The 223,225-nt window shown below is 71.0% G+C and carries 230 protein-coding genes, 4 tRNA genes and 1 pseudogene (2 of these 235 cut by a window edge); 169 read left to right on the top strand and 66 right to left on the bottom strand.

Annotated features, from left to right (window positions below; all coding sequences use genetic code 11):
• The 5 genes from nuoL to ACOJV9_RS00585 all read left to right on the top strand — a co-directional run.
• Nucleotides 1-921: the 3' end of an NADH-quinone oxidoreductase subunit L gene (gene nuoL, locus ACOJV9_RS00565; RefSeq protein WP_420183235.1), read on the top strand. Its footprint begins 1,032 nt before the window's first position; the window shows 921 of its 1,953 coding nt (coding positions 1,033-1,953); its start codon lies off the left edge, out of view; the stop codon is at nt 919-921.
• A complete protein-coding gene (locus ACOJV9_RS00570; protein WP_420183236.1) occupies nt 921-2,474 on the top strand; it encodes an NADH-quinone oxidoreductase subunit M in 1,554 nt (517 codons plus the stop codon). Before nuoL ends, ACOJV9_RS00570 begins: the two co-directional genes overlap by 1 nt.
• Nucleotides 2,471-4,036, top strand: coding sequence for an NADH-quinone oxidoreductase subunit NuoN (nuoN, locus tag ACOJV9_RS00575; protein ID WP_420183237.1), 1,566 nt, complete (start codon nt 2,471-2,473; stop codon nt 4,034-4,036). Before ACOJV9_RS00570 ends, nuoN begins: the two co-directional genes overlap by 4 nt.
• Nucleotides 4,033-5,019 carry a polyprenyl synthetase family protein gene (locus ACOJV9_RS00580; RefSeq protein WP_420183238.1) on the top strand — a complete coding sequence of 329 codons (987 nt, stop codon included), beginning with the start codon at nt 4,033-4,035 and terminating at the stop codon, nt 5,017-5,019. Before nuoN ends, ACOJV9_RS00580 begins: the two co-directional genes overlap by 4 nt.
• A 176-nt stretch (nt 5,020-5,195) precedes the next feature.
• Nucleotides 5,196-6,119, top strand: coding sequence for a hypothetical protein (locus tag ACOJV9_RS00585; RefSeq protein WP_420183239.1), 924 nt, complete (start codon nt 5,196-5,198; stop codon nt 6,117-6,119).
• A 43-nt stretch (nt 6,120-6,162) separates the two neighbouring features.
• On the opposite strand, the gene ACOJV9_RS00590 is transcribed toward ACOJV9_RS00585, so the two are convergent.
• From ACOJV9_RS00590 to ACOJV9_RS00605, 4 genes are all read right to left on the bottom strand, one after another.
• Nucleotides 6,163-7,527, bottom strand: coding sequence for an MFS transporter (locus tag ACOJV9_RS00590; protein ID WP_420183240.1), 1,365 nt, complete (start codon nt 7,525-7,527; stop codon nt 6,163-6,165).
• A gap of 169 nt (nt 7,528-7,696) precedes the next feature.
• On the bottom strand, nt 7,697-8,653 hold the full coding sequence (gene rarD / locus ACOJV9_RS00595) for an EamA family transporter RarD (protein ID WP_420183241.1): 957 nt from the start codon (nt 8,651-8,653) through the stop codon (nt 7,697-7,699).
• A 7-nt stretch (nt 8,654-8,660) separates the two neighbouring features.
• Nucleotides 8,661-9,767, bottom strand: a complete 1,107-nt coding sequence (locus ACOJV9_RS00600) for a 2-oxoacid:ferredoxin oxidoreductase subunit beta (RefSeq protein WP_420183242.1) — start codon at nt 9,765-9,767, stop codon at nt 8,661-8,663.
• Nucleotides 9,764-11,632 (bottom strand): 2-oxoacid:acceptor oxidoreductase subunit alpha, encoded by a 1,869-nt coding sequence (locus ACOJV9_RS00605; RefSeq protein ID WP_420183243.1) that lies wholly within the window; start codon nt 11,630-11,632, stop codon nt 9,764-9,766. Before ACOJV9_RS00605 ends, ACOJV9_RS00600 begins: the two co-directional genes overlap by 4 nt.
• A 184-nt stretch (nt 11,633-11,816) precedes the next feature.
• Here ACOJV9_RS00605 and ACOJV9_RS00610 point away from each other — a divergent pair, with 184 nt between their 5' ends.
• The 20 genes from ACOJV9_RS00610 (at nt 11,817) to pepN (ending at nt 30,281) form a co-directional block, all read left to right on the top strand.
• The gene (locus ACOJV9_RS00610; protein WP_420183244.1) at nt 11,817-12,116 is read left to right on the top strand and encodes a hypothetical protein; all 300 of its coding nucleotides are present in this window, start codon (nt 11,817-11,819) and stop codon (nt 12,114-12,116) included.
• A 2-nt stretch (nt 12,117-12,118) separates the two neighbouring features.
• Nucleotides 12,119-13,846: an alpha/beta hydrolase gene (locus tag ACOJV9_RS00615; RefSeq protein WP_420183245.1), complete on the top strand. Its 1,728-nt coding sequence runs from the start codon at nt 12,119-12,121 to the stop codon at nt 13,844-13,846.
• 8 nt (nt 13,847-13,854) lie between these two features.
• On the top strand, nt 13,855-14,415 hold the full coding sequence (locus tag ACOJV9_RS00620; RefSeq protein WP_420183246.1) for an LppA family lipoprotein: 561 nt from the start codon (nt 13,855-13,857) through the stop codon (nt 14,413-14,415).
• A gap of 98 nt (nt 14,416-14,513) precedes the next feature.
• The gene (locus ACOJV9_RS00625) at nt 14,514-14,873 is read left to right on the top strand and encodes an NADH-quinone oxidoreductase subunit A (protein ID WP_420183247.1); all 360 of its coding nucleotides are present in this window, start codon (nt 14,514-14,516) and stop codon (nt 14,871-14,873) included.
• Nucleotides 14,874-14,953: 80 nt separating this feature from the next.
• Nucleotides 14,954-15,553, top strand: a complete 600-nt coding sequence (locus tag ACOJV9_RS00630) for an NADH-quinone oxidoreductase subunit B (RefSeq protein WP_420183755.1) — start codon at nt 14,954-14,956, stop codon at nt 15,551-15,553.
• Nucleotides 15,553-15,900: a DUF2568 domain-containing protein gene (locus ACOJV9_RS00635; RefSeq protein WP_420183248.1), complete on the top strand. Its 348-nt coding sequence runs from the start codon at nt 15,553-15,555 to the stop codon at nt 15,898-15,900. Before ACOJV9_RS00630 ends, ACOJV9_RS00635 begins: the two co-directional genes overlap by 1 nt.
• Before the next feature lie 168 nt (nt 15,901-16,068).
• Nucleotides 16,069-17,121 carry an SGNH/GDSL hydrolase family protein gene (locus ACOJV9_RS00640; RefSeq protein ID WP_420183249.1) on the top strand — a complete coding sequence of 351 codons (1,053 nt, stop codon included), beginning with the start codon at nt 16,069-16,071 and terminating at the stop codon, nt 17,119-17,121.
• A gap of 140 nt (nt 17,122-17,261) precedes the next feature.
• A complete protein-coding gene (locus tag ACOJV9_RS00645) occupies nt 17,262-17,663 on the top strand; it encodes a hypothetical protein (RefSeq protein WP_420183250.1) in 402 nt (133 codons plus the stop codon).
• 20 nt (nt 17,664-17,683) lie between these two features.
• Nucleotides 17,684-18,232, top strand: coding sequence for an NADH-quinone oxidoreductase subunit C (locus ACOJV9_RS00650; RefSeq protein WP_420183251.1), 549 nt, complete (start codon nt 17,684-17,686; stop codon nt 18,230-18,232).
• A 99-nt stretch (nt 18,233-18,331) separates the two neighbouring features.
• On the top strand, nt 18,332-18,706 hold the full coding sequence (locus ACOJV9_RS00655; protein ID WP_420183252.1) for a VOC family protein: 375 nt from the start codon (nt 18,332-18,334) through the stop codon (nt 18,704-18,706).
• 66 nt (nt 18,707-18,772) lie between these two features.
• Nucleotides 18,773-19,729: a complex I subunit 1/NuoH family protein gene (locus ACOJV9_RS00660; RefSeq protein WP_420183253.1), complete on the top strand. Its 957-nt coding sequence runs from the start codon at nt 18,773-18,775 to the stop codon at nt 19,727-19,729.
• 131 nt (nt 19,730-19,860) lie between these two features.
• Entirely contained in the window at nt 19,861-20,388 is a 528-nt protein-coding gene (locus ACOJV9_RS00665) for a 4Fe-4S binding protein (RefSeq protein ID WP_420183254.1), read from the top strand.
• Nucleotides 20,385-20,891 (top strand): NADH-quinone oxidoreductase subunit J family protein, encoded by a 507-nt coding sequence (locus ACOJV9_RS00670; RefSeq protein WP_420183255.1) that lies wholly within the window; start codon nt 20,385-20,387, stop codon nt 20,889-20,891. Before ACOJV9_RS00665 ends, ACOJV9_RS00670 begins: the two co-directional genes overlap by 4 nt.
• Nucleotides 20,888-21,262 carry an NADH-quinone oxidoreductase subunit NuoK gene (gene nuoK, locus ACOJV9_RS00675; protein ID WP_420183256.1) on the top strand — a complete coding sequence of 125 codons (375 nt, stop codon included), beginning with the start codon at nt 20,888-20,890 and terminating at the stop codon, nt 21,260-21,262. Before ACOJV9_RS00670 ends, nuoK begins: the two co-directional genes overlap by 4 nt.
• Nucleotides 21,259-23,190, top strand: coding sequence for an NADH-quinone oxidoreductase subunit 5 family protein (locus ACOJV9_RS00680; protein WP_420183257.1), 1,932 nt, complete (start codon nt 21,259-21,261; stop codon nt 23,188-23,190). Before nuoK ends, ACOJV9_RS00680 begins: the two co-directional genes overlap by 4 nt.
• Nucleotides 23,181-24,728: a complex I subunit 4 family protein gene (locus tag ACOJV9_RS00685; protein WP_420183258.1), complete on the top strand. Its 1,548-nt coding sequence runs from the start codon at nt 23,181-23,183 to the stop codon at nt 24,726-24,728. The genes ACOJV9_RS00680 and ACOJV9_RS00685 overlap by 10 nt, the downstream gene beginning before the upstream one ends.
• Nucleotides 24,725-26,176 carry a proton-conducting transporter transmembrane domain-containing protein gene (locus ACOJV9_RS00690; RefSeq protein WP_420183259.1) on the top strand — a complete coding sequence of 484 codons (1,452 nt, stop codon included), beginning with the start codon at nt 24,725-24,727 and terminating at the stop codon, nt 26,174-26,176. The genes ACOJV9_RS00685 and ACOJV9_RS00690 overlap by 4 nt, the downstream gene beginning before the upstream one ends.
• A gap of 57 nt (nt 26,177-26,233) precedes the next feature.
• Complete coding sequence (htpX, locus tag ACOJV9_RS00695) at nt 26,234-27,124, top strand: zinc metalloprotease HtpX (protein ID WP_420183260.1); 891 nt, start codon at nt 26,234-26,236, stop codon at nt 27,122-27,124.
• Nucleotides 27,125-27,220: 96 nt separating this feature from the next.
• Entirely contained in the window at nt 27,221-27,787 is a 567-nt protein-coding gene (locus ACOJV9_RS00700; protein ID WP_420183261.1) for an NADPH-dependent FMN reductase, read from the top strand.
• 34 nt (nt 27,788-27,821) lie between these two features.
• Nucleotides 27,822-30,281 (top strand): aminopeptidase N, encoded by a 2,460-nt coding sequence (gene pepN, locus ACOJV9_RS00705; protein WP_420183262.1) that lies wholly within the window; start codon nt 27,822-27,824, stop codon nt 30,279-30,281.
• A gap of 99 nt (nt 30,282-30,380) precedes the next feature.
• Here pepN and ACOJV9_RS00710 read toward each other — a convergent pair whose 3' ends face one another.
• Nucleotides 30,381-30,875 (bottom strand): YajQ family cyclic di-GMP-binding protein, encoded by a 495-nt coding sequence (locus ACOJV9_RS00710; protein WP_420183263.1) that lies wholly within the window; start codon nt 30,873-30,875, stop codon nt 30,381-30,383.
• 60 nt (nt 30,876-30,935) lie between these two features.
• Here ACOJV9_RS00710 and ACOJV9_RS00715 point away from each other — a divergent pair.
• Nucleotides 30,936-31,019: transfer RNA gene (locus ACOJV9_RS00715), tRNA-Tyr, on the top strand.
• A gap of 43 nt (nt 31,020-31,062) precedes the next feature.
• Here ACOJV9_RS00715 and ACOJV9_RS00720 read toward each other — a convergent pair.
• Nucleotides 31,063-32,217: an alcohol dehydrogenase catalytic domain-containing protein gene (locus tag ACOJV9_RS00720; RefSeq protein ID WP_420183264.1), complete on the bottom strand. Its 1,155-nt coding sequence runs from the start codon at nt 32,215-32,217 to the stop codon at nt 31,063-31,065.
• Nucleotides 32,218-32,293: 76 nt separating this feature from the next.
• Here ACOJV9_RS00720 and ACOJV9_RS00725 point away from each other — a divergent pair, with 76 nt between their 5' ends.
• From ACOJV9_RS00725 to ACOJV9_RS00760, 8 genes are all read left to right on the top strand, one after another.
• Nucleotides 32,294-32,896, top strand: a complete 603-nt coding sequence (locus tag ACOJV9_RS00725) for a nucleotidyltransferase family protein (protein ID WP_420183265.1) — start codon at nt 32,294-32,296, stop codon at nt 32,894-32,896.
• A gap of 99 nt (nt 32,897-32,995) precedes the next feature.
• Nucleotides 32,996-33,880 (top strand): AAA family ATPase, encoded by an 885-nt coding sequence (locus ACOJV9_RS00730; RefSeq protein WP_420183266.1) that lies wholly within the window; start codon nt 32,996-32,998, stop codon nt 33,878-33,880.
• A 16-nt stretch (nt 33,881-33,896) separates the two neighbouring features.
• Nucleotides 33,897-35,000 (top strand): vWA domain-containing protein, encoded by a 1,104-nt coding sequence (locus ACOJV9_RS00735; protein ID WP_420183267.1) that lies wholly within the window; start codon nt 33,897-33,899, stop codon nt 34,998-35,000.
• Complete coding sequence (locus ACOJV9_RS00740) at nt 34,993-36,114, top strand: XdhC family protein (protein WP_420183268.1); 1,122 nt, start codon at nt 34,993-34,995, stop codon at nt 36,112-36,114. The genes ACOJV9_RS00735 and ACOJV9_RS00740 overlap by 8 nt, the downstream gene beginning before the upstream one ends.
• Nucleotides 36,115-36,234: 120 nt before the next feature.
• Nucleotides 36,235-36,741, top strand: a complete 507-nt coding sequence (locus ACOJV9_RS00745) for a (2Fe-2S)-binding protein (RefSeq protein WP_420183269.1) — start codon at nt 36,235-36,237, stop codon at nt 36,739-36,741.
• Nucleotides 36,738-39,227 carry a xanthine dehydrogenase family protein molybdopterin-binding subunit gene (locus ACOJV9_RS00750; RefSeq protein ID WP_420183270.1) on the top strand — a complete coding sequence of 830 codons (2,490 nt, stop codon included), beginning with the start codon at nt 36,738-36,740 and terminating at the stop codon, nt 39,225-39,227. Before ACOJV9_RS00745 ends, ACOJV9_RS00750 begins: the two co-directional genes overlap by 4 nt.
• Complete coding sequence (locus ACOJV9_RS00755; protein WP_420183271.1) at nt 39,224-40,078, top strand: FAD binding domain-containing protein; 855 nt, start codon at nt 39,224-39,226, stop codon at nt 40,076-40,078. The genes ACOJV9_RS00750 and ACOJV9_RS00755 overlap by 4 nt, the downstream gene beginning before the upstream one ends.
• Before the next feature lie 3 nt (nt 40,079-40,081).
• The gene (locus ACOJV9_RS00760) at nt 40,082-40,807 is read left to right on the top strand and encodes an SRPBCC family protein (RefSeq protein ID WP_420183272.1); all 726 of its coding nucleotides are present in this window, start codon (nt 40,082-40,084) and stop codon (nt 40,805-40,807) included.
• 224 nt (nt 40,808-41,031) lie between these two features.
• On the opposite strand, the gene ACOJV9_RS00765 is transcribed toward ACOJV9_RS00760, so the two are convergent.
• Entirely contained in the window at nt 41,032-41,229 is a 198-nt protein-coding gene (locus ACOJV9_RS00765) for a hypothetical protein (protein WP_420183273.1), read from the bottom strand.
• A 91-nt stretch (nt 41,230-41,320) separates the two neighbouring features.
• Here ACOJV9_RS00765 and ACOJV9_RS00770 point away from each other — a divergent pair, with 91 nt between their 5' ends.
• Nucleotides 41,321-42,277, top strand: coding sequence for a helix-turn-helix domain-containing protein (locus ACOJV9_RS00770; protein WP_420183274.1), 957 nt, complete (start codon nt 41,321-41,323; stop codon nt 42,275-42,277).
• A 77-nt stretch (nt 42,278-42,354) separates the two neighbouring features.
• On the opposite strand, the gene ACOJV9_RS00775 is transcribed toward ACOJV9_RS00770, so the two are convergent.
• The gene (locus ACOJV9_RS00775; protein WP_420183275.1) at nt 42,355-44,127 is read right to left on the bottom strand and encodes a hypothetical protein; all 1,773 of its coding nucleotides are present in this window, start codon (nt 44,125-44,127) and stop codon (nt 42,355-42,357) included.
• 201 nt (nt 44,128-44,328) lie between these two features.
• Here ACOJV9_RS00775 and ACOJV9_RS00780 point away from each other — a divergent pair, with 201 nt between their 5' ends.
• The 6 genes from ACOJV9_RS00780 to icmF all read left to right on the top strand — a co-directional run bounded on the left by ACOJV9_RS00780 (nt 44,329) and on the right by icmF (nt 51,922).
• Complete coding sequence (locus tag ACOJV9_RS00780) at nt 44,329-45,033, top strand: response regulator (protein WP_420183276.1); 705 nt, start codon at nt 44,329-44,331, stop codon at nt 45,031-45,033.
• Nucleotides 45,030-47,648, top strand: a complete 2,619-nt coding sequence (locus ACOJV9_RS00785) for a DUF4153 domain-containing protein (protein ID WP_420183277.1) — start codon at nt 45,030-45,032, stop codon at nt 47,646-47,648. Before ACOJV9_RS00780 ends, ACOJV9_RS00785 begins: the two co-directional genes overlap by 4 nt.
• 46 nt (nt 47,649-47,694) lie before the next feature.
• On the top strand, nt 47,695-48,138 hold the full coding sequence (gene aroQ / locus ACOJV9_RS00790; RefSeq protein ID WP_420183278.1) for a type II 3-dehydroquinate dehydratase: 444 nt from the start codon (nt 47,695-47,697) through the stop codon (nt 48,136-48,138).
• Between the two features lie 48 nt (nt 48,139-48,186).
• Nucleotides 48,187-48,351, top strand: a complete 165-nt coding sequence (locus tag ACOJV9_RS00795) for a hypothetical protein (protein WP_420183279.1) — start codon at nt 48,187-48,189, stop codon at nt 48,349-48,351.
• Nucleotides 48,352-48,462: 111 nt separating this feature from the next.
• Nucleotides 48,463-48,621, top strand: coding sequence for a hypothetical protein (locus ACOJV9_RS00800; protein WP_420183280.1), 159 nt, complete (start codon nt 48,463-48,465; stop codon nt 48,619-48,621).
• 58 nt (nt 48,622-48,679) lie between these two features.
• Nucleotides 48,680-51,922 carry a fused isobutyryl-CoA mutase/GTPase IcmF gene (gene icmF, locus ACOJV9_RS00805; RefSeq protein WP_420183281.1) on the top strand — a complete coding sequence of 1,081 codons (3,243 nt, stop codon included), beginning with the start codon at nt 48,680-48,682 and terminating at the stop codon, nt 51,920-51,922.
• Nucleotides 51,923-52,053: 131 nt separating this feature from the next.
• Here icmF and ACOJV9_RS00810 read toward each other — a convergent pair whose 3' ends face one another.
• Nucleotides 52,054-53,148, bottom strand: a complete 1,095-nt coding sequence (locus ACOJV9_RS00810) for a threonine aldolase family protein (RefSeq protein ID WP_420183282.1) — start codon at nt 53,146-53,148, stop codon at nt 52,054-52,056.
• A 300-nt stretch (nt 53,149-53,448) separates the two neighbouring features.
• Here ACOJV9_RS00810 and ACOJV9_RS00815 point away from each other — a divergent pair, with 300 nt between their 5' ends.
• The 3 genes from ACOJV9_RS00815 to ACOJV9_RS00825 are packed head-to-tail and all read left to right on the top strand — an operon-like array spanning nt 53,449 to nt 56,815.
• Nucleotides 53,449-54,150, top strand: a complete 702-nt coding sequence (locus ACOJV9_RS00815) for a hypothetical protein (RefSeq protein ID WP_420183283.1) — start codon at nt 53,449-53,451, stop codon at nt 54,148-54,150.
• A gap of 2 nt (nt 54,151-54,152) precedes the next feature.
• The gene (locus tag ACOJV9_RS00820) at nt 54,153-56,156 is read left to right on the top strand and encodes a sensor histidine kinase (protein ID WP_420183284.1); all 2,004 of its coding nucleotides are present in this window, start codon (nt 54,153-54,155) and stop codon (nt 56,154-56,156) included.
• The gene (locus tag ACOJV9_RS00825) at nt 56,153-56,815 is read left to right on the top strand and encodes a response regulator transcription factor (RefSeq protein WP_420183285.1); all 663 of its coding nucleotides are present in this window, start codon (nt 56,153-56,155) and stop codon (nt 56,813-56,815) included. Before ACOJV9_RS00820 ends, ACOJV9_RS00825 begins: the two co-directional genes overlap by 4 nt.
• Here the strand turns inward: ACOJV9_RS00825 and ACOJV9_RS00830 are convergent.
• Nucleotides 56,757-57,146, bottom strand: coding sequence for a DUF2784 domain-containing protein (locus ACOJV9_RS00830; RefSeq protein ID WP_420183286.1), 390 nt, complete (start codon nt 57,144-57,146; stop codon nt 56,757-56,759). The two genes, ACOJV9_RS00825 and ACOJV9_RS00830, sit on opposite strands and share 59 nt — an antisense overlap.
• Before the next feature lie 93 nt (nt 57,147-57,239).
• On the bottom strand, nt 57,240-57,581 hold the full coding sequence (locus ACOJV9_RS00835; protein WP_420183287.1) for a hypothetical protein: 342 nt from the start codon (nt 57,579-57,581) through the stop codon (nt 57,240-57,242).
• Between the two features lie 121 nt (nt 57,582-57,702).
• On the opposite strand from ACOJV9_RS00835, the gene ACOJV9_RS00840 reads away from it, so the two are divergent.
• Both ACOJV9_RS00840 and ACOJV9_RS00845 read left to right on the top strand, forming a co-directional pair.
• A complete protein-coding gene (locus ACOJV9_RS00840) occupies nt 57,703-58,419 on the top strand; it encodes a hypothetical protein (protein ID WP_420183288.1) in 717 nt (238 codons plus the stop codon).
• Nucleotides 58,416-58,883: a GNAT family N-acetyltransferase gene (locus ACOJV9_RS00845; RefSeq protein ID WP_420183289.1), complete on the top strand. Its 468-nt coding sequence runs from the start codon at nt 58,416-58,418 to the stop codon at nt 58,881-58,883. Before ACOJV9_RS00840 ends, ACOJV9_RS00845 begins: the two co-directional genes overlap by 4 nt.
• Nucleotides 58,884-58,913: 30 nt before the next feature.
• On the opposite strand, the gene ACOJV9_RS00850 is transcribed toward ACOJV9_RS00845, so the two are convergent.
• From ACOJV9_RS00850 to ACOJV9_RS00870, 5 genes are all read right to left on the bottom strand, one after another.
• On the bottom strand, nt 58,914-59,330 hold the full coding sequence (locus ACOJV9_RS00850) for a TraR/DksA family transcriptional regulator (protein ID WP_420183290.1): 417 nt from the start codon (nt 59,328-59,330) through the stop codon (nt 58,914-58,916).
• Nucleotides 59,323-59,844, bottom strand: coding sequence for a cupin domain-containing protein (locus tag ACOJV9_RS00855; RefSeq protein ID WP_420183291.1), 522 nt, complete (start codon nt 59,842-59,844; stop codon nt 59,323-59,325). Before ACOJV9_RS00855 ends, ACOJV9_RS00850 begins: the two co-directional genes overlap by 8 nt.
• Nucleotides 59,845-59,884: 40 nt before the next feature.
• A complete protein-coding gene (locus ACOJV9_RS00860; RefSeq protein WP_420183292.1) occupies nt 59,885-60,637 on the bottom strand; it encodes a YqjF family protein in 753 nt (250 codons plus the stop codon).
• On the bottom strand, nt 60,634-61,536 hold the full coding sequence (locus ACOJV9_RS00865; RefSeq protein WP_420183293.1) for an NAD-dependent epimerase/dehydratase family protein: 903 nt from the start codon (nt 61,534-61,536) through the stop codon (nt 60,634-60,636). Before ACOJV9_RS00865 ends, ACOJV9_RS00860 begins: the two co-directional genes overlap by 4 nt.
• A gap of 64 nt (nt 61,537-61,600) precedes the next feature.
• Complete coding sequence (locus tag ACOJV9_RS00870) at nt 61,601-61,822, bottom strand: hypothetical protein (protein ID WP_420183294.1); 222 nt, start codon at nt 61,820-61,822, stop codon at nt 61,601-61,603.
• Between the two features lie 109 nt (nt 61,823-61,931).
• Here ACOJV9_RS00870 and ACOJV9_RS00875 point away from each other — a divergent pair, with 109 nt between their 5' ends.
• From ACOJV9_RS00875 to ACOJV9_RS00890, 4 genes are read left to right on the top strand one after another with little or no spacing between them, the layout of a single operon-like run.
• A complete protein-coding gene (locus ACOJV9_RS00875; protein ID WP_420183295.1) occupies nt 61,932-62,693 on the top strand; it encodes an SDR family NAD(P)-dependent oxidoreductase in 762 nt (253 codons plus the stop codon).
• A gap of 1 nt (nt 62,694) precedes the next feature.
• A complete protein-coding gene (locus ACOJV9_RS00880; protein WP_420183296.1) occupies nt 62,695-63,519 on the top strand; it encodes a serine hydrolase in 825 nt (274 codons plus the stop codon).
• A gap of 4 nt (nt 63,520-63,523) precedes the next feature.
• Nucleotides 63,524-64,183 carry a class I SAM-dependent methyltransferase gene (locus ACOJV9_RS00885; RefSeq protein ID WP_420183297.1) on the top strand — a complete coding sequence of 220 codons (660 nt, stop codon included), beginning with the start codon at nt 63,524-63,526 and terminating at the stop codon, nt 64,181-64,183.
• A gap of 12 nt (nt 64,184-64,195) precedes the next feature.
• Nucleotides 64,196-64,951, top strand: coding sequence for a helical backbone metal receptor (locus tag ACOJV9_RS00890; protein WP_420183298.1), 756 nt, complete (start codon nt 64,196-64,198; stop codon nt 64,949-64,951).
• 24 nt (nt 64,952-64,975) lie between these two features.
• On the opposite strand, the gene ACOJV9_RS00895 is transcribed toward ACOJV9_RS00890, so the two are convergent.
• Nucleotides 64,976-66,241 (bottom strand): ankyrin repeat domain-containing protein, encoded by a 1,266-nt coding sequence (locus tag ACOJV9_RS00895; protein WP_420183299.1) that lies wholly within the window; start codon nt 66,239-66,241, stop codon nt 64,976-64,978.
• A 10-nt stretch (nt 66,242-66,251) separates the two neighbouring features.
• Complete coding sequence (locus ACOJV9_RS00900) at nt 66,252-67,244, bottom strand: SMP-30/gluconolactonase/LRE family protein (protein ID WP_420183300.1); 993 nt, start codon at nt 67,242-67,244, stop codon at nt 66,252-66,254.
• A 161-nt stretch (nt 67,245-67,405) separates the two neighbouring features.
• Between ACOJV9_RS00900 and ACOJV9_RS00905 the strand changes: the two genes are divergently transcribed.
• Both ACOJV9_RS00905 and ACOJV9_RS00910 read left to right on the top strand, forming a co-directional pair.
• Nucleotides 67,406-68,617 (top strand): sensor histidine kinase, encoded by a 1,212-nt coding sequence (locus ACOJV9_RS00905; protein ID WP_420183301.1) that lies wholly within the window; start codon nt 67,406-67,408, stop codon nt 68,615-68,617.
• Nucleotides 68,614-69,243 carry a response regulator gene (locus ACOJV9_RS00910; RefSeq protein WP_420183302.1) on the top strand — a complete coding sequence of 210 codons (630 nt, stop codon included), beginning with the start codon at nt 68,614-68,616 and terminating at the stop codon, nt 69,241-69,243. Before ACOJV9_RS00905 ends, ACOJV9_RS00910 begins: the two co-directional genes overlap by 4 nt.
• A 29-nt stretch (nt 69,244-69,272) precedes the next feature.
• On the opposite strand, the gene ACOJV9_RS00915 is transcribed toward ACOJV9_RS00910, so the two are convergent.
• Nucleotides 69,273-69,827, bottom strand: a complete 555-nt coding sequence (locus ACOJV9_RS00915; RefSeq protein WP_420183303.1) for an ASCH domain-containing protein — start codon at nt 69,825-69,827, stop codon at nt 69,273-69,275.
• Between the two features lie 93 nt (nt 69,828-69,920).
• Between ACOJV9_RS00915 and ACOJV9_RS00920 the strand changes: the two genes are divergently transcribed.
• From ACOJV9_RS00920 to ACOJV9_RS00955, 8 genes are all read left to right on the top strand, one after another.
• Entirely contained in the window at nt 69,921-70,973 is a 1,053-nt protein-coding gene (locus tag ACOJV9_RS00920; protein WP_420183304.1) for a zinc-dependent alcohol dehydrogenase family protein, read from the top strand.
• A 91-nt stretch (nt 70,974-71,064) separates the two neighbouring features.
• Nucleotides 71,065-71,137: transfer RNA gene (locus tag ACOJV9_RS00925), tRNA-Thr, on the top strand.
• Between the two features lie 43 nt (nt 71,138-71,180).
• A tRNA-Met gene (locus tag ACOJV9_RS00930) sits at nt 71,181-71,254 on the top strand.
• A gap of 131 nt (nt 71,255-71,385) precedes the next feature.
• On the top strand, nt 71,386-71,553 hold the full coding sequence (rpmG, locus tag ACOJV9_RS00935) for a 50S ribosomal protein L33 (protein ID WP_035931703.1): 168 nt from the start codon (nt 71,386-71,388) through the stop codon (nt 71,551-71,553).
• A gap of 81 nt (nt 71,554-71,634) precedes the next feature.
• Entirely contained in the window at nt 71,635-72,096 is a 462-nt protein-coding gene (locus ACOJV9_RS00940; protein WP_420183305.1) for an FAS1-like dehydratase domain-containing protein, read from the top strand.
• Complete coding sequence (locus ACOJV9_RS00945; RefSeq protein ID WP_420183306.1) at nt 72,093-72,515, top strand: MaoC/PaaZ C-terminal domain-containing protein; 423 nt, start codon at nt 72,093-72,095, stop codon at nt 72,513-72,515. The genes ACOJV9_RS00940 and ACOJV9_RS00945 overlap by 4 nt, the downstream gene beginning before the upstream one ends.
• Entirely contained in the window at nt 72,515-73,588 is a 1,074-nt protein-coding gene (locus tag ACOJV9_RS00950; RefSeq protein WP_420183307.1) for a UDP-N-acetylmuramate dehydrogenase, read from the top strand. The genes ACOJV9_RS00945 and ACOJV9_RS00950 overlap by 1 nt, the downstream gene beginning before the upstream one ends.
• Nucleotides 73,589-73,601: 13 nt before the next feature.
• Nucleotides 73,602-74,006: a secondary thiamine-phosphate synthase enzyme YjbQ gene (locus ACOJV9_RS00955; protein ID WP_420183308.1), complete on the top strand. Its 405-nt coding sequence runs from the start codon at nt 73,602-73,604 to the stop codon at nt 74,004-74,006.
• Nucleotides 74,007-74,190: 184 nt separating this feature from the next.
• Here the strand turns inward: ACOJV9_RS00955 and ACOJV9_RS00960 are convergent, their stop codons facing one another.
• The 7 genes from ACOJV9_RS00960 to ACOJV9_RS00990 form a co-directional block, all read right to left on the bottom strand.
• Nucleotides 74,191-74,697 carry a helix-turn-helix domain-containing protein gene (locus ACOJV9_RS00960; protein WP_420183309.1) on the bottom strand — a complete coding sequence of 169 codons (507 nt, stop codon included), beginning with the start codon at nt 74,695-74,697 and terminating at the stop codon, nt 74,191-74,193.
• 275 nt (nt 74,698-74,972) lie between these two features.
• Nucleotides 74,973-75,476 carry a metallophosphoesterase family protein gene (locus ACOJV9_RS00965; protein ID WP_420183310.1) on the bottom strand — a complete coding sequence of 168 codons (504 nt, stop codon included), beginning with the start codon at nt 75,474-75,476 and terminating at the stop codon, nt 74,973-74,975.
• A gap of 28 nt (nt 75,477-75,504) precedes the next feature.
• A complete protein-coding gene (locus ACOJV9_RS00970; RefSeq protein WP_420183311.1) occupies nt 75,505-75,819 on the bottom strand; it encodes a 2-polyprenylphenol hydroxylase in 315 nt (104 codons plus the stop codon).
• Nucleotides 75,812-76,516 (bottom strand): catalase family protein, encoded by a 705-nt coding sequence (locus ACOJV9_RS00975; protein WP_420183312.1) that lies wholly within the window; start codon nt 76,514-76,516, stop codon nt 75,812-75,814. Before ACOJV9_RS00975 ends, ACOJV9_RS00970 begins: the two co-directional genes overlap by 8 nt.
• A gap of 62 nt (nt 76,517-76,578) precedes the next feature.
• Nucleotides 76,579-77,619: an adenosine deaminase gene (locus tag ACOJV9_RS00980; RefSeq protein WP_420183313.1), complete on the bottom strand. Its 1,041-nt coding sequence runs from the start codon at nt 77,617-77,619 to the stop codon at nt 76,579-76,581.
• Entirely contained in the window at nt 77,616-78,128 is a 513-nt protein-coding gene (locus ACOJV9_RS00985) for an adenosine deaminase (RefSeq protein ID WP_420183314.1), read from the bottom strand. The genes ACOJV9_RS00980 and ACOJV9_RS00985 overlap by 4 nt, the downstream gene beginning before the upstream one ends.
• Nucleotides 78,129-78,132: 4 nt before the next feature.
• Entirely contained in the window at nt 78,133-79,437 is a 1,305-nt protein-coding gene (locus ACOJV9_RS00990) for an aspartate aminotransferase type Ic (RefSeq protein ID WP_420183315.1), read from the bottom strand.
• A 78-nt stretch (nt 79,438-79,515) separates the two neighbouring features.
• Between ACOJV9_RS00990 and ACOJV9_RS00995 the strand changes: the two genes are divergently transcribed.
• The 45 genes and pseudogenes from ACOJV9_RS00995 to ACOJV9_RS01215 all read left to right on the top strand — a co-directional run bounded on the left by ACOJV9_RS00995 (nt 79,516) and on the right by ACOJV9_RS01215 (nt 116,735).
• Nucleotides 79,516-80,082, top strand: coding sequence for an RNA polymerase sigma factor (locus ACOJV9_RS00995; RefSeq protein WP_420183316.1), 567 nt, complete (start codon nt 79,516-79,518; stop codon nt 80,080-80,082).
• Nucleotides 80,079-80,933: a zf-HC2 domain-containing protein gene (locus ACOJV9_RS01000; protein ID WP_420183317.1), complete on the top strand. Its 855-nt coding sequence runs from the start codon at nt 80,079-80,081 to the stop codon at nt 80,931-80,933. The genes ACOJV9_RS00995 and ACOJV9_RS01000 overlap by 4 nt, the downstream gene beginning before the upstream one ends.
• Nucleotides 80,930-81,799 carry an ATP-binding cassette domain-containing protein gene (locus tag ACOJV9_RS01005; RefSeq protein WP_420183318.1) on the top strand — a complete coding sequence of 290 codons (870 nt, stop codon included), beginning with the start codon at nt 80,930-80,932 and terminating at the stop codon, nt 81,797-81,799. Before ACOJV9_RS01000 ends, ACOJV9_RS01005 begins: the two co-directional genes overlap by 4 nt.
• On the top strand, nt 81,796-82,719 hold the full coding sequence (locus ACOJV9_RS01010; RefSeq protein WP_420183319.1) for a hypothetical protein: 924 nt from the start codon (nt 81,796-81,798) through the stop codon (nt 82,717-82,719). Before ACOJV9_RS01005 ends, ACOJV9_RS01010 begins: the two co-directional genes overlap by 4 nt.
• Nucleotides 82,701-83,357 carry a hypothetical protein gene (locus ACOJV9_RS01015; RefSeq protein ID WP_420183320.1) on the top strand — a complete coding sequence of 219 codons (657 nt, stop codon included), beginning with the start codon at nt 82,701-82,703 and terminating at the stop codon, nt 83,355-83,357. The genes ACOJV9_RS01010 and ACOJV9_RS01015 overlap by 19 nt, the downstream gene beginning before the upstream one ends.
• 197 nt (nt 83,358-83,554) lie before the next feature.
• A tRNA-Trp gene (locus tag ACOJV9_RS01020) sits at nt 83,555-83,627 on the top strand.
• Between the two features lie 31 nt (nt 83,628-83,658).
• The gene (gene secE / locus ACOJV9_RS01025) at nt 83,659-83,934 is read left to right on the top strand and encodes a preprotein translocase subunit SecE (protein ID WP_420183321.1); all 276 of its coding nucleotides are present in this window, start codon (nt 83,659-83,661) and stop codon (nt 83,932-83,934) included.
• A 75-nt stretch (nt 83,935-84,009) separates the two neighbouring features.
• Entirely contained in the window at nt 84,010-84,912 is a 903-nt protein-coding gene (gene nusG, locus ACOJV9_RS01030) for a transcription termination/antitermination protein NusG (RefSeq protein ID WP_420183322.1), read from the top strand.
• Between the two features lie 67 nt (nt 84,913-84,979).
• A complete protein-coding gene (rplK, locus tag ACOJV9_RS01035; protein ID WP_420183323.1) occupies nt 84,980-85,414 on the top strand; it encodes a 50S ribosomal protein L11 in 435 nt (144 codons plus the stop codon).
• Nucleotides 85,415-85,560: 146 nt separating this feature from the next.
• Complete coding sequence (gene rplA, locus ACOJV9_RS01040) at nt 85,561-86,283, top strand: 50S ribosomal protein L1 (RefSeq protein ID WP_420183324.1); 723 nt, start codon at nt 85,561-85,563, stop codon at nt 86,281-86,283.
• 132 nt (nt 86,284-86,415) lie between these two features.
• Nucleotides 86,416-87,225, top strand: a complete 810-nt coding sequence (locus ACOJV9_RS01045) for a hypothetical protein (RefSeq protein WP_420183325.1) — start codon at nt 86,416-86,418, stop codon at nt 87,223-87,225.
• Between the two features lie 271 nt (nt 87,226-87,496).
• Entirely contained in the window at nt 87,497-88,123 is a 627-nt protein-coding gene (gene rplJ / locus ACOJV9_RS01050) for a 50S ribosomal protein L10 (protein WP_420183326.1), read from the top strand.
• Nucleotides 88,124-88,199: 76 nt separating this feature from the next.
• A complete protein-coding gene (gene rplL / locus ACOJV9_RS01055; RefSeq protein ID WP_420183327.1) occupies nt 88,200-88,589 on the top strand; it encodes a 50S ribosomal protein L7/L12 in 390 nt (129 codons plus the stop codon).
• 481 nt (nt 88,590-89,070) lie between these two features.
• Nucleotides 89,071-92,559, top strand: coding sequence for a DNA-directed RNA polymerase subunit beta (gene rpoB, locus ACOJV9_RS01060; RefSeq protein WP_420183328.1), 3,489 nt, complete (start codon nt 89,071-89,073; stop codon nt 92,557-92,559).
• Between the two features lie 127 nt (nt 92,560-92,686).
• Nucleotides 92,687-96,577 (top strand): DNA-directed RNA polymerase subunit beta', encoded by a 3,891-nt coding sequence (locus ACOJV9_RS01065; protein ID WP_420183329.1) that lies wholly within the window; start codon nt 92,687-92,689, stop codon nt 96,575-96,577.
• A 185-nt stretch (nt 96,578-96,762) separates the two neighbouring features.
• Complete coding sequence (locus ACOJV9_RS01070; RefSeq protein ID WP_420183330.1) at nt 96,763-97,296, top strand: GNAT family N-acetyltransferase; 534 nt, start codon at nt 96,763-96,765, stop codon at nt 97,294-97,296.
• 300 nt (nt 97,297-97,596) lie between these two features.
• Nucleotides 97,597-97,971: a 30S ribosomal protein S12 gene (gene rpsL, locus ACOJV9_RS01075; RefSeq protein WP_035931747.1), complete on the top strand. Its 375-nt coding sequence runs from the start codon at nt 97,597-97,599 to the stop codon at nt 97,969-97,971.
• Entirely contained in the window at nt 97,971-98,441 is a 471-nt protein-coding gene (gene rpsG, locus ACOJV9_RS01080) for a 30S ribosomal protein S7 (RefSeq protein WP_420183331.1), read from the top strand. The genes rpsL and rpsG overlap by 1 nt, the downstream gene beginning before the upstream one ends.
• A gap of 122 nt (nt 98,442-98,563) precedes the next feature.
• Nucleotides 98,564-100,681, top strand: coding sequence for an elongation factor G (gene fusA / locus ACOJV9_RS01085; RefSeq protein WP_420183332.1), 2,118 nt, complete (start codon nt 98,564-98,566; stop codon nt 100,679-100,681).
• Nucleotides 100,682-100,815: 134 nt separating this feature from the next.
• Nucleotides 100,816-102,012 (top strand): elongation factor Tu, encoded by a 1,197-nt coding sequence (gene tuf / locus ACOJV9_RS01090; protein ID WP_420183333.1) that lies wholly within the window; start codon nt 100,816-100,818, stop codon nt 102,010-102,012.
• A 324-nt stretch (nt 102,013-102,336) separates the two neighbouring features.
• Entirely contained in the window at nt 102,337-102,921 is a 585-nt protein-coding gene (locus tag ACOJV9_RS01095) for a hypothetical protein (protein WP_420183334.1), read from the top strand.
• Nucleotides 102,922-103,023: 102 nt separating this feature from the next.
• Entirely contained in the window at nt 103,024-104,112 is a 1,089-nt protein-coding gene (locus tag ACOJV9_RS01100) for a YihY/virulence factor BrkB family protein (protein ID WP_420183335.1), read from the top strand.
• A gap of 445 nt (nt 104,113-104,557) precedes the next feature.
• A complete protein-coding gene (gene rpsJ / locus ACOJV9_RS01105; protein WP_009775966.1) occupies nt 104,558-104,866 on the top strand; it encodes a 30S ribosomal protein S10 in 309 nt (102 codons plus the stop codon).
• Nucleotides 104,867-104,877: 11 nt separating this feature from the next.
• The gene (rplC, locus tag ACOJV9_RS01110; protein WP_420183336.1) at nt 104,878-105,534 is read left to right on the top strand and encodes a 50S ribosomal protein L3; all 657 of its coding nucleotides are present in this window, start codon (nt 104,878-104,880) and stop codon (nt 105,532-105,534) included.
• A 5-nt stretch (nt 105,535-105,539) separates the two neighbouring features.
• Nucleotides 105,540-106,547 carry a 50S ribosomal protein L4, sunset domain variant gene (rplD, locus tag ACOJV9_RS01115; protein ID WP_420183337.1) on the top strand — a complete coding sequence of 336 codons (1,008 nt, stop codon included), beginning with the start codon at nt 105,540-105,542 and terminating at the stop codon, nt 106,545-106,547.
• On the top strand, nt 106,544-106,843 hold the full coding sequence (gene rplW / locus ACOJV9_RS01120) for a 50S ribosomal protein L23 (protein ID WP_420183338.1): 300 nt from the start codon (nt 106,544-106,546) through the stop codon (nt 106,841-106,843). The genes rplD and rplW overlap by 4 nt, the downstream gene beginning before the upstream one ends.
• Before the next feature lie 31 nt (nt 106,844-106,874).
• Nucleotides 106,875-107,711 carry a 50S ribosomal protein L2 gene (rplB, locus tag ACOJV9_RS01125; RefSeq protein WP_420183339.1) on the top strand — a complete coding sequence of 279 codons (837 nt, stop codon included), beginning with the start codon at nt 106,875-106,877 and terminating at the stop codon, nt 107,709-107,711.
• 17 nt (nt 107,712-107,728) lie between these two features.
• On the top strand, nt 107,729-108,010 hold the full coding sequence (gene rpsS, locus ACOJV9_RS01130) for a 30S ribosomal protein S19 (protein ID WP_035931765.1): 282 nt from the start codon (nt 107,729-107,731) through the stop codon (nt 108,008-108,010).
• Between the two features lie 35 nt (nt 108,011-108,045).
• A complete protein-coding gene (gene rplV, locus ACOJV9_RS01135; RefSeq protein ID WP_420183756.1) occupies nt 108,046-108,420 on the top strand; it encodes a 50S ribosomal protein L22 in 375 nt (124 codons plus the stop codon).
• Nucleotides 108,420-109,244, top strand: coding sequence for a 30S ribosomal protein S3 (gene rpsC / locus ACOJV9_RS01140; protein ID WP_420183340.1), 825 nt, complete (start codon nt 108,420-108,422; stop codon nt 109,242-109,244). The genes rplV and rpsC overlap by 1 nt, the downstream gene beginning before the upstream one ends.
• Nucleotides 109,244-109,663, top strand: coding sequence for a 50S ribosomal protein L16 (gene rplP / locus ACOJV9_RS01145; RefSeq protein WP_056140760.1), 420 nt, complete (start codon nt 109,244-109,246; stop codon nt 109,661-109,663). The genes rpsC and rplP overlap by 1 nt, the downstream gene beginning before the upstream one ends.
• Nucleotides 109,663-109,875 (top strand): annotated as a pseudogene (rpmC, locus tag ACOJV9_RS01150) (50S ribosomal protein L29); the annotation flags it as partial. The gene rplP and the pseudogene rpmC, both read left to right, overlap by 1 nt.
• A 32-nt stretch (nt 109,876-109,907) precedes the next feature.
• Nucleotides 109,908-110,207 carry a 30S ribosomal protein S17 gene (rpsQ, locus tag ACOJV9_RS01155; protein WP_420183341.1) on the top strand — a complete coding sequence of 100 codons (300 nt, stop codon included), beginning with the start codon at nt 109,908-109,910 and terminating at the stop codon, nt 110,205-110,207.
• Nucleotides 110,208-110,288: 81 nt separating this feature from the next.
• Entirely contained in the window at nt 110,289-110,657 is a 369-nt protein-coding gene (rplN, locus tag ACOJV9_RS01160) for a 50S ribosomal protein L14 (RefSeq protein ID WP_035931773.1), read from the top strand.
• A 3-nt stretch (nt 110,658-110,660) separates the two neighbouring features.
• Nucleotides 110,661-111,017: a 50S ribosomal protein L24 gene (gene rplX / locus ACOJV9_RS01165; RefSeq protein ID WP_420183342.1), complete on the top strand. Its 357-nt coding sequence runs from the start codon at nt 110,661-110,663 to the stop codon at nt 111,015-111,017.
• Nucleotides 111,018-111,022: 5 nt separating this feature from the next.
• On the top strand, nt 111,023-111,598 hold the full coding sequence (rplE, locus tag ACOJV9_RS01170) for a 50S ribosomal protein L5 (protein ID WP_420183343.1): 576 nt from the start codon (nt 111,023-111,025) through the stop codon (nt 111,596-111,598).
• Between the two features lies 1 nt (nt 111,599).
• The gene (locus ACOJV9_RS01175; protein ID WP_035902511.1) at nt 111,600-111,785 is read left to right on the top strand and encodes a type Z 30S ribosomal protein S14; all 186 of its coding nucleotides are present in this window, start codon (nt 111,600-111,602) and stop codon (nt 111,783-111,785) included.
• Between the two features lie 172 nt (nt 111,786-111,957).
• On the top strand, nt 111,958-112,356 hold the full coding sequence (gene rpsH / locus ACOJV9_RS01180; RefSeq protein ID WP_035931779.1) for a 30S ribosomal protein S8: 399 nt from the start codon (nt 111,958-111,960) through the stop codon (nt 112,354-112,356).
• Nucleotides 112,357-112,367: 11 nt separating this feature from the next.
• A complete protein-coding gene (gene rplF / locus ACOJV9_RS01185; RefSeq protein ID WP_420183344.1) occupies nt 112,368-112,904 on the top strand; it encodes a 50S ribosomal protein L6 in 537 nt (178 codons plus the stop codon).
• Between the two features lie 3 nt (nt 112,905-112,907).
• Entirely contained in the window at nt 112,908-113,282 is a 375-nt protein-coding gene (gene rplR, locus ACOJV9_RS01190; RefSeq protein ID WP_420183345.1) for a 50S ribosomal protein L18, read from the top strand.
• Nucleotides 113,283-113,328: 46 nt separating this feature from the next.
• Nucleotides 113,329-114,000: a 30S ribosomal protein S5 gene (gene rpsE / locus ACOJV9_RS01195; RefSeq protein WP_420183346.1), complete on the top strand. Its 672-nt coding sequence runs from the start codon at nt 113,329-113,331 to the stop codon at nt 113,998-114,000.
• On the top strand, nt 114,000-114,182 hold the full coding sequence (gene rpmD / locus ACOJV9_RS01200) for a 50S ribosomal protein L30 (protein ID WP_035931789.1): 183 nt from the start codon (nt 114,000-114,002) through the stop codon (nt 114,180-114,182). Before rpsE ends, rpmD begins: the two co-directional genes overlap by 1 nt.
• Before the next feature lie 2 nt (nt 114,183-114,184).
• On the top strand, nt 114,185-114,676 hold the full coding sequence (gene rplO / locus ACOJV9_RS01205) for a 50S ribosomal protein L15 (protein ID WP_420183347.1): 492 nt from the start codon (nt 114,185-114,187) through the stop codon (nt 114,674-114,676).
• Between the two features lie 182 nt (nt 114,677-114,858).
• Nucleotides 114,859-116,175 carry a preprotein translocase subunit SecY gene (secY, locus tag ACOJV9_RS01210; RefSeq protein ID WP_420183348.1) on the top strand — a complete coding sequence of 439 codons (1,317 nt, stop codon included), beginning with the start codon at nt 114,859-114,861 and terminating at the stop codon, nt 116,173-116,175.
• A complete protein-coding gene (locus tag ACOJV9_RS01215) occupies nt 116,175-116,735 on the top strand; it encodes an adenylate kinase (RefSeq protein WP_420183349.1) in 561 nt (186 codons plus the stop codon). Before secY ends, ACOJV9_RS01215 begins: the two co-directional genes overlap by 1 nt.
• A 92-nt stretch (nt 116,736-116,827) precedes the next feature.
• On the opposite strand, the gene ACOJV9_RS01220 is transcribed toward ACOJV9_RS01215, so the two are convergent.
• Nucleotides 116,828-117,313, bottom strand: coding sequence for a mycothiol transferase (locus tag ACOJV9_RS01220; RefSeq protein WP_420183350.1), 486 nt, complete (start codon nt 117,311-117,313; stop codon nt 116,828-116,830).
• A gap of 74 nt (nt 117,314-117,387) precedes the next feature.
• Here ACOJV9_RS01220 and ACOJV9_RS01225 point away from each other — a divergent pair, with 74 nt between their 5' ends.
• Complete coding sequence (locus ACOJV9_RS01225) at nt 117,388-117,945, top strand: NADPH-dependent FMN reductase (protein ID WP_420183351.1); 558 nt, start codon at nt 117,388-117,390, stop codon at nt 117,943-117,945.
• A 94-nt stretch (nt 117,946-118,039) separates the two neighbouring features.
• Nucleotides 118,040-118,888 (top strand): type I methionyl aminopeptidase, encoded by an 849-nt coding sequence (map, locus tag ACOJV9_RS01230; protein WP_420183352.1) that lies wholly within the window; start codon nt 118,040-118,042, stop codon nt 118,886-118,888.
• A gap of 31 nt (nt 118,889-118,919) precedes the next feature.
• Here map and ACOJV9_RS01235 read toward each other — a convergent pair whose 3' ends face one another.
• Entirely contained in the window at nt 118,920-119,495 is a 576-nt protein-coding gene (locus tag ACOJV9_RS01235) for a dihydrofolate reductase family protein (RefSeq protein ID WP_420183353.1), read from the bottom strand.
• The gene (locus tag ACOJV9_RS01240) at nt 119,495-120,136 is read right to left on the bottom strand and encodes a dihydrofolate reductase family protein (protein ID WP_420183354.1); all 642 of its coding nucleotides are present in this window, start codon (nt 120,134-120,136) and stop codon (nt 119,495-119,497) included. Before ACOJV9_RS01240 ends, ACOJV9_RS01235 begins: the two co-directional genes overlap by 1 nt.
• Nucleotides 120,137-120,348: 212 nt before the next feature.
• On the opposite strand from ACOJV9_RS01240, the gene ACOJV9_RS01245 reads away from it, so the two are divergent.
• Genes ACOJV9_RS01245 through meaB form a run of 3 tightly spaced genes read left to right on the top strand, consistent with a single transcriptional unit; the run spans nt 120,349 to nt 125,233 of the window.
• Nucleotides 120,349-122,064: a methylmalonyl-CoA mutase subunit beta gene (locus ACOJV9_RS01245; RefSeq protein ID WP_420183355.1), complete on the top strand. Its 1,716-nt coding sequence runs from the start codon at nt 120,349-120,351 to the stop codon at nt 122,062-122,064.
• Entirely contained in the window at nt 122,061-124,268 is a 2,208-nt protein-coding gene (gene scpA / locus ACOJV9_RS01250; RefSeq protein ID WP_420183356.1) for a methylmalonyl-CoA mutase, read from the top strand. The genes ACOJV9_RS01245 and scpA overlap by 4 nt, the downstream gene beginning before the upstream one ends.
• Entirely contained in the window at nt 124,265-125,233 is a 969-nt protein-coding gene (gene meaB / locus ACOJV9_RS01255; RefSeq protein WP_420183357.1) for a methylmalonyl Co-A mutase-associated GTPase MeaB, read from the top strand. The genes scpA and meaB overlap by 4 nt, the downstream gene beginning before the upstream one ends.
• A gap of 9 nt (nt 125,234-125,242) precedes the next feature.
• On the opposite strand, the gene ACOJV9_RS01260 is transcribed toward meaB, so the two are convergent.
• Nucleotides 125,243-126,496 carry a CPBP family glutamic-type intramembrane protease gene (locus ACOJV9_RS01260; RefSeq protein ID WP_420183358.1) on the bottom strand — a complete coding sequence of 418 codons (1,254 nt, stop codon included), beginning with the start codon at nt 126,494-126,496 and terminating at the stop codon, nt 125,243-125,245.
• 244 nt (nt 126,497-126,740) lie between these two features.
• Here ACOJV9_RS01260 and infA point away from each other — a divergent pair, with 244 nt between their 5' ends.
• From infA to truA, 10 genes are all read left to right on the top strand, one after another.
• Nucleotides 126,741-126,962, top strand: coding sequence for a translation initiation factor IF-1 (infA, locus tag ACOJV9_RS01265; protein WP_006946284.1), 222 nt, complete (start codon nt 126,741-126,743; stop codon nt 126,960-126,962).
• 86 nt (nt 126,963-127,048) lie between these two features.
• A complete protein-coding gene (rpmJ, locus tag ACOJV9_RS01270) occupies nt 127,049-127,162 on the top strand; it encodes a 50S ribosomal protein L36 (protein WP_009775928.1) in 114 nt (37 codons plus the stop codon).
• 223 nt (nt 127,163-127,385) lie between these two features.
• Nucleotides 127,386-127,763 (top strand): 30S ribosomal protein S13, encoded by a 378-nt coding sequence (rpsM, locus tag ACOJV9_RS01275; RefSeq protein WP_420183359.1) that lies wholly within the window; start codon nt 127,386-127,388, stop codon nt 127,761-127,763.
• Nucleotides 127,763-128,170, top strand: coding sequence for a 30S ribosomal protein S11 (gene rpsK / locus ACOJV9_RS01280; RefSeq protein WP_420183360.1), 408 nt, complete (start codon nt 127,763-127,765; stop codon nt 128,168-128,170). Before rpsM ends, rpsK begins: the two co-directional genes overlap by 1 nt.
• A 32-nt stretch (nt 128,171-128,202) precedes the next feature.
• Nucleotides 128,203-128,811, top strand: coding sequence for a 30S ribosomal protein S4 (rpsD, locus tag ACOJV9_RS01285; protein WP_420183361.1), 609 nt, complete (start codon nt 128,203-128,205; stop codon nt 128,809-128,811).
• A gap of 211 nt (nt 128,812-129,022) precedes the next feature.
• A complete protein-coding gene (locus tag ACOJV9_RS01290; RefSeq protein WP_420183362.1) occupies nt 129,023-130,063 on the top strand; it encodes a DNA-directed RNA polymerase subunit alpha in 1,041 nt (346 codons plus the stop codon).
• A gap of 30 nt (nt 130,064-130,093) precedes the next feature.
• Complete coding sequence (gene rplQ / locus ACOJV9_RS01295) at nt 130,094-130,672, top strand: 50S ribosomal protein L17 (protein WP_420183363.1); 579 nt, start codon at nt 130,094-130,096, stop codon at nt 130,670-130,672.
• 280 nt (nt 130,673-130,952) lie between these two features.
• Nucleotides 130,953-131,666 (top strand): HAD family hydrolase, encoded by a 714-nt coding sequence (locus tag ACOJV9_RS01300; RefSeq protein ID WP_420183364.1) that lies wholly within the window; start codon nt 130,953-130,955, stop codon nt 131,664-131,666.
• 29 nt (nt 131,667-131,695) lie between these two features.
• Complete coding sequence (locus ACOJV9_RS01305; RefSeq protein WP_420183757.1) at nt 131,696-134,164, top strand: glycoside hydrolase family 65 protein; 2,469 nt, start codon at nt 131,696-131,698, stop codon at nt 134,162-134,164.
• A 79-nt stretch (nt 134,165-134,243) separates the two neighbouring features.
• Entirely contained in the window at nt 134,244-135,089 is an 846-nt protein-coding gene (gene truA / locus ACOJV9_RS01310; RefSeq protein ID WP_420183365.1) for a tRNA pseudouridine(38-40) synthase TruA, read from the top strand.
• 7 nt (nt 135,090-135,096) lie between these two features.
• Here the strand turns inward: truA and ACOJV9_RS01315 are convergent, their stop codons facing one another.
• Nucleotides 135,097-135,759 (bottom strand): LmeA family phospholipid-binding protein, encoded by a 663-nt coding sequence (locus ACOJV9_RS01315; RefSeq protein ID WP_420183366.1) that lies wholly within the window; start codon nt 135,757-135,759, stop codon nt 135,097-135,099.
• Nucleotides 135,760-135,923: 164 nt separating this feature from the next.
• On the opposite strand from ACOJV9_RS01315, the gene ACOJV9_RS01320 reads away from it, so the two are divergent.
• Complete coding sequence (locus tag ACOJV9_RS01320) at nt 135,924-139,037, top strand: pullulanase X25 domain-containing protein (protein ID WP_420183367.1); 3,114 nt, start codon at nt 135,924-135,926, stop codon at nt 139,035-139,037.
• Nucleotides 139,038-139,110: 73 nt separating this feature from the next.
• Here the strand turns inward: ACOJV9_RS01320 and ACOJV9_RS01325 are convergent, their stop codons facing one another.
• Genes ACOJV9_RS01325 through ACOJV9_RS01335 form a run of 3 tightly spaced genes read right to left on the bottom strand, consistent with a single transcriptional unit; the run spans nt 139,111 to nt 141,640 of the window.
• The gene (locus ACOJV9_RS01325; protein WP_420183368.1) at nt 139,111-139,743 is read right to left on the bottom strand and encodes a dihydrofolate reductase family protein; all 633 of its coding nucleotides are present in this window, start codon (nt 139,741-139,743) and stop codon (nt 139,111-139,113) included.
• Entirely contained in the window at nt 139,740-141,032 is a 1,293-nt protein-coding gene (locus ACOJV9_RS01330) for an MFS transporter (protein ID WP_420183369.1), read from the bottom strand. Before ACOJV9_RS01330 ends, ACOJV9_RS01325 begins: the two co-directional genes overlap by 4 nt.
• Nucleotides 141,029-141,640: an ArsR/SmtB family transcription factor gene (locus tag ACOJV9_RS01335; RefSeq protein ID WP_420183370.1), complete on the bottom strand. Its 612-nt coding sequence runs from the start codon at nt 141,638-141,640 to the stop codon at nt 141,029-141,031. Before ACOJV9_RS01335 ends, ACOJV9_RS01330 begins: the two co-directional genes overlap by 4 nt.
• A gap of 274 nt (nt 141,641-141,914) precedes the next feature.
• Here ACOJV9_RS01335 and rplM point away from each other — a divergent pair, with 274 nt between their 5' ends.
• The 3 genes from rplM to glmM all read left to right on the top strand — a co-directional run bounded on the left by rplM (nt 141,915) and on the right by glmM (nt 144,409).
• Nucleotides 141,915-142,358, top strand: coding sequence for a 50S ribosomal protein L13 (rplM, locus tag ACOJV9_RS01340; RefSeq protein ID WP_420183371.1), 444 nt, complete (start codon nt 141,915-141,917; stop codon nt 142,356-142,358).
• Nucleotides 142,358-142,876, top strand: a complete 519-nt coding sequence (gene rpsI / locus ACOJV9_RS01345; protein WP_420183372.1) for a 30S ribosomal protein S9 — start codon at nt 142,358-142,360, stop codon at nt 142,874-142,876. Before rplM ends, rpsI begins: the two co-directional genes overlap by 1 nt.
• A 186-nt stretch (nt 142,877-143,062) precedes the next feature.
• On the top strand, nt 143,063-144,409 hold the full coding sequence (gene glmM, locus ACOJV9_RS01350) for a phosphoglucosamine mutase (RefSeq protein ID WP_420183373.1): 1,347 nt from the start codon (nt 143,063-143,065) through the stop codon (nt 144,407-144,409).
• Between the two features lie 133 nt (nt 144,410-144,542).
• Here glmM and ACOJV9_RS01355 read toward each other — a convergent pair whose 3' ends face one another.
• The 4 genes from ACOJV9_RS01355 to ACOJV9_RS01370 all read right to left on the bottom strand — a co-directional run bounded on the left by ACOJV9_RS01355 (nt 144,543) and on the right by ACOJV9_RS01370 (nt 148,647).
• A complete protein-coding gene (locus ACOJV9_RS01355) occupies nt 144,543-145,391 on the bottom strand; it encodes an amino acid ABC transporter ATP-binding protein (protein ID WP_420183374.1) in 849 nt (282 codons plus the stop codon).
• A 2-nt stretch (nt 145,392-145,393) separates the two neighbouring features.
• Complete coding sequence (locus ACOJV9_RS01360; RefSeq protein ID WP_420183375.1) at nt 145,394-146,221, bottom strand: amino acid ABC transporter permease; 828 nt, start codon at nt 146,219-146,221, stop codon at nt 145,394-145,396.
• A gap of 96 nt (nt 146,222-146,317) precedes the next feature.
• The gene (locus ACOJV9_RS01365) at nt 146,318-147,157 is read right to left on the bottom strand and encodes a transporter substrate-binding domain-containing protein (RefSeq protein WP_420183376.1); all 840 of its coding nucleotides are present in this window, start codon (nt 147,155-147,157) and stop codon (nt 146,318-146,320) included.
• Between the two features lie 131 nt (nt 147,158-147,288).
• The gene (locus tag ACOJV9_RS01370) at nt 147,289-148,647 is read right to left on the bottom strand and encodes a GH1 family beta-glucosidase (protein ID WP_420183377.1); all 1,359 of its coding nucleotides are present in this window, start codon (nt 148,645-148,647) and stop codon (nt 147,289-147,291) included.
• Between the two features lie 98 nt (nt 148,648-148,745).
• Here ACOJV9_RS01370 and ACOJV9_RS01375 point away from each other — a divergent pair, with 98 nt between their 5' ends.
• Nucleotides 148,746-149,396 carry an NAD(P)H-binding protein gene (locus ACOJV9_RS01375; RefSeq protein ID WP_420183378.1) on the top strand — a complete coding sequence of 217 codons (651 nt, stop codon included), beginning with the start codon at nt 148,746-148,748 and terminating at the stop codon, nt 149,394-149,396.
• Here the strand turns inward: ACOJV9_RS01375 and ACOJV9_RS01380 are convergent.
• From ACOJV9_RS01380 to glpX, 4 genes are read right to left on the bottom strand one after another with little or no spacing between them, the layout of a single operon-like run.
• The gene (locus ACOJV9_RS01380) at nt 149,383-150,222 is read right to left on the bottom strand and encodes an MOSC domain-containing protein (RefSeq protein ID WP_420183379.1); all 840 of its coding nucleotides are present in this window, start codon (nt 150,220-150,222) and stop codon (nt 149,383-149,385) included. The two genes, ACOJV9_RS01375 and ACOJV9_RS01380, sit on opposite strands and share 14 nt — an antisense overlap.
• 29 nt (nt 150,223-150,251) lie before the next feature.
• The gene (locus ACOJV9_RS01385; RefSeq protein ID WP_420183380.1) at nt 150,252-150,767 is read right to left on the bottom strand and encodes a beta-class carbonic anhydrase; all 516 of its coding nucleotides are present in this window, start codon (nt 150,765-150,767) and stop codon (nt 150,252-150,254) included.
• A gap of 8 nt (nt 150,768-150,775) precedes the next feature.
• Nucleotides 150,776-151,717 carry a PfkB family carbohydrate kinase gene (locus ACOJV9_RS01390; RefSeq protein ID WP_420183381.1) on the bottom strand — a complete coding sequence of 314 codons (942 nt, stop codon included), beginning with the start codon at nt 151,715-151,717 and terminating at the stop codon, nt 150,776-150,778.
• 1 nt (nt 151,718) lies between these two features.
• Nucleotides 151,719-152,717 carry a class II fructose-bisphosphatase gene (gene glpX, locus ACOJV9_RS01395; protein WP_420183382.1) on the bottom strand — a complete coding sequence of 333 codons (999 nt, stop codon included), beginning with the start codon at nt 152,715-152,717 and terminating at the stop codon, nt 151,719-151,721.
• A 117-nt stretch (nt 152,718-152,834) separates the two neighbouring features.
• On the opposite strand from glpX, the gene ACOJV9_RS01400 reads away from it, so the two are divergent.
• Nucleotides 152,835-153,389: a DUF4245 domain-containing protein gene (locus ACOJV9_RS01400; protein WP_420183383.1), complete on the top strand. Its 555-nt coding sequence runs from the start codon at nt 152,835-152,837 to the stop codon at nt 153,387-153,389.
• Between the two features lie 12 nt (nt 153,390-153,401).
• Here ACOJV9_RS01400 and ACOJV9_RS01405 read toward each other — a convergent pair whose 3' ends face one another.
• The gene (locus ACOJV9_RS01405) at nt 153,402-153,677 is read right to left on the bottom strand and encodes an exodeoxyribonuclease VII small subunit (RefSeq protein ID WP_420183384.1); all 276 of its coding nucleotides are present in this window, start codon (nt 153,675-153,677) and stop codon (nt 153,402-153,404) included.
• 10 nt (nt 153,678-153,687) lie between these two features.
• Nucleotides 153,688-154,932 (bottom strand): exodeoxyribonuclease VII large subunit, encoded by a 1,245-nt coding sequence (gene xseA / locus ACOJV9_RS01410; protein ID WP_420183385.1) that lies wholly within the window; start codon nt 154,930-154,932, stop codon nt 153,688-153,690.
• Nucleotides 154,933-155,024: 92 nt separating this feature from the next.
• On the opposite strand from xseA, the gene ACOJV9_RS01415 reads away from it, so the two are divergent.
• Nucleotides 155,025-156,050 (top strand): 4-hydroxy-3-methylbut-2-enyl diphosphate reductase, encoded by a 1,026-nt coding sequence (locus ACOJV9_RS01415; RefSeq protein ID WP_420183386.1) that lies wholly within the window; start codon nt 155,025-155,027, stop codon nt 156,048-156,050.
• A gap of 62 nt (nt 156,051-156,112) precedes the next feature.
• Here the strand turns inward: ACOJV9_RS01415 and ACOJV9_RS01420 are convergent, their stop codons facing one another.
• Nucleotides 156,113-157,315, bottom strand: coding sequence for a DNA recombination protein RmuC (locus ACOJV9_RS01420; protein WP_420183387.1), 1,203 nt, complete (start codon nt 157,313-157,315; stop codon nt 156,113-156,115).
• A gap of 54 nt (nt 157,316-157,369) precedes the next feature.
• Between ACOJV9_RS01420 and ACOJV9_RS01425 the strand changes: the two genes are divergently transcribed.
• The 7 genes from ACOJV9_RS01425 (at nt 157,370) to ACOJV9_RS01455 (ending at nt 164,347) form a co-directional block, all read left to right on the top strand.
• Nucleotides 157,370-157,864, top strand: coding sequence for an NUDIX domain-containing protein (locus ACOJV9_RS01425; protein WP_420183388.1), 495 nt, complete (start codon nt 157,370-157,372; stop codon nt 157,862-157,864).
• A complete protein-coding gene (locus ACOJV9_RS01430) occupies nt 157,861-158,085 on the top strand; it encodes a hypothetical protein (protein ID WP_420183389.1) in 225 nt (74 codons plus the stop codon). The genes ACOJV9_RS01425 and ACOJV9_RS01430 overlap by 4 nt, the downstream gene beginning before the upstream one ends.
• A 12-nt stretch (nt 158,086-158,097) precedes the next feature.
• Nucleotides 158,098-159,183: a redox-regulated ATPase YchF gene (gene ychF, locus ACOJV9_RS01435; protein WP_420183390.1), complete on the top strand. Its 1,086-nt coding sequence runs from the start codon at nt 158,098-158,100 to the stop codon at nt 159,181-159,183.
• Between the two features lie 63 nt (nt 159,184-159,246).
• Entirely contained in the window at nt 159,247-160,683 is a 1,437-nt protein-coding gene (locus ACOJV9_RS01440) for a sensor histidine kinase (RefSeq protein ID WP_420183391.1), read from the top strand.
• On the top strand, nt 160,680-161,348 hold the full coding sequence (locus ACOJV9_RS01445; RefSeq protein ID WP_420183392.1) for a response regulator: 669 nt from the start codon (nt 160,680-160,682) through the stop codon (nt 161,346-161,348). Before ACOJV9_RS01440 ends, ACOJV9_RS01445 begins: the two co-directional genes overlap by 4 nt.
• 205 nt (nt 161,349-161,553) lie before the next feature.
• Nucleotides 161,554-163,908, top strand: a complete 2,355-nt coding sequence (locus ACOJV9_RS01450) for a coiled-coil domain-containing protein (protein WP_420183393.1) — start codon at nt 161,554-161,556, stop codon at nt 163,906-163,908.
• 106 nt (nt 163,909-164,014) lie between these two features.
• Nucleotides 164,015-164,347: a DUF6907 domain-containing protein gene (locus tag ACOJV9_RS01455; RefSeq protein ID WP_420183394.1), complete on the top strand. Its 333-nt coding sequence runs from the start codon at nt 164,015-164,017 to the stop codon at nt 164,345-164,347.
• Between the two features lie 7 nt (nt 164,348-164,354).
• Here the strand turns inward: ACOJV9_RS01455 and ACOJV9_RS01460 are convergent, their stop codons facing one another.
• Nucleotides 164,355-165,074: a PspA/IM30 family protein gene (locus ACOJV9_RS01460; protein ID WP_420183395.1), complete on the bottom strand. Its 720-nt coding sequence runs from the start codon at nt 165,072-165,074 to the stop codon at nt 164,355-164,357.
• 97 nt (nt 165,075-165,171) lie between these two features.
• Nucleotides 165,172-167,235, bottom strand: coding sequence for a TPM domain-containing protein (locus ACOJV9_RS01465; protein WP_420183396.1), 2,064 nt, complete (start codon nt 167,233-167,235; stop codon nt 165,172-165,174).
• 245 nt (nt 167,236-167,480) lie between these two features.
• Between ACOJV9_RS01465 and ACOJV9_RS01470 the strand changes: the two genes are divergently transcribed.
• From ACOJV9_RS01470 to malQ, 6 genes are all read left to right on the top strand, one after another.
• Complete coding sequence (locus ACOJV9_RS01470; protein WP_420183397.1) at nt 167,481-167,927, top strand: CHRD domain-containing protein; 447 nt, start codon at nt 167,481-167,483, stop codon at nt 167,925-167,927.
• 96 nt (nt 167,928-168,023) lie between these two features.
• On the top strand, nt 168,024-168,833 hold the full coding sequence (locus ACOJV9_RS01475; RefSeq protein WP_420183398.1) for an alpha/beta fold hydrolase: 810 nt from the start codon (nt 168,024-168,026) through the stop codon (nt 168,831-168,833).
• Between the two features lies 1 nt (nt 168,834).
• Entirely contained in the window at nt 168,835-170,010 is a 1,176-nt protein-coding gene (locus ACOJV9_RS01480; RefSeq protein ID WP_420183399.1) for a PP2C family protein-serine/threonine phosphatase, read from the top strand.
• 214 nt (nt 170,011-170,224) lie between these two features.
• A complete protein-coding gene (locus tag ACOJV9_RS01485) occupies nt 170,225-170,608 on the top strand; it encodes a DUF3311 domain-containing protein (protein ID WP_420183400.1) in 384 nt (127 codons plus the stop codon).
• Nucleotides 170,605-172,251: a monocarboxylate uptake permease MctP gene (gene mctP, locus ACOJV9_RS01490; RefSeq protein WP_420183401.1), complete on the top strand. Its 1,647-nt coding sequence runs from the start codon at nt 170,605-170,607 to the stop codon at nt 172,249-172,251. Before ACOJV9_RS01485 ends, mctP begins: the two co-directional genes overlap by 4 nt.
• A gap of 93 nt (nt 172,252-172,344) precedes the next feature.
• On the top strand, nt 172,345-174,477 hold the full coding sequence (malQ, locus tag ACOJV9_RS01495) for a 4-alpha-glucanotransferase (RefSeq protein WP_420183402.1): 2,133 nt from the start codon (nt 172,345-172,347) through the stop codon (nt 174,475-174,477).
• A 21-nt stretch (nt 174,478-174,498) separates the two neighbouring features.
• On the opposite strand, the gene ACOJV9_RS01500 is transcribed toward malQ, so the two are convergent.
• From ACOJV9_RS01500 to ACOJV9_RS01535, 8 genes are all read right to left on the bottom strand, one after another.
• Nucleotides 174,499-175,221, bottom strand: coding sequence for a VIT1/CCC1 transporter family protein (locus ACOJV9_RS01500; RefSeq protein ID WP_420183403.1), 723 nt, complete (start codon nt 175,219-175,221; stop codon nt 174,499-174,501).
• Nucleotides 175,214-175,522 (bottom strand): 4a-hydroxytetrahydrobiopterin dehydratase, encoded by a 309-nt coding sequence (locus ACOJV9_RS01505; protein WP_420183404.1) that lies wholly within the window; start codon nt 175,520-175,522, stop codon nt 175,214-175,216. Before ACOJV9_RS01505 ends, ACOJV9_RS01500 begins: the two co-directional genes overlap by 8 nt.
• 142 nt (nt 175,523-175,664) lie before the next feature.
• Complete coding sequence (locus tag ACOJV9_RS01510) at nt 175,665-176,522, bottom strand: trypsin-like serine protease (protein WP_420183405.1); 858 nt, start codon at nt 176,520-176,522, stop codon at nt 175,665-175,667.
• A 116-nt stretch (nt 176,523-176,638) separates the two neighbouring features.
• Complete coding sequence (locus ACOJV9_RS01515) at nt 176,639-177,799, bottom strand: ABC transporter ATP-binding protein (RefSeq protein WP_420183406.1); 1,161 nt, start codon at nt 177,797-177,799, stop codon at nt 176,639-176,641.
• Entirely contained in the window at nt 177,796-178,830 is a 1,035-nt protein-coding gene (locus ACOJV9_RS01520) for an ABC transporter ATP-binding protein (protein ID WP_420183407.1), read from the bottom strand. Before ACOJV9_RS01520 ends, ACOJV9_RS01515 begins: the two co-directional genes overlap by 4 nt.
• A 7-nt stretch (nt 178,831-178,837) precedes the next feature.
• Nucleotides 178,838-179,857 carry an ABC transporter permease gene (locus ACOJV9_RS01525; protein ID WP_420183408.1) on the bottom strand — a complete coding sequence of 340 codons (1,020 nt, stop codon included), beginning with the start codon at nt 179,855-179,857 and terminating at the stop codon, nt 178,838-178,840.
• Nucleotides 179,858-179,862: 5 nt separating this feature from the next.
• Entirely contained in the window at nt 179,863-180,873 is a 1,011-nt protein-coding gene (locus ACOJV9_RS01530) for an ABC transporter permease (RefSeq protein ID WP_420183409.1), read from the bottom strand.
• 90 nt (nt 180,874-180,963) lie between these two features.
• The gene (locus tag ACOJV9_RS01535) at nt 180,964-182,643 is read right to left on the bottom strand and encodes an ABC transporter substrate-binding protein (protein ID WP_420183410.1); all 1,680 of its coding nucleotides are present in this window, start codon (nt 182,641-182,643) and stop codon (nt 180,964-180,966) included.
• 192 nt (nt 182,644-182,835) lie between these two features.
• Between ACOJV9_RS01535 and ACOJV9_RS01540 the strand changes: the two genes are divergently transcribed.
• From ACOJV9_RS01540 to ACOJV9_RS01565, 6 genes are read left to right on the top strand one after another with little or no spacing between them, the layout of a single operon-like run.
• A complete protein-coding gene (locus ACOJV9_RS01540; protein WP_420183411.1) occupies nt 182,836-183,273 on the top strand; it encodes a (deoxy)nucleoside triphosphate pyrophosphohydrolase in 438 nt (145 codons plus the stop codon).
• A gap of 25 nt (nt 183,274-183,298) precedes the next feature.
• Nucleotides 183,299-185,203: a translational GTPase TypA gene (gene typA / locus ACOJV9_RS01545; protein WP_420183412.1), complete on the top strand. Its 1,905-nt coding sequence runs from the start codon at nt 183,299-183,301 to the stop codon at nt 185,201-185,203.
• A 41-nt stretch (nt 185,204-185,244) separates the two neighbouring features.
• Nucleotides 185,245-187,053 (top strand): ABC transporter substrate-binding protein, encoded by a 1,809-nt coding sequence (locus tag ACOJV9_RS01550; RefSeq protein ID WP_420183413.1) that lies wholly within the window; start codon nt 185,245-185,247, stop codon nt 187,051-187,053.
• On the top strand, nt 187,050-187,916 hold the full coding sequence (locus ACOJV9_RS01555; RefSeq protein WP_420183414.1) for a PIG-L family deacetylase: 867 nt from the start codon (nt 187,050-187,052) through the stop codon (nt 187,914-187,916). Before ACOJV9_RS01550 ends, ACOJV9_RS01555 begins: the two co-directional genes overlap by 4 nt.
• Complete coding sequence (locus ACOJV9_RS01560) at nt 187,913-188,416, top strand: flavin reductase family protein (RefSeq protein ID WP_420183415.1); 504 nt, start codon at nt 187,913-187,915, stop codon at nt 188,414-188,416. The genes ACOJV9_RS01555 and ACOJV9_RS01560 overlap by 4 nt, the downstream gene beginning before the upstream one ends.
• 36 nt (nt 188,417-188,452) lie before the next feature.
• On the top strand, nt 188,453-190,168 hold the full coding sequence (locus ACOJV9_RS01565) for a VanW family protein (protein ID WP_420183416.1): 1,716 nt from the start codon (nt 188,453-188,455) through the stop codon (nt 190,166-190,168).
• A 6-nt stretch (nt 190,169-190,174) separates the two neighbouring features.
• Here ACOJV9_RS01565 and ACOJV9_RS01570 read toward each other — a convergent pair whose 3' ends face one another.
• Nucleotides 190,175-191,209, bottom strand: coding sequence for a GNAT family N-acetyltransferase (locus tag ACOJV9_RS01570; protein WP_420183417.1), 1,035 nt, complete (start codon nt 191,207-191,209; stop codon nt 190,175-190,177).
• A gap of 20 nt (nt 191,210-191,229) precedes the next feature.
• On the opposite strand from ACOJV9_RS01570, the gene fdxA reads away from it, so the two are divergent.
• The 3 genes from fdxA to ACOJV9_RS01585 all read left to right on the top strand — a co-directional run bounded on the left by fdxA (nt 191,230) and on the right by ACOJV9_RS01585 (nt 194,097).
• Nucleotides 191,230-191,556, top strand: coding sequence for a ferredoxin (gene fdxA, locus ACOJV9_RS01575; protein WP_420183418.1), 327 nt, complete (start codon nt 191,230-191,232; stop codon nt 191,554-191,556).
• 3 nt (nt 191,557-191,559) lie between these two features.
• Entirely contained in the window at nt 191,560-192,696 is a 1,137-nt protein-coding gene (dapC, locus tag ACOJV9_RS01580; RefSeq protein WP_420183419.1) for a succinyldiaminopimelate transaminase, read from the top strand.
• A 102-nt stretch (nt 192,697-192,798) separates the two neighbouring features.
• Nucleotides 192,799-194,097: a citrate synthase gene (locus ACOJV9_RS01585; RefSeq protein ID WP_420183420.1), complete on the top strand. Its 1,299-nt coding sequence runs from the start codon at nt 192,799-192,801 to the stop codon at nt 194,095-194,097.
• A gap of 248 nt (nt 194,098-194,345) precedes the next feature.
• On the opposite strand, the gene ACOJV9_RS01590 is transcribed toward ACOJV9_RS01585, so the two are convergent.
• The 4 genes from ACOJV9_RS01590 to dapD form a co-directional block, all read right to left on the bottom strand.
• Nucleotides 194,346-195,926 (bottom strand): HNH endonuclease signature motif containing protein, encoded by a 1,581-nt coding sequence (locus ACOJV9_RS01590; RefSeq protein WP_420183421.1) that lies wholly within the window; start codon nt 195,924-195,926, stop codon nt 194,346-194,348.
• A gap of 102 nt (nt 195,927-196,028) precedes the next feature.
• Nucleotides 196,029-196,289, bottom strand: a complete 261-nt coding sequence (locus ACOJV9_RS01595) for a DUF3072 domain-containing protein (RefSeq protein WP_420183758.1) — start codon at nt 196,287-196,289, stop codon at nt 196,029-196,031.
• A gap of 227 nt (nt 196,290-196,516) precedes the next feature.
• A complete protein-coding gene (locus tag ACOJV9_RS01600) occupies nt 196,517-197,398 on the bottom strand; it encodes a hypothetical protein (protein ID WP_420183422.1) in 882 nt (293 codons plus the stop codon).
• The gene (gene dapD / locus ACOJV9_RS01605) at nt 197,398-198,321 is read right to left on the bottom strand and encodes a 2,3,4,5-tetrahydropyridine-2,6-dicarboxylate N-succinyltransferase (protein ID WP_420183423.1); all 924 of its coding nucleotides are present in this window, start codon (nt 198,319-198,321) and stop codon (nt 197,398-197,400) included. The genes ACOJV9_RS01600 and dapD overlap by 1 nt, the downstream gene beginning before the upstream one ends.
• A gap of 104 nt (nt 198,322-198,425) precedes the next feature.
• On the opposite strand from dapD, the gene dapE reads away from it, so the two are divergent.
• The 9 genes from dapE (at nt 198,426) to ACOJV9_RS01650 (ending at nt 206,775) form a co-directional block, all read left to right on the top strand.
• Nucleotides 198,426-199,523, top strand: a complete 1,098-nt coding sequence (gene dapE / locus ACOJV9_RS01610) for a succinyl-diaminopimelate desuccinylase (protein WP_420183424.1) — start codon at nt 198,426-198,428, stop codon at nt 199,521-199,523.
• A 56-nt stretch (nt 199,524-199,579) separates the two neighbouring features.
• Nucleotides 199,580-200,314, top strand: a complete 735-nt coding sequence (locus ACOJV9_RS01615; protein WP_420183759.1) for an LOG family protein — start codon at nt 199,580-199,582, stop codon at nt 200,312-200,314.
• Between the two features lie 44 nt (nt 200,315-200,358).
• Entirely contained in the window at nt 200,359-200,673 is a 315-nt protein-coding gene (locus ACOJV9_RS01620) for a cell division protein DivIVA (RefSeq protein ID WP_420183425.1), read from the top strand.
• Complete coding sequence (locus ACOJV9_RS01625) at nt 200,654-201,073, top strand: SRPBCC family protein (protein ID WP_420183426.1); 420 nt, start codon at nt 200,654-200,656, stop codon at nt 201,071-201,073. Before ACOJV9_RS01620 ends, ACOJV9_RS01625 begins: the two co-directional genes overlap by 20 nt.
• Nucleotides 201,070-203,205: a hypothetical protein gene (locus ACOJV9_RS01630; RefSeq protein WP_420183427.1), complete on the top strand. Its 2,136-nt coding sequence runs from the start codon at nt 201,070-201,072 to the stop codon at nt 203,203-203,205. Before ACOJV9_RS01625 ends, ACOJV9_RS01630 begins: the two co-directional genes overlap by 4 nt.
• On the top strand, nt 203,202-204,506 hold the full coding sequence (locus ACOJV9_RS01635; protein WP_420183428.1) for a hypothetical protein: 1,305 nt from the start codon (nt 203,202-203,204) through the stop codon (nt 204,504-204,506). Before ACOJV9_RS01630 ends, ACOJV9_RS01635 begins: the two co-directional genes overlap by 4 nt.
• A gap of 130 nt (nt 204,507-204,636) precedes the next feature.
• Nucleotides 204,637-204,813, top strand: a complete 177-nt coding sequence (locus ACOJV9_RS01640; RefSeq protein WP_082569572.1) for a DUF3117 domain-containing protein — start codon at nt 204,637-204,639, stop codon at nt 204,811-204,813.
• Between the two features lie 85 nt (nt 204,814-204,898).
• On the top strand, nt 204,899-206,413 hold the full coding sequence (locus tag ACOJV9_RS01645; protein ID WP_420183429.1) for a leucyl aminopeptidase family protein: 1,515 nt from the start codon (nt 204,899-204,901) through the stop codon (nt 206,411-206,413).
• On the top strand, nt 206,410-206,775 hold the full coding sequence (locus ACOJV9_RS01650; RefSeq protein ID WP_420183430.1) for a hypothetical protein: 366 nt from the start codon (nt 206,410-206,412) through the stop codon (nt 206,773-206,775). The genes ACOJV9_RS01645 and ACOJV9_RS01650 overlap by 4 nt, the downstream gene beginning before the upstream one ends.
• 24 nt (nt 206,776-206,799) lie before the next feature.
• Here the strand turns inward: ACOJV9_RS01650 and ACOJV9_RS01655 are convergent, their stop codons facing one another.
• Nucleotides 206,800-207,435 (bottom strand): O-methyltransferase, encoded by a 636-nt coding sequence (locus tag ACOJV9_RS01655; RefSeq protein WP_420183431.1) that lies wholly within the window; start codon nt 207,433-207,435, stop codon nt 206,800-206,802.
• 102 nt (nt 207,436-207,537) lie between these two features.
• Between ACOJV9_RS01655 and sigE the strand changes: the two genes are divergently transcribed.
• Genes sigE through ACOJV9_RS01675 form a run of 4 tightly spaced genes read left to right on the top strand, consistent with a single transcriptional unit; the run spans nt 207,538 to nt 210,553 of the window.
• A complete protein-coding gene (gene sigE, locus ACOJV9_RS01660) occupies nt 207,538-208,185 on the top strand; it encodes an RNA polymerase sigma factor SigE (RefSeq protein ID WP_420183432.1) in 648 nt (215 codons plus the stop codon).
• Complete coding sequence (locus tag ACOJV9_RS01665; protein ID WP_420183433.1) at nt 208,185-208,769, top strand: anti-sigma factor family protein; 585 nt, start codon at nt 208,185-208,187, stop codon at nt 208,767-208,769. The genes sigE and ACOJV9_RS01665 overlap by 1 nt, the downstream gene beginning before the upstream one ends.
• Nucleotides 208,766-210,121, top strand: coding sequence for a S1C family serine protease (locus ACOJV9_RS01670; protein ID WP_420183434.1), 1,356 nt, complete (start codon nt 208,766-208,768; stop codon nt 210,119-210,121). The genes ACOJV9_RS01665 and ACOJV9_RS01670 overlap by 4 nt, the downstream gene beginning before the upstream one ends.
• 27 nt (nt 210,122-210,148) lie before the next feature.
• The gene (locus tag ACOJV9_RS01675) at nt 210,149-210,553 is read left to right on the top strand and encodes a Sec-independent protein translocase subunit TatB (protein WP_420183435.1); all 405 of its coding nucleotides are present in this window, start codon (nt 210,149-210,151) and stop codon (nt 210,551-210,553) included.
• A 91-nt stretch (nt 210,554-210,644) separates the two neighbouring features.
• Here ACOJV9_RS01675 and ACOJV9_RS01680 read toward each other — a convergent pair whose 3' ends face one another.
• The 4 genes from ACOJV9_RS01680 to ACOJV9_RS01695 are packed head-to-tail and all read right to left on the bottom strand — an operon-like array spanning nt 210,645 to nt 214,206.
• Entirely contained in the window at nt 210,645-211,790 is a 1,146-nt protein-coding gene (locus ACOJV9_RS01680; protein WP_420183436.1) for an Mrp/NBP35 family ATP-binding protein, read from the bottom strand.
• Nucleotides 211,791-211,799: 9 nt separating this feature from the next.
• A complete protein-coding gene (locus tag ACOJV9_RS01685; RefSeq protein ID WP_420183437.1) occupies nt 211,800-212,384 on the bottom strand; it encodes a DUF1003 domain-containing protein in 585 nt (194 codons plus the stop codon).
• Entirely contained in the window at nt 212,377-213,660 is a 1,284-nt protein-coding gene (locus tag ACOJV9_RS01690; RefSeq protein ID WP_420183438.1) for a magnesium transporter MgtE N-terminal domain-containing protein, read from the bottom strand. The genes ACOJV9_RS01685 and ACOJV9_RS01690 overlap by 8 nt, the downstream gene beginning before the upstream one ends.
• A 9-nt stretch (nt 213,661-213,669) precedes the next feature.
• Nucleotides 213,670-214,206, bottom strand: coding sequence for a hypothetical protein (locus ACOJV9_RS01695; RefSeq protein ID WP_420183439.1), 537 nt, complete (start codon nt 214,204-214,206; stop codon nt 213,670-213,672).
• Between the two features lie 54 nt (nt 214,207-214,260).
• On the opposite strand from ACOJV9_RS01695, the gene ACOJV9_RS01700 reads away from it, so the two are divergent.
• The 3 genes from ACOJV9_RS01700 (at nt 214,261) to ACOJV9_RS01710 (ending at nt 217,040) form a co-directional block, all read left to right on the top strand.
• Entirely contained in the window at nt 214,261-215,367 is a 1,107-nt protein-coding gene (locus ACOJV9_RS01700; protein ID WP_420183440.1) for an HpcH/HpaI aldolase/citrate lyase family protein, read from the top strand.
• Nucleotides 215,367-216,236 (top strand): HpcH/HpaI aldolase/citrate lyase family protein, encoded by an 870-nt coding sequence (locus ACOJV9_RS01705; RefSeq protein WP_420183441.1) that lies wholly within the window; start codon nt 215,367-215,369, stop codon nt 216,234-216,236. The genes ACOJV9_RS01700 and ACOJV9_RS01705 overlap by 1 nt, the downstream gene beginning before the upstream one ends.
• Before the next feature lie 156 nt (nt 216,237-216,392).
• A complete protein-coding gene (locus ACOJV9_RS01710) occupies nt 216,393-217,040 on the top strand; it encodes a L,D-transpeptidase family protein (RefSeq protein ID WP_420183442.1) in 648 nt (215 codons plus the stop codon).
• A 47-nt stretch (nt 217,041-217,087) separates the two neighbouring features.
• On the opposite strand, the gene ACOJV9_RS01715 is transcribed toward ACOJV9_RS01710, so the two are convergent.
• Nucleotides 217,088-217,939 carry a serine protein kinase RIO gene (locus ACOJV9_RS01715; RefSeq protein WP_420183443.1) on the bottom strand — a complete coding sequence of 284 codons (852 nt, stop codon included), beginning with the start codon at nt 217,937-217,939 and terminating at the stop codon, nt 217,088-217,090.
• Nucleotides 217,940-218,167: 228 nt separating this feature from the next.
• On the opposite strand from ACOJV9_RS01715, the gene ACOJV9_RS01720 reads away from it, so the two are divergent.
• The 4 genes from ACOJV9_RS01720 to ACOJV9_RS01735 form a co-directional block, all read left to right on the top strand.
• The gene (locus ACOJV9_RS01720) at nt 218,168-219,079 is read left to right on the top strand and encodes a trypsin-like serine protease (RefSeq protein ID WP_420183444.1); all 912 of its coding nucleotides are present in this window, start codon (nt 218,168-218,170) and stop codon (nt 219,077-219,079) included.
• A 164-nt stretch (nt 219,080-219,243) separates the two neighbouring features.
• The gene (locus tag ACOJV9_RS01725; protein ID WP_420183445.1) at nt 219,244-220,458 is read left to right on the top strand and encodes an acyl-CoA dehydrogenase family protein; all 1,215 of its coding nucleotides are present in this window, start codon (nt 219,244-219,246) and stop codon (nt 220,456-220,458) included.
• A gap of 98 nt (nt 220,459-220,556) precedes the next feature.
• Nucleotides 220,557-222,839, top strand: a complete 2,283-nt coding sequence (locus ACOJV9_RS01730) for a S8 family serine peptidase (RefSeq protein ID WP_420183446.1) — start codon at nt 220,557-220,559, stop codon at nt 222,837-222,839.
• Nucleotides 222,840-222,919: 80 nt separating this feature from the next.
• On the top strand, nt 222,920-223,225 hold the start of the coding sequence (locus ACOJV9_RS01735) for a YflT domain-containing protein (protein ID WP_420183447.1). The gene runs 306 nt beyond the window's last position; only the first 306 of its 612 coding nucleotides appear in the window; its start codon is at nt 222,920-222,922; its stop codon lies off the right edge, out of view.

Here is a 223,225-nt window from a genome sequence, read left to right on the forward strand (position 1 = left end):
CCGGTCGGCTACGCGTTCGCGATCTTCCACCTCGTCACCCACGGCTTCTTCAAGGCCGGGATGTTCCTCGGCGCCGGCTCGGTCATGCACGGCATGAACGACCAGGTGAACATGCGTCGCTTCGGTGGTCTCTCGACGGCCATGAAGATCACCTGGGTGACCTTCGGCCTGGGCTGGCTCGCCATCCTCGGGGTCCCGCCGTTCTCCGGCTTCTGGTCCAAGGACAAGATCATCGAGTCCGCATTCATCGGGGAGGGCTGGCGTCCGTGGGTCTTCGGCGGCGTCGCCATGATCGGTGCCGGGATCACCGCCTTCTACATGTCGCGCCTGTTCTTCATGACCTTCCACGGCAAGAGGCGCTGGGTCGACGCGCGTGAGGGTGAGCGCGAGTACCACCCGCACGAGTCGCCGCTCACGATGACCATCCCGATGATCGTCCTCGCCGTCGGCTCCGGTGTGCTCGGCCTCGTCCTGTCGTGGGGCGGCATGTTCTCGCACTGGCTGGAGCCGGTCGTCGGTGAGCACGGTGAGGAGCACCCGGTCCTCGCGGTGCCCGTCATCATGGGCCTCACGCTGCTGCTCATCGCCGCGGGCGCGGGCTACGCGTGGATGCTCTACTGGCGGGACGAGGTGCCGGCGACGGCGCCGCGCGGCTCGCTCGTGACGCAGGCCGCTCGCGCCGACCTCTACCAGGACGCCATCAACGAGGGCCTCTTCATGCGCCCCGGCACCCACCTCACCCGCGCGCTCGTCTTCACCGACGGCAAGGGGGTCGACGGGCTCGCCGGCTCGCTGGCCGCGTCCATCGGCGGGGCGTCCTCACGGTTGCGCCGCCTCCAGACCGGCTACGCCCGGTCCTATGCCCTGACGATGCTCACCGGCGTCGTCGCCGTCCTCGGAGCCCTGTGGGTGATGAACTGATGTCCGGCTTCCCCCTGCTCACGATCCTGATGGTCGTGCCGCTCGTCGGTGCGGCGGTCGTCGCGCTGCTGCCGGGAGGGTCCGCGCGCCTGGCCAGGCCCATCGCGCTGGCCACCTCGCTCGTCACCCTCGGGCTGGCCCTGCTCGCCTGGGCCCGCTTCGACGGCTCGGACTCCGCTGGGCGCTACCAGCTCACCGAGACGCACTCGTGGATCCCGCAGTTCGGGGTCTCCTACGCCCTCGGCGTGGACGGCATCGCGCTCTCGCTCATCGTCATGGCGACGATCCTCACGCCGGTGTGCCTGCTGGCGGCCTGGCGCGACCTCGACGGTGAGGCCGACGACGTCCGGGGGAGCCGGGAGAAGACCTACTTCGCGCTCATGCTCGTGCTGCTCACCTTCATGGTGGGCGTGTTCGCTGCGCGCGACGTCTTCCTCTTCTACGTCTTCTTCGAGGCCATGCTCATCCCGGTGTACTTCCTCATCGGGCTGTTCGGGGGCCCGCGCCGGCAGTACGCAGCGGTGAAGTTCATCCTCTTCTCGCTCGTCGGCGGGCTCATCATGCTCGTCGCCGTCATCGGCGTGTACTTCGCCGGCCCGGGCGGTGAGCAGGGCTTCCTCTACGAAAGCCTCGAGGGTGGCGTCACCGGGTCCACCACGACGCAGCGCTGGCTCTTCGTCGGCTTCTTCATCGCCTTCGCGATCAAGGCGCCGATGTGGCCGGTCCACACCTGGCTGCCCGACGCCGCCTCCGAGTCCCGACCGGCCACGGCCGTGCTCCTCGTCGGTGTGCTCGACAAGGTCGGCACCTTCGGGATGCTGCGCTTCTGCCTGGGCATGTTCCCCGAGGCGTCGCAGTGGGCGACCCCCGTCGTGCTCACGCTTGCGGTCATCTCGGTGCTCTACGGAGGCCTGCTCGCGATCGGCTCGCGCGACATCATGCGGCTCATCGCCTTCACCTCGATCAGCCACTTCGGCCTCATCGTCCTCGGCATCTTCGCTATGACGTCGACCGCCGGCGCGGGGTCCTCGCTCTACATGATCAACCACGGGTTCGCGACCGCCGGGCTGTTCCTCATCGCGGGCTTCCTCATCGCCCGCCACGGCTCCCAGCGCATCGCCGACTACGGCGGCTGGCAGCGGGTCACGCCCGTCCTCGCTGGGACCTTCCTCGTGTCCGGTCTGTCGTCGCTGGCCCTGCCGGGCCTGTCGTCCTACGTCTCCGAGTTCCTCGTGCTGACCGGGACGTTCCAGCGGTACGAGGTGGCCGCCGTCATCGCGACGCTCGGCATCGTGCTCGCCGCGCTCTACATCCTGCTGATGTACCAGCGCGTGTTCACGGGACCGCGCCCGGTCTTCGTCGAGGGGCGCGAGCCGCGCGACCTCGGCCTGCGCGAGAAGCTCGTCGTGGCGCCGATCATCGCCTCGTTCCTGCTGCTCGGGTTCTATCCGAAGCCGGTCCTCGACCTCGTCAACCCCGCCGTGAAGCAGACCCTCGACCTCGTCGGCGTCAGTGACCCGGCGCCGACCAACGCCTCCGGGAGTGCCCAGTGACCGCCCTTCTGCCCACGGCCTTCGAGGCCGTGACGGTCGAGTACGCCGCCGTCGCACCGATGCTCATCGTCGTGGGCGCCGCGCTGGTCGGGGTGCTCATCGAGGCCTTCGCGCCGCGGCACCTGCGCCACACGATCCAGGTCGGCCTGACCCTCGTCGCGCTGGTCGCGGCGCTCGTCGTCCTCGTCCTGCTCTCGGTCGACAACCAGGCGGTGACGGCCGGTGGCTCCATCGCCATCGACGGACCGGCGCTGTTCCTGCAGGGAAGCCTGCTCGTCTTCGGCATCCTGGGCGTCCTCACGATGTCGGAGCGCTTCGGCGGCCGCTCGGCCGACGCCTTCACCCCCATGGGCGCGGCGACGCCGGGCTCGCCCGCAGAGGTCGCCGCCGACCGCGCGGGGTACGCCACCTCGGAGGCGTTCCCGCTGACGATGTTCGCGGTCTTCGGGATGCTGATGTTCGTCTCGGCCAACGACCTCATCACGATGTTCGTCGCGCTCGAGGTTCTGTCGCTGCCGCTCTACGTCCTCACCGGGCTGGCCCGCCGCCGCCGCCTGCTGTCGCAGGAGGCGTCGCTGAAGTACTTCCTGCTCGGTGCCTTCTCGTCGGCGTTCTTCCTCTTCGGTGCTGCGCTCCTCTACGGGTATGCCGGCTCGTCCGACCTTGCGGCCATCGCCGCCGCGATCACGACGTCGAACAGCGCCTACGAGGGCCTCCTGCTCCCCGGCGTCGTCCTCGTGCTCATCGGCCTGCTCTTCAAGGTCGGCGCCGTGCCGTTCCACTCGTGGACGCCGGACGCCTACCAGGGTGCGCCCAGCCCGGTCACCGGCTTCATGGCCGCCGCGACGAAGCTGGCCGCGTTCGGTGCGATCCTGCGCTTCGCCTACGTCGGGGTCGAGGCCTCGAGGCTGGAGTGGCGCCTCGGCGTCGCGGCCGTCGCCGTGCTGACCATGGTCGTGGGCGCCGTCCTCTCCGTGACCCAGACCGACATCAAGCGGCTGCTCGCCTACTCGTCGGTGGCGCACGCGGGCTTCATCCTCGTCGGTGTCCTGGCCTTCGACGTGACCGGCATCTCCGGCGTGATGTTCTACCTCGTCGCCTACGGCCTCTCCACGATCGCGGCCTTCGCCATCGTCGCCCTCGTCCGCTCCGGCGGCTCCGAGGCGACGCACCTCTCGCAGTGGGCCGGCCTCGGTCGCAACCACCCGGTGGTCGCCGGCATCTTCGCGCTGCTCCTCCTGGCCTTCGCGGGCATCCCGCTCACGTCCGGGTTCACGGCCAAGTTCGCCGCCTTCGCCCCGGCCGTCGCGCACGGTGGCCTGGCCGGTGTCGTCATGGTGGTCGTCGGCGTCCTCGCCTCCGCGGTGACGGCCTTCGTCTACTTCCGGATCATCGTGCTCATGTACTTCACCGAGCCGTCCGGTGACGAGGTCGTCGCACTCACGCCGTCGATCGCCTCGACGGTCGCCATCACCGTCGGAGCCCTCGGCACCGTCATCCTCGGTGTCGTCCCGGGCCCGATCCTCGACCTCACCGGTCGGGTGTCGCAGTTCCTCCAGTGACGCTCGCCCTGCCCGAGGTCTCGGCCGGGCTCCAGCAGCGGCTCACCGACGGGCTGGCCCGCGTCGAGGCGCTCATCGAGGAGCGGATCGACCACGGCGACCCGTTCATCGCCGAGGCCAACGTGCACCTGCTGCGTGCCGGTGGCAAGCGCTTCCGGCCGATGCTGACGATCCTCGCCTCGGAGCTGGGCGAGGGCGTCGACGACGCCGTGGTGGCGGCGGCGGCCGCCGTCGAGCTGACCCACCTCGCCTCGCTCTACCACGACGACGTCATGGACGAGGCGGACCTGCGACGCGGGACGCCCACAGCCAACACGGCATACGGCAACTCCACCGCCATCCTCGTCGGTGACCTGCTCTTCGGGCACGCGTCGGCCCTGGTCGCGGACCTCGGTCCGGAGGCCGTGCGCATCCAGGCGGAGACGTTCATCCGCCTCTGCACGGGGCAGATCCGCGACGCCCGGCAGGCGCCCGAGGGCGAGGCCGCGAGCGACTACTACCTGCGCGTGCTCGAGGACAAGACCGGGGTGCTCATCGCCACCGCGGCCCGCTACGGCGCGATGTTCTCGGGATGCTCCGACGAGGTCGTCGAGACGATGCGGGTCTACGGCGAGCGCCTCGGCATGGCCTTCCAGCTCGCCGACGACCTCATCGACATCGAGTCCTCCGAGGAGGAGCTGGGCAAGACACCCGGCACCGACCTGCGCGAGGGCAAGCGGACGCTCGCCGTGCTGCACGCGCTGGCCTCGACGGACCCGGCCGACGCGCGACTGCAGGCGCTGCTGCGCTCCGACCTGACCGACGACGCCGAGCTCCACGAGGCGCTCGGTCTGCTGCGCGTGCACCCGGCGCTCGAGAAGGCGCGTGCCGAGACCCGCGCCGTCGGCGTGCAGGCCCAGGAGGCCCTCGTGTCGCTCCGCGAGAGCGAGGCCAAGACGGCCCTGCTCGCCCTGGCCACGTCCGTCACCGACCGCACCTCCTGACCCCACTTTCCCGCCGGAAGTGGGTTCCTCTCACGTCGCATGATGTCCGATGTCAAGCGAGGTGAGAGCTCGTCAGGCGCACTCGGTCGTCCACAGCCAGTTGAGCGCCCGGCGGCCGTCCACAGATCCGGCGAGGCGCGCTGACGCCCCGACGCCGCCGGTCGCAGGGTTGGTTCATGGCCACTCTCGACCCGATCCTTCTCGACCTCGCAGCATCGCAGCTGGGCATGCTCACGACGAGCCAGGCCATGCGCGCCGGCATGGACAAGGCCTCGCTCACCCGGTCGGTCCGCGACAAAGTGCTGCTCCACCCCTTCCATGCGATGTATGCCGTGCCGTCCCTGGTCGACAGGTCCTCACCGGCGGCGTGGCATCGACATCTCGCCCAGGGTGCACGACTTCTGTACCCGGACCTCGTCCTCACCGGAGTGACGGCCGTGCTCGCGCACGGTCTCGACGTGTGGGGCTGCGACCTCGCCCGTCCGGCGATCCTGCGGCCCATCGCACGCTCGACCGGCGTCCGCGGGATCCGCGTGCGCCCTCTGCGCGGGGATGCCGTGGACACCAGTTGGGGACCCGCGCTGTCCCCGGCGCAAGCGCTCGTCCAGCTCGCGCTGGACCACGGCATCGAGCCCGGGGTGGTCAGCGCGGACCACGCGCTGCGCCGGGGGCTCTGCACGGCCACAGACCTGGAGGCGGCGCTCGCGCTGGTCGACCGGTGGCCGGGCGCGCACAAGCCGCGGTCGATGACGAGTCTCACCTGTGCGCGACGCGAGTCCGTGGGCGAGTCCCGGTGCGGTGTCGCGATGGCGATGGCCGGCATACGGGCAGTGCCGCAGGTGGAGGTGCGAGATGAGCGTGGGGTGCTGGTCGCCCGGGTGGACTGGCGGGTTGAAGGAACCACGGTCGTCGTCGAGTTCGACGGCAAGGTGAAGTTCGCCGATGGCGACCCCGCGACGCTGTGGGCCGAGAAGAAGCGCGAGGACAGGCTTCGGGCGCTCGGGTACACGGTCGTCCGGATCACGTGGGCCGACCTGGAGCGCCCCGGTGCTGTGGCGGCCAAGATTCGCGCAGGACTGGACGCGGCTACGGCGGCGTGAGTGACTTCGCTTGACCAGCTCTCACCCGGCTTGGTGTCGGACGTCAGGCGGAGTGAGAGGAAGCCACTTCCGGCGGGAAAGTCGAGGTGTCGCGGCGGCGGGGGATCGAGAGGGCGACCACGACGCTGGCGAAGCAGAGTCCCGACGCGAGCAGCCAGGCCGAGCTGTAGCTGCCCGACGACGTGCGCACCCACCCCGCGATCGAGGCCCCCACCCCGGCGCCGACCATGTGGGAGGCGAAGACCCACCCGAAGACGATCCCGGAGTCGGCGAGCCCGAAGTGCTGCCGGCACAGCGCCACGGTCGGTGGCACCGTGGCCACCCAGTCGAGGCCGTAGAAGACGATGAAGACCCACAGCCCCGGCTGGACGTCTGGCGCGAGCACCGCGTCGATCGCCAGCAGGGACAGCCCCCGGCCGCCGTAGTAGATCGCGAGCAGGACGCGGGAGTCGACCCGGTCGGTGAGCCACCCGGACGCGATGGTGCCCGCGATGTCGAAGATGCCGACGAGCGCGAGCAGCCCGGCCGCGGTCTGCGTCCCCATGCCGTGGTCGTGGGCGGCCGGGATGAAGTGGGTCTGGATGAGCCCGTTGGTTGACCAGCCGCACACCCAGAAGGTCAGCACGAGGGCCCAGAACGTCCAGGTCCGGCTCACCCGCCCGAGGACGGCCACGGCCGTGCGGCCCGGCGACGTGACCGGCCGTGACGCCGCCGCCACCCGCGCCTCGGAGGCCTCGCGCTCGGACTCCGCGGTCGCTCCGTAGGGCAGCAGACCCCGGTCGGAGGGCCGGTCCGGCAGCAGCAGGGCGACGAGCACCGACACGAGGAGGGCGAGCCCGGCCACGACGAGAGCGGCGGACCGCCAGCCGTGCTGCGTCGCGGCATACGCGATCGCGGGCAGGAAGACGAGCTGGCCGGTGGCGTTGGCGGCCGAGAAGATGCCGGTGACGAGCCCGCGGTGCGACACGAACCAGCGGTTGGCGACGATCGCGCCGAAGACGAGCGCCATCGAGCCGGTGCCGATGCCGATGACGAAGCCCCACAGCACCCACAGGTGCCAGGCCGAGGTCATCAGCGTCGTCGCCGCGGAGGCGAGCCCCACGGCGATGAGCGAGACCGTGACGATGCGCCGGATGCCGAAGCGCTCCATCAGGGCGGCGGCGAAGGGTGCCGTCAGCCCGTAGAGCACGAGGTTGAGGCTCACCGCCCCCGAGGTCGTCGTGCGCGACCAGCCGAACTCCTGCTCCACCGGCTCGAGGAGCACCCCGGTGGAGGAGCGGAAGGCCGCCGCCGCGACGAGCCCGGCGAGGGTCACACCGGCGACGATCCACGCGCGGTGGATCGGGCGGCGGGGCGGGTCGCCGGTGAACGGGCCCGTCGAGGAGCCCACCGCCACGTCGTCCGTCATGGGGTCGATCCTGACAGGCCGCCCCGCACGGAGAACAGGGGCGTGGCCGCCACGTCATGACAAGGTTCTGCCACGTCCACCGGTCGCCCACCCGCGGCCGACGACCTCGTCCGCGGCGCCGGCGGCCGGCCGGTCAGTTCGCCAGAAGTCGGTCCACTCGCTCGTCGCCTCAGGGGCAGGGCTCGAGCTCGGCCTCCGCCTCGGCCCGGCGAGCCCGCCGGTTCGAGTGGCCCTGGCGCAGCGAGTCGATGGTGAGCAGCAGCAGGGCGAGCCAGACGATCGCGAAGCCGACCCACAGCGCACCGGTCACCCGCTCGTCGAGCAGCAGCACGCTGCAGAGGAGCTGGAGCATCGGCGTGAGGAACTGGATGAGCCCGATGGTGACGAGCGGGATCCGGCGGGCGGCCGCGGCGAAGAGCAGCAGCGGGATCGCCGTGACCACGCCGGCAGCGACGAGCAGCCCGGTGTGCCACGGACCCTCCGCGCCGAAGGTCGTCGACCCCTGCGCGGCCAGCCACACGATCACCCCGACGGCGACCGGCGCAAGCACGAGCGTCTCCACCGCCAGCGAGTGCATGGCGTCGAGGGTCGCCCCGACCTTCTTCTTGACGAGCCCGTAGAACGCGAACGAGAAGGCCAGCGACACGGCGATCCACGGGAACTCGCCCCCCGCCACCGTGAGGTAGACCGCCGCGACGGCGCCCACGGACACGGCCGCCCACTGCAGCGGTCGGAGCCGCTCCTTGAGCACGACCACCCCCAGCCCCACGGTGACGATCGGGTTGAGGAAGTAGCCCAGCGCCGCGGCATACGTGCGTCCGGTGATCACCGCGAGCACGTAGACGACCCAGTTCGCCGCGATGAGCAGTGCCGCGAGCGTCAGCCCGCCGAGGAGCTTCGGCCGCCCGGCGACGGTCCGCAGCCACCCGAAGTCGCGTCGCACGAGCAGCACCAGCGCGCAGAAGGCGAGGGTCCACAGGATCCGGTGGGCGAGGATCTCGAAGGCCCCGGAGGGCTTGAGGGCGTGGAAGTACAGCGGGAACAGGCCCCAGATGCCGTAGGCCCCGAGCGCGTAGAGCGTCCCGCGTCTCAGCTCACCGGCGTCGCCCTGGACGGGCGGCGTCATGCCCCGGTCACACGACGGTCCAGGTGTCGCGACCGCGCAGCAGGGACGCGAGGTCGTCGTCCGTGGGCGGGCCGCCGGCGGTGTCGACGGCCGCGCGCATCTGGGCCCGCACCCCGTCGTCGTACGTCGGGCGCGACACCGAGCGGAAGATCCCCATCGGCACGTGCGTCATCTCCGGGGAGTCGAGCCGCGAGAGGGCGAACGCCTGGCTCGGGTCCTCGGCGCCGGCGTCGTGGACGACGACGTCCGCACCCTCGGCCGACGCGGCCGGCGCGAACTCGACCCGACCGCCGGGCATCCGCACGAGGACCTTGCGGTCGTCCTCGGGCCCGACCCCGACCGGCTCGCCGTCGAGAAGGTGCACGATGCGCGCCTCCTGCTGCGAGCGGTCCTTGATGAGGTCGAACGCGCCGTCGTTGAAGATCGGGCAGTTCTGGTAGATCTCGACGAGCGAGGTGCCGCGGTGCTCGGCGGCCGCGCGCAGGATCGAGGTGAGGTGCTTGCGGTCGCTGTCCATGGTGCGCGCCACGAACGTCGCCTCCGCACCCAGCGCCAGCGAGACGGGGTTGAACGGCTGGTCGACCGAGCCCAGCGGCGTCGACTTCGTCACCTGGCCCACCTTCGAGGTGGGGGAGTACTGACCCTTGGTGAGGCCGTAGATCTCGTTGTTGAACAGCAGGATCGTCATGTTGACGTTGCGCCGCAGGGCGTGGATGAGGTGGTTGCCACCGATCGAGAGGGCGTCACCGTCGCCCGTGACGACCCAGACGTTCTGGTCCGGCCGCGAGGTGGCGAGACCGGTCGCGATGGCGGGGGCACGACCGTGGATCGAGTGCATGCCGTAGGTGTCGAGGTAGTAGGGGAAGCGCGACGAGCAGCCGATGCCGGAGACGAAGGTGATGTTCTCGCGCTTGAGCCCCAGCTCGGGCAGGAAGGACTGCACCGCGGCGAGGATGGCGTAGTCGCCGCACCCGGGGCACCAGCGCACCTCCTGGTCGGAGGTGAACTCCTTCTTGGTCTGCTTCGGCGCGTCGGCGGCGAGCAGGGGTATGCCGGCCAGCCCACCGGGGCGGGCGGGTGCGGTCGCGTGGATGGCGGGGTCGGTGGTGGTCACGAGACCTCCTCGAGGTGGGTGAGGATGACGCCGGAGAGGTCCACCGTGGAGAACGGCAGGCCGCGCACCGACGTGTGGGGACGGACGTCGACGAGGAACTGCGCACGCAGCAGCATCGACAGCTGGCCGAGGTTCATCTCGGGGACGACGACACGGTCGTAGGCGCGGAGCACCTCGCCCAGGTTGGCGGGGAACGGGTTGAGGTGGCGCAGGTGCGCCGACGCGACGTCGTGGCCGGCGTTGCGGACGGCGCGGACGGCGGCGGCGATCGGACCCTGCGTTGACCCCCAGCCGAGCACGAGGACGCGGGCGGCGCCGGAGGGGTCCTCGACGACGACGTCGGGGATGCCCGCGATGCCCGCGACCTTCGCCGCGCGCAGCCGCGTCATCCGGTCGTGGTTGTCGGGGTCGTAGGAGATGTTGCCGGTGACGTCGGCCTTCTCGATGCCGCCGATACGGTGCTCGAGCCCCGGCGTGCCGGGGACGGCCCACGGTCGGGCGAGGGTCTGCTCGTCGCGCAGGAACGGGTGGAAGACCGGCTCGCCCTTGACGTCGACGCCGTTGTGCGTGGTCGCGAACTCGACCTTCAGGTCGGGCAGGTCCTCGACCTCCGGGACGGCCCACGGCTCGGAGCCGTTGGCGAGGTAGCCGTCACTGAGCAGGAAGACCGGAGTGCGGTATGCCGTGGCGATCCGGACCGCCTCGATGGCGGCGTCGAAGCAGTCGGCCGGGGTCGACGGCGCGATGATGGGGACCGGCGACTCGCCGTTGCGGCCGTACATCGCCTGCAGCAGGTCCGCCTGCTCGGTCTTGGTCGGCAGCCCCGTCGAGGGACCGCCACGCTGGACGTCGACGATGACCAGCGGCAGCTCGAGCGAGACGGCCAGTCCGATGGTCTCGGACTTGAGCGCCACGCCGGGCCCCGACGTCGTCGTCACGCCGATGGCGCCGCCGAAGCTGGCGCCGAGGGCGATGCCGATGCCGGCGATCTCGTCCTCGGCCTGGATCGTCATGATGTCGTGGCGCTTGAGCGAGGACAGCGCGTGCAGGATGTCGGACGCCGGGGTGATCGGGTAGGACCCGAGGACCAGGGGCAGGTTGGCGCGGTGCGCAGCGGCGACGAGTCCGTGGGCGAGCGCGGTGTTGCCGGTGATGTTGCGGTAGGTCCCGGGCGGCATCGCCGCCGGCGCGATCTCGTAGCTGGAGGCGAAGTCCTCGGTCGTCTCGCCGTAGTTCCAGCCGGCCCTGAGCGCGGTGAGGTTGGCATCGAGGATCTCGGGGTGGGCCCCGAACTTCTTCTTCAGGAAGGCCTCGGTGCCGGTCATGGGACGGGTGTACATCCACGACAGGAGGCCCAGCGCGAACATGTTCTTGGCGCGCTCCTTCTCCTTGCGGCTCAGGCCACCGAAGGGAGCCAGAGCGTCGACCGTGATCGACGTCAGGGGCACCGCGTGGACGTGGAAGGACTCGAGGCTGCCGTCGTCGACGGGGCTCTCGGCATAGCCCACCTTGGCGAGGTTGCGCTTGCTGAACTCGTCGGTGTTGACGATGATCGTCGCCCCGCGCGGGACGTCGCCGAGGTTCGCCTTGAGGGCGGCGGGGTTCATCGCGACGAGGACGTCCGGGGCGTCACCGGGGGTGAGCACGTCGTGGTCGGCGAAGTGGAGCTGGAAGCTCGAGACACCGGGCAGCGTCCCCTGGGGCGCACGGATCTCTGCAGGGAAGTTGGGGAGCGTCGACAGGTCGTTGCCCATGTCAGCCGTCTCGGAGGTGAACCGGTCCCCCGTGAGCTGCATGCCGTCGCCGGAGTCCCCGGCGAAGCGGATGACGACGCGATCGAGCTTGTGGACGGTCTTGCTGGACATGGACACCTGACTCGAGAGACGTCAGTCGGGCCGTGACTCGTCTCGCCCGACGTGTCCCTCCATCGTACGACCGAGGGAAGGCAACCCTTGCGTGCGCCCACGCTGCGTCGGGGAGGTCTCCCCATTGCCGCCGCGGGCGACCCGCTGACACCCTTGGGGCCGGGGCCGCACACGAGGGGGACGCATGACGTACGAGGTCGAGATCGGGGACCTGCGCGACTCGGCCGAGGCGGCCCGGTCGGCCGTCTCGCAGCTGGCGAGGCTGACGCCCGGCAGTGACCTCACCGGCGCCGGCGCGGGGATTCCGGGCGCGGCCAGCGTCGCCGTCATGGCGAGGGTGAGCAGCGACTGGACCACCGAGCTCTCCGACTGGGTCGAGGCTGCGCGCGGCTACGCCAGCACCCTCGACGCCAACGCCACGCAGTACGAGCTCGACGACGAGGCCGCCCGCGCGGCGTTCGGACCGCTTGGCCGGGGACGCTGACCGTGGCGCTCACCTGGTCCGACATCACCCGGTGGAGGCACGAGCCCTTCGCGACCGCCGAGAGCCGGCTGCGCACCACGCGCCGCGACATGCTCGACCTCGCGGACGAGCTCGCCACCATGGGGCTGCCGCGGAGCTGGACCGGCTCGGCGTCGCAGACCTCGGGGAACCGTCTGCGGATCATCACCGACGACCTCCGGGACGTCGTCGCCGAGGTGTCCGCGGCATTCACGGCCGTCTGCGACGCGGCGGACGCCGTGCTCGGGGTGGTCACCGCGGTGGACGAGGCCCAGGAGTACGCGCGGCTCTCCAGCCTCGTCATCAGCTCCGGCGGCACGGTGTCGATGAGCGAGCTCCTCGTCTGCCGGGCCGACGACACGGAGGCGGACGTCGAGGCCCGCCGGGTCCGGATGGCAGCGGTCGACGAGTGTGCCACCCGGATCTCGGAGGCGCTGCGCAAGGCCGAGGACGTCGACGCCGACCTCGGGGCACTCCTCCGTCGCATCGAGCTGAACCGCATCGACGGCGGCACCGGGACCCTGGCCCAGGCCTCCGCGATCGGTGCGGTGGCAGGTGACCTCGGCGTCCTCGAACCCCCGCGGGGCGGCACGCCGACCGAGAACGCCGCGTGGTGGGCGGCCATGTCGCCGGACGAGCGCGCCCTCGTCATCGCGCAGCACCCGGGGTGGATCGGCAACCGTGACGGCGTCGACGCCGCGTCGAGGGACCTCGCGAACCGCGCCCTGCTCGACGACCGCCGGACGCACGTCGACGACCGGCTCGCCGAGCTGGTCGCAGGTTTCGTCCGCCCCGACGGGACCCTCAACGACGCGTACTACGCCGCGAACATCGACGAGTACACCGACCTGCTGGAGGAGCAGGGCGCCATCGAGACGCTCGACGAGATCCTCGGCCGGCCCGGCGAGCACCAGCTCCTCGGTCTCGACTTCACGACACCCCGGACGCAGGCGGTCGTGGCCAACGGCGACGTCGACACCGCCGACCACGTCGCCGTGTTCACGCCCGGGCTCACCTCGACCGTCGAGGGGATGGGCGGCTACGACGCGTCGATGGCCCAGCTGCGCAACCGCACCGAGGACGAGCTGTTCCGGCGGGGTGAGGACGGGACGGTGGCCACGGTGACGTGGCTCGGCTACCAGGCGCCGCAGTGGGGGACGACGTTCGCCGGCGACTCGGTGGCGCTGTCCGGATCGGCGCAGGACGGTGGCCGGGACCTCGCGGCCTACTTCGCGGGGCTCAACGCCTCCCGGATGACCGACCCGGACCTCACCGCCCTCGCCCATTCGTACGGGTCGACGACGACGGGCTACGGCCTGCAGCACGAGGGCACCGGGGTCGACCGGGTCGTCTTCTTCGGGTCTCCGGGGCTCGGCACGAGCGACCTGGGCGAGATGCACCTCCCCGAGGGGGGCGCCTACTACGCCGAGGCGAAGTGGGACCCGGTGGGTGACCTCGGCCGCTTCGGCAGCGACCCCACCGGGCTCGAGGGGATGAACCACCTCGAGACCGGCGACGCGTCCTCGGAGGACGGGCGGGACTGGCAGGGCGTGACCGGCCACTCCGACTACCTCCAGGACGGGTCCACGAGCCAGTACTCGATGGCGCAGGTCGTGGGTGGTCATCCGGAGGACGCGGTCTCGGGCCAGAATGTCGGACTGCTCACCGACCCGCTCGACGCCCAGCCCTGGTGGCCGGACCTCCTCCGATGAGAGACGACATGACCCACGACCCCAGCTCGCGCCTCCCCGCGGCGCAGCACCGAGCCCGACCTCGTCGTGGCACGGTGGTCGTGACCGCCGCGATCACCGTCCTCATGGCCCTGACCGCCGGATGCACAGGAGACACCGTGGATGCACGACAGCAGCTCGAGTCCCGCCGTTCGGCGGCGCAGGCGGAGCGCGACAACCTGGCCCTGCTCACCGAGGTGCGGGCGGCCCTGAGCGAGGTCGCCCCGGCCCTCCGCTGGCGGACCCCGGCCCCCACGGTCGAGTCGGGGTCGCTGTGCAAGAAGCCGTTCGACACGGTCGAGGGCGCGACGAGCCAGGTCCTCGAGAGCGGCGGTGCGTTCGGGGCGATCCCGGACGCGGACTGGCCCCGCGCGTGGGAGGCGGTCAAGAGGGTCGCGGCCGAGCGCGGCTACGGCGACGAGCAGACGCTCAAGGACGCGCCGGGCGAGCACCAGATGTCGCTCTACGACGGCGACGGCGCCGAGCTGTCGGTGGGCACCGGCGTCAACACCGTGGCCTCGATCTACGGGGCCTGCCACCTCGAGGGCTGACCGAGGCTGACCGGCACCGGGCGGCAGGCTCGGACCCGGCGCCGAGCGGCAGGCTCGGGACCGGCTCCACCACGACGCTGGTCGCTAGGCTGCGGAGCATGACCGGATACGTCGTCGCCGCCGCGGTCCTCGCGACGGGCATCCTCCTGGTCATCGCCGCCTCCGGCGCACGCCGGTTGCTCGCCCCCCGCGCTGCCACCGTCGCCAAGCTCACGACCTACGAGTCCGGCGTCGACCCCGTGGGCGAGGGCTGGGCTCAGAGCCAGGTCCGCTACCTCTCCTACGCGTTCCTCTACGTCGTGTTCGCCGTCGACGCGGTCTACCTGTTCCCGTGGGCCTACGTCCTGCGCGACCCGGAGCTCGGTGCCGCCTCGCTCGTCGAGATCGCCGTCTTCATCGGCATCATCGTCATCGGCCTCGTGCACGCCGCCCGGCGGGGCCTGCTGCGCTGGACCTGAGCACCGTCGGGGCCCTGCCGTCCGGGTGCCGGCTGTCCTAGGGTGGCCACGTGAGCGTCGACGAGCCCGTGCTGCTGCCGATGCCGCGCGTCGGACCGCTGGGTGAGCACGCGCCCAAGCCGATCCGGGTGGTGCTCAACTGGGGCCGGCGCTACTCCCTCTGGGTCTTCAACTTCGGTCTGGCCTGCTGCGCGATCGAGTTCATCGCCGCGTCGATGGGCCGCCACGACTTCATCCGCCTCGGCGTCATCCCGTTCGCTCCGGGTCCGCGCCAGGCCGACCTCATGGTCGTGTCGGGGACGGTGACCGACAAGATGGCGCCGGCCATCCGCCGCCTCTACGACCAGATGCCCGAGCCCAAGTACGTCATCTCCTTCGGGGCCTGCTCGAACTCCGGTGGCCCCTACTGGGACTCCTACTCGGTGACCAAGGGCGTCGACCAGCTCATCCCCGTCGACGTCTACGTGCCCGGGTGCCCGCCCCGGCCCGAGGCGCTGCTCCACGGCATCATCCGGCTCCAGGAGCAGATCGCGGGGGAGCGGCTGTCCGGCCGCGCCATCGCCGACCGGCTGGGTGGTGCGGGTGCTGGGCACGACACCGGTTCGGCGCCGCGCTACACCGCCCACCGCACGGGATCCGCCGCCGAGGTGACGCGCGAGCGGGTCAGCAGGCCCGGCTGATGCTGGTCGTCCTGGGCCTGCTCGCGTTCGTCATCGAGTTCGCCTTCATGGTCGGGGTCTTCCTGCTCGGCTCCGGCGTCGCCGGAGGAGGCGTTGGCGGCGCCTTGGCCGGTGTCCTGGCCGTCGTCGTCGTGGCCGTGCTGTGGGGTCTCTTCGTTGCTCCCAGGGCCCGGCGGCGCATCCCCAGGGTGCCGCGCGCGCTGGCTGCCGGCACGGCCGTCGCGATCGTCGGCGCGGGGCTTCTCGGCCTGGAGCACCAGCGCTTCGGGCTCGTCCTCATCGGCGCCGGGCTGGTGCTCGTCATGGCGCAGCTCGCCCTCGACGACGTCACCCCCACCACCTCCTGACCGGCCCCTGGCGGACGCCCCTGGCGGACGCGACGTGGCGGACGGGGGCGGACGGCATACGACGGTTTGGGGTAAGGACTTGGCAAAGGCTCCCGCTCCCGGGTGCGCGCCCGCGGTGACGGCCCTAGGTTGCGAACACCAACCCCTCGCGATCCTTGGGAGACGTCAATGACGACAGTTCGAGCCATGGGTCTGGTCGCCGCGTGTGCCGCCGCGACCAGCCTCGTGATCAGCGCAGCACCGGCGCAGGCCGCCACCTCGTACGTCGCCCTCGGCGACTCCTACTCGTCGGGGACGGGGACGCGGAGTTACCTCAACGACGGCACGACCTGCCAGCGCTCCGCCCTCGCGTACCCCTCGCTGATCGCGGCGGCGAAGGGGCTGACCCTCAACTTCCGCGCGTGCTCCGGAGCCACGGTCGCCGACGTCACCAACACCCAGCTGGCCTCGCTGACGGCGTCGACGACCCACGTGAGCATCTCCGTCGGCGGCAACGACGCCGGGTTCGCGAACGTCCTCACCGAGTGCGCCAAGCCGGCCTGGGCGAGCAACTGCAACGGCGCCATCGACACGGCCCAGAGCTACATCACGAACGTCCTCCCCGGCCGGCTCGCCACGCTCTACACGAGCATCCGCACCAAGGCGCCGAACGCGAAGGTCGTCGTCGTCGGCTACCCGCGCATCTTCCAGGGCGAGGACTGCAACGCCTTCACCTGGTTCTCGCCGACCGAGCAGGCACGGCTCAACCAGATGGCCGACCTGCTCAACGGCAGGACGTCAGCCGCCGCTGGTGCCAAGGCGTTCAGCTTCGCGAACCCGACCTCACGGTTTCTCGGACACGCGGTCTGTGACGACGTCGAGTGGATCAACGGCCTCTCCAGCCCGGTCAGCGAGAGCTACCACCCCAACCGGGCCGGCCACAGCGGTGGCTACGCCCCGGCCGTGAGCACCCCGCTCACCGGCTCCTCGTTCACGACCACCAGCGCGACGCTCCAAGGGGCCGCGGCCTCGGCCGACTCCCTCGCGACGCAGCAGCGCGGCTACGCGTCCCGGGACGCGAGCATCACGCCGAAGCCGGTCCTCGCGCCCGACCTCGGCTCGGCCCAGGTGAAGGCCGCCGCCGCGCGTGCCGGTGTCGACCTCTCGTCGCGGGCGAGCATCGACCGCGTGGACCGCGCGTATGCCGCCCGCCAGGCTGCCGAGCACGCCGCCGGTCGCTGACGGCCCACCCCGCACCCGCACGCGCGGACGTGTTCGCAGGGATGGTCGCCAACCCGACCGTCCCTGCGGACGCCGGCGTGCGCGCGGCCGCCTAGGGTCGTCGGCATGGACGGGGCAGAGCCGGTGCGGACGCTGAGACCGTGCTGACCGCGCTGCTCGTCGCGGCCGCGGTCCACCTGGGGTTCCAGCTCACCGTCACGGTCGTCGCCTATCCGGCCCTGCTCGCGACGCCGGACTCCGAGTGGCGCGCCGCGCATGCGGCGCACGGACGACGGATCACCCCGCTCGTCGCCGTCGTCTACGGCGCGCTCGTCGTCACCGCGGTCGGTGCCCTGGTGACGGCCCCTTCCGCGGCCGTGCTCGTCGCCGCGTCGGCGTGCGCGGTGGCAGCCCTCAGCACCGCCGCCGTGGCGGCACCGACCCACGGCCGCCTCGGTGACGGCCGGACCGCCGAGCTCGTCCGCCGGCTGAGGTTGGCCGACGTCGTCCGCACCGCCGCTGCCGTCGTCGCCGTGGTCGCCGCAGCCGTCGCGGTGGCGTGAGCGATGGCTAGGCTGCGCGGGTGAGCACCGACGAGCTGCGCAGGGTCGCCATCGGCGACTGGCACGACGCCGTCGCCGCCGCCCACGGGCAGGGGTTCACCTTCTTCGACTGGCTCAGCGCCGTCGACCGCAGCCACGACGAGGCCGCGCCGGGTGACGACGTGGTGCTGCGGGTGGTCGCCTTTCCGCGCTACGACGCGGTCGTCGGTTCGCGGCTCTCGGCCTTCCGCGCGCTGAGGCTCACGACGCGCGTTCCCACCGGTGCCGCCCTCGCCTCCGTCACCGACGTGTATGCCGGCGCCGCCTGGCACGAGCGCGAGACCCACGAGATGTTCGGGGTCGCGTTCACCGGCTTCGACGACGGGTCGGGGCTGGGCCTGCGACCGCTCCTGCTCCCCGACGGGTTCGAGGGGACACCGCTGCGGAAGTCGTTCGTGCTCGCCGCCCGCGCGTCCAAGCCCTGGCCCGGTGGCAAGGAGCCGGGCGAGGGTCATGACTCGTCGAAGTCCCCTTCCCGCCGCCGCGTGCAGGCCCCGGGGGTGCCGGGCCCAGACTGGGGCCCCCGCTGACCGAGGATGGCCCCCTCCGGGACTTCCGGCCAAGGGCGCGCGCCGGTTGACTGGGGGTGAGGGGCCGGGACCGGTCCGTCCCCCGAGGGAGAGGCGACCATGGCTCACGGCGACATCACCCACATCGACATCCCGGTCTCGGACATGGAGCGGGCGAAGGCGTTCTACTCGGAGCTCTTCGGGTGGCGTATCGCGGAGGTTCCCGGCTTCGAGGGATATCCGATGTGGCAGGCCCCCAACACGATCAGCGGCGGCGGGCTCGCGCCCCGCGGCGAGGGGTTCACCCAGCCCCGTTCCTACGTCGAGGTCGACTCGATCGACGAGACCCTCGCCAGGGTGACCGAGCAGGGCGGCTCCGTCGTCATGGAGAAGTCACCGATCAGCGAGACGAGCTGGTGGGCGATCTTCAGCGACCTCGACGGCAACACCGTCGGCCTGTACGAGGGGGTGACCGACACGTCCGACGGCGGCTGAGTGCGCCGCTTCGCCCGTGTCGTCGCGGCGCTCGCGGAGAGGCGCCAGCGTCTAGGCTGCGAACCGATGAGCGTGCTCGAGGTGGTCGTGAGGTCGGTGGCCGTGCTGGCCGCGTTCCTCGTGCTGCCGCTGCTCGTCGGCCAGACCGAGCACAAGGTCATGGCCCACATGCAGGGCCGCCTCGGACCGATGTATGCCGGCGGGTTCCACGGGTGGGCCCAGCTCGTCGCCGACGGGGTGAAGTTCGCGCAGAAGGAGGACATCACCCCGCGCGCCGCGGACCGGACGATCTTCCGGATCGCGCCGTTCGTCGCGCTCGTGCCCTACCTGCTCGCCATGGCCGCGCTGCCGCTGCACGACGGGGTCGCGGCGGTCGAGGTGCCGGCCAGCGCCGTCCTGCTCCTCGCGGCCACGAGCGTCGGCGCGCTCGGGACGCTCATGGCCGGCTGGGCCAGCGCCAACAAGTACGCCCTGCTCGGGGCCCTGCGCTCAGCGGCCCAGCTCGTCTCCTACGAGCTGCCGCTGGTGCTGTCGGTCGCCTCCGCCTGCCTGGCCGCCGGGACGCTGAGCCTGGCCGGGGTGGTGGAGGCCTGGTCGCCGTGGTGGCTCGTCTGGCAGCTGCCCGGTGCGCTGGTCTTCCTCGTCGCGGCCCTGGCCGAGCTCCAGCGGCCGCCGTTCGACATGCCGATCGCCGACGCCGAGCTCGTCATGGGGCCGTGGACCGAGTACACCGGACTGCGGTTCGCGTTCTTCCTGCTCGCGGAGTACGCCGGCATCGTCGTCTTCTCGCTCCTCTTCGCCGTCCTCTTCCTCGGGGGATGGCGGGGCCCGTTCAGCGACGAGCTCGGCTGGCTGTGGACCCTGTTCAAGGGCTTCGTCGTCGCCGTGCTCGTCATCTGGTTCCGCGTGGCCTGGCCGCGCATGCGCGAGGACCAGCTCCAGCGACTCGCGTGGCTCGTCCTCCTGCCCATGGCCCTGCTCCAGCTGGCCCTCACCGGAATCGGCGTGGTGATGACGCGATGAACACCCCTGCAGGACATGACCACTCGGGCCACGACCGCCCGGGCCACGACCACTCGGGCCACGACCACTCGGGCCACGGCCATGGTGGTCACGGTCCCGGCCACGGCGGCAGCACGCCGAGCTCAAAGGGCATGCTGCCCGGCATACTCAAGGGTCTGGCGACGACCGCGAAGACGGCCACGCGCAAGACGCACACGCAGGAGTACCCGGACGTCGCGCCCGACCTGCCGCCGCGCAGCCGGGGCGTCATCGCGCTGCTCGAGGAGAACTGCACGAGCTGCATGCTCTGCGCGCGCGAGTGCCCGGACTGGTGCATCTACATCGACTCGCACAAGGAGACGATCCCCGCCACCACCGAGGGCGGGCGGGAGCGGCAGCGCAACGTGCTCGACAACTTCTCGATCGACTTCTCGCTGTGCATGTACTGCGGGATCTGCATCGAGGTCTGCCCGTTCGACGCGCTGTTCTGGAGCCCGCAGTTCGAGTACGCCGAGACCGACATCCGCGACCTGCTCCACGACAAGGAGCGCCTCGGCGGCTGGATGGAGACCGTGCCCCCGCCGCCGGCCCTCGACGAGCGGTCGGCCGAGCCGGCCGAGGTCGCCGCGGCGAACAAGCCGCTCCGCGCGCCGCGGGGGACCGGGGCGCCGGGCGCATGACCTCACTCGACCTGGCGTTCGCCGCGTGCGGGCTGTTGGCGGTCGTCGCCGGGCTGCTCGCCGTGACGACCCGGCAGGTGGTGCACGCCGCCCTCTGGCTCGTCGTGGCGCTGCTGGGTGTCGCCGGGTGCCTGCTCGTCCTCGGGCACGAGCTCGTGGCGCTGGTCCTCGTGCTCGTCTACGTCGGTGCCGTCGTCGTGCTCGTCCTCTTCGCGCTCATGCTGACGCGGGCGCCGATCGGCCCCGACCTCGCCCACGCCGTGCCCGTGTGGCGGCAGGTGGCGGCCGGCCTGGCCGGGGCGGCGACCACGGCGCTCCTGCTCGCCGCGCTCGTGCCGGTGGCCGGGGACGCGGTCGAGCGACGCGACATCTCGAACCAGGCCGTCGCCACCGAGCTGTTCGGCACGTGGGTCTGGCCGTTCGAGGCGCTGTCGGTGCTGCTGCTCGCCGCCCTCATCGCGGCGCTCGCCGTCTCGCGCGGCCGCGTCGGGGAGGACGCGTGATCCACCTCGTCGGGCCCTACGTCGTCGCCGCGCTGCTCGTCGGGCTCGGCGTCATGGGCGTCCTCGCCCGGCGCAACGCCGTCCTCGTGCTCATCGGCGTTGAGCTCATCCTCTCCGGCTCGCTCGTGCTGCTCGTGACGTCGGGCGCCGCGTCGGCGTCGCGCTGGGAGGCGTCGAGCATCCTGCCGCTCTTCGTCATCACCATCGCCGCGGCCGAGGTCGTCGTCGCGCTCGCTGTCATCCTCACCGCCTTCCGCCACCGCGGGTCGATCGACATGGACGAACCCCTCGACGACCGACTTCTTGCCAGTTCGGGTCACCCCGCCGTGACCCGAACCGGCAAGAAGTCGGAGGGGGAGGTGGGGGCGTGAGTGCGCTGTGGGTGTCGTCCCTGCTCGTCGGGCTGCCGCTGCTCGCCGCCGTCGTGACGCTGGCGGTGCGACGCTGGCCGGGCCCGGCCACGCAGGTGTCGGTCGTCGCCTCGCTGGTCTCGCTCGTGCTCGCGGTCGTCGGCCTCGTGGTGGCACCGGTGCGCGGTGCGGCGACCAGCCCGCTCGTCGACCCGTATGCCGTCGGCGGGCTGGAGATGCCCCTTCGCCTCGGGGCCGGGCCGTCCACGGCCGCGGTGGCCGCCGTCGTCGCCCTCGTCGCGGCGGCCGTGCTCGTCTTCACCCGTTGGTACCTCGCCGACGACGACCGCCTCGCCGTCTTCGCCGCCACCGTCAGCCTGTTCACCGCCGCGATGATGCTCGTCGTCCACGCCCGAGACCTCGTGCTCACGCTCGTCGGCTGGGAGGTCATGGGCTGGTGCTCGTTCCTGCTCATCGGCCACTGGTCGCGCAAGGAGTCGGCTCGCCGAGCGGCGCACAAGGCCTTCCTCGTCACGCGGGTCGCCGACGTCGGCTTCGTCCTCGGCATCGTCGGTCTCGTCGCCGGCGCCGGGTCCACGCACCTCGACGAGGTCGTCACGACCTGGACCTCCGCCGAGGCACCCGGATCGCCGGCCCTGCGCTCGACGTTGCTGGTGCTCGTCGTCATCGGGGTGCTCGGCAAGTCGGCGCAGTTCCCGTTCCAGGACTGGCTGCCCGACGCCATGGAGGGCCCGACCCCGGCCTCGGCGCTCATCCACGCCGCGACGATGGTCGCCGCCGGGACCGTCGTCCTCGCCCAGCTCTTCGAGGTCCTCGTCGTCGCCGACGGCGCCCGCTGGGTCCTCGGCCTCTCCGTGGCCGTCACGATGGTCGGCGCGGCGGTCCTCGCGCTGGGCCAGTCCGACCTCAAGCGGCTGCTCGCCTGGTCGACGGTGAGCCAGGTGGCGATCATGCTGTCGGCACTGGCGACGGCACCTGCGGAGATCGGCCCCGACCCCGGCCTGTTCCACCTGTGGTCGCACGCGATCTTCAAGTCGCTGCTGTTCCTCACCATCGGCTGGCTGTCGGTCGTCGCCGGCTCGACGCTCGCCTCCGCGCTGCGCGGCTCGGGTCGCACCCACCCGCTCGCCATGGTGGCGTGGCTCTTCGGTCTGCTCGCGCTCGCCGGGGCGCCGTTCGTGGTGGGTGGGCTGTCCAAGGAGCACGTCGTCGTCACGGCCTACGAGGGGGCGGCGAGCTCCGGCGGCCCGGGCGTCGTCGTCCTCGCGGCGCTGCTCGTCACCGTCGTCCTCACCGCCGCCTACGCCGTCCGCGCCCACCTCGTCGTCTCCACCCGCGCGCACCTTTCGACCAATAGGGCGAAAGGTGTCGACGGCGGCGGTGACGATGTCGCGCACTTTTCGACCAATAGGTCAGGAAATGCGGTCGACACGCACGGGCACGGAGGTATGCCGTCCGCTCCCGTCCTCGTCGCGCTCGCCGTGCTCACGGTGCTCACCGTCGTCGGCGGCCTCGTGCTGCTCACGGGACTGTTCGACGTCCACGGGGCGTCGGTGTGGTGGATGCTCCTCACCGCCCTCCTCATCCTCGTCGGGGGCGGCCTGTCCTGGCTCGCCCGCGGCGCCGGCGACCCACGTGACCAGTTCGTCCGCACCCCCCGCCAGCGCGCCCTCGCCGACAGCGGCTTCGGGGTCGACACGGCATACCGCGCGGTCGTCGCCCGACCGGTGCTGGGACTGGCCCGGGTCGTCGCGTTCCTCGACCGCGAGGTCGTCGACGGCTATGTGCGCGGGGCGGCCGCCTCTGCGGGCGTCGCGGGGTGGTTGGCCGAGCGCGGACACCGACGCGAGGCGCCCTCGGCCGGTCTGGGCCTGGTCGCCCTCGGCCTGCTCGTCGCGGCCGGGACGGCGGTGCTCACGTGGCGCTGACCCTCCTCGTCCTCATGCTCCTGGCCCCCGGCGCGGTCGGGATCTGGCTCGTCACGGGCGGGCGCGCGCTCAACGCCGACGTGGCCCGGCTCGTCGCGCTCGCCGCGGCGGTCGTCGGTGGCCTCGCCGCGATCGGCGCGTCCATCGCCCGCCCGGTCCTCGACCGCGCCTGGATCCCGGACCTCGGCGTGCGCTGGCACTTCGCGGTCGACGGCATCAGCGCCCCGCTCGTCGTCCTCACGGCCGTCATCGGCGTGCTCGTCGTCGCGCACGCGTGGGTGGAGCAGCCGTGGGCGGACGGCCACACCGGACTCCTGCGCGGGAGCCCTGCGACCTATCTCGGCGCACTCCTCCTCGTCGAGACGGGGGCCCTGGCGGCCTTCGCCGCCCGCGACGCCGTGCTGTTCTTCATCGCCTTCGAGGTCGTCCTCGTGCCGATGTGGGTGCTCATCTCCCGCTACGGCGACCCGCGCAACGCCGCGGCCCGCGCCGACGCCTCGGCGAGGTTTCTCCTATACACCGCGGTCGGCTCGACCCTCATGCTCGTCGGCATCCTGCTGCTCGTCGGCCAGGCCGGCACGGCCGACCTCGACGACCTGCCGGCCGCTGCCGCCGCGCTCGGCGCCGGCCAGCAGACCCTCATCGCCCTCCTCCTCACCCTCGGGCTGGCCGTCAAGGTCCCCGTCTTCCCGCTCCACACGTGGCTGCCGGCCGCCCACACCACGGCCCCGACCGCGGGTTCGGTGCTCCTGGCGGCGGTGCTGCTCAAGCTCGGCACCTACGGGCTGGTCCGGCTCCCGTTGGCCAACGTGCCCGAGGGCTTCGCGCGGATCGCCCCCGCCCTCGCCATCGCCGGCGTCGTCGGCATCCTCTGGGGCGGGCTCATCTGCCTCGTCGAGCGCGACCTCAAGCGGCTGATCGCCTTCTCGTCGGTCGCGCACATGGGCTTCGTCGTCCTCGGCCTCGCCTCCGGCACCGAGACCGGGCTCCAGGCAGCCCTCATCGGCAACATCGCCCACGGCGTGATCTCGGCGCTGCTGTTCGTCATCGTCGGCGGGCTCAAGCACCGCTGGGGCTCGGTCGACCTCGCCGTCGTCCGCCCGGCGCTCCGCGAGGTCTCGCCCCGGCTCGGCTTCGCCCTCATCCTCGGTCTCGCAGCCGGGCTGGGGCTGCCCGGACTCGCCGGCTTCTGGGGCGAGTTCCTCGCGCTCGTCGCCGCGTGGAACCCGGCCCACCAGGAGGGGGTCCTGCGCACCTGCGCCGTCATCGCGGCCGTCGGGGCCGCGCTGGCCGCGGCCTATGCGCTGCGGGTGGCCCGGATCGTCTGGGTCGGTGACGCCGTGCCCGACACGGCGGCCGACGACGCGCTCGCCGGCCGGCTCGAGCCGATCGACCCTCGCACCCCGGACACGCGCGGCGTCGAGCTCGCCGTCCTCGCCGTGCTCGTCACCGCCGTCGTCATCATCGGCGTCGTGCCGCACACCGTGCTCTCGGTCACCGCCTCGGCTGCCGAGACCCTCATCGGGGGACGCCCATGACCCTCGACCTGTCGTGGGGACTGCTGCTGCCGGCACTCCTCCCCGTCGCCGCGATGCTGCTCGTCCTCGTCGTCGACGCCATCGCCCCACGGACGCGGCTCGCCGCTCCCGTCATCGGTGCCCTCGGTCTCGGCGGCGGCGCGGCCACCGCGCTCCCGGGCGTGCTCGACGCCGGTCCACGGCTCACGCTGTGCACGCCCGCTCCCGAAGGGCGCTGCCTCTGGGACGGCGGCCCCCTGACGAGCACCCTGCAGATCGCCGCCCTGCTCGCGACCCTCGCCGTGCTCGCGCTGGTCTCGATCCACCGGGCCGGTGTCGTCGACGTCGTCATGCTGCTCGCCTCGGCCAGCGGCGCCGTCGCCGTCGTCGCCGCTCGCGACCTCGGCACCTGGCTCATCACCCTCGAGCTCGCCACCCTCCCGGTGATCGCCCTCGTCGCCTGGCGCGACCGCCGCGCCGCCGCCCACGGGGCCCTCACCCTGCTCACGACCTCACTCGTGTCGTTCGGCCTCCTCGCCCTCGGGACCGCCCTCTGGGTGACCGGCACCGGCGACCCGACCCTCACCGGTGACTCGCTCGCCACCGCGTGGGCGGTCCCCGAGCAGCGGGTGCTCGTCAGCCTCGCCACGGTCGTGCTCCTCGCCGGGCTGGCGTTCAAGATGTCGGCCGTGCCGTTCCACGCCTGGACGCCGACCACCCTCACGTCGGGGCCGTTGCCCGTCTCCGCGCTGCTCGCGTCGGCCTCCAAGATCGCCGCCGTCGGCGCGCTGATCGTCGTGCTCGCCCCGTGGGAGTCGGTCGTCGGAGCCACCCCCGGCCCCCACGCCGTCGTCGCCGCACTCGTCACCCTCACCGTCGCGTCGATGCTCGTCGGCACGGTCATGGCGCTGCGCCAGACCGAGGTCGTCCGCCTGCTCGCGTGGTCGACCGTCGCGCAGGCCGGCTGGGTGATCCTGCCGCTGACCGCGCTCACGGCCGCCGGTCGCCGGGCCGGTGCGGTCTACGTCGTCGTGTATGCCGTCGCCGGCCTCGTCGCGTTCGCGGCGGTCCGCGCGGTCCACGGACCGCGCGTCGAGGACGGACGGCAGCTCACGGCATACCAAGGACTGCTCCGGCGCGACCCGGTCGCCGGGGGAGCGCTCGCCCTGGCCCTGCTCGTCCTCGCCGGGCTGCCCCCGGGCATCATCGGGCTGGTGGCCAAGATCGTCGCCATCCGGCCGGTCGTGTCGGCCGGGCTGTGGCCGGTGGCGGTGGTGGCGGTGGTCGCGGCCGTGCTCGGGATCGCGGTCTACGTCCGGTGGTTCGCGGTCCTCGTCGGCGAGCCCGAGGGGCCGGGCCCGGCCAGGCCCGCGTCCCGCCGCGCGAGCGTCGGCGTCGCCCTCGTCGGCTCGGCGGTCCTCGTGGTCACCAGCGTGCTGCCGCAGCTGCTCGTCGGGCTGGTGTCGTAGCGTCGGGTCAGCCGGGCTGATGGAACGAATCGTGCTCGACCGAGCGTTGGAGCTGACATGCACAACCATTTCAACGGACTGAAGACCGCGGGGCTCTTCGGCCTCATCTTCGGGCTGCTGCTCGCCCTCGGCTGGGCCGCCGCGGTCTACTTCGGCAACTCCACCTTCATCCTCGTCTTCGCCCTCATCGGCGTCGCCATGACGTTCTACTCGTACTGGAACAGCGACAAGCTCGCCATCAAGGCGATGCACGCGTTCCCTGTCAGCGAGACCGAGGCGCCGGCGATGTACCGCATCGTCCGTGAGCTCTCCACCAAGGCCGGGCAGCCGATGCCGCGCCTCTACATCTCGCCGACCGAGGCGCCGAACGCCTTCGCGACCGGCCGCAACCCGCAGAACGCCGCCGTCTGCTGCACCCAGGGGATCCTCCAGCTGCTCGACGAGCGGGAGCTGCGCGGGGTGCTCGGTCACGAGCTCATGCACGTCTACAACCGCGACATCCTCACCGGCTCCGTCGCCGCGGCCATCGCCGGTGTCATCAGCACGGTCGGCCAGATGCTCAGCTTCAGCGCGATGTTCGGCGGCGGCAACCGTGACAGCAACAACCCGGGCGGCGCGATCGCCGGCCTCGCGATGGCGTTCCTCGCCCCCATCGGCGCGATGGTCATCCAGCTGGCGATCTCGCGCACGCGCGAGTACGACGCGGACGAGGACGGCGCGAGGCTGACCGGCGACCCGCTGGCGCTGGCGTCGGCCCTGGCCAAGCTCGAGGCAGGGGTCTCGCGGGCGCCGCTCGCGCCGACCAAGAACCTCGTCAACGCGAGCCACATGATGATCGCCAACCCGTTCCGTGCGCAGGACATCTCGAAGCTCATGGCGACGCACCCGCCGATGGGTGAGCGGATCGCCCGGCTCCAGGCGATGGCGACCGGTTACCGCGGCTACTGATTCGCCCGACCGCCCCCGCACCGACGGCCCGGTTCCGGTGCCACGCTGGAAGGCGTGGTCCGGACCCGGGCCGTCGTTCGTCAGCAGGAGGTCGGCATGGCACGCAAGGTCGGATACTTCATCGGAAGCCTCTCCAAGGACTCGATCAACCGCGTGCTCAGCACGTGCCTGATCGCCGTCGCACCCGACGACCTCGAGTTCATCGAGATCCCCATCGGCAACCTCCCGCTCTACAACCGCGACCTCGACGACGACTACCCGGCAGAGGCGACGGCGCTCAAGGAGGCCATCGCGGACTCCGAGGCCCTGCTCTTCATCACGCCGGAGTACAACCGCTCCATCCCGGGCGCCCTGAAGAACGCCATCGACTGGGCCTCGCGACCGTGGGGGCAGAACTCCTTCGACCACGTCCCGGCCGGCGTCATCGGCGCCTCGGTCGGGGCCATCGGGACGGCCGTCGGCCAGCAGCCGCTTCGCTCGATCCTCAGCTACTGCAACGCCCGGCAGATGACGGCTCCCGAGGCCTACATCCACTTCGACCCGGAGGTCTACCTCGCCAGCGGTGAGGTCACCGACCCGGAGTCCAAGGAGTTCCTCACGACCTACATGCAGGAGTTCCGCGACCACGTCGAGCGCGTGCTCACGGTCCTGCCGCGGTCCTGACCTCGCGCCACACGCCGTGTGGCAGCATCGCGACGTGCCTTCTCTGACTCGCGACGAAGCCCGGCAGCGGGCGCAGCTGATCACCGTGGACCGCATGGAGGTCGACCTCGACCTCGACCGCGGACCGGAGCACTTCGGCTCGACGACGCGGATCCGGTTCTCGTGCCTCGAGCCCGGCTCCTCGACCTTCCTCGACCTGCGGGCGGTGTCCACCGAGTCGGTCGTGCTCAACGGTGCCGAGGTCGCGGTCTCGTCGGTCGTCGACGGCCGGCTGCCGCTGACCGACCTGCGTGACGACAACACCGTCGAGGTCACCGCGACGATGGCCTACTCCCGCGACGGTCAGGGCCTGCACCGCAGCACCGACCCGGCCGACGGCGAGGACTACGTCTACGGGCACCTCTTCCTCGACGCCGCGCCCAAGGTGTTCGCCTGCTTCGACCAGCCCGACCTCAAGGCGCCGTATGCCGTGACCGTGCGTGCGCCGCGGGAGTGGGTCGTCCTCGGCAACGGCCGCGCCACCCGCACCTCGGCCGGGCAGTGGGAGCTCTCCGAGACGCTACCCCTGGCGACCTACTTCGTCACCGTGTGCGCGGGCCCGTGGGTGTCCGTGCACGACGAGCACGACGGCATACCTCTGGGCATCCATGCCCGCCGCAGCCTGCGCCCCGAGCTCGAGCGGCACGCGCCGCAGATGTTCGAGGTCACCCGTCAGTCGTTCGACTACTACCACCGCACCTTCGGCGTCCGGTACCCGTTCGGCGACTACGACCAGGTCTTCGTCCCCGAGTTCAACGCCGGCGCGATGGAGAACCCCGGATGCGTGACCTTCCGCGACCCGATGCTCCACCGGGGGCGGGCGACGAGCGAGCAGATCCTCCAGCGCAGCAACACCATCGCCCATGAGATGGCGCACATGTGGTTCGGCGACCTCGTCACGATGCGCTGGTGGGACGACCTCTGGCTCAACGAGTCGTTCGCCGAGTTCATGGCCTACACCGCGACGAGCCGGGCGACCGAGTTCGCCGACTCCTGGGTCGAGTTCGGGATCTCGCGCAAGCAGTGGGGGTATGCCGCGGAGCGCGCGCCGTCGACCCACCCGGTGGCCGGGTCCCCGGCTCCCGATGCGCAGAGCGCGCTCGAGAACTTCGACGGCATCTCCTACGCCAAGGGCGCCTCCGTGCTGCGCCAGCTCATCGCGCACATCGGCGAGGACGCCTTCAACGCCGGCGTCACGGCATACCTGCGCTCGCACGAGCACGGCAACGGTGAGCTGGCCGAGTTCCTCGCGGCGATGGAGACCGCGCACGGTGCCTCGCTCGCGGACTGGAGCCGCGCCTGGCTCGAGACCGCCGGCGTCGACGTCCTCGCCCTCGACCGCGACAGCACGCTGACGCGCACGACGCCGGAGGCGTACCCCGCCGACCGGACGCACGCCCTCGACGTCGCCGGCTTCACCGACGGCGCCGAGACCTTCCGCAGCCAGGTCAGCCTCGCCGAGGACCGGGTTCGGGTGGACGGGGTCCGCGACTCCGCCGTGCTCCTGCCCAACGCCGGCGACCTCACGTGGGCGACCGTCGAGCTCGACGCGGACTCGCTGGCCGCCCTGCCGACCGAGTTGCCCCGCATCTCGGACACCATCGCCCGCTCGGTGCTCTGGGGGGCGGTGCTCAACGGGGTGTTCCGGGCGCGCGTCGACCCGCAGCAGGCGCTCGACGTCTTCGCCGCCGCGTGGCCGCGGGAGACGCACGACGCGCTGATGTCCCGGGTGGCGACCGCGTTCGGTGACCGGATCCTGCCGACGTTCCTGCCGGAAGATGCCGTCGAGGCGGCCAGGGAGCGGGTCGCCGCCGCCGCCCTCACCGCCTTCGAGGCGGCCGAGCCCGGTTCGGACCGCTCCGTCGTCGCCGTCCGCGTGCTCGCCGGCGTGACCTCGGACGAGGGTCGGCTCCGCGACTGGGTCGAGGGCCGCTCACTGCCCGAGGGACTCGACGGCGACTCCGACTTCCGCTGGATCGCCGTGCACACCCTGGCCCGTCTGGGCCGGGCCGACGACGCGCTCATCGCCGCGGTCGAGGCGGACGACGCCACCCTCTCCGGGCGGTTGGCGGGCCTCTCGGCCCGGGCGTCGCGGCCCGAGGCCACCGACAAGCAGTGGGCCTGGAAGGAGATCACCGAGAACCGGACGCTCTCCAACTACGAGCTCAACGCGCTCGCCACGGGGTTCTGGTCGAGCGGGTCGGTCGACACCCTCCGACCGTATGCCGCGCGCTACGTCAACGACATCCCGCGGCTGCGCGAGTGGGTCGGGGCCGACGCGCTCGACCGGGTCGCGACGCTGGCCTTCCCCTCGCGCGTCGTCGAGCCCGAGACCGTCGAGCTCGTGCGTGCGGCCATGGCGGGGCCTGACCTCACCGCGGGGGTGCGCCGGGCCATGGGTGACGAGCTGTCCAAGCTCGAGGAGGCGCTGACCTCCCGCTCCCGCTGGGCCTGAGGCCCGTCGCCGGTGTGAGACCGGAGGGAACCTTGAGGGTCCGGAGGGAACGGTTCCCTCCGGACCCTCAAGGTTCCCCATGGGGAGCGAAAGCTGGGGTCAGCGGTAGTTGGTGTACTGCAGCGCCACGTCGAGGTCGGCGGCGCCGAGCATCCGCTGCACGGCCTGGAGGTCGTCGCGCGACTTGCTGCTCACCCGCAGCTCGTCGCCCTGGATCTGGGACTTGACGCCCTTGGGGCCCTCGTCGCGGATCATCTTGTTGATCTTCTTCGCGTTCTCGGTGGAGATGCCCTGCTTGAGCGGCACGTCGAGCTTGTACTCCTTGCCCGACAGCCGCGGCCCGGCCTCGGGCACGTCGAGGTGCTTGAGCGAGACCTTGCGCTTGACGAGCCACGTCTGGACGACGTCGAGGACGGCGAGGCAGCGCTCCTCCGAGTTGGCCTGCATGGAGATGGACTCGCCCGACAGCTCGACCTTGGCTCCGACGTTCTTGAAGTCGTAGCGGTTCGCGACCTCCTTGGCCGCCGCGTTGACCGCGTTGGCGATCTCCTGCTTGTCGTAGTTGCTGACGATGTCCATCGAGGCGTCGGCCACGGGTCCTCCTGGGGCGAGTTTCGGGTTCAGGGTCTCGACTTGCTATCCTTCCACGCGCACGGCGGGTTGCCCGAGCGGCCAATGGGAGTGGACTGTAAATCCATCGCGAAAGCTTCGAAGGTTCGAATCCTTCACCCGCCACCACGTGCTCGAAGGCCCTTGACCGTATGCCGGTCAGGGGCCTTCGTCATGCCGCCGGCGGTCGTGCGCCGGGCGTGAGGATCTGGCGCACCTCGGTGCCCGCGTGCAGCCGGTCGAGCGCGAGGTTGACGTCGTCGAGCGGGACCCGGCTCGACGTGACGAGAGCGTCCGCCGGGAGCAGTCCCGCGGCATACAGGTCGAAGAGCCGCGGCAGGTCGCGGCGGGGGACCGAGGAGCCCATGTAGGAGCCGAGGATCGACTTCTCCTCTGCGACGAGCGAGGCGATCGAGACGCCGACCGCGTGGCGGGGGTGGGGCAGGCCCGCGACGACGACCCGCCCGCCGCTGCGGGTCGCGGCGTAGGCGGTGGTGAGGGCACCGGGGTGACCGGCGGCCTCGATCGCGACGTGAGCCCCGCCACCGGTGAGGTCGCGGACCTCCTCCACCGTGGTGTCGCCGGCGAGCACGCCGTGGGTGGCTCCGACGGCCTGGGCCGAGCCGAGCTTGGCGGCGACCGGGTCGACGGCGATGACGGGGTGGGCGCCGGCCAGCGCGGCGGCCATGACGGCGGAGATGCTGACACCGCCGAGGCCGACGACGACGACCGCCTCGCCGGGACGGACCTGTGCCGTGTTGAGGACAGCGCCGGCACCGGTGAGGACGGCGCAGCCGAAGACGGCGGCGGTCTCGAGGGGCACGGCGTCGGGGACCGGCACGAGCGACAGCGGCGAGACGACGGTGAGCTCCGAGAAGGCCGAGACGCCGAGGTGGTGGTGCAGCTCGCTGCCCGACGCGTCGCGGAACGGGCGACGGCCGGTGACGAGCCGGGCCTCGCGGTTTGCGGCCTGCCCCTCGACGCACCGGACCGGGTTGCCCCCGGCGCAGTCGGCGCAGCTGCCGCACGAAGGGACGTAGGAGCAGACGACCCGGTCGCCGACCCCGACCGTGGTGACCCCGGCACCGACCTCCTCGACGACGCCCGCGGCCTCGTGGCCGAGCACCATCGGCAGCGGCCGAGGCCGGTCACCGTTGACCACGGACAGGTCCGAGTGGCACAGCCCGGCGGCGGCGATCCGCACCAGCACCTCGCCGGGTCCCGGACCGTCGAGCTTCAGGTCCTCGACCGACAGTGGCGCCGAGTCGGCGAAGGGGTGGACGTCGGTGGAGTCCCGCAGGACCGCGGCCCTCGTCGTGATGCCCATGGATCCCTTCCGGTGCTTCCGTCGCGGCTCGCTGCGTCGGTGTCCACCGTAGGTGCGGCGGTGGCACAGTGGGCGGATGGGGAATGACGCGGTCGTCGGGCTCGTCCTCGCGGCGGGTGCAGGACGGCGGATGGGTGGGCCCAAGGGGCTGCTCCGAGTCGCACCGACGGGGGCCAGCTTCGTCGAGACGGCGATCGCCCACCTGCACGAGGCCGGCGTGGGCGAGGTGCACGTCGTCGTCGGCGCCTCCGCCGCCCACGTCGCGGCGCTCGCCGCCCAGGCCGGTGGCGTCGTCGTCGAGGCCGCGGGCTGGGGCGAGGGGATGGGCGCCTCCCTGCGGGCCGGGCTCGACGCGCTGGAGCCGACCGCTGCCCGGGCCGCCCTCGTCATGCTCGTCGACCTGCCCGACGTCGGGACCGGCGTCCACGAGCGCGTGCTGGAGGCGGCGGGCGACACGGATGGTGACCTCAGCAGCGTCCTGGTGCGGGCGGCATACGACGGCATCCCGGGGCACCCGGTCCTGCTGGGGCGCGAGCACTGGGCGGCCATCCGCGAGGGCGCGGTGGGCGACCGCGGCGCTCGCGACCACCTCGCCGGCCCGCGCACCCGGCTCGTCGAGTGCGGCGACCTCGCCACCGGCCGTGACGTCGACCGCCCCACCGACCTGCCCACCTCCTGAACCGGCTACTGCACAGGAATGCGCGTGGACACCCCATTTCCTGTGCAGTAGGTCGAGCAGGAGGTCGTGCGGGAGGGGCGCGCGTGTGACGATGCGGGCATGCACTTCTCCACCGCGGCGGATCTGCGCCAGGGCCTCGAGGACACCGGCTACCTCGGCGACGACGCGCTCGCCACCGTCGCCTGGCTCGCCACCCGGCTCGACCGGCCGCTCCTCCTCGAGGGGGAGCCGGGCACCGGGAAGACGGCCCTGGCCGAGGCCCTCGCCGAGGCCGCCGACGTCCCGCTCATCCGCCTGCAGTGCCACGAGGGCATCGACGCGAGCCAGGCGCTCTACGACTGGGACTTCCCGCGCCAGATCCTCCACCTGCGGGCGGTCGAGACCGTGGGCGTCGCCACCGGCACCGCGGCCCTGGCCGACGTCGAGGCCAGCCTCTTCGACGAGCGGTTCCTGCTCGCCCGCCCGGTCCTGCGCGCCCTGCGCGAGGCCCCGGCCGTCCTCCTCGTCGACGAGATCGACCGGGCCGACGACGAGTTCGAGGCGTTTCTGCTCGAGGTCCTCTCGACGTGGCAGGTGAGCATCCCCGAGCTCGGCACGATCAAGGCCGAGACGCCGCCGCTCGTCGTCCTCACCTCCAACCGCACCCGCGAGGTCCACGACGCCCTCAAGCGGCGCTGTCTCTACCACTGGCTCGAGCACCCCTCTCTCGAGCGGGAGCTCGCGATCGTGCGCAGCCGCGCGCCCGAGGTCCCCAAGGAGCTGGCGGAGCAGGTCGTCCGTGCCGTCCACGTCATCCGCGCGGACGCCGAGCTGATCAAGCCGCCGGGCGTCGCCGAGACCCTCGACTGGGCCCGGGCCCTCCACGAGCTCGGCACGCGCGAGCTCGACACCGCCTCCGTCGCCGCGACCCTCGGCGTCGCCGTGAAGTACCGCGAGGACGGCGCCCGCGTCCGCGCGGCGCTGGACCGGCTGCTGGCCCGGTGACCCGAGCGTGACGACCGTGGCGCGCCCACCCGAGGAGGTCCTCCTCGGCTTCGCCCGTGCCCTGCGCGCGGCGGGCGTGGCGGTCACCGCCGACCGCGAGCGCACCTACCTCCTCGCCGTCTCCACCGTCGGGCTCGACGACCAGGCCGCGACGTATGCCGCCGGGCGGGCGACCCTCTGCGGCTCACCGTCCGACCTCGAGCGCTACGACCTCGTGTATGCCGCGTGGTTCCGTGCCGAGCGTCCCGGCGCCGCCCGCCGGCCGCCCGTCCGACCGCCCACGACGATGGCCGACCTGCGGGGTGAGCCGCCACCGGGTGGGGAGGGTGAGGGGGTCGACCAGGACGCGGTCCGGGCGACGTCGAGCGACACGGAGGTCTTGCGGCACAGGGACATCGCGACGATGTCCGCCACGGAGCGCGCCATGCTCGCCCGCATGTTCGCCAGCCTCAGGCCCCGCCCGCCGAGGCGGGTCGCCCACCGCCGCCGACCCTCGCGCCGGGGCGACGTCGACGCGCGCTCCACCCTGCGCGACATGGTCCGGCGCCACGGCGAGCCCGGCCCCATCCGGCACCGTCGCCGCACCGACCGGCCCCGTCGGGTCGTCGTGCTGCTCGACGTCTCGGGGTCGATGAGCGCCTACGCCGACTCGCTGCTGCGCCTCGCCCACGTCTGGTGCCGGTCGGGCGCGCCGGTCGAGGTCTTCACCCTCGGCACCCGGCTCACCCACGTCACGGCCGCCCTGCACCAGCCGGACGCCGACCGGGCCCTCGTCGCCGCCGGCCGGGCCATCCCCGACTGGTCCGGCGGCACCCGCCTCGCCGACGGGATCAGGGCTTTCCTCGACCGGTGGGGCCGGCGCGGCATGGCCCGCGGAGCGGTCGTCGTCGTCATCAGCGACGGGTGGGAGCGCACCGACCCCGAGGCCCTTGGCGAGCAGATGCGCCGGGTCGCCGGTCTCGGTCACCGCGTCGTGTGGGCGAACCCGCACCAGGGCCACGCGGCCTACGAGCCGGTGCAGCAGGGCATCGTCGCGGCCCTGCCGTACGTTGACACCTTCGTCGCCGGCCACTCGCTGGCTGCGTTCGCCGAGCTCCTGGAGGTGGTTGCCGATGCGTGAGGTCCTCGCCGAGCTGCGTCAGTGGTGGGACGCGGGGCAGAGCACCGCCGTCGGGACGGTCGTCGACACCTTCCACTCCTCACCCCGGCCGCCCGGTGCCTCGATGCTCGTCGGCCCCACGGGTGAGGCCGTCGGCTCCGTGTCGGGCGGCTGCGTCGAGGGCGCCGTCTACGAGGAGGGCCAGGACGTCCTGGGCTCCGGGTCCGCGCGACTGGTGCACTACGGCATCTCGGACGACACGGCATACAGCGTCGGTCTGACCTGCGGAGGTCAGCTCGACGTCTTCGTCGAACGGGTCGACCGCGAGACGTTCCCCGACTTCGGCGAGGTCGCCGACGACATCGAGGCCGGGCGCCCCGTCGCCGTCGCCGTCGTCGTCGCCCACCCGAACCCGGCGCGGGTCGGGAGCCGGCTCGTCGTCCGCCCCGACACGGTGAGCGGGACGCTCGGCTCCCAGCGGGCCGACGACGCCGTCACCGACGACGTCCGCGGGGCCCTGGCCACCGCGCAGACCAAGACCCTCACCTACGGCCCCGAGGGTGAGCGGCGCGGCGAGGGGATGCGCGTCTTCGTCGCGGCCTACGCGCCCAAACCGCGGATGATCGTCTTCGGCGCCATCGACTTCGCGGCGGCGGTCGCGGAGCTGGGCCACTTCCTGGGGTATGCCGTGACGGTGTGCGACGCGCGCCCCGTCTTCGCCACTCCCGCGCGGCTGCCGGCGGCGGACGACGTCGTCGTGGCGTGGCCGCACACCTACCTCGCCGCGGAGGCGGAGGCCGGTCGCGTGGACGGGCGCACGGTCCTGTGCGTGCTCACCCACGACCCGAAGTTCGACGTGCCGCTGCTCGAGGTCGCGCTGCGACTGCCTTCAGTGGCGTACGTCGGGGCGATGGGCTCGCGACGCACCCACGACGAGCGGCTGGCCCGGCTGCGTGAGGCCGGCCTGACCGACGACGAGCTGGGCCGGCTGTCCTCGCCGATCGGTCTCGACCTCGGTGCGCGCACCCCGCAGGAGACCGCCGTCTCCATCGCCGCGGAGATCATCGCGCTGCAGTGGGGCGGCCACGGCGACCGCCTCTCCGAGCGCGGCGGGCCGATCCACCTGCACCAGTGAGCCGATCGGTGGGGCCGGTTCGGACCCGGAGGCTGTGACTTTTCAGGAATCCTTGCCAGAAGCGCCGGTTTCCGTTCAAGATCAACTACCGCACCACCCGCCCACGGCGAAGGGTCAAGGATGACTCGAATCTCGGTCACGGTCGACGGCTCGACCTACAGCGACGAGGTGGAGCCCCGCATGCTCCTCGTCCACTACCTGCGAGAGGTGGTGGGCAAGACGGGCACCGTGATCGGCTGCGACACGAGCAACTGCGGCGCGTGCACCATCCATCTCGACGGACGCAGCGTGAAGTCGTGCAACGTCCTCGCGGTCCAGGCGGACGGGCACGAGGTGACGACCATCGAGGGACTCGCCACGAACGGGGAGCTGCACCCCATGCAGCAGGCGTTCCACGAGTGCCACGCACTCCAGTGCGGCTACTGCACGCCGGGGATGATCATGCAGGCGATCGACGTGCTGACCGAGAACACGAACCCCTCCGAGGAGGAGATCCGGGTGGGCCTCGAGGGCAACCTCTGCCGGTGCACCGGCTACCACAACATCGTCAAGGCCGTGCAGCAGGCGGCCGGACAGGGTGCCACCGAGGGCGCCACCGAGGACGCGACGGCCGGAGCGCAGTCATGACCGCCGTCGACGACCGCCCCGAGGCCAAGACCGCCGAGATCGGGCGCGCCCGGCGCCGCAAGGAGGACCAGCGGCTCATCACCGGACGCACGAAGTGGACCGACAACATCCAGCTGACCGGGATGCTCCACCTCGCGATGGTCCGCAGCCCGCTGGCCCACGCCACCATCTCGAACATCGACACCGAGGCCGCCCGCTCCGCACCGGGCGTCATCGCGGTGTTCACCGGAGAGGACATCGCCGACATCCAGGGCGTCAACATCACCGCGTGGCCGCTCTCGGCCGAGCAGAAGACGCCGGACCACCTCCCCATGCCCCTCGAGCGGGTGTCGCACGCCGGCGAGATCGTCGCCGTCGTCGCTGCCCGGACCGCGGCTGCGGCCCGCGATGCCGCCGAGCTCGTCGACGTCGACTACGACGAGCTTCCCGCGGTCCTCGACCTCAAGGAGGCGGCGACGGACGCGGTCCTGGCGCACCCGTCGCTCGGCACCAACAAGTCCGCCTTCTGGCAGCTCGACTCCAAGGAGGGCGGCACCGGCGAGGACGTCGACGAGGCCATTGCCAAGGCCCGTGAGGGCGGCATCGTCATCGAGCGTGAGTACCGCCAGCAACGCCTCATCCCGGCGTTCATGGAGCCGCGGTCCACCGTCGTGGACCCGACCGGCGAGCAGGTGACGATGTGGTCGGCCACGCAGGTCCCGCACATCCTGCGGTTCTGCATCGCCGCCACGACCGGCCTCCCCGAGTCCAAGATCCGCGTCATCGCCCCCGACGTCGGTGGCGGCTTCGGCGGCAAGCTGCAGTCGACGCCGGAGGAGTTCGTCACCCTCGCGGTGGCGCGCAAGCTCGGTCGCCCCTGCAAGTACACCGAGACCCGCTCCGAGTCGATGGTCTCCGCGCACCACGGACGTGACCAGTGGCAGAAGCTCACGCTCTGCGCCGAGAAGGACGGGACGGTCACCGGGCTCAAGGTCGAGCTGCTCGCCGACCTCGGTGCCTATGCCGCGCTCGTCGGCGGCGGTGTGCCGGTGCTGGGCGCGTGGATGTTCAACTCGATCTACAAGTTCCCGGCCTACCGGTTCAACACGACGAACTACTACACCAACAAGACCTGGGTGGACGCCTACCGAGGCGCCGGCCGACCCGAGGCGACCTACGCCATCGAGCGGCTCATGGACGAGCTCGCCGCCGAGGTCGGCGTCGACCCGCTCGAGATCCGCGAGAAGAACTGGATTACGCACGACGAGTTCCCGTTCACGACCGTCGCCGGGATGACCTACGACTCCGGCAACTACGAGGCCGCGACCGCTCGGGCCAAGGAGCTCTTCGGCTACGACGAGCTCCGGGCCGAGCAGCGGCAGCGCCGCGAGTCGGGCGACCCCGTCCAGCTCGGCATCGGCGTCTCGACCTTCACCGAGATGTGCGGCCTCGCCCCTTCACGCGTCCTCGGCTCGCTGAACTACGGCGCGGGCGGCTGGGAGTCGGCGAGCATCCGGATGCTCGCGACCGGCACCGTCGAGGTCGTCACCGGCACGTCGCCCCACGGCCAGGGGCACGAGACGGCGTGGAGCCAGATCGTCGCCGACCGGCTCGGAGTCCCCTTCGAGAACGTCGAGGTGCTCCACGGCGACACCCAGATCGCTCCGAAGGGCATGGACTCCTACGGGTCCCGCTCGCTCGTCGTCGGAGGCGAGGCCCTCGTGCTAGCCGCCGACAGGGTCATCGAGAAGGCGAAGCCGTTCGCGGCGCACCTGCTCGAGGCCAACGCCGACGACCTTGAGTTCCGCGACGGGAGGTTCTCGGTTCGGGGCACCGACAAGGGCATCGGGCTCACCGACATCGCCCTCGCGACGTTCGCCGGCCACAACCTGCCGGACGGCGCCGAGCCGAGCCTCGACGCCGACGCGACGTTCGACCCGGTGAACTTCTCGTTCCCGCACGGGACCCACCTGTGCGCGATGGAGGTCGACACCGAGACCGGCGCGACGAAGATGCGCAAGTACGTCTGCGTCGACGACATCGGCGTCATCATCAACCCGCTCATCGTCGAGGGGCAGGTCCACGGCGGACTCGTCCAGGGCATCGCCCAGGCGCTGTGGGAGGGCGCCGAGTACGACGAGCAGGGCACCCTCGTGTCCGGCTCCTTCGTCGACTACACGCTCCCGACGTCGGCCGACACGATCAGCTTCATCACCGACCACACCACCTCACCGGCGACGTCGAACTCGCTCGGCACCAAGGGGGTCGGCGAGGCCGGCACCATCGCCTCGACACCGGCCGTCGTGAACGCCATCGTCGACGCGCTGCGGCCCAGGGGCATCAACGACATCACGATGCCGTGCACGCCCGAGCGGGTGTGGACCGCGATCCAGTCCGCCGGGTCGAACCAGTCCGAGCCCACGCCGACCGAGGTGCAGCCGCACTTCGAGGCCGGCTCGGGGAACCAGGACGATCCCGGCTCCGCCACGGAAGGAGCAGGCCAGTGATCCCCGCAGCGTTCGACTACGTCGCTCCCACGTCGGTCGCCGACGCGCTCGCCGCGCTGGCCGAGGCCGGCGACGACGCCAAGGTCCTCGCCGGCGGCCAGAGCCTCCTGCCCATCCTGCGCATGCGCCTCAACGCGCCCGAGAAGGTCATCGACCTCGGACGCATCGAGGAGCTGCGCGGCATCAGGGAGGACGGCGACCACCTCGTCATCGGCGCGATGACGACCTACACGGAAGCCCTCGCCTCGGACCTCGTCCGGGACCACGCGACGGTCCTCCACGAGGCGATCAAGGAGGTCGCCGACCCGCAGATCCGGCGCCGCGGCACGCTGGGCGGCGCACTCGTCCACGCCGACCCTGCCGGCGACGTCGGGGCGCCCGCGCTCGCGCTCGACACCGAGTTCGTCGTGACCGGCCCCGGTGGCGAGCGGACCGTCGCGGCGGCCGACTTCTTCGCCGACCTCTTCGAGACCGCCGTCGGTGACGGTGAGCTCCTCACGTCCATCCGCATCCCCAAGCACACGGGCTGGGGCGGGCACTACGAGAAGTTCGTCCGGGTCTCCCACCAGTGGTCGATCGTCGCGGTTGCGGCGACGGTCCGCGTCGAGGGTGGGTCGATCGCCGAGGCTCGCATCGGCCTGACCAACATGGGGTCGACGCCCCTTCGCGCGTCAGCGGTGGAGGCGGCACTCGTCGGCGCAGCCGCGACCGACGAGGCCGTGCGGACCGCCTGTGCTGCGGCGGCCGAGGGCACGAACCCGCCCAGCGACCTCAACGGCAGCTCCGACTACCGACGTGCCCTCGCGCCCGTCCTCACCCGTCGAGCGGTCCTCGCCGCCGCGGGAGGCTGACCCATGGAGCTGCATCACGACTTCACGGTGCCGGCCGACGCCGACACGGTCTGGGAGACCCTCCTCGACCTCGAGCGGGTCGGCACCTGCTTCCCCGGTGCGACCGTCACCGAGGCCAGCGAGGACGGGTTCGCCGGGACGGTCAAGGTCAAGCTCGGTCCGATCGCCCTGGTGTATGCCGGCTCCGGCACCTTCCTCGAGAAGGACGCCTCCGCGCGCCACGCGGTGATCGAGGCCAAGGGCAAGGACAAGCGGGGCAACGGCACGGCCGGCGCCACCGTGACGCTGCAGCTCACCCCGGCCGGCGACCGGACCAAGGTCGAGGTCGACACCGACCTCGCCATCACTGGCAAGCCGGCGCAGTTCGGCCGCGGCGTCATGCAGGACGTCTCCGACAAGCTGCTGCGCCAGTTCGTCGACTGCATCGAGAGCCAGTTCGAGGAGCCGTCGGCGGGTGACGGCGGCGGCGAGGGCGACGTCGCCGCGCTGGCCCCTCCGGAGCCCGGCGGTGACGGTCACGCCGACGCGCCGGCCGCGATGGCTGCCGAGCCGGTACCGGCGCGCCCTGTGCCCACGGCGAGCCGGCCCCGGCCGAAGCCGGTCGTGGACGACGCGATCGACCTCGGTGCGGTCGCGCTGCCCTCGGCCGTCAAGCAGTGGGGCCCGTATGCCGTGGCCGGCCTGATCGGTGCCCTCCTCGGCTACGCCATCGGCCGAGACCACGGCTGACCCCAGCCCACCCCGCCACCCACCGCCCACCACCCTGCCGCCCCGCCCGCACCCCACCGGCACCAGCTGCCCCTTTCCTGACAGCTTTCGACCGATAGGTCACGAACTGCCGCCCACCGAGCGCAGTTCGTGACCTATTGGTCGAAAAGTGGCGCCCCCGGAGCGCAGTTCGTGACCTATTGGTCGAAAAGTGTGCGGGGGCCGGGCGGGGGTGGGGGGAGGGGTCAGGCGGCTCGGCCGTAGGCGTCCCAGTCGTGGGCGCTGCGGCGGTGGTCGGCGTCGTGCTCGGCCGGGTGGCGGTAGTCGTCGGCCCAGGGCGCCGGGCGCTGACGGCGGTGGTTGCGCTCAAGGGCCCAGACGAACAGTGCCGTGAGCAGGAGAGGGGGGACGAAGGGGGCGATGTCGGCGAGGAGAGTGCTCATGGCACAAGTTTGACGCTGCACGACATGCTGCCACGAGTGGCGGATCTGACGGTCTTGCACAAGATGCTGCCAACCTGTCATGCTGACGGACATGGCCCTCCGTTCCGTCGCCGTCGTGCTCCAGGATCCCGTCGCCGTCTTCGAGTTCGGCGTCCTCTCCGAGGTGTTCGGGATCGACCGCACCGACGACGGTGTGCCGCCCTTCGACTTCCGCGTCTGCACCGAGCGGCCCGGCGAACCGCTGCGCGCCAACGGCGGGACGACGATCGTCGCCGGGCTCGGGCTGGACGCCGCCGCGGACGCCGACCTCGTGGCGATCCCCGCCAGCGACGCGGCCTTCGACCCCTCCGAGGCGGTCAAGCAGGTCGTGCGTGACGCGGTCGAGCGGGGCGCCTGGGTCCTCTCGGTCTGCTCCGGTGCCTTCACCCTGGGCGCGGCCGGGGTCCTCGACGGTCGTGAGTGCACCACCCACTGGCGGCACAGCGAGGAGCTCGCCACGGCATACCCGTTGGCGAAGGTGAACCCCGACGTCCTCTACGCGCACGACGGCTCGGTGATCACCAGCGCCGGGACCGCTGCCGGCGTCGACGCGTGCCTCCACCTCGTGCGCGCCGAGCACGGGGGAGCGGTCGCCAACCGGATCGCCCGCCGCATGGTCGTCTCTCCCCACCGCGACGGCGGCCAGCGGCAGTTCATCGACCGACCCGTCCCCGTCACGGAGGCCGACAGCCTCGGACCGGTGCTCCAGTGGATGCTCGAGCACCTCGACCAGCCGCACACCGTCGAGCAGCTCGCGCGTCGTGCCGCGATGTCGGGCCGGACCTTCGCACGACGGTTCGTCGCCGAGACCGGCACCACCCCGCACCAGTGGGTCACTGACCAGCGCGTCCTGCGCGCCCGCGAGCTGCTCGAGGAGACCGACCTGTCGATCGACCAGGTCGCGCGCGACGTCGGCTTCGGCAGCGCGGCCCTGCTGCGCCACCACTTCGCCCAGTGCACCGGCCTGACCCCCACGGTGTTCCGGACACGCCACCGCTCCCCGGCCTGAGCCGAGGAGCGGCGGCGTCGTGCCTGTACCTGCGCGGATGGTCGGGACCTGCCCGTCGTCCACTCAGACGCCAGCGGTCACTGCGGGGCGTTGGGCACGTGGCACGTCACCGAGGCGGAGCGGTTGCCCGACCCGTCGACGGCATAGACCTCGGCGTCGCCCCTGCCCTTGAGGTTCCACTCGACGGCGCCGTCACCGGGCTTCTGGCTCGGCGTCGCACCGTTGGCCTCGGTGTACTTGATGTCCGTGTTCACCGCGAACGGACCCCACGTCCTGGTGCTCCCGTCGTCCTTGACGAAGACGTCGAGGTCACCGGCCGGCCACACGTCGTCGATGGCGACGAGCCGGTAGTAGCCGTCCTGGTTCTGGCCCTGGCCGCCGTTGCCGGGAGCGCCCGGCACCGAGCCGTCGGGGCTGGTGGACTCGACGCAGCGAGCCACCGGCGGGGTGGTGTCCTGCCACAGCTTCGACACCGAGCGGGTCGCCTCGTCACCGTGGATGGTGGTGGTCGCCGAGATGGTGTCGGTGCCGAGCGAGTCCGGCTCCACCGGGACGGTGTAGGTGAACGTCACCTGGCCGGCGGCGTTCGTCTCGCAGGAGGCCGGGGCGCACGTCCCCGAGTCTCCGGCGTTCGGACCGGCCGAGATGGAGAAGTCCACCGGGTGGCCGGCGAGGTCGGCGGCGGGGCCCGTGACGGTCGCCGTGACCGTGTGGATGTCGTCGGTGCTGAGCTCGTTGGTTGCGGTCGGCGGGGTGAGCGCGAAGGCGAAGACCGAGAAGGTCTCGCAGTGCGTCACCGAGCCGGTGGCCGTCGGGTCGCTCGCCGGGCCGGTGCCCGTCGCCGTGGCGCAGACCTCGTGCGAGCCCGGGGCGAGGTCGTCGCCCGGCGCCGTCCACGTGATCGGGGCCGGACCGGCCGTCGGCAGCGCCGGGCTCGGGGTCGCCGCCACCGGCGCGCCGTCCACCGTCACGCCGAGACCGGTGAGGGTCGTCGCGGTGACGTTCTTGATGACGTTCGGCAGGTTGGCCGGGTTCGTCACGTGGGTGCAGGTCGTGCCACTGGCGGTCGCCATCGCATTGAGCGTCCCTGCTGTCCCACCCCCGCACGAGCTTGCCGCCCCCACGGCGAACGGGTAGATGGTGGCGCCCCCGGCCACCGAGCCGAGCGCCGCGGTGAACTGGGCCAGGGTGCCGGCGTTCGACTGCCCGTCGGAGAGGAAGACGACGTTGACCTGCGTGCCCGAGGCCGCCTGGACCAGCGTGTCCGCCGCCTGCAGCCCCGCGGCGTAGTTCGTCGACCCGCTGCCGCCGGTGCCCTTGCCGGTGAACTGGCCGATGCTGCCGTCGGAGAGGGAGTCGACGACCGTGTCGACGTTCGAGCCCGACGGTGAGGTGAACTTCTGGTCGCCGGCCGCCGGCTGCATGTCGGCGGTAGCCGACCCGGACCCGAAGGCCGCCACGGCGCTCTCGAGCGCGGACCCGTCGGTGACGACGAGGTCGTTGAGCCCCTTCACCGCGACCTTCTCGCAGGTGAGGATCGAGCGGGTCGCGTCACAGGCCGCGCCCGTGCTGCCGGAGACGTCGACGACGTAGATCCAGCTCGTGCTCGGTGCGCCGGTGGCGATGCTCGCCGTGCCCGACAGCGGCACGTCGACGGTGGTCGCACCCTCCGGCACGAGGAACGAGTCGCCGCTGACCGGCGAGCTGACGCCCACGGTGAGCTCGGCGCCGTTGGGGAGGCTCCCCGCGGACGTGCCGGCCAGTGCCGCGGGCGTGACGAGGGCGGCCACCGCGAGTGCGGCGCCGCCGGTGAGACAGGCGCGTCGGCGCGCCCGTACTGCTGAGGTCATGATGGTTTCCCTCCTGGTTGGTTGCGATCGCACAGAGAGGTCGTCCTCGACGGGACGGCGACGCGGTCGCTGAGTGGGAGGAGGGCCCAGCGGTGTCGCCAGATACATCGCCACGTGGCGAGAGCGCGAGACGGTGATCTTCACGAGATCTCCACAGGTCGCGCCCACGGACTCCATCGGCCGACTCCTAGGGTCAGTGCCATGACCGGATCAGGGGTGCGCACGGACACGACGTCGGTGCTCGTCGTCGAGGACGAGCCGACGATCAACCAGGCCGTCACCGACCGCCTGCGCGCCGAGGGCTACACCGTCCACCAGGCCCACGACGGGCCCGGCGCGGTCGCCGCCTTCACCGAGCACCGCCCCGACCTCGTCGTCCTCGACGTCATGCTCCCCGGCTTCGACGGCCTCGAGGTGTGCCGGCGCATCCAGGCCGTTCGCCCCGTCCCCGTCCTCATGCTCACCGCCCGCGACGACGAGACCGACATCCTCGTCGGGCTTGGCGTCGGCGCCGACGACTACGTCACCAAGCCGTTCCGGATGCGCGAGGTCGTCGCCCGCACCCACGCCCTCCTGCGCCGAGTGGAGCGAGCCGCCGAGCTCGCCGCGGCACCAGCCCCGACCAGCCGCGTGGGCGCGCTCCAGATCGACGGACCCGCCCGCCGGGTCACCGTCGACGGCGCCGAGGTGCACCTCACCCCGCTCGAGTTCGACCTCCTCACCGCGCTCGCGTCAGCACCCGGGACCGTGCGCTCGCGCGAGCAGCTCATGGGTGAGGTGTGGGGCTGGTCCGACGCCTCCGGCACCCGCACCCTCGACAGCCACGTGAAGTCGTTGCGCGCCAAGATCGGTGCCACGCGCGTGCGCACGGTCCACGGCGTCGGCTACGCGCTGGAGGGCGGGTGAACACCGGCCAGCCCCTCGAGGGAGTCGGCTCGATCAAGGTCAAGCTCGGGCTCCTCGTCGGCGCCAGCTGCGTGGTCGCCGCGCTCTTCGCGACGATCGGCGAACGAGCCGGTATGCCGGCCTGGCTCACCCTCCCGGTGACCGTCGCCGCCGCCCTTCTCGTCACCCAGTGGCTCGCCCGGGGGATGACGGCGCCGCTGCGCGAGATGACCGACGCCGCGAGCCGGATGGCCGCGGGGGACTACGGCCAGCGCGTGTCGACCACCTCGACCGACGAGGTGGGTGAGCTCGCCCGGGCGTTCAACGCCATGGCCTCCGACCTGGCGGATGCGGACCTCCAGCGTCGCCAGCTCATCGCCACGGTGTCGCACGAGCTGCGCACCCCGCTCACCGCCCAGCGCGCCCTGCTCGAGAACCTCGTCGACGGAGTCGTCCAGCCCGATGACAAGGCCCTGCGCGGGGCCCTCACCCAGTCCGAGCGGCTCTCCGACCTCGTCGGCGACCTGCTCGACCTCTCGCGCATCGACGCCGGCGTGGCCCCGCTCCGGCTCGAAGAGGTCATCGTCGGCGACGTCCTGCGTCGTGCCGTCGCCGAGGCCGAGCTCGGCGCCCGTCCCGTCACCTTCGTATGCCGGGTGGTCCCGGAGGACCTCACCGTCACCGCCGACCCCGCTCGCCTCGCGCAGCTCGTCGCCAACCTCCTCGACAACGCTGCCCGGCACAGCCCGCCGAACGGCGAGATCCGGCTCGTTGCAACCGCGCTCGACGACGAGCGCTGGTCGCTCGACGTCGACGACGACGGTCCCGGCATCAGCGCCGAGCAGGCCGCGAACGTCTTCAGCCGCTTCGGCACCGGCGACGACTCCGGCGGCGGCACGGGCCTCGGCCTGGCCATCGCCTCCTGGGTCTGCGAGCTGCACGGCGGCTCGATCCACGTCCTGCCCACCCCACCCGGCGCACGAGGCGCGCGACTGCGCGCGGTGCTGCCACGGCATACGCGCAAGCACGCCACGGCCACCACGGAGGTCCCGATGAAGCCCACCCCAGCCCCGACACCGGCGGCACCCGTCCCGCCCTCCGGCGCGACCGGCGTCGGCCGTCCGGCCACGCCCGCGCTGACCGACACGCTCTTCGGCAGGTTCTGGCCCGAGAGCGACCCGGGGCCGCAGCCCAAGCTCCTCATCGGCGCCCTGCTCATCGGCCTCGTCGCCGCGATCACGTTGCCCGACAGGCGGATCGGTCTCGCCGCCGGGGTCGTCGCACTGATGGCTGCCGGTCTCATCCTCTTCGCGTCCCGTGAGCGCCGGACGCCGTGGGCTCTCGCCTGCGTCGCCGTCGGCGTCGGCCTGACGACGATGACCGTGCTGCGGGCAGCGGAGTGGATCATGGTGCTGGGGGCCATGATCGCGGCGCTGCTGCTCGCAGCCACGGTCACCCGGGCGCGCTCGTTCGTGAGCATCCCGCTGTCGGCGCTCTCGTGGGTGCTCGCCGGGCTGCGCGGGCTGCCGCTCCTGGGGCGGACGCTCACCGCGACGAGCCGGATGCCGCTGCTCTGGCCGGTGCTGCGGACTGTGGCCATCGCCGCGGTCGGGCTCGTCCTCTTCGGTGGGCTCTTCGCCTCCGGTGACGCGCTGTTCGGCTCGTGGGCGCAGTCGCTCGTCCCCGACCTGCGCTGGGACTCGATCATCGCCCGCGTCTTCATCTTCGTCTTCGTCGCCGGCGTCTCGCTCGCCGGCGCCTACCTCGCGCTCAACCCGCCGCGCATCGCCGACGTCGACGTCCCGCGCGGCGCCCCGGTCTCGCACCGGTGGGAGTGGCTCGTGCCGCTCGGCGTCGTCATCGCGCTCTTCGCCGCGTTCCTCGTGGCCCAGGCGACGGCGATGTGGGGCGGTCACGAGTACCTCCGGGAGACGACCGGCCTGACGTATGCCGAGTACGTCCACCAGGGCTTCGGCCAGCTCACGACCGCGACCTTCCTCACCTTCGTCGTCATCGGCATCGCGACCCGCAAGGCGCCCCAGGAGACGTCCTCCGACCGGTTGGTCCTCAAGGTGGCGCTGGTGACGCTGTGCGTCCTGACCCTCGCGGTCGTGGCGTCGGCGCTGTACCGGATGAGCCTCTACCAGGAGGCGTACGGCTACACGACCCTGCGCGTCTTCGTCGATGGGTTCGAGCTCTGGCTCGGGCTGCTGCTCGTGCTCATGGTCGTCGCGGTCTTGCGCGGCTCGGGCAGGTGGCTGCCGCGGGCGGCGCTGCTCTCCGGTGCGGTGTTCTTCCTCGGCTTCGGGCTGATGAACCCCGACGGCTGGGTGGCCGACCGCAACCTCGACCGGTTCGAGGAGACCGGCAAGCTCGACACGGCCTACCTCGCCACCCTCGGCCCGGACGCGACCCCGGTGATCCTCGACCGGCTCTCGGACGAGCAGGCGGCGTGCGTGCTCTTCTGGCGCTACGAGTACGACGCCGGCCGCGACGACGTCCTCTCGTGGAACGTCGCCCGCGACCGGGCCTTCGACGCCATCGAGGGCAGGGACCTCACCGTCGACGAGGCCACCTGCCGCAACTTCGGCGAGGGCTTCGTCCCGAACCCCCCGCCGGGGCGCGAGCGCGACTGAGCGGACGCGGCCGAGCGCATCGGGAAGCGGACGGCATACTCGCGGCATGGACTCGACCACGGTGCTCGTCCTCAACGGCCCCAACCTCAACCTGCTGGGGGAGCGTGAGCCCGAGATCTACGGCAGCGCCACCTTGGCCGACGTCGAGAACCTCTGCCGGGTCGCGTGCAACGCCGAAGGGCTGACCCTGGAGTTCCGGCAGAGCAACCACGAGGGCGTGCTCATCGACTGGGTGCAGGAGGGCCGTCGCGGCATCGCCGGGATGGTCGTCAACGCGGCCGGCTACACCCACACCTCGGTCGCGCTGCGGGACGCGATGTCGGCCGTCAGCGTCCCTCGGGTCGAGGTCCACATCAGCGACATCTCCGCGCGCGAGGAGTTCCGCCACCACAGCTACCTCACCGACGTCACCGACCACCACGTCATCGGCCGCGGAGTCGCCGGCTACGTCGAGGCGATCCAATGGGTCGTGAGCCGGCGACACCGCTAGCCTGACCATCCGGGCCCGTGCGTGGCCCAGGGGAAGCAGGGGCCCGACATGAAGTACCTCATCTTGCTCGTCGTCATCATCGCGGTCCTCGCGTACCTGCTCAACCGTCGCGGGTCGAGCTGCCTGGGCAGCGGCACCGAGACCACCGAGAAGGCGCTGGGCCAGTCCCACCGCGAGGGCCCCGGCGGCGGTCAAGGCTTCGGCGGCGGCTGAGGCCGCGGCACCTGGCCGCGGGCAGGCCCGAACGGGGCATGGTGCGGGCCGTGGGTCGGCTCTAGCCTCGATCATCGCGCCGGCGTGCGGTGCGAGAGATCGGAGCACGCCATGTGGTTCTTCATCACGTTCATCGGCTTCATCGCCCTCCTCGTCCTCTACCTGAACCACCGCGGGGCCTCGGGGGCGGGCGACAACTTCCACAACGCGGATGCGGACTACCTCCCGTGGATAGGGGCGCACCAGGGGGACATCAAGAAGCGGCCCTGAGCCGGACCGCCCTCTCGTGACTTCCGGGTAGTTAGTAGGACGTCCTACTATCGAGGGCATGACACAGACGTCGCCCGAGCTCCACGTGCCGACCAACCCGGTGCGCATCGTCACCGCGTCCAGCCTGTTCGACGGGCACGACGCGTCGATCAACATCATGCGGCGGATCATGCAGAGCCAAGGCGCCGAGGTCATCCACCTCGGGCACAACCGCTCCGTCCAGGAGGTCGTCGACGCGGCGATCGAGGAGGACGTGCAGGGCGTCGCCGTCTCGTCCTACCAGGGCGGGCACGTCGAGTACTTCGAGTACCTCGTCCAGCTCCTCCGTGAGGCCGGCGCCGGGCACGTCAAGGTCGTCGGCGGTGGCGGGGGCGTCATCGTCGCGGACGAGATCGCCCGGCTCCGCGATGCCGGCGTGACGATCTTCAGCCCCGAGGACGGCCAGCGCCTCGGCCTCGTCGGCATGATCAACACCGTCATCGAGGCGTGCGACACCGACCTGTATGCCGCCGGGCCGGCGGACATCTCGGCCGTCCTGGCTGGAGAGCGTGCCGCCGTTGCGCGCGCCATCACCGGCGCCGAGACGACCCAGCTGACCGACGCCGACCGCGCCGAGCTCACCAAGGCGGCGGAAGGGCGCCACGTCCCCGTCGTCGGGATCACCGGCACCGGCGGCTCGGGCAAGTCCAGCCTCACCGACGAGCTGGTCCGCCGCCTGCGCGTCGACCAGCAGGACAAGCTCCGCGTGGCCGTCGTCGCCGTCGACCCCACGCGCCGCCGTGGTGGCGGCGCGCTGCTCGGCGACCGCATCCGGATGAACGCCCTCGACGGCGACCGCATCTTCTTCCGCTCGCTCGCGACCCGCGGCGGCCGCGAGGTGCCCGAGGCGCTCGAGGACGTCATCACGATCCTCAAGGCCGCGGCATACGACCTCATCGTCATCGAGACCCCCGGCATCGGTCAGGGCGACGCCGCGATCGTGCCGTTTGCCGACGTCTCGATGTACGTCATGACGCCCGAGTTCGGTGCGCAGAGCCAGCTCGAGAAGATCGACATGCTCGACTTCGCCGACCTCGTCGCCATCAACAAGTTCGAGCGGCGCGGCGCCCTGGACGCGCTGCGCGACGTCGGCCGCCAGCTCGTCCGCAACCGCGGCGCGTTCGGCAAGAAGCCCGAGGACATGCCGGTCTTCGGCACCTCGGCCGCGACCTTCAACGACGACGGCGTCACCGCGCTCTACCAGGAGCTGCGCGGGCTCCTCGTCGCCAAGGGCCTCCAGCTCGGCGAGGGCGTCCTGCCGGCCGTCTCGGTGCGGCACTCGTCGGTGCTGCGCCAGATCGTCCCGGCCGCGCGCGTCCGCTACCTCTCCGAGATCGCCGACACCGTCCGTGGCTACCACTCCCAGACCGAGGCGTATGCCGCCCAGGCCCGTCGCGTGCAACGGCTCGAGTTCGTCGACGACGAGCTCGCTGCGGCCGGCCACGAGGACCACGCCGTCGACCAGCTGCTGCTCGAGGCTCGCCGCGAGCTGCCCACTGAGGTGGGCGAGGCGATCGAGAAGTGGCCGGCCGTCGTCGAGTCGTATGCCGGCGACGAGCAGGTCGTCCGCATCCGCGACAAGGAACTGCACACCTCCCTGGTCAAGGAGTCCCTGTCCGGCAGCAAGATCCGCCGTGTGTCGGTGCCGTCGTTCGCCGACCACGGCGACCTCGTGTCGTTCCTGCGCCGCGAGAACCTGCCCGGCTTCTTCCCGTTCACGGCCGGGGTCTTCCCGTTCAAGCGGGACAACGAGGACCCGGCGCGGATGTTCGCCGGTGAGGGTGACCCGTTCCGGACCAACCGCCGCTTCAAGCTGCTGTCCGAGGGTCAGCCGGCGACCCGCCTGTCGACGGCGTTCGACTCGGTGACGCTCTACGGCCGCGACCCCGACCCGCGCCCCGACATCTACGGCAAGGTCGGCACCTCCGGTGTCTCGATCGCGACGCTCGAGGACATGAAGGCGCTCTACGACGGGTTCGACCTCACGTCGCCGTCGACGAGCGTGTCGATGACGATCAATGGCCCGGCGCCGACGATCCTCGCGTTCTTCCTCAACACGGTCATCGACGGCGAGGTCGCGAAGTTCAGGGAGCGCGAGGGGCGCGAGCCGAGCGAGGAGGAGGCGGCCGGCATACGGGCGTCTGCCCTCACGCAGGTGCGCGGCACGGTCCAGGCGGACATCCTCAAGGAGGACCAGGGGCAGAACACGTGCCTGTTCTCGACCGAGTTCTCGCTGCGGATGATGGCCGACATCCAGGAGTGGTTCATCGAGCAGCAGGTGCGCAACTTCTACTCGGTGTCGATCTCGGGCTATCACATCGCCGAGGCTGGGGCGAACCCCATCAGCCAGCTCGCGTTCACGCTCTCGAACGGGTTCACCTACGTCGAGGCGTACCTCGCGCGTGGCATGGACATCAACGACTTCGCGCCGAACCTGTCGTTCTTCTTCTCCAACGGGATGGACCCGGAGTACTCGGTCATCGGGCGCGTGGCTCGTCGGATCTGGGCGGTGGCGATGCGGGAGAAGTACGGCGCGAACGAGCGGTCGCAGAAGCTGAAGTACCACGTGCAGACGTCGGGCCGCTCGCTGCACGCGCAGGAGATGGACTTCAACGACATCCGCACCACGCTGCAGGCGCTCATCGCGATCTATGACAACGCGAACTCGTTGCACACAAACGCCTTTGACGAGGCAGTGACGACACCGGGGCCGGACTCGGTGCGTCGGGCGCTGGCGATCCAGATGATCATCAACCGGGAGTGGGGGCTCGCGATGAACGAGAACCCGCTCCAGGGGTCGTACATCATCGACGAGCTGACCGACATGGTCGAGGCGGCGGTGCTGGCCGAGTTCGACCGGATCTCGGAGCGCGGGGGAGTGCTCGGTGCGATGGAGACCGGCTACCAGCGCGGCAAGATCCAGGACGAGTCGATGGTCTACGAGCACCGCAAGCACGACGGGTCGCTGCCGATCATCGGGGTCAACACCTTCCGCAAGCCCGACGCCGAGGGCGGCACGCCGCAGCACGTCGAGCTCGCACGGGCGTCAGAGTCCGAGAAGGAGTCGCAGCTGGCCCGGGTGCGGGCGTATCGGGAGGCCCACCGCGAGGAGGCCGAGGTTGCTCTGCAACGGCTGCGTGAGGCGGCGATGAACGGGGACAACGTGTTCGCGGTGCTCATGGATGCGGCGCGGGTGTGCACCCTGCAGCAGGTCACCGACGCGTTCTTCGAGGTGGGTGGCCAGTACCGCCGCAACGTCTGACGCAGGGTCGACGACTCCGTCTACGGGGCGTGCGCACTAGCGCTGCTACCGGTTCAAGGCTGCGTCACTCCGCCGCCTGTGCGGCGGACACGGTGGGTGTCCCCGCGTTGGTGGGGTGTGGTTGCCGGCTGCTAGTCGGCCGCATCCTGGATGACTTCCAGCAAGGACTGACGGACGCCTTGGGGATCGAGGGCCATGGCGTTCTCACCGACAGTCACCTCGAACCGGCTGCACCGCGGGGACGTGGTGGGTCGCGGGTAGAGGAAGAGCTCGAGTCCTTGGCGCTCGACGAACCGCTGGTGTGCTGCCGCCAAGACGTCGGGCGGCACGGGGACGATGACGTGGAACAGCGGGGTCTGCGGGGGGTCAGGGACAATCTCGACGCCCGGAAGGCCGCGTAGGGCCGCCGCGAGTTCCTGGGCCCTCTGCCAGAAGGCAGGCATTCGGGGGACGAGCGTGTCGAGCCCGATCTCCGCCGATACCGCCAGCGGCCAGGCGTGGTGCAGCTGCCCACCCAGCCGAGCCCGCCACTGACGGGCCTGGTCCACGAGGTCCGACCGCCCTGCGAGGACCGCCCCGGCGAGACCCTCGAGGCCCTTGTACAGGGAGACGTAGACCGTGTCGAAGAGAGCGGCGATCTCGGCGTGCGGACGCCCATAGTACGGCTGGGCCTCCCACAGCCGGGCGCCGTCGAGATGCGCCGCAATGCCTCGGGTGCGCAGCCAAGAGGTCTGCGCGGTCAGCTCCTCCCATGATGGGAGGCGCCCACCGAGGTCGCGCTGGGGCAGCTCGAGCAGCACGGCAGCCAGGGGCTCGCGGACGGCCTCCAGGTCCTGAACGGTGACCAAGCGATCGTGCTCGCCCAGCAGCCTCCCGTGCAGCCCGTGCACGATCTCGTACCCCTTGTGCTCGTGCACCTCGATGTGGGCCCTGGGGTGGAACCCGATGGTGCGACAAGTGCGGGCGTCGGCGTGCAGCCTGAGCGCGACCTGCGAGGCCATCGCACCGGTCGGCATGAACACCGCCGCCTCTTTGCCGAGCAGGCCGGCCACGCGCTCCTCCAGCCGTGCCACCGCTCCGCCCCGACCGTAGGTGTCCAGGTCGCCGTCCTCCACGCGCGTCAGGAAGTCGCGCAGGCGGCGGGTCGGTGCTCGGCGCTGTTGCCCGTGCACGGACAGCGATCTCGCCAACCGCTCAGGGTCGGTGGGCGTGGCGTGGGAGTCCATGGGGTCCATCCTGACCCACTGACTACAGATTCCTCAGTGTCCTCGGACCGGGGGAGACTCGGGCGGAACCCCGCGTTCGCGACACAGGGGACACTCACGTGGGTCGCTACGTCGCCTTCCACTCACGCGCGCCCCCCAACGTCGTGCGCGGGCAATGTTCGAGCGCGGCCGCACCGGCTCGGGGGAGCGGTCCCTGCCGAGTGGGGACGCCGGCCCCTCGTGGAGGGGACACGTCCGGGACGAACCTCGAGGAAGTCAGGCGGGCACAGGGTCCGCCGCACCTCGGAAGGTTTCACCGTCATGACCGACATCCGGTCCCACGCCCTCACCACCACCATGACCCCCGTCTCCACCCGGCAACCGCTGATCGGCCCGCGCCTGGCCACCGTCGCCCTCGTCGGCGGTGCCCTGCTCAACGGCGCCGAGTCGATCGGCATGCACCTCCTCCTGCCCGAGCGCCCGAAGGCCATGGGTGACCAGCTCCGGCTCGTCGCCGAGCACGAGGCGACGTACACCGCGCTCACCGTGGCCGGCACCCTTGCCATCCCGCTCATGGGCATCGGCTTCGTCGTCCTCGCCCAGCACCTTCGCACCCGCTCCGCCAGGCTCGGCAGCACGGCGGCGTGGCTCCTCCTCTCCGGCATGTGGGGCTTCCTCGGCATCCACCTCATGAGCCTCATGCAGGTCCCGTTCGCCCGGTCCGGTGACGTCGCCGGTGCGGCGGGCGCCCTGGAAGCCGCGCAACAGGACCCCGTCCTCGGGCTGCTCTTCATGGCGCCGTTCCTGCTCGGCACTTTCGCCGGAATGATCGTGCTGGCCGCCGGCCTGCTGAAGACTGGGGCCATGCCGCGGTGGATCCCCCTGACGATGCTGGCGTTCGTCGTCGTGGACTTCGTCCTGCGCAACCCCGGCCCGGTCGACGCCCACTGGCTCTGGATCGCCGCCTGCATCGGCGCCGCGCACCACCTGCGCCGCGACGACCGGCCGGCCCTCGCGGCCTGACCGTGCCCGACCTCGCACCTCTCGCACCCCGGACGACGGTTCTCGCCGTCCGGGGGGCGGCCGTGCTCGCCGCCCTACTCGCTGTCGGCGCCGTGGCCGTCGCCTGGTCGCAGGGCGTCCTCGGCGAGCTCGTCCGGACGCCGGAGGTGGTCGTCGCCCCGTCTTACGGGCTGGCCGCCGCCGGGCTCGCGGCCACCCCCTCGGCGCGTCGCATGGTCGCGATCCTCTTGTCCACCAGCGTGTTCGCCAGCACCTACACCCTCGCCCGTGCCGTCGCCCTCGCGGGCGTGGAGAGCGGCGAGGCCTTCGCCGGATGGCTGACGCTGTGGAGCTGGATCCCACCGCTCGCCCTCGTGGTCGGCCTCCTGCCGTATGCCGTCCCCGAGGGTCGGCTGCCGTCCCCCAGGTGGCGCCCCGCGGTCCTCGCCCTGGGGGCCGTTACGGCGGCCGGGGTGCTGCTGGCGGCATTCGCGCCGGTCGCCATCCCCGACACCGCGGACGTCCGCAACCCTCTCGGCGTCGCAGCGCTCGACGGGGTGCTCGAGCCGGCCGCAGCAGCGCTCGCGATCGCCGGCGGCGCCCTGTGCCTGCTAGGCCTCGTCTCCCTCGGAGTCCGCTACCGCCGGGCCTCCGGCGTGGAGCGGCACCAAGTCCTCTGGTTCGGGTATGCCGTCCTGCTCACCGTCGTCGCCACGGCCCTCGCGCCGCCTTGGGTGCGGGCGGTCGCCGTTCTGCTCATCCCGCTCGCGCTCGTCGTCGCGGTCCTGCGTTACCGCCTCTTCGACATCGACCTCCTCCTCAACCGCACCGTCGTCGCCGTGGTCCTCCTCGCCGGTGCCGCGCTCCTGCACGCGGCCGTCGCGGGTTGGGTCGGCGTCCTCGTCGGGGACGAAAGCCGGGCCGCGTCGTTCGCGGCCGCCGTGGCAATCGCCCTCGCCTTCAACCCCGCTCGGCTCCGTGTCCAGCGGTATGCCGACCGGTTGCTCCAGCGCGACCGTCCCGTCCCCGAGGTGGTGGTCTATCGCCTCGACGAGGCCGTCCGCTCCGCCCCGTCACCGCGCCAGGCGGTGCAGGACGGGCTCGACGTCCTGCGCGAATCCCTCGGACTGGCACGCGTGCGCCTGGAGATGGACACCGCGACCGGAGCGGTCGACCTCTCCTCGGGGGACGACGCAGCAGGCGGACCGTCCCACACGGTCGCGATGCGCCACCACGGCGAGGACATTGGCTCACTGCACCTCACTCCCGACGCGCGGCGCGGTGGCCTGTCGCTCCAGGATCAGCGGGTGGTCGAGGCGGTCACCGGTCCACTGGCCGCCGCAGCCGCGGCCATGGCCCTCACAGCAGGGCTCGAGCACAGCCGGGGCCGGCTCGTCTCCGCCCAGGAGGAGGAGCGGCGCCGGCTGCGCCACGACCTGCACGACGGTCTCGGCCCCCAGCTGGCCGCGGTCACCATGACCGTCGACGCGGCCCGGGCCGCCCTGATGCGCGGCGACACCACCAGGGTGGGGGAATTGCTCGTCTCGACGTCCGAGCAGGCGGCGATGGCGGTCGAGGACGTCCGCGCCGTCGCACGAGGACTCCGGCCCGCCGCCCTGGACGAGCTCGGGCTCGCGGCCGCGCTCCAGACCGCCGGCCCGGCCGTCGCCGCCGCGCAGGGGTCGACCCTCCGCACCGAGGTCGTGGCCGAGTCCGAGCTCACGGGACTCTCGGCGGCAGGTGAGGCGGCGGCATACCGGATTGCGCAGGAGGCGATCACGAACGCGGTCCGGCACGGACGGGCAACGCAGGTGCGGGTCAGGCTCGCGCTGGACGACTCCGTCCTGCGCGTGTCGGTGCAGGACAACGGGGTCGGGTTCCACCCGTCGACGACGATGCCTGGTGTGGGACTGACGAGCATGAAGGAGCGCGCGGCCGCCCTCGGCGGGTCCGTCGAGGTCCGGTCGGCGCCGGGGAAGGGGACGACCATCGTCGCCACCCTGCCGGAGAGGAACGGAGCAGCATGACAACGGCTGTGCTCGTCGACGACCACCCCGTCTTCCGCAGGGGGCTGCGGACACTGCTGGAGGAGCTCGGCGTCGAGGTCGTGGGAGAGGCCGCCGACGGTATCCAAGGCGTGACGACCGCGCTCGAACGCCGGCCCGACGTCGTCCTCATGGACGTGCAGATGCCCGAGCTCGACGGCGTCACCGCCACGGCTCGTCTCATCGAGCAGTGGCCGGAGGCGCAGGTGCTCATGCTGACGATGGCCGGGGACGACTCGGCGGTGTTCGCGGCCATCCAGGCGGGCGCGCTGGGGTATCTGCTCAAGGGCGCCGGCATCGAGGAGATCTCCCGGGCCGTCAGCGGGGTCGCGGCCGGGCACGCGGTCTACGGGCCCGAGGTCGCGCGACGGATGCGCGCCTTCTTCACCGCGGGCAGCGGGGTCGCGGCGAAGCCCTTCCCCGAGCTGTCCGAGCGGGAGCGCGAGGTGCTCGACCTCATGGCCGGCGGCCTGGCCAACCCGATCATCGCGCGCCGGCTGTTCCTCTCGGAGAAGACGGTTCGCAACCGGGTCAGCAGCATCTTCGCCAAGCTCGGCGTCGCCGACAGGGGAGAGGTGATCGTCATGGCCCGTGAAGCCGGCCTAGGCGCAGGGGGTGGCTCTCCGAGGACCGGATCGTGAAGCCGACCCACGAAATGAGCACGACGACGGCCACCAGCAGCTGGACGAGAACCTCGTGCTCCTTGGGGTAGACGACGCCGGCGAGGTAGTGGTCGATGAACCCGGTGGCGGGCAGCCCCGCCTCGCCGGCTCGTTCCCGCCCCCAGTCCTCGACATGGGTGAGCGGGCAGGGCCAGCCGACGAGCACGTTGAGGAGCCCATAGGCGGCCGTCGCCGCATGGGCCCAGATGGCGCGCGGCCAACGCCACGCGACGAACCCACCCAGCACGAGGAAGGCCAGGAACGAGAAGTGCGCCAGCATGGCGGCGTCAGCGACCAGTCGGTACCACATGAGCCCTTCCAGCCTGACGTACTGGCCGTGCCTTGTGCGACATCGAGGTCGATGTCCTCCCACGGTCGGCCCCGGGGCCGGCCCGTCCGCCGTTCAGCGCGGAGGCTCGGTCGTCGAGGCGAGAAGCCGTCGCGCTCGACGGCCCAGGTCGCTCAGGTCGACGCGGCCCTCGTCGGCTGCTGCCGCCAACCGTGAGGCCAGGTCCAACGCCTCGTCGAGCTCCGGCCCGAGGATCGCTGCCTCCTGGCCCATGTCGCGAAGGATGGTGGCCTCGGTCCTCGAGGCGACCAGGGGTTCGGTGACTCCGTCGATCCACACCCGGGTGCGGCGGCCGTCACCGCGTTCGTCACCAGTGATGCGCTCGAGCGCGAAGATGCGGTCTGCGCGCGCGAACTTGCCGAAGCCCAGGGCGACCATCCGCGTTTCCGACACCACGCTGACATCTTGGCACTGGCCACCGCGCTGCGTCAGGCGCTGCCTCGATGGCCCGAAGGGTTCAAGCGGACACCTCGTCAACTCTGGTGCGGTGGCGCTCGTCCCTTGGGAGCATGGGCGGATGGAGCAGCTGCACACCGCCGACCAGCAGCTCAGGGCCGCGATCGGTGCGAGCCTTGCGTGGTACGAGCAGGTCTTCGCCCTCCACGGCATCCCGACTCGCTGCGAGGACGGCCTCTGGAGCGCCCTGGGCGAACCGCCGCGCTGGCACTCGGCGGCCAAGACGCTGAGGCCGGACGTCGACCCGGAGCGGGTGGTCAAAGTGCTGGCGCCGTTCCCGGGCTGCGGTGTCGCCGACTCGTTCGGGACGCTCGACCTGTCCGGCCACGGGTTCGCGCCCCTCTTCCGGGCGACCTGGCTGCACCGGCCCCCGTCCGCAGACGGTGCCCTGACATGGCCCGAGGGCTGGTCCGTGCTCGGGGACCCCGACGAGCTGGCGGCGTGGAACGAGCACCAGGACACGACCGGCGTCCTCGTCCCCGCGTTGCTCGAGCACCCCGACTTCACCTTCCTCGTGCGCCGAGAAGGGGGAGCGATGGTCGCGGGGGCGGTCCTGCACCGCACCGGTGAGGTGGTCGACCTGTCGAACACGTGGGCGGCCGGCGACGAGGCCGACGAGGTCCCCGCCATGGTCGTGTGCGCCGAGGGCCTGCATCCCGGCCTGCCAATGGTCGGATACTCCGCCGACGACGACCTCAGCCACTTCACGGACGCGGGCTTCGAGGCCCTCGGGCCTCAGGTGGTCTGGGTCCCGGACCGACCCGAGCTGACTCCGTGAGCGTCACGTTGCGTCCCGTCACCGACGCGAACCTGGTCGACGTCGTCGAGCTGCGCACGACCCCGGCTCAGGAGCAGTTCGTCAGCACCGTCGCCCAGTCCCTGGCCGAGGCGCGGGCGCACCCCGAGGGCAACCCCTGGTACCGGGCCGTCTACGACGACGAGGTGCCCGTCGGGTTCGTCATGCTGAGCTGGGACGTCGTGCCGCAGCCGCCCGACCTCAACGGGCCCTGGTTCCTGTGGAAGCTGCTCATCGACTCCCGGTACCAGGGCAAGGGCTACGGCCGGGAGGTGCTGCGCCAGCTCGTCGGGCTGTTGCGGGAGCAGGGAGCGACAGAGCTGCTGACCAGCCACGTGCCCGGCGAAGGAGGGCCGGCCGGGTTCTACGAGCGCCTCGGCTTCGTACCGCGTGGAGACGTCGACTCGCAGGGCGAGATCATCCTCCGCCTGGACCTCCACTCCTGACGTCACGATGAAGGGGAGTCAGACCAGGGGTCAGCGCGGGCGCCGGCCTGCTGTCGAGGTGTGCTCGACGCAGGTCCTCGCCGTGGGGCGGGCCTCCAGACGACCCGCCGCGATCGGCTTGCCACAGACCTCGCACACGCCGTAGGCGCCCGCGTCCACCCGCTCCAGCGCGGACTCCACCTCGGCCAGCTGGGCGCGGGCGTGCGCCGTCAGCGCCGACAGCTGCGACCGCTCGTAGGCGATGGTCTGGCCCTCGGGGTCATGCTCGTCGTCGGCGTTGGAGTCGCGCGACGCCTCGAACATCGCGGTCATGTCGGCGTCGAGCTGCGAGATCCGGGCGAGCAGCTCTGCGCGCTCCTCGCGCAGGCGCCGCACGGCAGCCTTGCGCGGGGCGGACGCGTCGAGAGAGTCGTGAGCTGACGTGATGACTCGGCCCCCGTCAGTCACGGTGGACCAGCCGCGCCGCACCAGTGAGGATACGGAAGGCGGCCCGTTGCAGCGGCACCGGAGGCCCGGGCAGGTACATGTCGTGGGCCAGCCCTAGGCGCGCGGTGACCAGGAGCGGCGGCATCCCCTTGGCGTTGGTCCTGCCCTCGCGCCCGTGGCGGAAGAACTCGTCGAAGAAGTCCTCGATGCCCGCCCCCGGCGTGAACGTCAGCCGGACCCGGGCCCCCTTGTCCCCGTCCGGCGCCCATGCGTGGGGTGCACCCGCCGGGACGACGACGGACTCCCCGGCGCCGTGCACCGACTCGTCGCCCCGGCAGCGGAGCCGGATGCGGCCCTGGACGACGTCGAACCTCTCCTCCTGCCGCAGGTGCAGGTGCTCGGCCGCGAGGAACGCGGACGGGCTGAGGTCGAGGTCCATCTCCGCGAGGGCGCCGCCGCTCTCGGCGCTGGTGCGCACGAAGGTGATGCGCTCGCCGGTGACCGGGTTCTCGATGACGTCACCGGGCTGCACCATCTGCCGACGGTAGCAGCGACGGGTCCGACGAGCAGGCGGGTCAGCGACGCGGGTGCCGGGCGTCCGTGGGGAAACCGAATTCGGTCCGCACCCCCGGGCTGAAGCCCACGTGGTCGGGGGTGCGACCGGCCAGGTCCGGCAGTCCCACCGAGGCCATGAGCTGGTCGTCGAGCGCGAGCACCTCGGCGTCGTGCACCGGCCACACCTCGTGTCGGTTCGGCACGTAGAGCGTGCGGCCGGCATACCGGACGTGCAGTCCCCAACGCGCGCTGAGGAAGTGATCCAGTTCGGTGCTCTCGCGCACCGCACCGGTCCGGATGGCGACGTGACTCGACACCGGCTGCCCGCGGCGACGCAGCCGGGCGTCGTACGTGTGGACCGAACCCTCCACCCGATGGCGCATCCGCGCCCAGCGGTAGGGCAGCCCGAACGCCGCCCGCGCGCCCACGACCACCGCCGCCCGGTCGGCGTCCAGGCTGAGGAAGACGATGCCGCGGCGCCCGGTGTCGTCGACCGAGTAGAGGCGCACGTTGGTCTCGAGGAACGACCCCAGCCACGGCACCGCAGGGCCGCGACCGACCCCGGCCCCGACCATCCGGAAGGGGATCAGCCCGACGTAGGTGACCCCGTCGAGGGTGTCGGGGCGCACGCCGGGCGGCATCCGCGAGGCGACGAGCGCAGGGTCCACCGCCCAGTGCAGGAAGGTCAGGTCACGCCACCGCTGGGTCATCATGACCCGGCCGGTCAGCCCCGGCGCGTCGGGGGAGACGGGCTCGACGCCCGCCGGGCTCACGCCTGCGCCCGCGGATCCGGCAGGACGTCGCGCCAGGAGTGCTGCGGGTCGAACCCGAGCAGCTCACGCGCCTTGTCGATCGAGTAGAAGGTCTCGTCGCGCCCCATCTCGCGGGTCACCGGCACCCCGTCGTAGAAGCGCTCACGCACCTCGTCCGTCGTCGCCGCCACCGACATGTCGGCATTGGCGACGTTGAAGACCTCGTAGCCGAGCCCGTCGACCTCGAGGCAGCGATGGACCATCTGGCCGAGGTCTCGTGTGTCGATGTAGGCGAAGATGTTGCGCCGCCGCAGCGCCGGGTCGGCGAGGTAGGCCGGGAAGCTCTCCGCGTACTCGTGCGGCTCGATGACGTTGTTGATCCGCAGCCCGTAGATGTCGGCGCCGGTGCGCGCCTGGAACGAGCGGGCCGTCACCTCGTTGGCCACCTTGGACATCGCGTAGGAGTCCTCGGGCACGGTCGGGTGCTCCTCGTCGACCGGCAGGTACTGCGGCCGCCGCTCACCCTGGGCGAAGCACACGCCGTACGTCGTCTCCGAGGACGCGAAGACCACCTTCCGGATGCCCAGCCGGGTCGCGGCCTCGATGACGTTGTAGGTGCTGACGACGTTGGTCGCGAAGGTCGGCGCGTCCGCGGTGAGCAGGATGGCCGGGACCGCGGCGAAGTGCACCACCGCGTCGTATGCCGGCACGCTCGCGAGCTCGAGCTCGTTCATCCGTGCCAGGCCGGCCAGGGCGGAGTAGACCTGCCCGACGTCGGTGAGGTCGACCTTGAGGTCGGAGACCCCGGGGTCACCGAGGGGGACGAGGTCGGCGTTGGTGACCTGGTGGCCCTGCTGGGCGAGGAACGTCGCGACGTGCTTGCCGGCCTTGCCGCTGCCGCCGGTGAAGAAGATGCGCATGCCTGATCCAACCAGCCGGAACTGCGTCTCCCTCAGGCAGGGCGCGCAGATGATGGAGCAGCGGTCAGAGTTTGCTCATCTTGCGGAACGGCGTCTCGACCCGCACCGTGCTGCTGCCGAAGTCGACCGTGGCGCCGGTGCCGTCGATGCCGACGACGCGGCCGAGGCCGTGGGTGTCGTGGCAGACCCGCTCGCCGACCTCGAACTGCTCGATCACCGGCTCGGGCCGAGCCGCGAACGGGCTGCTGGCGTGACGGGGACGCGGGTGTGCAGATGAGGAGGCCATGACTTCCAGTATGACCGCTGGTTTCCCGACCGGCAACGGCGCAGGTCACGGGCGCGGCCCGCAACCAGGGGCTGTGAGCGGCGGGAGCGTCGATGACAGGATGACCGCCATGCAGACCTCCCAGACCTCCGCCATCGTCACCGGTGGCGCCTCGGGCCTCGGCGCCGCGACCGCAGCCGCCCTCGCCGCCCAGGGCGTCCACGTCCACGCCCTCGACCTGGCCCAGGGCATCGAGCAGGCGCCCGACGTGGACGGCGTCACCTACGTCGCGACCGACGTCACCGACGAGGAGCAGGTCCGGGCCGCCGTCGCACAGGCCAGTGCTGACCCGTCCGCCCCGCTGCGGTTCGTCGTCAACTGCGCCGGCATCGGCCCGAGCGCCCGCATCCTCGGCAAGAAGGGCGTGCACGACCTCTCGCTCTACCGCAAGGTCATCGAGATCAACCTCGTCGGGTCCTTCACGGTGCTCGCCCTCGCCTCCGAGGCCATCGCGCAGACCGAGGCCGACGCCGACGGCCAGCGCGGCGTCATCATCAACACCGCGAGCATCGCGGCCTACGACGGGCAGGTGGGCCAGGCGGCATACTCCTCGTCCAAGGGCGCCATCGTCGGGCTCACCCTCCCCGCCGCCCGCGACCTCGCGCAGTACGGCATCCGGGTCTGCACCATCGCGCCCGGCATCGTCGAGACCCCGATGCTCGCGACCGTCTCGGACGAGTTCCGCGCCGGGCTCGCGGCCGGCATTCCCTTCCCGCAGCGGCTCGCCAAGCCGGAGGAGTACGCGAAGCTCGCGCTCGCGATCATCGACCACGACTACCTCAACGGCGAGACGATCCGCATGGACGGCGCCCTCCGGATGGCCCCGCGCTGACGTGCCGCTGACCCTCGACCTGCTGCCGGGCGTCGACTGGTCGGTCTCCGTCGTGGACCTCGGCAGCGGCGAGGTGCTGGCGTCGCACGACCCCGACCGGCTGCTCTCGACGGCGAGCGTCGGCAAGCTCTTCGTCCTGGTCGAGCTCGCCGAGCGCCTGCACGACGGCCGCGTCGCGCCCGACCTCCCGCTCGACCGGCGTGCGGTGCCACCGGTGGCCGACTCCGGCCTCTGGCAGCACCTGTCGACCGACGTCCTGCCGGTCGTCGACGTCGCCCGGCTCGTGGGAGCGGCCAGCGACAACCTCGCGACCAACGTCCTCATCGACCTGCTGACGCTCGAGAGCATCCGGACCCGGGCCCGTGAGTGGGCGACCCGCGGCTCCGACCTCGTCGACGTCGTGCGCGGCCTGCGCGGCCCCGCCGACCCACCGCACCTCAGCCTCGGCTGCGCGGCCGACCTCACCGACGTGCTCGCCCGGCTGTGGGCGGAGCGCCACGTCCAGGACTCGGCCGGCCGGACGGTGCTGCGCTGGCTCGCCCCCGGCATGGACCTGTCGATGGTGGCGTCCGCGTGGCACCAGGACCCGCTGTCGCACGCCGAGGAGCCGTCCGGACCCCGCCTCGTCAACAAGACCGGCACCAACCTCGGCGTCCGGGCGGACGTCGGAGTGGTCAACAGCGGTGGGCGCGCCACGGCATACGCCGTCGTGGCGAACTGGTCCGAGGACCCGCCCGGCCACCGCCGGGACGACGTCATGGTCGCCCTGGGGGGCATCGGCGCAGCGCTGCGCTCGCACCTCGACAGGACCCGCGTGGCAGGGTGACCGGATGAGCCACCACGAGCACGAGCACGATCACGGCCACTTCGACGCCGCCGCCACCACGTGGGACGACGACCCGGCCAAGATCGAGCGCGCCCACAGCACGGCGGCGCTGCTGCGCGAGACCCTGGCGCTCGACGGCACCGAGCGCGTGATCGAGATCGGCGGCGGCACCGGTCAGCTCAGCCTGGCCCTCGCCGCCGACGTCGCCGAGGTGCTCGTCACCGACGCCTCGCCGGGCATGGTCGAGGTGGCCCGCGCCAACATCGAGCGCGCCGGGCTCGCCGACCGGCTCACCGCGCAGCGCCTCGACCTGGTCACCGACCCGATGCCCGAGGGTCGCTTCGACGGGGCGTGGGCGATGCTCGCCCTGCACCACGTCCGGGAGGTGGACCGGCTGCTCGAGGCCGTCAAGGGGCTGCTCCACCCCGGCGGGTGGCTCGCGATCGTCGACCTCGACGACGACCGGGCCGGCGCCTTCCACGCCGACCACACGGACTTCACCGGCCACGACGGCTTCGACCGGGACGCCTTCGCCGAGCGGCTGCGCCGGGCGGGCTTCGACGACGTCACCGTCTCCGACGCCGGCTCCGTGGAGAAGGAGCTCGGTGGCGACGACCAGGGTCGAGGCACCTTCTCGACGTTCCTCGCCGTCGCGCGCGCCTGAGGCGCCGCTCCCGTGACCCGCACGCTGCGCGACGACCTCGGCCACGCGGTGGTCCTGCCCGACACCCCCGTATGCCGGGTGGTCTCGCTCGTGCCCTCGCTCACCGAGGCGGTGGCCGCGACACGAGCCGGCGCCCTGGTCGGGGCGACGGACTGGTGCACCCACCCCGCTGACCTCGACGTCGGACGGGTGCGGGGCACGAAGAACCCGGACCGCTCGGCGATCGCCGCCGTCGAGCCGGACCTCGTCATCGCCAACAAGGAGGAGAACCGCGAGCTCGACGTCGTCCGCCTCCGCGAGGCGGGGATCGCGGTCTGGGTGACCGACATCGAGACCGTGCCCCAGTCGCTCGCCTCGATGCGCCGGCTCCTGGTTGACGTCTGCGGCTGGGACGAGCCGCAGTGGCTGGTCGAGGCCGAGCGACTGTGGGCGGGGCCCGTGCCGCCGGCGACGGCTCGCGTGCTCGTCCCCATCTGGCGCGACCCGTGGATGGTCGTCGGGCACCCGACGTTCACCGCCGACCTGCTGGCCCGGCTCGGCCTCGAGGTGGTCACGGCCGGCGAACCGGGCCGCTACCCGCACGTGGACCTCGACCAGCTCGACGGCGCCGGCGCCGACCTCGTGCTGCTGCCGGACGAGCCCTACGTCTTCACCGCCGAGGACGGCCCGGAGTCCTTCTCCCGCACGGCGACCCGGCTCGTCAGCGGTCGCCTCATCACCTGGTACGGCCCGTCGCTCGTGGACGCGCGCCGCTCGATCGCCCGCTGACGCAGCCGGGTCCACGGGCGAGGCTCAGCCGACCGACTCGAGGATCTCGACGACCTCGTGCTGCCCCTTGGAGCGCGCGTGCTCCAGGGCGGTGACGCCGTCGCGGTCGGCGAGCCCCGGATCCGCCCCCGCCTCGAGCAGGATCCGCACGATCTCCTGGTGGCTGGGTCCGCCGTCGCCGAGGATCACGGCCTCGAGCAGCGCTGTCCAGCCGAGGTCGTTGACGTGGTCGACGTCGATGCCGGTGCGCACCACGCGCCGGACGTAGTCGACGTGGCCGCGCTCGCTCGCCGGGATGACCGAGATCCCGCCGTAGCGGTTCCTGATCGTCAGGTCGGGCTGGGCCGGCAGCAGCGCCTCGAGCATCGCGACGCTCCCGGTCACCCCGGTGACGAGCCAGGGGGTGTCGTGCCGACCGTCGAGGGCGTCCGCGGAGGCTCCCATCGCGACGAGCAGCCGCGCGAGGTCGACGTGGTCGGAGGTCGCGGCGAGGAGCAGTGGCGTGCGGTCCTCACCGTCGCGGACCTCGAGGTCGGCGCCGGCCCGCAGCGCGAGCGCGGCGGCATCGGCGTCGCCGGACCCGGCCGCGGCCAGCAGTGCGGCATCGGCGTCCGCCGGCGGTGTCGCCCCGGCCGCCTTGGTCAGCACGGACTCGAGCCGCCCGTATCCCCGCTCGCGCGCCATCTCGAGCGGGGTGAGGCGCTCCGTGCCCGACGGGCGGTCGAGCTCGACCCCGCCGGCCACGAGGACGCGCACGGTGTCGACGTAGGCCGCGGTGTCCTCCCCGAGCCAGACCGCCTCGTGGACGGCCTGGTAGCCGATGCGGTTGACGTGGTCGCGGTCGATGCCGGCCTGCAGCAGCTCGCCGACGACGAGGGCGTGACCGCGTTCGGCCGCCCGGATGAGGCCGGTGCCGTTCCAGCTGTCCTTGTCGTCCACCCTCGCACCGCTGCGCAGGGTCAGCCGCAGGAGGTCGAGGTGCCCCTCGCTCGTCGCGATGAGGTAGGCCGACTGCTGCGCCTCGTCCTGGGCGTTCACGTCGGCGCCCTGCTCGACCAGCCGGGCCGCGCGGGCGGTGTCGCCGGGCCAGGCGGCGTCACGAAGCTGCTCGTCGAGACCCTTCCCGGCCGAGCCGGCCGCCTCGGTGGTGCCGGTGGCGTCGGGCGGGGGTGTGGCGGTCACGGTGCTCCCGGGTGTCGAGGGCCCGCCGCTCGACGGAGTGGCGGTGCAGGCCGCCAAGGCTGCCACGGCGAACGTGGCAGCCACGGCGGCTCGGACGGCGGACGGCATACGGGACTCGTCAGCCGACGAAGGGATCGGTGACGACCTCGTAGGGCGGCGCGGCGACGGTCTCGTCGAACTTGCTGTCGACGAAGAGCACCCGCCCGTGCAGCACCTTGGCGGTGGTCAGCACCCGGGTCGGGTCGGTCGGCTCCTGCGACACCAGGGTCGCGGTGCTGCCGTCCGCCGCCAGGCGCAGGGTGGCGAGCATCCGCGAGAAGTTGCGCACGACGAGCAGGCGCGATCCCTGGCGGACGAGACCGTCGGCGTTGGTCAGGTCGGCCCCGCCGGTCTCGACCGGCGTCACCGCGCCGTCCGCGGTGGCGAAGCGCCACAGCTGGCCGGTCGTCCCCTGCGCCACGACGAACGCGCTGCGGTCGGCCGTCAGCACGATGCCGCCGAGGTTGAAGCCGGGGCGCTGCTCGATGGTCCCGCTCGCGTCCGACCACAGCTCGGCCTGCCACGCGCCATCCTCGTGGGCGATGCGGAAGATCTGCGGGGCGTTGGAGTTCGTCACGTAGGCCGCACCGTCCGGGCCGATGGCGACGTCGTTGGCGAAGGCGTTGTCCCCCGGGAGGCGCAGGGCCGCGAGCAGCTCGCCCTCGGGGGAGTAGACCCACACGTCGGGGCGTCCGTTGTCGGTGCCGGTGGCGGCGTCGATGCCGTTGGGCCCGCCGGCGATGTAGACCCGGCCGGCGTCGTCGGTCGTGATGCCGCGGGCGGTGAAGCGACCGTCGGTGCCGTCCCCTGCGAGCCACTGCTCGGTGGTGGCGGATCGGGCCACGCCGCGGTGGATCTCGCCGCCGGTGACCTCGCTGACGTAGAAGGTGCCGCGGCGACGGTCGACGCCGATGCCCTCGAACTTCGAGCCGCCCGGGTCGCCGGTGAGGACGTAGGACGCCGGTCGGCCGCCCTCCGTCGCGGCGGCGGGGACGGCGCAGGCGAGCGCGAGGGGCAGGGTGGCGACGGCGGCCAGGGCCGCGGTCGATCGGGCGAGACGCAGGGTGGACATGGTTCTCCTCGAGGCGGGGGAAGGGCGGTCGGCCAGTGGCCGACCCTGCTGCACTCCACTCTCCTCGCCCGCCCACCCGGTGCGCGAGGGGCAACCAGCCACCGTCGGGTAGCCGATCGGATGATGTGGTCCCGGCGCCGGCGGTCCTAGGCTGCACGGTCATGGATGCGGTGGCCCTCGGGCGCGGACCCGGGAACCCGGCGGCCCGGGGCCTCCTCGCGCCCGTGGCCCGGCTCGAGCGCTGGCTCGACGCGGCGCTCGTCCTGCTGCTCGTCGCGTGCACCGTCCGCTACGTCTCCCGGCACGGCCTGCACCTCGAGGGCTGGGGAGTCGTCGCCGGCGCCGGCCTCCTCGGCCTGCTCGCCCTCGTCCGCCCGGTGTCGCCGGCCGGGTGGGTGCCCACGGCCCGCGTGGCCGTGCTCGTCGTCATCTGGAGCGCCCTCACGCTCGTCGCGCCCTCCTTCGCGTGGGTGGCCGTGGCCGTCGCCTTCGCGGTGCTGCGGACCCTGCCCTTCCCGTATGCCGCGTGTGTCGTCGCGCTCATGGCCGTCCTCGTCAGTGCGGCCTGGCTGCGGATCACCGACGGGTTCGACCCGGCGCTCGTCGCCGGACCCGTGGCCATGGCCGGCCTCACCGTCGCCGCGTTCCGCACCCTCGACCGTGAGGCGGCCTCACGCCAGCGGCTTCTCGACGAGCTGTCGGCGGCTCAGGTCGACCTTGCGGCCGCCCAGCGCACCGCCGGTGCCCTCGCCGAACGGACGCGGATCTCGCGCGAGATCCACGACTCGGTCGGGCAGGGGCTGTCGAGCATCAACCTCTTCCTCCAGGCCGCCGAGCAGGAGTGGGCGCGCCACCCCGACGCGGCGCGCGCGCACGTGCGCAGCGCCTCCGCCGCGGCGCGCGACGGCCTGGACGAGGTCCGGCAGGTCGTGGCCGACCTCGCCCCGGTCGGCCTCGGTGTCGGCGCGCCCGAGGACCTGCACGCCGAGGTCCGCCGGGTCGTCGAGGAAGGCGCCCACGGCCTGCGGGCCGAGGTGCGGGTGCACGGTCCCGCGGTGGCCGTCCCCGCCGAGACCGCGGCCGCCGTCGTCCGGACCGCACGCGGCGCCGTGGCCAACGCGGTCGAGCACTCCGGTGCCGAGCGGGTCGTCGTGTCCCTGACCTACGAGCGCGACGAGCTGAGGCTGGACGTGCGTGACGACGGCCGCGGGTTCGAGCCGGACCGGGTCAGCGGGCGCGACGGGCGCGGGACCGGACTGGACGGCATACGCCGTCGTGCCGACGACCTCGGTGGCCGCACGACCGTCGAGAGCACCCCCGGGGAGGGGACGACCGTGTCGGTCGCCTTCCCGCGCGCGGGCGTCCCGTCGTGACGGTGCGCATCGTCCTCGTCGACGACCACCCGGTCGTGCGGGCCGGCCTGCGCGCCCTCCTCGAGGGACAGGAGGACTTCACCGTCGTCGGCGAGGCGGGCGACGCAGGCGCCGCCCTGGCCGTGGTGCGGGAGCAGCGACCGGAGGTGGTCCTCATGGACCTCAACCTCGGTGCGGGTGACGGCGGCGCCCAGGTGACCGCCGTCCTGCGGGCCGAGCCCGAGGCGCCGGAGGTGCTCGTGCTGACGACGTACGACACCGACGCCGACGTCCTGCGGGCCCTCGAGGCCGGCGCCCGGGGCTACCTGCTCAAGGACGCCCCGCCGTCGGAGCTCTTCGCCGGGATCCGCGCCACCGCCAGGGGCGAGACCGTCCTCTCTCCTGCGGTGGCGGCGATGGTCGTGCGGCGGGCGGGAGCCGGCGGCCGCGACGCCGTGACCGAGCGCGAGGTCGAGGTCCTCGAGCTGCTGTCGCGGGGCTTGGGCAACAAGGAGATGGCCCGCGAGCTGTTCGTCTCCGAGGCCACGGTCAAGAGCCACCTCTCCCACATCTACACCAAGCTCGGCGTCGACACCCGGGCCGGAGCCGTCGCGGCGGCGATCGAGAGGCGGATCATCCGCACCTGAACGTCGCCTCGGCGCCCGGCGCCCGGCGGTCAGTCCGCGTGGAGGACGCGGAAGCGCTCGCAGACCACCGGCATGTCCGCGACGAAGCCGTGCCCGTGCGACGCGGTCGCCGTGAAGAAGCGCTCGTGCACCTCGCGCCAGTGGGCCAGTGACAGGTCGCCCTCGCCCTCGAGGCGGGCGTGCTCCTCCTCCACCTCGTCGAACGGGACGACCTCCACGTCGGTCGTCTCGATGAGCGCACGGGGGTGGCCCGACCCGTCGAGGATGATGCTCAGCGCACCCGGCTCGGGCAGCGGCTCGTCCTCGGCCTCGTAGTCCCACAAGGCGCTCGCGGTCGCCGTCTTGGTCCCGGCGAGCACGAGGTCGAGCAGCCCGTCGGCCTGGTCCGCGCCGTCGCCGAACGACCATGCCGGCGGCGGGACGGACTCCAGCGGAGTCGGCCCGAAGTAGGCCGGGACGCCGCTGATCTTCGCGTGCAGCCGGGCGACCTCCCAGAAGGCCGCGACCCGCTCGTCCCGGTCGGCGTCCACCCCTGTCACGTCGTCGTGCTCGGAGCCGTGCTCGGGCAGCTGGACCTCGCTCATGGCGCAAGGGTAGGCGGCGTCGGCCGGCGTGACCGGCAACGGGACACTGGGCGGCATGACGAGGCCGACCCCGCTGACCATCGCGACCGCACGATGAGGGCCGTCGTCTACGAGCGCCACGGCGAGCCGCCGGCTCTGCGCGAGGTGCCGGAGCCCGTGTGCGCGCCCGACGGCGTCGTCGTCGAGGTGCGCGCCACGGGGGTCTGCCGGTCCGACTGGCACGCGTGGAGGGGGCACGACCCGGTCTCGCTGCCGCACATCCCCGGGCACGAGCTCGCCGGTGTCGTCGCCGAGGTCGGCAGCGAGGTCCGCCGCTGGCACCGCGGAGACCGGGTCACCGTCCCGTTCGTCGTCGGCTGCGGCGTGTGCGAGCACTGCCGGGCGGGGGACGCCCAGGTCTGCCCGGACCAGACCCAGCCCGGCTTCACCGGCCCCGGCTCGTTCGCCGAGCGGGTGGCGCTCGGCGCCGCGGACGCCAACCTCGTGGCGCTGCCCGAGTCCGTCGAGTTCGCCACCGCCGCCTCGCTCGGCTGCCGCTTCGCCACCGCGTTCCGGGCGATCACCGCGCACGGGCGCCTGCAGCCCGGTCAGTGGCTGGCCGTCCACGGGTGCGGCGGGGTGGGGCTCTCCGCCGTGATGATCGGTGTCGCGCTGGGGGCGCGGGTCGTCGCGGTCGACGTCAGCAGGGGCGCCCTCGACCGCGCCCGTGAGCTCGGGGCCGAGCACGTCGTCGACGCCCGCTCCGCCCCCGACACGGCTGCAGCCGTCCGCGAGCTCACCGGGGGAGGGGCGGCCGTCTCCCTCGACGCCCTCGGCAGCGTCACGACGGCCGTTGCCTCGGTGGGCTCCCTGCGTCGCCGTGGCCGGCACGTCCAGGTCGGGCTGCTGCTCGGCGCGGCCTCCACGCCACCGCTGCCCATGGACCGGGTCGTGGCCCACGAGCTCGAGCTGTACGGCTCCCACGGGATGGCCGCCCACGAGTACCCCGCGATGCTCGAGCTGGTCGCCGACGGCACCCTGCGACCTGACCTGCTCGTCGGCGAGGTCCTTTCGCTGGAGGGCGCCGGCGCGGCCCTCGCGGCGATGGACCACCCGCCCACGACGCCCGGCATGACGGTCATCAGGCTGCCCGGGCGAGGCGGCTGACGGGCCGGTCAGCCCCGGATTTCACCCCCGCGCAGGTGTCCGTGTAGCATTCCCGACGCACTCAGCCCGGGCCCGGCCCGGTGTCTGGAACGCCCCCTTAGCTCAGTCGGTAGAGCGTTTCCATGGTAAGGAAAAGGTCGTCGGTTCGATTCCGACAGGGGGCTCTGGTCAGGGCCATCACCACCACGTGGTGACTCAGACCCCCAAGGCGGGGTAGCTCAGCTGGTTAGAGCGCACGACTCATAATCGTGAGGTCGCGGGATCGAGCCCCGCTCCCGCTACGCAGCGTGATTTCAGGGAATACCTGAAGTCGCGTACTCTGTTGTGCTGATGTCGCGCGGGACCCATCACGGCGCGCGACGACGGACACGCTTTCCACCACGATCACCCTTTTCGAGAGCAGGTTGCCCCGATGGCCAAGGCCACTGACGTCCGCCCCAAGATCACCATGGCGTGCACGGAGTGCAAGGAGCGCAACTACATCACCAAGAAGAACCGTCGGAACGACCCCGACCGTCTCGACCTGGCGAAGTTCTGCCCGCGCTGCAAGAAGCACACGACGCACCGCGAGACCCGCTGACACCAGCGCCTCGTCCGACGAAGCCGCCCCACCTCACGGTGCCGGGCGGCTTCGTCGTTCCCCAGTCCCTAGAGTGGGCGCATGACTGAGACTTCCGTGGTCAACCTCGACTTCGTGGGGCGCACCTACCCCCCGAGCGGACCGTATGCCGTGAGCGCGGCCCAGATCGCTGCCTTCGCCGCTGCGGTCGGTTCCGACGACCCGCTGCACCACGACGCCGAGGCGGCCCGCGCGGCCGGCCACGCCGGCGTCATCGCCCCCCCGACCTTCGCGGTGACGATCTCCCAGCAGTGCGACCGCGCCTATGTCATGGACCCCGAGGCCGGCGTCGACTACAGCCGGGTGGTCCACGGCGAGCAGCGCTTCGTGCACCACCGGCCGATCACGGCCGGCGACGAGCTGACCGGCGAGCTCACCGTCGACTCGATCCGGATGGCCGGGGGCCACGCGATGATCACGACGCGCACCGAGCTGACCGCCGGCGGGGAGCCGGTGTGCACGTCGACGTCGACCATCGTCGTGCGAGGAGGGGAGGACCGGTGACCGCCCGCAGCGCCTCCAAGACCGCCGTCGGCGACACCTTCGGGCCGGTGACCGTGCCCGTGGGCCGCGAGACCCTCGTCGCCTACGCCGACGCCTCCGGCGACCAGAACCCGATCCACCAGGACGAGGAGTTCGCCCGCTCCGTGGGGCTGCCCGACGTCATCGCCCACGGCATGTGGACGCTCGGCGCCGCGGGGTCCGCGGTGTCCGAGTGGGCCGGGGGAGCGGATCGCGTCGTCGAGTTCGGCACCCGCTTCACCAAGCCGGTGGTCGTCCCCTCGGACGGCGCCGAGGTCGTCGTCGGCGGGGTCGTCAAGGCGGTCGACGCCGAGTCCGGTCGGGCCACCGTCGACGTCAGCGTCACCGCGGCCGGTGCCAAGGTCCTCGGCCGGTGCACCGCCGTCGTCCAGCTCGCCTGATGCAGGAGCTGCACGACGTCCCGCTGTCCGAGCACACGACGATGCGAGTGGGTGGTCCCGCCCAGCGGCTCGTCGTCGCCGAGACGATCGACGAGCTCGTCGACACCGTGCGCGAGGTCGACGACGCCCAGGAGCCCCTGCTGGTCCTCGGCGGCGGGTCCAACCTCGTCGTCGCCGACTCCGGCTTCGCCGGCACGGTGGTCAAGGTCGCGACGTCGGGGATCGAGCCGGAGTCCGTCGACTACTGCGGTGGGGCGATGGTCCGCATCGCCGCCGGCGAGGTCTGGGACGACGTCGTGGAGCGGGCGGTCGCGGAGGGATGGTCCGGCGTCGAGGCGCTGAGCGGCATACCGGGGTCGACCGGTGCGACACCGGTGCAGAACGTCGGCGCCTACGGGCAGGAGGTCTCCCAGACGATCGCGCGGGTGCGGGTCTGGGATCGCGGGACCCAGGAGGTCCGCACCCTCAGCGCCGACCAGTGCCGGTTCACCTACCGGCACTCGCTCTTCAAGGCCAGCGCCAACCACGTCGTGCTCGACGTGACGTTCCAGTTCGTCGTGGCCGACCTGTCGCAGCCCATCGCCTACGCCGACCTCGCCGCCGGCCTCGGCGTGGACATCGGCGCCCGGGTGCCGCTGGGCGACGCCCGTGAGGCGGTGCTCGAGCAGCGGCGTCGGCGCGGGATGGTGCTCGACGACGCGGACCCCGACACGTGGAGCTGCGGGTCCTTCTTCACCAACCCGATCATGCCGGCGGCCCGGTTCGACGACCTCGCGGCGCGGGTGCGCGCCGAGCTGGGCGACGACGCTCCGACCCCGCCCCGGTTCGCGGACGCCAGCGGCGACGTCAAGACCAGCGCCGCGTGGCTCATCGACAAGGCCGGTTTCGGCAAGGGGTTCGGGATGCCCGGCCCGGCCGCCCTCTCCACCAAGCACACTCTGGCCGTGACCAACCGTGGGTCCGCCACGGCAGCCGAGGTTGCCGCCCTCGCCCGGGAGGTGCGCGACGGCGTGCACGACCGCTTCGGCGTCACCCTCGTCAACGAACCCGTCTTCGTCGGTCACGAGCTCTGAGGAGGCCAGCGTCATGAGGACCCATCTGCTCCGGGTGCGCACCGGTGGTGAGGACGTCGTCGTCGACCTCACCGACCGGTGCGCCGACTTCGTGCAGGGCCTCGGGGACGGGCTGCTCCACGTCTTCGTCCCGCACGCGACCGCCGGCATCGCGATCCTCGAGACCGGCGCCGGGTCCGACGACGACCTCCTCGCCGCGCTGGCCGAGCTGCTGCCCGCGGACGACCGGTGGCGGCACCGGCACGGCAGCCCCGGGCACGGTCGCTCGCACGTCATGCCGGCCCTCGTGCCGCCCTACGCGAGCGTGCCCGTCGACAACGGGCGCCTCGCGCTCGGCACCTGGCAGAGCATCTGCCTCGTCGACCTCAACGTCGACAACCACGACCGCACCGTGCGGCTGGACTTCCTCGCCGGATAGTGGCGAGCAGCGGGCGTGCTCGGCTCACGCGTGCTGCATCGGCACGTGCAGGTCCGGCGTGTCGGCGTGTCGGCGTGTCGCGCGCAGCGCATGTCCCCGCCAGGGGAGTGCCTTTGCTCCACCCACTGAAGCGAGCGAGCGGCCCCCCGACGACGGCTCCGCGCATCCCACGGTGCGCCGAGGCTCAGGCGACGTCGTCACCGGTGCCTGGCCACGGTGACTCGGTCGGTCGTGGCGCGTACCACCGCGGCTCGGGGCCCACGCCATGGAAGAACTCCCGGTGCCACCACCAGTTCGGCGGGTTCGTCACCGCACGGGTCTCGTGGTGCGCGGGGAAACGCCGGCTGCCGTCACGGACCCGGGCGACCAGCTCGGTCTCGGGCCACGACGCCGGCTCCACGATCTCGGCAGCCGCTGAGGCGCCCTCGCCTCGTTGCACGAGGGCGAGATAGAAACCCGTCCCCTCGAGGGCTTCGACGAGGTCGTCGAGGGCGTAGCGGCCGGAGCCGGTCTCCAGACGAGCGATGTAGCTGGCCGACCACCCGCGCATGGCGGCGTAGGCCCGCTGCGAGAGGCCGAGCCGCCGACGGTGGTCCCGCAGGGCCAGTCCCACGGAGTCGGCGACCGTGAGGCTCCCCGTCGCCCTGTCGATGTCCGCGGCCCGTTGCGCCGCGTGCTGCTCTGGTGTCATGCCTCCGATGGTGAGGCGGCACCCAGCGCAGCTCCAGAGCCCCATCCTCGACCTGTGGACGGCCCCGCCCAGGAGGCGCCCCTGTGCACAGCTCCCGCCCCTCACCCCGCCTCTACGACGCAAAGACACCCCCATTGGCTGCCGGTCGTGAAGCACCGGCCCGTTGCGTCGCCGGCATGGAGCACATGGGGGTGTCCTTGCGTCGCGTGGTGGAGCGAAGACACGTCGCTACCGGCCAGGTGCGGAGTCCGCCCAGACCGCGAGCGGGGGCAGGGTCAGCGGGTAAGGAGCGGCAGGGCGTGCAGCTCCAGATCAGTGATCGCTCCACCGCCGACCGTGCACGTCATGAAGGTGCAGGCCGGCTGCCGACGCCGGTCGGTCGGCGACCCGGGGTTGAGCAGGCGCAGACCGTCGTGCTCGGTGTCCCACGGGATGTGGCTGTGCCCGAAGACGAGGACGTCGAGATCGGGGTATGCCGCCCGCATCCGTTCCTCGCGCCGCGTCCGTGCCCCGGTCTCGTGCACGACGCCCCAGTCCAGGCCACCGAGCTCGACCCGGGCCACCTCGGGGAGCCGGCGCCGCAGCTCCGGACCGTCGTTGTTGCCCCACACCCCGACGACGCGGGCAGCTCGCTCCTCCAGGGCGTCGAGGAGTGCGGGCGTCACCCAGTCACCGGCGTGGATGACGACGTCGGCGGCCCCGACCGCCTCCCAGACCTGGACCGGCAGGTCGCGGGCGCGCATCGGCAGGTGGGTGTCCGCGAGCAGGAGCAGCCGCACCGAGGCAGCGTCCCGGTCCGTGCCCCCGTCAGGCGTCGAGCGCGTCAAGGTCGGTCAAGGCCTCCTCCCAGCGGCTGCGTCGCTGCGCAGCGTCCTGCTCCCACCACGGCGTCCCGCGTTCACCGAGTCCGTGCTTGGCGAGGTCCACCCGCCGCCGGGCGGGGGACGGGTCCTCTCCGGCCCCGGTGGCGGCCCTGACGCCGGAGCGCCCGCGGCCGAGGTGCGACAGCAGCCGCTCGGCGACCTCCGCCGGCAACGCCGGGTCCTGCCTTCGCCAGCGTCGTCCGTTGACGACCAGCCAGCGCTCGGGGTGCTCGTCGGTGCTCGTCAGGGGCTCAGACACGACGCGGCTCCTCCGGGTCGGCACCGACCTGCTGCGACACGGCATACGACGGCTGGCGCAGGCGAGCCCATAGCGGATGGGTCCACGTGCCGGTGGGTGGGTGGCCGACCGGGTCGTGGCGCCGGGTGCAGTCCTCCTCGGTCCACGTGATGTCCAGCCGCCCGCGCTCGTGCCACGGCCTCAGCGGCGCGCTCACCAGGAGCCGGTAGGCCGTCGGCGGGTCGTCTCCGTCGCTCTCAGGGTCGAGCCGCAGGAGCAGCGGACCCCGCGCCGTGGACAGCGGCAGGAGCGTGGTGAGCGGGCCGTGGTCGCGCCGGCCACGCACGGTGATGACGTGCCGCATCAGCGCGCCGGTGCCGGTGGAGGCAAGCAGCACGTCACCCGCCGCTGGTCCGTCCACGCGGACGGCGAGCCCCTCGATGTCGGGCCCATCCCGCAGGCCGGTGGCGCGTGACCAGCGGACCAGGCAGGGATGTGGACCTGGGTCGTCGAGCAGTACCACGCCGCTGCGCTCGCCCGGGGAGACGGTGAGGACTCCGGTGCCGCAGAAGCCGACCGGGTGCAGGGCCCGGGTGCCGCGCAGCCGTGCGACCAGCCCGAAGGCCGCCGCGAGCAGCCCTCCTCCGATCCGCCCCACGAGGTCCGGCACATCCACTCCGGCTCCCGCCCCTGGTGCCCCGGTCCGCGTTGGCTGCATCGACCCAACATAGGCGCTCCGACCGACCGCGCAGGGGGACCGCGGCCGGTGAGGCCAGGCGCTCAGGCGGGAGCAGCCGCCAGCCAGGTGTCGACGTCCCGGAGCGCCTCGGCCCGCACCTCGGCCGGGGCCCGGGACGCACGCAGCGAGCCGCGGGCCAGCTCGGCCAGCTCGGCGTCGGTGAACTCGAGGAGGCGGGCCACCTCGTACTGCGCGACGAGGCGGGACCCGAAGATCAGCGGGTCGTCCGCCCCCAGTGCCACCGTCGCCCCGGCGTCCACGAGCCGTCGCAGCGGGACGTCCTCGATCTCGTCGAAGACGCCCAGCGAGAGGTTGCTCCCCGGGCAGACCTCGAGCGCCACGCCGTCGGCGACGACCCGGTCCAGCGTGCGCGGATCCTCCACCGACCGCACCCCGTGCCCGAGCCGGTCGGGTCTCAACGCGGACAGCGTCCGCTCGACCGCCTCGGGGCCGAGCAGCTCGCCCGCATGCGGCACGAGGGCCAGGCCGGCGCGGCGGGCGATCGCGAAGGCGGGCCCGAACCTCTCCGTCTCACCACGCCGCTCGTCGTTGCTCAGGCCGAAGCCGACGACCGCGCCCGCTCCCTCACCGGCATACCGCGCGGCGAGACGGGCGAGCGTGCGCGACTCGAGCTCGTGACGCATCCGCGACGCGGCCACGATGACGCCCACCTGCGCGGCGCCCGGCTCGCGGGACACCGCGGCGGCCTCGTCCAGCACGATCTCGAGGGCCGGCGTGATGCCGCCGACGAACGGCGCGTAGGACGTCGGGTCCACCTGGAGCTCGAGCCAGCGGGACCCCTCGGCGCCGTCGTCGAGAGCGGCCTCCCGGACGATCCGGCGCATGTCCGCCTCACCGCGCACGCACGACCGAGCCGCGTCGTAGAGGCTCTGGAAACGGAACCAGCCGCGCTCGTCACGGGTCTCGAACGTCACCGGCCAGTCGGCCTCCAGCGAGGACGGCAGCCGCAGCCCGGACGCGCGTGACATCTCGCGCACGGTGTCGATGCGCATCGACCCCGTGAAGTGCAGGTGCAGGTGCGCCTTGGGGAGGGTCGTCGTCGAGCGGGTGCTCTCGCTCACTCCTCGACGATGTGCATGGCCGACTCCTCGGCCGACACGTCCTCCGGAGCGCCCGAGCGGTAGTCAGCGCCCTCGTCGGCCACGAGGGTGGCCTCGCCGTCGGGACGGATGCCCTCGTCGGGAGTGGTCAGCGAGGCGGCGTCGAGGTCCTCGTCCGCAGCAGGCTCACCGAGGAAGTCCTGCGTGGCGGGGATCGCGTCCGGGTCGTCGCCCCCCACCAGGTCGGGGTCGTCCAGGCCGCCCTCGTTGTCCGGGGCGCCGTAGGCCGAGTCGGGGTCCGGCACCTCCTGGGCGATGCGCTGGTCGATCGTCTCGTCCTGCGCCTGCTCTGCCTGCGTCGTCCCCCACTCGGTGTTGCGCGGCTGCAGGTCCGGTGGTGACACCGGCAGGTTGTCGCCCTCGCTGGCGTCGAGGAGGCCGGGCTGTCCGCTGCCGGCGTCGATGTCGTCGTCGAGGCTCATCGAGCCCAGGTCGGTGTCGAAGTTCTCGGTTCCAGGCTGGTCGCTCATGGCCTCAGCCTTGCACGCCCGCGAGCTTTTCGGTGGCCGCGAGGAGCACGCACGTCGCCACACCGGCCATCGCGGTCCGGACCTCGTCGAGGACCGGGAACGACGGCGCCAGACGGATGTTGCGGTCGCGCGGGTCGTGGCCGTTGGGGAAGGACGCACCCGCGGGCGTGAGGGCGATTCCCGCCCCCTTGGCCAGCTCGACGACGCGCGACGCGGTCCCGTCGAGGACGTCGAGGTTGACGAAGTAGCCGCCGGTCGGCTTGGACCAGGTGGCGACGTCGCGCCCGTCGAGGGCCGAGGTCAGCGCCTCGTCGACGGCGGCGAACTTGGGGGCGAGGATCTCCCGGTGCCGCGCCATGTGCGCGCGCACCCCGTCGGCGGAGCCGAAGAACTGCGCGTGCCGCAGCTGGTTGACCTTGTCCGGTCCGATCGACGCGAACTGCTGGTGACCGAGGTACCAGTCGACGTTGGCCTTCGACGCGGCGAGGAAGGCGACCCCCGAGCCGGCGAAGGTGATCTTCGAGGTGGACGCGAACATGATCGGCCGGTTGGGGTGGCCGGAGCCCGACGCCAACGTGATGATGTCGGCGCTCTTGGCCTCGTCCTCGCTGAGGTGGTGGAAGGCGTAGGCGTTGTCCCAGAAGATCCGGAAGTCCGGCGCCGCGGTCTCCATCGAGGCCAGCGCGCTCGCGACCTCCTGTGAGCAGGTCGACCCCGACGGGTTGGCGTAGGTCGGCACGATCCAGATGCCCTTGACCGCAGGGTCCGTGACGAGCTCGCGCACCGCGGCGACGTCGGGACCGTCCTCGTTCATCGGGACGGTCACCATCTCGATGCCGTAGGACGCGAGCATCGTGAAGTGCCGGTCGTAGCCGGGGACGGGGCAGAGGAACTTCACCGTCTCCTCCTGCGCCCACGGCCTCGGCGATTCGGGCCCGCCGTGCAGCAGCAGCTGGACGAGGCAGTCGTGCATCATCGTCAGGCTCGAGTTGCCACCCGCGACGACCTGCTCGGTCTCGACCCACAGCAGCTCCGCGAACATCGCGCGCAGCTCAGGGATCCCGGACAGCCCCCCGTAGTTGCGGACGTCGGTGCCGCTCGCGTCCTGGTGACCCCTGGGGAGCTCGAGGAGCTCGTTGCACAGGTCGAGCTGGGCCGCCGAGGGCTTCCCTCGAGTGAGGTCCAGCTTCAGCCCCCGCTCCCGGAGCTCGGCGTATGCCGTCCGTTGGGTCTCGAGGAACGCCTCGAGCTCCGCGGGGGAGAGGTCGGCGAGGGCAGTGGCGGTGGTCGACTCGGTCACGCGCCCCATGCTCGCAGAACCACGGTCGCAGAGAAATGTCTGCCCGAGTCGGGAACCTTCCGGGAGCCCCGCTGCGACAGTCGTTGTATGTGGCATGCCGATGAGCCCGCGGACGCGGAGCTGGTCCGGGCCCTCCACCGGGGGGACGTGGACGCGCTGCGGATGCTCTACGACCGTCACGCGCCGTGGCTGGCCGCGCGCCTGCGGCGCCGGTGCAGCGACCAGGACGCCGTCGCCGACGCGCTTCAGGACTGCTTCACCTCGGTCTGGCGCACGAGCGGCTCCTGGCGGGGGGACGGTGAGGTCGCCGCCTGGCTGTGGGGCATCGCCATCCGGCGCCTCGTCTCCCGGCTGCGCTCCTCCTCCGCCGGCGCCGGCCGTGAGCTGCCCGAGGTGGCGTCGTCGGCGATGGCCGACCGGTCGTCCGAGAGCGCCGAGGAGCGGGTGCTGCTCGGCATCGAGTACGGCGACCTCGGTGGCGCCCTCGAGCGGCTGAGCCCGCAGATGCGGGCCGTCGTCGAGGCGACCGTCCTCGACGGCCTCACCAGCCGTGAGGCCGCGACCCTGCTCGGCATCCCCCAGAACACCGTCAAGACCCGGCTGCACCGCGCCAAGGCGCAGCTCCGGGCCGATCTCGCCGGAGGTGCGTCATGACGACGGAACAGCAGCGACCCTGGCATGCGGACGACGGTCTCCTCACGGCATACCTCGACGGCCGGACGACGCCGGCGCTCGCAGCATCCGTGGAGCAGCACGTCGTCCGGTGCGCGCAGTGCCGCGCAGCGGTGCGCACCCTGGCGGACCCGTCCCCGCTCGTCGGTGTATGGGACCGGATCGTCGTCGACATCTCGAGCCCCGCCCCGTCACGGGTCGAGTCCGTGCTGCGCCGGATCGGGTTGCCGGACCGCGACGTGGTGCTCGTGCGTTCGGCACCCGCCGTGCAGGGCGCGTGGCTGCTCGGGATCCTGCTGTGCCTGCTCTTCGCCGTGATTGCCGCGGCCTCGGGTGGCGAGTACAGCTCCCTGCTCTTCATGTGGACCGCGCCGCTGGTGCCGGTCCTCGCCGTCGCGCTGGCCTTCGGACCGCAGGCCGACCCGGGCTGGGAGCTTGCCGTCGCCAGCCCGTCGTCGCCGATCCGGCTCGTCCTGCTGCGTGCTGGTGCGGTCATCGCCAGCGCCCTGCCGTTGTCGGCCCTCGCCGGCGCCGTCCTGCCCGGGTCCGCCTGGGCGTCCATCGCGTGGCTCGTGCCCTCGCTTGCAGGAGTCGCCCTCACCCTCGCTGCGGCCACCTGGTTGCCGGTCGCGCATGCCGCCTTCGGGGTGGCCGCAGCGTGGTTCACCGTCACGGGCGCCGTCGCCGCCTCCGACGGCACGGCCATCTCCGGGGTCGCCACCGACCTGCTCGCCACGGGCGTCCTGCCCGCCTACGTCGTCATCGCCGTCGTCGCCGGCCTCGTCTTCGCGGTCCGCGCGGACCACCTGTCACATCTAGGGGACACAGCATGAGCACCACCGTCAGGTTCACCGGGGTCACCCGTCGCTACGGCAAGGGCATCGCCCTCGACGACGTCGACCTCTCACTGCAGCCCGGGGTCACCGGCCTGCTCGGTCCCAACGGCGCGGGGAAGACCACGCTGCTGCGGCTGCTCGCCACCGTCCTGCCGCCCTCCGAGGGCCGGTGCCGCATCCTCGGCCTCGACCCGGACGTCCCGGCGGAACGCACCGAGATCCGCCGCGGCCTGGGCTACCTCCCGCAGGAGGCCGGCTACCCGCGGGGCTTCACGGCCTTCCAGTTCGTCGACTACGTCGCGGCCCTCAAGGAGTGGACCGACCGCTCCCAGCGCCACGCCGAAGTGGTGCGTGTCCTGTCCCTCGTCGGGATGCAGGAGCTCGCGGGCAAGAAGATGCGCCGGCTCTCCGGTGGGCAGCGCCGCCGGGTGGCGCTGGCCCAGGCCTTCCTCGGGTCGCCGGACCTGCTCGTCCTCGACGAGCCGACCAACGGCCTGGACCCCGAGCAGCGGGCCTCGCTGCGGGGGGTGCTCTCCGGAGCGGGGCAGCACTCGACCGTCCTGCTCGCGACCCACCAGACCGAGGACGTGGCCGCCCTCTGCGAGCGCGTCGTCGTCCTCGACGCCGGACACGTGACCTACGACGGACCGGTCCGCGACCTCGTCGGCCAGGCCGCCGGGCGGGTCTGGCTCGCCGACGTGGAGTCACCGCACGCCCTCAGCTCGTGGCGCGTCGGCACCGGTCGCTACCGGCACGTCGCCCTCGAGGCGCCTCCGGGTGCCGAGCTGGCCGAGCCGACCCTCGAGGACGCCTACCTGCTGCTGCGCGGTGGCCGGCGCGAGGGCTCGGAGGTGACGGCATGAGCGCCGCTGCGGTCCTGACGCGCCCCGCACCTCCCGAGTCGTCCCGCGCGGTCGTGGGGACGCTCGCCCGGATCGAGGTGCGCCGCCTGCTGCGCCAACCGGTGTTCGTCGTCGCCGTCCTGCTGTTCGTCCTCATCGCGGTGACCACGCCGTTCAGCGAGTACGCGAACGCCGACTACGTCGTGACCCCCGAGAACGGCACCGAGACCAACCTCGACTGGCCGGTGCTTCCCGGCTTCTTCGTCGGGCTCGGCGGCCTCCTCGCGATGAACCGCGTCACCAAGGGCGCCTCGCGCGCCGGTGACGTGCTCCTCGCCTCACCGGCCACCGCGTTCCAGCGCAGCCTGGCGCTGTGCCTCGCCTGCCTCGTGCCGGGCGCCATCGCGCTCGCCGGGACGGCATACGTCTTCGTCTTCTGGATGGTCGACCCGCCGATCAAGTCCGTGGCCTTCACCGAGTTCAGCAACGCCCAGCTCTTCTCGATCATGGTGCAGGGAGTGGTGACCGCCGTCGGGGGACCGCTCCTGGGCGTCGCGGTCGCCCGCTGGTGGCGCTGGCCCACCGCCGGGGCCATCACGGCGGTCGGCCTCATCCTCTGGGCCGTCCTCAGCAGCCTGTTCCGCGACACGTCCTGGTGGGAGCGGCTGCTGCACCACTCCTCTCCGTTCGCGCTCGCCGCCTACAACACCGAGGGCTCGTCGTGGGTCCAGGGCGGCAGCCACCACTGGCGCGTCGCCTACCTGCTCGGGATGTGCTCTCTGGCCGCACTGGCGGCGTGCGCGCACGGCTCGACGGGGGAGGAGAGGCGCCGGCTCGTGCGCTACTCGATCGCTGCCGCCGCCTCCACCCTCGTGGCGCTCGCCCTCACCGTGTTCACCGGCCCGGAGGGCTACTTTGGCCCATGGGACCCGCGGTGGTGACGCCGGCCGCGCTGGGGGCCGAGCTGCAGGCGGTCTCGTGGCGACCGGTGCTCGGCGCCGCCGCTGCCGCCGTCACCCTCCTCGTGCTCGACCTCACCGCCTGGCCGCGGGGACCGGGTGCGGTGACGGCCTGGCTGGGAGCGGCACTCCTGGCCGGGTCGGCCGCCTTCGCGATGGACCAGCCCGCGGCCGGGATCGTCCGCTCGGCCCCCACGAGCGCGGCGTGGCGGATCGTCGTCCGTGCGGCTCCGGGGGTGGCCGCCCTCGCGGTCTGGGCGGCGTATGCCGTCCTGTGGCGTTCGCGGACCGAGGTCGCCGCGCCGACGTGGTGGGCCCAGCTGCTCGTCGGCTCGGCGCTCCTCCTGCTGGGGGCGGGGGTGTGCGCCACGCTGGTCCGGCGTGAGCAGGTGGAGCCAGCCGCGGCGGTCGCCGGGGCGCTGGTGTTCGCCGTGCTCGCCCTGGGGCTGGTGCCCCTGCCGGGCGACGTCCAGGCCCTGGACCTGTCGGGCACACGCGGGTCGACGACCGCGTTCTGGCTCGCCGTCGGCGCGGTGGGGGCGGCCGGTCTGGTGTGGGGCAGCCGGGACGATGGGTCCCGCTGGAGGGGGCCCCGCACCGGACCGGCTCGACGGTCCTGACTCCCCCGGGCGCGCAGGGGCGCCCGGGGGAGTCCTCCCATGGCCCCGGCGGCCGCGCCCTGCGACGGTGGGCGGCCCCGGTCCGACGGGTTTCGCGTCGGGCCGGGGCGTCACGTATGCTGGCTCCTCGGTGATCGCACCATGCTTCGTCATGCCTGCGGTCGCCTCGGAACCGCCGTCCCACCGGGTGCGTTCCTAGGGCAGTGGCTCAATTGGTAGAGCACCGGTCTCCAAAACCGGCGGTTGGGGGTTCGAGTCCCTCCTGCCCTGCAGGTTCAGATCATTTCGGAGAAGAGGCATCGTGACGGAAGTGGGCGAGTCCCGCGACTCTCGGCAGGCGAGCAGCAAGCGCCCCCGCGACGGTCGCAACCCCGTGTCGCGGCTGTTCGGATCCCTCGGTCTGTTCATCGGCCAGATCCTCGACGAGCTGCGCAAGGTCGTCCGACCGACGCGCTCGGAGCTGTGGAACTACACGATCGTCGTCATCGTCTTCGTCTCGGTGATGATGGCGCTCGTGTCCGGACTCGACTACGGCTTCGGCAAGCTGGTCGGTCTGGTCTTCGGCAACGGGGACTGAGTCCCCGGTCGCGGCCGCCGAGGTCGCGCCCGCACCACGTCTGAACTCAACGCTGTACAGGAAGTAGGTCTGCACGTGTCCGACCAGTGGACGTCCCAGGACGCAGAGTCGACCTCCGGCGACCCCGAGACCCTCACCGTCGACGAGGTGGACAGCGCCGCCCAGCGCGAGTCGCTGTCCCTCGGCGACACCGCCCCCGAGTTCCTCGACACGACGTCCGAGCGTCCCCTCGACGCCGACGCCGACGCCGACACCGACGAGTCGGACGCCGTCTCCGAGTCCGACGAGTCCGGTGAGAGCACCCTCGTCACGGCCACGACCGAGTCCGACGAGGACGGCGACGTCGTCCCCACGGACATCGACCCGGTCAAGGCCTTCAAGGAGGACCTCGCGTCGAAGTTCGGTGAGTGGTACGTCATCCACTCCTACGCCGGCTACGAGAACCGCGTGAAGACCAACCTCGAGACCCGGATCCAGTCCCTCAACATGGAGGACTACATCTTCGAGATCGAGGTCCCCATGGAGGAGGTCACCGAGATCAAGAGCGGTCAGCGCAAGCTGGTCCGCCGGGTCCGGATGCCCGGATACGTCCTCGTGCGCATGGACCTCACCGACGAGTCGTGGGGCGCCGTGCGCCACACGCCCGGTGTCACCGGCTTCGTCGGCAACGCGCACCAGCCGGTGCCGCTGAGCCTCGACGAGGTCTACACGATGATCAAGCCCGCCGACCTCGAGGTGGCCGCCGCTGCCGCCTCCGGTTCCGGCGCGGGCGCCTCCGGTGGCGGCTCCGCCTCCGGCACCCCGATCGTCGACTTCGAGGTCGGCGAGTCGGTCACCGTCATGGACGGCCCCTTCGAGACCCTGCCGGCGACGATCTCCGAGATCAACGCCGAGAGCCAGAAGCTCAAGGTCCTCGTCTCCATCTTCGGCCGGGAGACCCCGGTCGAGCTGTCGTTCAGCCAGGTCACCAAGCTCTGAGCGTTCGGCAACACTGCAACCGGGTCATCGCCCACGGCGTGGGCCCACAACCGACAAAGGAACAGACATGCCTCCCAAGAGCAAGAAGGTCTCCGGCTACATCAACCTGCAGATCCAGGCTGGTGCGGCGACCCCGGCTCCTCCCGTGGGCCCCGCCCTCGGTCAGCACGGTGTCAACATCATGGAGTTCGTCAAGGCGTACAACGCGGCGACCGAGCACCAGCGGGGCAACATCATCCCCGTCGTCATCACTGTGTTCGAGGACCGCTCGTTCACCTTCATCACCAAGACCCCGCCGGCCTCCGAGCTGATCAAGAAGGCCGCGGGCGTCCAGAAGGGCTCCGGCGAGCCGCACAAGACCAAGGTCGCCAAGCTGACCGCGGAGCAGGTGCGCGAGATCGCCGAGCAGAAGATGCCGGACCTCAACGCCAACGACATCGACGCCGCGATGAAGATCATCGCCGGCACCGCCCGTCAGATGGGTATCGAGACCGCCCTCTGAGGAGGACGATCGATCCAGATCGGTATGCCGGCCGGCCCACGCGGGCGGCCGGCAGACCGGACGCGTTCCGCCCACCGGGGCGGAGCGGGTGGGAGGGCCAGCGCTGGCCCGGACCACGACTCCACACTGAGACATCAGGAGCAGACATGAAGCGCAGCAAGGGCTACCGCGCCACCGCGGAGCAGATCGACCAGGACAAGGCCTACGCCCCCCGCGAGGCCGTCCGGCTCGCCAAGGCCGGCGCCAAGGCCAAGTACGACGAGACGGTCGAGGTCGCCATGCGACTCGGCGTCGACCCCCGCAAGGCCGACCAGATGGTCCGCGGCACCGTCAACCTGCCGCACGGCACGGGCAAGACCGCCCGCGTCCTCGTCTTCGCCAACGGCGACAAGGCCGAGGCCGCGAAGGCTGCCGGCGCCGACTACGTCGGGTCCGACGACCTCCTCGAGAAGGTGGCCGGCGGATGGCTCGACTTCGACGCGATCGTCGCCACCCCTGACCTCATGGGCAAGGTCGGCCGTCTCGGCAAGGTCCTCGGCCCCCGCGGCCTCATGCCGAACCCGAAGACCGGCACGGTCACGATGGACACGGCCAAGGCCGTCACCGACATCAAGGGCGGCAAGATCGAGTTCCGCGTCGACAAGCACGCGAACCTCCACTTCATCATCGGCAAGGCGTCGTTCGACGAGGCCAAGCTGGTCGAGAACTACGCCGCCGCGCTCGAGGAGATCCTCCGCCTCAAGCCCGCGTCGTCGAAGGGCCGCTACATCAGCAAGGCGACCATGTCGACCACGATGGGCCCGGGCATCCCGGTGGACTTCACCAAGACCCGCAACCTGCTCGAGGAGGAGGCTCAGGCCGACGCCTGATCCTGCTCGCTCGACGACGAAGGCCCCCACCCTCCTCGGGTGGGGGCCTTCGTCGCGCCGGGGGAGGGACGTGAGTTCGTGGGCCGACCGGGCGCCCGGTTACGCTCGGAGCACTCAACAGGGAGGGAACCCATGACATCCACGATCCGCCGCTCGAGCGGTGCCGCCCTCGCACTGGTCGGGCTGCTCGCGCTCGGTGCCTGCGGCTCGTCCGACACCGGCGCCTCCGGCTCGGGCTCGTCCGGCGCGTCGTCGCCCAGCACCTCGTCCTCGACCGGCACCTCCGGTGACGGCTCGGGAGCGGCCCAGGGCGACAAGGTCGACGCCGGCGAGGTCGCCACCCGCATGGTCCAGGCCATGGAGAAGGCCGGCAGCGGGACGATGACGATGGACACCGGCGGCGAGACCGCCAAGGGCGACTTCCGCTACGTCGACGGCAGGCTCGAGCAGCGCACCACCGTCCCGGTCGAGGGCTCCGAGATGGAGATTCTCGCCGTCGGCGACTTCGTCTACCTCAAGGGCCTGCCCGGCCAGGAGAAGCCGTGGGTGAAGATCGACCCCGCCGCGGACGACCCGGTGAGCCAGATGTTCAAGGGCATCGTCGAGGGCGGCCTCAGCGACCCGACGAGGATGGCCGCGAACCTCAAGGGCACGCAGGCCACCGTGACGTCCAGGGACGCCGACCTCACGACCTACGAGTTCTCGGTCGACCCCGCCAAGGCGCTGGGGTCCACCGCCTCGCCGAGCCCGTCGACGAGCCCCGCGGCCAAGCCGCTGACCATGGTCTACGTGCTCGACAAGCAGGACCGCCCGGTCACCGTCTCCACCCAGGTCTCGGGCCAGACCGTCGAGGTCTCCTACGGCGACTGGGGCAAGAAGGTCGAGATCACCGAGCCGCCCGCGGACCAGGTCGGATCGATGAGCTTCCCCTCCGCCGGCTGACCGCGGGCCCGACGCGCAGCAGGCCGGCCCGGGGACCGATTTGGTCCCCGGGCCACCGCGCGTCTACGCTGTCCCCTGACCAAAGACCGCCGGTTGTCGGGTGCATCCGCTCCCGACCGAAGGAACCGCGAGAGCGGGCAACCAGCGCAGGCCGAGTTTCGACCACACGCGACGTTCTCGTCGTGTCTGCCCGAGCCCCGCGCCCTGCGCCGGGGCTCATTCTCGTTCCAGGCCCCTTCACCGCTGGTCGTACCGACGGAAGGAGGCCCGAATGTCTCGTGCAGACAAGACCGCGGCGATCGCCGAGCTCGCGGAGAAGTTCCGTAGCTCCAACGCCACTGTCCTCACGGAGTACCGCGGGCTCTCGGTGAAGCAGATCACCGACCTTCGTGGCGCCCTGCGAGGCAACGCGACCTACGCCGTGGTCAAGAACACGCTGACCGAGCTCGCCGCCAAGGAGGCCGGAGTCACGGCCTTCGACGGGCAGCTCGTGGGGCCGTCGGCCATCGCCTTCGTCGATGGTGACGTGGTCGAGGCCGCCAAGGGCCTGCGTGACTTCGCCAAGGCACACCCCCTCCTCGTGATCAAGAGCGGCCTGCTTGACGGCAAGGCGCTCTCGGCCGACGAGATCCGGCAGCTCGCGGACCTCGAGTCCCGCGAGGTGCTTCTCGCCAAGCTGGCCGGCGCCATGAACGCCTCGCTCAGCAAGGCCGTCTACCTCTTCGCCGCGCCGCTGTCGCAGACCGCTCGGGTCGTCGACGCGCTGCGCGCCAAGGTCGAGACCGAGGGGCCGGCCGACGCCGCTCCCGCGGCCGAGGCCACGGAGGAGACCCCCGCCGACGCCGCACCTGCGGCCGAGGCCACCGAAGACGTCGCCACGGGTGGCGACGACGCCTGAGACCCGAGCGTCGCTCAGGTCCCAGGGAAAACACCACCGCCACTCACGGCATACACGAAGTAGAAAGGCAGCCATCATGGCCAAGCTCAGCACCGACGAGCTCCTTGAGGCCTTCAAGGAGATGACCCTCATCGAGCTCTCCGAGTTCGTCAAGCAGTTCGAGGACACCTTCGGCGTCACCGCCGCCGCGCCCGTCGCGGTTGCCGGTGCAGCCCCCGCCGGTGGTGGCGGCGACGCCGCTGCCGCCGAGGAGCAGGACGAGTTCGACGTCGTCCTCACCGCTGCCGGCGACAAGAAGATCGCCGTCATCAAGGAGGTCCGCGCGCTGACCTCCCTCGGTCTCAAGGAGGCCAAGGACCTCGTCGACGGCGCCCCCAAGGCCGTCCTCGAGAAGGTCGACAAGGCCGCGGCCGACAAGGCCAAGGAGCAGCTCGAGGGCGCCGGCGCCACCGTCGAGCTCAAGTGAGCTGAGCCTCGACAGAGGCTGACTCAGCACCGCGACAGGGCGGGACGGATCCTCGGATCCGTCCCGCCCTTCTGCGTCCCCGGAGGCGCCGGACTCCCCGCCCGCACGGACACGCGGCCAGGTCACGCAGGCCTGCGACCAGCCGACACGCGGGATGTGCCGCGACCAGCGCTTGACGTGCGGCGCTGCGCGGGTCATCCTTTGCGGGTCACACCGCGTGCTTCCCGCGTGCGAGGCTGACCGCACCTGCATCTCCCCCAGAGGGGCTGGATTGGACAGGGTTGGACGGTTGTGCCCTTTTAGGTCTAGACTGTTGCTTTGCCCTGCCCATGACCTCCGTCAGCTCTCGCCGAGCGTCCTCTGCCGTGCCCCCGCCGCATCCCGGCTACTGCACGGCGGGGCCGTCACCCGGCGCCGAGCGTGCAGAAGTCCTGGGACGTGCGACCTCCGTACAAACACATGGCCAGTGGAAGGACCATCCTTGGCTGCCTCGCGCACCGCGTCCAAGACCGTGACCACCGCATTGACGGCTTCGGGCCGACTCTCGTTCGGCAAGATCCGTGAGCCCCTGGAGGTCCCCGACCTCCTCGCCCTGCAGACCGAGAGCTTCGACTGGCTCCTCGGCAACGAGCGCTGGCAGGAGCGTGTCGCTGAGGCGCGCGCCGCCGGCCGCGACGACGTTCCCGAGCGCTCCGGCCTCGAGGACATCTTCGAGGAGATCTCGCCGATCGAGGACTTCAGCGGCTCCATGTCGCTCTCGTTCCGCGACCACCGCTTCGAGGACGTCAAGTACTCGATCGAGGACTGCAAGGAGCGCGACCAGACCTACTCCGCGCCCCTGTTCGTCACCGCCGAGTTCATGAACAACACGACCGGTGAGATCAAGAGCCAGACCGTGTTCATGGGCGACTTCCCGCTCATGACCGAGCGCGGCACCTTCATCATCAACGGCACCGAGCGCGTCGTCGTCTCGCAGCTCGTCCGCAGCCCGGGCGTCTACTTCGAGCGCACCGCCGACAAGACGTCCGACAAGGACATCTACACCGCGAAGATCATCCCGAGCCGTGGCGCCTGGCTCGAGTTCGAGATCGACAAGCGCGACATGGTCGGCGTCCGCGTCGACCGCAAGCGCAAGCAGTCGGTCACCGTCCTCCTCAAGGCGCTCGGCATGACCGAGGCCCAGATTCGCGAGGAGTTCGCCGGCTACGAGTCGATCGAGCTCACCCTGGACAAGGACAACACCCAGGGCCAGGACGACGCGCTGCTCGACATCTACCGCAAGCTCCGTCCGGGCGAACCGCCCACCCGCGAGGCCGCGCAGAACCTGCTCGACAACCTCTACTTCAACGGCAAGCGCTACGACCTGGCCAAGGTCGGTCGCTACAAGATCAACAAGAAGCTCGGCCTCGACGGCGAGCTCACCAACTCGACGTTGGCCATCGACGACATCGTCGCGACCATCAAGTACATCGTCGCCCTGCACAACGGCGATGAGACGCTCCCGGGCACCCGCAAGGGCGAGCCGGTGGACGTGCGCGTCGAGACCGACGACATCGACCACTTCGGCAACCGTCGCCTGCGCAACGTCGGCGAGCTCATCCAGAACCAGGTCCGCACCGGCCTGTCCCGGATGGAGCGCGTCGTCCGCGAGCGGATGACCACGCAGGACGTCGAGGCGATCACGCCGCAGACCCTGATCAACATCCGCCCCGTGGTGGCCTCGATCAAGGAGTTCTTCGGCACCTCCCAGCTGTCGCAGTTCATGGACCAGAACAACCCGCTCTCGGGGCTGACGCACAAGCGTCGTCTGTCCGCCCTGGGCCCGGGTGGTCTCTCCCGTGACCGCGCCGGCATGGAGGTCCGTGACGTCCACCCGTCGCACTACGGCCGCATGTGCCCGATCGAGACCCCCGAGGGCCCGAACATCGGCCTCATCGGCTCGCTCGCCTCCTACGGCCGCATCAACGCGTTCGGCTTCATCGAGACCCCGTACCGCAAGGTCACCAAGGGTCGCATCACCGACGAGATCCACTACCTCTCGGCGGACGAGGAGGACGAGCACGTCATCGCCCAGGCGAACGCGACCCTCGAGGCCGACGGTGAGAAGTTCGCCCACGAACGCGTCCTCGTGCGCGTCAAGGGTGGCGAGGTCGAGTACATCCCGGCCGACGACGTCGACTACATCGACGTCTCCGCCCGCCAGATGGTCTCGGCCGCGACCGCGCTCATCCCGTTCCTCGAGCACGACGACGCCAACCGCGCGCTCATGGGCTCCAACATGCAGCGCCAGGCCGTGCCGCTCGTCAAGGCCGAGGCCCCGCTCGTCGGGACCGGCATGGAGTTCCGCGCAGCGGTCGACTCCGGTGACGTCGTCGTGGCCGAGAAGGCCGGCGTCGTGACCGAGGTCTCCGCCGACCTCGTCACGGTCGCCGCCGACGACGGCACCTCTCGCACCTACCGGATCGACAAGTTCACCCGCTCCAACCAGGGCAACAGCTACAACCAGCGTGTGGTCGTGGCCGAGGGTGACCGGGTCGAGAAGGGTGGCCTCATCGCCGACGGTCCCGCGACCGACGGTGGCGAGATGGCCCTGGGCCGCAACCTCCTCGTGGCGTTCATGCCGTGGGAGGGCCACAACTACGAGGACGCGATCATCCTCAGCCAGCGCCTGGTGCAGGACGACGTCCTCTCCTCGATCCACATCGAGGAGCACGAGGTCGACGCCCGCGACACCAAGCTCGGGCCGGAGGAGATCACCCGCGACATCCCCAACGTCTCCGAGGAGGTCCTCGCCGACCTCGACGAGCGCGGGATCATCCGCATCGGTGCCGAGGTCCGCGACGGCGACCTCCTCGTCGGCAAGGTCACGCCCAAGGGTGAGACCGAGCTGACCCCGGAGGAGCGCCTGCTCCGTGCGATCTTCGGTGAGAAGGCGCGCGAGGTCCGCGACACGTCCCTCAAGGTGCCCCACGGTGAGACCGGCACGGTCATCGCCGTCAAGGTGTTCGAGAAGGACGACGGCGACGAGCTGCCCCCGGGCGTCAACCAGCTCGTGCGCGTCTACGTGGCCAACAAGCGCAAGATCACCGACGGTGACAAGCTCGCCGGCCGCCACGGCAACAAGGGCGTCATCTCGAAGATCCTCCCGGTCGAGGACATGCCGTTCCTCGAGGACGGCACGCCGGTCGACGTCGTGCTCAACCCCCTCGGTGTCCCCGGTCGAATGAACATCGGCCAGATCCTCGAGCTGCACCTGGGCTGGGCCGCGAGCCGTGGTTGGGACATCGAGGGGGCGCCCGAGTGGGCCAACCTCATCCCCGACGACGCCCGCTCGGCCGAGCCCGGCACCCGTGTCGCCTCGCCCGTCTTCGACGGCGTGCGCGAGAACGAGATCGTCGGCCTGCTCGACAGCACCCGCAAGACCCGTGACGGTGTCCGTCTCATCGACGGGTCCGGCAAGACCATGCTCTTCGACGGCCGCTCCGGCGAGCCGTACCCGGAGCCGGTCTCGGTCGGATACATGTACATCCTCAAGCTGCACCACCTCGTGGACGACAAGATCCACGCCCGCAGCACGGGTCCGTACTCGATGATCACCCAGCAGCCGCTCGGCGGTAAGGCCCAGTTCGGTGGCCAGCGCTTCGGTGAGATGGAGGTGTGGGCGCTCGAGGCCTACGGCGCCGCCTACGCGCTGCAGGAGCTGCTCACGATCAAGTCCGACGACGTCAACGGCCGCGTGAAGGTCTACGAGGCCATCGTCAAGGGCGACAACATCCCCGAGCCCGGCATCCCCGAGTCCTTCAAGGTGCTCATCAAGGAGATGCAGAGCCTCTGCCTCAACGTCGAGGTCCTGTCCAGCGATGGCCAGGCGATCGAGATGCGTGAGGCCGAGGAGGACGTCTTCCGCGCTGCGGAGGAGCTCGGCATCGACCTGTCGCGCCGCGAGCCCAGTTCGGTCGAAGAGGTCTGACCCCCGTATGCCGTGCGCTCGCCGGACGCACACCGCGCTCGGCGAGCGCACGGCATACGCAGGGTTCTCAACCACCCACATGCATGAACTTTTGACATTCAGCTAGAGCAACGAGAGAAGGAACCACGTGCTCGACGTCAACTTCTTCGACGAACTGCGCATTGGCCTCGCCACCGCTGACTCCATCCGCGAGTGGAGCCACGGCGAGGTGAAGAAGCCCGAGACCATCAACTACCGCACCCTCAAGCCCGAGAAGGACGGACTCTTCTGCGAGAAGATCTTCGGCCCGACCCGGGACTGGGAGTGCGCGTGCGGCAAGTACAAGCGCGTCCGCTTCAAGGGCATCATCTGTGAGCGCTGCGGCGTCGAGGTGACCCGTGCGGCCGTGCGTCGTGAGCGGATGGGCCACATCGAGCTCGCCGCCCCCGTCACCCACATCTGGTACTTCAAGGGTGTCCCGTCCCGCCTGGGCTACCTGCTCGACCTCGCGCCGAAGGACCTCGAGAAGGTCATCTACTTCGCCGCCTACATGATCACGAGCGTCGACGAGGAGCAGCGTCACACCGACCTGCCCTCGCTCGAGGCCCAGATCGAGGTCGAGAAGAAGGAGCTCGAGAACCGTCGCGACGCCGACGTCGAGACCCGCGCCAAGAAGCTCGAGGACGACATCGCCGCCCTCGAGGCCGAGGGCGCCAAGTCCGACGCCAAGCGCAAGGTCCGTGACTCCGCCGAGCGCGAGATGAACCAGATCCGCAAGCGCGCCGACGCCCAGGTCGAGCGCCTGGCGCAGGTGTGGGACCGGTTCAAGAACCTCAAGGTCCAGGACCTCGAGGGCGACGAGATCCTCTACCGCGAGATGCGTGACCGCTTCGGTCTGTACTTCGAGGGTGGCATGGGCGCCGCGGCGATCCAGAAGCGTCTGGAGTCCTTCGACCTCGACGCCGAGGCGCTGCTGCTCCGCGAGATCATCGCCACCGGCAAGGGCCAGAAGAAGACCCGTGCCCTCAAGCGGCTCAAGGTCGTCTCCGCGTTCATGACGACGACCAACAAGCCGGCCGGCATGGTCCTCGACGCCGTCCCGGTCATCCCGCCGGACCTGCGCCCGATGGTGCAGCTCGACGGTGGCCGCTTCGCGACGTCGGACCTCAACGACCTCTACCGTCGCGTCATCAACCGCAACAACCGCCTCAAGCGACTGCTCGACCTCGGTGCGCCCGAGATCATCGTCAACAACGAGAAGCGGATGCTCCAGGAGGCCGTCGACAGCCTCTTCGACAACGGCCGTCGCGGTCGCCCGGTCACGGGCCCCGGCAACCGTCCGCTGAAGTCGCTGTCCGACATGCTCAAGGGCAAGCAGGGGCGCTTCCGCCAGAACCTGCTCGGCAAGCGCGTCGACTACTCCGGCCGTTCGGTCATCGTCGTCGGCCCGCAGCTCAAGCTGCACCAGTGCGGCCTGCCCAAGCAGATGGCGCTCGAGCTGTTCAAGCCGTTCGTGATGAAGCGCCTGGTCGACCTCGACCACGCGCAGAACATCAAGTCGGCCAAGCGCATGGTCGAGCGTCACCGCTCGGTCGTGTGGGACGTCCTCGAAGAGGTCATCACGGAGCACCCGGTGCTGCTCAACCGCGCACCCACGCTGCACCGTCTCGGCATCCAGGCGTTCGAGCCGCAGCTCGTCGAGGGCAAGGCCATCCAGATCCACCCGCTCGTCTGCACCGCGTTCAACGCGGACTTCGACGGTGACCAGATGGCCGTGCACGTCCCGCTCTCCGCGGAGGCGCAGGCCGAGGCCCGCATCCTCATGCTGTCGAGCAACAACATCCTCAAGCCGGCCGACGGTCGTCCTGTGACCATGCCCACCCAGGACATGATCATCGGGCTCTACCACCTCACCTCCGGGGTCGAGGACTCCGACGGCGAGGGTCGCGTCTTCTCCACGGTCGGCGAGGCCCGCATGGCCTTCGACGCCGGCAAGATCCTGCTCGGCACCCCCGTGCGGATCCGCCTGCACCACGTGGTCCCGACGCCCGGCGCCGAGCTGCCCGAGGGTGTCGAGGTCGACGACGAGGGCTTCCTCGCCGAGTGGCTGCCGGAGACGACCCTGGGTCGCGCGCTCTTCAACGAGACGCTTCCCGAGGACTACCCGTACGTCAACGACCAGGTCGACAAGAAGCGTCTCTCGACGATCGTCAACGACCTCGCCGAGCGCTACAGCAAGGTGCAGGTCGCGGCGTCCCTCGACGCGCTCAAGGAGTACGGCTTCCACTGGGCCACCCGGTCCGGCATCACGGTCGCCATCTCCGACGTCGTCACGCCTCCTCGCAAGCTCGAGATCCTCGAGGCCTACGAGACCAAGGCGACCAAGGTCCAGACCCAGTACGAGCGTGGTCTGATCACCGACGACGAGCGTCGCCAGGAGCTCATCGAGATCTGGACCCAGGCCACCAACGAGGTCGCCAAGGAGATGGAGGCGAACATCCCGCCGACCAACACCATCTTCCGCATGGTCTCGTCGGGTGCTCGCGGTAACTGGATGCAGCTGCGCCAGATCGCCGGCATGCGAGGGCTGGTGTCCAACCCGAAGGGCGACATCATCCCGCGACCGATCCGCGCGAACTTCCGCGAGGGCCTGTCCGTGCTCGAGTTCTTCATCTCCACGCACGGCTCGCGCAAGGGTCTGGCGGACACCGCGCTGCGGACCGCCGACTCCGGCTACCTCACGCGTCGTCTCGTCGACGTGTCGCAGGACGTCATCGTCCGCGAGGACGACTGCGGCACCGACCGCGGCCTGCCGATGCCGATCGCGTCCGTCGACGAGCGGACGGGCAACCGGACGGTCCACGAGGACGTCGAGACCTCGGTCTACGCCCGCACGCTGGCCGAAGACGTCGTCAAGGACGGCGAGACGCTGGCCCAGGCCGGCATCGACCTCGGTGACCTCGTCATCGGTGCGCTCTTCGCGGCCGGTGTCGACAACGTCAAGGTCCGCTCGGTCCTCACCTGCGACAGCAAGGTCGGCACCTGCGCGCTCTGCTACGGCCGCTCGCTGGCCACCGGCAAGCTCGTCGACATCGGCGAGGCCGTCGGCATCATCGCGGCCCAGTCGATCGGTGAGCCCGGCACCCAGCTGACGATGCGCACCTTCCACACCGGTGGTGTGGCCGGTGACGACATCACGCAGGGTCTGCCCCGTGTCGTCGAGCTCTTCGAGGCGCGCACCCCCAAGGGTGTCGCCCCGATCGCCGAGGCCAGCGGCCGGATCACCATCGAGGAGACCGACAAGGCTCGTCGCATCCTGCTCACCCCGGACGACGGCTCCGAGGAGCACGCCTACCCGGTGATCAAGCGGGCCCGCCTGCTCGTCACCGACGGGCAGAGCGTCGAGGTCGGCCACCAGCTCACGGTCGGCTCCATCGACCCGAAGCAGGTGCTGCGCATCCTCGGCCCGCGTGCGGTTCAGATCCACCTGGTGGACGAGGTCCAGCACGTGTACCGCCAGCAGGGTGTGTCGATCCACGACAAGCACATCGAGGTCATCGTGCGGCAGATGCTGCGCCGGATCACGATCATCGAGGCCGGCGACGCCGACCTGCTCCCGGGCATGCTGGCCGAGCGCGGCCGCTTCGAGGACGAGAACCGTCGCGTCGTCTCCGAGGGTGGCACCCCGGCCTCGGGTCGTCCCGAGCTCATGGGCATCACCAAGGCCTCGCTGGCGACCGAGTCGTGGCTGTCGGCGGCCTCCTTCCAGGAGACCACCCGCGTGCTCACCGAGGCCGCCATGGAGGGCAAGTCCGACTCCCTCCTCGGCCTCAAGGAGAACGTCATCCTCGGCAAGCTCATCCCTGCCGGGACCGGGCTGTCGCGCTACCGCAACATCAACGTGGAGCCGACCGAAGAGGCCAAGGCCGCGATGTACTCCATGCCGAGCTACGACGAGTTCGCCTACCCGGCCTTCGGTCCGGGCTCGGGCGAGGCCGTCCGCCTCGACGACACCGAGCTGGGTCTCGACCGCCTCTGACGGTCCGCCCCCAGGTTCCACCCTTTCCCGCCTGATCAGGGAAAGTGGACGTTCCCCCCGGAAGCTTTCCGGGGGGAACGTCCCGTTTCCGGGGTGGAGGTCCCGGCTCTCGCGCCGCGTCCCCGCGAACGCGTCGTATGCCGCGCGGTCGCATGGGCCGCAGCGGCGGGTGAGAGGGTGGGCCCATGCGCGACGACATGACCATCCGGCGGGAGCGGCCCGACGACCACGCCCAGATCGCCGCGCTCCACGACGACGCCTTCGAGCGGGTCGAGGGGGCAGCCCGCTCCGTGGAGTCCAGCCTCGTCGACGAGCTGCGCGGTGACGGTGACGTCATCGATGAGCTGACCTTCGTCGCCGAGCTCGACGGCGCCGTCGTCGGGCACGTCATGTGCTCGGCCGCGACGCTGGGGGAGCAGCCCTGCGTCGGACTCGGCCCCATCGCGGTCACGCCGGCGCTGCAGCGGCAGGGGATCGGCGCGGCCCTCATGGCCTCCGTGATCGCCTCGGCCGAGCAGCGCGGCGACGCGGTGATCGTCCTGCTGGGTGACCCGGCGTACTACGGCCACTTCGGCTTCGTCCCGGCGGGCGACCTGGGCATCGGCTCGCCCGGCCCCTGGGACCCGGCGCACTTCCAGGCCAAGACCCTGCGGGCCTGGCGGCCGGAGCAGGCCGGCCCCTTCCGCTACGCCCCGGCGTTCGAGCGCCTCGACGCCTGACCTCGGACTGCGGCCGAGGGAGCGGGCGCGATTTGGTGCGCTCCCCTCATGCCGGTATCGTGGAGAACCGTGTCTGGCTAGGACCAGACGACACGAGCCGCGTGCGAGAGCGCACGGCCGCCCACCTTCCGCCGGGCACCCCACACCACCACCGATCACGTCACTGTGATGCGGGCTGGGACGGGGAGTGCAGGGGGGAGCACCCGGAGTGACACGCCCGACCTCGGGGGTCGAGCTCCGGACACCTCAAGGAGTCGCGGCACCCGCCGTGGCATCGACCAGACAGACAAAGGATCCAGGTTGCCTACCATCAACCAGCTGGTGCGCAAGGGCCGGCAGGACAAGGTCACGAAGACCACCACTCCTGCCCTCAAGGGCTCTCCGCAGCGCCGCGGTGTGTGCACCCGCGTGTACACCACCACCCCCAAGAAGCCGAACTCCGCGCTCCGCAAGGTTGCGCGCGTCAAGCTCACCTCGGGCATCGAGGTCACGGCCTACATCCCCGGTGAGGGCCACAACCTCCAGGAGCACTCCATCGTGCTCGTCCGCGGTGGCCGTGTGAAGGACCTTCCCGGCGTCCGCTACAAGATCGTCCGCGGCTCGCTCGACACCCAGGGTGTCAAGGGCCGCAAGCAGGCTCGCAGCCGTTACGGCGCCAAGAAGGAGAAGAAGTAATGCCTCGTAAGGGCCCCGCGCCGAAGCGCCCCCTCCTCGTCGACCCGGTCTACCAGAGCCCGCTCGTCACGCAGCTGGTCAACAAGATCCTCCTCGACGGCAAGAAGTCCATCGCCGAGACCATCGTCTACGGCGCCCTCGAGGGCTGCCGCGAGAAGACCGGCACCGACCCCGTGCTCACGCTCAAGCGTGCGCTCGACAACATCAAGCCGACGCTCGAGGTCAAGTCCCGCCGCGTCGGTGGCGCCACCTACCAGGTGCCGATCGAGGTCAAGCCCAACCGGGCAGTGACCCTGTCGCTGCGCTGGCTGGTCGGCTACTCGCGTCAGCGTCGTGAGAAGACGATGACCGAGCGCCTCATGAACGAGATCCTCGACGCCTCCAACGGCCTCGGTGCCGCAGTCAAGCGCCGCGAGGACACCCACAAGATGGCCGAGTCCAACCGGGCCTTCGCGCACTACCGCTGGTGACTTCCCGGTATGCCGGGTGCGCGCCTTGCGCTCCCGGCATACCGGAGTCCGCAGTTGACGTTGAACTGCACACCGCACGACACAGCACGCAGAGCTTCAGCAACCAGGAATGAGATGAACGAGTGGCACTCGACGTCCTGACGGACCTCACCAAGGTCCGCAACATCGGCATCATGGCGCACATCGACGCCGGCAAGACGACGACGACGGAGCGCATCCTCTTCTACACCGGCGTCAACCACAAGATCGGCGAGACCCACGACGGGGCTTCGACGACCGACTGGATGGAGCAGGAGAAGGAGCGCGGCATCACGATCACGTCGGCCGCCGTGACGTCCTTCTGGGGCGACAACCAGATCAACATCATCGACACCCCGGGCCACGTGGACTTCACCGTCGAGGTGGAGCGCTCGCTGCGCGTCCTCGACGGTGCCGTCGCCGTCTTCGACGGCAAGGAGGGCGTGGAGCCCCAGTCCGAGACCGTGTGGCGCCAGGCCGACAAGTACGACGTCCCCCGCATCGCGTTCGTCAACAAGATGGACAAGCTCGGCGCGGACTTCTACTTCACCGTCGACACCATCAAGGACCGTCTGGGCGCCGAGCCCCTCGTCATCCAGCTGCCGATCGGCGCGGAGAACGACTTCATCGGTGTCGTGGACCTCGTCGAGATGCGTGCGCTCGTGTGGCCGGGTGACGCCAAGGGTGACGTGACCATGGGCGCCAAGTACGAGGTGCAGGAGATCCCCGCGGACCTCCAGGCCAAGGCCGACGAGTACCGCCACCACCTCATCGAGCGTGTCGCCGAGTCCGACGATGCCCTCATGGAGAAGTACCTCAGTGGCGAGGAGCTCACCGTCGCCGAGATCAAGGCCGGCATCCGCCAGCTCACGGTCACCTCGACCCTGTACCCGATCCTCTGCGGCTCGGCGTTCAAGAACCGTGGTGTCCAGCCGATGCTCGACGCGGTCGTCGACTACCTCCCCTCGCCGATCGACGTGCCCCCGATGGTCGGTCACAAGGCCGGCGACGAGGACGTCCCGATGACCCGCCGCCCGGACCGTGACGAGCCGTTCTCGGCCCTCGCGTTCAAGGTCGCCAGCCACCCGTTCTTCGGGACGCTGACCTTCATCCGCGTCTACTCCGGTCGCATCGCCGCCGGCTCGCCGGTCGTCAACACGACCAAGGGCCGCAAGGAGCGCGTCGGCAAGCTCTTCCAGATGCACGCCAACAAGGAGAACCCCGTGGACGAGGCCCTCGCGGGTCACATCTACGCGGCGATCGGCCTCAAGGACACCACGACCGGTGACACCCTGAGCGACCCCGACCAGCAGATCGTGCTCGAGTCGATGTCGTTCCCCGACCCGGTCATCCAGGTGGCCATCGAGCCCAAGACCAAGGGTGACCAGGAGAAGCTCTCCACGGCCATCCAGAAGCTCTCCGCCGAGGACCCGACCTTCCAGGTCCACCTCGACGAGGACACCGGCCAGACGATCATCGCCGGCATGGGCGAGCTCCACCTCGACATCCTCGTGGACCGCATGAAGCGCGAGTTCAAGGTCGAGGCCAACGTCGGCAAGCCGCAGGTCGCCTACCGCGAGACCATCCGTCGCACGGTGGAGAAGCACGACTACACCCACAAGAAGCAGACGGGTGGGTCCGGCCAGTTCGCCAAGATCCAGATCCGTCTCGAGCCCCTGGACACCACGGAGTCCGGCGAGCTGTACGAGTTCGAGAACAAGGTCACCGGTGGCCGCATCCCGCGCGAGTACATCCCGTCCGTCGACGCCGGCATCCAGGACGCCATGCAGTACGGCGTGCTCGCGGGCTACCCGCTCGTCGGGATCAAGGCCTCGCTGCTCGACGGCGCCTACCACGACGTCGACTCCTCGGAGATGGCGTTCAAGATCGCTGGGTCGATGGCGCTCAAGGAGGCCGTCCGCAAGGCGGACCCCGTGCTCCTCGAGCCGATGATGGCCGTCGAGGTGCGTACGCCCGAGGACTACATGGGCGACGTCATCGGCGACATCAACTCGCGCCGTGGCCACATCCAGGCCATGGAGGACATCAGCGGTGCCAAGGTCGTCCGCGGCCTCGTCCCGCTGTCCGAGATGTTCGGCTACGTCGGCGACCTCCGGTCGAAGACGCAGGGCAGGGCCAACTACTCGATGGAGTTCGACTCCTACGCAGAGGTGCCCAAGTCCGTGGCCGAGGAGATCATCGCCAAGACCCGGGGCGAGTGACCGCTAGACTGGTCGCTGGTCCGGATCTGGCACCCGGCATCTGCCGGAGTTCCAGTTCAACCACCCCCAAGTACGACGCCACGTCCTGCCCGGTCGTGAGGCGTTTCACCAAAGAGTCCTGAGGAGGACACCAAGTGGCGAAGGCAAAGTTCGAGCGGACCAAGCCGCACGTCAACATCGGCACCATTGGTCACATCGACCACGGTAAGACGACGCTGACGGCTGCGATCTCGAAGGTCCTGCACGACAAGTACCCGGACCTGAACCCGCAGTTCGCGTTCGACGACATCGACAAGGCGCCCGAGGAGAAGCAGCGCGGTATCACGATCTCCATCGCGCACATCGAGTACCAGACCGAGAAGCGTCACTACGCCCACGTCGACTGCCCCGGTCACGCGGACTACGTGAAGAACATGATCACCGGTGCTGCGCAGATGGACGGTGCGATTCTCGTCGTCGCCGCCACTGACGGCCCGATGCCGCAGACCAAGGAGCACATCATCCTGGCCCGCCAGGTTGGTGTCCCCTACATCGTTGTGGCGCTCAACAAGGCCGACATGGTCGACGACGAGGAGATCCTCGAGCTCGTCGAGATGGAGGTCCGCGAGCTGCTGTCGACCTACGAGTTCCCGGGCGACGACGTCCCCGTGGTCAAGGTCTCGGCGCTCAAGGCGCTCGAGGGCGACGCCGAGTGGGGCAAGTCGGTCATCGAGCTCATGGACGCGGTCGACGAGTCCGTTCCGGAGCCCGAGCGTGACGTGGACAAGCCGTTCCTCATGCCCGTCGAGGACGTCTTCACGATCACCGGTCGTGGCACCGTCGTCACCGGTCGTATCGAGCGCGGCATCCTCAAGGTCAACGAGGACGTCGAGATCGTCGGCATCCACGAGGGCCCGGCCACCAAGACCACGGTCACCGGCATCGAGATGTTCCGCAAGCTCCTCGACGAGGGTCGTGCGGGCGAGAACGTCGGTCTCCTCATCCGTGGCATCAAGCGCGAGGAGGTCGAGCGCGGGCAGGTCATCTGCAAGCCGGGCTCGATCACCCCGCACACGAACTTCGAGGCCAACGTCGTCATCCTGTCCAAGGACGAGGGCGGCCGTCACACGCCGTTCTACGACAACTACCGCCCGCAGTTCTACTTCCGCACCACGGACGTCACCGGCGTCGTCTCCCTGCCCGAGGGCACCGAGATGGTCATGCCCGGCGACAACACCGAGATGTCGGTCGAGCTCATCCAGCCGATCGCCATGGAGGAGGGCCTCAAGTTCGCCATCCGTGAGGGTGGCCGGACCGTCGGCGCCGGCCGCGTCACCAAGATCACCAAGTGATCTGATCTGACACTGGTCGCGTCGCACTGACGCCCCACCGAGAAGGGCCCCGTCTGCTTCGGCAGGCGGGGCCCTTCCGGATGCCCCGGTGGCTCGTTCACGCCGCCGTGCACGCCGTCGGACATGCACTGCCGGCAGTGGCCGCCCCTGCAGTCGCCTCTGAGCGCCCTCGGGAGCGTGACTGCATGTCCGGCGGCAACCGGAACGGGCCGGAACCACAGGTGGGTGACAGGTTCACCATGGGTCCGCCCCAGACCCGCGCCCGACAGTGGTCGGACGACGAGGTCGGCCACCCGGGCCGGCCCTCAGGAGAGGACATCCTCGATGACCAGGATCACCACCACCACGGCGCTGGCCGGCATGGCCGGCGCGGCGGCCGTCGTCACCCTCGGCATCGGTGCCAACGCAGCACTGGCCGAGACCACGCCCACCCCGACGCCGAGCAGCTCGAGCGCCACCCTCGACTCCGGCACGGACGGGACCACGGGTGAGCGCCCACGCGGCCACGGTGGTCCCGGTGGCAGGGGCCTGCACGGCGGCGCCGACGCCTCCGCCCTCGCCGAGCAGCTCGGCCTCGGCGAGGCCACGGTCGAGGCCGCCGTCACGAAGGTCCGCGAGGCCAACCGCCCCACCGAGAGGCCCGCCGAGGGCACCCGGCCGACCGAGGCTCAGCGTGAGGCTCGCCGGGCGGCATACGTCACGGCCCTGGCCAAGGAGCTCGGTGTCACGGAGGCGGAGCTGACCGACGCGCTCACTGCGATCCGCGGCGAGCGGCAGGCCGAGCACCGCACCCGGCTGGGGGAGCGGCTCGACACCGCCGTCGACGAGGGCACGCTCACCGGGGCCGACAGGGCCTCCGTGCTCAAGGCCTTCGACGCCGGCGTCCTCGGGGGTGGCGGCCCCCGCTGACCGGCTGACTCGGCGGCGAACCCCGTGGACCGGTCCGCGGGGTTCGCCGCATTCGGCGGCGGGGATCGCATCCCGGGTGCGGGCCGCGGGTAGAAAGGAGCCATGGCACACGACGGCAGCAGCACGACCAGGGCCAAGACAGCCCCCCACCAGGACGCGGACGACAAGCCCGACTCCCCGGGCGACCTGACCAAGCCCTCCTGGAAGTACACCGCGAAGAAGGCATGGGCGGAGTTCACCAACGACGGGTGCACCGACCTCGCGGCCGCCCTGACCTACTACTCCGTCCTCTCCCTCTTCCCCGCCCTCCTCGCGCTCGTGTCCCTGCTCGGGGTGTTCGGGCAGGGGGAGAGCACGACGACGGCCCTGCTCGACATGGTGCGCGACCTGGGTCAGGGCACCGCCGCTGACCAGCTCGAGGGACCGATCACCCAGATGGCCCAGGCCAACGCGGCCGGGCTCGCTCTCGTCGCCGGTCTCGCTGGTGCCCTGTGGTCGGCATCGGGCTACGTCGGGGCGTTCGGGCGGGCCATGAACCGGATCTACCAGATCGACGAGGGCCGCCCCTTCTGGAAGCTGCGGCCCCTCCAGCTGCTCCTCACGCTCGTCGGCGTCATCCTCGTCGCCCTGGTGCTCGTGGCGCTCGTCGTCAGCGGTCCCCTCGCCGAGACCGTCGGCGACACCATCGGGCTGGGCTCGACCGCGGTGACCGTCTGGAACTTCGCCAAGTGGCCGGTGATCCTGCTCGTCGTCGTCATCCTCGTGGCGATGCTCTACTACTCCACGCCCAACGTGAAGCAGCCCAAGTTCCGGTGGATCAGCGTCGGCGCGGGGATCGCCATCGTCGTGTGGGTGCTGGCCTCGCTGGTCTTCGGCTTCTACGTCGCCAACTTCGGCTCCTACAACAAGACCTACGGCTCCCTCGCCGGCGTCATCGTCTTCCTGCTGTGGCTCTGGCTCACCAACCTCGCCCTGCTCTTCGGCGCCGAGGTCGACTCCGAGCTGGAGCGCTCGCGCCAGCTGCAGGCCGGCATCGAGGCCGAGGAGACGCTGCAGCTCCCGCCGCGTGACGACACCAACCTCACGAAGAAGGAGAAGAGGCGCAAGGAGCACGTCGCCGAGGGCCGCCGCCTCCGGGAGCAGGCGGGGGGAGACGGCCAGGACGAGCGGACCGACCGGAGCCGCCGCTGACCCGTCATCGCTGACGACCACGAGACGGTATGCCGTCCGCTCGACTCGAGCGGACGGCATACCTGCGTCTGCCCCACGGGTCGCCGCACCGGCGACGCGCCACGAGGCCGTCCTTGCCGTCCGTCGCGGGCACGATTTGGTAGGTCGACACCCGCTCTGGCACACTTGTCAGGTTGCTTGGTGCGGGACGCCATCCCCTCGACCACTCGAGGGTTGCCGGTCCGCCACTGCACGTGAGAACCAACCGAACCGGCAGCGCCGGGGCGACACACGGCAGGCCAGAGCAGCCCCGGTTTCCCGGGAATTCGATCCACCCGACGACCACACGCGAGCTGCGTATGCCGTCGGACCGCGGAGCGGGCGCGACACGCCCGACCTCGGGGGTCGGACCGGCACCGGCCACAGACAGATGCAAGACGACGGCGAGAGAGAGACGGAAGCCAAGATGGCGGGACAGAAGATCCGCATCCGCTTGAAGTCGTATGACCACGAGGTCATCGACAACTCGGCGCGGAAGATCGTCGACACGGTGACCCGTGCCGGCGCGACGGTGGTCGGCCCTGTGCCGCTGCCCACGGAGAAGAACGTCTTCGTGGTCATCCGTTCGCCGCACAAGTACAAGGACAGCCGCGAGCACTTCGAGATGCGCACCCACAAGCGCCTCATCGACATCATCGACCCGACGCCCAAGGCCGTCGACTCGTTGATGCGTCTCGACCTCCCGGCTGACGTCAACATCGAGATCAAGCTCTGAGGGTTGACCAGATGACCAACATTGCAGACAAGACCGTGAAGGGTGTGCTGGGCAAGAAGCTCGGCATGACCCAGGTGTGGGACGCCGACAACCGGCTCGTCCCCGTCACCGTCATCGAGGCGGGCCCCTGCGTCGTCACCCAGGTGCGCAACGCGGACACCGACGGCTACGCCGCGGTGCAGATCGCGTTCGGCGCCATCGACCCGCGCAAGGTGACCAAGCCGCTCACCGGCCACTTCGAGAAGGCCGGCGTCACGCCGCGCCGCCACCTCGTCGAGCTCCGCACCGCGGACGCCGCCGAGTACTCGCTGGGCCAGGAGCTCACCGCCGAGACGTTCGAGGCCGGTCAGGCCGTCGACGTGTCCGGCACGACCAAGGGCAAGGGCTTCGCCGGTGTCATGAAGCGTCACGGCTTCCACGGTGTCTCCTCCTCCCACGGTTCCCACAAGAACCACCGCAAGCCGGGCTCGATCGGTGGCTGCGCCACCCCGGGTCGTGTCTTCAAGGGCATGCGCATGGCCGGCCGCATGGGTGGCGTGCGCCAGACCACCCAGAACCTCACGATCCACGCCGTCGACGCCGACCGCGGCCTGCTGCTCGTCAAGGGCGCCGTCCCCGGTCCCCGCGGCGCGGTCGTGCTCGTCCGCAACGCCGTGAAGGGAGCGTGACCGTCATGGCCACGAACACCGTGAACGTCGAGCTGCCCGCCGAGATCTTCGACGTGCAGACCAACATTCCGCTCATCCACCAGGTCGTCGTCGCGCAGCTCGCTGCCGCCCGTCAGGGCACGCACTCGACCAAGACGCGCGGCGAGGTCCGCGGTGGTGGTCGCAAGCCGCACCGTCAGAAGGGCACCGGCCGCGCCCGTGCGGGCTCGACCCGCGCGCCGCACTGGACCGGTGGTGGCGTCGTCCACGGCCCCACGCCGCGTGACTACACCCAGCGGACCCCCAAGAAGATGAAGGCTGCTGCCCTGCGCGGCGCCCTGTCGGACCGTGCCCGTCACGGCCGCATCCACGTCGTCAGCTCGCTCGTCACCGGCAACGCGCCGTCCACCAAGGACGCCGTCGAGCTGCTCGCGGGCCTCACCGACCGCAAGAACATGCTCATCGTCCTCGACCGCACGGACATCGTGTCGATGAAGTCGGTGCGCAACCTTGACAACGTCCACGTGATCGCGGCCGACCAGCTCAACACGTACGACGTGCTCTGCGCCGACGACGTCGTCTTCACCCAGGCCGCCTTCGACACCTTCGTCGCCGGTCCCGCCGGCAACGTGAGGTCGATGGACGTCCTCGAGGTCGTCGAGCCCGCCGTCGCCACCGAGGCGGCCCCCGCCGCCGCGAAGGCCGACAAGCCGGCCAAGGCCGACAAGCCGGCCAAGGCCGACAAGCCCGCCACGCTCGTCGAGACCGAGACCGTGGAGACCGAGGCCGACCAGGCCGAGGGCGACACGGGCTTCGGCCCCGACAGTCACGCCGCCCTCGAGGACGGGTCCGCTCCTGCGGGCTTCGACGTCAAGGGCAACAAGGACTCGATGAAGTACCACGTGCCCGGCTCCCGCTGGTACGACGCCACCGACGCCGAGGTCTGGTTCCGCTCCGCGGACGCCGCGAAGACCGCCGGCTTCGTCCCGGCCGGTGGCGAGTCCGCCCAGCAGATCTCCGAGGAGGAGAAGTGAGCATCGGTAAGGACCCCCGCGACATCCTGGTCGCACCGGTCGTGTCCGAGAAGTCCTACGGACTGCTCGACCAGGGCAAGTACACGTTCATCGTGGACCCCCGCTCGAACAAGACCGAGATCAAGATCGCCGTGGAGCAGATCTTCAACGTCAAGGTCGACTCCGTCCACACGCTCAACCGCAAGGGCAAGACGCGGCGTACCCGCTTCGGCCTGGGCAAGCGCAAGGACACCAAGCGCGCGATCGTCACCCTCCGCGAGGGCACGATCGACATCTTCGGCAGCGCCGGCGCCTGAGAGACGACTGAGGAACTTAAGGAAACACGACATGGGTATCCGCAAGTACAAGCCGACGACGCCTGGCCGTCGCGGCTCGAGCGTCGCAGACTTCGTCGAGGTCACGCGCAGCACGCCTGAGAAGTCGCTCGTGCGCCCGCTCACCAAGAGCGGCGGCCGCAACAACAACGGCCGTATCACGACGCGTCACATCGGTGGTGGCCACAAGCGCGCCTACCGACTGATCGACTTCCGTCGCCACGACAAGGACGGCATCCCGGCCAAGGTCGCTCACATCGAGTACGACCCCAACCGCACGGCGCGCATCGCGCTGCTGCACTTCGCCGACGGTGAGAAGCGCTACATCCTGGCCCCCAAGGGCCTGGAGCAGGGCGCCAACATCGAGAACGGCCCCGGCGCCGACATCAAGCCCGGCAACAGCCTGCCGCTGCGCAACATCCCGACCGGTACGGTCGTGCACGCCGTCGAGCTCCGCCCCGGTGGCGGCGCGAAGATCGCGCGCTCAGCCGGAGTCCGAGTGCAGCTCGTCGCCAAGGACGGTCCCTACGCCCAGCTGCGTATGCCGTCCGGCGAGATCCGCAACGTCGACGCGCGTTGCCGGGCGACGATCGGCGAGGTCGGCAACGCCGAGCAGTCCAACATCAACTGGGGCAAGGCCGGCCGCATGCGGTGGAAGGGCAAGCGCCCGACCGTCCGTGGTGTCGTCATGAACCCGGTCGACCACCCGCACGGTGGTGGCGAGGGTCGCACCTCCGGTGGTCGCCACCCGGTGAGCCCCTGGGGCAAGCCCGAGGGCCGCACCCGCCGCCCCGGCAAGCCGAGCGACAAGATGATCGTCCGCCGACGCCGCACTGGCAAGAAGCGCTGACAAGGAGCCTTTGACACATGCCTCGTAGCTTGAAGAAGGGCCCCTTCATCGACGGCCACCTTCAGAAGAAGGTCGACGTCCAGAACGAAGCGGGCACCAAGAACGTCATCAAGACCTGGTCGCGCCGTTCGGTCATCAGTCCGGACATGCTCGGCCACACCCTCGCCGTCCACGACGGCCGCAAGCACGTCCCGGTGTTCGTCACCGAGTCGATGGTCGGCCACAAGCTCGGCGAGTTCGCACCCACGCGCACCTTCCGGGGTCACGTGAAGGACGACAAGAAGGGCCGGCGCCGCTGATGGCCACCAACACCACCGACACCGCAGCCGTCACCCTGGAGGCGCGGGCTCAGGCCCGCCACGTCCGGGTGACGCCGCAGAAGGCGCGCCGGGTCATCGACCTGGTCCGCGGCAAGAACGCCAGCGAGGCCATCGCCACGCTGCGCTTCGCTCCGCAGTCCGCGTCCGAGCCGATCCTCAAGGTGCTCGAGAGCGCCATCGCGAACGCCCGGGTCAAGGCCGACAAGACCGCCGAGCGGTTCGACGAGCGCGAGCTCGTCATCACCTCGGCCTACGTCGACGAGGGCGCCACGATGAAGCGCTTCCGTCCGCGCGCACAGGGTCGCGCCTCACGCATCAACAAGCGCACGAGCCACATCACCGTGGTCGTCGCGCCCCAGACCAAGTCCAGCAAGGGAGGCAACCTCTAATGGGTCAGAAGGTCAACCCGCACGGCTTCCGTCTGGGCATCACGTCGGAGCACCGCAGCCGCTGGTTCGCTGACTCCACCAAGGAGGGCCAGCGCTACCGCGACTACGTCAAGGAAGACGTCGCCATCCGCAAGCTCATGTCCGAGGGCATGGAGCGAGCCGGCATCTCCAAGGTCGAGATCGAGCGCACCCGTGACCGTGTCCGCGTGGACATTCACACGGCGCGTCCGGGCATCGTCATCGGCCGTCGTGGTGCCGAGGCCGACCGCATCCGCGGCGAGCTCGAGAAGCTCACCGGCAAGCAGGTGCAGCTGAACATCCTCGAGGTCAAGAACCCCGAGACCGATGCGCAGCTCGTCGCCCAGGGCGTCGCCGAGCAGCTCTCCGCCCGCGTCTCGTTCCGTCGCGCCATGCGCAAGAGCATGCAGTCGGCGACCCGCGCCGGTGCCAAGGGCATCCGCGTCCAGGTCTCCGGCCGTCTCGGCGGCGCGGAGATGTCGCGCACCGAGTTCTACCGCGAGGGTCGCGTGCCGCTGCACACGCTGCGTGCGCAGATCGACGTGGGCTTCTACGAGGCCCGCACGACCTTCGGCCGCATCGGCGTCAAGGTATGGATCTACAAGGGCGACGTCACCGCACGTGAGCTCGCCCAGCAGCAGGCGGCCGCGCCGCGTCAGGGCCGTGGCCCGCGCCGCGACGGTCCCGGTGCCGACCGTCCCGCCCGCGCTCGTCGTGGCGACCGCCAGGACGCTCCGCAGACCGACGCCCCGGCCGCTGCCGAGGCTCCGGCCCCCGCAGAGACCACCGAGGGAGGGGCCAGCTGATGTTGATCCCCCGTCGCGTCAAGCACCGCAAGCAGCACCACCCGGGTCGCTCGGGCGCTGCCAAGGGCGGCACCGTCATCGCCTTCGGTGACTACGGCCTCCAGGCTCTCGAGCCGGCCTACGTCACCAACCGTCAGATCGAGTCCGCGCGTATCGCCATGACGCGCTACATGAAGCGTGGCGGCAAGGTGTGGATCAACATCTACCCCGACCGCCCGCTCACCAAGAAGCCGGCTGAGACCCGCATGGGTTCCGGTAAGGGTTCGCCCGAGTGGTGGATCGCCAACGTCAAGCCGGGACGCATCATGTTCGAGATCTCCGGTGTGTCCGAAGAGGTCGCGCGCGAAGCCATGCGCCTGGCCATGCACAAGCTGCCGATGAAGTGCCGCTTCGTCCAGCGTGAGGGTGGTGACTTCTGATGGCAGTCGGTTCCAAGGACCTGATCTCCAACGAGCTTCGTGGGTTCGACGACGACCGTCTCGTCGACGAGCTGCGCAAGGCCAAGGAGGAGCTGTTCAACCTGCGGTTCCAGTCCGCCACCGGCCAGCTCGACAACCACGGTCGTCTCCGTGCGGTCCGCAAGGACATCGCCCGGATCTACACCGAGATGCGTGAGCGCGAGCTCGGTATCGGTTCCGCCCCGGCGAAGTCGGAGGACACCAAGTGAGTGAGAACGTGAAGGACGAGACCGTGCAGAGCGAGACCGAGAACGCGCGGAGCCACCGCAAGACCCGCCAGGGCTACGTCGTCAGCGACAAGATGGACAAGACCGTCGTCGTCGAGGTCGAGGACCGCGTCAAGCACGCCCTCTACGGCAAGGTGCTGCGTCGCTCCAGCAAGGTCAAGGCACACGACGAGGGCAACACCGCCGGCATCGGCGACCGCGTCCTCATCATGGAGACCCGACCGCTCTCGGCCACCAAGCGTTGGCGCCTGGTCGAGATCCTCGAAAAGGCCAAGTAAGCCCCAGTTCGGCCAGGCTCTGCCGCCACCGCTTCCCGGAGGCGGTCCAGAGAACCAGCACGACGTATAGGAGACAGATAAGTGATCCAGCAGGAGTCGCGAGTGCGCGTCGCCGACAACACGGGTGCCAAGGAGATCTTGTGCATCCGCGTTCTCGGGGGCTCGGGTCGCCGGTATGCCGGTATCGGCGACACGATCGTCGCCACGGTGAAGGACGCCATCCCCGGTGGCAACGTGAAGAAGGGCGACGTCGTCAAGGCGGTCATCGTCCGGACCAAGAAGGAGCGCCGTCGCAGCGACGGCTCCTACATCAAGTTCGATGAGAACGCTGCAGTGATCCTCAAGACCGACGGTGACCCCCGTGGTACCCGCATCTTCGGCCCGGTGGGCCGTGAGCTTCGCGACAAGAAGTTCATGAAGATCATCTCGCTGGCGCCGGAGGTGCTCTGACCCATGGCGAAGTCAGGAAAGATGAAGATCAAGAAGGGTGACACCGTCCAGGTGCTCACCGGCAAGGACGCCGGCTCGACCGGCAAGGTCATCGCGGTCTACCGCGAGACCGAGCGTGTCCTCGTCGAGGGCGTCAACCGCGTCACCCGCCACACCAAGGCCGGCCAGACCGCCCGTGGCAGCCAGACCGGTGGCCTCGTCGTGCAGGAGGCGCCCATCCACGTGAGCAACGTGCAGCTGGTCGACCCCTCCGACAAGAAGCCGACCCGTACCAAGACCCGCATCGAGACCGTTGAGCGTGACGGACGCCAGAAGGCCGTCCGGACCCGCGTCAGCGTGCGCTCGGGCAAGGACCTGTGAGCACCATGAGCACCCAGACCGAGAACACCACGGCCACCCAGCCGCGTCTCAAGGCCCGCTACGCCGACGAGATCAAGGGCTCGCTCCAGGAGCAGTTCGGCTACGCCAACGTCATGCAGGTTCCCGGCGTCGTCAAGGTCGTCGTCAACATGGGTGTCGGCGACGCGGCCAAGGACAGCAAGCTCATCGAGGGCGCGGTCCGCGACCTCACGGCGATCACCGGCCAGAAGCCGGTCGTCACCAAGGCGCGCAAGTCCATCGCCCAGTTCAAGCTGCGTGAGGGCATGCCGATCGGCACGCACACCACGCTGCGTGGGGACCGCATGTGGGAGTTCCTCGACCGCCTCATCTCGGTCGCGCTTCCCCGCATCCGTGACTTCCGCGGCATGAGCCCCAAGCAGTTCGACGGCCGCGGCAACTACACCTTCGGCCTCACGGAGCAGTCGATGTTCCACGAGATCGACCAGGACAAGATCGACCGCGTCCGGGGCATGGACATCACCATCGTCACCACCGCGACGAACGACGACGAGGGACGCGCGCTGCTCAAGGCGCTCGGCTTCCCGTTCAAGGAGAACTGACATGGCCAAGACCGCTCTGGTCAACAAGGCGAACAAGAAGCCGAAGTTCAAGGTTCGCGGCTACACCCGCTGCCAGCGCTGCGGCCGTCCCCACTCGGTCTACCGCAAGTTCGGCCTGTGCCGGATCTGCCTCCGGGAGATGGCCCACCGCGGCGAGCTGCCCGGTGTGACCAAGAGCAGTTGGTGAGCTCAGCGTCCTGGTGACGTTCCCGAACTGACATCCCGGTATGCCGTGGGCGCGAGCCCGCGGCGACCAGCCCCGCCGCAGCACGCGGCATACCCCAAGATCCATCTACATCGAAGGTCAGCCGGAGCATCAGCCCCGGATGAAACCACGGTGAGAAGGGCGGAGAAGCCCAATGACAATGACTGACCCGATTGCGGACATGTTGACCCGCGTCCGGAACGCCAACTCGGCGCACAAGGACACGGTCGCCATGCCGTTCAGCAAGCTCAAGTCGCACATCGCGGAGATCCTCGAGGCCGAGGGTTACATCGCCGGCTGGACCGTCGAGGACGCCGAGGTCGGCAAGACCCTGACGATCAACCTCAAGTACGGCCCCAACCGCGAGCGCTCCATCGCCGGTGTGCGTCGCGTGTCCAAGCCCGGACTGCGCGTCTACGCCAAGTCGACCAACCTTCCCAAGGTGCTCGGTGGACTCGGCGTTGCCATCATCTCGACCTCCTCCGGTCTCCTGACCGACCGGCAGGCCGCCAACAAGGGTGTGGGTGGGGAAGTCCTCGCCTACATCTGGTAAGGGGATCTGACATGTCACGTATCGGACGTCTTCCGGTGACCATCCCCTCCGGTGTCGAGATCAACGTCGAGGGCCAGACCGTCAAGGTCAAGGGTCCCAAGGGCGAGCTCGCACACACGGTCGCCCAGCCCATCGTGGTTGAGCGCAAGGATGACCAGGTCGAGGTCACGCGCCCGAACGACGAGCGCGAGTCGCGTTCGCTCCACGGCCTGACCCGTTCGCTCATCAACAACATGGTCCTCGGTGTCACCGAGGGCTACGTCAAGAAGCTCGAGATCCACGGCACCGGTTACCGCGTGGTGAACAAGGGCGGTTCGCTCGAGTTCGCGCTCGGCTACTCGCACTCGATCACGATCGAGCCGCCGCAGGGCATCACCTTCACCGTCGAGAACCCCACCCGGTTCCAGGTCGAGGGCATCGACAAGCAGCTCGTCGGTGAGGTTGCCGCCAACATTCGCAAGCTCCGCAAGCCCGACCCGTACAAGGGCAAGGGCGTGCGCTACGCCGGCGAGCACATCCGCCGCAAGGTCGGAAAGGCTGGTAAGTAGGCCATGGCAATGATCATCAAGCGTGCCAAGGGCAAGGTCGCCGCGCGCGGCCGTCGCCACGCTCGCGTCCGCAAGCACGTCGCGGGCACGGCAGTGCGTCCCCGTCTCGTCGTCTCGCGCTCGTCGCGTCACGTCTTCGTCCAGGTCGTCGACGACACCGCGGGCAAGACCGTGGCGTACGCCTCCACCATGGAGGCCGACGTCCGCACCTTCGAGGGTGACAAGACCGCCAAGGCGAAGAAGGTCGGCGAGCTCGTCGCCGAGCGCGCCAAGGCTGCCGGTGTCGAGGCGGTCGTCTTCGACCGCGGCGGCAACAAGTACCACGGTCGAGTGGCGGCCATCGCCGACGGCGCCCGCGAGGGTGGGCTGTCCCTGTGACCCGCCGCACCAAGACCATGACTCTCTGTGGAATGAGGAACATCTGATGCCAGGACCCCAGCGTCGAGGCACCGGTCCCGCGTCCGCCGGCGGCGAGCGCAGCGACAACCGTGGCGGCGACCGCCGCGGCGGCGGTCGTGACGACCGTCGTGGTGGCGGCCGCGAGGCCGAGAAGAGCGCGTACCTCGAGCGCGTCGTGACCATCAACCGTGTCTCCAAGGTCGTCAAGGGTGGTCGTCGCTTCAGCTTCACCGCCCTCGTCGTCGTCGGTGACGGTGACGGCACCGTGGGCGTCGGCTACGGCAAGGCGAAGGAAGTTCCCGCCGCCATCGCCAAGGGTGTCGAGGAGGCCAAGAAGGAGTTCTTCAAGGTCCCGCGCATCCAGGGCACCATCCCGCACCCCGTGCAGGGTGAGGCCGCTGCCGGTGTCGTCATGCTCCGCCCCGCCAGCCCCGGTACCGGTGTCATCGCCGGTGGCCCGGTGCGTGCGGTCCTGGAGTGCGCCGGCATCCACGACGTGCTGTCCAAGAGCCTCGGCTCGAGCAACGCGATCAACATCGTCCACGCCACCGTCCAGGCTCTCAAGGAGCTCGAGCGTCCGGAGTCCGTGGCCGCGCGCCGTGGCCTCCCCGTGGACCAGGTCGCCCCCGCGGCGATGCTGCGCGCCCAGGCGGCCGGCATCGCCGAGTCCCGCGACGCCGCGAAGGCTGGTGCGTGATGGCTCGACTCAAGGTGACCCAGACCCGTTCGGAGATCGGCGGCAAGCAGAACCAGCGCGACACGCTGCGAAGCCTCGGTCTCAAGCGCATTGGCGACGTCGTCGTCAAGGAGGACCGTCCCGAGATCCGCGGGATGGTCAAGACGGTGACGCACCTCGTTGCCGTCGAGGAGGTTGAGTGATCATGGCTGACAAGAAGGCCACCACCGAGAGCGCGGCCCCGGCCGCGTCCGCTCTCAAGATCCACCACCTGCGTCCGGCCCCCGGAGCCAAGACCGCCAAGACCCGTGTCGGTCGTGGTGAGGGCTCCAAGGGCAAGACCGCCGGTCGTGGCACCAAGGGCTCCAAGGCCCGCTACCAGGTTCCGGAGCGCTTCGAGGGCGGCTCGACCCCCCTCCACATGCGTCTCCCGAAGCTGCGCGGCTTCAAGAACCCGTTCAAGACCACCTACCAGGTCGTGAACCTCGACAAGCTGTCCGCTCTCTACCCCGACGGTGGCGACGTGACGGCCGAGGACCTCGCAGCCAAGGGTGCGGTCCGCGACAACCAGCTCGTCAAGGTGCTCGGCACCGGCGAGATCACGGTTGCCGTCAACGTCACCGCCGACGCGTTCTCCTCCTCCGCCAAGGAGAAGATCGAGGCGGCGGGTGGCTCGGTCACCCTCAGCGGTTCCTGAGTCGTATCCGCAGTGCGTATGCCGCAGGGCGCGGTTCCCGGAGGCGATCCGGGAACTCGCCTTGCGGCATACGTCGTTTGACCCCCTGTGACGACCGCGGTTCCGGACCGCGTCCCTCGCCGGGGTATCTTGTTCGTCGATCACCACACTGACGCGGCGCCTGCCGCCCACCTGGAGGACCTGTGCTCACCGCCTTCGGCCGCGCGTTCAAGACGCCCGACCTGCGCAGGAAGATCCTGTTCACCCTCGGGGTCATCGCGATCTACCGCCTCGGCGCCCACGTGCCGACGCCCGGCGTGAGCTACTCGCTCATCCAGGCCTGCCAGGAGGGAGCGGGGGAGGCCAACGACCTCCTCGGCCTGGCCAACCTCTTCAGCGGTGGAGCCCTGCTCCAGCTGTCGATCTTCGCGCTCGGGATCATGCCGTACATCACGGCGAGCATCATCATCCAGCTGCTCACGGTGGTGATCCCGAAGTTCGAGGCCCTCAAGAAGGAGGGCCAGGCGGGTCAGTCGAAGATGACCCAGTACACGCGGTATCTGACGATCGCCCTCGCGGTGCTCCAGTCGGCCACGTTCATCACCTTCGCGCAGAACCCCTCGCAGCTGTTCGCGAACCCGGCCTGCACCAACATCCTCACCGACGACTCGATCGTCACGATCCTCATCATGGTGCTCACGATGACGGCCGGCACCGGCCTCGTCATGTGGCTCGGTGAGCTCGTCACCGACAAGGGTGTCGGCAACGGCATGTCGATCCTCATCTTCACGTCGATCGCCGCCACGTTCCCCGGTGCGCTCTGGGCCATCCAGCAGCAGGAGGGTCGCTGGGACATCTTCCTGGGGATCATCCTCATGGGCTTCGTCATCATCGCGCTCGTCGTCTACGTCGAGCAGAGCCAGCGACGCATCCCGGTGCAGTACGCCAAGCGCATGGTGGGCCGCCGCGTCTACGGCGGGACCTCCACCTACATCCCGCTCAAGGTCAACATGGCCGGTGTCATCCCGGTCATCTTCGCCAGCTCGCTGCTCGCGCTCCCGACCCTGCTCGCCCAGTTCAACCGTCGCGCCGACGGCACGAGCGCGGGCTGGGTCCAGTGGATCGACAGCCGGTTCGCCGCCGGGGACACCTGGGAGTACATGCTCACCTACACGGTGCTGATCCTGTTCTTCACGTTCTTCTACGTGTCGATCACGTTCAACCCCACCGAGGTCGCCGACAACATGAAGAAGTACGGCGGCTTCATCCCGGGTATCCGGGCCGGGCGACCCACGGCCGAGTACCTCCAGTACGTTCTCACCAGGATCACCGTGCCGGGTGCGATCTACCTCGCGCTGATCTCCCTGATCCCGCTCATCGCGATCGTCCTCGTCGGGGCCAACCAGAACTTCCCCTTCGGCGGCACCTCGATCCTCATCATCGTCGGTGTCGGTCTCGAGACCGTGAAGCAGATCGAGTCCCAGCTGCAGCAGCGTCACTACGAAGGGTTCCTCCGTTAATGCGACTGATCATCCTCGGACCCCCCGGTGCCGGCAAGGGCACCCAGGCCGCCCGCATCGCCGAGCACTACGGCATCCCGGCGATCTCGACCGGTGACATCTTCCGCGCCAACATCAAGAACGGCACGGAGCTGGGCAAGCAGGTCCAGGAGATCACCGCCTCGGGCGGCTACGTCTCCGACGACATCACCAACGCCATCGTCGAGGACCGCCTCAACGAGGACGACGCCCATGATGGCTTCCTCCTCGACGGCTATCCGCGCACGACCGGCCAGGTCACCGCGCTGGACTGGATGCTCGGCAAGCACGACCACGGCCTCGACAAGGTCCTCGCCCTGACCGTCGAGGAGGACGCCGTCGTCTCCCGGCTGCTCAAGCGAGCCGAGGTCGAGGGTCGTCCCGACGACACCGAGAGCGTCATCCGCGAGCGCCAGGCGATCTACCGCCGCGAGACGGCGCCCCTCACCGACGTCTACGCCGAGCGCGGCCTGCTCGTCGAGGTCGACGGCCTCGGCGCGGTCGACGAGGTCACCGAGCGGGTCATCGCCGCCCTCGGCTGAGCCCGTCACGCCCGACCGGCGGGAGCACCAGCAGCCCCTGGCTGTCGGAGCTCCCGCCGTCCTCGTGTCCGGGTCGAGACGAGGGACTGTGGTCAGAGGACGATGTGCTGGTGGCCGTCGAGGAGCTCGCGCACCGCGTCGAGCTGGCCGGCGTGCGTCGCCGTCTCGACGACGACGTGCTGGACCACGGAGCGCACGTCGGCGAAGTCGTCCTCGTCCCAGCCGTCCTCCCGATGGCGTGGAGCGTCCTCCAGGGAGCAGGCGGCGAGGATCGCGTCGGAGGCGGTGATCGCGGCGCGATAGGCGTCGACGACCTGCTCGGCCGTCTCGTCCGGACCGACCTGCCAGTCCGCGTTGTCGCCCGCGGGCCACCAGTCCAGCGGGCCGCCGGCCACGACGACCTCGAACCAGTAGCGCTCGTCGGAGAGCGTGAGGTGGCGCACCAGCCCGAGGCAGGACCAGCCTGACGGGAGCACCGGACGCCGCAGCGCCTCGTCGTCGAGGCCGTCGAGCTGGGCCAGCACGTGACGCCGGGCGCCGGCCAGGGCGGCGAGGAGGGTGTCGCGTTCGGTCGGCACGGACGCAGCCTAGAGCCGGCGGGCCTGTCTGCGGAGACGGGAATGGGCGGGCGACCCGGCTGGTTGGTTGAAATGTGAATCAACTGCGCATCATCGTCTCCAGCACCCGCCCGAACCGCATCGGCCCGACCGTCACCCACTGGGTGGGCGCCCAGGCCGACCCGAGCCAGTGGGAGGTCAAGGTCCTCGACCTCGGGGTGATCGACCTGCCGTTCATGGACGAGGAGGACATGCCGAGGAACGGCAACTACGCCAAGCCGCACACGCAGGCGTGGGCCAGCGAGATCTTCGAGTCGGACGCGATCGTCGTCGTGACGCCGCAGTACAACCGCAGCTTCCCGGCGCCGATCAAGAACGCCATCGACTACCTCTACGCCGAGTGGCAGGACAAGCCGGTCGCGATCGTCGGCTACGGCTGGTCCGGTGGCGTGGACGCCCGCGCCGACCTCTCCAAGATCTTCACGCACGTCTCCGCCGACGTCGTGGGCGACGTGGGTCTGACCTTCCCCGAGCAGGTGACGCCCGAGGGCGCCGTCGACGACGACTCCGCCGCGGCTGGGGAGCTCCGGACGCTGCTCGACGCCCTCCACGCCAAGGTCCTCGACCTCGACGAGGTTCCGGCCCAGTCCTGACCGGCTGACGCCCCGGCCGCCGGCCGTCCAGCCGCCCGGTCGTCCGGCTCCCGCAATTCGGGGGCCTGGGCGGCCGGGCGGTAGCGTGCCGCCCATGGGACTGTTCGGACGTGAGCGCATCGAGGCCAAGACCCCGGAGCAGGTGGTGCTCATGCGCGCCGCCGGGCTCCTCGTCGGCCAGACGCTCCGGCTGCTGGGCGACTCGGTCCGGCCGGGCATGACGACGAAGGACCTGGACACCCTCGCCGAGACCCACATCCGCGACGGCGGCGGCATCCCCAACTTCCTCGGCTACCAGGGCTTCACCGGCACGATCTGCACCTCGGTCAACGACGAGGTCGTCCACGGCATCCCGGGCGCACGGGTCCTCGAGGAGGGCGACCTGCTCTCGATCGACTGCGGCTGCTCGGTGGCCGGCTGGCACGGCGACGCCGCGATCTCGCTCGTCGTCGGCGGTCGTGGGGCCGGGCGTCCCGAGGACCTCGAGCTCATCGACGACACCGAGGCGTCGATGTGGGCCGGCATCGCCGCGCTCACCGTCGGCAAGAGCCTGTATGCCGTCGGTGCGGCCGTCGAGGACAGCCTGACCGCCGCGGGGGAGAGGCGTGGTCGGGAGTACGGCATCGTCGAGGACTACGTCGGCCACGGCATCGGCACGTCGATGCACATGGACCCGCAGGTCCCGAACTACCGCGTCAGCGGTCGCGGCCCGACCGTCGTCGACGCCACCACGGTGGCCATCGAGCCGATGGTGACGCTGGGCGACGAGGCCAACCACGTGCTCGAGGACGACTGGACCATCGTCACCGACGACGGCTCCCGCGCCGCTCACTGGGAGAACACGGTCGCGGCGACGTCGCGTGGCCTCTGGGTGCTCACCGAGGTCGACGGCGGCGAGGCCAGGTTGCGCGACCTCGGCGCACCCTGGGCCCCACTCGCCTGACCGAACCGGGTTGCCGGACCGTCGTCGGGGCTCACCGCGTGGCCGGCCCGTGTCCGACGTCGTAGACAAGAGCGAGGGCTCCGCTCGCGAAGGTGTGCTGCCGACGCAGGACGAGTCCCGACGAGAAGCCCGCCGGAAGCCATGGTGTGCCGCCGCCCGCGACGTGCGGCATGACGTATGCCGTGAGCTCGTCGACGAGTCCGACCTCCAGCGCCTGGGCGGCCAGGGTGGGGCCGCCGATCTCGACGTCGAGCTCGCTGTCACGGACGAGGGCGGCGAGACGGTCGAGGTCGAGGTGGTCCCAGAGCGTGGTGCGTGGCTCCGACGGGGGAGCGATGGTCGTCGAGACGACGATCTTGTCGGTGTCCTGCCAGGTCCGGGCGAACGCGCGGACCTCGGCCGCCTCGAGGTCCTCCTCGGGCGGGGACTGCCAGTAGCGCATCGTCTCCCAGAGCCTGCGCCCGTAGACGCGCGTCCCGACCGTGCGGTCCTGCTCGCTCGTGAAGCCGTGCAGCTCCTCGTCCACGACCATCCAGTCGGTCGAGCCCGAGGCGTCGCTGAGAAAGCCGTCGAGGGAGATGAGCATCCCGTAGCGCAGGCGGCCCATCAGGACTCCCTGCGCCGGAAGGTCAGGTGCGTCACCCCCGAGGTCGGCGAGTGCACCGTCTCGATGTCGAAGCGGGACTCGATCCCCTCGAGCCCCTCCCAGAGCGAGACCCCTCGACCCAGGAGGATCGGCACGAGGACGACGTGCATGAGGTCCACGAGGTCGGCCGCGAGGAACTGCCGCACGGTGCTCGGTCCGCCGCCGATCCGGACGTCGAGACCGCCGGCGGCGTCGCGGGCCTGCGCGAGCACCTCCTCGGGCGTCCCGTCCACGAAGTGGAACGTCGTGCCGCCCTCCATCTCGAGCGGGGGCCGTGGGTGGTAGGTCAGGACGAACACCGGCGTGTGGAAGGGCGGGTCCTCGCCCCACCAGCCACGCCACTCCGCGTCGGTCCACGCACCGGTCTGCGGGCCGAACTTGCGCCGTCCCATGATCTCGGCACCGACGGTGCCGTCCCATCCCACGGCGCCCATGGCGGCATCGATGCCCGTCGTGACGCGTTCACCTCCCGGCTCGCCGGCGAACAGCCAGCGGTGCAGCCGCTGGCCGGCGTGACCGAAGGGCTCGTCGAGCGTCTGGGGCTCGCCCGTGCCGAAGCCGTCGAGCGAGATGCTGAACTGCGTGACGAGCGCACGTGACATGGCTGCTCCCGGCTCTCCCGACGGCTGCCGGCTGCAACCACCACCGGCTTCCCATGGTGGTCGACCTCCGCACGATGCGCCAGCGGTTCGAAGGCTCCGGTGTGCCCAAACTCTCGTCGTCCGCCACCGCGTCCGCCGGTAGGGTGACGACACGTCCGCAGACCTCACGAACGCAGGTGCGGCCGACTCGATCAGGGCAGAGGAGCGATGGGATGACGGTGGCCCCGAAGCGGCCCGCGGCGATGGCGCTGGCGGCACACTTCCCCGAGCGCACCGAGGCGCAGTGGCGTGAGCTCGTCGCCGGGGTCGTCAACAAGGGCCGGACCGAGGGCGAGCACCTGGCTCCCGAGGAGGCGGTCGCGTCGATGCGCACCGTCCTCGAGGGCGGCCTTCCCGTCGAGCCGCTCTACACCCGTCCGGCCCAGCCCCCGCCCCTGGGCGTGCCCGGGGAGATGCCCTTCACCCGCGGTCGCGCGCTGCGTGACGCCGACGTCCCCTGGGACGTGCGCCAGCTGCACGACGACCCCGATGCCGCCGTGACGCGGTCCGCCGTCCTCGCCGACCTCGAGCACGGGGTCACGTCGGTCTGGCTCCACGTGGGCGCGGACGGGCTGGCCGCGACCGACGTGGCGCAGACGCTCGCCGACGTGCGGCTCGACCTCGCTCCCGTCGTGGTCTCGTCCTGGGACGACCAGGTGGCCGCCGCCGACGCCCTGTATGCCGTCCTGTCCGGTTCTCCCGCGAGCTCGGGCAACCTTGGGCACGACCCGCTCGGAGCCGCTGCCCGCACGGGGACGCCGGCCGACCTGTCGCCCCTCGCCGATGCGGTGCGCCGCCTCACGGGGCACGGCGGGGTGCGGGCGGTGACGGTGGACACCCGTCCCCACGCGGACGCCGGTGCCACGGTCGTCGACGAGCTGGGCTTCGCACTCGCGACGGGGGTGTCCTACCTGCGTCACCTCGAGTCCGACGGGATCGAGGTGGCGGACGCCTTCCGGCACATCGAGTTCCGGGTCAGCGCGAGTGCCGACCAGTTCCTCACGGCCGCGGCGCTGCGCGCCCTCCGGCGGGCGTGGGCGCGGGTGGGCGAGAGCGTGGGTGTTCCGGCGGACTCCCGCGGCGCCTTCACGCACGCGGTGACGTCCGGCCGCATGTTCAGCCGCGACGACGCATGGACCAACATCCTGCGCAGCACCATCGCGACCTTCGGTGCCAGCCTCGGGGGCGCCGATGCCATCACCGTCCTGCCGTTCGACACGGTGGCCGGTCTGCCGACGACGTTCTCCCGACGCATCGCCCGCAACACCCAGATCCTTCTCGCCGAGGAGTCGAACGTCGCTCGCGTGACCGACCCCGCGGGTGGCGCCTGGTACGTCGAGGCGCTCACCGACGAGGTGGCCGCAGCCGCCTGGGCGACCTTCCAGGACGTCGAGCGCGCTGGCGGGATGGCGGATGCGCTCGCCAGCGGTCTTGTGGCACAGCGGATCTCGGCTTCTGTCGCCGAGCGCGACCACGCTCTCGCCACCCGCACGAAGCCGTTGACCGGCGTCAGCACCTTCCCGCTGGCCGGGGAGAAGCCGCTCACCCGCACCCGCCGCGCCGACCTCCCCTCCTTCGCCGGTGCCCTTCTGCCGCACCGCGACTCGGCGGTCTTCGAGGCGCTCCGGGACCGTTCGGCGGCATACGCGGTGCAGCACGGTCACCCGCCGCGCGTCGCGGTCCCGACGCTCGACGTCCCGCGCGCCGCCGACCGGCGCATCGACGCGGTCAACCTCCTCACCGTCGCCGGGATGGAGGCGGTCGATGCCGACACGGACACCGCCGCCTCGCTGCGCGCGACCGACCGGGGCTACGAGGGAGTGGCCAGGGACATGGATGTCGTCGCCTTCCTCTCCGCCCTGCTCGACGAGACCGGAGCCCCAGCATGAGCACCATCCCCGACTTCAGCCAGGTCGACCTGGGTGACGGCCGCCCGGCCGACCGCGCGGAGCTGCCCGACCTGAGCGCCCGGGCCTGGCTGACGCCCGAGCAGATCGAGGTGCCGCCGCTCTACACCGACGCCGACCTCGAGGGCCTCGACTTCCTCGACACCATCCCGGGTGCGCCGCCCTTCCTGCGCGGCCCCTACCCGACGATGTACGTCAACCAGCCGTGGACGATCCGCCAGTACGCCGGCTTCTCCACGGCCGAGGAGTCCAACGCGTTCTACCGTCGCAACCTCGCGGCGGGCCAGAAGGGCCTCAGCGTCGCCTTCGACCTCGCCACCCACCGCGGCTACGACAGCGACCACCCGCGCGTCGAGGGCGACGTGGGCATGGCGGGCGTCGCCATCGACTCGATCTACGACATGCGCACCCTCTTCGACGGCATCCCGCTCGACCAGATGTCGGTGTCGATGACGATGAACGGCGCGGTCATCCCCGTCCTCGCGCTCTTCGTCGTCGCCGCGGAGGAGCAGGGCGTCGCACCCGAACAGCTCTCCGGGACCATCCAGAACGACATCCTCAAGGAGTTCATGGTCCGCAACACCTACATCTACCCGCCCGAGCCGTCGATGCGGATCATCAGCGACATCTTCGCGTTCACCTCGGAGCGGATGCCGCGCTACAACTCCATCTCCATCTCCGGCTACCACATGCAGGAGGCCGGGGCCACGCAGGACCTCGAGCTGGCCTACACCCTGGCCGACGGGATCGAGTACCTCCGCGCCGGCAAGGCGGTCGGCCTCGACGTCGACCGGTTCGCGCCCCGCCTGTCGTTCTTCTGGGCCATCGGCATGAACTTCTTCATGGAGGTCGCCAAGATGCGCGCCGCCCGCCTGCTCTGGGCGCGGCTCGTCGAGGAGCAGGGAGCGAAGAACCCCAAGTCGCTGAGCCTGCGGACCCACTGCCAGACCAGTGGCTGGTCGCTCACGGCACAGGACGTCTACAACAACGTCGTCCGCACCTGCATCGAGGCGATGGCCGCGACGCAGGGGCACACGCAGAGCCTGCACACCAACGCCCTCGACGAGGCGATCGCGCTGCCGACCGACTTCAGCGCCCGCATCGCCCGCAACACCCAGCTCGTCCTCCAGCAGGAGTCGGGCACGACGCGCACCATCGACCCGTGGGCCGGGTCGGCCTACGTCGAGCGGCTCACCCACGACCTCGCCGAGCGTGCCTGGGCGCACATCGAGGAGGTCGAGGCCGCCGGCGGCATGGCCAGCGCGATCGAGGCCGGCATCCCCAAGATGCGGATCGAGGAAGCCGCGGCCCGCACGCAGGCCCGCATCGACTCGGGCCAGCAGCCGGTCATCGGCGTCAACCGCTACGTCCCCGACGGCGACGAGCCCTTCGAGGTGCTCAAGGTCGACAACGCCGCCGTGCGCACGAGCCAGATCGCCAAGCTCGAGAGGCTGCGCGCCGAGCGCGACGAGACCGGGTGCCGTGCGGCCCTGGAGCGCCTGACCGCCGCCGCCCGTGGTGGCTCGGACGGCTCCATGGAGACCAACCTCCTCGCGCTCGCGATCGACGCGGCACGCGCCAAGGCCACCGTGGGCGAGATGTCGCAGGCGATGGAGGAGGCGTTCGGGCGCTACACCGCCCAGATCCGTACGATCGGTGGCGTGTACTCCGACGAGGCCGGCGGTGACGCCACCGTGCGCAGGGCGCAGGACCTCGTCGAGGAGTTCGCGGAGGCCGAGGGTCGCCGACCGCGCATCCTCGTCGCCAAGATGGGCCAGGACGGGCACGACCGCGGCCAGAAGGTCATCGCCACCGCCTTCGCCGACCTCGGCTTCGACGTCGACGTGGGCCCGCTGTTCCAGACGCCGACCGAGGTCGCTCGGCAGGCGGTCGAGTCCGACGTGCACGTCGTCGGGGTCTCGTCGCTGGCGGCCGGCCACCTCACGCTGGTGCCCGCCCTCCGCAAGGAGCTCGACGCGCTCGGCCGCGAGGACCTCATGATCGTCGTCGGCGGAGTCATCCCCTCGCAGGACTTCGACGACCTCCGGGCCGCGGGCGCCGACGCGATCTATCCGCCCGGCACGGTGATCTCGACCGCGGCGATCGGGCTGATCGGCGACCTGCGCGCCCGGCTCCACGGTGGTGCCGGCGCGTCCACCAGTGGCGCGTCCACGGGTGGCGCGTGACTGACGAGCTCTTCGACGGCGTCCGAGCGGGCGACCGCGCCGCCGTCGCCCGCGCGATCACGCTCGTGGAGTCGACGCGACCCGACCACCGCGAACGGGCACGGGCGCTGCTCACCGCGCTCACGGCATACACGGGTTCCGCCGTCCGGGTGGGCATCTCCGGGGTGCCGGGCGCCGGCAAGTCGACGTTCATCAACGCGATGGGGATCCGGCTCATCGACGCCGGTCACCGGGTGGCGGTCGTCGCGGTCGACCCCAGCTCGCGGCGCACCGGCGGCTCCATCCTCGGTGACCGCACCCGCATGGGTGAGCTCAGCGCCAGCGACCAGGCCTTCGTCCGGCCCAGCCCCAGTGGCCGTCACCTCGGCGGAGTCGCGCGCGCGACCCGCGAGTCGATGCTCGTGCTCGAGGCCGCCGGGTTCGACGTCGTCATCGTCGAGACGGTCGGGGTGGGGCAGAACGAGATCGCCGTCTCCGAGATGGTCGACACCTTCCTGCTGCTCACGCTCGCCCGGGCCGGCGACCAGCTCCAGGGCATCAAGCGCGGCATCCTCGAGCTCGCCGACGTCATCGCCGTCAACAAGGCCGACGGCGACGGTGAGGCGCCCGCGCGCGGCGCGGCCCGTGACCTCAGCACGGCCATGCGGCTGATGATGCCCGGCAAGGACGTGCGACGACCGCCGGTGCTCACCTGCTCCGCGCAGACCGGCGCCGGCCTCGACGAGGTGTGGGAGGCAGTCCTCGAGCACCGCGCCCACCTGACGTCCGAGGGCTCGCTCGAGGCGCGGCGCGCCCAGCAGCAGCAGGACTGGATGTGGGCGCTCGTCGACGCGCACCTCACCGACGCCGTCCGGGCCGCTCCGACGGTCAGGGAGCGACGGCAGCAGCTCGAGGCCGCTGTCCGGTCCGGAGAGCTGAGCGCCGTGGACGCCGCCAGCGAGATCCTCGCCCTCTTCGGTCACTGACGTCGGACCTCATCCGCGGGCGGGGGTGCTCCAGCCGGCGGGGGCGATGCCCCGGCGGCGGGCGAGCCACAGCAGCACCGCCGTGACGACGGCGGTCGCGACGACGTTCATCGCGGCCGACACGGGCGAGCCCTCGCTCGCGCCGTCGACGTAGGACTCCTCGATCCCACCGAGCAGGATCCCGGTGAAGAGGATGAGGAGGTTGTTGACGACGTGGAGCACGATGACCGCCTCGAGCCCGCCGGTGCGCCACGCGAGCCAGCACCCGGCCACCGCGAGCGAGCCGAGCTCGATGACGATCCACGGGTCCGCCGACCCGTGCAGCGCGACGAACACCACCGTCGACAGCACCGTGGTCACGACGAGCGCGGCGACGGGGGAGCGGAGCCACGCGCCGACGCCCTGGACGAGCCCGCCCCGGATGGCGATCTCCTCGCCGGCGGCCTGCAGGGGGGTCGTCAGCACCGTGATGACGAGGAGCCAGGCCCAGTCCTGCGGGCGGTCGAGGACCTCCTGGTCGAACACCACCCACGTCACGCCGAGGTAGGCCGCCCACAGGGGCGTCACGACGAGCAGGCACCGGCCGAGCCAACCCCAGCGCATCCGCCCCGCCACCGACAGCACCCGCCACGGGCTCCGTGCGAAACCGGCCCACAGCCCGAGGAGGGTCGCGGGGATCAGCGCGGCCAGCACGAGGTTGAGGGCCAGCGACGACACCGGGTTGACCGGGTCCACCATCTCCTCCTCGCCGTCGATCAGGCCGAACCCGAGCACGACCCCGAAGACCGCGACGGCGCAGGCGGCGAACACCGCCAGCGCCACGGCGAGGGCGACGAGGGGACGCCACCAGCGGTGGCGCGGCCCCCGCATCTGGTGCACGTAGGTCCGCGGCTCGCTCTCGGCCGCCTCGAGCGCCGCCGCCTCGGCCAGCGCACGCGCCTGCTCCTCACGCAGCGCCGCGCGTCGGCGGGCCGCCGCGACGAACTCCGGCGCCGGCTCCGTCGGCGACACCACGACCGGCATCCCGAGCGCGTGGGCCCGGTGGGCGGTCTGCCGGACCGGTTCGGCCGCAGGGCCCTGCGGCCACGCGGTGAGCCAGAGACCGTCGAACCCGTCCAGGCGGTCGCCGTGCACGTCGGCGGACGCGACCGGCCACCACTCGAGGTCGGCGGCGGCGCCCACGGACAGGGCCCGCGCCCGGTCGACGGCGACGAGGTCCTGCGGGTGGCCGGGGTCCCTCACGGCGGCGATGCGCACGGTCATGGGGCCCAGTCTTCCCGTCCACGGGAGGGGCGCCATCCACCGGACGCCGCGGACGGCATACGACCGGGGTATGCCGTGTCGGAGCGACCTGGGACCGCTCCCGGCACGATTTCGTGCTCAGGACCCGCTCCCGTAGGATGGAGCGTCGGTCTCGTGTGCTCTCGCATGCGCGACCGGACTCCCATGGTTCCACTGGTGGCCTCGCGCCGCACCCAGGGTGGGGCCAGCAACGGATTGAGAGGGTATGGCCAAGAAGGACGGCGTCATCGAGATCGAGGGCACCATCGTTGAGGCGCTCCCCAACGCGATGTTTCGCGTGGAGCTCACCAACGGTCACAAGGTGCTCGCACACATCTCAGGCAAGATGCGCCAGCACTACATCCGGATCCTCCCTGAGGACCGCGTGGTGGTGGAGCTCAGCCCCTACGACCTGACCCGAGGCCGCATCGTCTTCCGCTACCGCTGACCGGCTCGCCCGAACAGCAGCAGCACCCCGGCAGGACCCGTCACGGCCACCGCCGTGTCGGGAGGATCGACAAGACAGCAGAGGCAATGAAGGTTCAGCCGAGCGTCAAGAAGATCTGTGACAAGTGCAAGGTGATCCGCCGCAACGGTCGGGTCATGGTCATCTGCGAGAACCCGCGCCACAAGCAGCGCCAGGGCTGACCAGAGATCCAGCTCCGCCCCAGCGGCGGAGTCCCGCACGAGGCACGGCTTCGCGCACCCGCAGCACAGCATGAGAAGAAAGCAGCGCCCGACCCCCTCGAGCGTCACCTGAAGAGGTGAGCGAGGGACGTCACCCCCGGCCCGGAGGCCGGGGACCGGACCAGAGTGCCGGACCGGCGTCTGCACCAGACCTCCGGAATCCCAGAACAGGAACCATCACACGATGGCACGTCTCCAAGGAGTCGATCTGCCGCGCGAGAAGCGCGTCGAGATCGCACTGACCTACATCTTCGGTGTGGGCCGCTCCAGCTCGCAGAAGGCCCTCGCCGCCACCGGCGTCGACGCCAGCACCCGCGTCAAGGACCTCACCGACGCCGACCTCGTCGCCCTGCGCGACTGGATCGACGAGAACCTCAAGGTCGAGGGTGACCTCCGCCGTGAGGTCGCCGCCGACATCCGCCGCAAGGTCGAGATCGGGTCCTACGAGGGCATCCGCCACCGTCGCGGCCTCCCCGTCCGCGGTCAGCGGACCAAGACCAACGCGCGCACCCGCAAGGGTCCGAAGCGCACCGTCGCCGGCAAGAAGAAGGTTGGTAAGTAATGCCTCCCAAGGGCCGTATGGCTGCGGGCGCCAAGAAGGTGCGCCGCAAGGAGAAGAAGAACATCGCCGTGGGCCAGGCCCACATCAAGTCGACGTTCAACAACACGATCATCTCGATCACCGACCCCACCGGTGCCGTCATCGCCTGGGCCTCCGCCGGCCAGGTCGGCTTCAAGGGCTCGCGCAAGTCGACCCCGTTCGCCGCGCAGACCGCCGCCGAGGCCGCCGCCCGTCGCGCCATGGAGCACGGCATGCGCAAGGTCGACGTCTTCGTCAAGGGCCCGGGCTCCGGTCGTGAGACCGCGATCCGCTCCCTGACCGCTGCCGGCCTCGAGGTCGGTTCGATCCAGGACGTCACGCCCTCACCGCACAACGGTGTCCGCCCGCCCAAGCGCCGCCGCGTCTGAGCTGCTGAGAAGACGGAAAGAGAACTAGACACATGGCTCGTTACACCGGCCCCATCACCAAGAAGTCGCGACGCCTGCGGGTTGACCTCGTCGGCGGCGACAAGAACTTCGACCTGCGCCCCTTCCCGCCCGGCCAGCACGGCCGCCGCCGGATGCAGGAGAAGGAGTACCTCACCCAGCTGCAGGAGAAGCAGAAGGCCCGCTTCACCTACGGCGTCATGGAGAAGCAGTTCCGTCGCTACTACAAGGAAGCGGCGAACCGCCCCGGCAAGACCGGTGAGAACATCCTGACCATCCTCGAGTCCCGGCTCGACAACGTCATCTACCGCGCGGGCCTGGCCCGCACCCGTCGTGCCGCGCGCCAGCTCGTCACGCACGGCCACTTCGAGGTCAACGGCGTGCGCGTCGACGTCCCGTCCTACCGCGTCGAGCAGTACGACATCATCACCGTCCGCAAGCAGTCGACGGAGAAGCTGCCGATCCAGCTCGCGCGTGAGACCGTCGGCGACCGCCCGACCCCGGCCTGGCTCCAGGTCATCCCGGGCTCGCTGCAGATCCTCATCCACTCGCTCCCGGTTCGTGCCCAGATCGACACGATCCTCACCGAGCAGCTCATCGTCGAGTTCTACTCGAAGAACTGATCCAGATCGTCTTCTTGCCCGTTCGGGTCGGCGAGCGCCAGCGAGCTGACCCGAACGGGCAAGAAGACGGAAACGGGTGTGCAGAACCTGCGCGCCCGGCATACGAATGTGCTCGTCCTGACCACGTACAGAGGTGGTCCGGGCTGCCGGTCTCGCACCCGGCGTTTCACGAGGCGTCATATAGCGGTCGCCCGTGGGAAGGAAAATTCTCGTGCTCATCGCACAGCGTCCCCTCCTCTCCGAGGACGTCATCTCCGAGAACCGGAGCCGTTTCACCATCGCTCCGCTCGAGCCCGGCTTCGGCTACACGCTCGGCAACTCGCTCCGTCGCACCCTGCTCTCGAGCATCCCCGGTGCGGCCGTGACGAGCATCCGCGTCGACGGCGTGCTCCACGAGTTCTCCACGATCCCCGGGGTCAAGGAGGACGTCACCGAGATCATCCTCAACATCAAGGGCCTCGTCGTCTCCTCCGAGCACGACGAGCCGGTCGTCATGTACCTGCGCAAGCAGGGTGCGGGCGCCGTCACCGCCGCGGACATCGCCCCGCCGGCCGGTGTCGAGGTCATCAACCCCGACCTGCACATCGCGACGCTCAACGACAAGGGCAGCATCGAGATGGAGCTGACCGTCGAGCGCGGCCGCGGCTACGTCTCGGCGCAGCAGAACAAGTCCGGTGACCAGGAGATCGGCCGCATCCCGGTCGACTCCATCTACAGCCCGGTCCTCACCGTCACCTACAAGGTGGAGCTGACCCGAGTCGAGCAGCGCACCGACTTCAACAGCCTCGTCCTCGACGTCGAGACCAAGCAGTCCGTCACCCCGCGTGACGCGCTCGCCTCCGCCGGCAAGACCCTCGTCGAGCTCTTCGGCCTCGCCCGTGAGCTCAACGTCGAGGCCGAGGGCATCGACATGGGCCCCTCGCCCACCGACGCCGCCCTGGCTGCCGACCTCGCCCTGCCGATCGAGGACCTCGACCTCACCGTCCGGTCCTACAACTGCCTGAAGCGCGAGGGCATCCACAGCGTGGGTGAGCTCGTCGGTCGCAGCGAGGCCGACCTGCTCGACATCCGCAACTTCGGTCAGAAGTCCATCGACGAGGTCAAGGCCAAGCTCCACGGCATGGGCCTGGCGCTCAAGGACAGCCCGGCAGGCTTCGACCCCAGCCAGATCGCTTCCTACGACGACGAGTTCAGCTTCTCCGACGCCGACGACGCCGAGGACGCGTCGTTCGCCGAGGACGAGCAGCTCTGACGCTGACTCAACCCCCTAGGAGATAAAGACATGCCTACGCCCACCAAGGGTCCCCGTCTCGGAGGCGGCCCGGCTCACGAGCGCCACATCCTGGCCAACCTCGTGACCTCGCTGTTCGAGCACGACTCCATCACGACGACCGAGTCGAAGGCCAAGCGCCTCCGTCCGCTCGCCGAGCGTCTCATCACCTTCGCGAAGCGCGGTGACCTCCACGCCCGTCGCCGGGTCATGACGGTCGTGCGTGACAAGGGTGTCGTGCACCGCCTCTTCGTCGAGGTCGCGCCGGACATGGCCGACCGCCAGGGTGGCTACACCCGCATCACGAAGATCGGTCCCCGCAAGGGCGACAACGCCCCCATGGCGGTCATCGAGCTCGTCCGCGAGCCCGTCGCCCGCAAGGCCACCGTCAAGGAGGCCGAGGGCGCGACCAAGCGTGCCGCCAAGGAGTCCGCGGCCGCCGACGAGGCCAAGGCTGCCGACACCGAGGCCGTCGAGTCCGAGGAGCCCACCGTCGACGAGACGTCGACCGAGGCGTCCGAGACCGAGTCCACGGACACCGAGTCCACGGACACCGAGTCCGCCGAGCAGGACAAGGCCAACAAGGCCTGACCTGCCACCCGGCACACGAACGGGGCCGTTCACCTCTCGCCAGGTGGACGGCCCTTTCGTATGCCGTCGTTGCTTCGCCGTTCTGGGTCGTCGGAGTGCCCGTTCGCCGCAGTCCCATCCGCACTCGCGCGCTGCGCGCACTCGCGCTCCCGCCAGGCCCAGCCAGCGGCGAACGGGCACTCCGTCGCTCTCCAGGGCCGCTTCCCTTCCCTGGGCAACTCACTCTGCCGGGCTGGGGTGGTCGGCTCCGGCACGTCGGTTGGGTCCGTAGGCTGGGGGGGTGGACTGGACTCGGTACGACGCGGCGTTGTTCGACCTCGACGGGGTGCTGACGCCCACGGCCGAGGTGCACATGCGGGCGTGGGACGAGATGTTCAACGGCTACCTGGGCGACAAGGGGATCGACGAGCCGTACACCGACCAGGACTACTTCGACCACGTCGACGGGCGGCCCCGGTACGAAGGGGTGCGGACGTTCCTGCAGTCGCGGGGGATCGACCTGCCGGAGGGGGACCCGTCCGACGGGCCCGACCAGGAGACGGTCAGTGGACTGGGCAACCGCAAGAACGACGCGTTCAACGCGGTCCTCGCCCGGGACGGCGTGACGGCATACGAAGGGTCGATCCGGCTCCTCGACGCGCTCGAGGGGACGGGCACGAAGATGGCGGTGGTGTCGTCGTCCAAGAACGCGTCGGCCGTGCTCGAGGCCGCAGGCATCGCTGACCGCTTCCCGGTGGTCGTGTCGGGGGCCGTCGCCACCGAGCTCGGGCTCGCCGGCAAGCCGTCGCCCGAGACGTTCCTCCACGCCGCGGAAGCGCTCGGGGTGACCAAGGAGCGTGCGGTGGTGCTCGAGGACGCGACGTCCGGCGTCCGCGCCGGGCGGGAGGGCGACTTCGGGCTGGTCGTCGGGGTCGACCGGGGCGCGGGCGCGTCGGCGCTCACCGAGGCGGGGGCCGACCTCGTGGTGCGGGACCTCGTGGAGCTCCTCCCGTGACGAGCGAGGAGCTCTTCACGCATGACCCGATGGACCGTCAGCGGTTCCCGGTGGACGAGTGGCGCCTGGTGGAGACGTTCCCCAGTGACGCCGATGTGGGCGTCACCGAGACGCTGTTCGCGGTGGGCAACGGCTACCTCGGCATGCGGGGCAACCAGCCCGAGGGGCGGCCGACGGTGAGCCACGGAACCTATGTCAACGGGTTCCACGAGACGTGGGAGATCCACCACGCCGAGCAGGCCTTCGGCTTCGCGCACACGGGCCAGACGATCGTCAACGCGCCCGACAGCAAGGTCATGAAGCTCTACGTCGACGACGAGCCGCTGCTGCTGTCGACGGCCGACCTCCTCGAGTACGAACGCTCGCTCGACTTCCGTGACGGTGTCGCCCGGCGCCACCTCGTCTGGCGCACCCCCTCGGGCAAGGTCGTCCGGGTCGACACCAGCCTGATGATCTCGTTCACCGAACGCCACCTGTCGGTCATGACGATCGAGGTGACGATGCTCGCCGGCTCGGCCCCCGTGGTCATCTCGAGCCAGATCCTCAACCGCCAGGACGGGGCCGACGAGTACCTCGACGGCGGCCTCATGGCCGAGAAGGGGTGGGACCCGCGTCAGGCCGGCGAGTTCATGTCGCGCGTCCTCGAGCCGCAGGGCAACTGGAACAGCGGTCGTCGGATGATCCTGGGCTACCGGTGCGCCCGATCTCGGATGACCATCGCCGTCGGGGCCGACCACTCCATCGAGACGGCCAACAACGTCGAGGAGCTCATCGACACCGAGCCGGACCTCGCCAAGAAGGTCTACCGGGTGGACGCCGCCGAGGGCCAGCCGATCCGGATCACCAAGGCGGTCGCGTACCACACCTCGCGCGGCGTCCCCACGCGCGAGCTGTTCGACCGCTGTCGGCGCACGCTCGACCGGGTGCGTCGCGACGGCATCGCCCACCAGTTCAGGCAGCAGCGGGAGTGGGTCGACAAGTACTGGCTCAACGCGGACGTCGAGGTCGAGGGCCAGCCGGAGCTGCAGCAGGCGATCCGGTGGAACCTCTTCCAGATCGCCCAGGCCGCGGCGCGCGCCGACCAGCTCGGCGTGGGAGCCAAGGGCGTCACCGGCAGCGGGTACGAGGGCCACTGCTTCTGGGACACCGAGATCTATGTCGTCCCCTTCCTCGCCTACACCTTCCCGGTGGCGGCCAAGAATCTTCTGCGCTTCCGGGTCAACCTCCTCGACCGGGCCCGGGAGCGGGCCCGCGAGCTGGCCCAGCGGGGCGCGCTCTTCCCGTGGCGCACGATCAACGGGCTCGAGGCGTCGGCCTACTACGCGGCCGGCACGGCGCAGTACCACATCGACGCGGACATCGCGTATGCCGTTGCGCGCTACTGCGACGCCACCGGCGACACCGCGTTCCAGCGACGTGACGGCGCCGAGATCCTCGTCGAGACCGCGCGCATGTGGGCCGACCTCGGGTTCTGGCGCGTCGACGGGTCGCGCACCTTCCACATCCACGGCGTGACCGGACCGGACGAGTACACGACAGTCGTCAACAACAACCTCTTCACCAACGTCATGGCCCGCTTCAACCTCGAGCGGGCCGCGGCCGCGGTGCGCGAGCTGCGCGAGGCCGACCCGACGGCCTACGAGCGGTTCCGCTCCCGGCTCGCGCTGCAGGACGGAGAGGTCGAGGAGTGGGAGGAGTGCGCCGCCCACATGTCCATCCCCTTCGACGAGGGCCTGGGCATCCACCCGCAGGACCAGAACTTCCTCGACCGCGAGCTGTGGGACCTCTCGGCCACGCCTCCCGAGAAGCACCCGCTCCTGCTCAACTACCACCCACTCGTCATCTACCGGTTCCAGGTGCTCAAGCAGGCCGACGTCGTGCTCGCGATGCTGCTGCAGGGCAACCGCTTCACGCTCGAGCAGAAGCGCCGGAACTTCGAGTACTACGACCCGATCACCACGGGCGACTCCTCGCTCAGCGCGGTCGTGCAGTCGATCATCGCCGCCGAGGTGGGTCACCACCGGATGGCGATGCACTACTTCCGGATGGGCCTGTTCGTCGACCTCGCCGACCTGCACGACAACACCTCCGACGGCGTGCACATCGCCTCCGCGGGCGGTGTCTGGAACGCCCTGGTCTACGGCTTCGCCGGGATGCGCGACCATGGCGGGGGGCTGACCTTCGATCCCCGCCTGCCCGAGGCCTGGCCACGGCTGAAGTTCCGGATGCGCCTGCGCGACAGCCGGATCCGTGTCGAGGTCGAGCAGGAGTCGATCACCTTCACGCACGTCGACGGCGAGCCCGTGACCGTCGCGGTGCGCGGGACCTCCTACGACGTGGCCGCGGGGGAGCCGGTCCGCGTCGCGCTCGACGGCCAGGGACCGCGGCTGACCCACATCGTCCCCCGGGAGCCGTCCCCGATCGTCCGCTCCGACGGGACCGTCGTGACGGCCGGCGTCCCGACGGACTTCGACGCCCTCGACGAGGAGGCCGGATAGCCGTCGTCGCTGCGTGCCTGCGCGACTGACCCGCTCGGGCGCGTGCTTCGGCCTCGGGGGTGACCTAGGCTCCGGACCCATGACGGTGCAGCGGGTGCGGATCGACCTCGCCTACGACGGCACCGACTTCTCGGGCTGGGCGGTCCAGCCCGGTCGGCGGACCGTCGAGGGCGAGCTCTCGGCTGCGCTGACGACGCTCCTGAGGGCGCCGGAACCGGTGCGGCTCACCGTCGCCGGACGGACCGATGCGGGGGTCCATGCCCGCGGCCAGGTGGCCCATGCCGACGTCGACGCGTCGCTGTATGCCGCCGTGCCCGGCCGGTCCTCCCGCTCACCGGAGGAGGCGGCCCGCACCCGGCTGGCCGGCATACTCCCGCCCGACGTCGTCGTGCAGAAGGTGAGCCGGGCTGCCGAGGGCTTCGACGCCCGGTTCTCCGCGGTGCACCGTCGCTACCTCTACCGCATCTGTGACGACCTCGGTGCGCTCGACCCGTTGCGACGGCGGGACACGGTGGTCGTCAAGGACCGGCTGGACGTCGAGGCGATGGAGGCGGCGGCTGCGCACCTCAGGGGCCTGCACGACTTCGCGGCGTTCTGCCGGAGGCGCGAGGGTGCGACGACGGTGCGCACCCTGCTCGAGTTCACGTGGGAGCGTCAGTGGGACGGAACGGTCGCGGCCACGGTGGTCGCGGATGCCTTCTGCCACAGCATGGTTCGCGCACTGGTGGGATCCGTGGTCCCGGTGGGGCAGAGGCGTGCGGAGGTCGACTTCCCGCGACAGATCCTGTCCGCACGTGCGCGCGATCCGCGGGTCACCGTAATGCCGGCGCACGGTCTCTCGCTCGAGAAGGTGGGCTACCCGCCGGACGAGGCGCTGGCCGCCCGCGCCGAGGAGGCTCGCGCCACGCGCGTCCTGCCCGACTGAGATGGGCTCAGCGGGTGATGGCGACGTCGTCGCCACGCAGGTGGGCCCGGAAGCCGCCCTCCTGCACGGAGACCGACGTGAGGGCCATGCCCTCGGGCACGCCCTCGACGGTGTGCCGGATCGTCACGAGCTGCCGGACGAGCGCCGAGGCCGCCGAGTCCAGCCAGTCCGGACCGTCGAGGTCGATCGTCTCGGGCTCGATGACGAGCCGGCCGTCGACAGCGCGCACGGTGCCTGTCGCGCTCACCTCGACGTCACGCCCCAGGACGTTCACCCGACGGCTCAGACCCGCCAGGCCGGCGTCGGCGGCATACAGCTCCACGCCGCCACCGATCTGGGCGGCCGCGGTCTCGAACGGCAGCGTCGCGTCGATGTCCAGCCGCCCGGCCCGCAGCCCGTCGGACGTCAGGGTCACGGCGGACCCCACCGCAGTCACGTCGCGCAGGCCGCCGTCGGCCGTGGCGACGTCCGCGCTGGTCAGGCGGACGTCACGCAGCCAGGTCTCGCCGACGGCGAGGTCGGGCGGAGGGGACCCAGGGGTCGAGGCGGAGGATCGGGGAGAGGGGACGTCCGCGCCGGAGCCCGGGCTGCCGATCGACAGGACGAGCGCGAGGACCGCGACGACGAGGGCGACGAGCATCGAGACGGCCCCGAGCACGAACTGCTTCACGCGCCACATCCTGCCCTGTGTTCCTGAGGCAGACGTGTCGGTCTGCCCCGGGCACACGAGGCGAGTCGCAGGGTTCATGTAAAACGTTTTCGCAGCTAGCCTCTGCGACAGACATCCCATCCGCGGGGCCGACGACGGCAGCGCGGCACCCCGGAGGAGCAACGATGCCCAGTCCACGACGCCTGCTTGCCGTCGCAGCAGGAGCCGCAGTCGCCCTGACGCCCGTGGTGGGAGCCTCCCTCCCCGCTGCGGCGGAGACGGTGAGCGTCGCCCTCGTCGGCTCGCTCCAGGACGAGATCGGCTGCTCCGCCGACTGGCAGCCCGACTGCAGCGCCTCGGAGCTGACCCAGGTCGGTGACACGACGGCATACCGCAAGACGTTCACCGTGCCGGCCGGCACCTACGAGTACAAGGTCGCACTGGGCGACTCCTGGGCCGTGAACTACGGCGCCGGTGGCGTCCTCGACGGGCCGAACATGCCGCTCGTCCTCGAGGGGCCGGCCACGCTGGAGTTCACCTACGACCACACCACCCACGTCACGAGCCTCACCCCGACGAACCTCTCGGGCGGCACGACGTCGGCGGACGCGGAGCTCGCGCAGAGCTCGCTGCGCTCCCCGCTCACCCGCGAGCGCTTCTACTTCCTCATGGCGGACCGCTTCGCCAACGGGCGCACCGACAACGACCGCGGCGGACTCACCGGCGGGCCGCTGACGACCGGGTTCGACCCCACCCACAAGGGCTTCTACCACGGTGGCGACCTCAAGGGTGTCATCGACAAGCTCGACTACATCAAGGGCATGGGCACGACGGCGATCTGGCTCACCCCGAGCTTCAAGAACAAGCCGGTCCAGGGCAAGCCGGGCGAGGAGAGCGCCGGCTACCACGGCTACTGGATCACCGACTTCACCCAGATCGACCCGCACCTCGGCACCAACGAGGAGATGAAGGCGCTCATCGCGGCGGCGCACGCGAAGGGGATGAAGGTCTTCTTCGACATCATCACCAACCACACCGCCGACGTCATCGGCTACGAGGAGCAGCAGTACACCTACCGCTCCAAGAAGAACTTCCCCTACAAGGACGCCGCGGGGGAGGCCTTCGACGACCGCGAGTACGTCAACGAGACCTTCCCGGAGATGGACCCGGCGACGTCGTTCCCGTACACCCCGGTCCTGCGGCCGGGTGACGAGGACGCCAAGACCCCGGCGTGGCTCAACGACCCGCTGATGTACCACAACCGCGGTGACTCGACCTTCGCCGGCGAGTCCTCGACCTACGGTGACTTCATCGGCCTCGACGACCTGTTCACCGAGCGGCCCGAGGTCGTCAAGGGCATGGGCGAGATCTACAAGCAGTGGGTCGACTTCGGCATCGACGGCTTCCGGATCGACACCGTCAAGCACGTCAACCTCGAGTTCTGGCAGAAGTTCATGCCCGACCTGCTCGGGCACGCCGCCAAGAAGAACGAGGACTTCTTCGCGTTCGGCGAGGTCTACGACGGCAACCCGGCGGTCATGTCCGAGTACACGACCCGCGGCAAGCTCCAGGCCACCCTCGACTTCGGCTTCCAGCAGCAGGGCATCGACTTCGCCAAGGGGAAGCCGGCCGGCGCGCTCGCGGACTTCTTCGCCAAGGACGACTGGTACACCGACGCCGACAGCAACGCCTACCAGCTGCCGACCTTCCTCGGGAACCACGACATGGGGCGCGCCGCGATGTTCCTCAAGGAGGGTGTCACCTCCGAGGCGCAGCACCTGGCGCGGGTGAAGTTCGCCGACTCGCTGATGTTCGCCACCCGCGGCAACCCGGTCACCTACTACGGCGACGAGCAGGGCTTCGTCGGGACCGGTGGCGACCAGCTCGCCCGCGAGGACATGTTCGCGAGCAAGGTCGACGTCTACAACACCGAGGACGTCCTCGCGGGGCCCGAGGGCTCGCGCGACCGCTACGACACCACGCACCCGCTCTACGAGCACCTGCGGCAGCTGTCCGCGGTGCGCGCCAAGCACCCGGCACTCGCCGACGGTGCGCAGGTGAACCGCTTCGCGGCCGAGGGGGCCGGCATCTTCGCCGTGTCCCGCATCGACGCCGGCCAGAAGGTCGAGTACGTCGTGGCCGCCAACAACGGCAGCACGGCGTCGACCGCGACGTTCCCGACGTGGAGCAAGGGCAAGGGCGTCGTCTTCACGCCGGTCTCCGGGACCGACACGGCGGTCAAGCCGGCCGCCGACGGCTCCGTCAAGGTCACGGTGCCGCCGCTCACGGTGAGCGTGTGGCGCGCCAACAAGCCGATCAGCACCACCGGCGCTGCGCCGACCATCGAGCTGACCGCCGGGACGGGCACCGCGGTGGCCGGTCGCGCCGAGGTGGCCGCGGACGTCACCGCGAGCACCTTCGCGCAGACGACCTTCCTCTACCGCCCGGTGGGCACGTCGACCTGGCGTCCGGCCGGGACCGACGACAACGCGCCGTTCCGCATTTTCCACGACGTGGCCGGTATGCCGCTCGGCTCGGTGCTCGAGTACCGCGCGGTCGTGCGTGACGCCGCCGGGCGGGTGGCCGCAGACGGCACGTGGGCCTCGGTGGTCGCGGAGTCCACCGGCGGTTCGACGCAGGGTGAGATCGGTGACCCCCCGGCGACCCAGCCGACCGCTGTCTCCGTCCCGGGTACGCACAACTCCGAGATGGGCTGCCCGACGAACCTCGGCGTCAGCGGTGACTGGGCGCCGGACTGCGACCAGGCCCAGCTGGCGCTGGACCCGGACGACCTCATCTGGAAGAAGACCTTCACCATCACGCCGGGCCCGTACTCCTACAAGGTCGCCCACGACCGCTCGTGGACCGAGTCCTACGGTGACGGCGGCGGCAGCGCCAACATCTCGTACGAGACCGTGGACGGCACGGTGACCTTCTTCTACGACCCGCGCACCCACTGGGGCACCTCGGACGAGCAGACCGAGATCATCACCGCAGCGGGCACGTTTCAGACCGAGCTCGGGTGCCCGGCTGACTGGAGCCCCGACTGCATGAGGCCGTGGCTGCAGGACAAGGACGGTGACGGCGTCTTCACCTGGGCGACGACGAAGATCCCCGCGGCGACATACACGTTCAAGATCGCCCACGACCAGTCGTGGACCGAGAACTACGGCGAGGGCGGTGTCCGCGACGGTGCCGAGATGAGCGTGACGGTCCCGGCGGACGGGGCGACGACGAACTTCGTCTACGACTCGAAGACGCACCGCACCACCGTGACGAGCAGCGTGGTCACACCCTGACCGCCTGATCGCTTCCGCACCGGGATGCCCGGGACCGACATCCGCGTCGGTCCCGGGCATCCCGTCGTCGGGGTCAGTCGGCGTCGGTGGCGTAGCGCAGCCGGACGAGGTCCGAACCGTCCCAGCGGTGCACGTCGAGGAGCCGGAACCGTGACGGGCCTGCTGACTCGAAGGCCGGGATGCCGCCTGCCCCGACGATGCCGGGGCCGAACAGGAGGTGCAGCTCGTCGACGAGGCCGTGGGCGAGCAGGTCGTTCCACAGCACGTGGCTGCCGAACACGACGACGTGACCGCTCGCACCGCCTTCGCCCTCCCGGAGCGCCCGCACCGCGTCATGGGCGTGGGCCCGGCGCACGATGCGCGTGGTGCCCGCCCACGGCGCGGTGTCGTCGGCGGTCAGGGTGTCGGAGACCACGACCTTCTCGACCGCCCAGTTGAGCCGGGAGATCTCCCGCTCCAGCTCCGGTTGGTCCGGGTCGTCCCGGACGCCCGGCCAGTAGTCGCGGAACCCGAGGAAGCTCGTCCGCCCGAGGAGCACGGTGCCGGCGCCGCGGAGCAGCTCGACGTTGTTGTCGCTGAAGCCGTCGTCGAACGGCATGGCCATGACGTCACCACCGGGCCCGGTGAAGTGGCCGTCGAGGGAGAGGATCTGGCTGACGATGACCTTGCGCATGGTGTGCTCCTTCGTCGAGGTGAGGGGACTCACCCCTGCGACGGTGCCACCTCCGGGTCCTCGGCGCCCAGGGCCCGCGACTTCTCGCCGCGCAGCGCCGGGAGGTAGAGGAAGGCACCGAGGACGCTGACGAGCCCGGCCACGACCATGGCGGCCTGCACCGACGTCGTCGCGGCGAGCGCCCCGAGCGCCGGCGCCGCGACGGACCCGCCCGCCTGCATGACCATGGAGTTGATCGACAGCACCGTCGCGCGGTTGCGGGCGCTCGCCTCGCGGTGGAGCAGTGCGGAGTGCGGTGCGCCGCCCACGCCGTGCAGCATGTAGGTCACGAGGTAGGCGCCGACCAGCCCGACCGGGCCGAGCATCAGGCCCATCACGGCGGCGCCCAGGCCGTTGAGGACGCGGGCGGCGATCGCGGCCCGCACGACTCCCCAGCGGCGCATGGCCCGTCCGGCGACCACTGAGCCGAGGGCGAAGACCGCCCAACCGCCGGCGGCCACCGGGCCGAGCAGGGCGCCGGCGTCGGTGGTGCTGCCGAGCATCTCGGCCAGCCGGATGGGAAGCATCGACTCGAAGACCACCATGCCGATGACCCAGAACAGCTCGACGCCGACGAGCCCGGCGAGGACCCGGTTGTGTCGCAGCAGCGTCAGGCCGTCGCCGATGACCTGTGGCGTGTCCTTGGCCGAGTCGAGCGCCTGACGTGCCCGGGTCGCCTGCGACGGCTGGCGTGGCTCATGGACCATCGTCAGGGTGAGGACGAGGTGCGCCACCGCGAAGACGATGGAGACGACGATGGGGAGAGCGATGGCGCTGTCGTCCTCGAAGGGGTGCCACAGGATGAGTCCGCCGGACGCCAGCGACCCTCCGGCGATGGCGACCCCGACGACGGTGCCCTGGGCCGCGAGGGCCTGGTCGACGTCGGCCCCGGGCTCGGTGAGGTGCACGGTGTCGACGAACCAGGCCTCGAGCGGGCCGGAGTCGAGAGCGCGGTAGATCCCCAGGAAGCCCGCCGCCAGGGCGAACTGCCAGAACGTCGTCGCGGTCAGGTAGAGCACGCTCGCGACGATGTTGACCACGCCGGCGGCGACGAGGACCGCCTTGCGGCCGAAGGCGTCGGCGAACCCGCTCGTCGGCAGCTCGAGCAGCAGGACCATGATCCCCTGCGCTGCGCCGTAGGTCAGGGTCTGCTGGACGGTGAGGCCGCGTTCGAGCGCGAAGAGGGTGAACACGCCGATGACGAACCCGACGGGCAGCCAGCGGGTGGCGCTGAGCAGCAGCAGGACACGCCGGGCCGCCGCGGGGGAGAGGTGCGTGCTCACGAGTCCTCCCCGCGGGGAATCCGGTCGAGGTCGAGGGGATAGGCCACCGTGTAGACGGCCAGGCGCCGGGCGGCGGGGTTGCCCTGCCCCACCCGGCGGTAGCGGTCGACGATCTCGTCGATCTCGGCGCGCATGGCCTGCAGCTGGGCCGGCGTGGCCACGACGTAGGAGTCGTTCATCCCGGCCGCGTCGCGCCACTCGACCGGCCAGGCGGTCTCGACGTCCAGCCACTTCTCGAACTGCTCGGCGAAGTGGCGGGTGTAGTCGCGCACGAGCCAGTTGAGGGCCGTCTCCGAGTCCTCGTCGCCGGCGAAGTCGCTCGGCTCGAACTGGTGGCTCTCGGTCGCCGCACGCCAGAGGCGACGCTTGCCCTCGCCCTCCCGGGTGTCGGCGACGAGGCCGACCGACTCGAGCTTGCGGAGGTGGTAGCTCGTCGCGCCCGAGTTGGTCCTGAGGGAGGTGGCGAGGTCCGTCGCCGTCGCCGGGCCGCCCAGCCGCAGTGCGGACAGCAGCCGTGACCGCAGCGGATGGGCGAGGACCTTGAGGGACGTGGCGTCCAGCCGTATGCCGGTCAGCGGGGTGCCGTGCGCAGTCTCGTCGAGGGTCATGCGTGCACAATACCTCTGCACACTCCGTGTGCACAAGATCTGTGCACGACAATCCGTGGTGGGTATTCGTGCAGGTCAGACGCGGTTTCTGGGGTCTTCTACGGCAATTTGGGTGCTCGGGCGCCGACCCGTAAACTTGAGGACTGTTGTGCCGTGCGCCCTCTCCGGGGTGGCCCGAGAGGTGAGAACCCTGGCGGGAGCACACGGCATACCCCTGTCGTCCGGGTGGTCTCCCGCGTCAGGTTCCCGTTCCATCCACACGTTAGGTAACACCGTGCGTACCTTCACCCCGAAGTCGGGCGACATCACGCGGCAGTGGCACGTCATCGACGCCACTGACGTCGTGCTGGGGCGCCTCGCGAGCCAGACCGCGATCCTCCTGCGCGGCAAGCACAAGGCGACCTTCGCCCCCCACGTCGACACCGGTGACTTCGTCATCATCATCAACGCCGACAAGGTGGCCCTCACCGGCTCCAAGGCCGAGCAGAAGCGCGCCTACCGCCACTCGGGCTTCCCCGGTGGTCTCAAGAGCCGCACCTACGTCGAGATGCTCGACAAGTTCCCGGAGAAGGCCGTCGAGAAGGCCGTCCGCGGCATGCTCCCCCGCACCACCCTCGGTCGTGCGCAGCTGACCAAGCTCAAGGTCTACTCCGGCTCCGAGCACCCCCACGCGGCCCAGCAGCCCAAGCCCTTCGAGATCACCCAGGTGGCCCAGTAATGACCGAGAACACCTCCATCGAGTCGGACGTCGACCTCGGCACCGACGCCGACGACGTCGAGATCACCGAGTACACCTCGGAGTCCTCCGGCGACGTCGCGGGCGAGCCCACCCGTCGCCCCACCGCCTCCGCCCCCGGCGCTGCCACCGGTCGCCGCAAGCAGGCCATCGCCCGCGTGCGCATCGTCCCCGGCACCGGTGAGTGGAAGATCAACGGCCGCACCCTCGAGGGCTACTTCCCCAACAAGGTGCACCAGCAGATCGTCAACGAGCCCCTCAAGGTCCTCGAGCTCGACGGCGCCTACGACGTGCTCGTGCGCGTCCACGGCGGTGGCCCCTCCGGCCAGGCCGGCGCCGTCCGTCTCGGTGTCGCCCGCTCGCTCAACGGGGTCGACGAGGAGCTGAACCGTCCGGCGCTGAAGAAGGCCGGCTTCCTCACCCGTGACGCCCGCGTCCCGGAGCGCAAGAAGGCTGGTCTCAAGAAGGCCCGCAAGGCGCCCCAGTACTCCAAGCGCTGATCCGGCGCTTCGCGCCACTCAGCGCTTGGCTCCTCAATCGCTGATCCGGCTGCGCGCTCCTGTTGCGCGCTCCGCACCGAAGGCGGCATCCCCGTGGGGTGCCGCCTTCGGCGTGCGGCGGTAGGTTGTCTCGTCGGCCGTTCCACGGTCCACGACCCGCAGGACGAGGAAAGGCACGGCACACGCATGGCACGACTGTTCGGGACCGACGGGGTCCGAGGGCTCGCCAACGTCGACATCACGGCGGACCTGGCCCTGCAGCTGGCCGTCTCCGCGGCGCACGTCCTCGGTCGGGAGGCCCGTGAGGCCGGTCGTCGCCCCAAGGCCGTGGTGGGACGCGACCCGCGGGCCTCGGGTGAGTTCCTCGGCGCCGCGGTCGTCGCCGGCCTCGCCTCGGCCGGTGTCGACGTCCACAACGTGGGGGTGCTCCCCACGCCCGCGGTGGCCTTCCTGACCTCGGACATGGACGCCCACTTCGGCGTCATGCTCTCGGCCTCGCACAACGCCATGCCCGACAACGGCATCAAGTTCTTCGCGTCCGGCGGGCACAAGCTTCCCGATGCAGTCGAGGACGAGATCGCGGCAGGTCTGGGCGGGGAGTGGGAGCGCCCGACCGGTGCCCAGGTCGGGCGGGTCCACCAGAACCGCGCCGGGCAGGCCCGCTACGTCGCCCACCTCCTCGACGCCCTCCCCAACCGCCTCGACGGCCTCTGCGTCGTCATCGACGGCGCCCACGGGGCGGCCTCGTCCGTCTCACCGGAGGTCTTCCGGCTCGCCGGCGCCGATGTCATCGAGATCGGCACGGAGCCGGACGGCCTCAACATCAACGACGGCTACGGGTCCACCCACCTCGATCACCTCAAGCAGGCCGTCACCTCCAGGGGCGCCCACCTCGGTATCGCGCACGACGGTGACGCGGACCGCTGTCTGGCCGTCGACGCGGACGGCAACGAGGTCGACGGCGACCAGATCATGGGCATCCTCGCGGTCGCGCTCAAGGAGCGCGGGGCCCTGGCCGGCAACACCCTCGTCGCCACCGTGATGAGCAACCTCGGCCTGCTCCAGGCGATGGAGCGCGAGGGCATCACCGTCAAGCAGACTGCGGTGGGAGACCGCTATGTCCTCGAGGAGATGCGCCGCTCCGGGCACACGCTCGGTGGCGAGCAGTCGGGGCACGTCATCCTCGCGGAGCACGGCACGACCGGTGACGGCGTCCTCACCGGGCTCATGCTCGCCGCCCGCATGGCGGAGACGGGGCGCACCATCGCCGACCTGGGCACGGTGATGACCCGGATGCCGCAGGTACTCGTCAACGTCAAGGGCGTCGACAAGGCCCGCGTGGACAGCGACGAGGGCGTGCAGGCCGCCGTCGCCACTGAGTCCGCACTGCTCGACGGCAAGGGCCGGGTGCTGCTGCGCAAGTCCGGCACCGAGCCCGTGGTCCGGGTCATGGTCGAGGCCGTCACCGCGGAGGACGCGCAGGCCGTCGCCGAGCGCCTCGTCGCCGTCGTCAAGGACCGCCTCACCCTCTGACCCGCCGACTGATTGCCCCAGAACGACCGCAGGAGCCCCGAATCGGGGCTCCTGCGGTCGTTCTGGGGCAATAAGTGAGAAGGGCCGGGGCCGAGCCTGCGCCGTCGTGCTGGCCGTGCGGGGCGCGGCGACCTCAGTGGTGCGTCTCGAGCGTCGGGTCCGCTCGTGTGCCGGCTGTGTCGGCGACGTGGCGCTTGGCGTATGCCGCGTCCTCGGCTCCCGGGTCGACGTGCGTCGGGTCGAGCACGCGCTGGAGGAAGACGCGCGTGCGCTCCTCCTGCGGTTCGCCGATGACCTGGCTGGGAGCTCCCTCCTCGACGATGTTGCCCCCGTCCATGAAGATGACGCGGTCCGCGACCTCACGGGCGAAGGCCATCTCGTGGGTGACGACGAACATCGTCATGCCCTCGCTCGCGAGCCGGCGCATGACCGAGAGGACGTCACCGACGAGCTCGGGGTCGAGGGCGGACGTGGGCTCGTCGAAGAGCATGAGCTGGGGGTCCATCGACAGCGCCCGGGCGATCGCGACACGCTGCTGCTGTCCGCCGGAGAGCTGGGCCGGGTAGGCGTCGGCCTTGTCGGAGAGCCCGACCTTGTCGAGGTTCTCGCGAGCCTTGGCCTGGGCCTCCTCCTTGCCGCGCTTGAGCACGGTGGTCTGGGCCACGGTGCAGTTGTCGAGGACCGACAGGTGCGGGAAGAGGTTGAACTGCTGGAAGACCATGCCCATGTTGCGACGGATCGAGTCGATGTCGCAGTCGGGGTCGGTGACCTCGTCCCCGCCGACCTTGATCGACCCGCTCGTGGGCTGCTCCAGCAGGTTGATGCAGCGCAGGAAGGTCGACTTGCCCGACCCGGACGGGCCGATGACACACACGACCTCGCCCTGGTGGATCGTCGCGTCGAGGCCCCGGAGGACGTGGTTGGAGCCGAACGACTTGTGCAGGTCGGTGACCTCGACGACGGGCGTTCCGGTGGCGGACATGCTCAGCGCTCCTTCTTCTGACGGGCTTCCATGCGACGCACGATGAGGGACAGGGGGAGGGTGATGATGAGGTAGCAGAAGCCCGCCACGACGAGGGGGGTCAGGCTGGCGTTGTCGCTCGACAGCTGCCGCCCGTACTTGGTGAGCTCGTAGCCACTCGCCGAGAGGCCGAGGACGTAGACCAGCGAGGAGTCCTTGACGAGCAGGATGAGCTCGTTGGTCAGCGGTGGGGTGATGACCCGGAACGCCTGCGGAAGGACGATCTTGCGGGTCGCGACACCGGCCGGCATACCGAGGGAACGAGCCGCCTCGATCTGGCCCGGGGGGACCGCCTGGATGCCCGCGCGAATGGTCTCGGCCATGTACGCGGAGGCCACCAGGCCGAGGGCGACCCAGACCGTGCCGTACGGGTCGTAGGGGATGACGAACCCTTCGAAGGCGAGCGACATGAGCCCGAACGCGATGAAGACGATGATCGCCGGCAGGCCACGGAAGAACTCGATCCAGACCGTCGCGAGCCAGCGGTAGGGGGCGACGGACGACAGGCGCATGAGGGCGAGGACGGTGCCCAGGAGGAGGCCGATGACGAAGGCACCCGCGGTGTAGACGATCGTGTTCTTGAGTGCGGAGCCCACGCCCTGGGTCAGCGTGTCCCTGATCAGCTGGGGGTCGAAGAACTGCTCCCCGATCTGCGGCCAGTTCGCGGTCAGGCCGAGGGCGAGCGCCACGACGACGAGCAGGGCGTACTGGGCCCAGCGGATCCGTTGGGCGCGCTTGCGCGGGGACAGCTTCTTCTTCGCGGGAGCTTCAGTGGTGCTGCTGGTGCTCATCGGATCTCCTACCGACCTGCGGATGCTGGAACCAGAGACGCCGAAGGGCGGCGGTCCGGTCGAACCGTACCGCCGCCCTCGGCGTCGAAGGAAGGATCACTTCGGGGCGTCGACCCCGAACCACTTCTTGTAGATCTCGTTGTAGCGACCGTCGGCCTTGGCGGCCTTGAGGACCTCGTTGGCCTTCTCCGCCATCTTGGTGCCGTTGGGGTCGTCCTTCTTGAACATCAGGCCGTACTGCTCGCCGGTGTCGAACTCCTTGACGACCTCGGTCGTCGGGTTGTCCTTGGCGTAGTCGAGCAGCGGGCCGTTGTCGTTGATCGCACCGTCGACGCGGCCGGCGAGCACACCCGCGAGCTGCGTCGGCAGGTCGTCGAAGACGACCGGCGTGAACCCGTTGGCGTCCTTCTCCTTCTCGGCGAACTCCTGGCCCGTGGTGTCGGTCTGAACGCCGAGCTTCTTGCCCTTGAGGCTGGCGAGGTCGGTGACACCCGAGTCCTTCTTGACGATCAGGGCCGCCGTGGAGTCGAAGTAGGGGTCGGAGAAGAGCACGGCCTTCTTGCGCTCGTCGTTGATGGTGGTCGCGCCGTAGCCGGCGTCGCACTTCTTGGCGGCGAACGCCGCGCCGGAGGTGATGGTCGCGAACTCGATGTCGACGACCTCCTGCTCGAGGCCGAGCTCCTTGGCGACGAGGTCCATGAGGTCGACGTCGAAGCCGACGACCTTGGAGCCCTCCTTGAACTCGAACGGCTTGTAGGACAGGTGCGTGCAGGCCTTGAGCTTGCCCGACTCGATCGTCGTGATGCCGCTGGCGTTGGAGGCGGCGGGGTCGGCGTCGCCGTCACCGTCGCTGGAGCCGCACGCCGCAAGGGCGAGGGCGGAGACGAGGGCCACGGCAGCGAAGGTGCTGGCGCGACGGGTACGTGAGGTGGTCACCGGGTACTCCTTGGCAGTAGTGGACGTGGTCGACCCACGTCTGACTAGTCGCTGACCCTACCCAGCGGCGGACCGAATCGACCGGATTCGTGCGATCGGACGCCCGAATCGTGACCTGTGGGGGCAGCCCGTCAGCGCTGGTGGGCCGCGATGATCCGCGCGTACTCCTGCCCGGAGTCCTTGACGGTCCGCTGCTGCGTGTCGTAGTCGACGTGGACGATCCCGAAGCGCTTGCTGTAGCCGAACGCCCACTCGTAGTTGTCCATGAGGGACCACGCGAAGTAGCCGCGGACGTCCGCCCCGTCCTTGATCGCCCGGTGTCCCGCCTCGAGGTGGCCGTGGAGGTATGCCGTCCGGTCCGGGTCGTGGACTGCACCGTCCGCGTCGACCTCGTCCGGCCACGCGGAGCCGTTCTCGGTGATGTAGATGGGCAGCCCCGACTCCTTCGACGACCGCAGGATGATGTCGTGGTGGCTGTCAGGGGAGATCTCCCAGCCCATGTCGGTGAGCGGGGGCCGCGGGGGGGTCTCCTCGACGCCGTCGCAGCCGGGCATGGGGTTTCGCGCCCCCTCCGAGAAGCGGACCCGGGTCGGGAAGTAGTTGTTGACACCCAGGTTGTCCAGCGGCGCGCTCGTGACCGCGAGGTCGCCGTCGTGGATCCAGGAGTGGTCGGTGAGGTGCGCCGTGTCCTCGAGCATCCCGTCGGGGTAGGCCCCGTGGAAGAGCGGCCCGAAGAAGATCCCGTTGAGCGCGTTGTCGGCCCGACGGACGGCGTCGACGTCGCGCTCGTCCGGGTCGTCGGGACCGTGCACCTGGGTGGGGTTGAGCGTGATGGACACCTCGGCGCCGGGCGACAGCTCCCGGATGACGGGCACCGCCGTTCCGTGGGCGAGCGAGAGGTGGTGGGCGGCCACGAGCGCCTCGGCCGGATCCGTGTGGCCGGGAGCGTGAGCCCCGATGGCGTAGCTGAGGACCGAGGAGCACCAGGGCTCGTTGAGCGTGGTCCAGTTGGTGACCCGGTCACCGAGGGCTCCGACGACGGCGGCGGTGTAGTCGGTGAACCAGTCCTTGATGTCGCGGTCGAGCCAGCCACCACGGTCGTCGAGCACCTGCGGGAGGTCCCAGTGGTAGAGCGTGACGAACGGACGGATGCCGTTGTCGAGCAGCCGGTCGACCAGGCGCGAGTAGAAGTCGAGCCCGACCTGGTTGACCGCCCCCGTCCCGGTGGGGATGACTCTGGGCCAGGCGACCGAGAAGCGGTACGCCTGCAGGCCGAGGTCCTTCATGAGGTCCACGTCGGACTCCATGCGGTGGTAGTGGTCGCAGGCGACCTCACCGGACTCGCCACCCAGCACCTTGCCGGGGGTCGCGGCGAAGGTGTCCCAGATGCACGGCGAGCGTCCGTCCTCCGAGACGGCCCCCTCGATCTGGTAGCTCGCGGTGGCTGCTCCCCAGAGGAAGCCGTCGGGGAAGGTCGTCTGGAACGTCATGGACCCAACGTAGTGCCGCCCACCATCCTCGGGCAGGGTGATGGCATGCCACACGACGCAGTCACCACGACCCTCCACACGATCAGCGCTCCGGCCTGATGGCCGCCGTCACGATCATCGGCGGGCACGGCAAGGTCGCCCTCCGTCTCGCGAGGATCCTCGCTGACTCCGGCCACGACGTCACGTCGTGGATCCGGCGTGGCGACCAGTGCGCGGACATCGAGTCCGTCGGCGCGACGCCGGCCGTCCTCGACGTCGAGTCGATGTCGGTGGCCGACATGGCGTCGGCGCTCGCGGGCGTCGACGTCGTCGTGTGGTCGGCCGGCGCCGGCGGAGGAAGCCCCGAGCGCACCCTCGCCGTCGACCGGGACGCCGCCATCCGCTCCATGGATGGGGCCGCGCAGGCCGGGAGCCCGCTCTACGTCATGGTGTCCTACTTCGGGGCCCGCCTCGATCATGGTGTGCCGCAGGACAACCCGTTCCACACCTATGCCGAGGCCAAGGCGGCGGCCGACGCGCACCTGCGTGCGTCGGCGCTGCGCTGGGTCGTCCTCGGTCCGAGCGCCCTCAGTGACGAGCCCGGCACGGGCCTGATCGAGACCGGCTCCGGAGTGGAGAGCGGGACGGTCTCGCGCGACGACGTGGCCACGGTCGCGGCCCACGTCGTCGACCACCCCGACCTGGCCGGGTCGACCATCGAGTTCAACAACGGCGACACCCCGATCGCCGAGGCGCTCAGCCCGGCGTGACGTCGTCCCCGACGCGCACCGGTCCGGTGCGGTCGGGGATGAGCTGGATCGCGAACCACGTCTTGCCGTCCCACCGGCGGTGGCGCGCGAGCGTGCGGATCGGCTCCGGACCGGTGTCGAGGCTGCGGGGGTCGATCGTCGTCATGACGCAGCGGTCCACCGGTTTGGCCACCCGGAACCCCACCCCACCGATGCGGACGCTCGTCCAGGTGTCCTCGACGAACGGCTCGAGGTCACCGTCGATGACGACGTTCGCCCGGAAGCGCTGCTCCGGCAGCGGGTCGGGCGCGGCGTCACCGCGCTCGACCGCCGTCTCGGCCACCCAGTCCTGCAGCCGCCGCAGGGAGGCCCGGCTCGCGAGGGTCACGGGATAGCCGTCCGCGTATGCCGTGTGGTCCCCGCTCTTGCTGTGGTCCGGGTTGAGCGCCCGCTGGGTCGGGTCCACGCACCTCACCAGCCGGAGGCCGGGGGAACCCAGGACCTCAGAGAGCCAGGCGTCGGCTTCGGGGGAGACGAGCGAGCCGGTGAGGTCGTGGCGGTGCAGCCGGACGGCGACCTCCTCGCCGCTGGCCCCGTCGAGGTGCAGGTCGGGCGCGCCCGGCGCGCGCAGTCGCAGTCCCGACGTCACCTCCTCGCTCGTCTGCGGCGTGTCCGGGACGACGGAGAACAGCCGGTGCAGCTCACGGGCGGAGACGAGTGTCCTGTCGGCGTCGACCACCATCCAGCGGCGGTCACCGGCGAACCCGGCGCGTTCGACGCTCGCCGAGCCCACCGGTCGGATCGCGCAGCTCTTCACCGGGTGCACGTTGAGCGCAACGACCCTCACGGCATGCCTCCTTCGTCGGCTCGTCGCACTCAGGCGCGGTGCTCGAGCAGGCCGGTGTCGACGTCGTAGAGGAAGCCCCCGACCTCGACGGTGTCGGGGATCAGGGGGTGCGAGCGGATCGCCGCGACGTCGGCGCGCAGGGCAGCGTCCTGGTCCGGGACGACGTGGAAGCCCTGCCAGGACGCGTCGGTGCCGGCCTTCTCGCCGATGAGGGCGCGCAGCTCGACCTCGGTGTGCGCCGTCATGGCACAGCGGGTGTGGGGGACCACGAGGATGCGCTGGACGTTGAGGAGGTGCACGCCGAGGACGAGCGCCTCGAGCGCCGCCGCGGTCACGCGACCGCCCGGGTTGCGGAAGATCTTGGCGTCACCGGGGGAGAGCCCGACCATGCCGAGCGGGTCGATGCGGGAGTCCATGCATGTGACCACGGCGACCCCGCTGTGGGCGATGCCGTCGAAGCCGCCGAGCGTGAACCGCTCGGCGAAGGCGGCGTTGGCGGTCAGGAGGTCGTCGAAGGCGGCGGTGGGAGGAGGGTTCTCGTTCACGTCGGTCCTCATCGGTCGGTGGCGGAGGGGAGCTCGTCACGGGTGGGGGCGTAGGCGCCGGCGTGCACGACGGTGACGGCGCTCGAGGACATGGCCCGGTCGATGGCTCCGGCGACATCGGCCAGCCCGGCCTCGGCCAGGCGGGTGCGTGCCTCGGCGCCGCCGAGCAGCCCGGCGTCGAGCAGGCCCGAGACGAGGCCGGCCATGAACGAGTCCCCGGCGCCCACGGTGTCGGTCACCCGGTCGACCCGTGCAGGAGCGGCAGCGACCTCGCCGCTGGAGCTCACGCGGTAGGTGACGCCGTCGCCGCCCCGGGTGACCACGACGAGCCCGGGACCCAGCCCGCCCCAGGCCGCCATGACGTCGGGAAGGGACTGACCGGCATACAGCCACTCGACGTCGTCCTCGCTGGCCTTGACGACGTCGCTGAGGGCGATGAGCCGCTCCATGTGCGAGCGCACCCCGTCGGCGTCGCCCATGATCGTGGGGCGGGCGTTGGGGTCGTACGAGATGGTGGCGTGCGCGCGGCCGTCGCGCAGGGTGTCGGCGACGACCGACGCACCCGGGGTGAGCGTGGCGGCGATGGACCCGGTGTGGACGTGCGCGAACCTCTCGAGGCGGTCGACCGCCCGCAGGTCCCAGTGCAGGTCGAAGTCGTACTCCGCAGCCCCCGAGTCGTCGAGGGTCGCGATGGCGGTGGAGGTGGGGTGGTCCCCGGCGTCGAGGTTCTCGATGGCCACGCCCCGGTCGGTGACGTGGCCGCGGCAGCGCGTGCCGTGGGCGTCGTCGCCGAGCGAGGTGGCAAGGACGGTGTCGTGGCCGAGCCGCGCCAGGCCCATGGCGACGTTGGCGGGTGAGCCGCCGACGTGCTCGCTGACCATGCCGTCGGGGGAGTGCACGATGTCGACGAGCGTCTCGCCGACGACGAGGACCTGTGGGGTCGCGGCCATGTCAGCCGTCGCCCTTCGGCAGTCCCGCCGTGCGGTCGAGCACGTGGTGGCTCTCGATGACGCGGACCGTCCCCGACTTGCTGCGCATGACGATGGAGTTCGTCGTCGCCCGGCCCCGGGAGTAGCGCACGCCCTGGAGGAGCTCACCGTCGGTGATGCCGGTGGCGACGAAGAAGCAGTTGTCGGAGGTGACGAGGTCCTCCGTGGTCAGCACCGTGTCGAGGTCGTGGCCGGCGTCCAGCGCCTTCTGCCGCTCGTCATCGTCCTGGGGCCAGAGGCGGCCCTGGATCACGCCGCCCAGGCACGTGATCGCGCAGGCCGTGATGATGCCCTCGGGTGTGCCGCCGACGCCGAGGAGGAGGTCGATGCCCGTGGTCTCGCGCGCGGCTGAGATGGCACCTGCCACGTCACCGTCGGAGATGAACTTGATCCGGGCCCCGGCGTCGCGGACCTCCTGGGCGAGGGCCTCGTGGCGGGGCCGGTCGAGCATGACGACGGTGACGTCCTGGGGTCGCTCCTTCTTGGCACGGGCGATCCGGCGGACGTTCTCGGCCGGGGGGAGGCGGATGTCGACGACGTCGGCCACCTCGGGTCCGGCGACGAGCTTGTCCATGTAGAAGACGGCGCTCGGGTCGTACATCGTGCCGCGGTCGCTCACCGCCATGACAGCGATGGCGTTCGGCATGCCCTTGGCGGCCAGGGTCGTGCCGTCGATCGGGTCGACGGCGACGTCGACCTCCGCTCCCGAGCCGTTGCCGACCCGCTCACCGTTGAAGAGCATCGGGGCGTTGTCCTTCTCGCCCTCGCCGATGACGACCGTCCCGCGCATCTCCACCGTGGCGATGAGGGCACGCATGGCCTCGACGGCAGCACCGTCGGCGCGGTTCTTGTCACCGCGCCCGACCCACCGGCCACCGGCCATCGCGGCCGCCTCGGTGACCCGGACGAGCTCGAGCGCGAGGTTGCGGTCGGGGACGTTCATGGACGGGGCGTCGGGCATCGTGGACCTGTCTTCCTTGACCGGGTGCGGCGTGGCGTGGTGAGTGCCGTGTCTGCGCGACGACTCTAGCGCCGACCCGATGGCAGGATTCCTGCGGTCATCAGCGACCATGGAGGGGTGAGCACGACGCCGACCCCGAGCCGCTACTCCATGGGATCGAACGCGAATATGGTGCGTTCCTTGGTCGTCATCGGCGCGCTCATGGCGGTCATCTGGTTCATGACCCCGCGGGTCAACACCCTCGGCGGGCCCACGGTCGACGTGCACGGCACGGCCCTCACCGTCGCCCGGGACAGCGGGTGGCCGATCTCGGAGGCCGTCGACCTCCCGGAGGGCTGGAGGACCACGAGTGCCCGCTACGTCAGGAGCACCGACGGGCTGATGACCTGGCACGCCGGCTACCAGGCGCCGTCCGGCAACTACGTCGCCGTCGAGCAGACCCGTGACGCCACCCGTGGCTGGGTCGAGGCCCAGACCAACCGGGCACGCCGCGTCGGCGAGCTGCAGGCCGCCGGCATCACGTGGCTGAAGTTCGAGCGGGGCGCCAAGGTCCAGAACAGCCTGCTCGACCGGCGCACCGAGTCCGGGGAGCTGACGACCCTGCTCACCGGCACAGGCACCTTCGAGGAGCTGGCCTTCGTCGCCGAGCGCCTCGAGCCGGTCAACCCCTGACGGCGCGGTCCGTCAGTCGCTGAGCCGGGCCTCGGCGTCGTCGAGCCACTGGGCGCAGTGCGCGGCCAGGGCTTCGCCGCGCTGCCACAGGCCCATGCTGTCCTCGAGTCCGACCTGTCCGTTCTCGAGCCGGGCGACGATGTCGACGAGCTCGTCACGAGCCGCCTCGTAGCTCATCTGCGGGACGTCGGTGTTGGCATCGGCGCCGTCGGCTCCGGCAGCAGCGCCGGGGGCGCTCGGAGCGCTCGCGGTGTCGTCCGGGCCGGGCGGGGAGATGTCCTTGGCCATGTCGAGCACCCTAACCCGCGGTCCGGACGCCGAAGTCGCCTCGGGCGACCGTCACCCGCAGCAGCTCGTCGACGTCGAGCACGTGCGGGTCGGTGACGATGTCTCCCGGGACACGCTGGACGATCGCGTAGCCGCGGTCGAGGGTCGACTGGGGCGAGAGCGTCCGCAACTGTGCGCGCAGGTGCGTCACGCCGTCCTGGTGCCGGTGCAGCTGGGCCTCGGTGCGGCGCCGGGCGCGGGCGCGCAGGGCTTCGACCACCTCACGCTGCACCCGCACGAACGCTCCCGGGTCGGCCAGCACCGGTCGGGTGCGCAGCTCGACGAGGCGGCGGCGCTCGTGGTGCAGCCGGGCCTGGACCGCGCGGCGACCGCGCGTGCGGGCCGCCACGACGAGCTGGTGCTCGCGCTCGGCGTCGGGGACGATCGCCTTGGCGGCGTCGGTGGGCGTGGAGGCCCGGTGGTCGGCCACCAGGTCCAGCAGCGGAGAGTCGACGTCGTGGCCGATCGCGCTGACGACGGGTGTGGACGCCGCCGCCACGGCGCGCAGCATGGCCTCGTTGCTGAAGGGGAGCAGGTCCTCGACGTTGCCGCCGCCGCGCGCAATGACGATGACGTCGACGTCCGGTATGCCGTCGAGCTCGCCGAGCGCCTGGGTCACCTCGGTGACGGCCGTCGACCCCTGGACCGCCACCTGGCGGATCTCGAAGCGCGCACTCGGCCACCGGCGGCGCGAGTTCTCGACGACGTCCTTCTCCGCGGCGCTCGCCCGTCCGCAGATGAGCCCGATGCGCCGGGGGAGGAAGGGGAGGGGCCGCTTGCGGTCGGCGTCGAACAGCCCCTCGCTGGCGAGGTTGCGCTTGAGGTACTCGATGCGGGCGAGCAGCTCGCCCACGCCGACCGGCCGGATCTGCCGCCCGTCCATCGTCAGGGTGCCGCGCTGGGTCCAGAAGGAGGGTTTGGCCTGGACGACGACGCGAGCGCCCTCACGGACCGGCGCGGCCATGGCGTCGAGGGCGTTGACCTGGATCGAGACCGACAGCGACATGTCGACGTCCGTGTCGCGCAGGGTGAGGTAGGCGGTGCGTGCACCCGGGCGCCGGTTGAACTGGACGACCTGCCCCTCGACCCAGACGACCGACATCTTGTCGACGTAGTCGGCGATCTTCATGCTGAGCAGCCGCACCGGCCACGGCGCCTCGGCCGTCGTGTCACCCGCCCGTTCGGGCAGGGCGGGACGCTCAGGTGTGCTGCTCACGGCGCCCACTCTAGGAGCGGGCGGTGTCACCGGTGCCGGGCCGTCGGACGGCGCACAGGGGAGGCCCAGCCGGCCCGCCTACGATGGGACGCATGACCGCCACGACTGACCAGGCCACCAAGCGGGTCCTGCTCGCTGCCCCGCGCGGCTACTGTGCGGGCGTGGACCGGGCCGTCGTCACCGTCGAGAAGGCCCTCGACCTCTACGGCGCCCCCGTCTACGTCCGCAAGGAGATCGTCCACAACAAGCACGTCGTGACGACGCTCGAGAAGCGGGGCGCCATCTTCGTCGAGGAGACCGACCAGGTGCCCGAGGGCGCCACCGTCATCTTCTCGGCCCACGGCGTCGCCCCGGTCGTGCACGAGGAGGCCAAGGCCCTGAGCCTGCGGACCATCGACGCCACCTGCCCCCTCGTCACCAAGGTGCACCGCGAGGCGGTCCGCTTCGCCAGCGACGACTTCGACATCCTGCTCATCGGCCACGAGGGGCACGAAGAGGTCGTCGGCACCGCCGGTGAGGCGCCGGAGCACATCACCCTCGTCGACGGTCCTGACGACGTCGACACCATCACGGTCCGCGACCCCGAGAAGGTCGTCTGGCTGTCGCAGACGACGCTGTCGGTCGACGAGACCATGGAGACCGTCCGCCGGCTGCGCGAGAAGTTCCCGCTGCTGCAGGACCCGCCCAGTGACGACATCTGTTATGCCACCCAGAACCGACAGCTCGCCGTCAAGCGCATGGCCCCCGACTGCGACCTCATGATCGTCGTCGGCTCCCGCAACTCCTCCAACTCCGTCCGTCTCGTCGAGGTGGCCCTCGAGCACGGCTCACGCGCCGGCCACCTCGTCGACTACGCCGACGAGATCGACCCGTCGTGGCTCGACGGTGTTGCCACCGTGGGCGTGACCTCGGGGGCATCCGTGCCCGAGCTCCTCGTGCGCGGCGTCCTCGACTTCCTCGCCAAGCGCGGCTACGAGGACGTCAAGCCGGTCGTCGCGGCCGAGGAGTCGCTGATCTTCTCACTGCCCAACGAGATCCGCCGCGACCTCAAGGCCGCGGGGCTCTCGGACAAGATGCGCCACGACGGGTCGTTCGCCGAGGCAGGCTCGCTGCACTGACCGAGCCCGTCCCGGAGCCGCCCCCGACGGATGACGTCGAGCCGGGCCCCGCCCCCCGGCGGTCAGACGGCGCGGTCGTCGCCCTTCAGCCGGTGCGCCGGCTCCGGTGCCGGCGCGTCGAACAGCAGGTCGGGGCGCTCGTCCTCGGCGCCCACCGCCTCGAGCAGCTCGATCGCGGTGAGGACGCGAGGCCCGGTCTCGACGGGAACGAGGTGCGGGAGCTCGTCGCTGACGACGTCGAGCTCCTGCATGCGCCGGGCGGTGACGAGCACCCTGGACTCCAGGGCACCGACGAACTGGTTGTAGCTCTCGACGGTGGCGTGCAGCGACCGCCCCATCTTGGCGGCGTGGGTGCCGAGCGTGGACAGCCGCTTGTAGAGCTCCTGACCGAGGGCGAGCAGCTCGCGGGCGCTCGTCGAGAGCGAGTCCTGCTGCCAGCCGAACGCGACCGTGCGCAGCAGGGCCAGGAGCGCGCCCGGCCCCACGAGCACCACCCTCGACGTCATCGCCCGCTCGTGCAGGCCGGGATCGGCGGCCAGCGCGGCGGCGAGCATGGCGTCGCTGGGGACGAAGCAGACGACCATCTCGGGCGAGGAGTCGAACGCGGACCAGTAGTCCTTGGCGGAGAGCGCGTGGACGTGCTGGCGCAGGGCGGTGGCGTGCTCGCGCAGCAGCTGGGTGCGCTCGTCGTCGGCGAGGTCCTCGGTCTGGGCGTCGAGGAAGGCGCTCATCGGCGCCTTGGCGTCGATGACGAGCGAGCGGCCGCCCGGCAGCCGCACGACGACGTCGGGGCGGACGTCGCGGTCATGGCGGCTGCGGGCGCGGACCTGCTCCTCGAAGTCGCAGCGCGCGAGCATGCCCGAGGCCTCGAGGACGCGGTGCAGCTGGACCTCCCCCCAGGACCCACGCACCGACGACGAGCGCAGCGACCCGGCCAGCGACTGGGTCTGCCGGCCGAGGTGCTGCGCCTCCGACTCCACCCTGCCCATGACGGCCCGGAGCGCGCCGAACTGCTCGACCCGGTCGCGCTCGAGCACCCCCACCTGGTGCTCGACCCGGCCCAGGGCGTCGCGCAGCGGCGCGAGCAGGGAGGCCGTCTCGAGGTCCTCGGCGAGCGAGGCCTCGAGGTCCACGACCCGCTCGCGCAGCAGGTCACGCTCGGTGGCCGCGGACGCCGCGCGGACGGCATACGTCGAACGGAGCAGGAGGAAGGCCACGACGGCACCGATGACGATGCCGGTGACCAGCGCGATCCAGGGGTTCATGGGTGACACCGTGCCAGCGGGGACCGACAGAGAGCGGGAGGTTAGCCTCGGGACATGGCTGACAGCGGGCGATCGTTCATCCACGTCCTCAACGACCGCCTGCCGCGCAAGCGCAACATCGCCCAGGGCCTGCTTCGCAACGAGGACGGCGAGGTCCTGCTGTGCGAGCTCACCTACAAGGCCGAGTGGGACCTGCCCGGCGGGGTGGTCGACCCCAAGGAGTCGCCGGCGGCCTGCGTCGTGCGCGAGATCAGCGAGGAGCTCGGGGTCAGCGTGGGCATCGACTCCCTCATCACCGTGAACTGGCTGCCGCCGTGGCGGGGCTGGGACGACGCGGTGCTCTTCCTCTACGACCTCGGGACGGTGCCGCGCTCGTTCACCGACGACCTCACGCTGCTCAAGCGCGAGCTCAAGGCCGTCCACTGGGTCGCACCGGAGGACGTCGCCGCGCACGTGGCGCCCTACAACGGGCGGATGTTGGAGCGGGTGCTCGGAGGCGAGCAGGCGGCATACCTGGAGAACAGCGACGTGCCCGGAGGGATGGGGTGACGGCTGGTCGCTTCGCCGGTCTCCTGGCCGCGATGCTGCTGGCCGCCCTCGTCCTCGTCTGGGTGTTCGTCAGCCTCGCCGCCGTGGCCTACGCACTGAGCCAGGGCGACGGCCGGGCGGCGACGAACCATGCACTCTTCGCCGCTGTGGGCGTCGCCATCGGCGCTGCGGCGACGTGGGCCGTCCGTCGCGTGGCGAGGGCGACCCGCGAGCGCGACTAGACTCCTGTCCCCGTGGCACTCACCATCGGAATCGTCGGGCTCCCCAACGTCGGCAAGTCGACGATGTTCAACGCCCTGACCAAGAACAACGTCCTCGCCGCGAACTACCCGTTCGCGACCATCGAGCCGAACGTCGGTGTCGTGCCGCTGCCGGACGACCGGCTGGCTCGCCTGGCCGAGATCCACGGGTCCGAGAAGATCCTGCCGGCCACGGTGTCGTTCGTCGACATCGCCGGGATCGTCCGGGGTGCGTCCGAGGGCGAGGGTTTGGGCAACAAGTTCCTCGCCAACATCCGTGAGGCAGACGCGATCTGCCAGGTCGTGCGCGCCTTCGAGGACGGCGATGTCGTCCACGTCGACGGCAAGGTCTCGCCCGAGTCCGACATCGAGACGATCCACACCGAGCTGGTCCTCGCCGACCTGCAGACCCTCGAGAAGGCCGTCGTGCGCCTCGAGAAGGAGGCGCGGATCAAGAAGGAGTCCAAGCCCCTGCTGGACAACGCCCTCGCGGCGCAGAAGGTCCTCGAGGAGGGGACGACCCTGTATGCCGGCGGGCCGGCTGCCGGTGTCGACCTCGGCGAGGCGCGTGCGCTGGGGCTGCTGACGACCAAGCCGTTCATCTACGTGTTCAACCTCGACGAGGACCAGCTCACCGACGACGCGCTGCAGTCCTCGTTGCGCGAGCTCGTCGCGCCCGCGGACGCGGTCTTCCTCAACGCCAAGCTCGAGATGGACCTCATGGACATGTCGCCCGAGGACGCCCAGGAGATGCTCGAGGGCTTCGGTGCGACCGAGTCGGGGCTCGACCAGCTGGCGCGCACCGGGTTCCACACGCTCGGGCTGCAGACCTACCTCACGGCCGGGCCGAAGGAGTCGCGGGCGTGGACCATCGGCCGGGGCTGGACCGCCCCCCAGGCTGCCGGCGTCATCCACACCGACTTCCAGCGGGGCTTCATCAAGGCCGAGATCGTGTCGTTCACCGACCTCGACGCGGCCGGCTCGATGGCGGCGGCCAAGGCGGCGGGCAAGGTGCGCATGGAGGGCAAGGAGTACGTCATGCAGGACGGCGACGTCGTGGAGTTCCGCTTCAACGTGTAGGCGCTCCGAGGCAGATTCTTCAACTGCCCACGGGGGGCCCGCTCCCCTTCATAGGATCGCGGCATGGTCCGGGCCGGGGTGTTCGACGCATCCGGCGCGCGCAGGTGGCCGGCGCTCGCGGGAGTGCCTGCGACCACCGCGGGGTGGTTGGTCGGTGTGCTCGTCACGGCGCTGATCCTGTGGAGCCCGTACGTGAACTACGGGTTCCGCAGCCCCTCGTTGCACCTTGTCCTCGACACCGCCGATGCCTGCATCGCCCTGTTGGTGGCCTACCTCGTGCATGGACGCTTCGTCCGGCGCGGCCGCTGGCAGGACCGCTTCCTCGCCCAGGGGCTCGTCCTGCTCGCTTTTGCGAGCATCGGCCTGACGTCCCTGGTGGGGCGCATCCCCGACGTGCCAGCCGGAACCCTCGACATCTGGCTGCCCGTCACGGTCAGGCTCGCCGGCGCCCTCTGCATCCTGGTGGCTGCGCTCTCCGGTGACCGCCCGATCCGGGGGGTGTTCGCCCAGACCCACGCGTGGCTGCTGCCGCTGCTGCTCATCATCGTGGTGTGGTCAGGGCTTTGGCTCGCCCGGTCCGACCTGCCGGTGGCCTTCGACCTGGCTTCCGTCACGAACGCCAGCGCCCCTCCACTGCTCACGGGCCATCCCGTCCTGCTCGTCGCGCAGGGGCTCGCCGCGCTGTGCTTCTTCGTCGCCTCGATCGCCTTCGCGTCGCAGTCCGCTCGCCGCGAGGACGAGCTGCTCCGCTGGCTGGGACCGGCGTTCGCCCTGGCCGCGTTCGCGCGGGTGAGCTACCTCCTCTTCCCGTCGCTCTACACCGACTGGCTCTACACCGGTGACTTCCTGCGTACCGGGTGCTACCTCCTGCTGCTCGTCGGCGCAGGCCGTGAGCTTCGGCAGTACTGGACGGCGCAGTCACGCGCCGCGGTGCTCGAGGACCGCCGCCGTCTGGCCCGCGAGCTGCACGACGGGGTCATCCAGGAGCTGGCCTACATCCGCGCCGAGAGCCATGGCCTCCCCGCCGACCTGCCTGCGGGGGACCGGATCATCGCCGCCTGCGACCGCGGGCTGGACGAGGCACGGGCCGCAGTTCAGGCGTTGGGGCGACCGACGGACGAACCGCTGGGCTTCGTGCTCCACCGAGCGGCGCGGGAGATGGCCGAGCGCTACCAGGTGAACCTCGAGGTGGACGTCGACGACTCGATCAACGTGCAGGCCCACCAGCAGCACGCCCTCATGCGCATCACGCGCGAGGCGGTGTCCAACGCCGTGCGCCACGGGAAGGCCCCCCGGATCCAGGTGAGGCTGGCGCAGGGTGACAACCGGCGCTGCCTCGTCGTCCAGGACGACGGGCAGGGGTTCGACCCCGACCGCGCCCGGGCGGACAACGCCGGCTACGGCCTCGTCAGCATGCGCGACCGCGCTCTCAGCCTTCCCGGGTCGCTGGACATCGCCTCCGAGCGTGGCAGCGGGAGCACGGTGACGGTCACGTGGTGACAGGGAAGCCGGTCCGACTGGTGATCGCCGACGACAACGCCCGGATGCGGGACCAGGTCCGTCGAGCGCTCGAGGCCGGGGGGTGCGAGGTCTGCGCCGAGGGGGCCAGCGCCGAGGATGCGGTCGCCCTGGCACGTGAGCACCGGCCGGACGTCGCCCTCCTCGACATCCACATGCCCGGCAACGGCATCAGCGCCGCGCAGCAGATCAGCCGCAGCCTGCCGGACACCGCCGTCGTCATGCTCACCCAGTCGACCGAGGACGACGACCTTTTCGACGCGCTTCGGGCCGGTGCCGCGGGCTACCTGCTCAAGGGAGCCGACCCTGAGACGTTGCCCGAGACCCTTCGCGGAGTACTGCGAGGAGAGGCGGCGATGTCGCCGGCCCTCGTCATGCGCATCATGCAGGAGTTCCGTGGCCCGTCGCGCCGCAAGTTCCTCCGCAAGTCCGCGGCCGCCGACAAGCTGAGCGCCCGCGAGTGGGAGGTCATGGAGATGCTCGGCCAGGGACTGTCCACCGACGACGTCGCCAAGCGGCTGTTCGTCTCGCCCACCACCGTGCGTGTCCACGTCTCGACGGTGCTGCGCAAGCTCAGGGTGAAGGACCGGGAGAGCGCGCTGCGCCTGCTGAGTGCGGGTGCGGACAGCTCCGCGCACGAGGACTGACGCCACCCTTTTCGTATGCCGTGCGGCCCTGCGGGGCGTCTGGGCGGGGTTTTCGTCGCCACGGAGCGTTCAAAGGTCTGAACATCGGGCTGCGTTCAGGTCTTTGAACACTCAAACGGTCACGAGCACCTGTCAACCCTTCCTACGGTTGGTGACGAGGGGCAGCCGACCAGGTCCTGCCCAAGTTAATCGGGAGAGAATCCACATGTCGTCTTCACGGGTTGCCAACGTCGGATCGGGTGTCGAGGGGAAGCGCGGGCCGAGCCGGACGCTCGCCGCGCTGGTCGTCTCGGCCGCGTTCGGTGCGCTGGCCTTCACCGCTCCGGCGGCCGCGAGCACCACCACCACCACTGGTGGGATCTGCAACGGCGTGGTCAACCAGTTCTCGCACCGCGGCACCGTGCAGGAGAACCTGCTGAAGGCGGCCGCGCGGAAGAACGCCGCGGTCATCACCCAGCTGCAGGCCGAGAAGGCGACGCTCACCACGCAGGCGAACACCCTGAAAACGCAGATCGACACCGCGAATGCCGAGATCGAGCGGCTGACGCAGCTGGAGCTGGCGCTCGACGCGCAGGTCCAGGCCGCGACCGACGCCCTCGCGGACGCGACCCAGCAGTACGACGACACGGTCACTGCCATCGCCGACGGTGAGCAGGCCTTGGCCGGTCTCGTCGAGTCGCGTGACGGAGTGGCGGCGCTGCTGACGCCGCTGCAGGAGCAGCTCGCGGCCACGAGGGCTGCGCAGGCGGAGCTGCAGGATCGGGCCGATGCTGTCCAGAAGTTGGTGGACGACAAGCAGGTGGACATCGACGCGGCCAACGTGCAGCTCGAGACTCTCGAGGCGGCTGCCCTGCAGGCCTCCCGCGACCTGGCCGCCAAGAACACGGCGATCAGCGAGGCCCAGGGTCAGCTGGTGACGCTCGAGGGCGTCGCAGAAGACGCCCTCACCGCCGCCAATGCCGCCGCGCAGGCGGTCAGGGACGCCGAGGCCGAGCTGCAGCGCCTGGAGGGTCTGGGGACCGCGGCGCAGGCTGAGCTGGACGCCCAGAAGGCAAGGGTCAATGCCGCCAACGAGACGCTCGACGAGCTGCAGGTCACCTCCGACGCTGCCGCCGACGTCGTGATCGTGAAGAACGGGGAGATCCTCGCAGCGCAGCAGGAGCTGACCGCGCTGCAGGGCGTCGCCAAGGAGGCCGCCGACGACCTCGCCGCGAAGGACGAGGCCATCGCTCAGGCTGGGCGCGACCTCCTGGTCCTGCAGGCCGACGCGAAGAAGGCCGCCGACGCCGTCGCTGACAACTCCCTCGCAACGGAGAGGGTGGCCGGTGAGATCACCGCCCTCGAGAAGCAGGTCGCCGTCAAGAACACGGCGATCACGGCGAAGCAGGGCGAGATCAAGAAGGCGCAGGACGAGCTGAAGGCGCTGGAGGCCGAGAAGACCAGGCTGCAGGACGAGATTGTCGTTGTGAACCAGAAGATCCTGGACGAGAAGGCCCCCGGCCAGGTCAAGAAGCTCGAGGTGGACCGTGCGCTGCTGGAGGCCCAGCTCAACACGGTGAACGCCCAGATCACCGACAAGAACTCGGCCATCTCCGGGCTGAACGGGGACCTCACCAAGCTGCAGTCTGACATCAACGGGCTCAACGCGGAGCTGGCGAAGAAGAAGCTCGAGAGCGCCGCGCTGCAGCAGCAGGCGGCCCCCCTGCAGGCCACGCTCACCGCGGCGAACACGGCGGTGACGACGAAGCAGGGTGACATCTTCACCCTGACCAGTCAGCTGCCTGCGCTCAGGACGGCCGTGGCCGACGCGGACGCGGCGGTCAAGGCGCAGCAGAGCGAGCTGGAGAGGCTCAATGGTCAGCTGCCGGCGCTCCAGGACGCTGCCAAGACGGCCGCGGCCGCGGTCACCGCCCAGGAGCAGGTCGTCGCCGACCTCGAGGCTGCGTTGCCCCGTCTGACCGAGGGCGTCAAGGAGGCGCAGGCCGACATCGACGCCCAGAAGCTCGTCCTTGCGGGCCTGAAGGACAAGCGCAACGACGCCGACACCGCCTTGGCCGCCGCCAACCAAGCTGTCACCGATCAGAAGGAGCTGATCGAGGGCCTGCAGGCAGAACTGCCCGCACTGGAGAAGGCCGTCGCCGACGCGAACGCCGCGCTCGCGGCCAAGCACGCTGAGCTCACCCAGCTCAGCCAGGACATGGACAAGCTAGTTGCCGACCTCGGCATCCTCAACGGTGGAATCACCACCAAGGAGACCGAGATTCTCGCCCTGCAGGCCAGGGTCAACCCGCTGCTCGAGCAGCTCAACAGGCTGAACGGTGAGATCACCGCGCAGGAGACGGCGCTCAAGGGCCTCCAGGCCGAGCTCACCACGCTTGACGGCAAGGTGACCGCCGCCAAGACGACGCTCACCGCCCTCGAAGCCACCAAGAAGCAGAACAAGGACGCTATCGCCACGCAGAAGAACACCGTGACCTACCTCCAGGCTCAGCTGGGTGACGTGCAGAACAAGATCAAGGCGATCGACGCGACAATCACCCTGGGCGGCTGCGTCGCCTGATCAGCCCAGGACGTCACAAAGACGGACGATCCGGAGGGCCCGAGGCGGACACCTCGGGCCCTCCGGCCATTCCCGCACGTGAAAGCGTGAGCCAGAGGAGGATCCGGTGTCCGCGACAGAGCACCGCACCGCGGCAGGTCACCCCTCCGCATCCACATCCTCTTGCCCCACTTGGTGCGTCAGCCGTCATGGTGTCCACCTTGGGGAGGAGAACTGGGTCCACACCGGTGAACCACTCCTGGTGGCGGACGGCATACGGGCTGTGGTCGTCATGTCCGTCGATCCCGACACGGGCACCGCGGACGGTCCCTATGTCCTCATCGGCGCACACGAGTACACCTTGGCCGAGGCGAGAGCGCTCTGGGGCGCGCTTCTCGCCGCGGTCGACCAGGCTGTTCCACCGCCTCACTTGAGCATCGCCCGGGAGGCCATGCCGTAGGTCCGGCTCAGGCGGAGCTGTTCTTGAGGGCGGCGAGCCGGGCCTCGACCTCCGCGTCGTCGCCCGAGTCGTCCAGCTCGGCGAACTGGTCCTCGAGCGTCGTGGCCTGCGCTTCGGCGCGTCCCTGCACCATGGCCTCCTGCGAGCGAATCCGGTCCTCGAAGCGGGAGAGCTCGCTGGTCGGGTCCATGACGTCGATGGCGCTCAACGACTCCTGCACCTGCGACTGCGCCTCGGCGGCGCGCGAGCGCGCGACGAGCTGGGACCGACGGTTCTTGAGGTCCTCGAGCTTGGTGCGCATCACGGTGAGTCCGGCCTTGAGCTGGTCCACCGTGGCGTTCTGCTGGGCGATCCGCGGCTCGGCCTCGGTCACCTCCCGCTCGTAGCCCAGCTGCCGGGTCAGCGCGACCTTGGCGAGCCCGTCGAACTTGTCCGCGCCCGCGGTGTCGCCGGACGTGCGGAGCTCGTCGGCCTTCGCGGAGGCAGCGGCGGCCTTGCGGCCCCACTCCTGGGCGGCCTCGCGGTCGATCCGCAGGTCCTCCTCGGCCATCCGGGTGTTGGCGATGGTCGTGGCCACGGCCTCCTCCGCGTCGGCGATGGAGTTGGTGAAGTCGGTGACCAGCTGGTTCAACATCTTCTCGGGGTCCTCGGCCCTGTCGAGGATGGAGTTGATGTTGGCCTTCGCCAGCTGGCTGATGCGGCCGAGGATGCTCGTCTTCTGGGTCATGGTCGTGCCTCCCGTTGTCGTTCGTCAGTGGTGCGGAGAAATGCGGTGTGCCAGGACATTCGTGCAGCGGGCGCACGGCCCGTGTGCGGTGCGTCGCTCAGAAGCGACCACCTCCTCCGAACCCGCCCCCTCCGAGACCGCCCCCTCCGAATCCGCCCCCACCGAACCCGCCCCCGGACCCGCCCCAGCCCCCTCCGCGGTTGCCGAAGCCACCGCTGAGGATGCCGCCGAGGATGAGCGACGTCGGGTCGAGCCCTCGAGGACCGGCGACGGTCCCTTGGTGGCCACCCCAGGAGTCGAGGTCGTCCCCGGCCTGGGCCAGGGCGCGCTCGCCCTCGGCCTCCGCCTGGTCGAGCAGCGGGGTTGCCTGCTGGGGGTCCGCCACCATCTCGGCGGCCTGGCGGTGAAGGCTGAGGGCGGTGGCGATCCCTGTCCGGGCGCTGGCGCGGACCGCGCCTCGACGGCTCGCGATGTACTGGTCGATGCTGGCCAACCGGGCTCCCACCTCGCGCAGCCGCACCTCGAGCAGCTGGCTCGCCCGCACCTTGTGGGTCTCCGCCTCCCGGTAGCGGGCCAGGGCGTTGTCGAGGTCCTGCTCGGCGCGGGTCAGTGACCGGATCGCCGCCAGCGGGTCTCCGGTGTCCCGAGCGGCCACACTTTGGGCGACCGCGGCACGTGCCGCCTCAACGGCCGTGCGGGTGAACTGGTCGTCGGCACCCAGCCGCTCAGCGTCGGCGATGTCGGACGAGATCGACCTCAGGGACGCGTCGATCCGCTCCACCGCGCCGGCGAGGTCCGTCCTCGCCCGGCTCACGGACGTGAGCAGCGTGTCGGCCTGGCCGACCGCCTCCTCCGAGGCCCGTCCGGCAGCGACGGCGGCAGGACGGTCGCCGGCCGTGACGTGCTCGAGGCCGGTGCTGATGAACGCCTCGGCCGAGGACAGGAGCTGTTCGGCCTGCTCGACGTTCCCCCTGACGGTGCGCAGGGACTCGGCGGGGTACTGCGTCGCCAGTCCGGCGAGCTCCTGCTCGGCGACCGGCAGTCGGCGCCGCACCTCCGCGGCGCGGCCCTTCAGCTCGGCCAGGAACTCCGGAACGCGCGCCTCCAGGTCACGCAGGCGGGCGAACTCCGCCTCCTGCGCGTCAAGGCTGCTGTCGGCCGCCGACGCGAGGGCGATGATGCGCTCTAGGTACGAGCGGCTCCCGGCCTCGTCGACGCGGTCCATCGACTCCGCGTCGTCGAGCTCGCGCTGGAGCCGGAACGCCTCCGCGGCGTTGCGCCGGGCCTCCTCCAGCGCAGCCGAGAAGGTCTGGGTCGACTGCACCCCGAACTGCGCCTGGGCGTAGGACAGCTCCTCCGTCGAGGAGCGGATGGCGTCGTCGACGTCGACGAGGGAAGAGGCTGCACGCCGCCTGAGCTCCTCGGTCGGAACCGGGGGTGCGCCGCCGCCCGCGGGACCTCCGGCACCGCCCTGGGTGGCGCCGCGCCGCGAGGAGGCACGGCGGACGAGGCCGTACGCCACGACCCCTCCGACCGGCAGGAGCAGCAGTCCCCAGGGCAGGCCGGACCCGCCGCCGTCCCCGGTCGTGCCGGACTCGGAACCCGGGTCGGAGTCGAGTTCGTTGTCCCCTCGCGCCGCACGGCCGTAGCCCTCGGCCGCCGCGCGGACGGCACCGCTCCAGTCGTTGTCGGCCAGGGCGGGCTCGATGTAGCGGGCGCGGACCTGGCTGTCCTCCCCGGGGGAGATGCCGGACTCGCTCGTCGTCCAGGTGCCGTACCGCCGGTCCTGCGTCGCGACAGCCACCAGAACGTCCTCACCCCCCATCCCGGACACGGAGTAGGTCTGCTCGGCCCAGCGCTCCCCGTCGAGGTCGTCAAAGCTGTCCACGTAGACGAAGAACACCTGGACCACGTCGTCGGACCGCAGCTGCTCGAGCTCGGCCCGCAGCGCGGTGAGGTCACTGCCGAGCACTCCCGCACGGTCGGTGAGCTGGTCGGGGACGTCGAAGGGGGCATCCCGTGGGGCCTGCACGGCCCTAGCCACCACCCCCGCCGGCGCTGCTGCCTGCGCGCCATCGACGGCCACCGGGACCGACAGGGCGAGCACGCCCGCTACGAGCGCAGCACGGGCCGGCCACACCGGTCGTCTGCTCTGGGGCACCCGCACCTCCTGGATCTGCCGTGTGAGACCGAAGGGGCAGGACCCCCGCATTGCCGACCCTACCGGGCACCCTTGGGCTAATTGGTCGCTGGCGCGGGCCCCGATGTGTGCAGCGCACAAGCAGGTATGCCGGCTCCGCACCGTACGCGTCGCTCGGCCCGCGACGCGGGTCTGGCGCACCCGAACGACCAGGTCTACGGTGAGAGACGGCCGCTTTCGCAGGCCGTCCTTCCTCAGGAGGCACCATGTCCGTCCACCGCACCATGCTCGCCCTCTCAGCCGCTGCGGCCGGAGTCGCCAGCCTGCTCGTCGTGCCCGGCGCGACCGCCGCTGATGGCGGTCGGCCGATCTCCGTCGAGATGACCGGAGCAGCCGAACGCCCCGGCCCCGGTGACCCCGACGGGTCCGGCACCGCGATGTTCACCGTCAACCCCGGTCAGGAGGAGGTCTGCTACGTCCTCACGGTCGAGGACATCGCCCCGGCGACGGCCGCCCACATCCACCGCGCCCCGGTGGAGGACCCGGGGCCCGTCGTCGTCCCGCTGGCCGCTCCGACGTCCGGCACGTCGAGCGGCTGTGCCGAGGTGTCACGGGAGCTGGCCCTCGAGCTGATCCGCGACCCGGGTGCGTTCTACGTCAACGTGCACAACGTGGAGTTCCCGGCTGGAGCAGTGCGCGGACAGCTCGGCTGACGACGCCTCCGGGCCCACCACGACGGAGGCACGGACGCGGGCCGAGGTTGCACAAGGTGGATGCCGAGACCCATACCGCGGATAGAGTTGGATCCCATGGACCCACTCGCCCGCCACCATGTGGTGACGTCCGGGGCGGCTGACGGGCAGCCCATCCTGTTCGCCCACGGGTTCGGCTGTGACCAGACCATGTGGCGCCACGTGGCACCGGCGTTCACCGAGGACCACCGCGTCATCACGTTCGACCACGTCGGTGCCGGCGGCTCCGACCCCGCCGGTTACGACCCGAAGAAGTATGCCGACCTGCGGGGCTATGCCGGCGACGTGCTGGAGATCATCGAGGCGCTCGACCTGCACGACGTCGTGTTCGTGGGTCACTCGGTCTCGGCGATGATCGGTGCGCTGGCCGTCATCGAGGCGCCGCAGCGCTTCAGCAACCTCGTCATGGTCGGTCCCTCACCCCGCTACATCGACGAAGACGGCTACACCGGTGGCTTCACCCGTGAGGACATCGACGAGCTGCTCGAGTCCCTGGCGTCGAACTACCTCGGCTGGTCCTCGACCATGGCACCGGTCATCGTCGGCAACCCGGACCGCGCGGAGCTCGGCGCCGAGCTCACCGCGAGCTTCTGCCGAATGGACCCCGACATCGCCCGACAGTTCGCGACGGCGACCTTCCTGTCGGACAACCGCCAGGACCTGCCACGGATCCCCGTCCCCACCCTCGTGCTGCAGTGCACGGACGACGTCATCGCGCCCGACGCCGTCGGGGTCTACCTGGCCGACGCCGTCCCCGACGCCACGCTCGTCCGGATGGAGGCGACCGGGCACTGTCCGAACCTCAGCGCGCCCGAGGAGACCATCGCCGCCATCCACGGCTTCCTGCGTCGACGGGATGCGGCCTAGCGTGTCGGCGGAGCAGGCCGCACAGGCCTTCCGGGAGGCCCTGCTCGACGACGATCCGGCACTGCTCTACGAGCAGGCCCCTTGCGGGTACGTCTCCACCTCCGGTGACGGCAGGATCGTCAAGGTCAACGCGACCCTGTGCACGTGGCTCGGCCGGGAGGCCGGCGACCTGCTCGGCCGCCGCTTCCCCGAGCTGCTGTCGCCGGGGAGCCGGATCTACCACGAGACGCACTTCGGCCCGATGCTGCGCATGCAGGGCTTCGTCAGGGAGATCGCGGCCGACATGCTCCGGCATGACGGCAGCCGGCTGCCGGTCCTGCTCAACGCCTCGTGGGCCCAGGCGCCGGACAGCTCTGCCGACCTCGTCCGCATGGCGATCTTCGACGCCACCGAGCGGCGGTCCTACGAGCGCGAGCTGGTGGGGGCACGCGATGCCGCTCGCGAGGCAGAGCTGCGGGCAGAGGCGCTGACCCACACCCTCCAGCAGAGCTTCATCCCCCCGACGGCGCCCGAGGTGCCGGGGCTCGCGATCGCGACGGGCTACCGCCCCGCCGGCGACGGGACCGTGGTCGGAGGCGACTTCTACGACGTCTTCCCGGCGGGCCCCGACGTCTGGGTCGTCGCCCTCGGCGACGTCAGCGGCAAAGGGGTCGAGGCCGCCGTCGTCACGTCGATCGCCCGCCACACGGTCCGGGCGCTGACGGTGCTCGGGCAGGGGCTGCCCGAGGTCCTCCACGGCGTCGACCGGGTCATCGACCAGCACGAGACCGACAAGTTCTGCACCCTCGTGGTCGTCAGCCTGCGACGTGTCGACGACGGCTGGCGGACGAGCGTGGCGGTCGGCGGACACCCCGCACCGATGCTCCTGCGGCCGGGGTGCGCGCCGAGGATGCTCGACGCCCGCGGACCGGCGCTGGGACTGCTGCCGGACGTCGTGTTCCGGGAGCAGCAGGTGGACCTGCGGCCCGGAGACATCCTGCTCCTCTACACCGACGGGGTCACCGAGGCCCGCAAGGACGACTCGTACTTCGGGGAGGGCCAGTTCCTGTCCTGGGCCGCGACCCAGGACTCGCACGAGCCGTCGGTCCTCGTCGACTCGCTGCTCGACGAGGTGCTCCGGTTCCAGTCCGGGGATCCGAGCGACGACATCGCGGTCGTGGCGGTTCGGCACGACTGACCTCGCGGTGACTGCGCAAGGGAAGCGCTCACTCCGCAGCACTGAGGAACCCTTGCGCAGTGAGCGGAACCCACTTCGGGCGGGAAAGTGGGGGCGGGTGGGGGAGGCGCGGAGAAATGAGGTGCCGCTGGGTGTGGCGTGGGCCACGTTCTCGGCCTAGGTTTCTCCCCGGTGCGCGCATCGGCGCCCGCTTGAGACGAAAGAGGGTGTTCTCGTGGACGAACACGAGGTCGTCGACCACGACACGGTCCCACCGGCCAACAAGGGGCTGCTCGCTGCGGCCGGGGTCCTGCTGCTCATCCCGATCGTCGCGCTGATGTGGGTGAGCTCCTACAGCAAGGTGGAGCCCAAGCTGTGGGGCTTCCCGTTCTTCATCTGGTACCAGTTCCTCTGGGTGTTCCTGTGCTCGGCGATGACGTGGACGGCGTACAAGCTCGTCCTCAAGGCGCGCCCGCACCGCCCGATGGGTGAGGCGCAGCGCCGTCCGCACCGCAAGTTCGGCCACCACGGCCGCCACGAGCGGGGGGCGATCGGCGACCCGACCGACACCGACCTGCACGACGGCCAGCCCTTCGACGCAGATGGAGGCCGGCGATGAGCGGCATCAACTGGACCGCCCTGATCATTCTCGTCGTCCTCTTCGGTGCGGTGACGATCATGGGCTTCATGGCCACGCGCTGGCGTCGGCCCACGAGCATGGAGTCCCTTGACGAGTGGGGCCTCGGTGGTCGCTCGTTCGGCACGTGGATCACCTGGTTCCTCCTCGGAGGCGACCTCTACACGGCATACACGTTCGTCGCGGTCCCGGCCGCGATGTTCGCGACGGGCGCGGTCGCGGGCTTCTTCGCCGTGCCCTACACGATCGTGCTCTACCCGATCATCTTCGTCTTCATGGCGCGGCTGTGGTCGGTCAGCCACCGGCACGGCTACGTCACCCCGGCCGACTTCGTCAAGGGGCGCTACGGAAGCCGCCACCTCTCGCTGGCGGTCGCCGTCACCGGGTTCCTCGCGACGATGCCCTACATCGCCCTGCAGCTCGTCGGCATTCAGGCCGTCCTCGAGGTCGTCGGGCTTGGCGGGGGCGACAACATCATCGCGAAGGACGCCCCGCTGTTCATCGCGTTCGCGCTGCTGGCCGCGTACACCTACAGCAGCGGCCTGCGGGCGCCCGCGGTCATCGCGTTCGTCAAGGACACCCTGATCTACCTCGTCATCATCGTCGCGATCGTCTACCTGCCGACAAAGGTCGGCGGCTGGGACGCGATCTTCGGTGCGGCCGAGGAGAAGATGGCGACGACCAACCCCGCGACGCAGAAGCCGACCGGGGCCTTCATCCCCGGCAGCACGCAGATGTGGGCCTACGCCACGCTCGGCCTCGGTTCGGCGCTCGCGCTGTTCATGTACCCGCACTCGATCACGGCGACCCTCTCGTCGAGCAGCCGCAACACGATCCGTCGCAACGCGGCGATCCTGCCGGCGTACTCGTTCGTGCTCGGCCTCCTCGCGCTGCTCGGTTGGGTGGCCATCGCGGCGGGAACCAAGCCGATCGGCCTCGACGGCAAGCCCAACCCTCAGCTCGTCATCCCGCAGCTGTTCGAGGACATGTTCCCGGGTTGGTTCGCCGGCGTCGCCTTCGCCGCCATCGCCATCGGCGCCCTCGTGCCCGCGGCGATCATGTCGATCGCGGCGGCCAACACGTTCACCCGCAACATCTACAAGGAGTTCCTCAAGCCCGACGCCACGCCGCAGCAGGAGGCCAAGGTCTCCAAGCTGGCCTCGCTCGTGGTCAAGGCCTTCGCGCTCGTCTTCGTGCTCCTGCTCGACAAGCAGAACGCGATCAACTTCCAGCTCCTCGGTGGCATCTGGATCCTCCAGACGTTCCCGGCGATCGTGTTCGGCCTCTACACCCGGTGGCTCCACCGCTGGGCGCTGCTCGCCGGCTGGGCGGTCGGCATGGTCTACGGCACGTACGCGGCCTACAACGTCGTCAACCCGGTCACGGGCGCCCACTTCGGCGGCTCGCTCGCCAACATCCCGGGGATCGCGCAGATGGGCTACATCGCCCTGACGGCGTTCGTCCTCAACCTCGTCGTCGCCGGGCTCCTCAGCCTGGCCCTCAACGCCGCCAAGGTGTCGAAGGGCCATGACGAGACCATCAAGGGCGACTACTTCGCCGACGCCGGGGACCCGCGCGTCGAGAAGCTCGACGTGGGGATCCACGAGACCACGGCCAGTCCCTGACCTGACCGGACCCGGGTCCGGCCGAAGGGCGTCACCGCACCGGCGGTGGCGCCCTTCGCCGGTCCGGACGCGTGGGACGGGCAGGATGGGGCCATGCCTCCGGTCCCGCCCTCTCCTGCACTCCTCGAGCTCGCCCGCGCCCACGGTGTCGCCACCGACTTCCAGGACTGGAAGGGGGTCCACACGGTCATCACCGAGGAGACGCTGCGTGCCGTCCTCGGTGCTCTGGGCGTCGACGCGAGCACGCCCGAGGCGGTGGAGCGCTCGCTCGTCGACGCGTCCGACCAGCCCTGGCGCCGCACCCTCCCTGCCACCGTCGTGTGCCGTGAGGGCTGGACGCCGTGGATCCGGGCGCACGTGCCGCACGGGGGTTCGGTCCGGCTGACGGTCGAGCTCGAGGACGGCGGCACCCGCAACGTGCCCCAGGTCGAGCGGTGGGTGCACCCGCGCACCGTCGACGGCCGCGAGATCGGCGAGGCGACGTTCGAGCTCCCCGGTGACCTCCCGACGGGCTGGCACCGCATCGTCGCCGAGCTCGACACGGCCCCCGTGGCACCGGGCACCGAGGTGTCGACCCTCGTCGTCACGCCGGCTCGCCTCGAGCTGCCCGAGTCGCTGCGGCACGGCGGGGTCACCGGGCTGATGACACAGGTCTACCAGGTGCGCTCGGCCGCGTCGTGGGGGATCGGCGACCTCGCGGACCTCGGCGACCTCGCCTCGTGGGCCGGCACCGACCTCGGGGCCGAGTTCGTCCTCGTCAACCCCTTCCACGCCGCCGAGCCGGTCGCGCCGATGGAGGCCTCGCCCTACCTCCCGTCGACGCGGCGCTTCGTCAACCCGATCTACCTGCACGTCGAGGACATCCCCGAGGTCGTGCGGGTCGACGCCGCCGGGAGGGCGCGTCTCGACGAGCTCGCCGCGACAGCTCGCGCCCTCAACGTCACCGACACCATCGACCGCGACGCGGCCTGGGCCGCCAAGCGCGAGGCGCTCGCCCTCATCCACGCCGTCGGCCTCGAGGGCCGGCGGGCCCGGGACTTCGAGCGGTTCCGTGAGCGCGAGGGCGACGGCCTGACGACCTTCGCGACGTGGTGTGCGCTGGCGGAGCGCCACGGGCTGCCGTGGTCACAGTGGCCGAGCGAGTACCACGACCCGACCGGGCCAGCCGTCGCCGAGTTCACCCGCAGCGAGCAGGACCTCGTCCGCTTCCACATGTGGCTGCAGTGGCTGCTCGACCGGCAGCTGGGCGAGGTCCAGCGCGAGGCCCGGGCCGCGGGCATGTCACTCGGTGTCATCCACGACCTGGCGGTGGGTGTGAGCCCGCGAGGCGCGGACTCGTGGGGACTGGCGGACGCTCTCGCGCTGGGCGTCACCGTGGGAGCGCCGCCCGACCAGTTCAACCAGCTCGGCCAGAACTGGTCGCAGCCGCCGTGGCACCCGGAGCGCCTCGCGGAGCTGGGCTACGCGCCCTTCCGCGACATGGTGCGGACCGTCCTGCGCGACTCCGGCGGGGTGCGCGTCGACCACGTCATCGGGCTCTTCCGGCTCTGGTGGATCCCGCAGGGCCTCACGCCGGCCGACGGCACCTACGTCACCTACGACCACGAGGCGCTCATCGGCATCCTCTGCCTCGAGGCGCAGCGTGCCGGTGCCGTCGTCATCGGCGAGGATCTCGGCGTCGTGCCGGCGAACGCCCGCGACTACCTGCACGAGCGCGGCGTCCTCGGCACGAGCATCATGTGGTTCGAGACCACCGACGGTGCCCCCACCCCGCCGGAGAGCTACCGCGAGCTCTGTCTCTCGTCCGTGACGACGCACGACCTGCCGCCCACCGCAGGCTTCCTCGCGCTGGAGCACGTCGACATCCGGGAGCGGCTCGGCCTGCTCACCCGGCCGGTCGAGGAGGAGCGCGCGGTGGAGGAGGAGTCCATCGCGACGATGCGTGACGCGCTGGTGGACCGCGGCTGGCTCGAGCCCGGAGCCGGCATCCCCTCGGTGATGGAGGCGATGCACCGCTGGCTCGGGCGGACGCCGAGCGCGCTGCGGGCGATCTCGCTCGCGGACGTCGTCGGTGACCGTCGTGCGATCAACCAGCCGGGCACCGACGACGAGTACCCCAACTGGCGGCTGCCGCTCACCGGCCCGGACGGTGCCCTGGTCTCCCTCGAGGACGTGACGAGGGCCGAGCTGGCCGAGGTCCTCTTCCGCTCCGCCTCCGGTCACTGACCACGGGGAGGAGCAGGCGGCTCAGATCTGCGTGCCCACCGCGGCGCCGATGCCGTAGGTGACGGCCATCGCGAGGACACCGCCGAGAACGTTGCGGCGCAGCGCCGGACCGGCGGGCGCGCCGCCCAGGCGGGCGCTCAGCGACCCGGTGACGAGCAGGGCGAGAACCACCGCGACCACGGTGACCGGCACCCGGGCGCTCACGCCGACGAGCAGGATCGCGACCAGCGGCACCAGGGCGCCCACGGTGAAGGCGACGAACGAGGCGTATGCCGCGTGCCACGGCTTGGTCAGGGCGTTCCGGTCGATGCCGAGCTCGGCGTCCAGGTGGGCACCGAGGGCGTCGTGCGCGGTGAGCTGGACGGCGACCTCGTGGGCGAGCTCCTCGGAGAGACCCTTCTGCGCGTAGAGATCGGCCAGCTCGCTGAGCTCGGCCTCCGGCTCCTCGCGCAGCTCCCGCGTCTCCTTGGCGATGAGGGCCACCTCGGCGTCGCGCTGCGTGCTCACCGAGACGTACTCACCGACCGCCATGCTCATGGCTCCGGCGACGAGTCCGGCGAGCCCGGCGGTGAGGATGGTCGAGCGCTCGGTCGTCGCGGCCGCGACACCGATCACGATGCCCGCGGTCGACACGATGCCGTCGCCGGCCCCGAGGACGCCGGCGCGCAGCCAGTTGAGCCGCTCGCCGAAGTCCTGGTCGTGCGGCTCGTCGTGCTCCTCGAGAACCTGCCGCTCGTCAGCCACCGACGGGAACCCCGTGGCGTCGCGCGATCTCGGTGATGCGGTGGGCCTGTTCGATGTCGAGCTGGGTCAGGCCGCCCTGGTCGTGCGTCGTGAGCAGCCACGACGTCGTGCGCCACCGGATGTCGATGTCGGGATGGTGGTTCATCTCCTCGGCGACCTCGGCCGCCTCCGAGACGATGCGGATGGCGGCCGGGAAGTCCGGGGCCTCGATCGTCGCGACGATGGCGTCACCCTCGCGGGTCCACAGCGGGAGGTCGGCGAGCTGGCGCTCGACCTCCTCGTCAGTCAGCTTGCGGCTCATGCCCCCAGCCTGTCCTGCGTCCGTGGCGCCCGTCCAGCAAGGTGGGCCTACCCGGAAGCCCGCGGCACGGCATACGCCGGGCGTATGCCGTGAGGCCGGCTCCGCACTGCGGAACCGGCCTCACGTGTGGAGCGGGACCGTGTCAGGCAGCAGCCTCGACGCCGAACGTGGCGAGCCAGTCCTGGACGACCGGGATGTCGATCCGCTGGAGACCACCGAGGTATCGGCAGTTGGACGTGTAGCCGTAGCTCGTCACGGTGACCTGGTAGCCACCCTTGAACGTCGGGCCGCCCGAGTCGCCGAAGCAGGTGCCGCCACCGCCGAAGGGGTCGTTCTCGTTGCCGTTGACCTGGAGGATCTGCGGCATGAGCTTCTGGCCCTTCTCCTCCGTGACCCGACGCAGGAGCGGGTAGGACTGCGGCGTGGGCTTGCGCGGGCCGCTCTCGGCCTGCCGGACCTCGGTGCCGTAGCCCACCGACGTGAAGAGCGTCTGGTTGAGGATGCTCGGCGTGAACTGGTTGAGGTAACCGGACGGCGCGACCTTGACCGGCGCGATGTTCGTGATCGGCTCGTCGAGGACGATGACGCCCACGTCGTTCCAGTTCTTGAGGTCGGTGAAGCCCGAGTACTTCGGGTGGGTGTGCGCCGTGCCCGAGAGGTAGCCCGCGGCGTTGAGCTCGGCGGCCGTGTAGCCCGCGGCCACGTCCTTGGCGACCGGGAGCGGCGACGGGGGAGCGTCGGCGATCTTGGTCTCGAAGGTGATGGCCGTCTTGCCCACGGTGCCCTCGGTGCAGTGGGCGGCCGTCACGAGCACGGTCGGGGTGACGAGGCTCGCGGTGCAGCGGAAGCGGCCGTCCGCGTCGTAGTAGGCGATGAGGGCCACGTTGGGGTGACCCTCACCATCGGGCTGGCCACCGGTGATGGCGTGGGCCGCGAGGGCGGAACCCGCGACGAGTCCGGCAGCGAGGGCTCCGGCAGCAGCGATGCGTCGGATGCTCATGTGACCTCCAGGGTCGGGTCGAGATCTGGCAGGGGTGGGGGATGCAGGTGCCGGACCGTGCCCGACCTCGCGGACGCTACCGCCCGGTTCCCCCGTTGGGGCGGGAATCGACAGGATCAGAGCGCTTCCGAGATCGACGCGGGTCCCATGAGGGTGTCGGGGCCGGTGTCGTGCTCGCGTGCGTCGGTGACGGAGCCCTTGACCTCGTGCGCGCTGATCTCGCCCGAGGCGATCTGCTCGGTCCAGTGGCACGCGACGCGCTGGCTCGCGTTGACGCCCGGGATCTCGGGCACGCGCAGCACCGGGCGCTCGGTGTCGCAGCGCGTCTCCTGGCGCCACGGGCAGCGGGTGTGGAAGCGGCACCCGGTCGGCGGGTTGGACGGTGAGGGCAGGTCCCCGGTGAGCAGGATCTGCTCGCGGCGGTCCTCGATGACCGGGTCGGGGACGGGGACGGCCGACATGAGGGCCCGGGTGTAGGGGTGCAGCGGGGCGGCGTACAGGTCGTCCGCCTCGGCCTCCTCGACGAGGGCGCCGAGATACATGACACCGATGCGGTCACTGATGTGCCGGACGACGGCGAGGTCGTGGGCGACGACGAGGTAGGTCAGCCCGAACTCCTCCTGGAGGTCCTCGAGGAGGTTGATGACCTGGGCCTGCACCGAGACGTCGAGGGCGGAGACGGGCTCGTCGGCGACGATGAGCTTGGGGTTGACCGACAGGGCCCGGGCGATCCCGATGCGCTGGCGCTGGCCACCGGAGAACTCGTGCGGGTACTTCGCCAGCGCCGCCTCGGGCAGGCCGACCGCCTCGAGGAGCTCGACCAGCCGGGGGCGTGCCTGTCTGGCGTTCTTGACGATGCCGTGCGCCTTCATACCCTCGAAGAGGAGCGACTCCACCGACTGGCGCGGGTCCAGGCTCGACAGCGGGTCCTGGAAGACCATCTGGATGTCCTGGCGCTTGCGGCGCAGCTCCTCGCCCTTGAGGGTGGCGATGTCGACCCCGTCGAAGATCACCGACCCGTCGGTGGGCGGCTCGAGCTTGAGGATGGCCCGGCCGAGCGTCGACTTGCCGCAGCCGGACTCGCCGACGAGGCCGTAGGTCTCACCTCGTCGGATCTTCAGGTCGACGCCGTCGACCGCGTAGACGTGGCCGATCGTCTTGTCGAAGATCACGCCCCGCTTGATGGGGAAGTGGACCTTGACGCCGCGCGCCTCGATGAGGACGTCGCCGTCCGGCTCGGCTGCTCCTCTGGTCTCGGTCACGGTCTGCTGACTCATCGGGACTCCTCCACGGGGTTGTGGCAGCGCAGCGGTCGGCCCTCGTGGGGGACGAGCTCGGGCATGACCCGGGTGCACACGTCGATCTGGTTCGGGCAGCGCGGAGCGAACGCACAGGCGCTCGTCCAGGGCAGGTTGTCGGACACCGAGCCGGGGATCGGCTGCAACCGTTGGCCCCGCGGGGCGTCGAGCCGGGGGATCGAGGCCAGCAGGCCGTGCGTGTAGGGGTGGCGCGGCTGGGCGAACAGCTCGTGACGCTCGCCCCGCTCGACGATCCGGCCTCCGTAGAGGACGTTGACCTCGTCGCAGAGCCCGGCGACGACGCCGAGGTCGTGGGTGATCATGACGAGGGCGGTGCCGGTGTCCTGCACGAGCTCCTTGAGCAGGGCGAGGATCTGCGCCTGGATCGTCACGTCGAGCGCCGTCGTCGGCTCGTCGGCGATGAGCAGCCGCGGCTGGCAGGCGAGGGCGATCGCGATGAGGGCCCGCTGGCGCATCCCCCCGGAGAGCTGGTGGGGGTAGTCCGTGAGACGCCGGTCCGGGTCGGGGATGCCGACGCGGTCGAGCAGGTCGCGGGCGACGGGCGTCGCCGCCCTGCGCGACATGCCGCGGTGGCGCTCGAGCACCTCGGTCACCTGGAGGCCGATGGGGATGACCGGGTTGAGCGAGGACAGCGGGTCCTGGAAGACCATGGCGATGTCCTTGCCGCGCCTGTCCCGCATCTGCTGGTCCGAGAGCGTGAGCAGGTCGGTCCCGTCGTACATGACGCTGCCGGCGACGCGGTTGCCCCGCTCGGGGAGCAGCCCCATGATCGCCAGCGAGGTGACGGACTTGCCGCAGCCGGACTCACCGACGAGGCCGACGGTCTGGCCGGGGCGGACGTCGAAGCTCACGCCCTGGACGGCCTCGAACGGCTCCTGGCCCTGGCGCTGGAACGTCACCCGCAGGTCGCGCACCGAGAGCAGGGGCTCGGACGGTCCGGTCCTGCCGTGCGTGGGGGTGGAGGGTGACGTGCTGCTGGTGGTGGTCATCTCCGGGTCACCTCCGGCTCTTGGGGTCGAGGGCCTCGCGCAGGGACTCGCCCATGAGGGTGAACCCCAGGGCGACGACGATGATGCAGGCCGCCGGGTAGAACGCGAGGTGCGGGTAGTCCTGGATGAGCCGCTGGGCTTCGCCGAGCATCTGGCCCCACTCCGGCTGGCGGTCGTCGGAGTTGCCGAGACCCAGGAAGGAGAGGCCGGCGGCGTCGATGATCGACGTCGCGAGGACGAGGGTCGACTGCACGATGACCGGCCCCAAAGAGTTCGGCAGCATGTGGCGGAAGATGATCGCCTTGGGCTTGACCCCGAGCGCACGGGCCGCCAGGACGTGGTCGCTCGAGCGCTGGGCCAGCATGGAGCCACGCAGCAGGCGGGCGAAGATCGGCACCTGCACGGTGGCGATGGCGACGATGACCGTCCACTGCGAGGGCCTGGGGGCGAGCGCCGCGATCGAGACCGCGAGCAGCAGGGAGGGGATCGAGAGCATGACGTCGACGACCCGCATCACGAGCGAGTCGATCCAGCCGCCGAAGGCTCCGGCGAGGGTGCCGAGGACGAGGCCACCGATGAGCCCGAAGATCGTGGCGAAGACACCCACGATGAGCGTCTGACGGGCACCGACGAGCAGCCGGGACAGCAGATCGCGGCCGAACTCGTCGGATCCGAGGGGGAAGCCGTCGCGCGGGCCGGGGATCTGGCCGGGCCGGAGGTCGTCGAGCAGCTCCGGGATCCGCTTGCTGGCGTCGTAGGGGGCGATCCAGGGCGCCACGAGGGCGAGCACGACGAAGACGAGCGTGATGCCGGCCCCGAGGAGGAAGACCGGGTTGCGGCGCAGCCGAGCCCAGGCACTCGCGATGAGCGAGACACCACCGGTGTCGCGGACCTTGCCGGCCGCGCTGACGTGGACGTCCGCGGGGGTCGTCACGGATCCGCCGGCCGGCCGACCGGCGGAGGCGGCGAGCGCGTCGATGCGGTCCTTCTTCGCGCTGGGGCGTGGATCCAGGGGGGAGGGGGTCATCCCGGTCACCTCGTCCGGACTCGGGGGTCGATCACGGCATACATGATGTCGACCAGCAGGTTGACGAGCACATAGACGGCGGCCGCGGCGAGGATGATGACCTGTAGCACGGGGTAGTCACGCCGGCTGAAGGACAGCGCCAGAGCCTCGCCGATGCCACCCCACGAGAAGACGGCCTCGGTGAGGACGGCGCCGCCCAGGAGTGCACCGATCTGCAGACCGATCGTCGTCGTCACGGGCAGCATGGCGTTGCGCAGGACGTGACGGCCCCGGATGATCCGGTTGGTCAGGCCCTTGGACTCGGCGGTGCGGATGTAGTCCTCGTCGAGCACGTCGAGGACCGAGGCCCGGGTGATGCGGAAGATCACCGCGAACGGGATGCTCGACAGCGCCACTGACGGCAGGATCAGGTGCTTGAGCGCGTCCCACGCCGCGTCGAACTCGCGGGTGAGCAGGCCGTCGAGGACGAAGAAGCCGGTGACCCGGGTGGCATCGAGACTGCCGTCCTGGCGGCCGGACACGGGCAGCCAGCCGAGCTTGATCGCGAAGACGTACTTGAGCAGGAAGGCGAGGAAGAAGACGGGGATCGCGACGCCGACGAGGGAGAACACCACCGACGCGTTGTCGAGGAACGAGGCCCGGCGCCGGGCGGCGAGGTAGCCCATCGGGATGCCGAGGGCGACCGCGATGAGCATCGCGAAGAAGCTGAGCTCGATCGTCGCCGGGAAGCGCTGCAGGAAGATGTCGAGGGCGTCGGTCCCGGGCAGGACGCTCGTCGAGGGACCGAAGTCGCCCTGGAGCACGCGTCCCACGAACTTGCCGTACTGGACCCAGACGGGCTCGTCGAGGCCGAAGGCCTTCTCCATCGCCGCGCGCGTGGCCGGCGTCGCCCGCTCGCCGAGGATCGCGGAGACGGTCCCGCCGGGCAGGGAGCGCAACCACAGGAACAACAACAGCGACAGCACGACGAGGACGCCGACCATCTGTACCAGGCGCCTGACGATGAACCTCAGCACGCGATCCTCCTCCTTCGGTCATGGCGGTGGCCGCCCCGGCGAATCCTTCGCCGGGACGGCCACCTCGTCAACGGTTGCGAGCGGGCAGGCTCACTTGCCGCCGACGGTCACGCCACTGAACTCCTCCGCGGTGAGCGGTGAGGGCACGACGCCCTCGACGTCCTCACCGACGACGAGCGCCGGCGGGGAGTGGCTGATCGCGAGGGCCGGGAGGTACTCCTCCTGGATCTGGCGGTTCAGCTCCTCGTACGTCTTCGTGCGCTCGGCCTCGTCGACGATGGCGTCGGCCTTGGCCAGGTCACCGGCGAGCTTGCTGCCGAACGAGTGCTTGGCCAGACCGAAGTTGTTGGCGTCGAGGCTGCCGAAGAAGGTGCCGATGAAGTTGTGCGCGGCGTCGTAGTCACCGGTCCACCCGAGGAGGAAGGCGTCGAACGCGTTGGCGTCAACCCCGTCGAGGTAGCCACCGTTCCACGGCTTGGTGACGGTGTTGACCTTGATGCCGGCGGCCTCGAGGTCACCCGCCATCGCCTGGTACAGCTTCTGCGGGTTCGGCATGTACGGACGCGTGACCTCGGACGGGTACGCGAAGGTGAGCGTCAGCCCACCGGCCGCCGCGATGGCCGCCTTGGCCGCCGCGGGGTCGTACGCCACCGCCTCGAGGCTCTTGTTGTAGCCGCTGACGGTGTCGGGCATCATCTGCGTCGCGACCTTGGCGCCCTCGGGGAGCTGGGTCTTGACGAGCTCGTCGCGGTTGATGGCCTGGTAGATGGCCTTGCGGACCTTGAGGTCGGTGAGCTTGGCGTTCTTGGTCGGGTTGAGGCCGAGGTAGAACACGTTGAACGCCGGGCGGATCTCGACCTTGTTGCCGGCCTCCTCGAGGCCCTTCCAGTCAGCCGCGTTCGGGAGGTCGTAGCCGTTGATGCTCTTGGCCTCGAGCTCCTGGCGACGGGTGCTCTCGTCGGGGACGATCTTGAAGACGATCTTGGCGTTCTTGGCCTTCTCGCCCCAGTAGTCGTCGTTGCGCACGAGCGTGACCGTCTTGTTGGCCTCGTCGTACTTCTCGAGCTTGTAGGGGCCCGTGCCGACGCCGGCCTTGGAGTAGGCGGGGTAGACGAAGCCCTCGCCCTGGGCGACGACGTCGTTGGCCTTGCCCGCGTCCATCGCCTTGGGCGACTGCATGGAGAGCGAGTCGAGCGACAGGAAGGTCGGGAAGCCGGAGGTGGGGCGGGTGATGGACAGGACCGCGGTCTTCTCGTCCTTGGCCTCGCAGCCCTTGTAGAGCGACTCGGCGGCCTTGGCCTTGAACGCGCCGAAGGTGCCGGCCCAGTACTCGGCGGCGACCTGCCCGGCGGCGTTCTGGTCGAACATCCGCTCGAAGTTCTTGCACACGGCGTCCGCGTTGAAGGGCTCGCCGTCGTGGAACTTCACGCCCTCACGCAGGGTGAAGGTCCAGTTGGTGCCGGACGCGTCCGGCTCCCACTTCTCGGCGAGCTCGGGCTCGATCTCGGCGCTGCCGGCCTTGATGCCGACGAGCCCCTCGAACATCTGACGGGTGACCCGGAAGGTCTCCCCGTCGGTGGCGTAGAAGGGGTCCATGACCTTGGGGGCGCCAGCGGCGCCGAAGGTGAAGGTGGACGAGCCTCCGTCGGAACCGGAGGAGGAGCCCGTGTCCGACCCGGAGTCGTCACGGTCGGACTGGGCGCAGGCCGAAAGGGCCAGCGCTGCAACCGCCAGCACGGCGACCGGGGTCGCCTTGCGCTTGAACGTCATCGATACCTCGCTTGGATGTGCGAACCTCGAGAGCCACGGTTGACTCCCGGGGGATGGGGACCGTGCAGCGAAGCCGGGTGTGCCGTGCCTCGCTGCATGGACTCGATGACCCTAGCGACATTCGCCCGGGGGAATCAGGCGCCACGACATTGTTTATCGGAGTGAGACCGACGGGTCGGGAGGATGTGCGGCATGAGCACCGAACAGGAGGACGAGCCGGTCGAGGTGGTGGGTGCCGCGATCGTCGACGACCTCACCTCGCCGACACGGATCCTCGCCGCCCGCCGCACGGAACCGCCCGCGCTCGCGGGCGGCTGGGAGCTGCCCGGCGGCAAGGTCGACCCGGGGGAGAGCACGGTCGAGGCGCTGCACCGGGAGGTGGCCGAGGAGCTCGGTGTCGAGATCGCCCTGGGCGAGGTGGTCGAGGGTCCGCTGGAGCGCGGCCGGTGGCCGCTCGGCGCCCGCTACACCATGACCGTGCACCTCGCGGTCGTGACGTCGGGGTCACCGGAGCCGGTGGAGGACCACGACCTGCTGCGGTGGCTGGCCCACGACGAGCTGTATGCCGTCCCGTGGCTGCCTGCCGACCTCCCGATCGTGGAGGCGCTGGCCGCACGTTTTCGTCCCTGAGCCAATCCCTGAGAGACTGGCGGTTATGCCCATCACTACTCGCGACGACATCCGTAACGTCGCCATCGTCGCGCACGTCGACCACGGAAAGACCACGCTGGTCGACAAGATGCTCTGGGAGTCCGGCGCCTTCGCCGAGCGCGCCACCGTCGAGAGCACCGGCGAGCGCGTCATGGACTCCGGTGACCTCGAGCGCGAGAAGGGGATCACCATCCTCGCGAAGAACACCGCCGTCCACTACGCCGGCAAGGCCGCCGCCGACGCCGGTCTCGCCGACGGCCTCACCATCAACATCATCGACACCCCCGGCCACGCCGACTTCGGTGGCGAGGTCGAGCGCGGCCTGTCGATGGTCGACGGCGTCGTCCTGCTCGTCGACGCGTCGGAGGGCCCGCTGCCGCAGACCCGCTTCGTGCTGCGCAAGGCGCTCGCGGCCAAGATGCCGGTCATCCTCTGCATCAACAAGGTCGACCGCCCCGACTCCCGCATCCAGGAGGTCGTCGACGAGGTCTACGAGCTCTTCATCGACCTCGACGCCTCCGAGGACCAGATCGAGTTCCCCATCGTCTACGCCTCGGCGAAGAACGGTCGCGCCTCGCTCGAGCGCCCCGAGGACGGTGGCCTGCCGCTGGGTGAGGACCTCACCTCCCTCTTCGCGACGATCATCAACACCATCCCGGCGCCGACCTACGACACCGAGTCGCCGCTGCAGGCCCACGTCACCAACCTCGACGCGTCCAACTTCCTCGGCCGCCTCGCGCTGCTGCGCGTCTTCAACGGTGAGATCAAGAAGGGCCAGCAGGTCGCCTGGTGCAAGCACGACGGCTCCATCGAGCGCGTCAAGATCACCGAGCTGCTCATGACCGAGGCCCTCGAGCGCAAGCCGCTCGAGGAGGGCAAGTCGGCCCGGCCCGGCGACATCATCGCCATCGCGGGCATCCCCGACATCATGATCGGCGACACCATCGCCGACGCCGAGCACCCGGTCGCCCTGCCGATCATCACGGTCGACGAGCCGGCCATCTCCATGACGATCGGCACCAACACCAGCCCCATGGTCGGCCGGGTCCGCGGCTCGAAGGTCACGGCCCGCATGGTCAAGGACCGTCTCGACAAGGAGCTCGTCGGCAACGTGTCGCTCCGCGTCCTGCCGACCGAGCGCCCGGATGCCTGGGAGGTCCAGGGCCGCGGCGAGCTCGCCCTGGCCATCCTCGTCGAGCAGATGAAGCGTGAGGGCTTCGAGCTCACCGTCGGCAAGCCGCAGGTCGTCACCCAGCAGATCGACGGCAAGCTCCACGAGCCGGTCGAGCGCCTCACCATCGACACCCCGGATGAGTACCTCGGCGCCATCACCCAGCTCCTCGCCGCGCGCAAGGGGCGCATGGAGCAGATGACGAACCACGGGACCGGCTGGGTCCGCATGGAGTTCCTCGTCCCCTCCCGTGGCCTCATCGGCTTTCGGACGCAGTTCCTCACGGACACCCGCGGTGCCGGCATCGCGCACCACGTGTTCGAGGCCTACGAGCCGTGGTTCGGCACCATCACGACCCGCACGTCAGGATCGCTCGTCGCCGACCGCACTGGCCCGGTCACTGCCTACTCGATGGTGAACCTGCAGGAGCGCGGGACCCTGTTCGTCGAGCCGGCGACCGAGGTCTACGAGGGCATGATCGTCGGCGAGAACTCGCGTGCCGACGACATGGACGTCAACATCACCAAGGAGAAGAAGCTCACCAACGTGCGCGCCTCCTCCGCGGACAACTTCGAGAAGGTCGTCCCGCCCCGACGCCTCACCCTCGAGCAGGCCCTGGAGTTCTGCCGTGAGGACGAGTGCGTCGAGGTGACCCCGGAGGCCGTCCGCATCCGCAAGGTGGAGCTCGACCAGACCGTCCGCGGGCGCACCGCCTCCCGCGCGCGCAACAAGGCCTGAGGCGCCGCGGCGTCCCCGCTGACCGTCAGGATGTCCCCGCAGTGACCCCCCGCAGCCGCCAGCCCTCCCGTCCGGCCCGAGCCCGACGGTCCCGGTCGGCGGCTGCGGCGGCGGTCCTCGGTCTGCTCGGCTCCGTCGGCGGGTGCAGCCTGCTCGACCGGGGTGACGAAGAGGCGAGCACGCCCCGGGCGGCCGTCGCCGACGAGCGCACCGACGAGGCGGGCGGCACGCTGCGCGCGCTCTCGCTGGGCCCGGTGCTCACGTGGGACCCTCAGCGCATCGCCTCGCGCGACGACGCCGCGTTCGCGGGCCGCACGTTCCTGCGGACCCTCACCGCGTACCAGCCGAGCACCGACACCCGCAACCAGTCGCGGCTCATCGGTGACCTCGCCACCGACACCGGGTCGCCCAACGCGAACCTCACGGCCTGGTCGTTCACGCTCCGTGAGGACGTCGCCTGGGAGGACGGGTCCCCAGTGACCTGCGAGGACGTCAAGTACGGCATCTCGCGCACGTTCGCGACCGACGTCGTGTCGGGCGGGTCCACCGACGCGCTCGCCGTGCTGGCGATCCCCAAGCTCCCCGACGGCACCCCCGTCTACCGGGGGCCCTACGTCGGTGGCGCGCCCGCGGCCGCCGGGGTCGCAGCGTTCGACAAGGCCGTGGTGTGCAAGGGCGCCACGATCACCTTCACGCTGAGCTCCCCCGTGAGCGACTTCAACGAGATGGTGACGCAGCCGGCCTTCGCCCCGGTCAAGAAGAGCGCCGACAAACGGGGCGAGGGCACGTTCGAGGTGTTCTCCAACGGTCCCTACCGGCTGGCCGCGCCGTGGCGCGCCTCGACCGGTGGCTCCTGGGTGCGCAACCCGCACTGGAAGGCGACGAGCGACGAGGTGCGGCAGGGCTACCCCGACCGCATCGAGTACCAGGAGGGCATCGAGACCCAGACGGTCGCCCAGCAGATCATGGCCGACGGCGACAGCTCCCGGGGCGCCGTCGCGCTGGGCTCTGTGCCACCGGCCATCCAGCAGCACATCGTCACGGTCGAGGCGCTGAGCGACCGCTCGGTCACCGCGGACACCGGCCTCGTGGACTACCTCGTGCCCAACCTCAGGAGCAAGGTCTTCACCTCGGTCCCGGCCCGCCAGGCGCTCGCCGTGTCCACGAACCGGAGCGCCTACGTCACCGCCCTGGGTGGCGAGACCGCGGGGCGTCCGACCGCCTCGCTCATCCCGGAGTCGCTGCCCGCCCACCACGACGAGAGCCCGCTGGCGTCCGGTGAGCGGGGCGACCCCGACGCCGCCAAGGTCCTCCTCGGCAAGGCGGGCCTGACGCTGCCGGTGCCGATCCGTGTGGCCTACCGCTCGAGCCCGGCCGCCGACAAGGCGATGGCGGCGCTCGTGGCCGGATGGACCGACGCGGGCTTCACTCCGACGCTCGTCCCGCTGGAGGAGGAGTACTTCTCCACGATCTCGCAGCCCGCAGCGGCCACGACGTACGACGTCTTCTGGTCGAACTGGGCTCCCGCCTGGGCGTCGGCCAGCACCATCCTGCCGGCGCTGTTCGACAGCTCGGTCAACCTCAGCACGGTCGGGCCGGGCCGGGACTACGGCTACTTCTCGGACACCGCGGTCGACAGCGAGATCGTCCGCATCAGTGCGATCGCCGACCGTGGCGAGCGCGAGAAGGCGTGGGCCGCCCTCGACGTGCGGCTCCAGTCCGTCGGCGCCTACGTCGGCCTCGCCGAACGCCGCTCGCTCTACATCGCCGGGAGCGACGTGCGCAACCTCTCCGCCAACGAGGTCATCGGCGGCGTCGTCGAGTTCGCCGACATCGCGGTCCGCCGATGAGCCGCCTCCTCTTCGTGCACGCGCACCCCGACGACGAGACCCTCGCGACCGGCGTGGCGATCCTCCACCACGTCGAGCGTGGCGACGACGTCCACCTCCTCACCTGCACGCTCGGTGAGGAGGGCGAGGTCATCCCGGCCGAGCTGGCCCACCTGGAGGGTGCGCAGGGCGACCCGTTGGCCGCCCATCGGCGCACGGAGCTCGCCGGCGCCGTGGCCGTCCTCGGGGTGAGCTCGCACCTGCTGGGCGCGGCAACGGAGGGTGACGAGCCGGCATACCGCGACTCCGGGATGGTCGGGTCGCAGGCGTTCGCGCACCCCCGGGCGCTCGCCAGCACCGAGCTGCAGCAGGTCGCCGGCCTGGTTCGCTCGACCATCGCCGACATCGCCCCGGACGTGGTCGTGACCTACGACGCGGAGGGCGGCTACGGCCACCCGGACCACATCCGGGTGCACGACGCCGTCCGTCTCGCCCTGTCCGAGATGCCCGCGCCGCCGGTGCTCTACGTCACCCTCACCCCACGGTCCTGGGTCGCCGAGGACCGTGCCTGGCTCGCAGACCACGTCCCGGAGGACAGCGGGTATGCCGTCCCGTCACCGAGCGACCCCGTCGCACCCTCGGTGGTCGACGACGAGGTCGTCACCCACGCCGTGGTGGACCCGTCCGTCGTGCCCCGCCAGATGGAGGCGCTGCGCGCCCACGCGACCCAGGTCGTCGTCGGGAACGGCTGGTTCGCCCTCTCCAACGACGTCGTCTCACGCCTGCCCGGACGCGAGGGGTTCGCGCGGATGGACCCGCGCTCCGGGACGCTCTCACCCAGCCGGGGGCCGGGGCGCCGCGGACTGCTGGAGGCGGACGCGTGAGCATCGCGGAGGGGGAGGGCGTCGACACCGGCACCTACCGGCACGTCATGGGCCGGCTGGCCAAGGGGGTCGTCGTGCTGACGACGACCTCGTCGGGGCAGGACCACGCGCTCACCGCCAACTCGCTGACGAGCGTCTCCCTCGACCCGGTGCTCCTGCTCGTCTGCGTGGAGACCGACGCCCGCTTCCACGACGCCGCACGGGAGTCCGGGGTCTTCGGGATCAGCATCCTCGCCTCCGACCAGCGCGCGCTCGCCTCGTGGTTCGCCACGCCCGGCCGCCCCCTGCCCGGGCAGATGGACCGTGCTCCCCACCACCGGGGCGAGTCCGGGGTCGCCCTCCTCGACGGGAGCCTCGCGACGCTCGAGTGCGACGTGCGCGACGTCCACCCGGCCGGTGACCACGCCATCTTCGTCGCCGAGGTGCGCGCCGCGCGCTTGGCGGCCGATCCCAAGGCTGCCCTCGTACACTTCCGCGGACAGTACTCCGCCCTCGCCTGACCCTGCTCCACCTCGAGAACTCCAGCAAGGAACACGATGACCGACGACTTCGACCCGGACACGGGCCAGCCGCGACGCCGCCTGGGAGCGATCGTCGCGCTCCTCGGTGCCCTCGTCGTGCTGATCGGCGGGTACGTCGGCGTGGCGGCCTACGCCAGCGGCCGCGCGCCCAGCGGCACCGAGGTCGGAGGGGTCCAGGTCGGCGGCATGTCCCCCGGTGAGGCGCGCAGCGCCCTCGAGAGCGGGACCGCCGCCCGAGCGGCGGCGCCGGTGACGCTCACGGCGGGTGGCCGGACCGCGACCATCGCGCCCGCGGACGCCGGGCTCTCCGTCGACCTCGACGAGTCGGTCGCCGACCTGACCGGCTTCAGCCTCAACCCCGTCAAGGTCGTCGGGCACCTCACCGGTGGGGTGACCCGCACGCTCGAGACCGACGTCGACGAGGCGAAGCTCGAGGCGGCCGTGACGGCGGCCGCCAAGGCGCTCGACGTGGCACCCAAGGAGGGCAGCCTGTCGGTCAAGGGCGGCAAGGTCGCCCTGACCCCGCCCGTCGCGGGCCAGACCGTCGACGTCGACCGCACGGCGGAGACCATCGCCTCCACGTGGCCGCGCAGCTCGCCGGTCGTCGCGCCGGTCGACGAGTCCGCTCCCAAGGTCGCGGCCGAGGAGCTCCAGCGGGTCAAGACCGAGTTCGCCGACAAGGCGATGTCCGGGCCGGTCGCCGTCAAGGTGGGTGACAAGGCCTTCGAGATCCCTGCGGCCAGGCTCGCCCCCGCCATCAGCTTCCCCGCCGACGCGGAGGGCAAGATCACGCCGGCGTTCGACGACAAGGTCATCATCGCGGCCGTGACGGACGCCGCGAGGAAGGCCGGCGCCACCAAGCGGGCCAGGGACGCCAGGGTGGCCTACGCGAGCGGGCAGCCCCGGGTCGTGCCGTCGCAGACCGGCGTCGCCCTCGACGCGACCAAGATCGTCGCTCCCGTGACGGCGGCGCTGACCTCACCCGAGCGAGCCGCCACCATCCCCGTGACCGTGTCGCAGCCGAGCTACACGACGGAGAAGGCGAAGGCGACCCTGCCCAAGGGCCTCATCTCGACCTTCACGACGTACTTCCCCGCGAACGGCGGCGGTCGCGTCACCAACATCCGGCTCGCGGCCCGCACGCTCAACGGCACCTTCGTCCCGCCCGGCGGCACCTTCAGCCTCAACGGGGTCCTGGGCCAGCGCACCCCCGAGAAGGGCTACGCCAAGGGAGGCGTCATCAGCAACGGCCGCCTCAGCGAGAACTACGGCGGCGGCATCTCGCAGGTCTCGACGACCCTGTTCAACGCGGCGTTCTTCGCGGGGGTCGAGTTCAAGGAGTACATGGCGCACGGGTTCTACATCTCGCGCTACCCCGAGGGCCGGGAGGCGACGATCTCCTTCCCCTACCCGGACAACAAGTGGGTCAACACCACCGACGGCGGCATCTACATCCGGGCGTCATCGAGCGGTGGCCAGGTGACCGTGGCGTTCTACGGCACGAAGAAGTGGGACGTCACGTCCACGAAGAGCCCGCGACGCAACATCGTCCAGCCGAAGAAGATCACCGACCCCTCGCCGGAGTGCATCACCCAGAACCCCGTCGTGGGCTTCGACGTCACCGTGACGCGCATCTTCAAGCAGGGCGGCACGACCGTGCGGACGCAGCCCTTCACCACCCACTACAACCCCGAGGACGACGTCACCTGCACGCATCCCGACGCGAAGTGACGTCGCTCAGGAGCGCTCCGGTCCGGTGAGGTGGGCGTACTCCGAGTGCGCCTCGAACCCGAGTCGTCCGTAGAGGGCCAGGGCGGTGAGGTTGTCCGCCTCCACCTGCAGGTGGACCAGCCGTATGCCGTCCGCGGCGGCGTGTGCGACCAGCCGCGCGGTGAGGTGCCGGGCCAGTCCACGACCCCGCGCCGACGGGTCGGTCCAGACGGCGCCGAGCCCGGCCCACCCGTGGGCGACGGCGAGCCGGCCGATGGCGACCGGGGACTGCTGGTGCTGCTGCCCTCCTGGCCCGTCCTCGGCGTCCACCCGCGCGAACAGCTGGCGCGGGCTGCCGGTGAGCACCGCCACCACCGCGGACTCGACGACGGTCCGGCTGCGGCGGTAGGCCTCGAGCCACGGCTCGTCCAGCTCCTCCGTCACCGTCACCCCGGGTCCCCCGGGGTCGGCTGCGGCGACGACCGCGGTCGGCGCGGTGAGGGTGAGGCTGCGACCGCCCGCCGTCCAGCCCCGCGCGAGGAGCTCGGCCCCGACCGGGTCCCCGCCGGGGTCGAACCCGGTCGGCCCGGGAAGGGCCACGCGGGGCGGCAGTGCGCGAACGGCATACCAGTGCTCGACGTGGTCGACCGCGTCGGGGAGCGCCAGGCCCGGGTCGCCGAGCGCGAGGGCGGAGCTGCCCCTCTGGGTGAAGCCGTGGGAGGCCCGCAGCTCCCAGTCGCCGAGCGGTTCCCGCTCGAGGGCGCCCCAGCTCGGGGCGGTGACGCGAGCCATATCGGTCACTGACAGGGCGAGGTGCGCGGGGGCCGCCCGGCGGCTCGGTGCGGGCGGGACCTCCTTGACCGTCACGACCCGCTCGCGTGGCACCGACACGCGGCCACGCCGGGTCTCGACGACGAGCACGGCGGCGTCGCGGTGGACCAGGTCGCCGAGGGCGTCGGTCATCGTGGGGTGGCCCGGCGTGGCTCGCGTCTCGGACGGCTCGAGGCGGTAGCGGACGACGACCCGCGCGCCGATGTGGAGGGCGTCGGGGGAGGCGGGCACGATCGGCATACTATGGCGGCATGACGTACGTGATCGCGCAGCCTTGTGTCGACCTCAAGGACAAGGCCTGCATCGAGGAATGCCCCGTCGACTGCATCTACGAGGGCGAGCGCTCCCTCTACATCCACCCCGACGAGTGCGTGGACTGTGGCGCGTGCGAGCCGGTCTGCCCGGTCGAGGCGATCTACTACGAGGACGACACCCCCGAGCAGTGGGCCGACTACTACAAGGCCAACGTCGAGTTCTTCGACGACCTCGGCAGCCCCGGTGGTGCCGCCAAGATGGGCCTCATCCCCAAGGACCACCCGCTCATCGCGGACCTGCCGCCGCAGTCGCACGACGTGTGATCCTTGCTCGACCTCCCCGACTTCCCCTGGGACTCGCTCGCTCCACTCAAGGAGCGGGCGAGTTCCGTTGCCACCGATGACGGCCTCGGGCTGGTCGACCTGTCCGTCGGGACGCCGGTGGACCCCACGCCGGCGGTGGTGCAGGAGGCGCTGAGGTCGGCCGCCGACGCGCCCGGCTACCCCCAGACGCGGGGCACGCCAGCGTTGCGCGAGGCCGTGGCGCGCTGGTTCGCGACGAGGCGAGGCGTGCCGGACGTGGACCCGGACGGGGTGATGCCGACGATCGGCAGCAAGGAGCTCGTCGCCTGGCTGCCGACCCTGCTCGGCCTCGGTGCCGGGGACGTCGTGGGGTTCCCGTCGGCGGCCTACCCGACCTACGACGTCGGTGCGCGCCTGGCGCGAGCCACCCCCCGGGTGGTGGACGGACTCGCCGCGCTGGGCCCGCTGACACCCTCCACCACGCCGAAGCTGTTGTGGGTCAACAGTCCCGGCAACCCGACCGGCAAGGTCCTCGGGATCCCGCACCTCGCCAAGGTGGTCGCGTGGGCGCGTCGCCACGGGGTCGTCGTGGCGAGCGACGAGTGCTACGCCGAGCTCGACTGGCGCACCGACCGCGGCTCCGAGACGGCACCGACCACACCCTCGATCCTCGACCCCGCGGTGACGGGTGGCTCCCACGAGGGACTGCTCGCCGTCTACTCGCTCTCGAAGCAGTCCAACCTCGCGGGCTACCGCGCCGCCTTCGTCGCGGGCGACCCGCGCCTCGTGCGTCGGCTCCTCGAGGTCCGCAAGCACGCCGGGATGATCGTCCCCTGGCCGGTGCAGGTCGCGCTCACCGCGGCCGTGGGCGACTCGGCCCACGTCGAGGCACAGAGGGCCGTGTATGCCGCGCGCCGCGAGACCCTGCTCCCGGCCGTCCGTGCGTTCGGGCTCGAGGTCACCGACAGCGACGCCGGCCTCTACCTCTGGGCGACCGCGGGGGAGGACGCCCGGGTGACGCTGGAGCGGCTGGCCGAGCACGGCATCCTCGCCGCCCCCGGCACCTTCTACGGTCCCGGCGGACGGCAGCACGTGCGGATCGCGCTGACCGCGCCGGACGACCGGATCAGGGCGGCCGCGGCCCGTCTCACCGCGGGCTGACCCCGCCCTCCCTTTTCGCCCTCGTCGGCGTCTGGGGTAGCGTCACTGGTGCGCGAGCGGTGCCACTGCGAGCTCGCCCGAGACGTGAGGATTGATCTGACGATGAGCACTGACTCCGCCGCCGGGGCGGCCTTCCAGGTGGCCGGGAAGACTCTCAACTTCCCCTACGTGAAGGCCACCGAGGGCAACAACGGCTACGACATCTCCACCCTGCTCAAGGAGACGGGGGACGTCACCGTCGACATCGGCTTCGTCAACACCGCGTCGTGCGCGAGCGCCATCACCTACATCGACGGTGACGAGGGCATCCTGCGCTACCGCGGCTACCCGATCGAGCAGCTGGCCGAGAAGTCCAGCTTCCTCGAGGTCTCGTACCTCCTCATCTATGGCGAGCTGCCGTCGGCCACCGAGCTCGAGGACTTCACCGAGCGCGTGCGCCAGCACACGATGCTGCACGAGGACCTCAAGGGCTTCTTCAGCGGCTTCCCTCGTGACGCGCACCCGATGCCGGTGCTCTCGTCGGCGGTCGGCGCGCTGGGCACCTTCTACCAGGACAGCCTCGACCCGTTCGACAAGGAGCACGTCGAGATCTCGACGATCCGCCTCCTCGCGAAGCTCCCGACGATCGCGGCCTACGCCTACAAGAAGAGCATCGGCCAGCCGTTCCTCTACCCGGACAACGAGCTGTCGCTCACCGAGAACTTCCTGCGGATGACGTTCGGCGTCCCGGCGACGGACTACGACATCGACCCCGACATGGTCAAGGCGCTCGACCAGCTCCTCATCCTGCACGCGGACCACGAGCAGAACTGCTCGACCTCGACGGTGCGCCTCGTCGGCTCGGCCCACGCCAACCTGTTCAACTCCGTCTCGGCCGGCATCCACGCGCTGTCCGGGCCGCTGCACGGTGGCGCCAACTCGGCGGTCCTCGAGATGCTCGACGGCATCCTCAAGGACGGCGGCGACGTCGACAGCTTCGTGCGCAAGGTCAAGGACAAGCAGGACGGAGTCAAGCTCATGGGCTTCGGCCACCGGGTCTACAAGAACTACGACCCGCGCGCCGCGATCATCAAGCAGACGACCGACACCATCCTGCACAAGGACGGCGTCCGTGACCCCCTTCTCGACATCGCCCTCCAGCTCGAGCAGCGCGCCCTCGAGGACGACTACTTCATCGAGCGCAAGCTCTACCCGAACGTCGACTTCTACACCGGCCTGATCTACAAGGCGATGGGCTTCCCGACCAAGATGTTCACGGTGCTCTTCGCCCTCGGCCGGCTGCCCGGCTGGATCGCGCAGTGGCGCGAGATGATCGAGGACCCGGCCACGAAGATCGGCCGCCCGCGCCAGATCTACACCGGCGCCACCGAGCGCGACTACAAGGCGATCTCCAGCCGCTGAGGCTGCGCCCGGGCTCTGCCCGGCACACGGCACACGAGAGCCCCGACCTGCACGATGCAGGCCGGGGCTCTCGGCATGGTGCGGGCGGTCAGGCCCGGTGGCGGCCGAGCTTCTCACCCTCGACGTCGACGTCGGGGAGGAGGCGGTCGATCCAGCGCGGGCGCGACCACACCCTGTCACCCTGAGATACATCAGCGCGGGGAATGAGCAGGATCAGTGCACGTCAGGTGGGCGGACTGGGCGCTCCGTTAGAACGGTGGCGCCGCCGGGTATTGAGTCGGGCATGCCACCGTGATGGTCGGTGGTGGCCCAGTGAGCACCGCGAGCTCGAGGCATCGTCGGAGCTGGTCCTCGAGGAGCGAAGGAATCTCGTCGAGGCCCAGGAGTCGGATCTGTGACTTGCCGCCGACCGTCGGGCAGTGGGCAGTCGTTGGCCTGGCTGCTCGAACATCGGGTGGCACGGCGGAGGCGCCGGGGACGATTGCCCGGTCGAGGTGGTCGACGGGGTGGGTGACCCACGGCCGGCCGGCGGGGTCGCTCCAGTGGGCAGTGCCGTCGGGGTCGAGCCGGACGGACCAGCCGTGACGTTGCTTGATGCGGTGATGTCGCCGGCACAGGCACATCAGGTTGGTCGGGGTGGTGGCGCCGACCGGCCACGGTATGACGTGGTCCTGGTCGGTGTAAATCGCGTTGATGGAGCAGCTCGGGAACCGACATCGCCCGTCGCGCAGCCGCACGAGCCGAGCCATGTCCGGTGGGACGACATATCCGTCATTGCGGCGGGCGGCGTCCCTGCGGGCCCGCTTCGCCAGGGACGCGGGGACGCCTCCGCCAACGACGGCACCAGTGTCCGAGTCGCACACCAAACGCGTGGACGGCACGACACTGGCGCTCTCACCCAGCGCGTCGAGGTCGACCAGCGTCGGCGTGGTGGACCCGAGCCCGCTGACCTCGGTCAGCTGCGGCCCGCCCGAGCGGGACGACTGGGCCCGGGTGTCGGTTGGCGCGTCCTCGGTGGGGACGGTGGCGTGCAGGTGGACGGTCGCGTCGGCCCGGGCCAGTACCAGCTGCGCCAGCGCGTCCGCACGGGCCTGCGCCAGGGTCAGGTCCGGGTCCTGGCGCCGCAACGTGCGGGCCAGGGTCTCGACGGCCTGCCACATCAACGTCGAGCTCTCCACCGGCAGCTCCGCCTCCCAGTGGTCCGTGCCCATCGTCGCCGGCGAGCGGCGCACCGACCGGCCCTCGCGTGCCTCCTTCGCCTGCTTCGCGACCAGCTCAGGGTGCGCCCGAGCGACCATCCGCCGCACCCGCGCACGCAACGGCCCCGTCGTCTCGTCCCAGCCGCCCCGCGCCTCGTAGTGGCCCACCAGCGCGTCGACGATCACGGCGGCACCGTCCTCGGGGCACGGCTCGACCTCGGTGGTCACCACCCGGGCCCGCCATGCGTCGAGGTCACCGGCGAGCATCTGCCCGACCAGCGCGGGCGTGGTCGTCACCTGATGGATGGCGACCTCGACCCGCGTCGCCGCCGCCTGCACGGTGATCCCCAGCGTCGGCCCGACCAGCTCCGGCGCGTCCAGCGCCCGGTGACCCAGCCCGCGGTGCTGCTGCCCCCACTGACCGTGTTGGTCCACGACGTCCTCGACCGCCGCGACATGCGCCACCGCCACCGTCTCCACCCCGGCCAGCACGTTGGACGCCCGGTGCGTCTCCTCGACCACCGAGAGCAGCTGCTCCCGCGTCAACGACGACAGATCCATCTCGCCGAGAGCACGCGCGACACCCGCGGTCGCGGACCGCAGCGCCGTCAGTGCCTCGTCGAGCTCCATACCGCAAACCTACAAGCCACCACTGACAGTCCCCGGTCTGCCCGAGGAGCGAGCGAGCCTGCGACACAGGGGTGCTCGTGTCGCAGGCTCGCTCCCGACTGGTCAGGTGCCGTCGCGGCCCGTGCGCTCCTGCAGGCGGTCGATGTGCTCGGAGGCCTCAGCCTTCGTCATGTCGGCGGAGAGCTCCTCGCCGGCCTCGCGTGCCAGCGTGTCGAGGTAGCTGCGCTGGGCGCCTGTCATGGGCTCGTCCCCGGTGACCCAGTCGCTCGGGTCCTTCTCCGTGGTCGTCGGCCTGGGACCGCCGAGGACGTCACCGCTGTCGTTGGCGCGCTGGCCAGCGGCTGCTGGCTCCTCGGTGGGCATGGGCTCCTCGGTGGACATGGGCTCTTCGGTGGGCGCGGGCGCCTCCAGCGGAGCAGGCTGCTCGGCGTCGTCGGGGCGCGGCTCGTTCGAATGCGTGTTCGATGTCATGACTCGACCGTACCTCGCGGATGCGACGTCGACACCAGAGTCGTCGCAGCATTTCGGACGACCACCGGCGCGGCGACGGCAGGTGCGTCACCGGCATACGCGACGTGTGGAAGCCCCGCTCAGGTGAGGTGGAGGACGACCTGCCGGGCAGGCGCCGGTGTGTCCGTCTCCTGCCACGACCACGACGACGAGTCGCGGCTGCGGCTCCAGCGGCGGTCCCCGATCGTGACCCCGGTGATGCCGGTGTCGACGGCCTTGGCGACCGACCAGGAGGCGATCGACGCGGCGAGCCGGTCACTGGGCGCGGCGACCGTCAGGGTGCCCTTGCCGGCGGTCGCCTCGAGGCCGTACTCGGAGTCGACCAGCCGGCCGATCATGGGGACGTCGGCCTCACGCTCCGCGTCGTCGAGCCGGCAGCCGATCCCGCGAGGAGAGTGGCCGGCGAGGGCGGAGGCGAGGATGCGGCCCTCCTGCTCGTGGTCGGCGTAGGCCTCGGGGTAGGCGCTGCGCTGGACCTTCTGCGCGACGACCGTGATGGTGCCGCTCTCCCAGCCGTCGACCTTGACGAGGGCGTCGTAGAACTTGTCGGTGGAGTACTCGGGGTCGAGGATCTGCTCCACCGTGCCCCAGCCCTGCGACGGACGCTGCTGGAACAGGCCGACCGAGTCGCGGTCCCCGTAGCGGATGTTGCGCAGCTTGGACTCCTGGATGGCCGTCGCCAGCGCGATCGTGGCAGCCCGCGCGGGAAGCCCGCGGCGCAGGGCGAGAGCGGTGATGGTGGCGGCGTTGCTCATCTGGTCGGGGTCGAAGTCGACCGAGGTGCCACCGGCCGTCGCCTGGCACCGTGGACCGAAGGCGCCGACCAGCAGGGAGCGGCCTCCGAACCACGCCCCCAGGGCGACCAGGGCGAGAAGCGTGAGGATGAGGCCGCGCGCGATCCATCGCGATGCCCCACCCCGCGTCTCCTCGGCGAGGGCCACGGGCCGACGTCGTGCGGCCATCAGTCGTTCGCGTGCAGCGCCGAGTTCAGCACGATGCCGTGGCCGTCCCGCGGACGCGCCTCGACGGTGCCGGTGACCGAGTTGCGCAGGAAGAGCAGGTTGGACTGCCCCGACAGCTCGCTGGCCCGGGTGACCGTGCCGTCGGGCAGGGTGACCTTGGTGCCGGCGGTGACGTAGAGACCGGCCTCGATGACGCAGTCGTCCCCGAGGGCGATGCCCAGGCCCGACTCCGCGCCCAGCAGGCAGCGCTCGCCGATCGACACGCGCTCGGTCCCGCCGCCGGAGAGGGTGCCCATCGTGGACGCCCCGCCGCCGATGTCGGAGCCGTCGCCCACGACGACGCCCTGCGAGATGCGTCCCTCGACCATCGAGGTGCCGAGGGTGCCGGCGTTGAAGTTGACGAAGCCCTCGTGCATCACCGTCGTGCCGCTGGCGAGGTGGGCGCCCAGGCGGACCCGGTCGGCGTCGGCGATGCGCACGCCCGAGGGCAGGACGTAGTCGGTCATCCGCGGGAACTTGTCGACGCCGAAGACCTGCACCGGGCCGCGGGCCAGCAGGGCCAGCCGCGTGCTCTCGAAGTCGTCGACGGCGCACGGGCCGTGGTTGGTCCAGACGACGTTGGTGAGCGTGCCGAAGAGGCCGTCGAGAGAGATCGAGTTGGGCTGCACGAGGCGGTGCGAGAGCAGGTGCAGCCTCAGCCACGCGTCGGCGGCATCGGTCGGGGCGGCGTCCAAGTCGGCCTCGACCAGACGCACCTCACGCGTCACCCCGCGGGCCTCGTCGGCGACGGCGAGGCCGGACAGGCCCGCCGGCTCGCTCGACCCGTCGGAGCGGCCCAGTGCCGGCGCCGGGAACCAGGCGTCGAGGACGGTGTCGCCGTGCAGGGTGAGGAGGCCGAAGCCGTGTGCGGTGCGCGCGGTCATGGCGTCAAGGGTAGGGGGCGGGTCTGTGCCTGACGGAGGCCGTCCGGCGCCTCCCGGGTGGAGACCGCTCGGGTGCCGCCCACCTGCGCCGCTAGGGTCGACGTATGCCGCTCGACCTCACGTCCGACGTTGTCACCCTGACCGCTGCCCTCTGCGACATCGAGTCGGTGAGCCTCGACGAGGGCACCGTCTGCGACGCCATCGAGGAGGCCCTGCGACCCCTCGGGCACCTCACGGTCACCCGCCTCGGCAACACCGTCGTGGCGCGGACCGACCTCGGTCGTGGCGAGCGGGTGGTCCTCGCCGGTCACATCGACACCGTGCCGCTCACGGACCCCCCCAACCTCCCGACCCGGCGCCTGCCCTCGCCCGAGGGCGAGGTGCTGTGGGGGCGCGGCACGGTCGACATGAAGGGCGGTGTCGCCGTCCAGCTGCGCCTCGCCGCAACGGTTCCCGGGCCCACTCGTGACGTCACCTACGTCTTCTACGAGGGTGAGGAGATCGAGAGCGAGCACAACGGGCTGCTGCACGTCCAGCAGCAGCGACCCGACCTCATCGAGGACGCCGACTTCGCGGTCCTGCTCGAGCCGACCGGCGCCATCGTCGAGGGCGGCTGCAAGGGCACGATGCGGATCGACATCAGCACCAAGGGCGCCGCCGCACACTCGGCCCGGCCGTGGAACGGTCACAACGCCATCCACGACGCCGCCGACGTCCTCAACCGCCTCACGGCATACGAGACCCGGACCGTCATGGTCGACGGACTCGAGTTCCGCGAGGCCCTCAACGCCGTCAGCATCTCCGGCGGCATCGCCGGCAACGTCATCCCGGACCGGTGCACGGTGTCAGTGAACTACCGCTACGCGCCGGACCGCTCCGAGGAGGAGGCCGTCGCGCACATGCACGAGGTCTTCGAGGGGCTGACCTTCGAGGTCACCGACAACGCCGGGGGAGCACGGCCCGGTCTGGACCTGCCCGCGGCCAAGGCGTTCGTCGAGGCCCTGGGCACCGAGGTCGTCGCCAAGCAGGGCTGGACCGATGTCGCGCGGTTCCAGGCGATGGGCGTGCCGGCCGTGAACTTCGGACCCGGTGACCCCAACCTCGCGCACCACGACGAGGAGCGGTGCCCCGTCGACCACCTCGTGTCCGCCGAGGCCGCGATGCTCCGGTGGCTCGCCGGCGCTCCCGAGGTGGGCGCGTGAGCGAGGGCCAGCAGCCCTGGGACGAGTCTCATGACTACCACCAGGGCCCGGTGGTCATGCGCCGGTCGAAGGTGCCCGCGGAGACCACCGACCAGCGCCTGCTCGACGACCGCGGCTCGGCCGACTGGGTCCACACCGATCCGTGGCGGGTGCTGCGGATCCAGTCCGAGTTCGTCGAGGGCTTCGGCGCCCTGGCCGAGCTCGGCCCGGCCGTGAGCGTCTTCGGCTCGGCGCGCACCCACCCGGACGACCCGACCTACGCGCTGGGGGAGCGGGTCGGAGCCGAGCTCGTCCGCGCCGGCTACTCCGTCATCACCGGCGGCGGGCCGGGCGCCATGGAGGCGGCCAACAAGGGAGCCTGCGAGGCGGGCGGCACGTCGGTCGGGCTCGGGATCGAGCTGCCCTTCGAGACGGGGCTGAACTCGTTCGTCGACCTCGGGGTGAACTTCCGCTACTTCTTCGCCCGCAAGACGATGTTCGTCAAGTACTCGCAGGGCTTCATCGTCCTCCCCGGCGGGTTCGGCACGCTGGACGAGCTCTTCGAGGCGATCACGCTGGTGCAGACCCAGAAGGTCACCTCGTTCCCGATCATCCTCATGGGCAGGGCCTACTGGCAGGGACTGCTGGACTGGCTCACGGACTCGGCTCTGGCGAGCGGCACGGTCAGCGCCGCGGACCTCGCGCTGATCACGGTCACCGACGACCCGTCCGAGGCGGTCGAGATCATCGTCGCGTCGGACCGCGGCAATGCCCCGGATGCTCCGGAGGGGACCGGCACGCACGCGGAATGAGCGGTCCTGCGTCCGCGCCCAGCGCCCGGACCTAGGATCACGGCGTGGAGTGGGTTGCCCTCGGAGCTCTCGCCGTCGCCGTCATCGCGGTCACGGCGCTCGTCGCGACGGGCCGGCTCGAGCTGACTCCCATGAGCGACCCGGTCTCGAGCGTCCCCCCGTTGGAGATGCCGGAGCGACCCACGAGCGCCGACGTCGACCCGCTGCGGGTGGGCACCACGATCTACGGCTATGCGCCGGACGAGGTCGACGCGGCACTGGACGCACGGCGCGACCGCCTCGCCGAGCAGGAACGCGAACTGTCCCTGAGGGGACCGGCGCCGTCGACCGGGGAGGGCCATGTTCACCCTGACGCGTGAGAGCACCCTCACCCCCGAAGAGCTGTGGCGCCGCCTCGCCGCCCTCGACGAGCACGCCGACCCCGTCCCACTGACCACGACGATCGCCGACCCCGGACCGCCGGCGGCCGGGTGGCGCTTCACGGCGCGAACGGCACTCGGCCCGCTGCGTTTCGACGACTCCATGCTCGTCGAGGAGTGGGACCCGCCGCGCCGGTGGCGCGTGCGCAAGCAGGGCTTCCTCAAGGGCTGGGCCGAGGCAGAGGTGACCCCCGTCGCCGGTGGGTCGCGGCTCACCTGGACCGAGGAGCTGTGGTTCGAGCTCCCCGGGCTCACGTGGCTGACCCGACGGGCCGGTGACCTCCTGGGCCCACTGATCTTCGGACCGGTCGTGAACCGCCTCGCGCGGGCGGAGCGGTGACCTGGGCGCTGGGCCTGAGCGTCCCGGTCGTCACGTGCGCCCTGGCGCTGGCGTGGTTCTTCGTCCGACACGACGACGGAGAACGCCGCGCTCGCGCTGACGAGGAGGACGGTGCAGCAGGCGGAGACCACTTTCGGATGCAGGTCGTCGGCTACCGGACCGACCGCGTGGACGAGGTGCTCGCCCGGCTCGACGAACAGATCGCCGCGAACGACGCCCTCCTTCGCGGTGACGTCCCGGTCGAGCGCACCCGCCCCGACGTCGCACGCACCGTCGCGGCGGCCCCTGCCGTCGGCCACCCCGCGGCGCTCGACGACGTCGAGGCCGACACGGACGAGGGCGCGGACGAGGACGAGGACGAGGACGAGGACGACGAGCCACCCGCACGCCGTCGCTGGGGCTGGCTCGACGCCCTGGTGGTCGCCGTCTACCTCGGCACCGCGCTGCACGTCCTCTCCGGCCTGGTCGGTCGGACCTCCACGGGCTACCTGTCGCAGGGGGTGCAGGACCACCAGGCGTTCGAGTGGTACTTCGGTGCCTCGGCACACAACGTCGCCACCCTCTCCAACCCGCTCTTCAGCGACCGCCAGAACTTCCCCGACGGGGTCAACCTCATGGCGAACGCCGCCGTCACCGGTCTCGGCATCCCGCTGGCGCCACTGACCCTCGTGCTCGGGGCGCAGGTGACGTTCTTCGTCGTCGAGCTGCTCGGCCTGGCCGGCACCGCCGCCGCCTGGTACTGGTTCCTGCGCCGCCGCGGGCTCGTGCGGTCGGCGGCCGCAGTCGGCGGCTGGTTCACCGGCTTCGCGCCGGCGATGGTGTCGCACGCCAATGGGCACCCCAACTTCGTCGCCCTCTTCCTCATCCCGGTCATCATCGACCGTGTCCTGCGCCTCGCCCGCGGCAGCAGCCCCGGAAGGGACGGCGTGGCCCTGGGGCTCCTCGTGACGTGGCAGGTCTTCATCGGCGAGGAGCCGTTGCTCCTCATGGCCCTCGGGATGCTCGTCGTCGGTGCCGTCCTCGTCCTGCGCGGACGCCTCGACCTCCGTCGCCTCGCGCCGGGTCTCGGCGTGGGAGCCGGCCTCTGCCTCCTGCTCGTCGCCGTGCCGCTCTGGTGGCAGTTCGCCGGGCGGCAGAGCTACACCTCGATCTACCACCCGCCGGGCGGGAACGACCTCGCCGCCCTGTGGGGCCGGGCCACCCGGACGATCGGCGCCGACCCGTGGGCGTCGGCCGCGCTGTCGATGAACCGGACCGAGGAGAACGCGTTCTTCGGCCCGGCCCTGCTGCTCCTCGTCGCCGTCATCGCGGTCGTGCTCATCCGGCGACCCGTCGTGCAGGGGCTCACGGCCCTTGTCGTGGTCGCGTGCTGGCTCTCGCTGGGGGAGGAGATCGTGGTCCGCGGCCGGCCGACCGGCATACCGGGGCTGTGGGCCGCCCTGGACGAGATGCCCGTCCTCGAGAACGTCCTGCCCACCCGGTTCGTCATGATGGCCATCCCGGCGATCGCGGGACTGCTCGCCATCGGCATCGACGCGGCGGTCCGCGCCGCCCCCCTGACCCCGAGCGACACCGCCGAGGCACAGCTTCCGGAGTGGCACCCGCGGGTGGGTGGCTGGCTGGTGACGGGGGCTGCCGTGCTGGCGCTGCTGCCGGTGCTGCCGACCCCGCTGCGCGTCGACGAGCGTCCCGCCGTGCCGACGTTCTTCACCGGGGACGCGTGGCGTGACTTCACCTCGGGCGGCTCGGTTCTGGCCGTCCCACCCACCGACATCGTCGACGCCCGAGCCTTCGACTGGCAGCTGGCGGCGGACACCCTGGCCTTCCCCATCGTCGAGGGCTACTTCGTCGGCCCTGACGGCGGAGCCGACGGCGGTGGCCAGTACGGCGCCGCACGCCGCCCGATGTCGCTCTGGCTCTACGACGTCAACGCGGCCAACGCCGTGATCCCGGCGACGGAGGCCCAGCGGCTGCAGTTCGTCGAGGACCTCCGGGCGTGGCGCACCGATGCCGTCGTGCTGCCGGCGCGCCCCCAGACCCCGGCGCTGCGCGACTCGCTCGTCACCGTCCTCGGCCCGCCGCAGGAGGTCGAGGACGTGCTGGTGTGGGACGTGCGGGAGCTCCGGCGATGAGCGCCCCGCCCCGACCGGCGGCCACGTCCCGCGAAGCCGGTGCCACGTCCACGAGCCCGGCCGGCAACGGCAGCCGACTCGGGCGCGCGGCCCTGGCCCATCCCGTGCGGGCGCTCCTTGCCGTCTACGTCGTCTCCCGGCTCGTCGTGCTCGCCGCGATGTGGGTGGCCGCGACGTGGTTCCAGAACCCGGCGGGCGTCGGACACCTCGACCCGACGGTCGGCGACCTCATCGGGCTCTGGGACTCCGAGTGGTACGAGCGCATCGCGAACCAGGGCTACCCCGTCCCCCTGCCGGCGGACCCGACGACGGGCAAGCTCACCTACAGCGCGTGGGCGTTCTACCCGCTCTTCCCGTTCCTCGTGAAGGGGCTCACGATCCTCGGTGTCCCCTTCACCGTCGGCGCGGTCGCGCTCAACCTCGTCCTCGGCGCCGTCGGGGTCATGCTCATCTGGATGCTCTTCAGCCATGCCCTCAGCGCCGACCCGCGTCCCGGCCGCGACCGGCTCGCCCTCGTCGCCGCCTGCCTCTGGTGCTTCTACCCGGCGACCGGCGTGATGCTCAAGGCCTACACGGAGCCGCTCGCGATCGTCCTCGTCGCCTTCTCGCTGCTGCAGCTGATGAACCGCCGGTATGCCGCGGTCGCGGCTCTCGCCGTCCCTCTCGCCTTCACCCGTGGCGTCGCAGCCGCGATGGGGTGCGCGGTGCTCATCCACCTCGTGGTCCGGGTGCGTGAGGAGCGTCGGGCCGGCGTCGCGCCGGTGCACGGCCAGCGGGGGACGGCCGCGCTCATGGTGCTCGTCACGGGGCTCTCCGGCCTCGCCTGGCCCGTCGTCGTCGGTGTCGTCAGCGGGATTCCCACCGCCTTCCTCGACGTCCAGGAGGCGTGGGGGCAGCGGCCGGGCGCCGGGCCGTTCGCCCTCTGGCTGCAGTGGGCCTGGGAGGGCCATGGCCTCGCCGGGGTCGTCGTCCTGGTCGCGCTGTGGGGCACCTACATCGCGCTCGTCCTGGGGCGGCACGGGCGGTGGCTCCCCGTCGAGGTCCGCGCTTGGGCGGTCGCCTACCCCCTCTACCTCTTCGCCGTCGTCCGGCCGATCACGAGCATGTGGCGCTTCCTGCTCCTCGACTTCCCGGTCGCCGCCCTGCTCGCGAGCGTCGCCATGCGCACCTCGACGGGCGAGCGGATCGTCACCCACTGGCGTTGGCGCGTCGCCGTCCTCCTCGTTCCGGTCCTCCTCGGCCTGGTCTGGTGGACGTGTGCCCTGCTCCCCTGGACGCCCTGGAGCTCGCGCCCCCCGTGAGCGCGTGCGGGGGCCCCGATTTCCTCCCGGCCGTGCTGAGCGGCGATAATGGACAGGAAACCGGTGGGCCAGAGCCGGGACGCGAACACGTGACGCGCGATCGTGCGCCACGGCAACGAAGGGAACACCCATGGCGGCAATGAAGCCCAGGACGGGCGACGGCCCTCTCGAGGTCACCAAGGAGGGTCGCGGCATCGTGCTGCGCATGCCTCTGGAGGGTGGTGGCCGCCTCGTCGTCGAGATGACTCCCGACGAGGTGCGGGCACTGGGGCAGGCGATCGACGACTGCGAGGCACTGAAGAAGTGACCGTCCATCGTCGACCGACGTTGACGTGACAGAGGGCCCCCACCGACATGGTGGGGGCCCTCTCGCCGTCTGTAGGGTCGGGCGGGTGCCCACCGAAGACCTCCTCGCACCCACCGTCGCCAGCTGGACCACGAGCGACGGGCCGCTCGCCGATGTCCTCGCCGACTCCGACCCGACCGACCTCGCGCTCGTCGTGGGCGTCCTCGCCGGGGACGACCCCTGGGACGTCCGCACGCGCGACGCCCTGACCGGCGCGGGCCTCGACCCGGACGAGCTCGTCGACACGCACGAGCCTTCGACCGCCGCAGGTGCCACCACCGTCGTCCGCATCCCCCGCGGACAGCAGCCTGTCCGCGTCCTGGTCATGGTCGGCCTCGGCGACGCGACGCCGGCCGACCTCAGGGTCGCCGGGGCCGGAGCCGGCCGGGCCACCCGGGGCCGGGCGCTCGTCGTGCTGCTGGCCCCGTCCTCGGACGAGCCGGGGCACGCGGCCCTCGTCGAGGGTGGTGTCCTCGGCGGCTGGGCCCCGTCCCGCTGGACCGGGGGCAGCTGGCAGCCGGGCGCCGAGCACACCGGCCGGGTCGTCGTCGTCGACGTCGAGCCCGACGTCGTCGACCGGGCGCTGCGGCGCGCTGTCGCGACGCTGGTCGCACGCAACCTCGCCAACACCCCGTCCAACATCAAGAACCCCGGGTGGATGGCCCGACAGGCCCGCGAGCTCGGGTCACGCACCGGCCTCGACGTCACGGTGCTCGACCGGGCCGCCCTCGCGGCGGGAGGCTTCGGTGGGCTCCTCGCAGTCGGCCAGGGCTCGGCGACCCCGCCCGCACTGGTCCAGCTCGGGTACGCACCTGAGGGCGCCGACGCCGGGACCCCGCACGTCGTTCTCGTCGGCAAGGGCATCACCTTCGACTCCGGCGGCCTCCAGGTGAAGCCGGCCGAGGGGATGCTCGCGATGAAGACCGACATGTCCGGTTCGGCGATCGTCCTGGCGGTCCTGGCCGCCTGTCGCGACCTGGCGGTCCCGGTGCGCGTCACCGGGCTCCTCGCCCTGGCCGAGAACATGGTGAGCGGCTCCGCCTACCGCCCCGGTGACGTCGTGACTCACTACGGCGGCACCACCACCGAGATCGGCAACACCGACGCCGAAGGGCGCATCGTCCTCGCGGACGCGCTGGCCTACGCCGACGCCGAGCTGGACCCCGACGTCGTCGTCGACGTCGCCACGCTGACCGGCGCGGCCCGGGTTGCGCTCGCCCGCACGATGGCGCCGGTCTACTCCACCGACGACGAGCTGTCGTCCCAGCTCAGGGCTGCCGGCGAGACAGCAGGTGAGACGCTCTGGCCCTTCCCGCTCGTGCCCGCCTACCGTCAGGCACTGGAGTCCGACGTGGCCGACATCAACCACATCGGACCCTCAGTCGGGGGTGGTTCCATCACCGCAGCGCTGTTCCTTCGCGAGTTCGTCGGTGCGCGTCGCTGGGCCCACCTCGACATCGCCGGCCCCGGCCGCTCCGATGTCGACTCCGGAGTCCACGGCAAGGGTGGGACGGGGTTCGGCGCACGTCTGCTGCTGCGATGGTTGGAAGGTCTTTCATGAACGCCGGATACGGACTGGCCGTGCGCTGGTCGCTCGAGAACGCCCCCGAGGACTCCCCCGACCGACTCCGCGAGTACGTCGTGGGCACGTCCATCGCCAAGTTCATGTTCCTCGACGGCCTCGCCTTCAAGGTGTGGCGGATGCGCGAGGGCGAGTGGTTCGAGGGAACCTACGTCTTCGACACCGAGCAGGAGCGCAAGATCTTCCGCGAGGAGTTCGAGGCGACCGCCGACGAGTCCAAGGGCTCGGAGCTCATCGGCTCCTCACCGGTCGCCATCGAGGAGTTCGAGGTCGTGGCGATCGCCGAGGGCCCGGCCGGTTTCCGCCGCGGTGCCGGCCCGCGCGTCGACGCCCACGCCTGACGGGCGGGGCGCCGGCCCGGGGCGTCAGCGCTTGACGGCGACGAGGAGCCCGTCGCTCACGGGGAGCAGCGTCGGGACGAGCGCGTCGTGGTCGCGCAGGGTCTTGCCGAGGTCGCGCAGGGTCGTCGTGTCCGCGTCACGCGCGGCCGGGTCGGCGACCTTGTCGTGCCACAGCATGTTGTCGAGCACGAGCACCCCGCCCTTGCGCAGCAGGCGGATGCCGTGCTCGACGTATGCCGGATAGCTCGGCTTGTCGGCATCGATCAGGACCATGTCGTAGGCGCCGTCCGTCATGCGGGGCAGCACCTCGGTCGCGCGACCGGTGATGACACGGGTCCGCTGGGTCGGGTAGCCGGCCGCGGCATACGCCTCACGGGCGGCGCGCTGGTGCTCGGCCGAGATGTCGATCGTCGTGAGGACGCCGTCCTGCGGCATGCCGGCGAGGAGCCAGAGGCCGGAGGTGCCGGCGCCGGTCCCGATCTCGATGACGTGCTTGGCGCCGATCGCGGCGGTGAGGACGCGCAACGTCGCTCCGGCTCCGGTGCCCACCGGGGTGGCGGCGCCGAAGGCCATCCCCCGGGCGCGGGCCTGCTCCATGACCTCGGGCTCGGGCACGAAGTCCTCGGCGTACGACCAGCTCGCGGGCTTGAGGGTGCTCATGGGCGGCAACCCTACTCGGGGAGCGCCCCTCGTCCCGACTCACAGCCGCCGTTCAGCCTCCTCAGGAACATTTCCCGGCTCCGACACGTAGACACCTGTGACATGACGAGCCAGGTGGCCACCGAGCAGGGGACGACGATGACGAGCGCAGCAGGTGCGGCTCCGGGGGAGTGGGTGCCGCCGACCTGGGAGCAGGTCGTCGAGGAGCACTCAGCCCGGGTCTACCGGCTGGCCTACCGCCTCACCGGCAACGTGCACGACGCCGAGGACCTCACCCAGGACGTCTTCATCCGGGTCTTCCGGTCGCTGCACACCTTCCGTCCCGGCACGTTCGAAGGCTGGCTGCACCGCATCACGACCAACGTCTTCCTCGACAAGATGCGCCGCAAGCAGCGGATCCGCTTCGACGCCCTCTCCGACGAGTCCGCCGCCCGGCTGCCCAGCCGGGAGATCGGCCCCGAGCAGAGCTACGCCGACACCCACTTCGACGACGACGTGCAGCGCGCGCTCGACTCCCTGGCCCCTGACTTCCGCGCGGCCGTGGTCCTGTGCGACATCGAGGGCCTCTCGTACGAGGAGATCGCTGCCACCCTCGACATCAAGCTCGGCACCGTCCGCTCGCGCATCCACCGTGGCCGGTCGCAGCTGCGCGAGGCCCTCGCCCACCGCGCGCCCGAGGTCCGGGCAGCGGCCGCCTCCACGGGCGCCCGTCGTCCGGGGATGCTCGCACCCGCCGGTGGTGCCGTGTGATGGCACTGTCCCGCCCGAACCGCTGCCGCCTCGATGAGCTGCCCGACTACGTGTCGGGTCAGCTCTCGGCGCAGCGGACCCTCGAGTGGGACCGGCACCTCATCGCGTGCGTCGGGTGCCAGCACGCCGTCGCCGGTGAGCGGCGCCTCCAGAGCCTGCTGTCGGCCGGCTGTCCGTCCATGTCCGGGAGCCTGCACGCCCAGCTCGTCGCGCTGGCCTCGTCGATGCCGGGCCCGGCCGCCGCCGGCCCCAGGGACCACGGCCCGGCGTACTCACGGCTCGAGATGGTCGCGCCTTCCGCCCCGCCGGCGCACCGCAGTCCGCTCAAGTCGGCCGCCCTGGCGACGGCCGCCGCCAGCGCCACGGCGGCGGTGGCCTGGACGCTGACCCTGGCCGGCCCGGGCGCCGTCGGCTCGACTGTCAGCTCGGTCGGCGGCGGCGGCCCGTCCCCGACGGTCCGACCCACGGCGAGCAGCTCGGCCACCACGAGCGGCGCACTGCGCGTCCGGGCGGTCTCCACGGGGTGGACAGGCAGCACCTCGGTTCGGAACCTCGTCCTGTGCGAGGCAGAATCTCGGTCATGACTGAGGACAGCACTCGCGACGACTCCGGCGAGCGCCCTCGCACCGACGCCCAGCAGACCGACTGGCTCGACCGGTACCGCACGCAGGAGCTGGGGGCGCCCGGACGCGCCCCGATGCTGCCGACGCCGGAGCCGGCGCGTCCGGATCCCCAGGACTGGCGCAGTGGCGAGCGGACGGCATACGGACACAACCCGTATGCCGCGTCAGCGGCTCCCACCCTCGCCGCACCGGTGAGGCGCAGCGGGCCCGGGTGGCTGGGGGTCCTGCTCATCGCCGGTCTCTCGGCGCTGCTCGCGGGCCTCGGCGGTGGGCTCTTCGGTGGCTGGCTGGGCTCGACCGACCGCTTCGACGGACTCGACCTGAGGGGTGACACCCCGAACGCCGCCGCACCGGAGCCGGGCGCCGGTGCGACCACCCGTCCCGAGGGTTCGGTCGCCAACATCGCCGCCAACGCCACGCCGAGCGTGGTGACCATCCGCGTCGAGGCCGACAGCGGCGACGGCACCGGCTCGGGCTGGGTCCTCGACGACAAGGGCCACATCGTCACCAACAACCACGTCATCGCGGCCGCCGCGAGCGGGGGTGAGATCACCGTGGTGCTCTCCAACGGCAAGCAGTCGCCGGCCGAGATCGTCGGCCGTGACGTCTCCTACGACCTGGCCGTCCTCAAGGTCGAGCGCACGGACCTCGAGCCGCTCCCAGTCGGCGACTCGTCCTCCGTCGTCGTGGGGGACCCGGTGATCGCGGTCGGCGCGCCACTCGGTCTCGAGTCGACGGTCACCACCGGGATCGTCAGCGCGCTCAACCGCCCGGTGACGCCCGGGGACGCGGACGACCAGTCGTTCATCAACGCGATCCAGACCGACGCCGCCATCAACCCGGGCAACTCCGGCGGGCCGCTGCTCGACATGGAGGGGCAGGTCATCGGCATCAACACCGCGATCGCCCGCGTCGCCGGCACGTCCATCGGTGGCCAGAGCGGCAACATCGGTGTCGGCTTCGCCATCCCCAGCGCCCAGATGAGGACCACGGTCGACCAGCTCATCCGCACGGGCAAGGCCGAGCACCCGATCATCGGTGTCCTCCTCGACCGCGAGTACGACGGCGAGGGCGTGCGCATCGGCGTCGACTCCTCGCAGACCCCGGCGGTCACCCCCGACGGTCCTGCGGCCAAGGCCGGGCTCCGGGCCGGTGACGTCATCACCGCCTTCGAGGGGCGACCCATCAACGACCCCGATGCGCTCGTCGTCGCGATCCGCGCGCGGCCGGTCGGATCGACCGTCACCCTCACCGTGCTGCGCGACGGCAAGGCCCGGGATGTCAAGATGGTCCTCCAGGGCCGGAGCGACTGACGCGCCCCTCGGCGCACAGGAGGACGCGTGTTCGGCATCAACGGCTGGGAGTTCGTCCTCCTCGCCCTCATCGCGGTGTTCGTGCTCGGGCCCGACCGGTTGCCGGAGTACGCCGCCAAGCTGGCCCAGGCCATCAAGAAGTTCCGGGTGATGGCCGAGGGGGCCAAGGGCCAGCTCAAGGACCAGCTCGGGCCGGAGTACTCGGACATCAACTGGCGCCAGTACGACCCGCGCCAGTACGACCCGCGCCGAATCGTGCGTGAGGCGCTCATCGAGCCGCTCGAGGATGCCGCGTCCGGGCTGAAGGCCGGCGGCACCAACCCCGACATGGGCGAGGTCGACGCCCTCGGCGATGACGCCGTGTCGGTCGGCTCGGACCTACGGACGTGGGACCCGCAGCGGCCCACGCCCTACGACGTCGACGCCACCTAGGCGCGACTCAGGAGGGGCGACGCTGCCGGTGGGGGTACGCGCTCAGTTGCTCCGTCGTCGCAAACGCGCGCACCCCCACCGTCACCGTCGCCTAGCGGCCAGAGGGCGTGAGGCCCAGGGAGCGACCGGCCAGACCGCGCGAGCGGGTGCCGAGCTCGCGGGCGATGCCGCGCAGGGCGACGGCGGCCGGCGAGGTCGAGCCGCCGAGGACGATGGGGGCGCCCTGGTCGGAGCCGACCCGCAGGGCGGTGTCGAGCGGGATCTGGCCGAGCAGCGGGACCGGCGCACCGATGGTGCGGGTGAGCGAGTCGGCGACCGCCTGCCCACCGCCGGAGCCGAAGATCTCCTGACGTGAGCCGTCGGGCAGCTCGAGCCAGGACATGTTCTCGATGACGCCCGCGACCCGCTGGTGCGTCTGGACCGCGATCGCCCCGGCGCGCTCGGCCACCTCGGCGGCGGCCTGCTGCGGGGTGGTCACGACGAGGATCTCGGCCCCGGGGATGAGCTGCGCCACCGAGATGGCGATGTCGCCGGTCCCCGGGGGAAGGTCGAGCAGGAGCACGTCGAGGTCGCCCCAGAAGACGTCGGCGAGGAACTGCTGGAGGGCGCGGTGCAGCATCGGCCCGCGCCAGACGACGGGCTGGTTGCCCGGCACGAACATGCCGATCGAGATGACCTTCACGTCGTGCGCGATGGGCGGCAGGATCATGTCGTCGACCTGCGTCGGGCGGTGCTCCACGCCGAGCATGCGCGGGATCGAGAAGCCGTAGATGTCCGCGTCGACGACCCCGACCTTGAGGCCCTGCTGCGCGAGGGCGGCGGCGAGGTTGGCGGTGACCGAGGACTTGCCGACCCCACCCTTGCCGGAGGCCACGGCATACACCCGGGTGAGGCTGCCGGCCTTGGCGAAGGGGATCTCCTTCTCGGCCGCTCCACCACGCAGGTTGGTGCGCAGCTCGGCCCGCTGCTCCTCGGACATCACGCCCAGCGTCACGTCGACCGCCAGGACCCCCGGCACCTTGAGGAGCGCGTTGGTGGTGTCGTTGGTCAGGGTCTCCTTGAGCGGGCACCCGGCGATGGTGAGCAGGATGGTGACCGCGACCCGGCCGGAGGCGTCGCACTCGACCGACTCGACCATGCCGAGCTCGGTGATGGGCTTGCGGATCTCGGGGTCGTTGACGGTGGCGAGCGCGGCGCGCAGGGCGTCGTCGGTCACGGGTGCAGCAGAGACGGACATTGCTCCATGCTAGGTCGGCTGCCCGCCACGGCCCCCATCGGTCCGGGCCTTCGGGCTGTCTGACTGGTCACTCCCGGCGGCGGGGGGAACCCTGGCGACGGCCAGACCCCGCTCCTCCATCTCGTCGAGCAGGTCGCGCAGCTCGCCACGGACGAAGTCGCGGGTCGCTGAGTCGCGCAACGCGATCCGCAGGGCGGCCACCTCACGGGTGAGGAACTCGGTGTCGGCGAGGTTGCGCTCGTCGCGGGTGCGGTCCTGCTCGAGCATCACCCGGTCGCGGTCGGCCTGGCGGTTCTGGGCGAGCAGGATCAGCGGCGCGGCATACGACGCCTGGAGGCTCAGCACGAGGGTGAGGAAGATGAACGGGTAGTCGTCGAAGCGCCAGTCCACGGGCGCGAGGAGGTTCCAGAGCACCCAGACGAGCACGACGAACGTCATGCCGATGAGGAAGTACGCGGTGCCCATGTAGCGCGCGAACTTCTCGGAGAGGACGCCGAAGGCCTCCTCGGTCAGCGACTCCGGCCGGGTGAGGAAGCGGCGTCCCGCCTCGCGCGGCTGGTCGAGACGGGGCGCGCGCTCGCGGCGGTCAGCCATGCGTCGTCACCTCGTGCCGGTCCTCGCGCCAGTCGTCGGGCAGCAGGTGGTCGAGGACGTCGTCGACCGTGACCGCACCGACGAGCAGGCCGTTCTCGTCGACGACGGGGAGCCCGACGAGGTCGTAGGTGGCGAGCAGGCGCGTCACCTGGCCGACGGTCGCGTCGGTCGTCACCGGCTCGACGTCCTTGTCGAGGATGGTCCCGATGGAGGCGTGTGGGGGCTCGCGCAGCAGCCGCTGGATGTGGACCATGCCGAGGAACTTGCCGGTCGGGGTCTCCAGCGGTGGGCGGCAGACGAACACGGTGCAGGCGAGCGCGGTCGAGAGCTCCTTGCGCCGCACGACCGCGAGCGCCTCGGCGATCGAGGCGTCCGGACCCAGGATTACCGGCTCCGTCGTCATGAGCCCACCGGCGGTGTTCTCGTCGTAGGTGAGCAGGCGTCGCAGGTCGGCGGCCTCGTCCGGCTCCATGAGCTGGAGCAGCTCCTCCTGCCGCTCGGTGGGGAGCTCGGCGAGGAGGTCGGCGGCGTCGTCGGGCTCCATCGCCTCGAGGACGTCGGCGACGCGGTCGTTCTGCAGGCCCGCGATGAGCTCGACCTGCTCGTCCTCGGGGAGCTCCTCGAGGACGTCGGCCAGTTGGTCGTCGGCCAGGGCGGCGGCGACCTCGGCGCGGCGCTTGGCCGGCAGGTCGTGGATGGCCTCGGCGAGGTCGGCGGGCTTGAGGTCCTCGTACTGCTCGAGCAGCCGGGCGGCGCTCTGCTCGTCGGAGGTGTCGCGCAGCCCCGACACGTCCTCGATCGGCACGACGAAGGTCTCGCCGCGACGGCGCCCCAACCGGGGGATCGAGGACCCGCGCGGCGAGGTGCGTCGCACGAAGACGCGGGTGACCGACCAGCTGCGGGCGTGGTTCTGCTCGAGCCCGATGTCCTCGACGGTGGCGTCGACGAGCTCGCCCTGCTCGTCGCGGACCCGGACGTGGCGCTCGATGAGCTCGGCGAGGACGAGGGTCTCGTTGGGGCGCTGCTCGAAGCGGCGCATGTTGACCAGGCCCGTCGTGATGACCTGGCCGCCGTCGACGGAGGTCACCCGGGTCATGGGCACGAAGACCCGACGGCGGCCGGGGACCTCGACGACGAGGCCGATGACCCGCGGCCGGGTCCGCGTCGCACTGAAGGTGAGGACGACGTCGCGCACGCGGCCCACCGGGTCGCCCAGGGGGTCGAAGACGGCGAGCTCGGCCAGTCTGCCGACGAAGACGCGGGTGCTCGTGCTCACGCCGCAAGGTTAGTCGCGTCCGCGTCCCCGCCAGTGCCAAGGCCGCCAGCGCGCCGTCGTTCCGCGGGCGGGGGAGACGGTGACGCGACCGGACTCCGCGGCATACGCCCCGGGTGCCTCGTCGGGACGGCCGTGCGGCGCGATGACGTGGATGACGGCACCCTCCCGCCAGCGGGCGAGCACGTCGCCGGTGGCGTTGAGGCGGTCGGCGCGCAGCACCTCCGCGGCGGCCTCCCACTCCGGCGACGCGGGCTCGAGCTCGTGCACGCGCGCGCGCAGCCGCAGCAGCCGGCCACCGGTGTCCTTGCTGCGCAGGATGACCGTCACCTCCGGCGGGAGGAAGGGCAGGCGCTGCTCCCCGGGACCCGAGACCACGTAGGCAGCCGGGCCGGCTCCGCGGGGGTCCTCGTCGTCGTGCCAGACGAACCAGACCGCGTGGGTGCCGGCGTCCGGCACCTCGACCCACATCACCCCGGACTTGCTCGCCGCCTCCGCGAGCAGGCGGGTGACGTTGACGGGGGAGGGTGTCTCGGGCGAGCCGCTCACGGCGTGAACTCTGTCATAACGCCGCCCCGACCGGCACTGCTAGCGTCCGGCAGCATGCGCTCTCCCAAGGACTTCTTCGGCCCCCTCGCGGTCGGTGCCCCGGCGCCGGTGCGTGAGGTGCCGGCCCGCCCCAGCCGGATGATCCACTTCTTCGACCCGAGCAACGAGAAGATGGCGGCGAAGGTCCCGGCGATGGTCGGCTCGGTCGACGTGCTCCTCGGCAACCTCGAGGACGCGGTCAAGGCCGACCGCAAGGAGGCCGCCCGCCACGGGCTCGTCGACATCGCGAAGGCGACCGACTTCGGCGACAGCACGCAGCTCTGGACCCGCGTCAACAGCCTCGACTCCCCTTGGGTGCTCGACGACCTCGTCACCCTCGTCACGGAGATCGGCGACAAGCTCGATGTCATCATGGTCCCGAAGGTGCAGGGGCCCGAGGACATCCACTACGTCGACCGGCTGCTCGCCCAGCTCGAGGCGCGCGCCCGACTTCCCCGGCCGATCCTCGTCCACGCCATCCTCGAGACCGCTCGCGGCATGGCCAACGTCGAGGCCATCGCCGGCGCCTCGCCGCGGATGCAGGGGATCAGCCTCGGCCCGGCCGACCTCGCTGCCGACCGGCGCATGAAGACGACCCGCGTCGGCGGCGGCCACCCCGGCTACCTCGTGCGCGAGGACCCGGCCACCGACCTCGGCGAGGGCGTCGACCCCGTCACCGCGCCGCGCACCACCCACCAGCAGGACCTGTGGCACTACACGATCGCGCGCATGGTCGACGCCTGTGCGATGCACGGGATCTTCCCGTACTACGGACCGTTCGGGGACATCAAGGACGTCGTCGCCTGCGAGGACCAGTTCCGCAACGCCTTCCTGCTCGGCTGCGTGGGCACCTGGTCGCTGCACCCCGTCCAGATCGACATCGCCAAGCGGGTGTTCAGCCCGTCGGCCGCCGACGTGGCACACGCCCGTCGCGTCAAGGAGGCGATGGGCGACGGCACCGGCGCCGTGATGCTCGACGGGAAGATGGAGGACGACGCCTCGCTCAAGCAGTGCCTCGTCATCCTCGAGCTGGCCGAGCGCCTCGGCTCCACCGACCCCGAGCTCGCCGAGCTGTATGCCGTCCGGTCGCCGTCCGGGGGAACGGACGGGGAGGGGTCCTGATGGCGGAGCAGGCGGCATACACGCCTCGTCGTTCGGTGCTCTACATGCCGGGCTCCAACGAGCGCGCCCTCGAGAAGGCGAAGACGCTCCCGGTCGACGGGCTCATCCTCGACCTCGAGGACTCGGTCGGTCCCGACCACAAGGAGGCGGCCCGCGCCGCGGTGTGCGCCGCGGTCCGCTCGGGGGAGTACGGCTCACGGGAGCTGACGATCCGCGTCAACGGCGTCGGCACCCGGTGGCACGAGGCCGACCTCGCCGCCGCGGCGGCGGCCGGGCCCGACGGAGTGGTCGTCCCCAAGGTCGGCTCGGCCGACGAGGTGCGCTCGCTGGTCGCCGCGCTGGAGTCCGCGGGGGCGCCGGAGCACACGCGGCTCTGGGCGATGGTCGAGACGCCGGAGGCGGTCTTCAACGTCCGCGAGATCGCCTCCGCCTCGCCGCGGCTGGCCGTGCTCGTCATGGGCACCAACGACCTCGTCAAGGAGCTGAGGGCCGAGCACGTCCCCGGCCGGGCGCCCCTGCTCACGGCGCTGCAGCTGCCGCTGCTCGCCGCGCGCGAGGCCGGGATCGCCGTCCTCGACGGCGTCTACAACGACGTCAGGAACGCGGAGGGCTTCGAGGCCGAGTGCCGTCAGGGACGTGACTTCGGCTTCGACGGCAAGACCCTCATCCACCCGGGCCAGGTGGAGCCGTGCAACCGGGTCTTCGCCCCGAGCGAGGAGGCGGTGGCAGAGGCCCGCGGCATCCTCGAGGCGTGGGAGGCCGGGGCCGGCCGGGGGGTCGTCACCCACAACGGGCGGATGGTCGAGAACCTGCACGTGGAGGTCGCCCGACGGGTGCTCGCGACGCACGACGCGATCTCCGCGGGCTGATTTCCCGGATCGCCTGCGCGCCGACTCAACCTCATGGTGCTCTGGAACGTCTAGGGGGTGAGCAGGGCACCTCAGGGAGAGCAGGGAGACACCATGGAAGGTTCTGGGCAACGTCTTCCACGTCGCACGGCCGTCGCGGCCGTCGTGGGAGCAGGCATGGCGGGCATCTCCGCCATGGTCACGCCGTCGGCAGCGGCGGTCACGGTCCGCGTCATGGAGCGCGGGCACTCGGGAGCCGACGTCCTCGCGCTGCAGAAGCGTCTCGGCGCGTTGAGCTACTGGTGCGGGGCGGCCGACGGCAGCTTCGGGCACCTCACCCAGCAGGCCGTCTGGGCACTGCAGAAGGTCGGTGGCGTCGCGCGGACCGGCAAGGTCGGACCGGTGGAGCAGGACCTCCTGCAGCGCGGGGTGCGGCCGAAGCCGCGCACGCCGAGCGGACACTGCATCGAGGTCGACCTCGCCCGGCAGATCCTCGTCTGCGGCATCAACGGCTACACGAGCCTGGTGTTCAACACCAGCACCGGCAACGGGGAGAGGTACTACTCGCGCGGCATGTGGCGCACCGCCTACACGCCGACCGGCTCGTTCTCCATCTACTACCGGTTCACGTCCGGCTGGCAGTACGGCACCCTCGGCGCCATGTGGCGTCCGGCGTACTTCAAGGGCGGCTGGGCCATCCACGGGTCGGCCTCGATCCCGCCCTACCCCGCCTCCCACGGCTGCGCCCGGCTCAGCACCAGGGCGATGGACCTGCTCTACTCCCGAGGCTGGCCGAACATCGGCCGCAAGGTCTGGGTGTACTGACGGCGTTCCCCCATCCCCGGCACTGCCGCGCCGGGGGTGGGGTCCCCTCACCAGGCGGAGCCGGCGGCCTGGGCCGCCACGTCCCCGAACACGAGGTCGGCGTCGACGTCGAGCCCACGACGCCGGAACCAGTCGCACATCGTGCGCACGTCGCGCTCGAGGAACTCGAACCCGTGCGGGTTGCCGACGACGTCGACGATCTGCGGCCAGTCGATGAAGACCAGCCGCTCGTCGTGGAGCAGGACGTTGTAGGGCGACAGGTCCCCGTGTGCCCACCCCCGCCCGGCCAGGGTGAGGACGACCCGCCGGAACTGCTCGAACAGCTCGGCCAGGTGCTCCGGCTCCGGCCGGGTCTGGACGAGCCGCGGCGCAGCGGCCCGTCCGCTGCCGAAGAACTCCATGAGCATCTCGGTGTCATCGAGCTGGACCGGGTAGGGGACGGGCAGGCCCATCTCCCACAACGTCCCCAGGGCCTCGAACTCGGCGAACGCCCACTGCCCGGCGATCAGCGCCCGGCCGTACTCCGTGCGTCGCTGCATGGCGCGCATGTCACGGGTCTTGCGGACACGACGACCGTCGAGGTAGCCGCTGTCGCGGTGGAAGAGGCGGTTCTCCGCGCCGCGGTAGCGCTTGGCGGCGAGGAGCGACTCGACGACGGGCGTGGCCGTGCCGCCGGGGATCCACCGACGGAGCAGGTGGACGTCGGCCTCCTTGCCCGTCTTGAGGACGCCGAGGTCCTCCTCGACGGCGCCGAGGGCGGTGATGACCCAGTCGGGTCGAGGTTTCGGCCCGTGCATGGCGCCGTCCCAGGAGGACCAGCGCTCGCCCTCGGGCGGGGCGTCAGGACAGGTGTTGCTGGCGAAGAGCGGTGACTCCGTCGCGGTCTCGTGAAAGGTCATGCGAAAGCTCCGAGGTGTGAAGGGGGTGGGCGTGGAAAGGGCCCGGGACAGTCGTGGACATGTCACGCCTCCTTCGCTCTCGGTCGTGCTCCCGCGCCCGGCTTCGGTATGCCGCGCGGCTCGGTCCCAGACTGGCAGCCGCTCGGGGGTGACGCCAGCGAATTTGCGTGGCTAGCCTCGGTCCTGACGACGGACCTCGTCGCCCACTGCACCGTGGAAGGACCTCCCATGCGACGCACCCTCCTCGCCGCGCTCGCCGCCGGCGCCCTTGCCCTCGTGACCGCCGCCCCCTCGTCGGCCGTCAACACCCACAACTCCGAGCCGGCCCGCGAGCGAACCGAGGTGGGCGCGGTCGTGGGTCTCTACGACCGTGACGGTGACGGGCTCCTCGACCGGTTCCGCTGGTTCTGCAGCGGCACGATGATCGACGACGACACCTTCCTCACCGCGGCGCACTGCCTCACCGGGCTCGAGGACGACCGCTGGTTCGTCAGCCTCGAGCAGGACGTCCAGGGTCTGCTTGACGCCTACGACGCCGAGTTCGGCCCGGCGCCGACGGACCCCGTCGCGCTGGAGGCGTACGTCGAGGCCCAGGCCGAGTACTTCCTCGATCAGGGCTGGGTCGTGGAGGGCACCCCCTACTCCGACGAGGGGTACCCGGGCACGAGCGCCGACAGCCACGACATCGGTGTCATCGACTTCGCCGCGTGGGAGGCCGACCCCCGGGACGTCTGGGACTTCACGCGGGCCACCCTCCCCACGGCGGGACAGCTCGACGACGTCGGCAGCCGCGCGCTCGACGCCGCCGACTGGTGGACCGTCGGCTACGGCACCGAGGAGGCGCTGCGCGGCCCGGGCGGGCTCACCCACCCCGGCGGGGGCGAGCGGATGAAGGCGCTCGTGGATTTCAACGCCATCAACCCGACGTGGGTGCGCCTGGGCATGAACGCCTCGCGCAACCTCGGCGGCGCCTGCTACGGGGACTCCGGTGGCCCGAACTTCGTCGAGCTCGACGGTGAGCTCGTGCTCGCCGCAACGACGATCACCGGCGACGTGCCCTGCTACGCGACCAACGTCGCCTACCGCCTCGACACCGAGAGTGCCCGCACCTTCCTCGACCCGTTCGTCGACCTGCCCTGACGTCTCGGCACCCGGAAGCCGGTATGCCGTGGCGCGCCACGGCACACCGGCTTCCGTCAGGTCGGGGTGGGGGGACTCACACGACGGATCGGTGGGGCTCGTCGTGGGCGGACGGCATACTCGCAAGGGTTGATCCGTCCCCACGACCAAGGTGGCTTCCACACATGTCCCGGCTCCAGCGCACAGACGGTCTCACCGACGAGCAGAACGAGCTCCTCAAGCTCGTGCGGCGGTTCGTCGAGGAGCAGATCCTCCCGGTGGCCACAGAGCTGGAGCACAAGGACGAGTACCCGACGGAGATCGTCGAGGGCATGAAGGAGATGGGGATCTTCGGGCTGATGATCCCCGAGGAGTACGGCGGCCTCGGCGAGTCGCTGCTGACCTACGCGCTCTGCGTCGAGGAGATCGCGCGCGGCTGGATGTCGGTGAGCGGCATCATCAACACCCACTTCATCGTCGCCTACATGCTGCTCCAGCACGGCACCGAGGAGCAGAAGCAGCGCTACCTCCCGCGGATGGCGACCGGTGAGGTGCGCGGGGCGTTCTCGATGTCCGAGCCCGGTCTCGGCTCCGACGTCGCGGCCATCACGTCCAAGGCCGTCGCCGGTGAGGGCGAGGGCGCCGAGCAGCAGTGGAGCGTCAACGCGCAGAAGATGTGGCTCACCAACGGCGGCAGCGCCAACCTCGTCGCGGTGCTCGTCAAGACCGACCTCGGCGAGTCCGACTCGCCCTACAAGAACATGACGACCTTCCTCGTCGAGAAGGAGCCCGGCTTCGGCCAGACGGCGCAGGGGGTCACCGTCCCCGGCAAGATCGACAAGATGGGCTACAAGGGCGTCGACACGACCGAGCTCATCCTCGAGGGCCACGAGACGACCTCCGCTCAGATCCTTGGCGGGGTTCCCGGCAAGGGCTTCTACCAGATGATGGACGGCGTCGAGGTGGGGCGCGTCAACGTCGCGGCGCGCGCGTGCGGGGTGGCCCGGCGGGCGTTCGAGCTGGGCATCACCTACGCCCAGCAGCGTGAGACCTTCGGCAAGCAGATCGCCCAGCACCAGGCGATCCAGTTCCGGCTCGCCGACATGGCCACCAAGGTCGAGGCCGGGCACCAGATGATGGTCAAGGCGGCGCGGATCAAGGACGCCGGGCAGCGCAACGACCTCGAGGCCGGCATGGCGAAGTACCTCGCCGCCGAGTACTGCGCCGACGTCGTCGAGCAGTCGTTCCGGATCCACGGCGGCTACGGGTACTCCAAGGAGTACGAGATCGAGCGCCTCTACCGCGAGGCGCCGATGCTCCTCATCGGTGAGGGCACGGCCGAGATCCAGAAGATGATCATCGGCCGCCGGCTCCTCGAGGAGTACGCGCTCAAGCGCTGACCCGCGAGGGGGCGGGGATTTGCGGATTCCTCTTCTCGTGGCGGGAAGCCGGGTCTACTGTCGGCACACAGGTGTCGTCACTCCGGATTGGACAGCCCATGCGCTCTTCCCACGCCACCGTCCTGACCGTGACCGGGGCCGTGTGCCTCGCGCTCTCGGTCCCCTCGGCCACCTCGGCCCTGAGCACCTCTGCGGACGGCGCGGACAGAGTGCTCGCCCCCTACGGCCAGTCGCGGAGCACGGTCGACAGCGGCCATGCGATCGTCCGCCTGGCCGGGGCGCCCTTGGCCACCTCGCCGCGCACGGCGCCCACCAAGAGCAAGCGCGTCGACCTGCGCAGCACCGCTGCCCGCAGTGAGCGTGCCGCGCTCGCCGCCGAGCGCAACGCCTTCAAGAAGTGGCTGCAGGCCAACGCGCCCAGGGCCCAGGTCACGGGGGAGTTCGACCTCGCGCTCAACGCCGTCGCCGTTCGCCTCGGCGGCACGACGCTCGAGACCCTCAGAGCAGCGCCCGGCGTGTCCTTCGTCGAGATGCAGGGCGTGTTCACGCCGGTGGCGCACGAGGACCCCGACCTGCAGCTCATCAGGGGTCAGCAGGCGTGGTCCGCCGCGGGCGGAGAGGCATCCGCAGGTGCAGGGGTCAAGGTGGCCATCATCGACAGCGGCATCGACGTGAGCCACCCCTGCTTCGACGACGCCGGCTACGCGGCGAGCCCGCAGGTGGGCGACCCCGCGCACACCAACAACAAGGTCGTCGTCTCCCGCGTCTACGGCAACAAGGTCGCCAAGAACGGCCTGGGTGCAGCCGACCTCAACGGACATGGCACCCATGTCGCCGGAACCGTGGCATGCAACGCGCACACCCCGGCCTCGGTCGACGGGGCGGGCATCCCCTACGACCCGTCCGGTGTCGCGCCGGCAGCGACGCTGGGCGCCTACAACGTCTTCCCCGGGTCCGAGGGCTCGGCTCGCTCCGAGGACATCCTCGAGGCGATGGAGGACGCCTACGCGGATGGGTTCGACGTCGCCAACATGAGCCTCGGCGGAGCACGCAACGACGGCGGCGGCGCGTTCCTCCTCGACAACGCCGTTGACAACCTCGACCGGGCCAACATGGTGGTCGCGGTGGCAGCCGGCAACGAGGGTCCGGGCTACTGGACGGTGCACTACCCGGGCGCCGCGCCTCGAGCCCTCACGGCCGGCGCGAGCACCGTCGGTCACGCCGTGGTGCGCAACCTCCTCGTCGCAGGAGCCGAGCACGACATGGCGATCGGTGACTTCGGAGACGTCACGACCGACCTCACCGCCCCGCTGCGGGTCGTGCCCGACCCGGCCGTCACGCCCCAAGGCCTGAGCACGGCCTGCGACAGCGACCCCGCCCTCCCGACGATGACGGGCCAGATCGCGGTTCTCGCCCGTGGCGTCTGTGACTTCACGGTCAAGGTGCGCAACGCCCAGAACGCCGGTGCCGTTGCTGCCGTTGTCGTCAACCGTGAGGAGGCGCTCCTCACGATGTCGCACAACGGTCTGGAGCCGCAGCCGACGATCCCGGGAGTCATGATCACGCTCTCGGACGGTCTCGAGGTCGTCACGCACGACGGTGAGAACGCCACCATCCCCGCCACGGGGACCTACAAGACGTTCCCCGAGCTGACGAACCGGATGGCGTCCTTCTCGAGCCAGGGGCCGACCCACGGCGACCTGCTCATCAAGCCGGACGTCGTGGCGCCCGGCGCCGACGTGCTGAGCGCACAGCCGGCCTGGACCTGTGAGGAGGACCCGTGCTGGACCTTCCTCGGTGGCACGTCCATGGCCACCCCGCACCTCGCCGGCATCGCCGCGGTGGTCCGGGGAGCCCACCCGGCGTGGTCGGCGGCCGAGGTTCGCTCCGCCGTCGTCAACACGGCCCAGCAGAACGTGCTCACGCACCCCGAGACCGGAGCGGTCACCAACGACGCGCTGATCGTCGGGGCGGGGCTGGCCGACGCTGCCGCCGCAGTCGGTTCGAGCGTCGCGCTCGACCCGGTGAGCCTGTCGTTCGGCGCCATCTCCAAGGGTGCCGGCTCCACCGTGACGCGCAGCCTCAGGGTGACCAACACGAGCGACTCCGCCACCTCGGTGTCGGTCGTTGTGTCCGGTGACGCCCCTGACGGCGTGACGTTCCGGGTGACGCCGGGTACAGCGGCACTGGCGCCGGGTGCCTCCACCACGGTGACGGTGACGGCAACCCCGACCAAGGGTGCGGCCGAGGCGTTCTACCAGGCCCAGGTCGACGTGCGGGCCGGTGGGGCGGTCGCCGCCCACGGGATGCTCTTCACCGTCGTCGGACAGGGTGTCGCCGCGCCCGGGCAGCACCAGACGCCTCCGGGTCAGCTGAGCTGATCGGGACCTCGGCCGGTGCCCGCTGGCGGCACCGGCCGAGGTCTCTGCGACGACCTCGGGGCAGGTGGGAGAATGGGGTCATGAGCACCCAACCGACGCGTGGCCTCGGTCCGGCCGCCGCTGCGCAGATCCTCTCCCTCGAGTACCCCATGTCGCTCGGGGTGCACGACACCTACGCCTCCGCGCAGAAGGCCGTGGACTACCTCTCCGACCACGAGTTCCCGGTCGAGAACGTCCTCATCGTCGGCACCGACCTCAAGCAGCTCGAACGGGTCACCGGACGGCTGACCCGCGGCCGGGTGATGCTCGGTGGGGTGCTGTCGGGCGCCTGGCTCGGGTTGCTCATCGGACTGATCTTCGCGCTCTTCGACACGAGCGGCTTCTCG

The sequence above is a fragment of the Knoellia terrae genome, from assembly GCF_048606435.1.
Classification (GTDB): Bacteria; Actinomycetota; Actinomycetes; order Actinomycetales; family Dermatophilaceae; genus Knoellia; species Knoellia terrae.

Excerpts from the sequence above, each read along its gene's own strand:
- malQ (WP_420183402.1), top strand. The coding sequence starts at position 172,345 with ATGCCTCCGGTCCCGCCCTCTCCTGCACTCCTCGAGCTCGCCCGCGCC.
- ACOJV9_RS00840 (WP_420183288.1), top strand. The coding sequence starts at position 57,703 with ATGGAGCAGCTGCACACCGCCGACCAGCAGCTCAGGGCCGCGATCGGT.
- ACOJV9_RS01235 (WP_420183353.1), bottom strand. The coding sequence starts at position 119,495 with ATGGGCCGCCTGCGCTACGGGATGCTCATCTCCCTCGACGGCTTTCTC.
- ACOJV9_RS00865 (WP_420183293.1), bottom strand. The coding sequence starts at position 61,536 with ATGCGCATCTTCTTCACCGGCGGCAGCGGCAAGGCCGGCAAGCACGTC.
- ACOJV9_RS00940 (WP_420183305.1), top strand. The coding sequence starts at position 71,635 with ATGACTGAGACTTCCGTGGTCAACCTCGACTTCGTGGGGCGCACCTAC.
- rpmJ (WP_009775928.1), top strand. The coding sequence starts at position 127,049 with ATGAAGGTTCAGCCGAGCGTCAAGAAGATCTGTGACAAGTGCAAGGTG.
- ACOJV9_RS01420 (WP_420183387.1), bottom strand. The coding sequence starts at position 157,315 with ATGAACCCCTGGATCGCGCTGGTCACCGGCATCGTCATCGGTGCCGTC.
- ACOJV9_RS00810 (WP_420183282.1), bottom strand. The coding sequence starts at position 53,148 with ATGGACTCCCACGCCACGCCCACCGACCCTGAGCGGTTGGCGAGATCG.
- ACOJV9_RS00610 (WP_420183244.1), top strand. The coding sequence starts at position 11,817 with ATGACGTACGAGGTCGAGATCGGGGACCTGCGCGACTCGGCCGAGGCG.
- typA (WP_420183412.1), top strand. The coding sequence starts at position 183,299 with ATGCCCATCACTACTCGCGACGACATCCGTAACGTCGCCATCGTCGCG.
- ACOJV9_RS01640 (WP_082569572.1), top strand. The coding sequence starts at position 204,637 with ATGGCGGCAATGAAGCCCAGGACGGGCGACGGCCCTCTCGAGGTCACC.
- rplX (WP_420183342.1), top strand. The coding sequence starts at position 110,661 with ATGGCGAAGTCAGGAAAGATGAAGATCAAGAAGGGTGACACCGTCCAG.
- rplP (WP_056140760.1), top strand. The coding sequence starts at position 109,244 with ATGTTGATCCCCCGTCGCGTCAAGCACCGCAAGCAGCACCACCCGGGT.
- ACOJV9_RS01070 (WP_420183330.1), top strand. The coding sequence starts at position 96,763 with ATGCGCGACGACATGACCATCCGGCGGGAGCGGCCCGACGACCACGCC.
- ACOJV9_RS00905 (WP_420183301.1), top strand. The coding sequence starts at position 67,406 with ATGGATGCGGTGGCCCTCGGGCGCGGACCCGGGAACCCGGCGGCCCGG.
- ACOJV9_RS00620 (WP_420183246.1), top strand. The coding sequence starts at position 13,855 with ATGACCCACGACCCCAGCTCGCGCCTCCCCGCGGCGCAGCACCGAGCC.
- ACOJV9_RS01425 (WP_420183388.1), top strand. The coding sequence starts at position 157,370 with ATGGCTGACAGCGGGCGATCGTTCATCCACGTCCTCAACGACCGCCTG.
- ACOJV9_RS01470 (WP_420183397.1), top strand. The coding sequence starts at position 167,481 with ATGTCCGTCCACCGCACCATGCTCGCCCTCTCAGCCGCTGCGGCCGGA.
- ACOJV9_RS01405 (WP_420183384.1), bottom strand. The coding sequence starts at position 153,677 with ATGGCCAAGGACATCTCCCCGCCCGGCCCGGACGACACCGCGAGCGCT.
- ACOJV9_RS00720 (WP_420183264.1), bottom strand. The coding sequence starts at position 32,217 with ATGGGCATCACGACGAGGGCCGCGGTCCTGCGGGACTCCACCGACGTC.
- ACOJV9_RS01585 (WP_420183420.1), top strand. The coding sequence starts at position 192,799 with ATGAGCACTGACTCCGCCGCCGGGGCGGCCTTCCAGGTGGCCGGGAAG.
- ACOJV9_RS01460 (WP_420183395.1), bottom strand. The coding sequence starts at position 165,074 with ATGACCCAGAAGACGAGCATCCTCGGCCGCATCAGCCAGCTGGCGAAG.
- ACOJV9_RS00955 (WP_420183308.1), top strand. The coding sequence starts at position 73,602 with ATGAGGACCCATCTGCTCCGGGTGCGCACCGGTGGTGAGGACGTCGTC.
- ACOJV9_RS01245 (WP_420183355.1), top strand. The coding sequence starts at position 120,349 with ATGACGGTGGCCCCGAAGCGGCCCGCGGCGATGGCGCTGGCGGCACAC.
- htpX (WP_420183260.1), top strand. The coding sequence starts at position 26,234 with ATGCACAACCATTTCAACGGACTGAAGACCGCGGGGCTCTTCGGCCTC.
- ACOJV9_RS01510 (WP_420183405.1), bottom strand. The coding sequence starts at position 176,522 with ATGAGCATCCGACGCATCGCTGCTGCCGGAGCCCTCGCTGCCGGACTC.
- ACOJV9_RS00605 (WP_420183243.1), bottom strand. The coding sequence starts at position 11,632 with ATGTCCAGCAAGACCGTCCACAAGCTCGATCGCGTCGTCATCCGCTTC.
- ACOJV9_RS00885 (WP_420183297.1), top strand. The coding sequence starts at position 63,524 with ATGAGCCACCACGAGCACGAGCACGATCACGGCCACTTCGACGCCGCC.
- rarD (WP_420183241.1), bottom strand. The coding sequence starts at position 8,653 with ATGACGCCGCCCGTCCAGGGCGACGCCGGTGAGCTGAGACGCGGGACG.
- ACOJV9_RS01705 (WP_420183441.1), top strand. The coding sequence starts at position 215,367 with ATGGCGGAGCAGGCGGCATACACGCCTCGTCGTTCGGTGCTCTACATG.
- ACOJV9_RS01635 (WP_420183428.1), top strand. The coding sequence starts at position 203,202 with ATGAGCGCCCCGCCCCGACCGGCGGCCACGTCCCGCGAAGCCGGTGCC.
- ACOJV9_RS01305 (WP_420183757.1), top strand. The coding sequence starts at position 131,696 with ATGGACCGTCAGCGGTTCCCGGTGGACGAGTGGCGCCTGGTGGAGACG.
- ACOJV9_RS01440 (WP_420183391.1), top strand. The coding sequence starts at position 159,247 with ATGGTCCGGGCCGGGGTGTTCGACGCATCCGGCGCGCGCAGGTGGCCG.
- ACOJV9_RS01370 (WP_420183377.1), bottom strand. The coding sequence starts at position 148,647 with ATGACGTTCCAGACGACCTTCCCCGACGGCTTCCTCTGGGGAGCAGCC.
- ACOJV9_RS01390 (WP_420183381.1), bottom strand. The coding sequence starts at position 151,717 with ATGGCCGCGACCCCACAGGTCCTCGTCGTCGGCGAGACGCTCGTCGAC.
- rplD (WP_420183337.1), top strand. The coding sequence starts at position 105,540 with ATGGCCACGAACACCGTGAACGTCGAGCTGCCCGCCGAGATCTTCGAC.
- ACOJV9_RS01555 (WP_420183414.1), top strand. The coding sequence starts at position 187,050 with ATGAGCCGCCTCCTCTTCGTGCACGCGCACCCCGACGACGAGACCCTC.
- ACOJV9_RS00830 (WP_420183286.1), bottom strand. The coding sequence starts at position 57,146 with ATGTGGTACCGACTGGTCGCTGACGCCGCCATGCTGGCGCACTTCTCG.
- ACOJV9_RS00700 (WP_420183261.1), top strand. The coding sequence starts at position 27,221 with ATGGCACGCAAGGTCGGATACTTCATCGGAAGCCTCTCCAAGGACTCG.
- rplJ (WP_420183326.1), top strand. The coding sequence starts at position 87,497 with ATGTCTCGTGCAGACAAGACCGCGGCGATCGCCGAGCTCGCGGAGAAG.
- ACOJV9_RS01175 (WP_035902511.1), top strand. The coding sequence starts at position 111,600 with ATGGCCAAGACCGCTCTGGTCAACAAGGCGAACAAGAAGCCGAAGTTC.
- ACOJV9_RS00745 (WP_420183269.1), top strand. The coding sequence starts at position 36,235 with ATGACTCGAATCTCGGTCACGGTCGACGGCTCGACCTACAGCGACGAG.
- ACOJV9_RS00920 (WP_420183304.1), top strand. The coding sequence starts at position 69,921 with ATGAGGGCCGTCGTCTACGAGCGCCACGGCGAGCCGCCGGCTCTGCGC.
- ACOJV9_RS00855 (WP_420183291.1), bottom strand. The coding sequence starts at position 59,844 with ATGGTGCAGCCCGGTGACGTCATCGAGAACCCGGTCACCGGCGAGCGC.
- ACOJV9_RS00995 (WP_420183316.1), top strand. The coding sequence starts at position 79,516 with ATGTGGCATGCCGATGAGCCCGCGGACGCGGAGCTGGTCCGGGCCCTC.
- ACOJV9_RS01625 (WP_420183426.1), top strand. The coding sequence starts at position 200,654 with ATGTTCACCCTGACGCGTGAGAGCACCCTCACCCCCGAAGAGCTGTGG.
- aroQ (WP_420183278.1), top strand. The coding sequence starts at position 47,695 with ATGGACTCGACCACGGTGCTCGTCCTCAACGGCCCCAACCTCAACCTG.
- ACOJV9_RS01240 (WP_420183354.1), bottom strand. The coding sequence starts at position 120,136 with ATGTCACGTGCGCTCGTCACGCAGTTCAGCATCTCGCTCGACGGCTTC.
- ACOJV9_RS00750 (WP_420183270.1), top strand. The coding sequence starts at position 36,738 with ATGACCGCCGTCGACGACCGCCCCGAGGCCAAGACCGCCGAGATCGGG.
- ACOJV9_RS00895 (WP_420183299.1), bottom strand. The coding sequence starts at position 66,241 with ATGCCGTCCGCCGTCCGAGCCGCCGTGGCTGCCACGTTCGCCGTGGCA.
- rpsE (WP_420183346.1), top strand. The coding sequence starts at position 113,329 with ATGCCAGGACCCCAGCGTCGAGGCACCGGTCCCGCGTCCGCCGGCGGC.
- ACOJV9_RS01415 (WP_420183386.1), top strand. The coding sequence starts at position 155,025 with ATGACCGCCACGACTGACCAGGCCACCAAGCGGGTCCTGCTCGCTGCC.
- ACOJV9_RS01100 (WP_420183335.1), top strand. The coding sequence starts at position 103,024 with ATGGCACACGACGGCAGCAGCACGACCAGGGCCAAGACAGCCCCCCAC.
- ACOJV9_RS00870 (WP_420183294.1), bottom strand. The coding sequence starts at position 61,822 with ATGGCCTCCTCATCTGCACACCCGCGTCCCCGTCACGCCAGCAGCCCG.
- map (WP_420183352.1), top strand. The coding sequence starts at position 118,040 with ATGGGACTGTTCGGACGTGAGCGCATCGAGGCCAAGACCCCGGAGCAG.
- ACOJV9_RS01505 (WP_420183404.1), bottom strand. The coding sequence starts at position 175,522 with ATGAGCCGCAAGCTGACTGACGAGGAGGTCGAGCGCCAGCTCGCCGAC.
- ACOJV9_RS01615 (WP_420183759.1), top strand. The coding sequence starts at position 199,580 with ATGCGCCGGTCGAAGGTGCCCGCGGAGACCACCGACCAGCGCCTGCTC.
- ACOJV9_RS01015 (WP_420183320.1), top strand. The coding sequence starts at position 82,701 with ATGGGACCCGCGGTGGTGACGCCGGCCGCGCTGGGGGCCGAGCTGCAG.
- ACOJV9_RS01525 (WP_420183408.1), bottom strand. The coding sequence starts at position 179,857 with ATGACCCCCTCCCCCCTGGATCCACGCCCCAGCGCGAAGAAGGACCGC.
- ACOJV9_RS00815 (WP_420183283.1), top strand. The coding sequence starts at position 53,449 with ATGACCGACATCCGGTCCCACGCCCTCACCACCACCATGACCCCCGTC.
- dapE (WP_420183424.1), top strand. The coding sequence starts at position 198,426 with ATGCCGCTCGACCTCACGTCCGACGTTGTCACCCTGACCGCTGCCCTC.
- rpsS (WP_035931765.1), top strand. The coding sequence starts at position 107,729 with ATGCCTCGTAGCTTGAAGAAGGGCCCCTTCATCGACGGCCACCTTCAG.
- dapD (WP_420183423.1), bottom strand. The coding sequence starts at position 198,321 with ATGACCGCGCGCACCGCACACGGCTTCGGCCTCCTCACCCTGCACGGC.
- rpmD (WP_035931789.1), top strand. The coding sequence starts at position 114,000 with ATGGCTCGACTCAAGGTGACCCAGACCCGTTCGGAGATCGGCGGCAAG.
- ACOJV9_RS00915 (WP_420183303.1), bottom strand. The coding sequence starts at position 69,827 with ATGAGCGAGGTCCAGCTGCCCGAGCACGGCTCCGAGCACGACGACGTG.
- ACOJV9_RS00625 (WP_420183247.1), top strand. The coding sequence starts at position 14,514 with ATGACCGGATACGTCGTCGCCGCCGCGGTCCTCGCGACGGGCATCCTC.
- ACOJV9_RS00985 (WP_420183314.1), bottom strand. The coding sequence starts at position 78,128 with ATGAGCGACCAGCCTGGAACCGAGAACTTCGACACCGACCTGGGCTCG.
- ACOJV9_RS01535 (WP_420183410.1), bottom strand. The coding sequence starts at position 182,643 with ATGACGTTCAAGCGCAAGGCGACCCCGGTCGCCGTGCTGGCGGTTGCA.
- rplF (WP_420183344.1), top strand. The coding sequence starts at position 112,368 with ATGTCACGTATCGGACGTCTTCCGGTGACCATCCCCTCCGGTGTCGAG.
- ACOJV9_RS01095 (WP_420183334.1), top strand. The coding sequence starts at position 102,337 with ATGACCAGGATCACCACCACCACGGCGCTGGCCGGCATGGCCGGCGCG.
- rplC (WP_420183336.1), top strand. The coding sequence starts at position 104,878 with ATGACCAACATTGCAGACAAGACCGTGAAGGGTGTGCTGGGCAAGAAG.
- ACOJV9_RS01260 (WP_420183358.1), bottom strand. The coding sequence starts at position 126,496 with ATGACCGTGCGCATCGCCGCCGTGAGGGACCCCGGCCACCCGCAGGAC.
- ACOJV9_RS01360 (WP_420183375.1), bottom strand. The coding sequence starts at position 146,221 with ATGAGCACCAGCAGCACCACTGAAGCTCCCGCGAAGAAGAAGCTGTCC.
- rplR (WP_420183345.1), top strand. The coding sequence starts at position 112,908 with ATGGCAATGATCATCAAGCGTGCCAAGGGCAAGGTCGCCGCGCGCGGC.
- ACOJV9_RS01565 (WP_420183416.1), top strand. The coding sequence starts at position 188,453 with ATGACCGACGACTTCGACCCGGACACGGGCCAGCCGCGACGCCGCCTG.
- infA (WP_006946284.1), top strand. The coding sequence starts at position 126,741 with ATGGCCAAGAAGGACGGCGTCATCGAGATCGAGGGCACCATCGTTGAG.
- ACOJV9_RS01595 (WP_420183758.1), bottom strand. The coding sequence starts at position 196,289 with ATGCCCACCGAGGAGCCAGCAGCCGCTGGCCAGCGCGCCAACGACAGC.
- rpmG (WP_035931703.1), top strand. The coding sequence starts at position 71,386 with ATGGCCAAGGCCACTGACGTCCGCCCCAAGATCACCATGGCGTGCACG.
- icmF (WP_420183281.1), top strand. The coding sequence starts at position 48,680 with ATGACACAGACGTCGCCCGAGCTCCACGTGCCGACCAACCCGGTGCGC.
- ACOJV9_RS01320 (WP_420183367.1), top strand. The coding sequence starts at position 135,924 with ATGCCCAGTCCACGACGCCTGCTTGCCGTCGCAGCAGGAGCCGCAGTC.
- ACOJV9_RS00765 (WP_420183273.1), bottom strand. The coding sequence starts at position 41,229 with ATGAGCACTCTCCTCGCCGACATCGCCCCCTTCGTCCCCCCTCTCCTG.
- glmM (WP_420183373.1), top strand. The coding sequence starts at position 143,063 with ATGGCACGACTGTTCGGGACCGACGGGGTCCGAGGGCTCGCCAACGTC.
- ACOJV9_RS01450 (WP_420183393.1), top strand. The coding sequence starts at position 161,554 with ATGTCGTCTTCACGGGTTGCCAACGTCGGATCGGGTGTCGAGGGGAAG.
- ACOJV9_RS01000 (WP_420183317.1), top strand. The coding sequence starts at position 80,079 with ATGACGACGGAACAGCAGCGACCCTGGCATGCGGACGACGGTCTCCTC.
- rplQ (WP_420183363.1), top strand. The coding sequence starts at position 130,094 with ATGCCTACGCCCACCAAGGGTCCCCGTCTCGGAGGCGGCCCGGCTCAC.
- rplA (WP_420183324.1), top strand. The coding sequence starts at position 85,561 with ATGAAGCGCAGCAAGGGCTACCGCGCCACCGCGGAGCAGATCGACCAG.
- ACOJV9_RS01725 (WP_420183445.1), top strand. The coding sequence starts at position 219,244 with ATGTCCCGGCTCCAGCGCACAGACGGTCTCACCGACGAGCAGAACGAG.
- ACOJV9_RS01045 (WP_420183325.1), top strand. The coding sequence starts at position 86,416 with ATGACATCCACGATCCGCCGCTCGAGCGGTGCCGCCCTCGCACTGGTC.
- rplB (WP_420183339.1), top strand. The coding sequence starts at position 106,875 with ATGGGTATCCGCAAGTACAAGCCGACGACGCCTGGCCGTCGCGGCTCG.
- ACOJV9_RS00975 (WP_420183312.1), bottom strand. The coding sequence starts at position 76,516 with ATGCAGCCAACGCGGACCGGGGCACCAGGGGCGGGAGCCGGAGTGGAT.
- rplK (WP_420183323.1), top strand. The coding sequence starts at position 84,980 with ATGCCTCCCAAGAGCAAGAAGGTCTCCGGCTACATCAACCTGCAGATC.
- ACOJV9_RS00640 (WP_420183249.1), top strand. The coding sequence starts at position 16,069 with ATGACGACAGTTCGAGCCATGGGTCTGGTCGCCGCGTGTGCCGCCGCG.
- ACOJV9_RS00585 (WP_420183239.1), top strand. The coding sequence starts at position 5,196 with ATGGCCACTCTCGACCCGATCCTTCTCGACCTCGCAGCATCGCAGCTG.
- ACOJV9_RS00795 (WP_420183279.1), top strand. The coding sequence starts at position 48,187 with ATGAAGTACCTCATCTTGCTCGTCGTCATCATCGCGGTCCTCGCGTAC.
- sigE (WP_420183432.1), top strand. The coding sequence starts at position 207,538 with ATGACGAGCCAGGTGGCCACCGAGCAGGGGACGACGATGACGAGCGCA.
- fdxA (WP_420183418.1), top strand. The coding sequence starts at position 191,230 with ATGACGTACGTGATCGCGCAGCCTTGTGTCGACCTCAAGGACAAGGCC.
- ACOJV9_RS00665 (WP_420183254.1), top strand. The coding sequence starts at position 19,861 with ATGCTGCCCGGCATACTCAAGGGTCTGGCGACGACCGCGAAGACGGCC.
- ACOJV9_RS01715 (WP_420183443.1), bottom strand. The coding sequence starts at position 217,939 with ATGACCTTTCACGAGACCGCGACGGAGTCACCGCTCTTCGCCAGCAAC.
- ACOJV9_RS01655 (WP_420183431.1), bottom strand. The coding sequence starts at position 207,435 with ATGAGCACCCTCAAGCCCGCGAGCTGGTCGTACGCCGAGGACTTCGTG.
- ACOJV9_RS01600 (WP_420183422.1), bottom strand. The coding sequence starts at position 197,398 with ATGGCCGCACGACGTCGGCCCGTGGCCCTCGCCGAGGAGACGCGGGGT.
- ACOJV9_RS01680 (WP_420183436.1), bottom strand. The coding sequence starts at position 211,790 with ATGTCCGTCTCTGCTGCACCCGTGACCGACGACGCCCTGCGCGCCGCG.
- ACOJV9_RS01215 (WP_420183349.1), top strand. The coding sequence starts at position 116,175 with ATGCGACTGATCATCCTCGGACCCCCCGGTGCCGGCAAGGGCACCCAG.
- ACOJV9_RS00660 (WP_420183253.1), top strand. The coding sequence starts at position 18,773 with ATGAGCGTGCTCGAGGTGGTCGTGAGGTCGGTGGCCGTGCTGGCCGCG.
- rpsM (WP_420183359.1), top strand. The coding sequence starts at position 127,386 with ATGGCACGTCTCCAAGGAGTCGATCTGCCGCGCGAGAAGCGCGTCGAG.
- ACOJV9_RS00775 (WP_420183275.1), bottom strand. The coding sequence starts at position 44,127 with ATGACCTCAGCAGTACGGGCGCGCCGACGCGCCTGTCTCACCGGCGGC.
- rpsD (WP_420183361.1), top strand. The coding sequence starts at position 128,203 with ATGGCTCGTTACACCGGCCCCATCACCAAGAAGTCGCGACGCCTGCGG.
- ACOJV9_RS01700 (WP_420183440.1), top strand. The coding sequence starts at position 214,261 with ATGCGCTCTCCCAAGGACTTCTTCGGCCCCCTCGCGGTCGGTGCCCCG.
- scpA (WP_420183356.1), top strand. The coding sequence starts at position 122,061 with ATGAGCACCATCCCCGACTTCAGCCAGGTCGACCTGGGTGACGGCCGC.
- ACOJV9_RS00780 (WP_420183276.1), top strand. The coding sequence starts at position 44,329 with ATGACCGGATCAGGGGTGCGCACGGACACGACGTCGGTGCTCGTCGTC.
- rpsC (WP_420183340.1), top strand. The coding sequence starts at position 108,420 with ATGGGTCAGAAGGTCAACCCGCACGGCTTCCGTCTGGGCATCACGTCG.
- rplL (WP_420183327.1), top strand. The coding sequence starts at position 88,200 with ATGGCCAAGCTCAGCACCGACGAGCTCCTTGAGGCCTTCAAGGAGATG.
- ACOJV9_RS01670 (WP_420183434.1), top strand. The coding sequence starts at position 208,766 with ATGACTGAGGACAGCACTCGCGACGACTCCGGCGAGCGCCCTCGCACC.
- ACOJV9_RS01720 (WP_420183444.1), top strand. The coding sequence starts at position 218,168 with ATGCGACGCACCCTCCTCGCCGCGCTCGCCGCCGGCGCCCTTGCCCTC.
- rpsJ (WP_009775966.1), top strand. The coding sequence starts at position 104,558 with ATGGCGGGACAGAAGATCCGCATCCGCTTGAAGTCGTATGACCACGAG.
- ACOJV9_RS01005 (WP_420183318.1), top strand. The coding sequence starts at position 80,930 with ATGAGCACCACCGTCAGGTTCACCGGGGTCACCCGTCGCTACGGCAAG.
- rpsG (WP_420183331.1), top strand. The coding sequence starts at position 97,971 with ATGCCTCGTAAGGGCCCCGCGCCGAAGCGCCCCCTCCTCGTCGACCCG.
- ACOJV9_RS00670 (WP_420183255.1), top strand. The coding sequence starts at position 20,385 with ATGACCTCACTCGACCTGGCGTTCGCCGCGTGCGGGCTGTTGGCGGTC.
- ACOJV9_RS00825 (WP_420183285.1), top strand. The coding sequence starts at position 56,153 with ATGACAACGGCTGTGCTCGTCGACGACCACCCCGTCTTCCGCAGGGGG.
- ACOJV9_RS01515 (WP_420183406.1), bottom strand. The coding sequence starts at position 177,799 with ATGAGTCAGCAGACCGTGACCGAGACCAGAGGAGCAGCCGAGCCGGAC.
- ACOJV9_RS01475 (WP_420183398.1), top strand. The coding sequence starts at position 168,024 with ATGGACCCACTCGCCCGCCACCATGTGGTGACGTCCGGGGCGGCTGAC.
- ACOJV9_RS01355 (WP_420183374.1), bottom strand. The coding sequence starts at position 145,391 with ATGTCCGCCACCGGAACGCCCGTCGTCGAGGTCACCGACCTGCACAAG.
- rplO (WP_420183347.1), top strand. The coding sequence starts at position 114,185 with ATGGCTGACAAGAAGGCCACCACCGAGAGCGCGGCCCCGGCCGCGTCC.
- ACOJV9_RS00655 (WP_420183252.1), top strand. The coding sequence starts at position 18,332 with ATGGCTCACGGCGACATCACCCACATCGACATCCCGGTCTCGGACATG.
- ACOJV9_RS00900 (WP_420183300.1), bottom strand. The coding sequence starts at position 67,244 with ATGTCCACCCTGCGTCTCGCCCGATCGACCGCGGCCCTGGCCGCCGTC.
- glpX (WP_420183382.1), bottom strand. The coding sequence starts at position 152,717 with ATGCCCGACGCCCCGTCCATGAACGTCCCCGACCGCAACCTCGCGCTC.
- ACOJV9_RS00725 (WP_420183265.1), top strand. The coding sequence starts at position 32,294 with ATGGGGAATGACGCGGTCGTCGGGCTCGTCCTCGCGGCGGGTGCAGGA.
- ACOJV9_RS00740 (WP_420183268.1), top strand. The coding sequence starts at position 34,993 with ATGCGTGAGGTCCTCGCCGAGCTGCGTCAGTGGTGGGACGCGGGGCAG.
- ACOJV9_RS00875 (WP_420183295.1), top strand. The coding sequence starts at position 61,932 with ATGCAGACCTCCCAGACCTCCGCCATCGTCACCGGTGGCGCCTCGGGC.
- ACOJV9_RS01650 (WP_420183430.1), top strand. The coding sequence starts at position 206,410 with ATGAACGCCGGATACGGACTGGCCGTGCGCTGGTCGCTCGAGAACGCC.
- ACOJV9_RS01010 (WP_420183319.1), top strand. The coding sequence starts at position 81,796 with ATGAGCGCCGCTGCGGTCCTGACGCGCCCCGCACCTCCCGAGTCGTCC.
- ACOJV9_RS00950 (WP_420183307.1), top strand. The coding sequence starts at position 72,515 with ATGCAGGAGCTGCACGACGTCCCGCTGTCCGAGCACACGACGATGCGA.
- ACOJV9_RS00570 (WP_420183236.1), top strand. The coding sequence starts at position 921 with ATGTCCGGCTTCCCCCTGCTCACGATCCTGATGGTCGTGCCGCTCGTC.
- mctP (WP_420183401.1), top strand. The coding sequence starts at position 170,605 with ATGAGCGGCATCAACTGGACCGCCCTGATCATTCTCGTCGTCCTCTTC.
- ACOJV9_RS01665 (WP_420183433.1), top strand. The coding sequence starts at position 208,185 with ATGGCACTGTCCCGCCCGAACCGCTGCCGCCTCGATGAGCTGCCCGAC.
- ACOJV9_RS00770 (WP_420183274.1), top strand. The coding sequence starts at position 41,321 with ATGGCCCTCCGTTCCGTCGCCGTCGTGCTCCAGGATCCCGTCGCCGTC.
- ACOJV9_RS01730 (WP_420183446.1), top strand. The coding sequence starts at position 220,557 with ATGCGCTCTTCCCACGCCACCGTCCTGACCGTGACCGGGGCCGTGTGC.
- ACOJV9_RS01710 (WP_420183442.1), top strand. The coding sequence starts at position 216,393 with ATGGCGGGCATCTCCGCCATGGTCACGCCGTCGGCAGCGGCGGTCACG.
- ACOJV9_RS00635 (WP_420183248.1), top strand. The coding sequence starts at position 15,553 with ATGCTGGTCGTCCTGGGCCTGCTCGCGTTCGTCATCGAGTTCGCCTTC.
- rplE (WP_420183343.1), top strand. The coding sequence starts at position 111,023 with ATGAGCACCCAGACCGAGAACACCACGGCCACCCAGCCGCGTCTCAAG.
- rpsH (WP_035931779.1), top strand. The coding sequence starts at position 111,958 with ATGACAATGACTGACCCGATTGCGGACATGTTGACCCGCGTCCGGAAC.
- ACOJV9_RS00730 (WP_420183266.1), top strand. The coding sequence starts at position 32,996 with ATGCACTTCTCCACCGCGGCGGATCTGCGCCAGGGCCTCGAGGACACC.
- ACOJV9_RS00990 (WP_420183315.1), bottom strand. The coding sequence starts at position 79,437 with ATGGGGCGCGTGACCGAGTCGACCACCGCCACTGCCCTCGCCGACCTC.
- ACOJV9_RS00960 (WP_420183309.1), bottom strand. The coding sequence starts at position 74,697 with ATGACACCAGAGCAGCACGCGGCGCAACGGGCCGCGGACATCGACAGG.
- ACOJV9_RS00760 (WP_420183272.1), top strand. The coding sequence starts at position 40,082 with ATGGAGCTGCATCACGACTTCACGGTGCCGGCCGACGCCGACACGGTC.
- truA (WP_420183365.1), top strand. The coding sequence starts at position 134,244 with ATGACGGTGCAGCGGGTGCGGATCGACCTCGCCTACGACGGCACCGAC.
- ACOJV9_RS00630 (WP_420183755.1), top strand. The coding sequence starts at position 14,954 with ATGCCGCGCGTCGGACCGCTGGGTGAGCACGCGCCCAAGCCGATCCGG.
- ACOJV9_RS01590 (WP_420183421.1), bottom strand. The coding sequence starts at position 195,926 with ATGGAGCTCGACGAGGCACTGACGGCGCTGCGGTCCGCGACCGCGGGT.
- ACOJV9_RS01685 (WP_420183437.1), bottom strand. The coding sequence starts at position 212,384 with ATGGCTGACCGCCGCGAGCGCGCGCCCCGTCTCGACCAGCCGCGCGAG.
- ACOJV9_RS01335 (WP_420183370.1), bottom strand. The coding sequence starts at position 141,640 with ATGACCCTCGACGAGACTGCGCACGGCACCCCGCTGACCGGCATACGG.
- ACOJV9_RS01520 (WP_420183407.1), bottom strand. The coding sequence starts at position 178,830 with ATGACCACCACCAGCAGCACGTCACCCTCCACCCCCACGCACGGCAGG.
- ACOJV9_RS01540 (WP_420183411.1), top strand. The coding sequence starts at position 182,836 with ATGAGCACCGAACAGGAGGACGAGCCGGTCGAGGTGGTGGGTGCCGCG.
- rpsK (WP_420183360.1), top strand. The coding sequence starts at position 127,763 with ATGCCTCCCAAGGGCCGTATGGCTGCGGGCGCCAAGAAGGTGCGCCGC.
- ACOJV9_RS00800 (WP_420183280.1), top strand. The coding sequence starts at position 48,463 with ATGTGGTTCTTCATCACGTTCATCGGCTTCATCGCCCTCCTCGTCCTC.
- ACOJV9_RS00690 (WP_420183259.1), top strand. The coding sequence starts at position 24,725 with ATGACCCTCGACCTGTCGTGGGGACTGCTGCTGCCGGCACTCCTCCCC.
- rpsI (WP_420183372.1), top strand. The coding sequence starts at position 142,358 with ATGACCGAGAACACCTCCATCGAGTCGGACGTCGACCTCGGCACCGAC.
- ACOJV9_RS00590 (WP_420183240.1), bottom strand. The coding sequence starts at position 7,527 with ATGACGGACGACGTGGCGGTGGGCTCCTCGACGGGCCCGTTCACCGGC.
- ACOJV9_RS01375 (WP_420183378.1), top strand. The coding sequence starts at position 148,746 with ATGGCCGCCGTCACGATCATCGGCGGGCACGGCAAGGTCGCCCTCCGT.